This window comes from Streptomyces flavidovirens DSM 40150, from assembly GCF_000429085.1.
Classification (GTDB): domain Bacteria; phylum Actinomycetota; class Actinomycetes; order Streptomycetales; family Streptomycetaceae; genus Streptomyces; species Streptomyces flavidovirens.
Map to the genome: position 1 here is coordinate 1 of NZ_AUBE01000005.1, position 230,686 is coordinate 230,686.

At 70.9% G+C, this 230,686-nt stretch carries 180 protein-coding genes and 10 pseudogenes; 105 read left to right on the top strand and 85 right to left on the bottom strand.

What is annotated here, in order from left to right:
- The 3 genes and pseudogenes from G412_RS0109310 to G412_RS0109320 form a co-directional block, all read right to left on the bottom strand.
- A pseudogene (locus tag G412_RS0109310) lies at window positions 1-195 on the bottom strand (IS5/IS1182 family transposase); the annotation flags it as partial.
- 135 nt (window positions 196-330) lie between these two features.
- The gene (locus G412_RS0109315) at window positions 331-1,377 is read right to left on the bottom strand and encodes an NAD-dependent epimerase/dehydratase family protein (protein WP_028811865.1); all 1,047 of its coding nucleotides are present in this window, start codon (window positions 1,375-1,377) and stop codon (window positions 331-333) included.
- Window positions 1,378-1,441: 64 nt separating this feature from the next.
- Window positions 1,442-2,143 carry a lysophospholipid acyltransferase family protein gene (locus tag G412_RS0109320; RefSeq protein WP_028811866.1) on the bottom strand — a complete coding sequence of 234 codons (702 nt, stop codon included), beginning with the start codon at window positions 2,141-2,143 and terminating at the stop codon, window positions 1,442-1,444.
- A gap of 126 nt (window positions 2,144-2,269) precedes the next feature.
- Here G412_RS0109320 and G412_RS0109325 point away from each other — a divergent pair, with 126 nt between their 5' ends.
- From G412_RS0109325 to G412_RS0109335, 3 genes are all read left to right on the top strand, one after another.
- Window positions 2,270-2,689, top strand: coding sequence for a DUF6153 family protein (locus G412_RS0109325; protein ID WP_028811867.1), 420 nt, complete (start codon window positions 2,270-2,272; stop codon window positions 2,687-2,689).
- A gap of 88 nt (window positions 2,690-2,777) precedes the next feature.
- A complete protein-coding gene (locus G412_RS0109330; protein WP_028811868.1) occupies window positions 2,778-3,410 on the top strand; it encodes a DUF305 domain-containing protein in 633 nt (210 codons plus the stop codon).
- 328 nt (window positions 3,411-3,738) lie between these two features.
- Complete coding sequence (locus G412_RS0109335; RefSeq protein WP_028811869.1) at window positions 3,739-4,140, top strand: SSI family serine proteinase inhibitor; 402 nt, start codon at window positions 3,739-3,741, stop codon at window positions 4,138-4,140.
- Window positions 4,141-4,211: 71 nt separating this feature from the next.
- Here the strand turns inward: G412_RS0109335 and G412_RS40090 are convergent, their stop codons facing one another.
- From G412_RS40090 to G412_RS0109360, 5 genes are all read right to left on the bottom strand, one after another.
- Entirely contained in the window at window positions 4,212-4,370 is a 159-nt protein-coding gene (locus G412_RS40090; protein ID WP_037648238.1) for a hypothetical protein, read from the bottom strand.
- Between the two features lie 113 nt (window positions 4,371-4,483).
- Window positions 4,484-5,443, bottom strand: coding sequence for a cytochrome c oxidase assembly protein (locus tag G412_RS0109345; protein ID WP_028811870.1), 960 nt, complete (start codon window positions 5,441-5,443; stop codon window positions 4,484-4,486).
- Window positions 5,444-5,552: 109 nt separating this feature from the next.
- Window positions 5,553-6,578, bottom strand: a complete 1,026-nt coding sequence (locus G412_RS0109350; protein ID WP_028811871.1) for a 6-phosphofructokinase — start codon at window positions 6,576-6,578, stop codon at window positions 5,553-5,555.
- A 145-nt stretch (window positions 6,579-6,723) separates the two neighbouring features.
- A complete protein-coding gene (locus G412_RS0109355) occupies window positions 6,724-7,452 on the bottom strand; it encodes a type 1 glutamine amidotransferase (RefSeq protein WP_028811872.1) in 729 nt (242 codons plus the stop codon).
- 31 nt (window positions 7,453-7,483) lie between these two features.
- On the bottom strand, window positions 7,484-8,722 hold the full coding sequence (locus G412_RS0109360) for a Mur ligase family protein (RefSeq protein WP_028811873.1): 1,239 nt from the start codon (window positions 8,720-8,722) through the stop codon (window positions 7,484-7,486).
- A 149-nt stretch (window positions 8,723-8,871) separates the two neighbouring features.
- On the opposite strand from G412_RS0109360, the gene def reads away from it, so the two are divergent.
- Window positions 8,872-9,417 carry a peptide deformylase gene (gene def / locus G412_RS0109365; RefSeq protein ID WP_028811874.1) on the top strand — a complete coding sequence of 182 codons (546 nt, stop codon included), beginning with the start codon at window positions 8,872-8,874 and terminating at the stop codon, window positions 9,415-9,417.
- Window positions 9,418-9,452: 35 nt separating this feature from the next.
- Here def and G412_RS0109370 read toward each other — a convergent pair whose 3' ends face one another.
- Entirely contained in the window at window positions 9,453-10,100 is a 648-nt protein-coding gene (locus G412_RS0109370) for a TetR/AcrR family transcriptional regulator (protein WP_028811875.1), read from the bottom strand.
- Between the two features lie 139 nt (window positions 10,101-10,239).
- On the opposite strand from G412_RS0109370, the gene G412_RS0109375 reads away from it, so the two are divergent.
- On the top strand, window positions 10,240-11,466 hold the full coding sequence (locus G412_RS0109375) for an acyl-CoA dehydrogenase family protein (protein ID WP_028811876.1): 1,227 nt from the start codon (window positions 10,240-10,242) through the stop codon (window positions 11,464-11,466).
- Window positions 11,467-11,541: 75 nt separating this feature from the next.
- Here the strand turns inward: G412_RS0109375 and G412_RS0109380 are convergent, their stop codons facing one another.
- A complete protein-coding gene (locus G412_RS0109380; RefSeq protein WP_028811877.1) occupies window positions 11,542-12,033 on the bottom strand; it encodes a glutathione peroxidase in 492 nt (163 codons plus the stop codon).
- A gap of 356 nt (window positions 12,034-12,389) precedes the next feature.
- On the opposite strand from G412_RS0109380, the gene G412_RS0109385 reads away from it, so the two are divergent.
- Both G412_RS0109385 and G412_RS0109390 read left to right on the top strand, forming a co-directional pair.
- On the top strand, window positions 12,390-13,646 hold the full coding sequence (locus tag G412_RS0109385; RefSeq protein ID WP_028811878.1) for a metal-dependent hydrolase family protein: 1,257 nt from the start codon (window positions 12,390-12,392) through the stop codon (window positions 13,644-13,646).
- 118 nt (window positions 13,647-13,764) lie between these two features.
- The gene (locus G412_RS0109390) at window positions 13,765-14,739 is read left to right on the top strand and encodes a hydroxyacid dehydrogenase (protein ID WP_051338224.1); all 975 of its coding nucleotides are present in this window, start codon (window positions 13,765-13,767) and stop codon (window positions 14,737-14,739) included.
- Window positions 14,740-14,842: 103 nt separating this feature from the next.
- Here G412_RS0109390 and G412_RS0109395 read toward each other — a convergent pair whose 3' ends face one another.
- Window positions 14,843-15,721: an acyl-CoA thioesterase gene (locus G412_RS0109395; protein ID WP_028811880.1), complete on the bottom strand. Its 879-nt coding sequence runs from the start codon at window positions 15,719-15,721 to the stop codon at window positions 14,843-14,845.
- Window positions 15,722-15,767: 46 nt separating this feature from the next.
- On the bottom strand, window positions 15,768-18,281 hold the full coding sequence (locus G412_RS0109400) for a DEAD/DEAH box helicase (RefSeq protein ID WP_028811881.1): 2,514 nt from the start codon (window positions 18,279-18,281) through the stop codon (window positions 15,768-15,770).
- 123 nt (window positions 18,282-18,404) lie between these two features.
- Here G412_RS0109400 and G412_RS0109405 point away from each other — a divergent pair, with 123 nt between their 5' ends.
- The 5 genes and pseudogenes from G412_RS0109405 (at window position 18,405) to G412_RS33730 (ending at window position 22,893) form a co-directional block, all read left to right on the top strand.
- Window positions 18,405-19,196 carry a metal-dependent hydrolase gene (locus tag G412_RS0109405; protein WP_028811882.1) on the top strand — a complete coding sequence of 264 codons (792 nt, stop codon included), beginning with the start codon at window positions 18,405-18,407 and terminating at the stop codon, window positions 19,194-19,196.
- 70 nt (window positions 19,197-19,266) lie between these two features.
- A pseudogene (locus G412_RS33725) lies at window positions 19,267-20,058 on the top strand (flavin monoamine oxidase family protein); the annotation flags it as partial.
- A 187-nt stretch (window positions 20,059-20,245) separates the two neighbouring features.
- Window positions 20,246-20,635, top strand: coding sequence for a hypothetical protein (locus G412_RS0109415; RefSeq protein ID WP_028811883.1), 390 nt, complete (start codon window positions 20,246-20,248; stop codon window positions 20,633-20,635).
- Between the two features lie 114 nt (window positions 20,636-20,749).
- Window positions 20,750-21,358, top strand: a complete 609-nt coding sequence (locus G412_RS0109420; RefSeq protein WP_028811884.1) for a carbonic anhydrase — start codon at window positions 20,750-20,752, stop codon at window positions 21,356-21,358.
- 8 nt (window positions 21,359-21,366) lie between these two features.
- Entirely contained in the window at window positions 21,367-22,893 is a 1,527-nt protein-coding gene (locus G412_RS33730; RefSeq protein WP_037648241.1) for a SulP family inorganic anion transporter, read from the top strand.
- A 351-nt stretch (window positions 22,894-23,244) separates the two neighbouring features.
- Here the strand turns inward: G412_RS33730 and G412_RS0109430 are convergent, their stop codons facing one another.
- Both G412_RS0109430 and G412_RS0109435 read right to left on the bottom strand, forming a co-directional pair.
- Entirely contained in the window at window positions 23,245-25,026 is a 1,782-nt protein-coding gene (locus G412_RS0109430) for an ABC transporter ATP-binding protein (RefSeq protein WP_028811885.1), read from the bottom strand.
- Window positions 25,023-26,876, bottom strand: a complete 1,854-nt coding sequence (locus tag G412_RS0109435; RefSeq protein ID WP_028811886.1) for an ABC transporter transmembrane domain-containing protein — start codon at window positions 26,874-26,876, stop codon at window positions 25,023-25,025. Before G412_RS0109435 ends, G412_RS0109430 begins: the two co-directional genes overlap by 4 nt.
- A 157-nt stretch (window positions 26,877-27,033) precedes the next feature.
- Here G412_RS0109435 and G412_RS0109440 point away from each other — a divergent pair, with 157 nt between their 5' ends.
- A complete protein-coding gene (locus tag G412_RS0109440) occupies window positions 27,034-28,671 on the top strand; it encodes a peptide-N4-asparagine amidase (RefSeq protein WP_028811887.1) in 1,638 nt (545 codons plus the stop codon).
- 68 nt (window positions 28,672-28,739) lie between these two features.
- Here G412_RS0109440 and G412_RS0109445 read toward each other — a convergent pair whose 3' ends face one another.
- Entirely contained in the window at window positions 28,740-31,679 is a 2,940-nt protein-coding gene (locus G412_RS0109445) for an FAD-binding and (Fe-S)-binding domain-containing protein (RefSeq protein WP_028811888.1), read from the bottom strand.
- A 19-nt stretch (window positions 31,680-31,698) separates the two neighbouring features.
- Entirely contained in the window at window positions 31,699-32,154 is a 456-nt protein-coding gene (locus G412_RS0109450) for a MarR family winged helix-turn-helix transcriptional regulator (protein WP_028811889.1), read from the bottom strand.
- 110 nt (window positions 32,155-32,264) lie between these two features.
- On the opposite strand from G412_RS0109450, the gene G412_RS0109455 reads away from it, so the two are divergent.
- Together G412_RS0109455 and mltG are read left to right on the top strand one after the other, a co-directional pair.
- Window positions 32,265-34,076, top strand: coding sequence for an ABC transporter ATP-binding protein (locus G412_RS0109455; protein WP_028811890.1), 1,812 nt, complete (start codon window positions 32,265-32,267; stop codon window positions 34,074-34,076).
- Window positions 34,077-34,187: 111 nt separating this feature from the next.
- Window positions 34,188-35,009, top strand: coding sequence for an endolytic transglycosylase MltG (gene mltG, locus G412_RS0109460; RefSeq protein WP_028811891.1), 822 nt, complete (start codon window positions 34,188-34,190; stop codon window positions 35,007-35,009).
- Between the two features lie 4 nt (window positions 35,010-35,013).
- On the opposite strand, the gene G412_RS33735 is transcribed toward mltG, so the two are convergent.
- Complete coding sequence (locus G412_RS33735) at window positions 35,014-36,240, bottom strand: NAD(P)-binding domain-containing protein (protein WP_078606883.1); 1,227 nt, start codon at window positions 36,238-36,240, stop codon at window positions 35,014-35,016.
- An 85-nt stretch (window positions 36,241-36,325) separates the two neighbouring features.
- Between G412_RS33735 and G412_RS0109470 the strand changes: the two genes are divergently transcribed.
- Window positions 36,326-36,616, top strand: coding sequence for a hypothetical protein (locus G412_RS0109470; protein ID WP_028811892.1), 291 nt, complete (start codon window positions 36,326-36,328; stop codon window positions 36,614-36,616).
- 19 nt (window positions 36,617-36,635) lie between these two features.
- Window positions 36,636-37,058, top strand: coding sequence for a secondary thiamine-phosphate synthase enzyme YjbQ (locus tag G412_RS0109475; RefSeq protein ID WP_028811893.1), 423 nt, complete (start codon window positions 36,636-36,638; stop codon window positions 37,056-37,058).
- A gap of 112 nt (window positions 37,059-37,170) precedes the next feature.
- On the opposite strand, the gene G412_RS0109480 is transcribed toward G412_RS0109475, so the two are convergent.
- Window positions 37,171-37,437 carry a WhiB family transcriptional regulator gene (locus G412_RS0109480; RefSeq protein WP_028811894.1) on the bottom strand — a complete coding sequence of 89 codons (267 nt, stop codon included), beginning with the start codon at window positions 37,435-37,437 and terminating at the stop codon, window positions 37,171-37,173.
- Window positions 37,438-37,579: 142 nt separating this feature from the next.
- Here G412_RS0109480 and G412_RS0109485 point away from each other — a divergent pair, with 142 nt between their 5' ends.
- On the top strand, window positions 37,580-38,764 hold the full coding sequence (locus tag G412_RS0109485) for a zinc-dependent alcohol dehydrogenase (RefSeq protein WP_028811895.1): 1,185 nt from the start codon (window positions 37,580-37,582) through the stop codon (window positions 38,762-38,764).
- A gap of 74 nt (window positions 38,765-38,838) precedes the next feature.
- On the opposite strand, the gene G412_RS0109490 is transcribed toward G412_RS0109485, so the two are convergent.
- From G412_RS0109490 to G412_RS0109500, 3 genes are all read right to left on the bottom strand, one after another.
- Entirely contained in the window at window positions 38,839-39,672 is an 834-nt protein-coding gene (locus tag G412_RS0109490) for a D-alanyl-D-alanine carboxypeptidase family protein (RefSeq protein WP_078606884.1), read from the bottom strand.
- A 191-nt stretch (window positions 39,673-39,863) separates the two neighbouring features.
- Entirely contained in the window at window positions 39,864-40,568 is a 705-nt protein-coding gene (locus tag G412_RS0109495; RefSeq protein ID WP_028811897.1) for an HAD family hydrolase, read from the bottom strand.
- 25 nt (window positions 40,569-40,593) lie between these two features.
- Entirely contained in the window at window positions 40,594-41,076 is a 483-nt protein-coding gene (locus G412_RS0109500) for an Lrp/AsnC family transcriptional regulator (RefSeq protein WP_028811898.1), read from the bottom strand.
- A gap of 240 nt (window positions 41,077-41,316) precedes the next feature.
- Between G412_RS0109500 and G412_RS0109505 the strand changes: the two genes are divergently transcribed.
- Window positions 41,317-42,825 carry an FUSC family protein gene (locus tag G412_RS0109505; RefSeq protein ID WP_028811899.1) on the top strand — a complete coding sequence of 503 codons (1,509 nt, stop codon included), beginning with the start codon at window positions 41,317-41,319 and terminating at the stop codon, window positions 42,823-42,825.
- Between the two features lie 112 nt (window positions 42,826-42,937).
- Complete coding sequence (locus G412_RS0109510; RefSeq protein ID WP_051338225.1) at window positions 42,938-44,023, top strand: lactonase family protein; 1,086 nt, start codon at window positions 42,938-42,940, stop codon at window positions 44,021-44,023.
- 138 nt (window positions 44,024-44,161) lie between these two features.
- On the opposite strand, the gene G412_RS0109515 is transcribed toward G412_RS0109510, so the two are convergent.
- Window positions 44,162-45,085 (bottom strand): sirohydrochlorin chelatase, encoded by a 924-nt coding sequence (locus G412_RS0109515; protein ID WP_078606885.1) that lies wholly within the window; start codon window positions 45,083-45,085, stop codon window positions 44,162-44,164.
- 95 nt (window positions 45,086-45,180) lie between these two features.
- Window positions 45,181-46,290 (bottom strand): N-acetylglucosamine kinase, encoded by a 1,110-nt coding sequence (locus tag G412_RS0109520; protein ID WP_051338226.1) that lies wholly within the window; start codon window positions 46,288-46,290, stop codon window positions 45,181-45,183.
- A gap of 89 nt (window positions 46,291-46,379) precedes the next feature.
- Here G412_RS0109520 and G412_RS0109525 point away from each other — a divergent pair, with 89 nt between their 5' ends.
- A complete protein-coding gene (locus G412_RS0109525; RefSeq protein WP_028811903.1) occupies window positions 46,380-47,057 on the top strand; it encodes a uracil-DNA glycosylase in 678 nt (225 codons plus the stop codon).
- Between the two features lie 30 nt (window positions 47,058-47,087).
- On the opposite strand, the gene G412_RS0109530 is transcribed toward G412_RS0109525, so the two are convergent.
- Complete coding sequence (locus G412_RS0109530; protein ID WP_028811904.1) at window positions 47,088-47,630, bottom strand: DUF6328 family protein; 543 nt, start codon at window positions 47,628-47,630, stop codon at window positions 47,088-47,090.
- Between the two features lie 135 nt (window positions 47,631-47,765).
- On the opposite strand from G412_RS0109530, the gene G412_RS0109535 reads away from it, so the two are divergent.
- Together G412_RS0109535 and G412_RS0109540 are read left to right on the top strand one after the other, a co-directional pair.
- Window positions 47,766-48,353, top strand: coding sequence for a TetR/AcrR family transcriptional regulator (locus G412_RS0109535; protein ID WP_028811905.1), 588 nt, complete (start codon window positions 47,766-47,768; stop codon window positions 48,351-48,353).
- Window positions 48,350-48,727, top strand: a complete 378-nt coding sequence (locus tag G412_RS0109540; protein ID WP_028811906.1) for a hypothetical protein — start codon at window positions 48,350-48,352, stop codon at window positions 48,725-48,727. The genes G412_RS0109535 and G412_RS0109540 overlap by 4 nt, the downstream gene beginning before the upstream one ends.
- 96 nt (window positions 48,728-48,823) lie before the next feature.
- Here G412_RS0109540 and G412_RS0109545 read toward each other — a convergent pair whose 3' ends face one another.
- Window positions 48,824-49,909 (bottom strand): WD40/YVTN/BNR-like repeat-containing protein, encoded by a 1,086-nt coding sequence (locus G412_RS0109545; protein ID WP_028811907.1) that lies wholly within the window; start codon window positions 49,907-49,909, stop codon window positions 48,824-48,826.
- Between the two features lie 209 nt (window positions 49,910-50,118).
- Here G412_RS0109545 and G412_RS0109550 point away from each other — a divergent pair, with 209 nt between their 5' ends.
- From G412_RS0109550 to G412_RS0109560, 3 genes are all read left to right on the top strand, one after another.
- Complete coding sequence (locus tag G412_RS0109550) at window positions 50,119-51,171, top strand: hypothetical protein (protein WP_028811908.1); 1,053 nt, start codon at window positions 50,119-50,121, stop codon at window positions 51,169-51,171.
- A 134-nt stretch (window positions 51,172-51,305) separates the two neighbouring features.
- The gene (locus G412_RS0109555) at window positions 51,306-51,704 is read left to right on the top strand and encodes a hypothetical protein (RefSeq protein ID WP_244282894.1); all 399 of its coding nucleotides are present in this window, start codon (window positions 51,306-51,308) and stop codon (window positions 51,702-51,704) included.
- Between the two features lie 119 nt (window positions 51,705-51,823).
- Window positions 51,824-54,391, top strand: coding sequence for an alpha-L-arabinofuranosidase C-terminal domain-containing protein (locus tag G412_RS0109560; RefSeq protein WP_028811910.1), 2,568 nt, complete (start codon window positions 51,824-51,826; stop codon window positions 54,389-54,391).
- A gap of 80 nt (window positions 54,392-54,471) precedes the next feature.
- Here the strand turns inward: G412_RS0109560 and G412_RS0109565 are convergent, their stop codons facing one another.
- The 7 genes from G412_RS0109565 to G412_RS0109595 all read right to left on the bottom strand — a co-directional run bounded on the left by G412_RS0109565 (window position 54,472) and on the right by G412_RS0109595 (window position 62,965).
- Window positions 54,472-55,653, bottom strand: a complete 1,182-nt coding sequence (locus G412_RS0109565; RefSeq protein ID WP_028811911.1) for an aldose epimerase family protein — start codon at window positions 55,651-55,653, stop codon at window positions 54,472-54,474.
- A gap of 21 nt (window positions 55,654-55,674) precedes the next feature.
- On the bottom strand, window positions 55,675-56,913 hold the full coding sequence (gene mmsB, locus G412_RS0109570; protein WP_028811912.1) for a multiple monosaccharide ABC transporter permease: 1,239 nt from the start codon (window positions 56,911-56,913) through the stop codon (window positions 55,675-55,677).
- A 5-nt stretch (window positions 56,914-56,918) separates the two neighbouring features.
- On the bottom strand, window positions 56,919-58,439 hold the full coding sequence (gene mmsA, locus G412_RS0109575; RefSeq protein ID WP_037648345.1) for a multiple monosaccharide ABC transporter ATP-binding protein: 1,521 nt from the start codon (window positions 58,437-58,439) through the stop codon (window positions 56,919-56,921).
- A gap of 23 nt (window positions 58,440-58,462) precedes the next feature.
- The gene (chvE, locus tag G412_RS0109580; RefSeq protein ID WP_028811914.1) at window positions 58,463-59,590 is read right to left on the bottom strand and encodes a multiple monosaccharide ABC transporter substrate-binding protein; all 1,128 of its coding nucleotides are present in this window, start codon (window positions 59,588-59,590) and stop codon (window positions 58,463-58,465) included.
- 6 nt (window positions 59,591-59,596) lie between these two features.
- Window positions 59,597-60,571 carry a hypothetical protein gene (locus tag G412_RS0109585; RefSeq protein ID WP_037648249.1) on the bottom strand — a complete coding sequence of 325 codons (975 nt, stop codon included), beginning with the start codon at window positions 60,569-60,571 and terminating at the stop codon, window positions 59,597-59,599.
- A gap of 235 nt (window positions 60,572-60,806) precedes the next feature.
- The gene (locus tag G412_RS0109590; RefSeq protein WP_051338271.1) at window positions 60,807-61,775 is read right to left on the bottom strand and encodes a zinc-dependent alcohol dehydrogenase; all 969 of its coding nucleotides are present in this window, start codon (window positions 61,773-61,775) and stop codon (window positions 60,807-60,809) included.
- 41 nt (window positions 61,776-61,816) lie between these two features.
- Window positions 61,817-62,965, bottom strand: a complete 1,149-nt coding sequence (locus tag G412_RS0109595; protein ID WP_028811917.1) for a mandelate racemase/muconate lactonizing enzyme family protein — start codon at window positions 62,963-62,965, stop codon at window positions 61,817-61,819.
- A gap of 202 nt (window positions 62,966-63,167) precedes the next feature.
- Between G412_RS0109595 and G412_RS0109600 the strand changes: the two genes are divergently transcribed.
- The 4 genes from G412_RS0109600 (at window position 63,168) to G412_RS0109615 (ending at window position 66,474) form a co-directional block, all read left to right on the top strand.
- Window positions 63,168-63,938: an IclR family transcriptional regulator gene (locus G412_RS0109600; RefSeq protein ID WP_028811918.1), complete on the top strand. Its 771-nt coding sequence runs from the start codon at window positions 63,168-63,170 to the stop codon at window positions 63,936-63,938.
- Window positions 63,935-64,783, top strand: coding sequence for an SMP-30/gluconolactonase/LRE family protein (locus G412_RS0109605; RefSeq protein ID WP_028811919.1), 849 nt, complete (start codon window positions 63,935-63,937; stop codon window positions 64,781-64,783). The genes G412_RS0109600 and G412_RS0109605 overlap by 4 nt, the downstream gene beginning before the upstream one ends.
- A gap of 108 nt (window positions 64,784-64,891) precedes the next feature.
- Window positions 64,892-65,992 carry an NADH:flavin oxidoreductase/NADH oxidase gene (locus G412_RS0109610; RefSeq protein WP_028811920.1) on the top strand — a complete coding sequence of 367 codons (1,101 nt, stop codon included), beginning with the start codon at window positions 64,892-64,894 and terminating at the stop codon, window positions 65,990-65,992.
- 128 nt (window positions 65,993-66,120) lie between these two features.
- Entirely contained in the window at window positions 66,121-66,474 is a 354-nt protein-coding gene (locus G412_RS0109615; protein WP_028811921.1) for an ArsR/SmtB family transcription factor, read from the top strand.
- Window positions 66,475-66,510: 36 nt separating this feature from the next.
- On the opposite strand, the gene G412_RS0109620 is transcribed toward G412_RS0109615, so the two are convergent.
- Together G412_RS0109620 and G412_RS0109625 are read right to left on the bottom strand one after the other, a co-directional pair.
- Window positions 66,511-67,872 (bottom strand): FAD-dependent oxidoreductase, encoded by a 1,362-nt coding sequence (locus G412_RS0109620; RefSeq protein ID WP_028811922.1) that lies wholly within the window; start codon window positions 67,870-67,872, stop codon window positions 66,511-66,513.
- Between the two features lie 216 nt (window positions 67,873-68,088).
- Window positions 68,089-68,787 (bottom strand): DUF305 domain-containing protein, encoded by a 699-nt coding sequence (locus tag G412_RS0109625; RefSeq protein WP_078606886.1) that lies wholly within the window; start codon window positions 68,785-68,787, stop codon window positions 68,089-68,091.
- Between the two features lie 109 nt (window positions 68,788-68,896).
- On the opposite strand from G412_RS0109625, the gene G412_RS0109630 reads away from it, so the two are divergent.
- Entirely contained in the window at window positions 68,897-70,384 is a 1,488-nt protein-coding gene (locus G412_RS0109630) for an LVIVD repeat-containing protein (RefSeq protein WP_028811924.1), read from the top strand.
- Here G412_RS0109630 and G412_RS0109635 read toward each other — a convergent pair.
- The 5 genes from G412_RS0109635 to G412_RS0109655 all read right to left on the bottom strand — a co-directional run bounded on the left by G412_RS0109635 (window position 70,372) and on the right by G412_RS0109655 (window position 74,087).
- Complete coding sequence (locus G412_RS0109635; RefSeq protein ID WP_028811925.1) at window positions 70,372-71,013, bottom strand: TetR/AcrR family transcriptional regulator; 642 nt, start codon at window positions 71,011-71,013, stop codon at window positions 70,372-70,374. The genes G412_RS0109630 and G412_RS0109635 overlap by 13 nt on opposite strands.
- Before the next feature lie 147 nt (window positions 71,014-71,160).
- Window positions 71,161-71,868, bottom strand: a complete 708-nt coding sequence (locus tag G412_RS33740; protein WP_037648255.1) for a phosphatase PAP2 family protein — start codon at window positions 71,866-71,868, stop codon at window positions 71,161-71,163.
- Window positions 71,869-71,971: 103 nt separating this feature from the next.
- Window positions 71,972-72,907 (bottom strand): M56 family metallopeptidase, encoded by a 936-nt coding sequence (locus G412_RS0109645; protein WP_028811926.1) that lies wholly within the window; start codon window positions 72,905-72,907, stop codon window positions 71,972-71,974.
- Window positions 72,908-72,989: 82 nt separating this feature from the next.
- Window positions 72,990-73,571, bottom strand: a complete 582-nt coding sequence (locus G412_RS0109650) for a DUF5134 domain-containing protein (protein ID WP_028811927.1) — start codon at window positions 73,569-73,571, stop codon at window positions 72,990-72,992.
- Window positions 73,572-73,700: 129 nt separating this feature from the next.
- Window positions 73,701-74,087, bottom strand: coding sequence for a VOC family protein (locus G412_RS0109655; protein WP_028811928.1), 387 nt, complete (start codon window positions 74,085-74,087; stop codon window positions 73,701-73,703).
- Between the two features lie 70 nt (window positions 74,088-74,157).
- Between G412_RS0109655 and G412_RS0109660 the strand changes: the two genes are divergently transcribed.
- Complete coding sequence (locus G412_RS0109660; protein ID WP_028811929.1) at window positions 74,158-74,742, top strand: GNAT family N-acetyltransferase; 585 nt, start codon at window positions 74,158-74,160, stop codon at window positions 74,740-74,742.
- Here G412_RS0109660 and G412_RS0109665 read toward each other — a convergent pair.
- The gene (locus G412_RS0109665) at window positions 74,732-75,415 is read right to left on the bottom strand and encodes a glycerophosphodiester phosphodiesterase (protein WP_028811930.1); all 684 of its coding nucleotides are present in this window, start codon (window positions 75,413-75,415) and stop codon (window positions 74,732-74,734) included. The genes G412_RS0109660 and G412_RS0109665 overlap by 11 nt on opposite strands.
- A 38-nt stretch (window positions 75,416-75,453) precedes the next feature.
- Entirely contained in the window at window positions 75,454-75,579 is a 126-nt protein-coding gene (locus G412_RS41365) for a hypothetical protein (protein ID WP_279626761.1), read from the bottom strand.
- A 380-nt stretch (window positions 75,580-75,959) separates the two neighbouring features.
- On the opposite strand from G412_RS41365, the gene G412_RS0109670 reads away from it, so the two are divergent.
- From G412_RS0109670 to G412_RS0109680, 3 genes are read left to right on the top strand one after another with little or no spacing between them, the layout of a single operon-like run.
- The gene (locus G412_RS0109670; protein ID WP_028811931.1) at window positions 75,960-77,357 is read left to right on the top strand and encodes a DUF6421 family protein; all 1,398 of its coding nucleotides are present in this window, start codon (window positions 75,960-75,962) and stop codon (window positions 77,355-77,357) included.
- 26 nt (window positions 77,358-77,383) lie between these two features.
- On the top strand, window positions 77,384-78,151 hold the full coding sequence (locus G412_RS0109675) for an SDR family NAD(P)-dependent oxidoreductase (protein ID WP_028811932.1): 768 nt from the start codon (window positions 77,384-77,386) through the stop codon (window positions 78,149-78,151).
- Window positions 78,148-79,233 carry a threonine aldolase family protein gene (locus G412_RS0109680; RefSeq protein ID WP_028811933.1) on the top strand — a complete coding sequence of 362 codons (1,086 nt, stop codon included), beginning with the start codon at window positions 78,148-78,150 and terminating at the stop codon, window positions 79,231-79,233. Before G412_RS0109675 ends, G412_RS0109680 begins: the two co-directional genes overlap by 4 nt.
- A 91-nt stretch (window positions 79,234-79,324) precedes the next feature.
- On the opposite strand, the gene G412_RS0109685 is transcribed toward G412_RS0109680, so the two are convergent.
- Window positions 79,325-80,047 carry a lysophospholipid acyltransferase family protein gene (locus tag G412_RS0109685; RefSeq protein ID WP_028811934.1) on the bottom strand — a complete coding sequence of 241 codons (723 nt, stop codon included), beginning with the start codon at window positions 80,045-80,047 and terminating at the stop codon, window positions 79,325-79,327.
- Between the two features lie 179 nt (window positions 80,048-80,226).
- On the opposite strand from G412_RS0109685, the gene G412_RS0109690 reads away from it, so the two are divergent.
- The 6 genes from G412_RS0109690 to G412_RS0109715 all read left to right on the top strand — a co-directional run bounded on the left by G412_RS0109690 (window position 80,227) and on the right by G412_RS0109715 (window position 86,470).
- Entirely contained in the window at window positions 80,227-80,604 is a 378-nt protein-coding gene (locus G412_RS0109690) for a thioredoxin family protein (protein ID WP_051338227.1), read from the top strand.
- Window positions 80,601-81,092 (top strand): flavin reductase family protein, encoded by a 492-nt coding sequence (locus G412_RS0109695; RefSeq protein ID WP_028811936.1) that lies wholly within the window; start codon window positions 80,601-80,603, stop codon window positions 81,090-81,092. The genes G412_RS0109690 and G412_RS0109695 overlap by 4 nt, the downstream gene beginning before the upstream one ends.
- A 210-nt stretch (window positions 81,093-81,302) precedes the next feature.
- Window positions 81,303-82,088: an electron transfer flavoprotein subunit beta/FixA family protein gene (locus G412_RS0109700; RefSeq protein ID WP_028811937.1), complete on the top strand. Its 786-nt coding sequence runs from the start codon at window positions 81,303-81,305 to the stop codon at window positions 82,086-82,088.
- Between the two features lie 60 nt (window positions 82,089-82,148).
- The gene (locus G412_RS0109705; protein WP_028811938.1) at window positions 82,149-83,111 is read left to right on the top strand and encodes an electron transfer flavoprotein subunit alpha/FixB family protein; all 963 of its coding nucleotides are present in this window, start codon (window positions 82,149-82,151) and stop codon (window positions 83,109-83,111) included.
- Window positions 83,112-83,270: 159 nt separating this feature from the next.
- Window positions 83,271-84,563, top strand: a complete 1,293-nt coding sequence (locus tag G412_RS0109710; RefSeq protein ID WP_028811939.1) for a DUF6986 family protein — start codon at window positions 83,271-83,273, stop codon at window positions 84,561-84,563.
- Window positions 84,564-84,658: 95 nt separating this feature from the next.
- Window positions 84,659-86,470: a serine/threonine-protein kinase gene (locus tag G412_RS0109715; RefSeq protein WP_028811940.1), complete on the top strand. Its 1,812-nt coding sequence runs from the start codon at window positions 84,659-84,661 to the stop codon at window positions 86,468-86,470.
- A gap of 15 nt (window positions 86,471-86,485) precedes the next feature.
- On the opposite strand, the gene G412_RS0109720 is transcribed toward G412_RS0109715, so the two are convergent.
- Window positions 86,486-87,526 carry a LacI family DNA-binding transcriptional regulator gene (locus G412_RS0109720; RefSeq protein ID WP_028811941.1) on the bottom strand — a complete coding sequence of 347 codons (1,041 nt, stop codon included), beginning with the start codon at window positions 87,524-87,526 and terminating at the stop codon, window positions 86,486-86,488.
- Between the two features lie 142 nt (window positions 87,527-87,668).
- Between G412_RS0109720 and G412_RS0109725 the strand changes: the two genes are divergently transcribed.
- Window positions 87,669-88,640, top strand: a complete 972-nt coding sequence (locus G412_RS0109725) for an ROK family protein (protein ID WP_028811942.1) — start codon at window positions 87,669-87,671, stop codon at window positions 88,638-88,640.
- Between the two features lie 102 nt (window positions 88,641-88,742).
- Window positions 88,743-89,252 carry a tetratricopeptide repeat protein gene (locus G412_RS0109730; protein ID WP_028811943.1) on the top strand — a complete coding sequence of 170 codons (510 nt, stop codon included), beginning with the start codon at window positions 88,743-88,745 and terminating at the stop codon, window positions 89,250-89,252.
- 49 nt (window positions 89,253-89,301) lie between these two features.
- Here the strand turns inward: G412_RS0109730 and G412_RS0109735 are convergent, their stop codons facing one another.
- Window positions 89,302-89,490, bottom strand: a complete 189-nt coding sequence (locus tag G412_RS0109735; RefSeq protein ID WP_028811944.1) for a hypothetical protein — start codon at window positions 89,488-89,490, stop codon at window positions 89,302-89,304.
- 265 nt (window positions 89,491-89,755) lie between these two features.
- On the opposite strand from G412_RS0109735, the gene G412_RS0109740 reads away from it, so the two are divergent.
- Entirely contained in the window at window positions 89,756-90,793 is a 1,038-nt protein-coding gene (locus G412_RS0109740; protein WP_028811945.1) for an NUDIX hydrolase, read from the top strand.
- Here the strand turns inward: G412_RS0109740 and G412_RS0109745 are convergent.
- Both G412_RS0109745 and G412_RS0109750 read right to left on the bottom strand, forming a co-directional pair.
- Window positions 90,752-91,465 (bottom strand): MBL fold metallo-hydrolase, encoded by a 714-nt coding sequence (locus G412_RS0109745; RefSeq protein WP_028811946.1) that lies wholly within the window; start codon window positions 91,463-91,465, stop codon window positions 90,752-90,754. The genes G412_RS0109740 and G412_RS0109745 overlap by 42 nt on opposite strands.
- Window positions 91,466-91,557: 92 nt before the next feature.
- Window positions 91,558-92,922 (bottom strand): dipeptidase, encoded by a 1,365-nt coding sequence (locus tag G412_RS0109750; RefSeq protein ID WP_028811947.1) that lies wholly within the window; start codon window positions 92,920-92,922, stop codon window positions 91,558-91,560.
- A 169-nt stretch (window positions 92,923-93,091) separates the two neighbouring features.
- On the opposite strand from G412_RS0109750, the gene G412_RS0109755 reads away from it, so the two are divergent.
- Complete coding sequence (locus G412_RS0109755; RefSeq protein ID WP_028811948.1) at window positions 93,092-94,306, top strand: geranylgeranyl reductase family protein; 1,215 nt, start codon at window positions 93,092-93,094, stop codon at window positions 94,304-94,306.
- A gap of 21 nt (window positions 94,307-94,327) precedes the next feature.
- Here the strand turns inward: G412_RS0109755 and G412_RS0109760 are convergent, their stop codons facing one another.
- Window positions 94,328-94,789, bottom strand: coding sequence for a nitroreductase family deazaflavin-dependent oxidoreductase (locus G412_RS0109760; RefSeq protein ID WP_037648262.1), 462 nt, complete (start codon window positions 94,787-94,789; stop codon window positions 94,328-94,330).
- 141 nt (window positions 94,790-94,930) lie between these two features.
- Between G412_RS0109760 and G412_RS0109765 the strand changes: the two genes are divergently transcribed.
- On the top strand, window positions 94,931-95,680 hold the full coding sequence (locus G412_RS0109765) for a TetR/AcrR family transcriptional regulator (protein WP_028811950.1): 750 nt from the start codon (window positions 94,931-94,933) through the stop codon (window positions 95,678-95,680).
- A 56-nt stretch (window positions 95,681-95,736) separates the two neighbouring features.
- Here the strand turns inward: G412_RS0109765 and G412_RS0109770 are convergent, their stop codons facing one another.
- From G412_RS0109770 to G412_RS0109785, 4 genes are all read right to left on the bottom strand, one after another.
- Window positions 95,737-96,015: a DUF6332 family protein gene (locus G412_RS0109770; RefSeq protein ID WP_028811951.1), complete on the bottom strand. Its 279-nt coding sequence runs from the start codon at window positions 96,013-96,015 to the stop codon at window positions 95,737-95,739.
- Between the two features lie 179 nt (window positions 96,016-96,194).
- Window positions 96,195-96,929 carry a maleylpyruvate isomerase family mycothiol-dependent enzyme gene (locus G412_RS0109775; RefSeq protein WP_028811952.1) on the bottom strand — a complete coding sequence of 245 codons (735 nt, stop codon included), beginning with the start codon at window positions 96,927-96,929 and terminating at the stop codon, window positions 96,195-96,197.
- Window positions 96,930-97,001: 72 nt separating this feature from the next.
- A complete protein-coding gene (locus tag G412_RS0109780; RefSeq protein ID WP_028811953.1) occupies window positions 97,002-97,352 on the bottom strand; it encodes an SCO4225 family membrane protein in 351 nt (116 codons plus the stop codon).
- Between the two features lie 72 nt (window positions 97,353-97,424).
- On the bottom strand, window positions 97,425-98,663 hold the full coding sequence (locus G412_RS0109785; protein ID WP_028811954.1) for an MFS transporter: 1,239 nt from the start codon (window positions 98,661-98,663) through the stop codon (window positions 97,425-97,427).
- 108 nt (window positions 98,664-98,771) lie between these two features.
- On the opposite strand from G412_RS0109785, the gene G412_RS0109790 reads away from it, so the two are divergent.
- A complete protein-coding gene (locus G412_RS0109790) occupies window positions 98,772-100,004 on the top strand; it encodes an ROK family protein (protein ID WP_028811955.1) in 1,233 nt (410 codons plus the stop codon).
- 241 nt (window positions 100,005-100,245) lie between these two features.
- Here the strand turns inward: G412_RS0109790 and G412_RS0109800 are convergent, their stop codons facing one another.
- Both G412_RS0109800 and G412_RS33745 read right to left on the bottom strand, forming a co-directional pair.
- The gene (locus tag G412_RS0109800; protein WP_028811956.1) at window positions 100,246-100,776 is read right to left on the bottom strand and encodes an ATP-binding protein; all 531 of its coding nucleotides are present in this window, start codon (window positions 100,774-100,776) and stop codon (window positions 100,246-100,248) included.
- A gap of 166 nt (window positions 100,777-100,942) precedes the next feature.
- Window positions 100,943-101,287 carry a hypothetical protein gene (locus G412_RS33745; protein ID WP_051338228.1) on the bottom strand — a complete coding sequence of 115 codons (345 nt, stop codon included), beginning with the start codon at window positions 101,285-101,287 and terminating at the stop codon, window positions 100,943-100,945.
- Window positions 101,288-101,578: 291 nt separating this feature from the next.
- On the opposite strand from G412_RS33745, the gene cds1 reads away from it, so the two are divergent.
- Window positions 101,579-102,715: an L-cysteine desulfhydrase Cds1 gene (cds1, locus tag G412_RS0109810; RefSeq protein ID WP_028811957.1), complete on the top strand. Its 1,137-nt coding sequence runs from the start codon at window positions 101,579-101,581 to the stop codon at window positions 102,713-102,715.
- A gap of 29 nt (window positions 102,716-102,744) precedes the next feature.
- On the opposite strand, the gene G412_RS0109815 is transcribed toward cds1, so the two are convergent.
- Both G412_RS0109815 and G412_RS0109820 read right to left on the bottom strand, forming a co-directional pair.
- Window positions 102,745-103,233: an SRPBCC family protein gene (locus tag G412_RS0109815; RefSeq protein ID WP_028811958.1), complete on the bottom strand. Its 489-nt coding sequence runs from the start codon at window positions 103,231-103,233 to the stop codon at window positions 102,745-102,747.
- 60 nt (window positions 103,234-103,293) lie between these two features.
- Window positions 103,294-104,145 (bottom strand): DeoR/GlpR family DNA-binding transcription regulator, encoded by an 852-nt coding sequence (locus G412_RS0109820; protein WP_028811959.1) that lies wholly within the window; start codon window positions 104,143-104,145, stop codon window positions 103,294-103,296.
- Between the two features lie 167 nt (window positions 104,146-104,312).
- Between G412_RS0109820 and G412_RS0109825 the strand changes: the two genes are divergently transcribed.
- The gene (locus G412_RS0109825) at window positions 104,313-106,712 is read left to right on the top strand and encodes a hypothetical protein (RefSeq protein WP_425274463.1); all 2,400 of its coding nucleotides are present in this window, start codon (window positions 104,313-104,315) and stop codon (window positions 106,710-106,712) included.
- Here G412_RS0109825 and G412_RS0109830 read toward each other — a convergent pair.
- The 3 genes from G412_RS0109830 to G412_RS0109840 form a co-directional block, all read right to left on the bottom strand.
- Complete coding sequence (locus G412_RS0109830; RefSeq protein WP_028811961.1) at window positions 106,682-109,087, bottom strand: right-handed parallel beta-helix repeat-containing protein; 2,406 nt, start codon at window positions 109,085-109,087, stop codon at window positions 106,682-106,684. The genes G412_RS0109825 and G412_RS0109830 overlap by 31 nt on opposite strands.
- A gap of 132 nt (window positions 109,088-109,219) precedes the next feature.
- The gene (locus G412_RS0109835) at window positions 109,220-110,053 is read right to left on the bottom strand and encodes an MOSC domain-containing protein (RefSeq protein WP_028811962.1); all 834 of its coding nucleotides are present in this window, start codon (window positions 110,051-110,053) and stop codon (window positions 109,220-109,222) included.
- 53 nt (window positions 110,054-110,106) lie between these two features.
- Window positions 110,107-110,574 carry a DUF6643 family protein gene (locus G412_RS0109840; protein WP_028811963.1) on the bottom strand — a complete coding sequence of 156 codons (468 nt, stop codon included), beginning with the start codon at window positions 110,572-110,574 and terminating at the stop codon, window positions 110,107-110,109.
- A 259-nt stretch (window positions 110,575-110,833) separates the two neighbouring features.
- Between G412_RS0109840 and G412_RS0109845 the strand changes: the two genes are divergently transcribed.
- Window positions 110,834-112,117, top strand: a complete 1,284-nt coding sequence (locus G412_RS0109845; protein WP_078606887.1) for a TerD family protein — start codon at window positions 110,834-110,836, stop codon at window positions 112,115-112,117.
- 16 nt (window positions 112,118-112,133) lie between these two features.
- On the opposite strand, the gene G412_RS0109850 is transcribed toward G412_RS0109845, so the two are convergent.
- Complete coding sequence (locus G412_RS0109850) at window positions 112,134-113,324, bottom strand: glycosyltransferase (RefSeq protein ID WP_028811965.1); 1,191 nt, start codon at window positions 113,322-113,324, stop codon at window positions 112,134-112,136.
- Between the two features lie 58 nt (window positions 113,325-113,382).
- Between G412_RS0109850 and G412_RS0109855 the strand changes: the two genes are divergently transcribed.
- Both G412_RS0109855 and G412_RS0109860 read left to right on the top strand, forming a co-directional pair.
- Complete coding sequence (locus G412_RS0109855) at window positions 113,383-114,168, top strand: glutamate racemase (RefSeq protein WP_028811966.1); 786 nt, start codon at window positions 113,383-113,385, stop codon at window positions 114,166-114,168.
- Between the two features lie 83 nt (window positions 114,169-114,251).
- Window positions 114,252-114,815: a hypothetical protein gene (locus tag G412_RS0109860; RefSeq protein ID WP_028811967.1), complete on the top strand. Its 564-nt coding sequence runs from the start codon at window positions 114,252-114,254 to the stop codon at window positions 114,813-114,815.
- Between the two features lie 450 nt (window positions 114,816-115,265).
- Here the strand turns inward: G412_RS0109860 and G412_RS33750 are convergent, their stop codons facing one another.
- The gene (locus G412_RS33750; protein WP_051338230.1) at window positions 115,266-116,369 is read right to left on the bottom strand and encodes an O-antigen ligase family protein; all 1,104 of its coding nucleotides are present in this window, start codon (window positions 116,367-116,369) and stop codon (window positions 115,266-115,268) included.
- Between the two features lie 246 nt (window positions 116,370-116,615).
- Between G412_RS33750 and lnt the strand changes: the two genes are divergently transcribed.
- From lnt to G412_RS0109885, 4 genes are all read left to right on the top strand, one after another.
- Window positions 116,616-118,232, top strand: coding sequence for an apolipoprotein N-acyltransferase (gene lnt, locus G412_RS0109870; RefSeq protein ID WP_028811968.1), 1,617 nt, complete (start codon window positions 116,616-116,618; stop codon window positions 118,230-118,232).
- 112 nt (window positions 118,233-118,344) lie between these two features.
- Entirely contained in the window at window positions 118,345-118,824 is a 480-nt protein-coding gene (locus tag G412_RS0109875; protein ID WP_028811969.1) for an NUDIX hydrolase, read from the top strand.
- 55 nt (window positions 118,825-118,879) lie between these two features.
- Window positions 118,880-119,677: a 3-hydroxybutyrate dehydrogenase gene (locus tag G412_RS0109880; protein ID WP_028811970.1), complete on the top strand. Its 798-nt coding sequence runs from the start codon at window positions 118,880-118,882 to the stop codon at window positions 119,675-119,677.
- Between the two features lie 10 nt (window positions 119,678-119,687).
- On the top strand, window positions 119,688-121,604 hold the full coding sequence (locus G412_RS0109885; RefSeq protein ID WP_028811971.1) for a helix-turn-helix domain-containing protein: 1,917 nt from the start codon (window positions 119,688-119,690) through the stop codon (window positions 121,602-121,604).
- 88 nt (window positions 121,605-121,692) lie between these two features.
- Here G412_RS0109885 and G412_RS0109890 read toward each other — a convergent pair whose 3' ends face one another.
- The 5 genes from G412_RS0109890 to G412_RS40760 all read right to left on the bottom strand — a co-directional run bounded on the left by G412_RS0109890 (window position 121,693) and on the right by G412_RS40760 (window position 127,681).
- Window positions 121,693-123,078 carry an MFS transporter gene (locus tag G412_RS0109890; RefSeq protein WP_028811972.1) on the bottom strand — a complete coding sequence of 462 codons (1,386 nt, stop codon included), beginning with the start codon at window positions 123,076-123,078 and terminating at the stop codon, window positions 121,693-121,695.
- Between the two features lie 607 nt (window positions 123,079-123,685).
- A complete protein-coding gene (locus G412_RS33755; protein WP_051338231.1) occupies window positions 123,686-125,296 on the bottom strand; it encodes a carboxylesterase/lipase family protein in 1,611 nt (536 codons plus the stop codon).
- Between the two features lie 107 nt (window positions 125,297-125,403).
- A complete protein-coding gene (surE, locus tag G412_RS33760) occupies window positions 125,404-126,309 on the bottom strand; it encodes a 5'/3'-nucleotidase SurE (protein ID WP_051338232.1) in 906 nt (301 codons plus the stop codon).
- Window positions 126,310-126,413: 104 nt separating this feature from the next.
- Window positions 126,414-127,379: an MFS transporter gene (locus G412_RS33765; protein WP_341860553.1), complete on the bottom strand. Its 966-nt coding sequence runs from the start codon at window positions 127,377-127,379 to the stop codon at window positions 126,414-126,416.
- The gene (locus G412_RS40760) at window positions 127,274-127,681 is read right to left on the bottom strand and encodes a hypothetical protein (RefSeq protein WP_244282896.1); all 408 of its coding nucleotides are present in this window, start codon (window positions 127,679-127,681) and stop codon (window positions 127,274-127,276) included. The genes G412_RS33765 and G412_RS40760 overlap by 106 nt, the downstream gene beginning before the upstream one ends.
- Window positions 127,682-128,274: 593 nt before the next feature.
- Here G412_RS40760 and G412_RS0109910 point away from each other — a divergent pair.
- From G412_RS0109910 to G412_RS0109920, 3 genes are all read left to right on the top strand, one after another.
- Window positions 128,275-128,889 (top strand): phosphatase PAP2 family protein, encoded by a 615-nt coding sequence (locus G412_RS0109910; protein WP_051338233.1) that lies wholly within the window; start codon window positions 128,275-128,277, stop codon window positions 128,887-128,889.
- A gap of 172 nt (window positions 128,890-129,061) precedes the next feature.
- Complete coding sequence (locus G412_RS33770) at window positions 129,062-130,621, top strand: carboxylesterase/lipase family protein (RefSeq protein WP_051338234.1); 1,560 nt, start codon at window positions 129,062-129,064, stop codon at window positions 130,619-130,621.
- Window positions 130,622-130,793: 172 nt separating this feature from the next.
- A complete protein-coding gene (locus G412_RS0109920; RefSeq protein WP_341860550.1) occupies window positions 130,794-132,668 on the top strand; it encodes a glycoside hydrolase family 3 protein in 1,875 nt (624 codons plus the stop codon).
- Window positions 132,669-132,734: 66 nt separating this feature from the next.
- Here the strand turns inward: G412_RS0109920 and G412_RS33775 are convergent, their stop codons facing one another.
- Window positions 132,735-134,027: a cytochrome P450 family protein gene (locus tag G412_RS33775; protein WP_157839072.1), complete on the bottom strand. Its 1,293-nt coding sequence runs from the start codon at window positions 134,025-134,027 to the stop codon at window positions 132,735-132,737.
- Between the two features lie 195 nt (window positions 134,028-134,222).
- Between G412_RS33775 and G412_RS0109930 the strand changes: the two genes are divergently transcribed.
- Window positions 134,223-135,230: a LacI family DNA-binding transcriptional regulator gene (locus tag G412_RS0109930; RefSeq protein WP_028811975.1), complete on the top strand. Its 1,008-nt coding sequence runs from the start codon at window positions 134,223-134,225 to the stop codon at window positions 135,228-135,230.
- Window positions 135,231-135,649: 419 nt separating this feature from the next.
- Here the strand turns inward: G412_RS0109930 and G412_RS0109935 are convergent, their stop codons facing one another.
- On the bottom strand, window positions 135,650-136,615 hold the full coding sequence (locus tag G412_RS0109935) for an alpha/beta hydrolase (protein ID WP_051338236.1): 966 nt from the start codon (window positions 136,613-136,615) through the stop codon (window positions 135,650-135,652).
- A 423-nt stretch (window positions 136,616-137,038) separates the two neighbouring features.
- Between G412_RS0109935 and G412_RS33780 the strand changes: the two genes are divergently transcribed.
- The 14 genes from G412_RS33780 to G412_RS33815 all read left to right on the top strand — a co-directional run bounded on the left by G412_RS33780 (window position 137,039) and on the right by G412_RS33815 (window position 154,704).
- The gene (locus G412_RS33780) at window positions 137,039-137,419 is read left to right on the top strand and encodes an ATP-binding protein (RefSeq protein WP_051338237.1); all 381 of its coding nucleotides are present in this window, start codon (window positions 137,039-137,041) and stop codon (window positions 137,417-137,419) included.
- A gap of 115 nt (window positions 137,420-137,534) precedes the next feature.
- Window positions 137,535-139,160 (top strand): benzoate-CoA ligase family protein, encoded by a 1,626-nt coding sequence (locus G412_RS0109945; protein WP_028811977.1) that lies wholly within the window; start codon window positions 137,535-137,537, stop codon window positions 139,158-139,160.
- A 98-nt stretch (window positions 139,161-139,258) separates the two neighbouring features.
- Window positions 139,259-139,792: an acyl-CoA thioesterase gene (locus G412_RS33785; protein ID WP_051338238.1), complete on the top strand. Its 534-nt coding sequence runs from the start codon at window positions 139,259-139,261 to the stop codon at window positions 139,790-139,792.
- 52 nt (window positions 139,793-139,844) lie between these two features.
- Entirely contained in the window at window positions 139,845-142,235 is a 2,391-nt protein-coding gene (locus tag G412_RS0109955) for a bifunctional salicylyl-CoA 5-hydroxylase/oxidoreductase (RefSeq protein ID WP_028811978.1), read from the top strand.
- Between the two features lies 1 nt (window position 142,236).
- Window positions 142,237-143,289 carry a carbon-nitrogen hydrolase family protein gene (locus G412_RS33790; protein ID WP_037648270.1) on the top strand — a complete coding sequence of 351 codons (1,053 nt, stop codon included), beginning with the start codon at window positions 142,237-142,239 and terminating at the stop codon, window positions 143,287-143,289.
- Window positions 143,286-144,398 carry a cupin domain-containing protein gene (locus G412_RS0109965; RefSeq protein WP_028811979.1) on the top strand — a complete coding sequence of 371 codons (1,113 nt, stop codon included), beginning with the start codon at window positions 143,286-143,288 and terminating at the stop codon, window positions 144,396-144,398. The genes G412_RS33790 and G412_RS0109965 overlap by 4 nt, the downstream gene beginning before the upstream one ends.
- 192 nt (window positions 144,399-144,590) lie before the next feature.
- Complete coding sequence (locus tag G412_RS0109970; RefSeq protein ID WP_028811980.1) at window positions 144,591-145,493, top strand: fumarylacetoacetate hydrolase family protein; 903 nt, start codon at window positions 144,591-144,593, stop codon at window positions 145,491-145,493.
- An 84-nt stretch (window positions 145,494-145,577) separates the two neighbouring features.
- Complete coding sequence (locus G412_RS33795; RefSeq protein ID WP_051338273.1) at window positions 145,578-146,318, top strand: maleate cis-trans isomerase family protein; 741 nt, start codon at window positions 145,578-145,580, stop codon at window positions 146,316-146,318.
- Window positions 146,319-146,373: 55 nt separating this feature from the next.
- A complete protein-coding gene (locus G412_RS0109980; protein ID WP_051338239.1) occupies window positions 146,374-147,201 on the top strand; it encodes a PaaX family transcriptional regulator in 828 nt (275 codons plus the stop codon).
- A gap of 632 nt (window positions 147,202-147,833) precedes the next feature.
- Entirely contained in the window at window positions 147,834-148,781 is a 948-nt protein-coding gene (locus tag G412_RS0109985) for an ABC transporter permease (RefSeq protein ID WP_037648368.1), read from the top strand.
- A 50-nt stretch (window positions 148,782-148,831) separates the two neighbouring features.
- Window positions 148,832-150,706 (top strand): dipeptide/oligopeptide/nickel ABC transporter permease/ATP-binding protein, encoded by a 1,875-nt coding sequence (locus tag G412_RS33800; RefSeq protein WP_051338240.1) that lies wholly within the window; start codon window positions 148,832-148,834, stop codon window positions 150,704-150,706.
- Window positions 150,703-151,716, top strand: a complete 1,014-nt coding sequence (locus G412_RS33805; RefSeq protein WP_051338241.1) for an ABC transporter ATP-binding protein — start codon at window positions 150,703-150,705, stop codon at window positions 151,714-151,716. Before G412_RS33800 ends, G412_RS33805 begins: the two co-directional genes overlap by 4 nt.
- 39 nt (window positions 151,717-151,755) lie before the next feature.
- A complete protein-coding gene (locus G412_RS33810) occupies window positions 151,756-153,300 on the top strand; it encodes an ABC transporter substrate-binding protein (RefSeq protein WP_157839073.1) in 1,545 nt (514 codons plus the stop codon).
- Window positions 153,301-153,426: 126 nt separating this feature from the next.
- A complete protein-coding gene (locus tag G412_RS33815) occupies window positions 153,427-154,704 on the top strand; it encodes an MFS transporter (protein WP_051338243.1) in 1,278 nt (425 codons plus the stop codon).
- Between the two features lie 131 nt (window positions 154,705-154,835).
- On the opposite strand, the pseudogene G412_RS40765 reads toward G412_RS33815, so the two are convergent.
- Window positions 154,836-155,368, bottom strand: a pseudogene (locus G412_RS40765) (ATP-binding protein); the annotation flags it as partial.
- A gap of 1,151 nt (window positions 155,369-156,519) precedes the next feature.
- Here G412_RS40765 and G412_RS0110015 point away from each other — a divergent pair.
- From G412_RS0110015 to G412_RS0110030, 4 genes and pseudogenes are all read left to right on the top strand, one after another.
- Window positions 156,520-157,734 carry a hypothetical protein gene (locus G412_RS0110015; protein ID WP_028811984.1) on the top strand — a complete coding sequence of 405 codons (1,215 nt, stop codon included), beginning with the start codon at window positions 156,520-156,522 and terminating at the stop codon, window positions 157,732-157,734.
- Window positions 157,727-159,580, top strand: coding sequence for a dynamin family protein (locus G412_RS0110020; RefSeq protein WP_028811985.1), 1,854 nt, complete (start codon window positions 157,727-157,729; stop codon window positions 159,578-159,580). The genes G412_RS0110015 and G412_RS0110020 overlap by 8 nt, the downstream gene beginning before the upstream one ends.
- 435 nt (window positions 159,581-160,015) lie before the next feature.
- Window positions 160,016-160,716 (top strand): annotated as a pseudogene (locus G412_RS41700) (ISAzo13-like element transposase-related protein); the annotation flags it as partial.
- A gap of 267 nt (window positions 160,717-160,983) precedes the next feature.
- Complete coding sequence (locus tag G412_RS0110030; protein WP_078606891.1) at window positions 160,984-164,379, top strand: NACHT domain-containing protein; 3,396 nt, start codon at window positions 160,984-160,986, stop codon at window positions 164,377-164,379.
- A gap of 195 nt (window positions 164,380-164,574) precedes the next feature.
- Here the strand turns inward: G412_RS0110030 and G412_RS0110035 are convergent, their stop codons facing one another.
- Window positions 164,575-165,366 carry an SDR family NAD(P)-dependent oxidoreductase gene (locus tag G412_RS0110035; protein ID WP_028811988.1) on the bottom strand — a complete coding sequence of 264 codons (792 nt, stop codon included), beginning with the start codon at window positions 165,364-165,366 and terminating at the stop codon, window positions 164,575-164,577.
- Window positions 165,367-166,434: 1,068 nt separating this feature from the next.
- Between G412_RS0110035 and G412_RS0110050 the strand changes: the two genes are divergently transcribed.
- From G412_RS0110050 to G412_RS33820, 4 genes are all read left to right on the top strand, one after another.
- Entirely contained in the window at window positions 166,435-167,964 is a 1,530-nt protein-coding gene (locus tag G412_RS0110050; RefSeq protein WP_078606892.1) for a PrsW family glutamic-type intramembrane protease, read from the top strand.
- Entirely contained in the window at window positions 167,961-168,338 is a 378-nt protein-coding gene (locus tag G412_RS0110055) for a hypothetical protein (RefSeq protein WP_037648275.1), read from the top strand. Before G412_RS0110050 ends, G412_RS0110055 begins: the two co-directional genes overlap by 4 nt.
- The gene (locus G412_RS0110060; RefSeq protein ID WP_028811992.1) at window positions 168,319-170,430 is read left to right on the top strand and encodes a hypothetical protein; all 2,112 of its coding nucleotides are present in this window, start codon (window positions 168,319-168,321) and stop codon (window positions 170,428-170,430) included. The genes G412_RS0110055 and G412_RS0110060 overlap by 20 nt, the downstream gene beginning before the upstream one ends.
- Before the next feature lie 228 nt (window positions 170,431-170,658).
- Window positions 170,659-172,023, top strand: coding sequence for a lysine N(6)-hydroxylase/L-ornithine N(5)-oxygenase family protein (locus G412_RS33820; RefSeq protein ID WP_037648278.1), 1,365 nt, complete (start codon window positions 170,659-170,661; stop codon window positions 172,021-172,023).
- A gap of 75 nt (window positions 172,024-172,098) precedes the next feature.
- Here G412_RS33820 and G412_RS33825 read toward each other — a convergent pair whose 3' ends face one another.
- Together G412_RS33825 and G412_RS0110075 are read right to left on the bottom strand one after the other, a co-directional pair.
- Complete coding sequence (locus G412_RS33825; protein WP_051338245.1) at window positions 172,099-179,103, bottom strand: non-ribosomal peptide synthetase; 7,005 nt, start codon at window positions 179,101-179,103, stop codon at window positions 172,099-172,101.
- Entirely contained in the window at window positions 179,100-187,010 is a 7,911-nt protein-coding gene (locus tag G412_RS0110075) for a non-ribosomal peptide synthetase (RefSeq protein WP_279626762.1), read from the bottom strand. The genes G412_RS33825 and G412_RS0110075 overlap by 4 nt, the downstream gene beginning before the upstream one ends.
- 130 nt (window positions 187,011-187,140) lie before the next feature.
- Here G412_RS0110075 and G412_RS33830 point away from each other — a divergent pair, with 130 nt between their 5' ends.
- From G412_RS33830 to G412_RS0110100, 5 genes are all read left to right on the top strand, one after another.
- Window positions 187,141-188,529, top strand: coding sequence for an MFS transporter (locus G412_RS33830; RefSeq protein WP_051338246.1), 1,389 nt, complete (start codon window positions 187,141-187,143; stop codon window positions 188,527-188,529).
- A gap of 41 nt (window positions 188,530-188,570) precedes the next feature.
- A complete protein-coding gene (locus tag G412_RS0110085; RefSeq protein ID WP_244282897.1) occupies window positions 188,571-189,632 on the top strand; it encodes a FecCD family ABC transporter permease in 1,062 nt (353 codons plus the stop codon).
- A 3-nt stretch (window positions 189,633-189,635) separates the two neighbouring features.
- Window positions 189,636-190,721 (top strand): FecCD family ABC transporter permease, encoded by a 1,086-nt coding sequence (locus tag G412_RS0110090; protein ID WP_028811995.1) that lies wholly within the window; start codon window positions 189,636-189,638, stop codon window positions 190,719-190,721.
- 2 nt (window positions 190,722-190,723) lie between these two features.
- Window positions 190,724-191,560 (top strand): ABC transporter ATP-binding protein, encoded by an 837-nt coding sequence (locus G412_RS0110095; protein WP_037648284.1) that lies wholly within the window; start codon window positions 190,724-190,726, stop codon window positions 191,558-191,560.
- 96 nt (window positions 191,561-191,656) lie between these two features.
- The gene (locus tag G412_RS0110100) at window positions 191,657-192,715 is read left to right on the top strand and encodes an ABC transporter substrate-binding protein (protein WP_051338248.1); all 1,059 of its coding nucleotides are present in this window, start codon (window positions 191,657-191,659) and stop codon (window positions 192,713-192,715) included.
- Window positions 192,716-192,781: 66 nt separating this feature from the next.
- Here G412_RS0110100 and G412_RS0110105 read toward each other — a convergent pair whose 3' ends face one another.
- Complete coding sequence (locus G412_RS0110105; protein ID WP_028811998.1) at window positions 192,782-192,988, bottom strand: MbtH family protein; 207 nt, start codon at window positions 192,986-192,988, stop codon at window positions 192,782-192,784.
- Window positions 192,989-193,053: 65 nt separating this feature from the next.
- On the bottom strand, window positions 193,054-194,709 hold the full coding sequence (locus G412_RS0110110) for a (2,3-dihydroxybenzoyl)adenylate synthase (protein ID WP_208857853.1): 1,656 nt from the start codon (window positions 194,707-194,709) through the stop codon (window positions 193,054-193,056).
- A 297-nt stretch (window positions 194,710-195,006) separates the two neighbouring features.
- Between G412_RS0110110 and G412_RS33835 the strand changes: the two genes are divergently transcribed.
- Both G412_RS33835 and G412_RS37845 read left to right on the top strand, forming a co-directional pair.
- A complete protein-coding gene (locus G412_RS33835) occupies window positions 195,007-198,525 on the top strand; it encodes a non-ribosomal peptide synthetase (protein ID WP_051338249.1) in 3,519 nt (1,172 codons plus the stop codon).
- Window positions 198,518-200,800, top strand: coding sequence for a salicylate synthase (locus tag G412_RS37845; RefSeq protein WP_167546447.1), 2,283 nt, complete (start codon window positions 198,518-198,520; stop codon window positions 200,798-200,800). Before G412_RS33835 ends, G412_RS37845 begins: the two co-directional genes overlap by 8 nt.
- Before the next feature lie 115 nt (window positions 200,801-200,915).
- Here the strand turns inward: G412_RS37845 and ddaH are convergent, their stop codons facing one another.
- A complete protein-coding gene (gene ddaH / locus G412_RS0110125) occupies window positions 200,916-201,806 on the bottom strand; it encodes a dimethylargininase (protein WP_341860554.1) in 891 nt (296 codons plus the stop codon).
- A gap of 204 nt (window positions 201,807-202,010) precedes the next feature.
- On the opposite strand from ddaH, the gene G412_RS33845 reads away from it, so the two are divergent.
- A complete protein-coding gene (locus G412_RS33845; RefSeq protein ID WP_106964070.1) occupies window positions 202,011-202,331 on the top strand; it encodes a chorismate mutase family protein in 321 nt (106 codons plus the stop codon).
- A 291-nt stretch (window positions 202,332-202,622) separates the two neighbouring features.
- Here the strand turns inward: G412_RS33845 and G412_RS0110135 are convergent, their stop codons facing one another.
- The 5 genes and pseudogenes from G412_RS0110135 to G412_RS37855 all read right to left on the bottom strand — a co-directional run.
- Complete coding sequence (locus G412_RS0110135; RefSeq protein ID WP_028812001.1) at window positions 202,623-203,645, bottom strand: LacI family DNA-binding transcriptional regulator; 1,023 nt, start codon at window positions 203,643-203,645, stop codon at window positions 202,623-202,625.
- Window positions 203,645-203,956: pseudogene (locus tag G412_RS0110140) on the bottom strand (arabinose isomerase); the annotation flags it as partial. The gene G412_RS0110135 and the pseudogene G412_RS0110140, both read right to left, overlap by 1 nt.
- Before the next feature lie 26 nt (window positions 203,957-203,982).
- Entirely contained in the window at window positions 203,983-204,303 is a 321-nt protein-coding gene (locus tag G412_RS0110145) for an L-rhamnose mutarotase (protein ID WP_028812003.1), read from the bottom strand.
- Window positions 204,304-204,326: 23 nt separating this feature from the next.
- Window positions 204,327-204,638, bottom strand: a pseudogene (locus G412_RS0110150) (substrate-binding domain-containing protein); the annotation flags it as partial.
- Window positions 204,616-205,257: pseudogene (locus G412_RS37855) on the bottom strand (ATP-binding cassette domain-containing protein); the annotation flags it as partial. The pseudogenes G412_RS0110150 and G412_RS37855, both read right to left, overlap by 23 nt.
- A gap of 258 nt (window positions 205,258-205,515) precedes the next feature.
- On the opposite strand from G412_RS37855, the gene rhaI reads away from it, so the two are divergent.
- The 6 genes from rhaI (at window position 205,516) to G412_RS0110185 (ending at window position 213,284) form a co-directional block, all read left to right on the top strand.
- The gene (rhaI, locus tag G412_RS0110160) at window positions 205,516-206,685 is read left to right on the top strand and encodes an L-rhamnose isomerase (protein ID WP_028812006.1); all 1,170 of its coding nucleotides are present in this window, start codon (window positions 205,516-205,518) and stop codon (window positions 206,683-206,685) included.
- Window positions 206,686-206,705: 20 nt separating this feature from the next.
- Window positions 206,706-208,745: a bifunctional rhamnulose-1-phosphate aldolase/short-chain dehydrogenase gene (locus G412_RS0110165; RefSeq protein ID WP_028812007.1), complete on the top strand. Its 2,040-nt coding sequence runs from the start codon at window positions 206,706-206,708 to the stop codon at window positions 208,743-208,745.
- Between the two features lie 96 nt (window positions 208,746-208,841).
- The gene (locus G412_RS33850; protein ID WP_037648288.1) at window positions 208,842-210,359 is read left to right on the top strand and encodes a rhamnulokinase; all 1,518 of its coding nucleotides are present in this window, start codon (window positions 208,842-208,844) and stop codon (window positions 210,357-210,359) included.
- Window positions 210,350-211,105 (top strand): (Fe-S)-binding protein, encoded by a 756-nt coding sequence (locus tag G412_RS0110175; RefSeq protein WP_028812008.1) that lies wholly within the window; start codon window positions 210,350-210,352, stop codon window positions 211,103-211,105. Before G412_RS33850 ends, G412_RS0110175 begins: the two co-directional genes overlap by 10 nt.
- On the top strand, window positions 211,102-212,586 hold the full coding sequence (locus G412_RS0110180) for a lactate utilization protein B (protein WP_028812009.1): 1,485 nt from the start codon (window positions 211,102-211,104) through the stop codon (window positions 212,584-212,586). Before G412_RS0110175 ends, G412_RS0110180 begins: the two co-directional genes overlap by 4 nt.
- Window positions 212,583-213,284: a LutC/YkgG family protein gene (locus G412_RS0110185; RefSeq protein ID WP_037648290.1), complete on the top strand. Its 702-nt coding sequence runs from the start codon at window positions 212,583-212,585 to the stop codon at window positions 213,282-213,284. The genes G412_RS0110180 and G412_RS0110185 overlap by 4 nt, the downstream gene beginning before the upstream one ends.
- A 160-nt stretch (window positions 213,285-213,444) precedes the next feature.
- Here the strand turns inward: G412_RS0110185 and G412_RS0110190 are convergent, their stop codons facing one another.
- Complete coding sequence (locus tag G412_RS0110190; RefSeq protein ID WP_028812011.1) at window positions 213,445-214,341, bottom strand: S1 family peptidase; 897 nt, start codon at window positions 214,339-214,341, stop codon at window positions 213,445-213,447.
- A 744-nt stretch (window positions 214,342-215,085) separates the two neighbouring features.
- Here G412_RS0110190 and pucD point away from each other — a divergent pair.
- Window positions 215,086-217,434: a xanthine dehydrogenase subunit D gene (pucD, locus tag G412_RS0110195; RefSeq protein ID WP_028812012.1), complete on the top strand. Its 2,349-nt coding sequence runs from the start codon at window positions 215,086-215,088 to the stop codon at window positions 217,432-217,434.
- A gap of 142 nt (window positions 217,435-217,576) precedes the next feature.
- Entirely contained in the window at window positions 217,577-218,080 is a 504-nt protein-coding gene (locus G412_RS0110200; RefSeq protein WP_028812013.1) for a nucleoside deaminase, read from the top strand.
- 208 nt (window positions 218,081-218,288) lie between these two features.
- On the opposite strand, the gene xdhC is transcribed toward G412_RS0110200, so the two are convergent.
- From xdhC to G412_RS41575, 4 genes and pseudogenes are all read right to left on the bottom strand, one after another.
- Window positions 218,289-219,098, bottom strand: a complete 810-nt coding sequence (gene xdhC, locus G412_RS0110205) for a xanthine dehydrogenase accessory protein XdhC (RefSeq protein ID WP_028812014.1) — start codon at window positions 219,096-219,098, stop codon at window positions 218,289-218,291.
- 1 nt (window position 219,099) lies between these two features.
- Window positions 219,100-221,547 carry a xanthine dehydrogenase molybdopterin binding subunit gene (gene xdhB / locus G412_RS0110210; RefSeq protein ID WP_028812015.1) on the bottom strand — a complete coding sequence of 816 codons (2,448 nt, stop codon included), beginning with the start codon at window positions 221,545-221,547 and terminating at the stop codon, window positions 219,100-219,102.
- Window positions 221,544-223,025, bottom strand: coding sequence for a xanthine dehydrogenase small subunit (locus G412_RS0110215; protein ID WP_028812016.1), 1,482 nt, complete (start codon window positions 223,023-223,025; stop codon window positions 221,544-221,546). Before G412_RS0110215 ends, xdhB begins: the two co-directional genes overlap by 4 nt.
- A 404-nt stretch (window positions 223,026-223,429) precedes the next feature.
- Window positions 223,430-223,667: pseudogene (locus G412_RS41575) on the bottom strand (LysR substrate-binding domain-containing protein); the annotation flags it as partial.
- Between the two features lie 5 nt (window positions 223,668-223,672).
- Here G412_RS41575 and G412_RS41580 point away from each other — a divergent pair.
- Both G412_RS41580 and G412_RS0110225 read left to right on the top strand, forming a co-directional pair.
- Window positions 223,673-224,068 (top strand): annotated as a pseudogene (locus G412_RS41580) (DMT family transporter); the annotation flags it as partial.
- Window positions 224,069-224,563: 495 nt separating this feature from the next.
- A complete protein-coding gene (locus G412_RS0110225) occupies window positions 224,564-225,163 on the top strand; it encodes a DUF998 domain-containing protein (RefSeq protein WP_028812018.1) in 600 nt (199 codons plus the stop codon).
- A gap of 40 nt (window positions 225,164-225,203) precedes the next feature.
- On the opposite strand, the gene G412_RS39590 is transcribed toward G412_RS0110225, so the two are convergent.
- The gene (locus G412_RS39590) at window positions 225,204-225,359 is read right to left on the bottom strand and encodes a hypothetical protein (protein ID WP_157839074.1); all 156 of its coding nucleotides are present in this window, start codon (window positions 225,357-225,359) and stop codon (window positions 225,204-225,206) included.
- Window positions 225,360-225,420: 61 nt separating this feature from the next.
- Here G412_RS39590 and G412_RS0110235 point away from each other — a divergent pair, with 61 nt between their 5' ends.
- The 5 genes and pseudogenes from G412_RS0110235 (at window position 225,421) to G412_RS33865 (ending at window position 230,641) form a co-directional block, all read left to right on the top strand.
- Window positions 225,421-225,894: a carboxymuconolactone decarboxylase family protein gene (locus G412_RS0110235; RefSeq protein WP_028812019.1), complete on the top strand. Its 474-nt coding sequence runs from the start codon at window positions 225,421-225,423 to the stop codon at window positions 225,892-225,894.
- Window positions 225,895-226,046: 152 nt separating this feature from the next.
- A pseudogene (locus tag G412_RS33860) lies at window positions 226,047-226,967 on the top strand (RNA polymerase sigma-70 factor).
- Window positions 226,968-227,554: 587 nt separating this feature from the next.
- Window positions 227,555-228,709, top strand: coding sequence for an NAD(P)/FAD-dependent oxidoreductase (locus tag G412_RS0110245; RefSeq protein ID WP_028812020.1), 1,155 nt, complete (start codon window positions 227,555-227,557; stop codon window positions 228,707-228,709).
- Window positions 228,710-228,789: 80 nt separating this feature from the next.
- Window positions 228,790-229,104: a (2Fe-2S)-binding protein gene (locus tag G412_RS0110250; protein ID WP_028812021.1), complete on the top strand. Its 315-nt coding sequence runs from the start codon at window positions 228,790-228,792 to the stop codon at window positions 229,102-229,104.
- Window positions 229,085-230,641 carry an NAD(P)/FAD-dependent oxidoreductase gene (locus G412_RS33865; RefSeq protein ID WP_078606896.1) on the top strand — a complete coding sequence of 519 codons (1,557 nt, stop codon included), beginning with the start codon at window positions 229,085-229,087 and terminating at the stop codon, window positions 230,639-230,641. Before G412_RS0110250 ends, G412_RS33865 begins: the two co-directional genes overlap by 20 nt.
- Window positions 230,642-230,686 lie beyond the last annotated feature (45 nt).

The window sequence follows — 230,686 nt, forward strand, 5'->3', positions numbered from 1 at the left end:
CACCATCACCAGACGACCCGGAGACCAGGCAGGCTTCCCTCGTGCCGGGAACAGGTCCGCGAACTGTCCGTCGATGAACAGCGGACCCAACTCGTCCCGGATCCGGATCGCTAGGCTCCCCTTCGGGAACGCCGCCCGCGCCACCCGCACCGTCTCCCGCGGAACCTCTCCCGGTCCCTTCGGCTGCATAGACAACGACACCCACCCCATACGACAACGTCGGCCTTCAAGACCACAACCAGGTCTCGAAGGCCGACGTCACGTCACAGCGAGGGCTGAATTAACCAACAGCGTCGGACATCCCGGCCGCCCCCTTCTTCGCGGGCCGGCTCAGCGCTGTTCCCTCAGCCAGGCGTCCTCTGCGGCGTAGTCGAACGGACCGCCGCCGGGGCCGTACCGCAGGGACAGCTTCGGGAACGCCTCCCGCCAGTCCTGGGCGCGCAGCCGGTCCGCGAGCCACTCCACGGTGGCGGGCAGCGACTCGGTGTACGTCGTCACCGGCCGGTATCCCAGCTCCCGCCCGGCGGCCGACATGTCGTAGACGATGGGACGGTCGGGCCCCCACGGGGTCTCCCCGACGCCGTCGCGCGGCGGGGGCCCGTCCACGATCACCAGCTCGCTCTCCACCCCCATGACCGCGTCGACGGCCGAACTGATCTCCGCGGCCGTCGGCACATCCGGATCACCCGCGTTGAGCACCCGCGCGCCGGGCCGCGCCGCCGCCAGCCGGATCAGCTCCGCGAGGTTGGAGACGTGCACCGGGTGGAACTGGCTGAGCCCGCCGTACGCCAGGATCCTGACCGGCCGCCCGTCCAGCACCCGCTTGACGAAATGGATCTCACGCGGAGTCCGGCAGTACGGCCCGTGGACCGCGCCCGCCCGCAGCAGGGTCGTGGGCAGCCGGCCGGCGGCGGCCAGCAGATGCCGCTCGATCGCGCTCTTCCTGGTCCCGTACGTCGCGTCACCCGGCGCCACGGTGGCCTGACTCTCGCGGATCGGCACCGGGTAGCGCGGGAACCCGTCCGGCTCCTCCTGGGTGTCGAAGCTGCGGCCCTCGTCGTCCGCGTAGACGGCGCCGGTGGATATGACGACGGCGGAACCGATCCGGTCCGCCAGCCCGGTCAGCTGCGCCGCGTGCCGTTCCTCCATCGCGACCATGTCCACCAGCACGTCGCAGCCGTCGCCGAGCGCGGCGGCCAGCGCCGCGTCATCGCTCCGGTCGAGCGCCACGGCCCGTACCTCCTGCGGCCACGTCGCGTCCCGGCCACCGCCACGCGACGTGGCCGTCACGTCCCAGCCGTCCGCGGCGAGCGCCCGTACGGCCGCCCGCCCGATCTGTCCTGTAGCTCCGATGACGAACGCGTTTCCCTTGGTCATGGGAAGGACGCTATGCGCGCGGGGACCGCCGGCGGGGAAACGTTCGCCGTCCGCTGATCCGCCGTCAGCGCAGGAGCCGCGGGAACTTCTTGGCCTGCTCGGCCTTGACCTCGGCCGCGTACCGGTCGACGTACTCCTGCCCGGACAGCCCGAGGATCGCGTACATGATCTCGTCGGTGACCGCGCGCAGTACCGCCTTCTCGTTCTCCATGCCCGCGTACCGCGAGAATTCCATGGGCTCGCCGAACCGGATGGTGACGCGCCTGATGCGCGGAACGACCTGTCCCGGCGGCTGGATCTCGAACGTACCCACCATCGCGCACGGCACCACCGGCACCTGCGCCTTGAGAGCCATCGCCGCGACCCCGACCTTGCCCTTGTAGAGCCGGCCGTCGTGCGAGCGGGTGCCCTCCGGATAGATCCCCAGCAGCTCCCCCTTGCTCAGCACCCCGAGCCCCTCGCGGATGGCCGCCTTCCCCGCCTCCTTGCCCGACCTGTCGACCGGGATCTGACCGGCGCTGCGGAAGAACGCGGCGGTCAGCCGGCCCTTGAGACCAGGGCCCGTGAAGTACTCGGCCTTGGCGAGGAAGGTGATGCGCCGCCTGATGATCGCGGGCATCAGGAAGTGGTCGGAGAACGACAGGTGATTGCCCGCCACGATCGCGGCGCCGTCGTCCGGAATGTGCTCCAGTCCTTCGATCCTGGGCCGGAAGAGCAGCCTCAGCAGTGGCCCGAGAAGGACGTACTTGAGCACGTAGTAGAACACGGGGCGGCTCCTAGTTCTGCCGGATCGGCTCCAGGGCGGGTCAGCGCTGACCCGCTCCGACTTTACTGACTTGGCATCAGGCACGGCACTGGGCGTCGGGTCACGGGCGCTGATTAGGATGCGGGTATGAGTCAGCAGGCGTGGTGCGCGGCACGGCCCCGTGGGGTGCGGCTGTACGCGCTGCTCGTGCTGACCGTGCTGGCGGGTCTGGTGGCCATGCACGGGCTGGCGCCCGGTGTCCCTCCGGGGCCGTCCGCCGCCGTGGCGGAGGTCCGCCACGCGGCGTCCCCGTCGCACGCTGGCGTTGCCGACGGTGAGGACGGTGCCCACGCCGGTCATGGCGAGGGCGGTGCCGGCGGACACGCCGAGCACGCCGACCCCACCTGTGCGGCCGGCGGTACGAGCGGAGCTCCCGCACTGCCCGTCCCGGCTCCGGCCGGAGTGGTCGCCTGCCCACCGGCGAACGCTCCCGCACTCCTCCTCGCGGCGACGCCGGGCGCGCGGGCCCCGCCCACATTGAGCCAACTGCAACTCCTGCGCATATAGGCCGCTCGCGCGTGCCCGGTCCCTCCGGCCGGTGCCACGCCTTCGACAGCCATGCCTGATTCAGCGCGTACACAGGAGTCGCATCACCATGACCGCACACCGTTCACCGATCCGCCGTGCCGCCGCTGTGGTGGCCGCGGCCACCGCCGCTGTCGTACTCGCCGCCTGCGGCGGGGGTAATGACGGCCCGGCCGGCCACGACGACCACGAAAAGACCTCCTCGCCCACCGCGCCGGCCTCCGCCGGGCAGGGGCAGCGGAACGCCGCCGACATCGCCTTCGCGAAGGGGATGATCCCGCACCACCGGCAGGCCGTGGAGATGGCCGCAATGGCGGAGACCCGGTCCCGGTCCGCCGAGGTCAAGAGGCTGGCCGCGGAGATCAAGAAGGCGCAGGGGCCGGAGATCAAGACGCTGTCCGGATGGCTCACCGCCTGGGGCGAGGAGGTCCCCGAGGGGAACGAGAGCGGCGAGCACGCCGGGCACTCCATGTCCGGGATGATGACCTCCAAGGACATGGACAATCTGGAGAAATCTTCCGGCCGGGCGTTCGACACCGCGTTCCTGGAGCTGATGATCAAGCACCACGAAGGGGCGGTCGAGATGGCAAGGACCGAGCGGTCCGGCGGTGCCTACCGGCCCGCCAAGGACATGGCCGGTGACATCGTCACCTCGCAGAGCGCCGAGATCACGCGCATGAAGAAGCTGCTCGGCGAAAACTGACCGTGTGCGGCGTTCCGCGCCGGATCGGAGCGAGGCCCCTGATCCGGCGCGGAGCGCGGTGGCGGTCGGTCCGGGTGCCACCGCGTTGACGGTGATGTCCCGCCCGGGCCGGGGGCCAGCGGCCCGGGCGGGACTGGCGACGTAACTGTCCGGACCGGGGCCAGCGGGCCCGGCCGGGGGTGGCGACGTACCTGTGCGCCGTCCGGAGCAGCGTGCGCGCTCGTGCGCGGGACGCGGCGGCGCGGTCGCTTGGCGGCGGACGCGGCGGGGAGTGGCCTGGCTCTGCCCGACACCCAGTCGCCAGGCAACCCAGCCCCAGGAGGTCCGGATGCGCTCCCCAGCCACCGTCACCGCAGTCGTCCTGCTCGCCCTCGCGGGTGCGGCCCTGCCCGCTCGGGCGGCGGCCGTCCCCAGTGGGCCCACGCCACCCCACGGCCTCTTCCTCACCGTTTCGGGATCGGGGAGCACCTGGATCCGGGGCGTCGTCCTGCAGTGCGTTCCCCGCCCCGCGGGGCCCCACCCGGAGGCGTTGGACGCGTGCGCCGCGCTCGACAGGGCGAAGGGCGACTTCGACAAGTTGCCGGGGAACCCGCGCGCGTGCACCAAGCAGTACGAGCCGGTGACCGTCAGCGCGGCGGGCAACTGGCGCGGCCTGCCGACGTCATGGCGCAAGACCTACCCGAACGCGTGCGTACTCGACACGGCGACCGGGCCGGTCTTCCGCTTCTGAGCGATGAGTGCCCGTACCTGCACCCGTACCCCGTACCCGCGTCGCGCGGTGAAGTTTCGTTTCAGCAGGTCCTACCGGCTGCGCGACGCGGCCATGCCGACCGTGACGAGACCGAGCACGACCCAGCCGAACCACAGCCAGCCGTTGCTGCCGAGTGCCGCCGTGTACGCCGAGATGACAACCAGCGTCCCGACGGTGAGCACCCCCATCGACTTCGCAGAACCGGGCATGCGCACCCCCTCCTTCTGATGGAGGGCCATAGTCACCCCTCAGAGGCTCCCGCGCTACTGTGCCGACGTTACCGGCGACCCGGCGGCCCGGCGACCCGGCCGGAAACCGGCGACTAGCGCCCGCGCGCCTGGAGCGAGGCGAGATACGCGTTGTACGCCACCAGCTCCTTGTCCCCGTCACGGTCCGCCGCCCGGTCCGCGCGCCGCGCGACCCGCTGCTCGGACCGGTACCACTGGAAGACCAGGGCGATCAGCACCAGCACCGACGGGATCTCCGAGAACGCCCAGGCGATGCCGCCCGCCGCGTTCTGGTCGGTCAGCGCGTCGATGCCGAGCGACGCGGGCGGGTTCGCGTACGTACCGATCATCGGCTGGGTCGCCATCATCAGCGCGATGCCGAAGAACGCGTGGAACGGCATACCGGCGAAGAGCTCCAGCATCCGCATCACATAACCCGGGCGGTGCGGCCCCGGATCGACGCCCATGATCGGCCAGAAGAAGACGAGGCCGACGGCGAGGAAGTGGACCATCATGCCGAGGTGGCCCGGCTTGCTCTCCATCAGGAAGTCGAAAACGGGCGTGAAGTAGAGGGCGTACAGGCTCGCGATGAACAGCGGGATCGTGAACGCCGGATGCGTGACGATCTTCATGTAGCGGCTGTGCAGCAACATCAGCAGCAGCTCGCGCGGCCCCTTGCGGTTCCCGCGCCCCGCCACCGGCAGCGCGCGCAGCGCCAGCGTCACCGGGGCGCCGAGCAGCAGCAGGATCGGCGACAGCATGCTGATGATCATGTGCTGCACCATGTGCACGCTGAACATGACCATGCCGTAGTCGTTGAGCTTGGTGCACATCACCAGCGCCACGCTCAGCACGCCGATGACGAAGAAGATCGTCCGCCCGGCCGGCCAGCCGTCACCGCGCCGCCGCAGCCGCACCACGCCCCACCCGTACAGGGCGAGCGCCATCACGCACCCCACCAGGAAGAAGAGATCGGGGGAGAACTCCAGCCCCCGTCCCAGCGTGAACGGCGGCAGATCCATGTTCATGCCGCTGCCGTGCCCGCTGTGATCCATCTGTGTACTCCCGTGGGACTGCCCATTCGTAACGGTTGTCCGGTACAGAGTAGAACTGCCCCCGGTCGCGGTCGCGGCCGGGGGGCAGTCCGTCAAACACGCAACAAGATCAGAGCACGCACTCCGCCTCGGCGTACCGCTCGGTGGGCACGGTCTTCAGCGTCTCCACGGCCTCGGCCAGCGGGACCATCACGATGTCCGTGCCCCGCAGCGCCGTCATCATCCCGAACTCACCCCGGTGCGCCGCCTCCACCGCGTGCCAGCCGAAGCGGGTCGCGAGGACACGGTCGTACGCCGTCGGGGTGCCGCCGCGCTGGACGTGGCCGAGGATGACGGGACGCGCCTCCTTGCCGAGGCGCTCCTCCAGCTCGACGGACAACTGCCGGGCGACGCCCGCGAAGCGCTCGTGCCCGTACATGTCCTTGCCGCCCACGTCGAACTCCATGGAGCCCTCGCGCGGCTTGGCGCCCTCCGCGACCACGACGATCGCGAACCGCTTGCCGGCCGAGAACCGCTTGCCGACCAGCTCGGTCAGCTCACCGATGTCGAAGGGACGCTCGGGTACGACGATGGCGTGCGCGCCGGCCGCCATGCCGGAGTGGAGCGCGATCCAACCGGTGTGCCGTCCCATGACCTCGACGATCAGTACCCGCTGGTGCGACTCGGCGGTGGTCTTGAGCCGGTCGAGGGCCTCGGTCGCCACCCCGACGGCCGTGTCGAAGCCGAAGGTGACGTCGGTCGACGCGATGTCGTTGTCGATGGTCTTCGGTACGCCGACGATCGGCAGCCCCGCCTCGGACAGCAGGTTCGCCGCCTTCAGTGTGCCTTCACCGCCGATCGGGATGATCGCGTCGAGTCCCAGGTCTGCGACATGGCCACGGGCCGTCTCGACGCCGCCGCGCAGATGCGCGGGCTGGACGCGGGAGGAGCCGAGGATCGTGCCGCCGCGGGCCAGGATGCCGCCCACCGCGTCGAGGTCGAGCTTGCGGTAGTCGCCTTCCAGGAGGCCCTTCCAGCCGTCGTGGAAGCCGATGACCTCGTCGCCGTGGTCGACGACGGCGCGGTGCACGACGGAACGGATGACAGCGTTCAGGCCGGGGCAGTCGCCGCCGGAAGTGAGTACACCAATGCGCATGCCCGGAATACCTTTGCAACGTGGGCCGGAGACCGGACCACGTCGTCCGGTTGGATCCCCGTCACCCTACTCGCGCAGAGTGACGGGGCCGAACCGGGCGTCCGACAGCTGGACACCACAAAGGTGTACGAACCGCGACACTTCGTCAGGCGGGCTGCGTCGCCGAGGCGATGCGCTCGGCGCGCAGCGCCTCGTACCACCGGTCGTCCGTGGGCGGCAGCGCGTTGACGTCGAGGGCCAGCTTCAGCAGCAGGTCCGCGATGAGCGGGTTGCGGGCGAGCACGGGGCCGTGCATGTACGTACCGAAGACGGTGTCGTTGTACGCGCCCTCCGTGCCGTCGCCGGTTCCGTTGCCCTTGCCGATCCGGGTCCGGGCGAACGGCCGTGCCGTCGGGCCCAGATGGGTGATGCCCTGGTGGTTCTCGAAGCCCGTCAGCGGCGGCAGGCCGAGGCGCTCGTCGATGTCCCCGAGGACGTCGCCGACGCACCGCTCGCCCTCGCCGCGCGTGCTGACCACGTCGAGCAGCCCGAGGCCCTGCTCGCGCTCGCCGAGGTCGTTGATGAACTCGTGGCCGAGGATCTGGTACCCGGCGCAGACCGAGAAGACGATCGCGCCGTTGGACACCGCGCGCTCCAGGCCGCCGTCGCGGCGCAGCCGCTCCGCCGCGAGCCGCTGCGGCCGGTCCTCACCGCCGCCGATCAGGTAGATGTCGCCCGAAGTGGGGATCTGCTGGTCGCTGCGTACGTCCACACGGTGGACGTCGAGGCCGCGCTGACGGGCCCGGCGCTCCACGACAAGGGCGTTGCCCTGGTCGCCGTACGTGCTCAGCAGGTCCGGGTAGATCCACACCAGGCGCAGGCTGTTGTCGCTCATGCTTGCTTGTCCTTTTTTGGTGTACGCGGGCCTAGTTGCCGACGCGGCGGCGCAGGTCCTGGAACGCGGTGTAGTTGGCGATCGTCTCGATCAGCCCGGGCGGCGCGAGCTGCACGGCCTCGTCGAGCGTCTCGCAGACCCGGAACTCCAGGTTCGCGACCTCCAGGCGCACCGCGAGGTCCAGCTTGCGGTCACCGAGCACGAAGATCGGGTGGCCGGCGAGCCGGGTGTAGTCGACGTCCCACAGCCAGGAGGTGTCCGTGCCGTCCGCGCCGCGCGCGTTGACGGCCAGGATCACTGGCGTGGGCGGCGGGTTGATGAGGGAAAACGTTTCGAGCCAGCCCGCCGGGTTCTTCGCGAGCAGCAGCCGCAGCTCGCGCTCCTGGAACTGGACGACGTCGTACCGGCCGGCCACCGCCTGGACGTCGTACATCCGCTCCAGCGCCACCTGCGGCGGTACGCCGAACACGGCCGCGACGGCGGCGGAGGTGGCGGCGTTCGCCTTGTTGGCGCGGCCGGGCAGCTGGAGGTGGATCGGCCACGCCGAACCGTGCGGGTCGATGACGTGGTCGCCGCTGAGCACCCAGCTCGGGGACGGGCGGCGGAAGCCGCACTCGCCGCAGAACCAGTCGTCGCCGGGGCGCTGCATCACACCGCCGCAGGACGGGCAGGACCAGGCGTCGTCCTTCCACTCCTGACCGGCGGCCACCCAGACCACATTCGGCGAGGATGACGCGGCCCAGACGATCAGCGGGTCGTCGGCGTTCGCGATGACGACGGCCTTCGTGCCGGACAGGCCCTCGCGCCACTTCTCGGCGAGCATGCGGGTCTCGGCGGCCCGGTCGAGCTGGTCGCGCGAGAGGTTGAGCAGGGCGATCGCCTTCGGCGTCACATCGCGTGCGACTCCGGCGAGGTACTTCTCGTCGACCTCGATCACGCCGTACTTCGCGTCGGAGCCGCCCGCCAGGGCGGAGGTGATGCCCGCCGGCATGTTGGCGCCGAGCGCGTTGGAGACGACCGGGCCGCTGGCCCGCAGTGCCTCGGCGATGAGCCGGGTCGTCGTCGTCTTGCCGTTCGTCGCGGAGACAAGCACGACGTCGAGATGCTGGGCGAGCCGCCCCAGCAGGTCGGGGTCGAGCTTGAGTGCCACCTTGCCGCCGATCACGGATCCGCTGCCGCGTCCCGCGGCGCGGGACACCGCCGCCGCGGCCTTGCCTGCCGTCACGGCCAGCTTGGCCCGCGGCGACAACGGCTCCGTGTTGCCTGCCATCGTCACTGATCCTCCTTGCATCCGGCGCCGCATTTGCCCCAGGTCCACCGGTCAACGTCGGGGCTCAGCCTATCGAGATCCAGCCGGGCCCCCGCACCCCGGCACCACCGGGGGCGTTGTGGCCCCCGGCGGAACGTACGCTTGCCGCCATGCGACACCGCCCGATTCCCGGCAGTTCCGGGCTCGTACGACCCATGACACTGCTCGGTGACCCGGCGCTGCACGCGCCCTGCGAGACGGTGACCGACTTCGGTCCCTCGCTGGTCCGGCTCGTCGAGGACATGTTCGCGACGATGTACGCCGCCGAGGGGGTCGGCCTCGCGGCCAATCAAGTCGGCGTACCGCTGCGTGTCTTCGTCTACGACTGTCCGGACGACGAGGATGTCCGGCATATCGGTCACATCGTCAACCCACGCCTGGTCGAGGCCGACGGCATCACCGTACGCGGTCCCGAGGGGTGTCTGTCGCTGCCGGGTATCGAGGCGGGTACCGAACGCTTCGACCGGGCGGTGGTGGAGGGGGTGTCGGTGACGGGGGATCCGGTGCGCGTTGAGGGCACCGGCTTCTTCGCCCGCTGCCTCCAGCACGAGTGCGACCACTTGTCCGGCCTGGTCTACACCGACCGTCTCACCGGCCGGCGCCGGGCGAAGGCACTGCGTGCGGCGAGGCGTGCGCCGTGGGGTGGCCGGGGGTAGGGAAAGGCCCCACGCGGCGGTGCCGGCGGCCGGGTTCAGAAGCCGGGGCCGTCCGCGCGGTCGCCCGCGGCGGCCAGCCGCCCCCACAGCAGGTCCGCGAGGCTGGAGACCAACTGCTCGCGGGAGCAAGGGCGTTCGCCCAGCCACCAGTCTCCGGCCGCGTGCATCATGCCGACGATCCCGTGCCCCCACACCCGCGCCAGTTGCTCGCTGCCCGGTCCGAGATCCACGCGCTCGGCGATCACCATGGCCAGCTCCTCGCCGAGCCGCCGCAGCAGCGGCGCCGAGTGGCGGCCGACGTCGAAGCCCTGCTCGGGCTGGTGCGCGTCCTCGGCGGGGTGCATCAGGAACCGGTACACCTCGGGGAGCGCCTCGATCGCCGCGAGGTAGGTGTCGAGCGTCGCCTCCACCCGCTGGCGCCGTTCGGCGGGCGCGTCCAGCGCCGCTCGCAGGGCCGAGAGCAGTGCGTCGGTGTGGCGCTTGGCCAGGGCGCGGTAGAGCCCGCCCTTGTCGCCGAAGTGCCGGTAGAGGATCGGCTTGGTGATCCCGGCCTCGGCGGCGATGGCGTTCATGGAAGCCTGCGGACCGTCCCGCAGCACCACGCGGTCCGCCGCTTCGAGCAGCTCCCGCCGCCGCCGCGCGGCGGCGGAGCGCTGCTGCTCGTCCGTGTGTGTGGTGTCCATGATGTGTCTCCCCGCCCAAAAAGTTTCCGTGACGCCTGCGAAACGTAACACCATGGCCGTGTGCCGTGCTGCCGCGGTTGACATGGCTTACTTACCGGTAACAGACTTCTGTTACCGCAAGTAACACCTGGAGGGGACGATGGACGGGTTCACGCTCGAACTCAACGACGACCAGAAGCAGGTCCGCGACTGGATCCATGGGTTCGCCGCCGATGTGATGCGCCCGGCCGCCGCCGAGTGGGACGAGCGTGAGGAGACGCCCTGGCCCGTCATCCAGGAAGCGGCCAAGCTCGGCATCTACTCCCTCGACTTCTACGCGCAGCAGTTCTTCGACCCGACGGGTCTCGGCATCCCGATGGCGATGGAGGAGCTGTTCTGGGGTGACGCGGGCATCGGCCTCTCCATCGTCGGTACGGGCCTGGCCGCCGTCGGCGTCCTCGCCAACGGCACCGAGGAGCAGATCGGCACCTGGATCCCGCAGATGTACGGCGACCCCGACGACGTCAAGGTCGCCGCCTTCTGCTCCTCGGAGCCGGACGCCGGCTCCGACGTCTCGGCGATGCGCACGCGCGCCGTATACGACGAGGCCAAGGACGAGTGGGTGCTGAACGGCACCAAGACCTGGGCGACCAACGGCGGCATCGCCAACGTCCACGTCGTCGTCGCCCTCGTTGACCCCGAGCTCGGCTCCAAGGGCCACGCTTCCTTCATCGTCCCGCCGAACACCCCCGGCCTGTCCCAGGGCCAGAAATTCAAGAAGCACGGCATCCGCGCCTCGCACACCGCCGAGGTGGTACTGGAGAACCTGCGCGTCCCCGGCCACTGCCTGCTCGGCGGAAAGGACAAGCTCGACGAGCGCCTCGCCCGCGCCCGCGAGCGCGCCGCGAAGGGCGGCGAGCGGGTGAAGAACGCCGCGATGGCCACCTTCGAGGCGTCGCGCCCGGCCGTCGGCGCGATGGCGGTGGGCACCGCCCGCGCCGCGTACGAGGTCGCGCTCGACTACGCCAGGACACGTGAGCAGTTCGGCCGCCCGATCATCGACAACCAGGGCATCGCCTTCCAGCTCGCCGACATGCGCACCCAGATCGACGCGGCGCGGCTGCTGGTGTGGCGGGCCTCCTGGATGGCCAGTGCGGGCAAGCCGTTCACCTCGGCCGAGGGCTCGATGTCGAAGCTGTTCGCCAGCGAGACCGCCAAGAAGGTCACCGCGCAGGCCGTACAGATCCTCGGCGGAAACGGCTACACACGTGAGTACCCGGTGGAGCGCATGCACCGCGACGCCGCGATCTACACCATCTTCGAAGGTACGAGTGAGATCCAGCGTCTGGTGATCGCCCGCACCCTGTCCGGCATGCCGATCCGCTAGACCTGTCGCGGTACGACGAAGGCGCCGCCCCCCCACATCGCACAAGGGGGGCGGCGCCTTCGTGTCGCCGTACCGTCAGGCCTTGGGGAGCTGCGCCTCGATGGCCGCGACTACCTCGGCGGCCTCCGGCTCGACGCGCGGACGGAACCGGCCGACGACCTCGCCCTTGGCGCTGACCAGGAACTTCTCGAAGTTCCACTGGACGTCCCCGGCCTCGCCGGCCTCGTCCTTCGCCGCGGTCAGCTCGACGTACAGCGGGTGCCGGTGGTCACCGTTGACCTCGATCTTCTCCAGCAGCGGGAACGTCACGCCGTAGCTCGCCGAGCAGAAGGTCTGGATCTCCTCCGCACTGCCCGGCTCCTGGCCCGCGAACTGGTTGCACGGCACACCGAGCACGGTGAAGCCCCGGTCGGCGTACGTCTGCTGGAGCCGCTCCAGACCGGCGTACTGCGGCGTCAGTCCGCACTTGGACGCGACGTTCACCACCAGCACCGCCTTGCCCTCGTAGGCCGCCAGCGTGGTCGGCTCACCGGTCAGGGTGCGCAGGGGGATGTCGTACAGGCTCATCGCCGTCTCCTATGGCTCGGGGCGGCCGGACGCTGCCGGCCGTCGTTCACTGCTCCGTACTGTTCCAGAGATCGACCGGCACGCAGCCGACGGCCCTGCCTTCCGCGTCCAGCGGGCGGGCCCGGCGACGGCGCCTCGGCACCGGCGCATTCGGGCAGCGTCGGGCCCCGGCCGGGCGCGGTCGCGTTCAAGGGCACCGCGGTTCCGGCCGAGGACGCTTACACCACCGTGTGGTCGTGCTGTGCGGCGGCCGTTCTCGTACGGGGGAAGAATCCCGCACGAGGCCCGCGCCGCAGCCCGACCCCGTTGGCTGAAACTCCTGCTCTCCGCACCGCCTCCTGGGAAGGAACCGCGCCATGACCGGCCGCACCACCCCCGTACTCCTGCACAACGGACTGCTCATCGACGGCAGAGGAGGCGAGCCGGTCGCGAACGGGGCGGTGCTCATCGAGGAGGGGCTCGTCCGCTGGGCGGGTCCGTCGGGTGAGCTGTCCGCACACCCCGCCCTGTCCGCCCCGGCCCGGCGTATCGACGTACGCGGCGACACCATCCTGCCCGGCTTCATCGACTGTCACGTCCACATGGCGGCGCCCGGCGGCGCCCTCAGCCACGCCGAGATCGCCGCGATGCCGCTCTCGCTGCGGACCTTCCTCGCCGCGCCGCGCATGAAGCTCACCCTCGACGCGGGCGTCACCACCGCCCGCGACCTCGGCGGCGCGGACGCCGGCCACCGGGAGGCCGTCGAGTCCGGGCTGCTCGCCGGGCCGCGCCTGCTCGTCGCGATCGCCATGCTCAGCCCCACCGGCGGTCACGGCGACTTCCGGGCGGCCAACGACGACGGCGAGAACGACCCCGCCATGGGCCGCCTCGCCGACGGGCTCACCGAATGCCGCAAAGCCGTGCGGGGAGTGCTCCGGCAGGGCGCCGACTGGGTCAAGATCGCGGCCACGGGCGGCGTGTGGAGCCCGACGGACCAGCCGGGCGACGACGGCTTCCTGGAGGACGAGATCCGTACGATCACCGAGATCGCGGCGGGCCACGGAGGCAAGAAGGTGGCCGCGCACGCCCAGGGGCGGAGCGGCATTCTCAATGCCGTACGCGGCGGAGTCGCCAGCGTCGAGCACGGTTACGAGATCGACGACCAGGCCATCGACCTGATGCTGGAGCGCGGCACGTTCCTGGTGCCGACGCTCACCACCGCGAACACCGACCCCGACCCGCAGAAGGCCGCGAGCTGGGCGTACGCGAAGAAGAAGCACTGGCAGTCCGTCGCTCGCACGCACATCCCGCACGCCATCGCGCGCGGCGTCCGCGTCGCCATGGGAACGGACTGCGGCATCGCGGAGCACGGCACGAACCTGCGGGAGCCGGCGTACCTCGTCGACTGCGGGATGACGCCGATGGGCGCGATCCGCGCCGGGACCAGCGAGGCCGCCGAACTCCTCGGCCTGGCGCACGAGATCGGCACGCTCGAAGCCGGCAAGCGGGCCGACGTCGTCGTCGCCCGGTGCGATCCGCTGGCCGACATCACCGCACTCGGCGAGCCCGCCAACATCCGGCTCGTCATGAAGGACGGCGTCGCCTTCAAGGACCTCGACGGTCTCCTGGCCTGACTGCGCTCCAGTCCCGGATGCCCCCGACCGGGGATGACCGTCGCGTCCGGCAAGCAGCTCCCACCGGTATGGAAAGGCAAATCCCACTGTGTCACCGCGACTTACGGCTCTGATCGCCATGCGCCCGGATGTGGCTGCGCTCGCCCTCCCCGACGACGTACGGGCGCGGCTGGCAGCCGTCTGCGACGTACCGGACCTGGTGGCCGACGACTTCGGGCGACCGGAGGCACGCAAGGCGCTGTCCCGTGCGGACGTGCTCATTTCGGGGTGGGGGTGCCCACGGGTCGGCGCGCATGTCCTCGCGGACGCGCCGCGCCTGAGGGCCGTCATGCACGCGGCGGGCTCGGTCAAGCAGATGCTCGCACCGGCGGTCTGGGAGCGGGGCATCACCGTCTCGTCGGCGGCGTCAGCCAACGCGGGGCCGGTCGCCGACTACACGGTCGCGGCGATCCATCTGTCGGCCAAGCGGGCGTTCCGTACGGCGGGGGAGTACCGGGCGGGCCGGCCCCGGGACCTGACGGTGTCCCCGGCGACCGGCTTCCTCGGCCGTACGGTCGGTGTCGTCGGGGCGTCGAAGACCGGGCGGCTGGTCCTGGAGCGGCTCGCCGGAACGGGGGTACGGTTGCTGGTTCACGATCCGTACCCGGACGCGGCCCGGGCGGCTGCGGCGCTGGGCGGCGAACCGGTGGACCTGGACGCGCTGTTGCAGGCCTCGGACATCGTCTCGCTGCATGCCCCACTGCTGCCCGAGACCCGGCATCTCATCGACGCGCGGGCACTCGGGCTGCTGCGCGACGGCGCGGTGCTCATCAACACCGCGCGCGGCGGGCTCGTCGACACCGACGCGCTGGCGGCGCACTGCGCGCACGGGCGCATCGACGCCGTACTCGACGTCACCGAACCGGAACCGCTGCCGCCGGGGCACGTGCTGCTGGGGCTGCCGAACGTGCTGGTCACGCCGCACATCGCGGGGGCGATGGGCACGGAGGTGCGGCTGCTGGGGGAGTTCGCGGTGGCGGAGGCGGAGCGGTTCGTGCGGGGCGAGCCGCTGCTGGGGCAGGTACGGGCGCAGGACCTGCCGCGCATCGCGTGACCACCGGCACCTGACTCTGCGCCCCGGGGCTGCCAGCGCGGCACGCTGCCCGGCGGGACGACCCCCGTCACCGCCTGCGCCCTCATCCAGGCGTACAGGACACTCAGGCGGCCGGCAGCGGACGGAACAGCCCCTCCTGCACCACCGACACCAGCAAGTTGCCCCCACGGTCGTAGATCCGGCCGCGCGCCAGCCCCCGCGCGCCCGTCGCGATGGGCGACTCCTGGTCGTACAGGAACCACTCGTCGGCCCGGAACGGCCGGTGGAACCACATCGCGTGGTCCAGCGACGCGATGTCGAAATTACGCGGCCCCCACAGCGGCTCGACCGGGATACGGACCGCGTCGAGCAGCGTCATGTCGGACGCGTACGCCAGCGCGCACGTGTGCACGAGCTGGTCGTCGCCCAGCGGCCCGACCGCGCGCATCCACACCGCGCTGCGCGGGTCCGCCTCCTTGATCTCCGCCGCGGTCCAGCGCAGCCGGTCGACGTACCGGATGTCGAACGGCTGGCGGCGGGCCATCCGCTCCAGCGCCTCCGGCAGCTCCCCGAGGTGCTCGCGGATCTCGTCCGCCACCGTCGGCAGCGTGTCCGGGTCCGGGAAGTCCAGGCGCGGCGGCAGCTGGTGCTCGAAGGCCGCCTCCTCCGGCTGGTGGAAGGAGGCGGTCAGGTTGAAGATCGTCCGGCCCTGCTGGACGGCCGTGACCCGCCGGGTGGTGAACGAACGCCCGTCCCGCACCCGCTCCACCTGGTAGACGATCGGCACACCGGGGCGGCCGGGCCGCAGGAAGTACGCGTGCAGGGAGTGCACGGGCCGCTCGCCCTCGGTGGTACGCCCGGCCGCGACCAGGGCCTGGCCGGCGACCTGCCCGCCGAAGACGCGTTGCAGGGACTCCTCGGGGCTGCGGCCCCGGAAGATGTTGACCTCGATCTGCTCCAGGTCGAGCAGATCGACGAGCCGGTCAGCGGGGTTCGTCGTCACGGCACGTTTCTCCTTGGTTCCGCGGCTGAATTTCGCAGCCAGGGTTCTACAGCTGGCCGACCGAGGTGACGCGGACGACCGCCCGCCCCTCCTCGTCGGAGGCGGCGAGGTCGACCTCCGCGCTGATACCCCAGTCATGGTCGCCGTTCGGGTCGGCGAAGGTCTGGCGGACGCGCCACAGGCCGTGCTCGGCGTCCTCCTCGATCATCAGCAGCTTGGGACCGCGGGCGTCAGGACCCGTGCCCAGGTCGTCGTACTCGTCCCAGTACGCGTCCATGGCCTCGCCCCACTTGTCCTCGTCCCAGCCGGACTCGCCGTCCATCTCGCCCAGCTCCCGGACGTGGTCCAGGGCGGCCAGCTCGACGCGGCGGAACATGGCGTTGCGTACGAGCACCCGGAAGGCCCGCGCGTTCGCCGTGACCGGCTTGACCTGGTCGGCGCGCTCCTGCGCCTGCTCGGCCGTCTCCACCTCGGGGTTGGCGAGCTGCTCCCACTCGTCGAGGAGGCTGGAGTCGACCTGGCGCACCAGCTCACCGAGCCACTCGATGAGATCCTCCAGGTCCTCGGACTTGATGTCGTCCGGGATGGTGTGCTCAAGGGCCTTGTACGCGCCCGCGAGGTAGCGCAACACGATGCCCTCGGTGCGGGCGAGCTCGTAGTGCGAGGTGAACTCGGCGAAGGTCATGGCCCGCTCGTACATGTCACGGACCACGGACTTCGGCGACACCGGGTGGTCGCCGACCCACGGGTGGCTCTTGCGGTAGACGTTGTACCCGTGCCACAGCAGCTCCTCCAGCGGCTTCGGGTAGCTGATCTCCTGGAGCCGCTCCATGCGCTCCTCGTACTCGATACGGTCCGCCTTCATCTGGCCGACCGCCTCGCCGCGCGCCTTGTTCTGCTGGGCGGCGAGGATCTGGCGCGGGTCGTCGAGGGTCGACTCGACGACGGACACCATGTCCAGGGCGTACGAGGGCGAGTCCGGGTCCAGCAGCTCGTACGCGGCCAGTGCGAACGTCGACAGCGGCTGGTTGAGCGCGAAGTCCTGCTGGAGATCGACGGTCAGCCGTACGGTACGGCCGTCGGCCTCCGGGGTCTCCAGCATCTCCACCACGCCGCCGTCGAGCAGCGAGCGGAAGATGGCGATGGCCCGGCGGATGTGCCGTAGCTGCGCCTTGCGCGGCTCGTGGTTGTCCTCCAGGAGGTGGCGCATCGCGGCGAAGGGGTTGCCGGGGCGGGCGATGACCGAAAGCAGCATGGTGTGCGTCACGCGGAACCGGCTGGTCAGCGGCTCGGGGTCGGACGTGATGAGCTTGTCGAAGGTCGACTCGGACCAGGCGACGAAACCCTCGGGAGCCTTCTTGCGTACCACCTTGCGGCGCTTCTTCGGGTCGTCGCCCGCCTTGGCGAGCGCCTTCTCGTTCTCGACGACGTGCTCGGGCGCCTGCGCGACGACCAGGCCGGCCGTGTCGAAGCCGGCCCGGCCCGCCCGGCCCGCGATCTGGTGGAACTCACGGGCGCGGAGCGTGCGTACCCGCGTGCCGTCGTACTTCGTGAGCGCCGTGAACAGCACCGTGCGGATGGGCACGTTGACGCCGACGCCGAGGGTGTCCGTACCGCAGATGACCTTCAGCAGGCCCGCCTGCGCGAGCTTTTCCACCAGCCTGCGGTACTTGGGCAGCATGCCCGCGTGGTGCACGCCGATGCCGTGCCGCACGAACCGCGAGAGGTTCTTGCCGAACTTCGTGGTGAAGCGGAAGTTGCCGATCAGCTCGGCGATCTGGTCCTTCTCCTCACGCGAGCACATGTTGATGCTCATCAGCGACTGCGCCCGCTCGACGGCCGCCGCCTGCGTGAAGTGCACGATGTAGACCGGCGCCTGCTTGGTTTCGAGCAGCTCGGTCAGGGTCTCGGTGATGGGGGTGAGGCGGTACTCGTAGGAGAGGGGGACCGGGCGGGTCGCGGAGCGCACCACGGAGGTGGGGCGGCCCGTGCGCCGGGTCAGGTCCTTCTCGAACATCGAGACGTCGCCGAGCGTCGCCGACATGAGGATGAACTGCGCCTGGGGCAGTTCCAGGAGGGGGATCTGCCACGCCCAGCCGCGGTCCGGCTCGGCGTAGAAGTGGAACTCGTCCATCACGACCTGGCCGATGTCGGCGTGCTTGCCGTCGCGCAGCGCGATGGACGCCAGCACCTCCGCCGTGCAGGCGATGACCGGGGCGTCGGCGTTGACGGACGCGTCGCCCGTCAGCATGCCGACGTTCTCCGTACCGAAGAGCTTGCACAGGTCGAAGAACTTCTCCGAGACCAGGGCCTTGATCGGCGCGGTGTAGAAGGTGACCTTGTCCTGCGCGAGGGCGGCGAAGTGCGCGCCCGCCGCGACAAGGCTCTTGCCGGACCCGGTGGGAGTAGACAAGATCACATTCGCGCCGGACACCACCTCGATCAGCGCCTCCTCCTGAGCGGGATAGAGACTGATGCCCTGGCCCTCGGCCCATGAGGTGAAAGCTTCGAAGAGGGCGTCGGGGTCGGCGGTCGGGGGCATCTGATCGATAAGGGTCACGCCCCCCATCTTGCCTGGCTTCCCCCCTGAACAGGGAACCGGTCGGCCGTACGAAGATCACGAGCGATACGCTGCCCTGTCAACTGGGGCACACCACAAGAGCAAACGGGGCGGGGAACGACCATGATGGGACCGGCGCACTCACTGTCAGGAGCAGCGGCCTGGCTGGGGGTGGGGGCGGCGGCGGCCGCGGCCGGACACCCGATGCCCTGGCCGGTCCTCGCCGTCGGAGCCCTGATCTGCGCGGGCGCGGCGCTCGCTCCCGACCTCGACCACAAGTCCGCGACGATCTCGCGCGCCTTCGGACCCGTCTCGCGGAGCCTGTGCGAGATCGTCGACAAGCTGTCGTACGCCGTCTACAAGGCCACCAAGAAGCCCGGCGACCCGCGCAGGTCCGGCGGTCACCGCACCCTCACCCACACCTGGCTGTGGGCGGTCATGACCGGCGGCGGCGCGTCACTCGTGGCGTTCACCGGCGGCCGCTGGGCGGTGCTCGCGATCCTCTTCGTCCACCTGGTGCTGGCGGTGGAAGGTCTGCTGTGGCGGGCCGCCCGGATGTCCAGCGACGTCCTGGTGTGGCTGCTCGGCGCGACGAGTGCGTGGATTCTGGCCGGCGTACTGGACAAACCGGGCAACGGCGCCGACTGGCTGTTCACTGGCGACGGCCAGGAGTACCTGTGGCTCGGCCTGCCGATCGTGCTCGGCGCGCTGGTGCACGACATCGGCGACGCGCTCACGGTCTCCGGCTGCCCGATCCTGTGGCCCATCCCACTCGGCCGCAAGCGCTGGTACCCCATCGGGCCGCCGAAGGCGCTGCGGTTCCGCGCGGGAAGCTGGGTGGAGCTGAAGGTGCTGATGCCGGCGTTCATGCTGCTCGGGGGAGTGGGCGGCGCGGCGGCGCTCAACTTCATCTGACGCTTTCCGTTCGGGTGAACTCGGCCCCGGACCCGCTGCCGGGAGTACCAAGATCTAGTTCTTGAGATCCTCCGGCGACACCGCCATCGTCACCGTCCCCTTCTCCGGGCTGCGGCACGTGCAGGTCTCGCCCCAGCTCTCCTACGGCAAGCGCCGGGCCGTGTGCGAGGTGCACTACGACAGCGCGACCAAGGTCCTGCTCGAATTCAGCCGCCGCTGGTGGGAGATGAGCGAGGCGGACTGGAAGCGCGAGCTGAACGCCATGGAACCCGGCCTGTACGACGCCTACCGCAAGGGGCGGGTCCCGGACGACGGGCGGCTGCTCGGCGCCCACCCCTCCGTACCGCCCGGCTACCTCACTCAGGCGCAGCGCACCCACTACGCGGCGCACTGCTGGGTCTCCCGTGACCAGCCGGAGGCGGCGGAGGTCATCGGCGGCGGGTCGGTGACCGACAACCCGAACCGCTTCATGTTCAACCCGTCGCACCCCGTGCCGGGCAGCGACGGCGGCGTCGTACTCGCCTCGTACAGCTGGGCGGACGACGCCCGGCGCTGGGACTCCTACGACGACGAGGCCCGGTACGCGCTGGCGCTGCGCGGCATGCAGGAGGTGTACGGGCAGCGTCTTGAGGTGTTCTTCACTGGCGTCGGCCGCACCCAGAGCTGGCAGCGCGACCCGTACGCCTACGGGGAGGCGTCCGTCCTCCTGCCGGGACAGCACACCGAGATTTTCCCGGACATGCGTACCGCGGAAGGCCCGCTGCACTTCGCCGGCTGCCACACCTCGCTCAAGCCCGCCTGGATCGAGGGGGCGCTGGAGTCCGCGGTCCGCGTGGCGCTGGAGGTCCACGGCGGCCGCTGACGGTGTCACGTCGCGGGGAGACCGGCCGCGGATCCGGCCGGCCTCCCCCACAGCACGCACCGGGGTGCGATGTGACCCCGTTCGCGGAGAGTTAACACCGCTGTAAAGTACCGAGTTGTTGTTCGGTGCCTTCTCCTGGACACAATGGTGTCTGCACTCGACACCACGTCAGAGGGGAGGGGGAACCATGCTGCGGATCACCGCGGCCGTCAAGGCACTGCTGTTGGCGGTGTTCGCCCTGCTCTCCCTCACGGTCGCGACCGGCAACGCCGTCGCGGTGGCCTCCGCCGTGGGGCACGCGGCCGTCGCAGAGCCGGAGACGGCGCCGCCGGTGATCGGGCAGGGTTCCTGTTTGCCCGCCGACGCCGACACCCAGGCCCATCCGGGCCAGGCCCGCCGTGGGCAGCGGCCGGAGACGTACGCCCCCCAAGCGGCCGTCCACGTGGCCTGCGCACTGGCTTCCCCGCCCGCGGAGCTCGCGCGGCACACCCTGCCGGCCGATGACAACGCGCCGTACTGCCACGCCCCTTCCAGATCCGGGGACCTCCCCATCGCCCTCCAGAGATTCCGCTGCTGACACGGCCGTACGGACCGATCTCCCGCAGGCACTGAGCCGTACGGACCGGCTTTCCCGTATTACGCACCGATACGTCATCACGCCACTGTCATCGCTCCTGGAGGCGATCCCCCCATGCAGACCTTCATCGACCACGCCCGCTCCCTCGGCGAACGCATAGCGGCGCACGACGAGCAGCGCGAATGGTTCGGACAGCTGTCGGCCGGTCAGTCCCCGCAGGCGCTCTTCATCACCTGCTCCGACTCCCGCGTCGTCCCTTCCTTGATCACCGGCGCACGCCCCGGCGAGCTGTTCGAGCTGCGCACGGCGGGCAACGCGGTGCCCGGCTACCGGGCGGACCGGCCCAGCGGCGAGGCCGCGACCATCGAGTACGCGGTGAGCGTGCTCCAGGTTCCCGACATCGTGGTGTGCGGGCACTCCCACTGCGGGGCCGTCGGCGCGCGGGTACGCGGCGAGGACCTGCGGGCCGTACCGGCGGTCGCCGGCTGGCTGAACAGCCAGCTGCCGGACGACCTGAACGGACTCCACTCGGACGCGGACACGGAGGTGGCGGCGGCCGTTCAGCGCCACGTGCGCGAGCAGTTGGAGCGGCTGCGCGCCTACCCCTGTGTGGCGGAGCGCCTGGCCGCCGGACAACTGCGGCTGCACGGCTGGTACTACGCGGTGGGCACGGGACGCGTCCTGGCCCACCAGCCCGCCGCCGATGCCTTCCTCCCGCTGTGAGCGCCGGCATGAACCCCGTCACCAAGGCCGTCGCGAACCTCTTCCGCGGCCGGCGCGGTCCGGGCGACCTCCGGGCCGATTTCACCGCCTCGCTCGTCGTCTTCCTGGTGGCGGTGCCACTGTGCGTGGGTGTGGCCGTCGCCTCAGGCGTCCCCGCTGAACTCGGCCTCGTCACCGGGATCGTGGGCGGGCTCGTCACCGGGCTGCTGCCCGGCAGCAGCCTCCAGGTCAGCGGACCGGCCGCCGGAATGACCGTGCTCGTGTACGAGGCCGTGCAGGAGTACGGCATCGGCGCACTCGGCGTGATCGTGCTGGCCGCCGGGGTGCTGCAACTCCTCATGGGCGCCTTCCGGCTCGGCCGCTGGTTCCGGGCCATCTCGATCGCGGTGGTGCAGGGCATGCTCGCGGGCATCGGACTGGTGCTCATAGCCGGGCAGTTGTACGCGCTGGTCGACGCCGACGCACCGGCCGGCGGGCTCGCGAAGATCGGCGGCCTGCCGGGTCTCGCCGCCGACACCCTCGGGTCGGGCCCTGCCCTGGCGGCGCTCGGCATCGGGGCCGGCACGGTGCTGGTGCTGGTGCTGTGGCCGAGGATTCCGGCCGCGGCGCGCGTACTGCCCGCCCCGCTCGCGGCGGTCGCGCTGGCGACGGCGGCGGCGGTCGTCTTCGATCCGCCGGTCGCACGCGTGGAGGTCAAGGGGCTGCTGGACGTCGTACAGCCGCCGGCCCTCTCCGACTTCGCGGGACTCGCCGAGATCGGCCTGCTCGGCACAGTGATCGCCTTCACCCTGATCGCGTCGGCCGAGAGCCTGTTCAGCGCGGCCGCGGTGGACCGGCTGCACGACGGTCCGAGGACCGACTACGACAAGGAGCTCGTCGCCCAGGGCGCGGGCAACGCGGTGTGCGGGATGCTCGGCGCGCTGCCGATGACAGCGGTGATCGTACGCAGCTCCGCCAACCTGCAGGCCGGGGCGCGCACCAAGGCGTCCCGCGTGCTGCACGGTGTGTGGCTGCTCGTCTTCGCCGCGCTGTTTCCGGCGGCTCTCGGCGTGATTCCGGTGGCGGCGCTGGCCGGTGTGCTGGTGTACGCGGGCTGGAAGCTGATCCCGGTGAAGGAACTCGGGCCGCTGTGGCGGGAACACCGGGGTGAAGCGGTGGTGCTGGGGGCCACGGCGCTCTCGATCGTCGTGACCAACATGTTCGAAGGGGTACTGATCGGCCTGCTGCTGGCGGTCGCGAAGACGGCATGGGAGACGTCCCACGTCCACGTCGAGGTGTCCGGCGCCGACGAGAACGAGAACGCGAACGCGGACGACGACGAGCTGGGACCGGTGCGTGTCCGTGTGCTCGGCAACGCCACATTCCTGCGGCTGCCGAAGCTCCTCGACGAGCTGGAGGCGCTGCCCCGCGACCGGCTGATCGAACTCGACCTCTCGGGCCTGCGCCACGTGGACCACGCCTGCGGCGCGGCCCTGACGACCTGGGCGGACCGCCACAACGAAGCGGGCCTGAAACCCGTACGCGTCGCCGCCTGACCGCCCCTCCCCGCCCGCCGTCTCATCGCCGTACCGGCAGGAGGCCCACGACAGACCACCACCAACCGCCCCCTCCCACGAGACCGCCGACACCGCGCCGGCCTCGGAGGCCGCGTGGCTGCGAACGGTCTGCGCGTCACCGCGCCATCGGGGTAAGGCCCCGCAGGGGGGCGGTGCTGTGGGCGCGAGGCGCCACCCGCTCGCTGCCCCGCCCACTCGCCGGGCTGGGGCCCGCGGCGGGCTGCGCGTCGCGCGGGCCCCCGGCCCTCCGGCGCCCTCACGTGTCCGGGGCGGGGTCGGCGCGTACGCGCCAAGGTCGAGCCGCAGGCCGCGCCGTACGGCGGGGTGTCGTTAGCCGTGCCAGGAGTGCCAGAGTGCTGCGTACGCGCCGTTCGCCGCCACTAGTTCGTCGTGGCTGCCCAGTTCGCTGATCCGGCCTTCCTCGACCACCGCGATCACATCCGCGTCGTGCGCGGTGTGCAGCCGGTGGGCGATCGCCACGACCGTACGGCCGTCGAGGACGCGGGCCAGCGAGCGTTCCAGGTGGCGGGCCGCGCGCGGGTCCAGGAGTGACGTCGCCTCGTCCAGCACCAGCGTGTGCGGGTCCGCGAGTACCAGACGGGCCAGCGCGACCTGCTGCGCCTGCGCCGGGGTGAGCGCGTGGCCGCCCGAGCCGACCTCCGTGTCGAGGGCGTCGTCCAGCGCCCGCGCCCAGCCCTCCGCGTCGACCGCGCCGAGCGCCGCCCACAGCTCCGCGTCGTCCGCGCCGGTGCGGGCCAGCAGCAGGTTGTCGCGCAGGGTGCCCACGAAGACGTGGTGCTCCTGGTTGACCAGCGCCACGTGCTCGCGCACCCGCTCGGCCGGCATCCGCGACAACTCCGCGCCGCCCAGCGTCACTTCACCCGTACGCGGTGCGTAGATCCCCGCCAGCAGCCGGCCGAGGGTGGACTTCCCGGCGCCCGAAGGGCCGACCAGGGCCATCCGCGTTCCCGGCGCCACGTCCAGCGTCACCTGGTGCAGTACATCGACGTCCGCGCGGTACCCGAAGTGCACCGCGTCCGCCCGCACCGCACGCCCGTCCGGCGCGACGAGCCCGTCACCGGCGTCCGGCTGGATCTCCCGTACGCCGACGAGCCGGGCCAACGACACCTGCGCGACCTGGAGTTCGTCGTACCACCGCAGGATGAGGTTGACCGGGTCGACCAGCATCTGTGCGAGCAGGGCGCCCGTCGTGAGCTGGCCGACGTCGATCCAGCCCTCCAGGACGAAGACGCCGCCGATCAGCACGACCGAACACAGGATCGTCATGTGCGTGACACTGATGACGGGGAACAGCACCGACCGCAGCCACAGCGTGTACCGCTCCCACGCCGTCCACTCCCTGACCCGCCGCTCCGACAGGGCCACCCGGCGCGCGCCGAGGCGGTGCGCCTCGATGGTCCGCCCGGCGTCCACCGTCTCGGCGAGCATCGCGGCGACCGCCGCGTATCCCGCCGCCTCCGAGCGGTACGCCGACGGCGCCCGCTTGAAGTACCAGCGGCACCCGACGACCAGCACCGGCACGGCCACCAGTACGGCGAGTGCCAGCGGCGGGGCCGTGACGGTCAGGCCACCGATCAGCAGGCCCGCCCACACCACGCCGATGGCGAGCTGCGGCACGGCCTCGCGCATCGCGTTCGACAGCCGGTCGATGTCGGTGGTGATGCGCGACAGCAGATCGCCGGTGCCGGCCCGCTCCAGTACCCCCGGCGGCAGGCCCACCGACCGTACGAGGAAGTCCTCGCGCAGGTCGGCCAGCATCTCCTCGCCGAGCATCGCGGCCCGCAGCCGCATCCGGGCGGTGAACAGCGTCTGGACGAGCAGGGCGAGCGCGAAAATCGCCGCCGTACGCTCAAGGTGGAGCTCGCGCGCCCCGTCCGCCAGGTTCTCGACGAGCGAGCCCAGCAGGTAGGGGCCCGCCATCGAGGCGATGACGGCGACCGCGTTGAACGACACGAGCACGGCGAACGCCCCGCGGTGCCGCCGCATCAGCTCGCGCACGTAGGTCCGCACGGTCGCGGGACTGCCGACCGGCAGGGTCGTCGCCGACTGCGGTGCCGCCGGGTCGTACGCCGGTGGTGCCACGCCGATCATGCCGATTCCTCGATTTCTTCCAGTACGCCGTGTTCCCTGGCCCGCCCGATCGCGGCCTTCGCGGCGCTTTCGTCGTCTGTCTCGCGGGTGACGACCGCCCGGTACCGCGGGTCGGTGTGCAGCAGTTCGCGGTGCGTGCCGACCGCCGCGACCTCGCCCTCGTGGACGAGCACCACCCGGTCGGCCTGGTCGAGCACCAGCGGCGACGAGGCGAAGACGACGGTCGTACGTCCCGTACGCAGCCGCTTCACGCCCGCCGCGACCCGCGCCTCGGTGTGCGAGTCGACGGCCGAGGTCGGCTCGTCCAGGACGAGCACCTGCGGGTCGGTCACCAGTGACCGCGCCAGCGCCAGGCGCTGACGCTGGCCGCCGGAGAGCGAACGCCCGCGCTCGGTGATCCGGGTGCGCATCGGGTCGTCCGTGCTGTCCGCCGACGCCTGCGCGAGCGCCGCCAGTACGTCACCGCACTGCGCCGCGTCCAGCGCGTCCGCCGCCGCCACCTTCCCCGACGCCGGTACGTCGAGCAGCTCGGCGAGGGTGCCGGACATCAGCACCGGGTCCTTGTCCTGGACCAGGACGGCGCCCCGCGCGGTGATCAGCGGCAGGTCGTCGAGCGCCACCGCGCCGAGCAGCGCCGAAGGCGGCGTCTCGCCGGTTCCGGTATCGGCGGCGGTGTCCGAGGTGGCGTGGCCGCCGAGCCGTTCCGCCAGCATGCCCGCCATGTCGGGGTCCCCGCACACGACGGCGGTGAACCGGCCCTCGGGTGCCAGCAGTCCGGTGGCCGGGTCGTACAGGTCACCGGACGGGGTCTGTCCGGTGACCGGAACCGGTGCTTCGGTGCCTCGCGCGTTCGCCGTGCGCTCCAGCGACAGCACGCGCGCGGCCCGCTTGGCCGAGGGCCGCGAGAAGGAGTACGCCATGGCGATCTCCTCGAAGTGCCGGAGGGGATACAGCAGGAGCGTCACCGCGCTGTAGACGGTGACCAGTTCGCCGACGGCGATCCGTCCGTCGAGGGCGAGCTTCGCGCCGTACAGCACGACCGTGATCAGCAGCAGTCCCGGCAGCAGCACCTGGACCGCCGAGATGAGCGCCCACATGCGGGCGCTGCGCACGGCCGCCTTGCGTACCTCCTGCGAGGCGTCGCGGTAGCGGCCGAGGAACAGGTCCTCGCCGCCGATGCCGCGCAGTACGCGCAGACCCGCGACGGTGTCGGACGCCAGCTCGGTCGCCCTGCCCGCCATCTCGCGCTGGGCGTCGGCCCGCCGGGTCGCCTTCGGCAGCAACGGCAGCACGGCCAGGGCCAGTACGGGCACGCCGATGGCCACGACGATACCGAGTGCGGGCTGGTAGACCAGCAGCCCCACGCACACGACGACGAGCGTCAGTGCGGCGGCGGCGAAGCGCGAGAGCGCCTCGACGAACCAGCCGATCTTCTCGACGTCGCCGGTGGACACCGCGACGACTTCACCCGCCGCGACCCTGCGGGTCAGCGCCGAGCCCAGCTCCGCGGTCCTGCGGGCCAGCAGTTGCTGCACGCGCGCGGCGGCGGTGATCCAGTTGGTGACGGCGGTCCGGTGCAGCATGGTGTCGCCGAGGGCGATGGCCACACCCAGCAGGGCGATCAGCCCGGCGGCGAACGCCAGCCGGCTGCCGGATCTGTCGACCACGGCCTGTACGGCGAGTCCCACGCCCAGCGGCAGGGCCGCCACGCCGCACTGGTGCAGGAGCCCCCAGGAGAGCGACTTGAGCTGCCCGCCGAGCTGGTTCCGCCCGAGCCAGTAGAGGAATCGGGGCCCGGACCTGACGTCGGGGACGCCCGGATCGGGATACGGAAGATCGCGAATCTGCATGACGTCCCACGGTTCGGTGTACTGGCTGAAACCGTGCAAGGTTCGCGTTTTTCCACCAGAAGTGGCAATCGATTTATGAGCGCGGGGACACAGAACACGCCAAGATCCAACATCTCGCTCTGGCGCTCCGGTCCGTCCCGCGCTTCACTCCTGACGCATGAGAAGACCAAAAGTCATGTGCATGCTCGCGAGTCTTGCCCTGGCCGCCGGATCGGCGTTCGGAGCGGGGCAGGCCGGCGCGGCGACCGCGCCGAACGCGGCGCCGGCCCCCGTCGACCCGCCCGCCGAATTCGGCAGCGACTGGCACGATCCCGTCACCGCGGCGCCACCCGTCACCACCCCCGGCACCCGCTCCTGCCAAGTGACGGTCGCGCGGGCCCAGTTCCGTGACTTCACGCCGTACAAGGGCGGATACGCGCCCCCGAAGGAGTGCGGCGACCGGTGGAGCAAGGTGGTGCTCCGCCTCGAAGGCAAAGTCGCGGGCCGGCAGTACGACCGGCTCGGCCACCTGCACATCGGTGGGGTGGAGGTACTCCGCACCTCCACCCCGCAGCCCTCGCCCGAAGGCATCACCTGGTCCGTGGAGAAGGACGTCACGCGCTACAGCGACACCCTGCGCCGCGAGCAGCCCGTCGAGATGCTCATCGGCAACGTCGTCAACGAGACGTACACCGGCGTCATCGACGTCGAGGCGACCCTGACCTTCTACGCCGCCGAAGGCCGCACCAAGCCGGCCGCCACCCCGGACCGCGTCCTCACCCTCGACGGGCAGTCGCTCACCACCCCGCGCAACTCCGAGCGCATCCTCGCCGAGGTGTACGCGACGGGCTCGGGCGGCGGCTGCGAGGAGTACTGGTACCTGTCCGTCCCCGAGGAGGCGCCGTACTCCTGCATGACGCCCGACGGGCCCTACCGCGAGGTGCAGATCAAGATCGACGGGCAGCTCGCGGGCATCGCCGCGCCGTTCCCGACGGTCTGGACGGGCGGCTGGTCCAACCCCTTCCTCTGGTACGTGATCCCCGGCCCGCGCGCCTTCGACGTCAAGCCCGTCCAGTACGACCTGACGCCCTTCGCGGGCAGGCTCAATGACGGCCGCCCGCACCGCGTGGAGGTCTCGGTGGTGGGTGTTCCCGAGGGGCAGACCGGCTGGAGCACCCCGGTCAATGTGCTGGTGTGGCAGGACGAGGGCAGCGAGGTCGTCACGGGCGCGCTGACCCGGCACGACAATGGCGCCCCGGCCAACTCCTCGGCGTACACCGCGGGTTCGCAGCACCGCGTCGACACCAGGGGCGGCCACCGGCTCACCGTCTCCGGTCATGTGAACACCTCGCACGGCCGCGTCGTCACCACCGTCGACCGCACCCTCGCCCACACCTCCGTCCACCGCTGGACCGACGGCGCGGCCGCCAGCACCGACGCGCTCAAGGGCACATGGACGGACAACGAGACCGTCACCACCGACGGCCGCGGCCCGGCCACCGCCGTGCGCGCCCACCGCACGTACACGATGGACGGTACGACGACGCTGGGCGCCGGTGACCGGCTGCGCACCGTGCTCGCGCTCGGCGACCGAGCCGGCACGGCCACGGAGCGGGGCGGCAAGCGGGTGTCCTGGTCGTGGCTGGACGACGCGTACGAGGGCGACGCGACGTACACCGCGAACGTCCCGCGCGACCAGCGGCACGCCGTGGGCACGTCGAGCGAGCGCTACCGGCTGCACGGCACGGCCGGCTGCTACGACCGGAGCCTGAAGACGGCGCAGGGAACCGTGACGGAGGACCGGCTGCGCTGCTGACCCGCGCGCCCGCCGGGCACGGCACCGCCGCCGCTCCGCGCCCGCCCGGCCAGCGAGCTGATGACAAGTCAGGTCGCGGGCCGGGTCACGCGTTCGAGCTCCAGCAGCACGGACCGGTACGCGCGGCCCGTCGCGCGCTCCATCCCCACCTCGCACATCCGGTTCGCGCAGAGATACACGTCGTACTCGCGCGCCCCGACCTCCGCGGCCTCCCGCGCCGTAGCCGACTCCGTCAGCTCCGTGTGCAGCATCCCGCGGTCCCCGGCGAACGCGCAGCAGCGGACATCGTCCGGTACGACGACTTCCCCGGCGCACGCCCGGGCGACGGTGCGAAACCGCGCCTCGTCGCCCAAGTGGCGCATGGAACACGTCGGATGGAGGACGGCGGAGTCGGCCCTGCGCAGCACCGACAGGTGGGGGAGCAGCTCGTCGGCGGCCCAGGCGACCGAGTCGACGACGGTGAGCTCCGCGTGCAGTTCCCGGTTGGCGTCGGTGAGATACGGCACCACCTCGTGCGCGAGGCCCAGTGTGCAGGAGGACGCGTCGACGACCAGTGGCAGCGTGCCGCCCGCCGTCCACCCCCAGGCGGCCTCGACGATGCGGTTGGCCATGACGGTGTTGCCGGCCTCGTAGCCCTTCGAGTGCCAGATGGTCGCGCAGCAGGTGCCCGCGACATCGCCGGGGATCCACACCGGCTTTCCGGCGCGCTCCGACACGGCGACGACGGCCTGCGGGAGCGAGGGGCCCCAGTAGCGCTCCGGCTCACCGAAGACGCGGTTCACACAGGCCGGGTAGTAGACGGCGTGCGCGCCCGTGCGTGCGGTGCGGGGCAGGGGGCGGGCGGCGGGGCCCGGCATCTGCGGCAGCCACTGCGGCACCAGGTCGGGACGTACGGCCCTGCGCGCGAGACCCGTGGCCGCCTGGAGGAGCCGGTCGTCGAGGCGGTGCGCCGCCGCCACCGCGAGGCGCGCGGCGGTCTCGACCGCCTTGAATTGTCCGGCGGCCAGCGCCGCGATCCGTTCCTCGCGCGGCGAATGGCGGCGGTGCCTGAAGTCCTTCATCAGCGCGCCGGTGTCGATACCGACGGGGCACGCGAGCTTGCACGTCGAGTCCCCGGCGCACGTGTCCACCGCGTCGTAGCCGTACGCGTCGAGCAGACCGTCCTGGACCGGCGAACCGGCGGCCTGGCGCATCATCTCCCTGCGCAGCACGATGCGCTGGCGCGGAGTGGTCGTCAGATCGGTGCTGGGGCAGGTCGGTTCGCAGAAGCCGCACTCGATGCACGGGTCGGCGATCGGATCGACCCTGGGGATCGTTTTGAGGCCGCGCAGATGCGCCTCGGGGTCGCGGTCCAGGACGACGCGCGGCGCGAGGATTCCGGCGGGGTCGATCACCTGCTTCGTCCGCCACATGAGTTCCGTCGCCTTCGGTCCCCATTCCAGTTCGAGGAAGGGCGCGATGTTGCGGCCGGTGGCGTGCTCGGCCTTGAGCGAGCCGTCGAAGTGCTCGACGGTCAGCCGGCAGAAGTCGTCCATGAAGGCGGCGTAGCGCGCGACGTCCGCCGGGTCGGCGGCGTCGAATGCCAGCAGGAAGTGGAGGTTGCCGTGCGCGGCGTGGCCCGCCACGGCCGCGTCGAATCCGTGCCGGCCCTGGAGCCGCAGGAGGGCCTCGCAGGCCTCCGCGAGCCGCGACGGCGGTACGGCGAAGTCCTCGGTGATCAGGGTCGTACCGGCGGGGCGGGCGCCGCCTACCGCCGTGACGAACGCCTCGCGGGCCTTCCAGTACCCGGCGATCGTCCGCGCGTCACGGGTGAACGCATTCGTCACCGAGGCGACCGGGGCGGCGGGGGCGGCCGGTCCCAGCCGACTGAGCACCTCGGCCGCCGCCCGTTCGTACGCCTCCAGCCCCGCCTCGTCGGGCGCCCGGAACTCCACCAGCAGCGCCGTCGTCTCCCCGGGCAGCCGCGCCCAGTCCGCCGGTACGCCCTCGACGCTCACCGAGGCGCGCAGCGTATTGCCGTCCATCAGCTCCACGGCGACCGCCCCCGCGTCGGTGAAGCGCGGGGCGGCCGCGGCCGCCGCGGAGAGCGTGGGGAAGAAGAGCAGCGCGGCCGACAGCCTGCGGTCCAGCGGCAGCGTGTCGAAGACCACCTCGGAGATGAAGCCGAAGGTGCCCTGGGAGCCCACCATCAGGCCGCGCAGGATCTGCACGGGAGTCGCGCCGTCGAGGAAGGCGTCGAGCCGGTAGCCGTTGGTGTTCTTGATCTCGTACTTGGCACGGATACGGGCGGTCAGCTCCGCGTCCGCCTCGATCTCCGCCTTGATCGCCATGAGCCCCGCGCACAGGCCGGGTTCCGCGTGCGCCAGTTTCTCGTCGGCCGCCGGGTCCGCCGTGTCGACGACCGTGCCGGCCGGCAGCACGAAGGTGAGGGAGGCGACCGTGCGGTAGGAGTTGCGGGCGGTGCCCGCCGTCATGCCGGACGCGTTGTTCGCGACAACACCGCCGATCGTGCAGGCAAGGGCGCTCGCCGGGTCGGGGCCGAGGACGCGGCCGTGGCGCGCGAGGGAGGCGTTGGCCCGTACGACCGTCGTGCCCGGACGGATCCGCGCGCGGGCGCCGTCGTCCAGGACCTCGATGCCCGCCCAGTGGCGGCGCACGTCGACGAGGATGTCCTCGCCCTGGGCCTGGCCGTTGAGCGACGTGCCCGCCGCACGGAAGACGACCTCGCGGCCCCTGCGGTGGGCGTACGAGAGCACCGCCGAGATGTCGTCGAGGTTCTCGGCCACTACGACGACCCGCGGGACGAAACGGTACGGGCTGGCGTCGGACGCGTACCGCACGAGGTCGGAGACCTTCCACAGCACCTTGTCCGCACCGAGGAGCGCGGTCAGCTCGCCGCGCAGCGGCTCGGGTGAGCCGCCGGCCAGGGCGTCCGGCACTCGGTCCGGTGCGGGACCGTGCGGGGTGGCGGGGCGCAGCGATCCGGGGTCCGGCTCCAGCAGCGGCATTCAGGTCCGTCCCCTCGGCTCAGCAGCGGCGCTCCGGCATTCCGTCGACCAGAGCGGACAGCAGGTCACCGAGCACCTCGCGCTGCTCGGTGGTCAATGGAGCCAGGATGTCCTCCGCGGCGTCGCGGCGCGCGTTGCGAAGAGCGCGGAGTGTGGCCCGGCCGGTGTCGGTGAGCTCGATCCTTATCACCCGTCGGTTGGTGGGATCGGGCACGCGGCGCACCCGGCCGCTCGCCTCCAGGCCGTCGACGAGGGTGGTCACGGCGCGGGGGACCACGTCGAGGCGCTTGGCGAGGTCGGCCATCCTCGGCGGCGGCTCGTGGTGCAGGTCGTAGTGCGAAACGGTGCGCAGCAGGCGTGACTGGGCCGGAGTGATGCCGATCGGCTCCATCTGCTGACGCTGGATCCGGTGAAGCCGGCGCGTCAGCCGGAGAAGCTGCTCGGCCAGCAGGCCGTCGGCGTCTGAGGTGCTCATACCCGCACGATATCAGGACCTTGCTCACGGTGAATAGAGTCATTGTGAGTACAGGTAACAATGAGCTAGGCTCTGAGAGTCGCCGTAATATCACCCGCGCGAAGGAGCCCATGCACCCCGATCGACCCACGTGGACACCACCGGCCCGCGATCCCGCCCAGCCGGAGGAGCCCGCGCAAGTACGCCGCATTCTCCGGCTCTTCCGCCCCTACCGGGGCCGGCTGGCCGTCGTCGGCCTGCTCGTCGCCGCCTCGTCCCTCGTCGCTGTCGCCTCCCCGTTCCTGCTCAAGGAGATCCTCGACACCGCGATCCCGCAGAGGCGCACGGGGCTGCTGAGCCTGCTCGCCCTCGGCATGATCCTCACCGCCGTGGTGACGAGCGTCTTCGGCGTGCTCCAGACGCTGATCTCCACGACGGTCGGCCAGCGTGTCATGCACGACCTGCGCACCGCCGTCTACGCCCAGTTGCAGCGCATGCCGCTCGCCTTCTTCACCAGGACCCGCACCGGCGAGGTGCAGTCCCGTATCGCCAACGACATCGGCGGCATGCAGGCGACGGTGACCTCCACCGCCACCTCGCTCGTCTCGAACCTCACCTCGGTCGTGGCCACGGTCGTCGCCATGCTGGCCCTCGACTGGCGGCTGACCGTCGTCTCGCTGCTCCTGCTGCCGGTGTTCGTGTGGATCAGCCGCCGGGTCGGGCGCGAGCGCAAGAAGATCACCACGCAGCGGCAGAAACAGATGGCCTCGATGGCCGCCACCGTCACCGAGTCGCTGTCGGTCAGCGGCATTCTGCTCGGCCGCACCATGGGCCGCGCCGACTCCCTCACCAAGTCCTTCGCCGACGAGTCGGAGCGCCTCGTCGACCTCGAAGTGCGCTCCAACATGGCCGGGCGCTGGCGGATGTCCACCATCGGCATCGTCATGGCCGCCATGCCCGCCGTCATCTACTGGGCGGCCGGCCTGACCATGCAGACCGGCGGCGCAGCCGTCTCGCTCGGTACGCTCGTCGCCTTCGTCTCGCTCCAGCAGGGACTCTTCCGGCCCGCCGTCAGCCTCCTGTCGACGGGTGTGCAGATGCAGGCCTCGCTCGCCCTCTTCCAGCGGATCTTCGAGTACCTCGACCTGCCGGTGGACATCACCGAGCCCGAGAAGCCGGTCCGGCTGGAGAAGATCCGCGGCGAAGTGCGCTTCGACGACGTCCACTTCACGTACGACGAGAAGAGCGGTGCGACTCTCACCGGCATCGACATCACGGTCCCGGCGGGCGGCAGCCTGGCCATCGTCGGGCCCACGGGCTCGGGCAAGAGCACGCTCAGCTATCTGGTGCCCCGGCTGTACGACGTGACGGACGGCGGCGTCACCCTCGACGGCGTCGACGTGCGCGACCTGGACTTCGACACGCTGGCCCGCGCCGTCGGCGTGGTCTCCCAGGAGACGTATCTCTTCCACGCCTCCGTCGCCGACAACCTGCGCTTCGCCAAGCCCGACGCGACCGACGAGGAGCTGCGCGCCGCTGCCGAGGCCGCGCAGATCCACGACCACATCGCCTCACTGCCCGACGGATACGACACCTTGGTCGGCGAGCGGGGATACCGCTTCTCCGGCGGTGAGAAGCAGCGCCTGGCGATCGCCCGGACCATCCTGCGCGATCCGCCCGTCCTCATCCTCGACGAGGCGACGAGCGCGCTCGACACCCGTACGGAACACGCCGTGCAGCGGGCCATCGACGCGCTCTCGGCGGGCCGTACGACCATCACCATCGCGCACCGGCTCTCCACGGTCAGGGACGCCGACCAGATCGTCGTCCTCGACGGCGGAAAGACCGTCGAGCGCGGCACCCACGAGGAACTGCTCGCCCACGGCGGCCGGTACGCGGCGCTGGTGCGCCGGGACGCCCGGCTGTCCCCGGCCGCCACCTGACAGCTCCTCCACCTCGCGCTCGTGTGCTCATGCCGCACGGGGTGAGCCGGTTGCCGTCCCCGGGGCCCCGGGGTCCCGGCAACGGCGGGCGAGGCGGGTTAGCGTGCCCGCATGGAGAACGAGTCCGCACAGAAAGGGCCCGCGAGCAGCCCCCGTCCGGGGCGCCGCGGCCGACTGCTGCTGATCGTGGGCATGGCCGCCACGGTGGTGACCGCCGCGGTCCTGGTGCCTCTGCTGCTGCTCAAGGAGGAGAAGCGCGAGCCGCGGAGCCTCCTGATCCCGGAGGGATGGCGGTCCTCCCAGGTGTACGCAGCGGTCGACAAGGAGCTCGGCGTCGTACCGGGAACGACCGAGAAGGCGGCGCGCACGGCATATCTGAAGCTGCCGCGCGCGGCCAGGGAGAATCCTGAGGGCTACCTCTTCCCGGCCACCTATCCCGTCGACGAGAAGACGACACCGGCGAGTCTGCTCTCGTACATGGTCAACACGGCGGGCAAGAACTTCGGGTCCACGCCCGCGGCGTACCGGAAGGTCGTCATCGCCAGCATCGTGCAGGCCGAGGCGGACACGGCGGAGGACATGGGGAAGGTCGCGCGGGTCATCGACAACCGGCTGACGCGCGGCATGCCGCTCCAGATGGACTCGACGCTGAACTACGCGCTGAAGCGTTCGACCCTCGACACCACGCACGCGGACACGAAGATCGACACCCCGTACAACACGTACGAGCGCACCGGCCTGCCACCGACGCCGATCGGCAATCCGGGCCGGCAGGCGATGGACGCGACGCTGAAACCGCCGCCGGGGGACTGGCTGTACTTCGTCACCGTCGCGCCCGGGGACACCCGCTTCACGGCGAGCTACGCCGAACAGCGCAAGAACGTCGAGGAGTTCAACGCGAACCGCAGAGGCGTGAGCAAGAACGGCGGCTGACGCCTCAGCCCCCGACCGGAAGGGCCTGCGCAGCCACGCTCTCCGAGGCCACCGGCCGCACCGGCACCGGAACGGCCTGCGCAGCCAGGCGCTCCGGAGCCATCGGCTGTGCCACCGGCCGCGCCGGCCCCGGTACCGCCTGTGCCGCCACGCGCCCGGTCGGCGGCCGCTCCAGCAGCCGCATGATCCCGCGCACGGCCGCCCGCCCCGCCCGGTTGGCCCCGATGGTGCTGGCCGACGGCCCGTACCCCACCAGGTGGATCCGCTCGTCGCGCGCCGCCCGCGTGCCCTCCACACGGATGCCGCCACCCCGCTCGCGCAGCCTGAGCGGCGCCAGGTGGTCGGTCACGGCGCGAAACCCGGTGGCCCACAGGATGACGTCGGCATCGACCGTACCCCCGTCGGCCCAGGCCACCCCGTTCGGCGTAATCCGGTCGAACATCGGCAGCCGCTCCAGCACGCCCTCCGCACGAGCCCGCGCGACCGCCTCGGTCACGGGCAGGCCGGTCACCGACACGACGCTCTGCGGCGGCAGACCGCGCCGTACCCGCTCGTCGACGAGCGCGACCGCCGCCCGCCCCTGGTCCTCGCCGAACGGACCGTCACGGAAGACCGGCGGCCGCCGCGTCACCCATGCCGTCTCCGCCGCGACGCCGGCGATCTCCATCAGATGCTGTACGCCGGAGGTCCCGCCGCCCACGACGACCACCCGCTGCCCGGCGAACTCCTGCGGCCCCGGATAGTTCGCGGTGTGCAACTGCCGCCCGCGGAAAGTCTCCTGGCCGGGGTAGCGGGGCCAGAAGGGCCGGTCCCAGGTGCCAGTGGCGTTGATCAGGGCGCGCGCCGACCAGGTTCCCTGCGACGTTTCGACGAGCAGCCGCCCGTCCGCTCCGCCGCGCACCGCGGACACCGCGACGGGCCGGCGTACCCGCAGGTCGAAGGTCCGTTCGTACGTCGCGAAGTACTCCCCGATGACCTCGGAGGAGGGACGGTTGTCGTCGGCGCCGGTCAGCTCCATGCCCGGCAGGGCATGCATGCCGTGGACCTTGCCGTACGTCAGCGAGGGCCACCGGAACTGCCACGCGCCGCCGGGGCGCGGGGAGTGGTCGAGGATGACGAAGTCGCGGCCGGGCTCCAGGCCGGCCCGCCGCAGGTGGTAGGCGCTGGACAGACCGGCCTGCCCGGCGCCGATGACGACCACGTCCACGTCCCGCACCCCAATATTGTTCATGTTTCTACTAACAGGCCGAGGGCTGCGGATCTTCCCGCCACTTTCCGCCCCACGTAATTCCCCGCGATGTGGGTACGGTGCCGGAATGACCCCCGTCGATTACGTGTACCGCGTGGACGCACCCGCAGGAAGCGCCGGCTGGCGCCCCCTCGGGGCCCGCTACCGGGGCACCATCACCACCGCCACCCAGCCCGAGGACGCCGAATTCGTGGCGGCGGTGGTGGTGCGTGACCTTGCGACGGAGTGGGACCACGAGGGCTCGGGCGTCCATCACGTACGTATCTGCGTATGGCGCGACATCGAGGGCGTCGGCCCGGAGGACGCCGAATGCACAGTGGAGGTCCAACCGGACCTGGACACCCTGCCGGGTGCGTAGTCGTGTGCATGATGGAGGCATGTCCGACGCCTTCACCACCCGCATCCTGAACGTCACCACCGGTACGGACGAGACCGTGGCCGACCTGACCCACGACTGCGAGCAGTTCCTCCAGCAGGCCGCACGGGGCAGGGACGGTCTGCTCAACGTTTTCGTCCCGCACGCGACGGCCGGCATCGCGATCCTGGAAACGGGCGCCGGCAGCGACAGCGACCTCCTCGCCGCGCTGCACACCCTGCTTCCCGCCGACGACCGCTGGCAACACCGCCACGGCACCCCCGGCCATGGCCGCGACCACGTACTCCCCGCCCTGGTCCCCCCGCACGCGACACTGCCCGTGATCGGCGGCCGCCTGGAACTGGGCACCTGGCAGTCGGTCTGCCTGGTCGACACCAACAAGGACAACCCCGACCGCCGGGTCCGCCTGAGTTTCCTCGGCTAGGCCGCCCCGGCGGGCTGTCCTGCATCGGGTCACCGATGATCAAGGCCCTCCGGGCCCGGAAGAGCACAGGCAGCACAGACGGCGGCCGGACCGCGCACCCGCCAGTACCGGCTCAGTCCTGAGCGCCCGTCCTGCGGCCGGATCGCGCACCCGCCCGGTGCAGCGCGGAGCGCTCCTCCTCACTCAGGCCGCCCCACACCCCGGTGCGCTGTCCCGAACGCACCGCGTAGGTGAGGCACTGCCGCGTCACGGGGCAGCGCCCGCACACCTCCTTGGCCGCCGCCTGCTCGTCCAGTGCGGGCCCCTTGACCCCCACGGGGAAGAAGATTTCCGGGTCGGTGTCCGCGCACGCAGCCCTGCGCAACCACCTCTGGTCCATCGGGAGCCCGTCCATGAGCCGCCGGGTGCCCGCCCCGTCCGGGGGCAAACCCCGGCGTGTGCGCGATCCGGACATTCAGGAATGGCGGCGCCCGCCGGGGGGACCCGCAGCCACGTAGGGAGCCGGCGAGGAGGAGAGAGCGATGCGCGCACTGACCTGGCACGGAAGGCGGGACGTACGGGTGGAGACGGTGCCCGACCCGCAGCTGAAAGAGCCGACCGACGTGATCGTACGCGTCACCTCGACCGGCATCTGCGGTTCCGACCTGCATCTGTACGAGGTCCTGGGGCCCTATCTGGATCCGGGAGACATCCTGGGACACGAGCCGATGGGCGTGGTCGAGGAAGTGGGCGCGGGCGTCTCCACGCTCGCGCCGGGCGACCGGGTCGTGATCCCTTTCAATGTCTCCTGCCAGCACTGCTTCATGTGCGAGCAGGGCCTGCACTCGCAGTGCGAGACCACCCAGGTCCGGGAGCGCGGCATGGGCGCGGCGCTGTTCGGATACACCAAGCTGTACGGTCAAGTCCCCGGCGGCCAGGCCGAGTTCCTGCGCGTACCGTTCGGTGACAGCCTGCCCGTCAAAGTGCCCGAAGGGCCGCCCGACGAACGCTTCGTCTACCTCTCCGACGTGCTGCCCACCGCCTGGCAGGCCGTCGAGTACGCCGCCATTCCGCCCGGCGGCACCGTGACCGTACTCGGCCTCGGCCCCATCGGCGAAATGGCGGCCCGCGTCGCGCTGCACCGGGGCGCGAGCCTGGTGGTCGGCGTCGACCTGGTGCCGGAGCGGCTGAGCCGCGCGGGCACCCGTGGTGTCAAGGCGCTCGACCTGCGCGGTTACGGCAAGGACCTCCCCGACGCCATTCGCGACCTGACCGGCGGCCGGGGCACCGACGCCGTGATCGACGCCGTCGGCATGGAGGCACATGGTGCTCCCGTCGCCAAGGCGGCGCAGTGGGTGACCGGCCTGCTGCCCGACGCGGTGAGCCAACGGCTGATGGAACACGCCGGTGTGGACCGCCTGCACGCCCTGTACACCGCGATCGACGTGGTGCGCCGGGGCGGCACGATCTCGCTGTCCGGCGTGTACGGCGGCATGGCGGACCCGATGCCGATGCTGACGCTCTTCGACAAGCAGATCCAGTTGCGGATGGGCCAGGCCAACGTCAAGCGCTGGGTGGACGACATCCTGCCGCTCCTCACCGACGGCGACCCCCTGGGCGTCGAGGGCTTCGCCACCCACTCCATGCCGCTCGCGGACGCGCCGAGGGCGTACGAGATGTTCCAGACCAAGCAGGACGGAATGATCAAGACGCTGCTCAAGCCCTGAGGTCTGCCCGCCGACGGGACGAGAACGCCCCGGCCGGAAAGCGTCCGGCCGGGGCGTTCCGTACTGCCGTGTGACTAGTCCTGCTCGGCTCCCGCCGGGAGCGTGCGCAGCTTCATCGTGGTGCGGGTCCTGAACGCCCAGTCGAGCATCTTCTTGGCGTCCGTGTAACGGTCCGGGCTGTTGAGAACGACGCCCGCGACCGTCCGGTCGCCCCGCTTGGCGGCGAACACCAGGCAGGGACCCGCGACGGAACCGGTACCGGTCTTGATGCCGATCGCGCCGCTGTACGAACCGAGCAGCTTGTTCGTGTTGTACCAGGTGTACACCCGGCCGTTGGTGGCCGTCTGCTTGGTGCTGGTGGCCTTCACGACCGACCCGAAGGTCGAGTTCCCGAGGGCGCGCCGGGCCAGCTTGGCCGAGTCGCGCGGCGTGGTGTAGTTGCTCCCCGCCTGCGAAATGCCGTCGAAGGAGTCGTACTTGGTGTTGGCCATCCCCAAGTCCGAGGCCTTCTTGTTCATCTTGGAGATGAACGACTTGGTGCGGGCCGCCTCGGTGGTGCCCGTGCCGAACGTGTCGGCCAGGGCGTACGCGGCGTCGCAGCCCGACGGCAGCATCAGCCCGTACAGCAGCTGACGCACCGAGAGCTTGTCGCCCTTCTTCAGATCGGCCGTGCTCGCACCGTTACGCGCGACGTAGTCGCGGTAGCTCTGCTTGACGGTGATCTTCTTGTTGAGGTCCACGCCACGGGTCTCCAGCACCACGACGGCCGTCATGACCTTCGTCGTGCTGGCCATCTGCCGCTTGGTGTCGGCGGCCTTGCTCCACAGCGTCTTGTTCGGCTTGCTGTCGAGCAGGAACGCGCCCTTCGCGCGAACGGAAGGACCGGTGGCCGCCTGTGCGGAGGACATGGGTGTGATCACCGCGAATGCCGCCGTCGACGCGACCAGCGCCGTCCCCCACCGGCGGACTGAAATGCCCCCTGATCTCACGTATGGATCTCCGTTTCACTCACTGGACACATCTGTTGAACGGCATGCTCGCATCAGCTTCGCAGCGCGGGAACGGTGGGGTGTGCGTGAAGGCAGATGATGTGACGTGTTCAAGCCGGAGTTGACGCAGCGGGCCGCCGGCGGAGCCAGTGGTACGCGGCCTGCGCCGTGAACTCGTCCTGGCCGCCGGGGAAGAGCAGCCCGGCCGTGGCGAACGCCGGATCGTCCTGCGTCCCGCGCACGTACGGCACGGCGACGCAGCGCATGCCCGCGGCGTTCGCCGCCGCCGCGCCCGCCGGGGCGTCCTCCAGGACCACGCAGTCGGCCGGCGCGGCGCCGATCCTGCGCGCGGCCTCCAGGAAGACATCGGGCGCGGGCTTGCCGTACGGGACCTCTTCGGCGGAGACAACCTCGGTGATCAGGGTGTCCAGACCGGTGCCGGCGAGCACGGCCTCGATGGCGGCCCGCGAGGAGCCGGAGGCCACGATCATCGCGGTCCCCTCGGCGTGCAGCCGTTCCGCGAACTTCCGCATCTCGGGGAAGACTTCGGTGGACGCGGCGGCCAGCTCCAGGTACAGCCGGTTCTTGCCGGCGAGTAGCTCGTCGAGCGGCGCGGTGATCCCGTACTGCTCACGCAGGGCGGCCAGCGTCTCGCGCGTGCCGATGCCGATGAAGCGGGTGTGGTCCTCCCAGCCGAAGTCCGTGACGCCGTACCGGGCGAGCAACTGCCTGCCCGCCCGGTAGTAGTTCGGCTCGCTGTCCACGAGCGTGCCGTCGAGATCGAAGATGACCGAGGTGCGGGGCGGGAGGCTCATGGCACCAGCATGCCAAGCCGGCCGGTCAGTCCCGCTTCGCGGCCGCCCGGCCCACCGACTCGACCAGCGGAAGCAGCCGGTGCGGGACCCGCTCGCGCAGCGCCACCTCGGTCCGTGTCCGTACGACGCCGGGAATCTGGATCAGCCGCTGGATGACGTCCTCCAGATGCCCGGCGTCACGCGCGGCCACCCGCGTCAGCAGGTCCCCGCCGCCGGTGATGGAGAACGCCTCGATGATCTCCGGTACGGCCGCCAGGGCGTCGCCCACCTCGTCCAGATGCCCCTGCGTGACCTCGACGTGCACGAAGGCGAGCACGGGGTGGCCGAGGGCGGCGGGGGAGAGGCTGGGACCCGTACCGGTGATCACACCGTCGCGCTCCAGCCGGTCGAGGCGGGCCTGGAGCGTTCCCCGCGCGATGCCGAGCAGACGGGCGTACTCACGCACGCTGGTGCGCGGCTGCTCGATGAGGAGCCGCAGGATGCGGGTGTCGAGCTCGTCCACTGCCATGATCCGTTGGTCTCCTTCTGGCCCTGCTGCCGGACCATCGACTGTACCAATGGTCCAGTCGTATGGGGACGAGTTGAGCCACTGTGCCTCTTGATGCTTTCCTTTTACTTATTGATGGCGCCGCCAGCGCCGGACGGCAACGAAGCCGCCTTCCGGACCCGCGGCGCCTTCGCCATGTCTGAAGTCCGAAGCGGATGCTTCGTACGCCGAAGGGGGGCGGAACCTACCGTCGTGAAGAGGATGTTTACCGCTCCTGATCCGGGCCTCCTGCGCCTGCGCGTCTCCACGCGCGCCGTCATCGGCGTGGGTCTTTCGGTGGCGGCCGCCGAACTGGCCGGGCTGTCCCTGACCGCCTCCATCACCGCGGGCCTGGCCGCGCTGCTCGCGCTCTTCACCGTCCAGGACGCGACCGTGCGCCGCCAGGCCGCCACGACCGCCCTGCTCCCGGTCGCGGGCTTCCCCGTGCTCGCCCTCGCGACAGCGCTGCACGGCGCACCGCTCCTGCGCGACCTGGCGTTCCTGCTGGTCGTCTTCTGCGGCGCGTACGCCAGGCGGTGGGGGCCGCGCGGGCACGCGCTCGGCATCTTCGCGTTCATGCAGTTCTTCGCCACCCAGTTCCTGCACGCCGTCCCCGGCCAGCTGCCCGAGCTGTACGGCGCACTCGCGCTCGCCGTCGCCGTGGCGGCCGCCGTGCGCTTCGGGGCGTGGTGCATCGAACGGCGCACCCCGCCGCCCGCCGTCCCGCCGCCGCTGACCGGGCGCGGCCTCTCCCGGCCGACCACCCGGCAGGCGTTCCAGGTCACCGCGGCGTGCGCGTTCGCGCTCGCCCTGGGCCAGCTGCTCTCCCAGGAGCGCTGGTACTGGGCCGTCGGCACAGCCTGGTGGATCTTCGTCAACACCACGGCGCGCGGCGAGACCCTGGTACGCGGCTTCCGTCGCGTACTCGGTACGGTCGCCGGCATCGGGGCCGGCCTGCTGATCGCCGTACCGGTCGCCGGGGCCCCCGCGCCGACCGCCGCGCTCGTCGCCGTCTGCGTGTTCGGGATCTTCTACACGGCCGCTCCCTCGTACAGCTGGATGATGTTCTTCGTGACCGTCATGGCCGGTCTGCTGTACGGACTCCTCGGCGTCCTGCACCCCGGACTGCTCCTCCTGCGCTTCGAGGAGACCGCCGTCGGCGCGATCGGCGCGGCCCTCGCCGTCGCCCTCGTCCTGCCCGTCACCACCCACGGCACGACCGACGCCTGGATCCAGCGCGCCCTGCACTGCGTGCGCGCCTGCACGGCGGACGCCGCCCGCCGGCTGGCCGGGGACGACACGGCCGACCCGGCGCACCGCGTCGCCGAACTGGAACTCCTCCTCGGCCGGGTGCGGATCTCGCTCGCCCCGCTGGTGCACCCGCTCAGCCCGCTGCGCGCCCGCAAGGCCCGCGCCCGCCAGGTCATCGCCCTGCTCGACGACTGCGCCCGGCTGGTACGGGCCCTCGCCTCCGTCGCCGCCGACCCCGACGCCTCCCACGACGCCCGCCTCGCGGCCGCCTGCTGGCGTGTGGAGGCCGCGGTGGAGGCGCTCGTATCGCCGTCGGCCAGGCCCGAGGGCGCGGAGCCGCCGCTGGCGCCCGTACAGGCGTCCGGGCACCACCCGGGGGCCGAGGCCGCCCTGCGTCATCTCCACGAGCTGGAGAGGGCGCTCGCCGACCTCGCCACGCCCCTGCGCACCTCGCCGCGCGCCCCCGTGGTGAGCGCCTGAGCCGGGGCCGGCAACCGCCCCCACCGAGCGGACCGCCGCCCCGGCAGAATGTGATCGAAGCTGTCACAGTCTTGCGGCTGTACGCGGTCAACTGGCGGAAAGGGGCTCCACGGTGAGCAGCAGCAACGAGGCCGAACGGGCTGGGCGAACTGGGAGGTCCCGGCGGGCCGGGCGGGCGTTCATCGGGTCGTTCACCTCGGCAGGGGGACGCGGGATCACCGCCGCCGCCGTGGACCCGGAGACAGGCGCCCTGACCGTGCTCGGATCCACCGACGCCGTCGCCGACCCGTCGTTCCTCGCGCTCGCCCCCGGTGGAAAGATCCTCTACGCCGTGAGCGAGACCGAGGACGGGGCGGTCGCCGCCTTCGACGTGACCGGCGACGGCGCCCCGCTCCCGGCCGGTGAGCCGGTCCTCGTGGGCGGCGCCGCGCCCACCCACCTCACGCCGGCCGCCGGGCATCTGGTGACCGCGAACTACGGCTCGGGGAGCGTCACGGTGCTCCCGGTCGGCGCGGACGGCGCCCCGGAAGCGGCCACCGGCGTACTGCACCACCGGGGCAACGGTCCCGACCAGGACCGGCAGGCGGGACCGCACGCGCACCAGGTGCTGCCCGACCCCACGGGACGGTGGGTGCTCAGCGTCGACCTCGGCACCGACTCCGTACGGGTCTGCGCACTCGCTTCGTCCACCGGGACGCTGCGCGTGCACACCGAGACCGCGCTGCGGCCGGGCACCGGGCCGCGCCACCTGGCCTTCCACCCCGCAGGCGGTCACGCGTACGTCCTGGGCGAGCTGGAGCCGGCCGTCACCGTCTGCCGCTGGGACGCCGAGTCGGGTGTGCTCGTACCGCTCGGTGAGGTCCCTGTCGTGGAGCCGGGCGCCGACGGAGCGACGTACCCCTCCGCGGTGGTCGTCGCCCACGACGGGCGCTTCCTCTGGGCGGCCGGCCGCGGGCACGACAGCATCGCCGTGATCGCGCTCGACGCGTCCGGCGCCAACGCGCGGTTCGTGACGACGGTGGAGTGCGGCGGTCACTGGCCGCGCGACCTCACCCTGGACCCCTCGGGACGCAGGCTGTACGCCGCCAACGAACGCTCCGGGGACGTCACCTGGTTCGACATCGACCAGGAGACGGGCGTCCCGCGCCGGGCCGGCTCCATACAGGCCCCGGCGGCGTCCTGCGTCGTCTTCGGCTGACAGGAGCGCCCGAGGGCCCGCACCGGTGAGTGTCACTCGGTGAGTGTCACTCGGTGAGTGTCACTCGGTGCGGGCCCTCGGGCTTCGTGCGTGCCCGTCCCTCCGTACCGCGGTCGGCGTGCGGTGGGGGGGCGGCGCTCAGTGGGCCGGCATGCCCTGTGCCGGCTGCGGGGCGATGCCCAGCGCGGTCGTGTAGTGCGACAGGGCGAGCTTGCCGATCGCCGGATAGGCGCCCAGCGGCTCGGCGGTCGCGCAGTCCGCCTCCTTGACGGCCGCGTCCAGCAGGCTGTCGGGCACCTCGGGGCCGATCACGTACGGCGCCAGCGCGAGCTGGGTGGAGCCGGAGCCGCGCAACTGCTCCGCGACGGCGCCGACCGAACCTTCCTCATCGAGTGCGGCCGCTATCACCGGTACGGCGAGCCGCGCGGCCAGCAGCATGCCGGTGATGCCGGCGGCCTGCACGGCCTCGTCGCCGCCCACGGTGGCGAGGATGATGCCGTCGGCCGCGGTGGCGACCGTGAACAGCCTCGCGCGGTCGGCGCGGGACAGGCCGGCCTCGGAGAGGCGCACGTGCAGGGCCTCGGCGAGCAGCGGGTGCGGGCCGAGGACGTCGGTCAGCTCGACGGCGGCACGGCTGTCCATGACGGCCTGCCGTATCCGGCGCATCAGAGCGTTCTCGGGGCCGGCGAGCAGCGGCACCACGACGGCGGCCGGGCCCTGCGGCTCGGAGACCTCGCGGCCCGCGGCGAGCGCATGCTCGTAGCGGGCGGTGCGCTCGGAAGCGGTGCGCGCGAGGACGTTCTCCAGCGCGGGGTACTCGTCGTTGTCGCCGTCGAGATAGCCGATCCTGGCCTCAAGTCCGGGCAGCTCGGAACGGGCGATACTGACGACTTCCTCCGCCAGGCTGCGCGACGCGCTGCCCGGCGTGCCGGGGACGGCGAGGACAAGCGCGGGCGCGCCCTCGGGAGCCACCACGGGTTCCGGCCGGCGGTGCCGTCCGGACTGTCGTGGTCGCGGCATTCGTACAGGCAGGCCGGATGCGGGCCCAGTGGGGGAGCTCATGGCGCCGCATGCTACTGCGTTTGTCTGCTTGGCTGTTCGGGGAGGGGGCGTTGCAGCGGTGTCTGTCCGCATTTATCCCGTGAGTCGCTATGAGTTCAACTGCCCTGCTCTGTGCGTACGTGCAGCAGGCGCCCGTCGGCCGGCAGCCGCAGACCGTCCGTGGCGAGCGCCGCGGCGACGCGCACGGCTCCGGCCAGCGGATCTCCCGCCGCCGGGACGGTACGCGCGTGCGGCAGCCGCGCGGCGAGTGCGTCCCGCAGTGGTACGAGCAGCGGGTCGCCCATCTTGAACAGGCCACCGGTGAGGGCGACCTCGCACTCCCCGGACGGCGGGCACACGGCGGCGGCGGCGTCGGCGATGTGCCCGGCCGCCTCCCGCAGGATGCCGGCCGCGACTGGATCGGCGGGTTCGGCTGCCGCGCAGCGGGCCACTTCCGGCGCGAACGAGGCGAGCACGGCGGGGCGGTCGGCACGCGGGTAGAGCAGGCCGGGCAGTTGGGGCGCCGGACCGAAAACCGCCTCCACGCGGGCCAGCAGGGCGCGTGAGCCACCACTGCGCCCGTCGTGGGCGCGCATCGCGGCTTCGAGTCCGGCGCGGCCGATCCAGGCACCGCTACCGCAGTCGCCGAGCAGATGCCCCCAGCCGTCGGCCCTGCGCCAGCGGGAGAGGTCCGTACCGAGCGCGATCATCCCGGTGCCGGCCGCGACCACCGCTCCCGGCCGCAGGCCGAGCGCTCCCGCGTACGCCGTGACGGCGTCGGCGGCGAGCGCGAGGCGCCGTACGCCCAGCGCGCTCTCCAGCGCTCCGGGCAGCCGGGCACGCAGGTCGTCGCCGAGGGTCGCCATACCGGCGGCGCCGATCGCCACGGCGTCGATGGTGACGGGGCGCGTGGAGCCGGCGTGCGGGTCTCCGACGTCCGGGTCTCCGGCGGTCCGGTCTCCGGCGTCCCCGTCTCCGGCGTTGTCGAGGAGTGCCCGTGCCATGGGCAGTAGCTGGTCCAGGAGATGCGCCGCGTCGATTCCGGCGGGTCCCGTGCGTACGGGCTCACGCGACGCGGTGGTTGCGGCGTGTCCGGTGTCCGAGCGTCCGTCGCACGGGGCTTTCGCGAGCGCCACCCGCAGCCCCGAACCGCCGGAGTCGACCCCGAGCACCCACGGCGTCACGGCAGCCGTCCGGACGTCCGGCGAACGCCTGCGTGACCTCATGGACCGGCTCCGGGGAGAAGGAGGAGTGACCGCGGCAGCCTATCCCGGCTGTCGGCCGTGCTCCCCGTAGGCCGGTAGGGTGACATGCCGTGGCAGCACGACCGTTGAACGAACTCGTAGAACCCGGATGGGCGCAGGCGCTGCGTCCTGTGGCCGGGCGGATCGCCGCGATGGGCGACTTCCTGCGCGCTGAGATCGCAGCCGGCCGCACCTATCTGCCGGCCGGAGCACATGTCCTGCGGGCCTTCCAGCAGCCCTTCGACGAGGTTCGGGTCCTGATCGTCGGTCAGGACCCCTATCCGACGCCGGGAATGGCCATCGGGCACAGCTTCGCGGTCTCGCCCGACGTACGTTCCCTGCCGGGCAGTCTGGAGAACATCTTCCGGGAGCTGCACACGGATTTGGGCCTGCCCCGGCCCTCCAACGGCGATCTGACGCCGTGGACCCGACAAGGCGTGCTGTTGCTCAACAGGGCGCTCACCACGGCGCCCCGCAAGCCCGCGGCGCACCGCGGCAAGGGCTGGGAAGAAGTGACCGAGCAGGCCATCCGCGCCCTGGTCGCGCGTGGCAAACCGCTGGTGTCCGTGCTGTGGGGACGTGACGCCCGCAATCTGCGGCCGCTGCTCGGGGACTTCCCCGCGATCGAGTCCGCCCACCCGTCACCGATGTCGGCGGACCGCGGATTCTTCGGCTCGCGGCCGTTCAGCCGGACCAATGAACTGCTGGTCCGCCAGGGGGCCCAGCCGGTGGTCTGGCAACTGCCCTGAGCTCTCCCGGCACAACCGGTCGGCTGTGGTTCACGTGTCGGTGCGGCGCGCGGAGCGGCGGCGGAGCCGAAGCGGCAGTACGTACCAGCACAGGGCGAACCACAGCATGACACCACCGGCGAGGAGCTCGCCGACCAGGCTCGGCAGCACAACGTGCAGGATGAGCAGCAGGGTGCAGCCGATGGTCAGGGCGAGGAGCACCATGCCGCACATCATCAGCCGGCCGGCGGCCTCCACCACTTCGTCTTTCATGCGCTGGCCGGACAGGAAGCGGTGAATCGACACCGGCGCTATCAGCGAACCGGTGGCCGCCGCGCCGAGGACCACGGTGATCACGTACACGGTACGGTCGAAGGTCTGAAGGTCCCTGAACACAGGGGTGAACGCCACGCTGAGAAGGAATCCGAAGAGGATCTGTACGCCGGTCTGCGCGACCCTGGTCTCCTGAAGTATCTCGTTCCAGCGGCGATTGACGCGCTCGCGCGGGGTTTCCGGCGGCTCGTGGCCGGGAGCACCGTCCGTTCCACATGAAGTGCACGTACCGGTTTTGGTCGGCTGCTCCGTCATGGCCATGGCATCCTCCAGGTTCGAGAAAATCCGGATGCCCATTTTCTGCGTCATCACACCCCCCTCGCTGTCGGCCGGGTGCGCTTCGCGGCTCGGCACCCCCGGCTATTAACCATACCGATCGACCCGTATGGTTAAGGCATGACACTTCCCAGCGCCCCTCGTGGGCGCCCCAGAGACAGTCGCGCCCACGAAGCCATCCTGGCCGCCACGGCCGAGCTGTTGGTCGAGGTCGGATACGCGGCGACCGCGATCGGGGCCGTGGCCGCTCGCGCTGGTGTCGGTAAGGACACCATCTATCGACGCTGGTCCGGCAAGGCCGAGTTGGTGTACGAGGCGGTCTTCACCGAGACCGACACGATGGCGGCGCCGGACACCGGCAACCTGACGGCAGATCTGGCCGCGCTCCTCGACGCCCTGATCCAGGAGTTCACCGCCCCGGCCGCCGCTGCCGCCCTGCCCGGCCTGCTGGCCGACTTCGCCGCCGCCCCGGTATTGCGGACCCGCATCCGGACCCACTTCCTGGCCCCCGCGAAGGCCGGCCTTGCCGAGGTGTTCGAGCGAGCGGTGCGGCGAGGTGAGACCGGCGCCGACGTACCGGTGGATCTGATCCTGGACACGCTGGCCGGAGCTGTCTTCTTCCATGTCGGGCTCGTGGGCGAGCGCCCCGCACCGAAGCTTGCCACCCAACTGGCCGCGATCGTCGGCCGCGGAATCGAGGCACGATGAACGGCTGGTTCCTCACCGCCGGTATAACCGCCGCCGGGGTCGCCGCGATCCACATCGTCGGCGGTCGTCGCGACGTCGTCCTGCCCCTGCTGGCAGGCAATCTCCCCGACGAGCCCCGACGCGTCCTGCACGCCGTCTGGCATATGGTCACCGCCGACCTGGTCCTGGCCGCTGCCGCGCTGATCTGGCTGTCACCGGGCGACCGGCCAGGCGGCGAAACCGTCGCCTGGATCCTGTCCGCCCACTTCGTCGCCTACTCGGCCGCGTTCCTGGCGGTGACGCTGGCGGCCAGGTGGTCCAAACCGCTGCTACGACTGCCGCAATGGATTCTGCTCCTGCCGGTGGCGGTACTGACCGCGGCCGGGGCGCTCTGAACGCCGCAGTCCATGGGGAACGGCTGGGGGGCACGGCCCGCGCCCCAGCGCGGGCCTGCTGAGCCGCACTGCCTGCCGGCGGCGCGCCCGGCCCGGTCAACCGATGACCGCGGCCCGCACGCACAGCACATCCGGCAGATGAGAGGCGAGCATCTGCCAGCTGTCCCCGTCGTCCGCGCTCGCGAAGAGCTCGCCGTTGCGGTTGCCGAAGTACACCCCCGCCGGGTCGGCGTCGTCCGTACAGAGCGCGTCGCGCAGCACCGTTCCGTAATGCGGCTCCTGGGGCAGTCCGGCCGTCAGCGGCTCCCAGCTCTTGCCCGCGTCCCTGGTGCGGTAGACCCGGCACTTGTTGTCGGCGGGCACTCGGTCGGAGTCCGCCGTGATGGGGAAGACGTACGCCGTGTCCGCGCGGTGCGGATGCGCGGCGGCTGCGAAACCGAACGTCGAGGGCAGCCCCGCCCCGATGTCGGACCAGTTGGCCCCGGCGTCGTCGCTGCGGAACACCCCCCAGTGATTCTGCAGATACAGCCGGTCGGGATCGGCCGCGTCCTGAACGACCTTGTGTACGCACTGGCCGAACTCCGGGTTGGGATCGGGCAGGAACACCGCCGACACCCCCTTGTTGGACGGGGTCCAGCTCGCCCCGCCGTCCAGCGAGCGGAACACGCCCGCCGTGGACACCGCGACCGTCACGGCCCGTGGGTCACGCGGGTCGGTGATGATCGTGTGCAGCCCCTCGCCACCACCGCCCGGCACCCACTGCGAGCGCGTCGGGTGCTCCCACAGCGGCCGTACGAGCTCGAAGGACTCGCCGCGGTCCTCGGAACGGAAGAGCGCGGCCGGCTCCGTCCCCGCGTACACCACGTCGGGAGCCTCGGGCCCGGCCGGATGCAGCTGCCAGACCCGCTCCAGCGACGCACCCGTGAACTCCGGGAACTTCACGGCGGGTTGCCTGGGCTCCACCCAGGTCGCACCGAGGTCGTCGGAGTGGAAGACCGAGGGACCCCAGTGCAGGCTGTCCCCGCCGGCGAGCAGCCTGGGCATCGCGCCGCGGGTGTCGATGGCGATCGAATACACCGCCTGCGCGTTGAAATGGGGCCCGTCGATCTCCCACGCGCCGCCGCGCCTGCGGCCGATGAAGAGCCCTTTTCGTGTTCCTACAGTGAGCAGTACGTCGGTCATCGCCGACACCTCCAGGACGCCGTTGTCTCAGATACGGGCCAGTGTGCACCCCACCACTGACAACGGCCGCCGGAGAGCGTGTTGCCGCAGCTCAGGACGGCATGCCGGGGAAAACAAGCCCCCTCCGCCCCGAGTGGAACCGGACGGTACGCGACGCTCGTTATAACACCGGGAGCGATCGGCAGTACCGAAGCGAGGGGAGAGCGCCGGTGACCAACGGTGCGGTACGGATCGACGGGGACAATCTTCTGCTGCCGGGCGGGGTGCGGGTGCGTTTCGTACGTACGCTGCGCCTGCCCGAGAAGGGGACGCACTCCCTGCCGCCGGGCCTGGGCCACTTCCCGCTGCGCAGGGTCGAGGACTACGCCGCCACAGTCCCTCAGGAGTGGCTGGACAGAGGCGGCGTCATGCTGCCCGTGTATCTGCGCGAAGCGATGTGGCTGAGCTTCGCCGGGACCGTGGAACCGAACGCCCTTCAGGTCGGGGTCGGGAAGGTGTGCGCGGTGTCGGGCAAGCCGTGGAGCGGCCGGCTGTCACGGGGCCCGCAGAACTACCTGGTGCTGCCCCGCCAGCCGTGGCTCGACGGCATAAACTCCGGGTCGGGAACGGTGCGGCAGTTCGTCGCCGTACCGCTCGGGATGGGAGCGACCGTCGAGGGCCAGGTCACCGGCGAGGAGAAGTGGGGCGGACTGCAACTGCAGTCGTGGACGCTCGCGGACGGGCCGCTGGAGGCGTGGCGGGAGGAGCAGCGGCGGGCGGCCGAGCGGCGGGCCGCCATGCCGCGGTCCGCGGCCCCGTACGGCATGCCGGGGGCTGCCCCGGCCGTGATGTCCGCCTCCGGAGGCGGCTGGGGCAGTCCCCCCGTGCCACGGTCCCCGGCGGCGGCGATGGGGCTGGGTGTGGGCGGTTCCATGCGTCAGGAGGTCTACAAGGACGACCGGCCCGCCTCCGACTGGGCCGCCGAGCCGTCGGGCCGGGTCTTCGTCCATCTGGTGACCCCGCCGGAATGGCGGCGTATCACCGGGGAGGAGCCCCCGTCGTCCCCCGTCGACCGGGCGGCGTACACACGGGCGGGACTGCCCTGGTTCGACTACTACGACGCCGACGGCGAGGACTTGGCGCCCGCGGACACGCTGGGCGGCGTGAAGCCCGTCGGTGAGTGGCTGGGCGACGACCACACGCCGTGGCAGCAGCCGTCACCGCACCAGGTGAAGCCGCTCGGCGACGCGCCGGGGAAACCGGTGGCGGACGGCGACTGGTAGCGGCCGAAGGACCGGACCGGGTCGGGGGACGTCCGTGGCGGTGAGGTGCGCCGCGGCGGGGAGATCATGGAGGCCGTTCCCGAAGCGTCCGCCGGCACGATCGCCGTGGGCGCGCACGCCTGAGGAGAAAAACCATGCCCGACATCCGCATGCACACCCCGGACGATTCGGTGGCCCTCGTGGAGGTCGCCACGGGACCGGCAATGGACGCGCAGGCCGGGCAGATCCACATCGGCGCGCGGAGCGGTGCGTACGTCTCCCTGGTGGCGACGCCCCCGCAGGCGCGGGAGCTGGCGGCGGCGCTTGTGCGGGCGGCCGACGACGCCGAGGCGCAGGTCAAGGACACGTATCCGACCGTCAGGGCGGGTGAGCTGCGCCGCGGGGACGTACGTACCGGGGAGCGCACGATCACCGTGGAACGCGTCCGGTCCGACGGCGACACCGTCCACGTCACCTGGGCGTCGGACGCCGGGCGCCACTGGACCCAGAGCTACGCGGCGGACACGGAGATCGGCCTTCGGCGACGCGCGTAGTCGGCTGTCAATAATTTCCTCTTGCTGCACGGGAGTTGACCTGCCGTGGGCTCCTGCCTATGTTCTCGTTCGGGATTGTGGTCGATGTCCGATATTTCGAACGAACACCGGGAGCCCGTATGCACAGTCAGAGAAGGTCCAGACACCGGCTCGCCGTCGCGTCGGCGGTCCTCGCCGGCCTGACGGCCGCTCTTGTCGTCGCACCCGGTGAAGCGCCCGCCGCGGCGGAGGCGGCGGTCACCGACTACTCGATCAGTGTCGACCCGGCCGGCGCCGGGCCCGCGATCGACGACTCCATGTACGGCGTGTTCTACGAGGACATCAACCACGCCGCCGACGGCGGACTGTACGCCGAGCTGGTGCAGAATCGTTCCTTCGAGTACGACCCCGCCGACAACCGCTCGTACACCCCCCTGACCGCCTGGAAGGAAACCGCGAGCGGCGGAGCGACCGGCACGGCCCGCGTCGTGGACGACAGCGGGCGGCTCAACGAGCGCAACCGCCGCTATCTGCGGCTGGACCTCGACGGAAACCGTGACGGTGACAGCGGCCGCCTCGGCGTCGCGAACTCCGGCTACAACGCGGGAATCGCCGTGCGCGCGGGAGAGAAGTACGACTTCTCGGTGTGGGCACGCACCGACCAGACGCGCGGAACCCCGCTCAGCGTCGAACTGCGCGACGGCCAGACCCAGCTGGCGCGGCCCTTGCGCGTCACGGCACGCGGCGACCGCTGGACGAAGTACTCCGGAACCCTCACCGCCCGCGCGACCAGCGGCGCCGGCCGGCTCGCCGTCACCGCTGGCGGCAGCGGCACCGTACGGCTCGACATGGTCTCGCTCTTCCCCCGCGACACCTACAAGGGCCGGCCGAACGGCCTGCGCAAGGACCTCGCCGAGAAGGTCGCAGCCCTGAAGCCCGGCTTCCTGCGCTTCCCCGGCGGCTGCCTGGTGAACACCGGCAGCCATGAGGCGTACGAGGCACCGGACTTCGAGCGCAAGCGCTCCTACCAGTGGAAGGACACCGTCGGCCCCGTCGAGCAGCGGCCGGTGAACGCCAACTTCTGGGGCTACAACCAGACCTACGGACTCGGCTACTACGAGTACTTCCAGTACGCCGAGGACATCGGCGCGATGGCCCTGCCCGTCGTCCCCGCCCTCGTCACCGGCTGCGGCCAGAACAAGGCGACCGACGACCCGGAGCTGCTCCGCCGCCACATCCAGGACACGCTCGACCTCATCGAGTTCGCCAACGGACCCGTGTCCTCCCCGTGGGGGAAGAAACGCGCCCGGATGGGCCACCCCAAGCCCTTCGGCCTGACCCACCTGGAGGTCGGCAACGAGGAGAACCTCCCCGACGAGTTCTTCACGCGATTCACCGAGTTCCGCAAGGCCATCGAGGCCAAGTACCCAGCCGTCACCGTCATCAGCAACTCCGGCCCCGACGACAGCGGCGCCACGTTCGACCGCGCCTGGCAGCTGAACCGTGATGCCAAGGTCGCCATGGTCGACGAGCACTACTACAACAGCCCGCAGTGGTTCCTGGAGAACAACGAGCGTTACGACGCCTACGACCGCCAGGGCCCCAAGGTCTTCCTCGGCGAGTACGCGTCACTCGACAACCGCTTCTCCAACGCCCTCGCCGAAGCCACCTACATGACGGGACTCGAACGCAACGCGGACGTCGTCAAACTCGCCTCGTACGCGCCGCTCCTCGCCGACACCAACGACGCGCAGTGGCGGCCGAACATGATCTGGTTCGACAACACCACCTCATGGGGAAGCGCCAGTTACGAGACGCAGAAGCTCTTCATGAACAACGTCGGTGACGAGGTCGTACGAAGCCAGGCCTCCGGCACCCCCGCCACCAGCGGCCCGATCACCGGTGCCGTGGGCCTCTCCACCTGGGCGACCGCCGCGGCGTACGACGACGTGAGTGTCACGTCGGCCGGCGGCGCGCGCCTCTTCGCCGACGACTTCTCCGGCGACGACAGCCGCTGGACCAGGGCGGCGAGCACCGGCTCCTGGTCCGTGAAGGACGGGGCGTACCACCAGTCCGACGCGGCGGCCGAGAACACACTCGTCACGGCGGGCGACCCGGCCTGGCACGACTACGACCTGAAGCTCAACGCGACGAAGCAGTCCGGCAAGGAGGGCTTCCTGATCGCGTTCGGGGTCAAGGACACCGGCAACTACTACTGGTGGAACCTCGGCGGCTGGGGCAACACCCGTTCCGTCGTCGAGAAGGCAGTGGGCGGCGCCAAGCAGACCCTCATCGAGCGCGGTACGACGATCGAAAGCGGTCGCACCTACGACGTCAAGGTCCAGGTGCGCGGCCGGCAGGTGACGCTCTTCCTCGACGGCAAGGAGTGGGGCAGCTTCACGGACGACAAGACCGCTGAGCCCTTCCGCCAGGTCGTCACCCGCGACAAGGCCACCGGCGAACTCATCGTCAAGGTCGTCAACGCCCAGGACGCGCCCGCCCGTACGAAGATCGATCTCGGCCGGGACACCGCCATCGCGTCGTCCACGGCCCGACTGACGACGCTCCAGGGCGCCCCGGACGCGGTGAACACCGCCACCGACCAGCCGATCAGGCCCCGCGGCTCGACCCTGGAGGGGGTCGACAACACCTTCACGTACACCTTCCCCGCCCACTCCGTCACCTTCATGCGCATCAAGACGGGCTGAGCCCCGCTGGGCCCGGACGACAGACCGAAGCCCCCTGCCGGAACCTGATCCGGCAGGGGGCTTCGGTCTCTGCGCCGTCGTCAGCGGGCCGAGAAGGTGTGGACTGTGGTCGAGCGGTACGTCGATTCCGGGCGCAGCACCGTCGAGGGGAACGACGGCTGGTTGGGCGAGTCCGGGAAGTGCTGCGACTCCAGGCACAGGCCGTCGCCCTGGCGGTACAGCCGGCCGGACGTTCCGGCGAGCGTGCCGTCGAGGAAGTTGCCGCTGTAGAACTGCATGCCCGGTTCGGTCGTGTACATCTTCATCACCCGGCCCGAACCGGGATCGGTGAGCGTGAGCGCGTAGCCGGGCGTGGACGTGATGCCCTTGTCCAGTACCCAGTTGTGGTCGAGCCCCTTCCCGTACAGCACTTGCTCGTGCGGTGTGCGGGCCTGCTTCCCGATCGCCTTCGCCCGCCGGAAGTCGAAGGGCGTTCCGGAGACGCGCGCGAGCTCGCCGGTCGGGATCAGGGTGGCGTCGACGGGGGTGTAGCGGGCGGCGGCCATTTCCAGCGTGTGGCCGTCGATGGAGCCGCTGCCCTCGCCCGCCAGGTTGAAGTAGGTGTGACTGGTGAGGTTGGCGACCGTGGCCCGGTCGGTGGTGGCCCGGTAGTCGATGCGCCAGTCACCGCGCGCGGTGAGCGTGTACGTGACCTTCACCTTGAGCGTGCCGGGGTAGCCCATCTCGCCGTCCGGACTGATCCGCCGGAGGACGAGCCCCCGGTCGGACCCCCGGCTGAAGGGCTCCACGTCCCACACCTGCTTGTCGAAGCCCTTGTCGCCGCCGTGCAGGCTGTTCGGTCCGTCGTTGAGAGGCACCTGATACGCACGTCCGTCGAGCGTGAACCGGCCCTTGGCGATGCGGTTGCCGTAGCGCCCGATCAGCGCGCCGAAGTACGGGGACTTGGCGACGTAGTCGTCGAGATTGTCGAAGCCCAGCGAAATGTTCGCCGCCGCGCCGTGCCGGTCCGGTATCTCCAGGCACTGGACGATGCCACCGTACGAGAGGACCTTCAGCCGCGTCCCGCCGTTGGCGACGGTCCAGCGGTACACCTTCGTGCCGTCGGCCAGCCGGCCGAAGAGCTCCCGCGAGGGGGAGTGCCCGGTCGTGGAGTGCCCGGTGGGGGAGGTGGCGGCGTACGCCGTGCCCGTCCCCGCGAGGCCCGCGGCGGCTGCCGCACCCGCCGTCGCGCCCGCCAGTACGGTGCGTCTGCTCGTGCTCATCTTGATGACCCCTTCAGGGAGTTATGAACCGACCTTGCGCTTGTTCCATACGTCGAAGCCGACCGCCGCCAGCAGCACGAGACCCTTGATGACCTGCTGGTAGTCGGTGCCAATGCCGACCAGCGACATGCCGTTGTTGAGTACGCCCAGCACCAGGCCGCCGATGATCGCGCCGAACACCGTGCCGACGCCGCCGCTCATCGACGCGCCGCCGATGAACGCCGCGGCGATCGCCTCCAGCTCGAAGTTGACGCCGGCCTGCGGCACACCCGCGTTCAGCCGGGCCGCGTACACGACCCCCGCCAGGGCGGCGAGCACGCCCATGTTCACGAAGACCAGGAAGGTGACGCGCTTGTCCTTGACGCCCGACAGCTTCGCCGCCGCCTGGTTGCCGCCCAGCGCGTACACATGCCGGCCGACGACCGCGTTGCGCATCACGAAACCGAAGCCGATGAGCAGCACCGCGAGCAGCAGCAGCACCACGGGTACGCCCCGGTAGCTGGCCAGCGTCAGGGTGAAGGCGAGGACGGCTGCCGCCATCGCCACGCACTTGGTGAGAAAGAGCGAGCGCGGCAGCACGTCGAGGTCGTGACTCAGCTGCCTGCGCCGGTCGCGCACCTCCTGCGCCAGCGCGAAGACGAGCAGGACCAGGCCCAGCAGCAGAGTGAGGTTGTGGTAGTTGGTGTCCGGTCCGAGGGACGGCAGGTACCCCGTGGAGATCTTCTGGAAGCCCTCGGGGAACGGGCCGATGGAGCGCGAGCCGAGGAAGATCTGCGTACCGCCGCGGAAGAGCAGCATGCCCGCCAGCGTGACGATGAACGAGGGGATGCCGACGTACGCGATCCAGAAGCCCTGCCAGGCCCCGGCGACCGCCCCGATGACCAGCGCGATCACGGTGGCGAGCACCCACGGCACGTCGTGCTCGACCATCATCACCGCGCACGCGGCGGAGACGAACGCCGCGAGCGAGCCGACCGACAGGTCGATGTGGCCCGAGATGATGACGATCATCATGCCGATGCCGAGGACCAGGATGTAGCTGTTCTGGAGGACCAGGTTGGTGACGTTGTTCGGCTGGAGGAGTACGCCGTCGGTCCAGATCGCGAAGAGTACGACGATCAGCGCGAGCGCGATGAGCATGCCGTACTGGCGCATGTTGCGGCGCATGGTTTCCAGCAGCAGCGTGCTGACCGCGGAACCGCGCGGTCCGGGCGGAGCGGCTTGCCGCCCCGGCTTCTCGGTGGTGACCGGGCTGCCCATCTTGCTTACCTCTTGTCCATGGTCATGTGGCGCATCAGTACTTCCTGGGTCGCGTCCGCGCGCGCGATCTCGCCCGTCAGCCGGCCGGCGGACATCGTGTAGACGCGGTCGCACATGCCGAGCAGTTCGGGGAGTTCGGAGGAGATGAAGATGACGGCCTTGCCTTCGGCGGCGAGGCGGTCGATCACGCTGTAGATCTCGAACTTGGCGCCGACGTCGATGCCGCGGGTCGGTTCGTCGAGGATCAGCACCTCGGGACCTGCGAAGATCCACTTGCTGAGGACGACCTTCTGCTGGTTGCCGCCGGAGAGCCGGCCCACCTGCTCGAAGACCGTCGGCGCCTTGATGTTCATGCTGCGGCGGTACGACTCTGCGACCCTGGTTTCCTCGTGGCCGTCGACGATGCCGCGCTTGGCGACCTTCGGCAGGGCGCTGAGGGTGATGTTGCGGCCGATGGTGTCGATGAGGTTGAGGCCGTAGTGCTTGCGGTCCTCGGTGACGTACGCGATGCCATGGCCGATCGCCTCCGGAACGGTCCGGGTGCGGATCTCCTCGCCGTCCTTGAGGACGATGCCGCTGATGTTCCGGCCGTACGACCGCCCGAAGACACTCATCGCGAGTTCGGTACGCCCGGCCCCCATCAGCCCCGCGATTCCCACGATTTCTCCCCGCCGGACATGCACGGAGACGCCGTCGACGACCTTGCGCTGCTGGTCGATGGGGTGGTGCACGGTCCAGTCGCGTACTTCCAGGGCGGGATGGGCGCCGGGATCTCCCTCGTACGGCGTCCGCTCCGGAAAGCGGTGGTCGAGGTCGCGGCCGACCATGCCGCGAATGATCCGCTCCTCGGTGGTCGCGGCCGCCTTGACGTCGAGGGTCTCGATGGTGCGGCCGTCGCGGATGATGGTGACCGAGTCGGCGACCGCGGCTATCTCGTTGAGCTTGTGCGAGATGATGATCGAGGTGATGCCCTGTTCCTTCAGCTCCAGGATCAGGTCGAGAAGCTGAGCCGAGTCCTCGTCGTTGAGCGCGGCGGTCGGCTCGTCGAGGATCAGCAGCTTCACCTCCTTGGACAGCGCCTTCGCGATCTCCACGAGCTGCTGCTTGCCGACCCCGATGTCCGCGACCCGCGTCTGCGGATGCTCGCGCAGCCCCACCCGCTTGAGCAGCGCCGACGCGTGCTTGAGGGTCTCGTTCCAGCTGATGATCCCGCGCCGGGCGTGCTCGTTGCCGAGGAAGATGTTCTCGGCGAGGGAGAGGTACGGCACCAGGGCGAGCTCCTGATGGATGATCACGATGCCGTGCGCCTCGCTGGCCCGGATGTCTTTGAAGGCGCAGTGTTCGCCGTCGAAGAGGATGTCCCCCTCGTAACTCCCGTGCGGGTGTACGCCGCTGAGGACCTTCATCAGGGTCGACTTGCCCGCGCCGTTCTCCCCGCAGACAGCATGAACCTCGCCGCGCGCCACGGTCAGCGTTACGTCGGAGAGTGCCTTGACGCCGGGGAAGGTCTTGACGATCGAGCGCATCTCCAGGACGGGCGCCGGCGCCGTCACAGGTCGCTCGCCTTGATGTATCCGGAGTCCACGAGAACAGATTGGTAGTTGGTCTTGTCGACACTGACCGGTTCGAGGAGGAAGGAGGGCACGACCTTCTTCTCGTTGTGGTACGTCTGGGTGTCGTTGACCTCGGGCTTCTTATCGTTCAGTACGGCGTCGGCCATCTGCACGGCCTGCTTGGCCAGCGCCCGGGTGTCCTTGTAGACGGTCTGCGTCTGCTGTCCGGCGATGATGGACTTCACGGACGCGACCTCGGCGTCCTGGCCGGTGACGACGGGGTACGGCTTGGCCGGCGTACCGTATCCGTCCGACTTGAGCGCGGACAGGATGCCGATGGAGATCCCGTCGTACGGGGAGAGGACGGCGTCCACGTCCTCGGAGCCGTACGCCTTGGTCAGCAGGTCGTCCATGCGCTTCTGCGCGGTCCCGCCGTCCCAGCGCAGGGTGGTGACCTGGTCGAGCTTGGTCTGGCCGCTCCGGACGACGATCTGCTTGCTGTCGATGTACGGCTTCAGGGTCTTCCAGGCGCCCTGGAAGAAGTAGCCGGTGTTGTTGTCGTCGGGCGAGCCGGCGAACAGCTCGACGTTGAACGGGCCCTTCTTGCCGCTCGCGGTCTCGCCCTTGCCGCCGTTCTTCAGCCCGAGCTTGTCGATGATGTACGTCGCCTGGAGGACGCCGACCTTCTCGTTGTCGAAGGAGGCGTAGTAGTCGACGTTCGGAGTGCCGAGGATGAGGCGGTCGTAACTGATCACCTTGACGCCCTGGGCGGCGGCCTGGCCGAGCACGTCGCCCAGCGCGCGGCCGTCGATGGCGGCGACCACCAGCACGTCGACACCCTTGGTGATCATGTTCTCGATCTGCGAGACCTGCTGGTCGACGTCGTCCTCGCCGTACTGCAGGTCCGTCTTGTAGCCGAGCTTCTTGAACTGCTCGACCATGTTGTTGCCGTCGGCGATCCACCGCTCGGAGGACTTCGTCGGCATCGCGATGCCGATGGTGCCGTCCCCGGCGGACTTCTTCTCCTTGCTGCCGCCCTCGGCGCTCTGGCCGCAGGCGGCGAGGGAGAGGGCGAGCGCGGTGGTGGTGAGGGCGGTCGCGGTCCGGGATACGCGTCGAGTCATGACGGATCAGTCCTTCGCGGGGATGGCGGTGGTGGCGGCGGTCGTGGGGAAGCGGTGGAGGGTGCCGGGCAGGCGGGATCCGAGCGGGGACATCCCGCCGTCCGCACCGTGCCGGGCGAGCAGGTCGAGTACGAGGCGTCCGCGGCGTACTCGCTCACGGGCGCCGGCCAGGGCGGTGTCGCGCAGTTGGGCGCCGTACGGATAGATGCCGGGGGACTTCGACAGCCCGAACTTGAGGTACAGGGGCGCGCCGCGCCGGATCAGCTCGGCGGCCTCGTACATGCGGATGTAGCCGCCGAGGTCGTCGGGCGCCTCGACGTAGAGGTCCATGGGGGCGCGGCTGACCCTCCGGATCTCGGTGAAGTGGGCGAGCGTGAGGTCGGAGGGGATGTTGACGGAGTCGGCGCCGAGCCGCTCGTAGACGGCGTACGAAGCCGGGTTGACCGGCCCGATCAGCGCGGAGACCTTGAAGGTGGTGTCGGCGGGCAGCACCCCGGCGGCGCGCAGTTGGTGCAGCGTCCACAGCACGCCTTCGTCGGCGACGAGCAGGCACTTCACTCCCAGTGCGGTCGCGCGCAGGGCGTCTTCGACGCATCCGGCCAGGGCGTCATGGCCACGGGCGCGCAGACCGCCGCCGCCGGAGTCGGTGCGGGTGGCCGCGCCGATGTCCCAGGTTCCGCGCGGCCCGGTGAACAGGCAGAGCTCGATGTCGCGTTCGGCGCAGGACTCCACCATCTCGGTGATGTCGCTGTCGGTGAGCATCCAGATGCCGCTGCCCTGGCTGATGCGGTGGATGGGGACGTCGAGGCGCGAGCTCTCCTTGAGTACGACGGCGAGCGCCTCCGGCCCCTCCACCGACGGCACCTCGGTACGCCAGGTACCGCCGTCGGGGAAGGCGTGCGGGGAGGAATCCGCGGGGTTGTCGTCCGGTGTGGGATGGCCGATGCGGGCGAGGGCGTCGGCGCCGGGGTGGCGGGGCATTGACGGGGCTGTCACGGGACTCCTTGGTTCGAGATTTCGGACGGGGTTCGATCGTTTCGTGAGGTGCGGTGTCCGCCAGCGAGCTGTGCGGCAGTCTCTCGGCGTGCCGCGCGTTTCACCGTGCGGCGACTCTTCAGCCCGTACGTCCCGTCCGGCCCGTCCGGCGCATGAGGACCAGGGTCCGGGGCGAAGCCCGCCAGACAGGGCGGGGAAGGGAAAGAGCCCCCGGCCGTCCCTACGGCCGCAACAGCACCTTCCCTACCTTGGGGTCGCCGCGCCCCACACACGCCACCGCATCACCGAACTCCTCCAGCGGAAACTCGTGCGTGATCAGCGGCCCCGGATCGATCAACCCGGCGCCGAACGCTCGTACAGCGAACGACCAGGCCGACGACGGCGCCCCGAAAACGGACCGCACGCTGAGCTGGCTCAGCGACAGATGTACGGGATCGATCCCCGTCGCCCCCGGCGCGAACATCCCGGTGAGAACCACCCGGCCGCCCCGCCGGGCCAGCAGACAGGACGACGCAGCGGTGGAAGGCGCTCCGGCAGTCTCGACGACGAGGTCGTACCGTCCCGCGAGTTCTCCCTCCTCCTCGGGCGTACGCGCCTCGGTCGCCCCGAACTCCAGGGCGCGGGCCGCCCGTTCCGCACGCGGGTCGAAGACCGTCAGCTCGCCGGGGCTCGCGGCGGCCAGCAACTGCACCGCCAGCAGCCCGAGCGTGCCCGCTCCCACCACGGCCACCCGCTCGCCCGCTTCCGCGTGCCCCGCCCGCACGGCGGCAGCCACGACCGCGGCCGGCTCCAGCAGCGCGGCGGCCCGCAGATCGGCGTCGTCGGCGAGCGGATGAAGCAGCCGGGCGGGGACGACCACATGGTCGGCGAAGGCGCCCGGCCGGGTGAAACCCGTCTCGTCGTACCCGGCTGTGCACAGCGACGTATCGCCGCAGCGGCACCGCTCACACGTGCCGCACGCCCGGAATCCCTCGGCCACGGTCTTGCGCCCGACGAGCCCGCCGTCGACACCTGCACCCACCGCCTCGACGGTCCCGGACCACTCGTGCCCGGGAACCACCGGGTAGCGCACGTACGCCGCGTCACGATGGCCGTCGTATACCTCGCGGTCGCTCATGCAGATGCCGGCGGCCGCCACCCGCACCCGTACCTCGCCGGGGCCGGGTTCCGGCGCGTCCCCGGTCACCATCCGGTGCGATCCGGGCGCTTCGACGACGATCGCGCGACTGCTCACTCGCTCTTCCTCCGCTCCCAGCCCTCGGCCCACAGGTCGAACCTGGCCTGCTGCTGCGGGAATTCGGCCGCCGCCGCGACATCGAGCTCGACGCCGAGACCGGGCGCGTGGGACACCTCGAAGTAGCCGTCGACCACCTCGGGCGCTCCGCGCACCACCTTCTTGATCTCCGCGTCGGCGAAGTCGTTGAAGTGCTCAAGGATCTTGAAGTTGGGTGTACAGGCGCCCAGTTGGAGGCTCGCGGCGGTCAGCACCGAACCACCCACGTTGTGCGGGGCGACCTGCACGTAGTGCGTCTCGGCGGTCGCCGCGAGCTTCCGGGCCTCCAGGATGCCGCCGATGTGGCCGAGGTCCGGCTGGATGATGTCGGCCGCCTGCGACTCGAAGAGCTCGCGGAACTCGATCCGGTCGTGGATACGCTCCCCGGTGGCGACCGGCATGTCCACCTTGGCGGCGACCTTCTCCAGCGCCTTGAGGTTCTCCGGCGGAACCGGCTCCTCCAGCCAGGCGGGCCGGAACGGTGCCAGCTCGTGGGCAAGCCGCACCGCCGTAGCGGGGGAGAAGCGCCCGTGCATCTCCAGCATCAGCTCGGCGTCCGGTCCGATCGCGTCCCGTACGGCCTCGATCAGCGACACCGCGTAAAGCGTCTTGGCGTGGTCGAGCTCGTAGTGACCGGTCCCGAAGGGGTCGATTTTCAAGGCCTTGTAGCCCCGCTCCATGACCGCCTGAGCAGCCTTGTGGTACGCCTCCGGAGTGCGCTCCGTGGTGTACCAGCCATTGGCGTACGCCTTGACCTTGTCGGTGACCTTTCCGCCCAGCAACTGCCAGACCGGCACGCCGAGCGCCTTGCCCTTGATGTCCCAGCAGGCCATCTCCACGACGGCGATGCCCGACATGACGATCTCGCCGGCCCGCCCGTAATCGCCGTACTTCATCCTGCGGACGAGGTCCTCGACGGCGAACGGGTCGGATCCCGCGATGTGGTTGGCCTCCGCCTCGCGGAGGTAACCGAGCAGAGCGTCGGTGTGGCCGAGCATCCGGGTCTCGCCGACACCGGTGAGGCCTTCGTCCGTATGGACAACGACATAGGTCAGATTGCGCCAGGGTGTCCCGACGACATGCGTGCTGATTCCCGTAATACGCACGGCAGTTGCCCCTTGAAGGTGTTCGAGATTTCGTCACACGTTCGAAATGCTGGCGTGACCGTAATCAGCGGCTCCATGAGGTGTCAATGGCTCGCGCGGGGAAAGCCCCGCCCATTGCCGGGCGAACGGACCTGTGGTTAGCCTGTGTTCGTCATGCCGGCCAATGGTCGGGGTTTCGAACGGAAGGGGTGGGTGGCCGATCATGGGACGACTGGTCCCGGCGGTGACGAGGTCGCTGGACATACTGGAGCTGTTCCTGGAGGGGGACGGAACCCTGTCCGCGCCCGACGTCACGCGAAAGCTCCAACTGCCCCGCACCACGGTGCACGAGCTGCTCACCACGCTCGCCGCGCGCTCCTATGTGGTGCCCGTTCCCGACCAGCCCGGCCGCTACCGGCTCGGGGTGCGCACCTATCAGCTCGGCAGCCGGTACGCGGAACAGCTCGATCTCGCCGCGGAGGGACAGCAGGTCGCCCGCGAGGTGGCCGAGACCTGTGACGAGACAGTCCATGTCGCCATCCTTGAGGGCACCGACGTCATCTACATCGCGAAGGTGGACTCCACGCACGCGGTACGCATGGTCTCCGCCGCCGGTCGCAGGCTGCCCGCGCACTGCACCTCCGTGGGAAAGATGCTGCTCGCCTCGCTGCCCGAGGCGGAGCTCGACGCGCGCGTGGGAGAGCGGTCCCTCGCCGCGATGACGCCCAACAGCATCACTGATCCGGCCGATCTGCGCACCGCCCTCGCCGAGATCCGGGAACGCGGTCTGGCTTTCGAGCACCGGGAGTCGAACCCGGACGTGAGCTGTGTGGCCGCGCCGGTGCGCGACAGCGCGGGGCGGGTCGTGGCGGCGCTCTCCATCTCCGTACCCATGATCCGGTGGAGCGAGGCGCGGGAGGACGAGCTGGCGGAGCTGGCGGCCAAGGGTGCGGGCGATCTGTCGGTCCGCCTCGGTCACCGGGTCCGGCCGTGAACGCGGGGGGCCCGGAGGTCGCCGTCCGGGAGCGGGCGTCGCTCGGCGAGGGGCCTGTCTGGGACGCGGCGGCCGGCCGGTTGATCTGGGTGGACATCCTGTCCGCGCGCGTCCATACGTACGACCCGGTGAGCGGCCGCCGTACGGTCATGGTCACCGAGCAGCATGTCGGCGCCGCCAGGCCGCGGGCCGGCGGCGGCCTGGTCGTCAACCTCCGTGACGGAATAGGCCTGTACGGGCCCGACCTGGCGTTCTCATGGCTGGTGCGCGACCCCGTGCCCGGCCGACGCGGCAATGACGCGGCCGTCGGCCCTGACGGGGCGCTGTGGGCGGGCACGATGCGGTACGACGAGGCGCCGGGGGGTGGAAGCCTCACCCGGATCGCCCCGGACGGCACGACGACGCGGGAAGTGACCGCCGCTGTCAGCAACGGCACGGGCTGGAGCCCGGACGGGCGCCTCATGTACTACGCCGACTCGCCCACCCGTCGTATCGACGTCTTCGACGTGGCCGGCGCACGCGTCCTGAACCGCCGTCCGTGGGTGCGGATCGAGAAGTCCGCCGGCTACCCGGACGGGCTGACCGTCGACGCCGAGGGCTGTGTCTGGGTGGCTCTCTGGGACGGCGCGGCGATCCGCCGGTACACGCCGGACGGGCGGCTCGACCGGATCGTCGCACTTCCCGTACGCCGTCCCACGTCGTGCGCTTTCGGCGGCGCCGGCCTGCGCGATCTGTACGTCACCACGGCCCGGACCGGTCTCGCCCGTCCGCATCCGCTCTCCGGCTCTCTGCTGGTCCTTCCGGGCGCGGGCCAGGGCCTGCCCGGCACGCCCTTCGGAGGCTGACCGGACTGGTTGTACGAGAGGCTTCGTAATTTCACGACCATCGTAGTACGGTGTCTATCGTACAAGCGCCGGTCGATCCAGCCGCACCCGCTGAAACGGAGTCCTCTCGTGAGCACCCTCTTCGAGCCCTACACCCTGCGCACGCTGACCATTCCCAACCGCATCTGGATGGCCCCCATGTGCCAGTACAGCGCGGAGGTGTTCGGACCGAACGCCGGAGTGGCGCACGACTGGCATTTCGCGCATTACGCCGCCCGGGCCACCGGCGGCATCGGCCTGATCCTGGTCGAGGCCACCGCGGTCAGCCCCGAGGGCCGGATCAGCCCGGCCGACCTGGGCATCTGGAACGACCGGCAGGTCGAGGCGTTCCGCCGCATCACGGCGTTCCTGGAGAGTCAGGGCACGGTTCCGGGCATCCAGCTTGCGCACGCGGGACGCAAGGCGTCCACCGACCGCCCCTGGCGCGGCGGCGGCCCGGTCGCCGCGGACGACCCCGAGTCCTGGCAGACCGTCGCGCCGAGTCCGCTGGCGTACGGAGAGCAGCACCCGGTACCCAGCGAGCTCACCACGGATCAGATCCAGGAGATCGTCGGACAGTTCGCGGACGCGGCGCGGCGGGCCCTCGCGGCCGGCTTCAAGGTCGCCGAGCTGCATGGCGCGCACGGCTACCTGATCGGTGAGTTCCTCTCCCCGCACAGCAATCACCGCACCGACGAGTACGGCGGCTCCTTCGAGAACCGCACGCGGTTCGCCCTGGAGGTCGTGGACGCGGTGCGCGCGGTGTGGCCGGAGGAACTGCCGCTGTTCTTCCGGATCTCGGCGACCGACTGGCTGACCGAGAACCCGGACGACGAGCGGAACGGCTGGACGGCCGACGACACCGTCCGCTTCGCCCACGAGCTTCTGGCGCACGGCGTGGACCTGCTCGACGTCTCGACGGGCGGGCTCGCGCCGCACGCGCGGATACCCGTCGGCCCCGGCTACCAGGTGCCGTTCGCCGAGCGGGTCCGCACCGAGACCGGCCTGCCGGTCGCCGCCGTCGGCCTGATCACCGACCCGGTGCAGGCCGAGAAGATCCTCGCCGACGGCCAGGCGGACGCCGTGCTGCTCGGCCGGGAACTGCTGCGCAACCCTTCGTTCGCCCGCCACGCCGCACGGGAACTGGGCGGCGAGGTGCACACGCCCGACCAGTACGGCTGGGCGATCTGAGCCCCTCCCTCAGCGGGGCACGGTGTCCGCGCCGCGCCCCGCCCACGGCCCTCTGCCCGGTAGTGCGAGGAACGCCAAACTACGACGAGCGTCGTACGATAGACACCCCGGATGAACTGGAGACCGCCGTGAACACCGCCACGAGCACGCGTGACCTCGCGCATCCCACGCGCGACGAGATCCGCCTCGAAGGGGTGCTGCACGCGCTCTCCGACCCGATGCGCCTGCTGATCGTCCGCGAGATGGCGGTGGCCGAGACCGAGCTGGCCTGCTCGTACTTCACCCTTCCCGTCACCAAGTCGACGACCACCCACCACTTCCGCGTACTGCGGGAGAGCGGTGTCATCCGCCAGGCCTACCGGGGCACGGCCAAACTCAACGGGCTGCGCCGCGAGGACCTGGACGCGCTCTTCCCCGGCCTCATCGAGCGCGTCCTGGAAGCCGCGGCCCTTGAGGCGGACCGGCTCGGCACGGACGGCTGACGAGAGCGGGGGAGGGGCCCTGGCCCCCGGCGGACGTCAACTGCCGCCGTGCGCGGCGGCCAGCAGCCCCGCCCACTCGTGGAGCTTCACCGAGCGCCGGCCCAGCGCGACACCCAGCGCCGCCTCCGCCGCCTCGATGGCCTGCCAGTCGTTCCACACCACCGGCCGTACGCCCGACTCGCGCAGCGCGGCGAGCGGGTCGTCAGGGAGCGGGCGCCGGGCGAGCGCCGGCGCGTCCGCGAGGAGCGAGGCCACCGTCTCCTTGGCGCACGGCCGGTTGGTGCCGATGACGCCGGTCGGGCCCCGCTTGATCCAGCCCGCGACGTACTCGCCCGGCGACGCCACACCGTCCCGCAGAACGCGCCCCGCCGCGTGCGGCACCGTCCCGCTCCCCGCGTCGAACGGCAGTCCGGGGAGCGGTGCTCCCCGGTAGCCGACCGACCGCAGTACGAGCCGGGCCTCGATGTCCTCGTACGTTCCCGTGCCGCGTACGCCGCCGCTGCCGTCGGGCACCGTGCGCTCGAAGCGCACCCCCGCCGCCCGTCCGTTCTCCTCCAGCACCTCCACCGGCCGCAGGAAGAACCGCAGATGGATGCGGCGCGCCCGCTCCTCGCCCCCACCCGCCGCCCAGCCCCGCAGTACCTCCACATTGCGCCGGTTCACGGCCGGCAGGGCCACCGCGGCCGCCGACTCGGGATCGGCGTACGCCGGATCCAGGGCGAGCTCCTCGGGCCGTACGACCACTCCCGCGTCCGGCAGTGTGCCGAGTTCCCGCAGTTCCTTGGTGGTGAACTTCGCCTGGGAGGGACCGCGCCGGCCCACCATGTGCACATCGCGCACCAGGCTCCTCCCCAGCACGTCGAGCGCCGGTTGCGGCACATCGGTGGGCAGCAGCTCGTGCGCGGCGCGCGCCAGGATGCGGGCCACGTCCACCGCCACATTGCCCACCCCGATGACAACGGCCGAACGCGCGCCCAGTGCGAAGCCGTTCGCGGACGCGTCCGGATGCGCGCTGTACCAGGAGACGAAATCGGTGGCCGAGTAGCTTCCGGGCAGATCCTCGCCCGGAATGCCGAGCCTGCGGTCGGTGGCGGCCCCGACGCAGTACACGACTGCGTGGTAGAGCTCCAGCAGCCGTGCACAGGTGAGTCCCGCCGCTCCCACCTCGACATGGCCGACGAAGGTGATCCGCTCGTGTTCGAGAACGGTGCGCAGGTTGCTCTGGAGCGACTTGATCTTCTCGTGGTCCGGTGCGACGCCGTAGCGCACCAGTCCGTACGGACAGGGCAGCCGGTCCAGTACGTGCACGTGCACGTCGGGCACCGCGTCCTGCTGCACCAGGGCCTGCGCGGCGTAGACCCCGCTGGGGCCTGAACCGATGACTGCGACACGAAGCACGGCGGGGGCTCCTTCCCGCAAGGGTCTCCAGCATGGCACCGATCGGCGGGACTGGGGAGATGCGCCGCGGGGGGCCTCGCGGTGTGCGCGCGTGCGCAACCACGGCGGCCCCCGCGCGGACGTGCCGTTACGTATTCACCGTGCTGGAAAGTGCCTTTTTTGCGCTGACAACCATTATGAACCGAATGGGGCGCCGTCGGTACGGCTCCGCCGCGACTACCGCAGGTCGCGCATCCTGCCGATCTCGGCCGTCTGCTGCGCGAGCACGTCCGTCGCCATCTCCTCGACCTGGACATTGTTCCCCTGCGCGAGGACCTCGGTCGCCATGTCGACCGCGCCCTCGTGGTGAACGATCATCAGCTTCAGAAAGAGCCGGTCGAAGTCCTTGCCCTCGGCCTCCCGCAACCGCGCGAGCTGCTTGTCCGTGGCCATCCCCGGCATCGCGGCGTGGTCGTGGCCGCCCTCGTGCTTCTCGCCGCCGTTGTTGTCCAGCCACCCCCGCATGGCGCCGATCTCCGGGCGCTGAGCCGCTGTGATCCGCTCGGCGAGGCGCTTGACCTGCGTGGACGATGCCCGCTTCGGCGCGAGTTCTGTCATCACCAGTGCCTGGCCGTGATGCTCGATCATCATGCGCGCGTACCTGAAGTCCGCCCCGTTGGGCGAGCCGTCGGGCAGGGACTTCGCCGCCTCCTGCGCCGACATGGTCCTCGCGGGCTCACCCGGCCTGCCGGGCGCGACCACCGAAGGCCCGGCGGCCGACTTCGCCTTCGGCCCGCTCCCGCCCTCCGCGTCGCACGCGCCGAGGCACAGTACGGCGGCGACCGCGGCCGCGGTCGTGGTCGCCACGTGCGCGATACCGGGTCTGCGGGCACGCGTGGGGTTGTGATGGGTCAACACGGCGACCTCCTGGGACACATGAGTTTCACTACGTCCTCATTGCCGTCTGTTGAGATGTGCATGCAAACGACCATACTGCCGGGGTGTATGAACCGTTCAACTACGAACGGATACAAGGGAGGACGCAGTGACCTCGTTGCACATCACCCGCGTGCGGCGCAGACGCCTGGGCGTGGCAACAGCCGCAGCAGGGCTCATCGCCACGCTGCTGACGGCCGGCCCCGCGGCCGCGACCCCCGATCCGGGAGACGCGCCGGCGAAGCAGAAGAGCCTGACCACCTCGCAGCAGGCCGAAGTCCGGGCCGCCATCGAGAGCGGCGAGATACCCGGTGTGGACGAGATAGTCCACAGCAAGAACATCGAGCACCTCGCGAACGTCCCCAAGGACGCCCTCAAGGGCACCAACTCGGACCTGGCGTTCCAGGGCAGGTACGCCTTCTCCGGCAACTACGACGGGTTCCGGATCTTCGACATCAGCGACCCGAAGGCCCCCAAGACGGTCGCCCAGGTCCTGTGCCCCGGCTCGCAGAACGACATCTCCATCTCCGGAGACCTGCTCTTCCTCTCCACGGACTCCTCCCGCAGCGACAACTCGTGCACGAGCACCTCGCAGCCCGCGACGGAGAAGTCCTCCTGGGAGGGCATGAAGATCTTCGACATCAGCGACAAGAGCAACCCGCGGTACGTCGCCGCTGTCGAGACGGCGTGCGGCTCGCACACGCACACGCTGGTGCCCGAGCGCCGCAACGTCTACGTCTATGTCTCGTCGTACTCGCCGAGCGACACGTTCCCGGACTGCAAGCCGCCGCACGACGGCATCTCCATCATCAAGGTGCCGCGCGGCGCCCCGGAGAAGTCCGCGATCGTCGACTTCCCGGTCCTCTTCCCCGACGGCGGGAACCCGGGCGCGCCCACCAACCCGGGCGTCACCCAGACGACCGGCTGCCACGACATCACCGTGCTGCCCTCGAAGGATCTGGCCGCCGGTGCCTGCATGGGTGACGGCATCATCTTCGACATCGAGGACCCGGAGAAGCCGAGGGTGATCGACCGCGTCCAGGACAACGTCAACTTCTCGTTCTGGCACTCGGCGACCTTCAACCAGAAGGCCGACAAGATCGTGTTCACCGACGAGCTCGGCGGCGGCCCCGCCGCCACCTGCAACGAAGCCACCGGCCCCAAGCGTGGCGCCAACGGCATCTACGACCTCACCGGCAGGGGCGACCAGCGCAAGCTCGTCTTCAAGAGCTACTTCAAGATCGACCGTCACCAGGCCGCCAACGAGAACTGTGTCGCCCACAACTCCTCGCTGATCCCGGTCAAGGGCAAGGACATCATGGTCCAGGCCTGGTACCAGGGCGGCGTCTCCGTCTGGGACTTCACCGACTCGCTCAGGCCGAAGGAGATCGCCTTCTTCGAGCGCGGCCCCGTCAGCGCGACCTCCTCGGTCACCGCCGGCTCCTGGTCGGCGTACTACTACAACGGCTACATCTACTCGAACGACATGGCGAAGGGCTTCGACGTCCTGAAGCTCAACGACAAACGCACCGACAGCGCGAAGAAGGTCCGTCTGCGCGAGCTCAACGTGCAGACCCAGCCCGCCTACCGCCGCTGACCCACGGTCGGCGCACGGGCACCGCCGGGCGGTTCTCCGCCCGGCGGAACGCCGAGCTCCCAGTCCAGTCCGTACCGCTGGAACAGCTCCGCCCGCAGCCGGGGAAGCGGCATTGGCGCCCCCGGCAGCAGTACGGCGAACACCGCCCCCATCAGCTGTGCGCGCAGCAGCGGATAGTCGGCGTCCACATCCGGCGTCCCATAGCGCACGACGGTGTTCCGCAGCAGCTCCGCCAGCCGCTGCTGTTCGGGGCACTGCACAAAGCCTTCGGCCTGGAGAATGCCGGCCATGTGGGTGCGCATGAGCACCGGATGGTCGCGGGCGAGGCCCAGTACGCAGTCGATCGCGCGGGCCAGCAGTTCACTGCCGTCCTCGGTGCGCGGTTCACGCTCCAGGGCGGATTCAAGCGTCCGGTGCATCAGCCGGTGAACGGCCGACTGCAGCAACTGCCGTTTGCCGGGGAAGTAGTACGAGATCAGTCCGCGCGCCGCTCCGGCCCGGTCCGCGATGGCGCCGAGCGTCGTCGCCTCGTAGCCGCGCTCCCCGACGAGCTCAACGGTGGCCTGCAACAGCCGTTCCCGGGAACGGCGACGCAATTCCTCGTTGACCGATGCGCTGCGCGGGGACATGCTGTAACTCCTGCGTTGACTGGCCCGTAGCCAATATACTCAGTGGTGTCAGGACAGGCGCCTTGCCGTGGCTTGTTCTGGGGGCTTGCTGTCTGTATCCGGCGGCGCGGGGGACCGCCGGATACAGACGCTCGTCCATGTCAGCGGTCAGCCGGCTGTTTCTTGTCGGCCGTCGGCCTCTTCCCGCGAAGCGACCAGCCGACCGTACGCCACCGCGGAAAGCGCCACGACGGCCGCTCCCAGCAGCCAGCCGCCCACCACGTCGGACACCCAGTGCACCCCCAGATACAGCCGGGTGACACCGACACCGACCCAGGAGACCGTTCCCACGACCAGGACGGCCGCCCGCAGCCTCGGATCGGCGCCGCGCAGGACGAGCAACCACACCAGCAGCCCGCAGGTGACCGTCGCCGTCATCGCATGGCCGGACGGCCAGGCCGAGAAGTGCGCGGAGTCGACCGGATCCGGCCACTGGGGCCGCTCACGGCCGACCGCTGCCTTGAGGCCCTGCTGTACGAGCGCACCGATCACACTGGTGGCGGCGATCCACAGCGCCAGGAGCCGTTCCCCCTGCCGGAGCAGCCATACGAAGACGACGGCCACCAGCGCACGCATCGTCCACGGGTCCCACACCCAGTCGGACATGATCCGGTTGGTCTGCGTGAGTGCGGGGTCGCTGACCGCCCAGTCGTGCAACGCGTCCCCGACCGTGCGGTCGAGCGACATCAGGGGGCGCCACTCGACCGCGACGAGCAGCAGCAGGAAAACGGAGAGAGCGGTGAACACAACCGCCGCGACCACGGGGGCGGGCGGCGGTGCGGGGCGGGACGGCGGAGCGAGCTGGGAAGAGCGCATGGAAAGATCCTCGCCCACCGCCGGAGCCCGGGGCCACCCCGCCGTTGCCGCACGGCGGCTGGGGCCTGTCCGGCGGACCATGGCCGGGGCCGCCGGACACGCCCTAGCCCAGCGCGCTGAGCCCCGGCACGAACGCGACCAGCAGCGGTACGGCGGGGACGAGCGAGGCCGCGGCCGTGAGCCGCAGCCGGCGGCCGGCGGTGAGCCGCGGCGCCGCCGCCAGCAGCCGGTCGACGCGCCGTGGCAGCTCGGCGTGCGGTGTCGGGCACGGGCCGAACACGCCGCGGTCCTCGTTGAGTTCGACCAGGGCGAGGGCGATCGTCAGCCGGCCGAAGCGCCGCGAGGCCACATCGTCGGCGGCCAGTTCGACGAGCCGGTGCATCTCGTCGCGGAACGCCGCGAACACCGGAACCTGCGGGAACCCGATCGCGAGAGCGGACGCGCAGTGCAGCAGCCAGTCGTGCCTGGCCCGGACATGTCCTTGTTCATGGGCGAGTACGGCGTCGAGCTGGTGTCCCTTCAGGCGCCGCAACGCGGCCGTGGTGATCACCAGCCGGGGCGTCGCGCCCGGAAGCCACCACGCGTCCAGACGCTCACCCTCAAGTACGACGAGACGGTCACTGCCGGGCTCCTCGCCGGGCAGCAGCGGGGCGCGCACGAGCAGTTCGCCGCGCCGCTGCCGGCGCCGTACGCGCGCCCTGCGGACCTCCCGCGTCAGCATCGCCGCGGTCCAGGCCCCGCCGCACGCCAGCAGCACCGCGATGACCGCGGACCAAGGCCCGTACGCGGCCAGCGCGTACGCCTCCACCACGCCGTGCGGGGCGGGTGCGAAGACCTGCCCCCGTACGGCCTGCCAGGCGGCAGCCGCGCTGAACGTCATCGAAAGGCCGAAGCACAGCAGCACGGCGGCCACCACACACTGCCAGACCCACAGGGCCACCACGGGTTCGCGCTCCCGCCAGTCGGCGCGCGACATCAGCCGCGGGGCCGCGACGGCGGCGACGACACCGAGCAGCAGAAGTGCGAAGGAGACCGTCATGCGGCCAGCCTATGAGCGCGACCCTACTCACAGGTATGGCCTCGGCACTCAAGTGACGCAGGACACTGTTTCGCCGCGCGCCTCAGACGGTGAGCAACATCGCGATCATGCCGATCCCCATCGAAACCCGGCAGGCGAGCGCCAGTTCCGGCCGCGCCCCCCAGGCGACCGTCCCACCGCCCGCCCCCGCGGTCCCCGCCGCCACCGGCATCAGCTTCACCCCCGAACGCAGCACGTACGCCGCGTAGTACAGCAGCAGCGCACCGGTCAGCAGCGGAACTCCGCCTGCCGCGTACCCGGCCGTGTGGCCCGCGTGCCCGGAACCGGCGCCGCCCGGCGCCATCACCAGGGCCATGTAGACCATGGCGAGCGACCCCACCAGATGGTGCGCGTGATGCGTGTGGACGGAGCTCCCGCGTGCCCGCCACAGCGCCCGCACCGCGGCCCCGCCGAAGACGGCGGCGTACAGCATCCATCCCCACACCGGCGGCGCGAGCACCGCGGCGGGCACGGCCATCGCCGCCATACCGAACCCCATCAGCGCCTCACCGGCCGCCCCCTCACGGTCCTGCCCCCTGCCGCTGCGAACCCCCAGCAGGCAGTACGCGCCCGTCGCGGCACACAACGCCACGAGCAGCCAGCCGGACATCGTCTGTCCGTGCACGGCGTACCTCCCCGATCGACGGTGTCGTCCCGGTCGATGCCCGCTCCCGCCACGTCGTACGCGAGCGCACGGGAGTGCGAAGGGGTTGCGCGGGGGTGCGCGGGGGCGCGGCCGGGGTTCAGGGCGGCCTCAGGGGCGGTGGCGCAGCGGATGGTCGGCGGGCACCTCGACGACAGCGATGCGCACTCCGTCGGGATCGGCGACCCACATCTCGATCAGCCCCCACGGCTCCCTGACCGGCGGGCGCAGCACCTCGACGCCGTGCGCCGACAGCTCGTCGTACGCCGCCGACGCGTCCGCGACCTGGAGCCATAGCTGGAGGCCGGGCGAGGGAGGGGTGTCGGAGCGGCCGGAGATCTCAAGGAAGCCGCCGCCCAGGAAGTACACCGTCCCGCGCTCCGGGCCCGTGCCGAACTCGCGGTACACGGCGAGCCCCAGGGCCCCGCCGTAGAACGCGCGCGAACGCTCGGGATCCGTGGGGCGCAGAAGGGTCCTGCTGCTCAGTACATGCACCATGCACCCGGACCCTAGCGCGGGTTAGGCTCGGGGCGCCCGACCCGACGTAGAGATCTGGAGAGCGTCCCTGATGGAGACCACCCCGCGCCCGGCGCCCCCGGCCGCCGCAGAGCTCACCTTCCGCGACGCGACAGAGGCCGACGCGGACGCGCTCGTCGCGCTCATCGAGTCGGCGTACCGGGGGGACGCGAGCCGTGCGGGCTGGACCACGGAGGCGGACATCCTCCAAGGGCAGCGGACCGATCCCGAGGGTGTCCTCGATGTGATCAAGTCGCCGGACAGCCGGCTGCTCACGGTCGAGCGGGACGGCGAGCTGGTCGCCTGCTGCCAGCTCGAATGCCGGGGAGAGGCCGCGTACTTCGGGATGTTCGCGGTCCGTCCCCGGATGCAGGGCGCGGGACTCGGCAAGGTGATCATCGCTGAGGCGGAGCGGACCGTGCGGGAAGTCTGGGGCGCGAGGGAGATGCACATGACGGTGATCTCCGTGCGGGACGACCTCATCGCCTGGTACGAGCGGCGCGGTTATCGCCGTACGGGCCGGATGACCCCCTTCCCGTACGGCGACGAGCGCTTCGGCGTGCCGCAGCGCGACGACCTGGAGTTCGAGCTGCTGGTGAAGGCGCTGGACGAAGCGGGCGGGGCGGCTACGCGGTGAAGCGTCCCGTGCGGCGGATCTCCGGGTAGTCGGTCGTCGCACCGTCCAGCTCCAGCGCCCGCACCAGCCGCAGATGATCCTGCGTGTTCACCACCCAGCCGATGACGCGCAACCCCGCCGCGCGGGCGCGTTCCACCGTCTCCAGGGTCAGCCTGCGGATGTTCAGCGCGAGGGTCGCCGCGCCCACCGCCTCGGCACGGTCCACCACATCGTTGCCGTAACGGCTGGCGATCAGCACCGTCCGTACGCCGGGGACGAGCGACGCGATCTCGGCGACCGCCTCGTCATGGAACGACGACACCTCCACGCGGCCCGCCAGATCCCGCCGGTGCATCACCTCGGCGAGGGCCCGCGCGGCGGCCGCGTCCTTGATCTCCGCCTGGAGCGGCGACTTCACCGTGTCGAGGACCTCCTCGAAGAGCGGGACGCGCTCGCCCTGCCCGGCGTCGAGCCCCCGCAGTTCCGCGAGGGTCAGGTCGGCGATCGCGCCCCTGCCGTCCGTCGTACGGTCCACTTCGGCGTCGTGCATGACCACGAGCGCGCCGTCCTTGCTCAGATGCAGGTCGAGCTCGATGGCGTCCATGCCGGCCTGCTCGGCGCGGACGAAGGAACGGAGGGTGTTCTCCGGCTCGACACCCATGACCCCGCGATGACCAATGGTGAGGAAACTCAAGGCAATCTCGCTTCCGTCGACGGCGGCTCCTGGGCAGCCTAACGGCCCGCTTCCATGAGGGAACCCGTCTCGCGCGGGGAAGCGGAGTGCTCCGCTCGGGCCCCGGCGATCCCCAGGATCAGACCGGTGATCAGGGCGGCGACAAGAACTGCGCGGGTGCTCACGCGGTACGGCTCCAGGGAGATCGGCGAGGGTCGCGGGAGGACAGGGGGAGGACAGAGGGAGGACAGGAGGGGGAGCCGGGCAACGCGGCTCCCGCCCGTCCTACCGCCTCGGGGCGGCGATCCGCGACCCGCGTCACTCGTGCGTGGGAGTGCCCCGCGAGCGTTGACACGGCGCCGCGGCCGGTGACCTGTCAGGGCTGCCGCTCGCGCACCTCGCGTTGACCGGCGTGGCAGAAGCCATCGCTCGTACGGTGAAAGACAGGAAGAACAGCGGCGATCAATGGGGCTCGGCAGGATAATTTACGGATGCTGGGGTTGAATGGGAGAGCGCAAGACCTATACGGTGCCTTGACGCGAGGTTCTCCTGTGGAGGAAGTGACATGACGGAAATTCTTGTGCAGGACACAGCCGCCGAGGGCATATCCGGTGCCCGGCGCGTGGTCGAGCACCCGGCCTGGCCCGAGCTCAAGAATGCCGTGGAGGCGATCCGGCCCTGGCAGTCGGCCGACGGATCCATCGACTTCGACGCCGAGGGCGCACCGACGCGCGCCACGGCGGAGGCGGCCGTCGACCGCGTGATCAACGCTGTTGAAACGCTCGCGCCGCTGCTGCCGCACAACGCGGCGTACCACCAGGCCCTCGTCGCCGACCTCCGCAAGTGGGCCGCCGCCGGCTTCACCGTCCCGGACTTCCTGGACTCGCTGCTCGCCTTCCAGCCCGCCCAGCAGCGCGCGGACGGCCTCCAGCACCTGGTCGTCTTCCCGATGTACACGCAGAACGGCAACCCGGACCGCAACCTGGAAGCGGTCGTCCTGCGCATGGTGTGGCCCGAGTGGCTGTCGGAGCTGGAGCGCACCCGTTACGACAACCCGATGTTCCTCGGCATCACCTTTGAGGACTTCACCCCCGGCTACGACACCCACTCCGCCGTGCTCTTCCCCGAGACGATCGCCGTCCGCGAGGCTCCCGAGCGCTTCACCTGGGGCGGCATCTTCTGCGACCGTGAGGCGGCCCGCTTCCGCCGGGTCACCGACGCCGCGGTGGACATCCTCGGCCTCGATCTGCCGGAGGACATCCGCAAGATGGTCTCCGACCAGGAACGCTGCCAGCAGGCATTCGTCCTGTGGGACATGGTCCACGACCGCACCCACAGCCACGGCGACCTGCCCTTCGACCCGTTCATGATCAAGCAGCGCCAGCCGTTCTGGATGTACGGCCTGGAGGAGCTGCGCTGCGACCTCACCGCCTTCAAGGAGGCCGTGAAGCTGGAGGCCGAGGGCAACGCGCACGGCCGTGACGTGCAGTACGCCGTCCTGTTCGACCGGATGTTCCGCTTCCCGGTCAGCGGTGACCGCGTCCGCAACTACGACGGTCTCGGCGGCCAGCTGCTCTTCGCTTACCTGCACAAGCACGACGTGGTGCGCTGGACCGACAACACGCTGAAGATCGACTGGGAGCGGGCCCCGCAGGTCACCAACCAGCTCTGCGGCGAGATCGAGGACCTCTACCGGGCCGGTATCGACCGCCCCAAGCTCGTCCACTGGTTCGCCGCGTACGACCTGGTGTCGACGTACCTCGCCCCGCACCCCGGTTCCCGCTGGGCGAAGGGCCCCGACGCCCTGGACCTGTCGCTGCCGCCGCGCAAACTCGTGGACGACGTGCTTCCGGACGAGTTTCCGCTGAGCATGTTCTATGAGGCCCTTTCCAAGAAGCTGAAGAATGTGATCGCCTCTACCAAGGGGATCACCGCGGCGAGTGCCGAGCGGGTGGCCGCGTGAGCCCTCGCGACCAGGAGGCGACGACCATGACAAGCAGCATCGGCAACGGCAACGGGGGACCGCTGGAAGGCGCTGTGGTCGCGGTGGCCGGAGCGGGCGGGCCGGCGGGCCGCGCCACCCTGCTCAGGCTGGCCGAGGCAGGTGCGATCGTGGTCGGCTCGGACGCGAATCCCGAGCGCCTCGCCGAGGCGGTCGACGCCGCGCGGTACGCTCACGGGGGCGCCACCGTCACCGGTGACACCGTGGACCTCCTCGACCTCGGCGCCACCCGTGAGTGGGCCGCCAAGACCGAGAAGGAATTCGGCCGCATCGACGGCATGGTCCACCTCGTCGGCGGCTGGCGCGGCAGCGCCACCTTCGCCGAGACGGACCTGGCGGACTGGGACCTGCTGGAGAAGCTGCTGATCCGTACCGTCCAGCACACCTCTCTCGCCTTCCAGGCCCCGCTCCTGCGCAGCGACCGCGGCCGCTATCTGCTGATCAGCGCGGCAGGCGCCTCCAAGCCCACCGCCGGCAACGCCGCCTACTCCGCCTCCAAGGCCGCCGCGGAGGCGTGGACCCTGGCGCTCGCCGACGCGTTCCGCAAGGCGGGGGGCGAGGAAGGCCCCCGCACAGCGGCTGCCATCCTGGTCGTCAAGGCACTGGTGCACGACGCGATGCGCGCCGAGCGCCCGAACGCGAAGTTCGCGGGCTTCACGGACGTCAAGGAACTGGCCGAGGCCATTGCCGGGGTCTGGGACAAGCCCGCCAGTGAAGTGAATGGACAGCGTCTGTGGCTGACTCCCAAGCCGTGAATCCGGATCCGACGTACGCGGCGAAGACCGACGCCCGCCGGCACCACGACCCGCGGGTGCGCGGCTTCGCGAGTGACAACTACGCGGGCGCCCACCCCGAGGTGCTCGCCGCCCTCGCCCTCGCCAACGTCGGCCACCAGGTCGCCTACGGCGAGGACGACTACACGGAGCACCTCCAGCGGATCATCCGCAGCCACTTCGGCGGACGTGCCGAAGCCTTCCCGGTGTTCAACGGGACCGGAGCGAACGTGGTCGCCCTCCAGGCGCTCACCGACCGGTGGGGCGCGGTCATCGCCGCCGAGACCGCGCACATCAACGTGGACGAGGGCGGCGCCCCGGAGCGGATGGCCGGCCTCAAGCTGCTGACCGTACCGACGCCGGACGGCAAGCTCACGCCCGAGCTCATCGACCGGCAGGCGTACGGCTGGGAGGACGAGCACCGCGCGATGCCGCAGGTCGTGTCGATCACCCAGAACACCGAACTCGGCACGCTCTACACGCCCGACGAGATCCGGGCGATCTGCGAGCACGCGCACGCGCACGGGATGAAGGTGCACCTCGACGGCGCCCGGATATCCAACGCGGCGGCCTCGCTCGACGTACCGATGCGGACCTTCACCAACGCCGTGGGCGTGGACATCATGTCCTTCGGCGGGACGAAGAACGGCATGCTCTTCGGTGAGGCGGTCATCGTTCTCAACCCGGACGCGGTGCGCGCCATGAAGCATGTGCGCAAGATGTCGATGCAGCTCCCGTCCAAGATGCGCTTCGTTTCGGTGCAGTTGGAGGCGATGCTCGCCCGCGACCTGTGGCTGCGCAACGCGCGCCACGCCAATGCCATGGCCCAGCGGCTCGCCGACGGCGTCCGTCAGGTGCACGGCGTGGAGATCCTCTACCCGGTGCAGGCCAACGCCGTCTTCGCGCGGCTGCCGCACGAGGTCAGCGAGCGGCTGCAGAAGCGGTACCGCTTCTACTTCTGGAACGAGGCCGCCGGCGACGTCCGCTGGATGTGCTCCTACGACACCACCGAGGACGACGTGGACGGCTTCGTGCAGGCGCTCAAGGAAGAGATGGCAAGGTAGCGCACAGCAGCGCGCCGCGCACAAAGGCGCGGCCGGCCGGAAGCACTTGGCTTCCGGCCGGCCGCACCTTCGCGCTCGCTGTCTCGCCGGGTCAGCCGGCCTCGCGCACCTGCGCCGGGGTCGGTGCCGTACCGCCGAGGTGCGCCGGGACCCACCAGGTGTCCTCGGCGTTCTTCGGGCGTACGGGATACGCGCGCTGGGCGGCTTCGAGCAGCTCCTGCACGTGGCCGCGCAGCCGGCGCGTGATGGCGCCCGCGTACTCGTCCGTGGGCGCGTCCATCGGCTTGCCGACCCGTATCGTCACGGGGATGTGGTTGCGGCCGAAGTTGCGCGGCCTGCCCTTGGTCCAGATGCGCTGGGTGCCCCACAGCGCCATCGGGATCAGCGGAACACCGGCCTCCTGGGCCATGCGCGCCGCACCCGACTTGAAGCTCTTGAGCGTGAACGACTCGGAGATCGTCGCCTCGGGGAAGACCCCGATGATCTCGCCGGAGCGCAGCGAGTCGAGGGCGTGCGCGTACGCCGCCTCGCCGCGCTTGCGGTCCACGGGGATGTGCTTCATGCCGCGCATCAGCGGTCCGGAGATCTTGTGGCGGAAGACCGAGTCCTTCGCCATGAAACGCACCAGACGCTTCTGCGGCAGCGCGCCGAGTCCCGAGAAGATGAAGTCCAGGTAGCTGATGTGATTGCTCACCAGTACGGCGCCACCGGTGCGGGGGATGTTCTCAGAACCCTGCGTGTCGATCTTCAGGTCCAGCGCCTTGAACAGGGTGAGTGCGGCACCGATGACCGGTCGATAGACGAGTTCTGCCATGTCAGGGGGGACCCTTCTGTGCCCGGGGAGGGCTCTCCCGGCGGAGGTTACGCGGCCGTAGGTTTAGCCGCGTTGGGCAGATCGTGCCCCATGAGCGCCCGAGTAGCCAGTCCTGGCGGCGTTCACACGCGAGATTCTCGTCACGTACGGAAACATGAGGAATCGTCTCTGTGTGGTGAATGCTGGAAACGAAGATGGAGGAAGCGGCGGAGATCAGCGGGAGGACGAAGGTGTCAGGGCACGACGGCGGTACGCGACTGAGCGCGGAAGAACTGGGCGCGGAGCCGGGGGAGCGGGCGACGCTCGTGCAGTTCTCCAGCGCGTTCTGCCAGCCCTGCCGCGCGACCCGCAGGACCCTCGCCGAAGTGGCCGGCATGGTCGACGGCGTCGCCCACGTGGAGATCGACGCGGAGGCGCGACTCGACCTCGTACGCGAACTCGGCATCCTCGCCACACCCACCGTGCTCGTGCTCGACGGAACCGGCCGGGTCGTGCGCAGGGCCTGCGGCCAGCCGCGCCGGGCCGACGTCATCGCCGCGCTCGGCCACGCCGTATGACCGGGGCAGTCCAGGTGGCCTCTCCGGAGCTGCTGCGCTCGGTCTTCAGGCAGCACGCCGCCGGCGTCGCGGTGATCACCGCGCACGGCTCACGCCCCGTCGGCTTCACCGCCACCTCGCTCAACTCCGTCGCCGCCGATCCGCCGATGATCTCCTTCGGCGTGGGCACCGGCTCGTCCAGCTGGCCCGTGCTGGCCGAGGCGGAACACATCGGCGTCCACATACTCGCCGAGGAGCAGCGCGACCTGGCGGCCACGTTCGCCCGCAGTGGCGCCGACCGTTTCGCGCCGCCCACCCGGTGGCGTACGGGACCCGAGGGGGTGCCCGTGCTCGACGGCGTACTGGCGTGGCTGGTGTGCCGTGTGGTGGCGCGCGTGCCCGCGGGGGATCATCGGATCGTGCTCGGCCAGGTCGTCGCCGGAGACCCCGCGGGACAGGGCCGGCCGCTGCTCTATCACCAAGGACGCTTCAACGCGCTGCGGGACTGAGAGTTCCCGTGTCCGCCGATTACCGCTGATTACGCAGAGTTGGCAAGGTCACAGTTCAGAGCGCTTGCTTACTGGGAACGCTCTGGATGTACTGACGAGTAATATTCCAGTCGGAGCGGGGTTGGCCCCGACCGGGATCCGCCCCTTCAGGCGCCTATGCTGCCTGCAACGAGGCAGTCAAGAAATAGACGATGCAGTAGGAGAGCCGGCGTGAGCTTGAGGATCGTTGTCTGTGTGAAGTACGTGCCCGACGCCACCGGCGACCGGCACTTCGCCGATGACCTGACCGTCGACCGCGACGACGTCGACGGCCTGCTGTCGGAGCTCGACGAGTACGCCGTCGAGCAGGCGCTGCAGATCGCCGACGAGGCCGACGACGCGGAGATCACCGTGCTGACCGTCGGCCCCGAGGACGCCAAGGACGCCCTGCGCAAGGCACTGTCCATGGGCGCCGACAAGGCCGTCCACGTCGAGGACGACGACCTGCACGGCTCCGACGTCATGGGCACCTCGCTGGTGCTCGCCAAGGCCATCGAGAAGACCGGTTACGACCTGGTCATCTGCGGCATGGCGTCGACGGACGGCAGCATGGGCGTGCTCCCGGCGATCCTGGCGGAGCGCCTGGGTGTCCCGCAGGTCACGCTGCTCTCCGAGGTCTCCGTCGAGGACGGCACCGTCAAGGGCCGTCGTGACGGTGACGCCGCGAGCGAGCAGCTTGAGGCCTCCCTGCCGGCCGTCGTGTCCGTGACGGACCAGTCGGGCGAGGCCCGCTACCCGTCCTTCAAGGGCATCATGGCCGCCAAGAAGAAGCCGGTGGAGTCCCTGGACCTGGACGACCTGGAGATCGACGCCGACGAGGTCGGCCTCGAAGGCTCCTGGACGAAGGTCGACTCCGCCACCGAGCGCCCGGCGCGCACCGCGGGCACGATCGTCAAGGACGAGGGCGAGGGCGGCAAGCAGCTGGCCGAGTTCCTCGCGGGCCAGAAGTTCATCTGATCCCGCGCGCCCCCAGAGCTGCCCCCATTCGTCTTTTCGCACTCGCAGGAGAGCATTTCCATGGCTGAAGTTCTCGTCTACGTCGACCACGTGGACGGCGCCGTCCGCAAGCCCACCCTTGAGCTGCTGACGCTCGCCCGCCGCATCGGCGAGCCCGTCGCGGTCGCGCTCGGCAACGGCGCCGAGGCCACCGCCGGGGTGCTCGCCGAGCACGGCGCCGTCAAGGTCCTCACCGCCGACGCCCCCGAGTTCGCCGACTACCTCGTCGTACCGAAGGTCGACGCGCTCCAGGCCGCGTACGACGCCGTGTCCCCGGCCGCCGTGCTCGTGCCGTCCTCCGCCGAGGCCAAGGAGATCGCGGCCCGCCTCGCGGTCCGTATCGGCTCCGGCATCATCACGGACGCCGTCGACCTGGAAGCCGGTGAGGAGGGCCCGGTGGCCACGCAGGCCGTGTTCGCCGCCTCGTACACCACCAAGTCCCGCGTCTCCAAGGGCACCCCGGTCATCACCGTCAAGCCGAACTCGGCGCCCGTCGAGGCCGCCCCGGCCGCGGGCACCGTCGAGGCGCTCGCCGTCTCCTTCGGCAAGAACGCGACCGGCACCAAGGTCGTCTCGCGCACCCCGCGCGAGTCCACCGGCCGCCCCGAGCTGACCGAGGCCGCGATCGTGGTCTCCGGCGGCCGCGGCGTCAACGGCGCCGAGAACTTCCACGTCATCGAGGCACTCGCCGACTCGCTCGGCGCGGCTGTCGGCGCCTCGCGCGCCGCCGTGGACGCCGGCTGGTACCCGCACTCCAACCAGGTCGGCCAGACCGGCAAGTCGGTCTCCCCGCAGCTCTACATCGCGTCCGGCATCTCCGGCGCGATCCAGCACCGGGCCGGCATGCAGACCTCGAAGACGATCGTCGCCATCAACAAGGACGCCGAGGCCCCGATCTTCGACCTCGTCGACTACGGCGTGGTCGGCGACCTCTTCGCGGTCGTCCCGCAGCTCACCGACGAGGTCAACGCGCGCAAGGGCTGACCTCCGCAGCGGCGAAGCCGTCGGGCGCCGGGGCCGTGTGGTGATCTTCACCGCGCGGCCCCGGCCGCTTTCCGGAGACCATTGACGCAGGTCACGACCGGCCGTTAACTTCGCCATGCGGATTGTTGATTCCGTGCAGCGGAAAACTGGAGGGTTGGAATGGGTCAGCAGGAGAAGGTGGCGACAAGCCTCGCGGGCGCGGTCAGCGAGGACATCAGCGCCTCGCTCGTACCGGTCGACGAGGAGCTTGCCCGCCGCTACCCGGGAGACCCGGGCACCCGCCAGCCCGTACACACCGTCTACGTACCCGGTGACGCCTTCGCCGCCGACACCGTCCGCTCATGGGGCGACCAGGCCCTGGCGGCGCTCGACGAGCACGCCCCGGACGCCAGGTCCTTCGCCTCGGTCCTCGGTCTGTCCGACGAGCTCGCGGACGACGTGTACGGCCGGGTGCGCGCCAAGCTGGAGCGCGAGCCGATCGAGGACCTGCGGGTCGACTTCGAAGACGGCTACAGCGGCAAGGACGAGGATGCCGACGCCGCCCGCGCCGCGCGGCTGATCTCGCAGGCGTACGGAGACGGCACGGCCGCCCCGTACATGGGCATCCGCATGAAGTGCATGGAGGCCGCTGTACGCGACCGCGGCATCCGCACCACCGACATCTTCCTGACCGGCCTCATGGAGCACGGCGGTCTGCCCGACGGGCTGGTGCTGACGCTGCCGAAGGTGACCTACGCCGAGCAGGTCACGGCGTTCGTCCGGCTGCTCGAAGCGTTCGAGAAGGCGCGCGGCCTGGACGCCGGGCGGATCGGCTTCGAGATCCAGATCGAGACCAGCCAGTCCATCCTCGCCGCCGACGGCACCGCCGCCGTGGCCCGCATGATCGACGCCGCCGAGGGGCGCGCCACCGGTCTGCACTACGGCACCTTCGACTACAGCGCCTGCCTCGGCGTCTCCGCCGCCTACCAGGCCAGCGACCACCCGGCGGCCGATCACGCCAAGGCGGTCATGCAGGTCGCCGCCGCGGGCACCGGCGTACGGGTCTCGGACGGCTCCACCAACGTCCTGCCGGTCGGTACGACGCACAACGTCCACGAGGCCTGGCGACTGCACTACGGCCTCACCCGCCGCGCCCTGGCCCGCGCCTACTACCAGGGCTGGGACATGCACCCCGGCCACCTGCCGACCCGTTACGCCGCCGTCTTCGCCTTCTACCGCGAGGGCTTCGAGCAGGCCGCCGCCCGGCTCGCCGCCTACGCCGGCCAGGCGGCGGGCGGCGACATCGCCGACGAGCCCGCCAGCGCCAAGGCGCTCGCCTCCTACCTGCTGCGCGGCATCGACTGCGGCGCCCTCGACACCGCCGAGGTCGCCCGCCTCACCGGTCTGACCCGCGTGGACCTCGACGGCTTCGCGTCGCCGCGCCGGGGGGACCTCACGGCAACGGCCAACTAACAACCGCGGGCGGCGTTCGCGGCCGTCACCACCGCTGTCACCGCTGCCCCGTACTCTGTACCCGGGTCAGTCGGAACACAGGGAACGGGGCAGCGGTGGCTACGGGGGAGAACGCGCGGTTGGCCGGCCGCTACCGGGTGGTCGAACAGCTCGGACGCGGCGGCATGGGCGTCGTCTGGCGCGCCGTCGACGAGGTGCTCGGACGCCAGGTCGCGGTCAAGGAACTGCGTACGTACAACGACTCGTCGGGGCCCGAACTGGACGGCCTGCGGATCCGGATGCAGCGCGAGGCGCGGGCCGCCGCGCGTGTGCGCCACCCCGGAGTCGTCGCCGTGCACGACGTCACCGAGCACGACGGCCGCCCGGTCATCGTCATGGAACTCGTCGACGGGCCCTCCCTGGACGACGTACTGAGCGAGCGCGGACTTCTGGACCCGCGCGAAGCCGCGTCCATCGGCGCCAGGGTGCTGGAGGCGCTCGGCGCCGCGCACGCCGTCGGGGTGCTGCACCGCGACGTCAAGCCGGGCAATGTGCTGCTCGACCGCAACGGGCGGGTGGTTCTCACCGACTTCGGGATCGCCGCGATGGACGATCCGGGCGACGGCTCCACGACGCACCTCACGCGCAGTGGTGAACTGGTCGGCTCGCTGGACTACTTGGCGCCCGAGCGCGCCCAGGGGCATGAACCGGGGCCGGCGTCGGACGTATGGGCGCTCGGCGCGACGCTGTACGCGGCGGTGGAGGGCGGTTCCCCGTTCCGCCGTACATCGGCCTGGTCGACGCTTACCGCGATCGTCGTGGATCCGCTGCCGGAGCCGCGCCGGTCGGGGCCGCTGGGACCCGTACTCCAGCGGCTGATGCACAAGGACCCGGCGCGGCGCCCCGGCGCCCAGGAGGCGGCGCGGCTGCTCGAAGCGGTCGCCGCCGGCGAGGACACGGCGGCGGTGGCGGATGACGGTGTCCGGGGCGGCGGTGCGCCCCGCGAGGCGACCGTACGCGAAATGCTGCCGCACCGGCCGCAGGGATTCGGCCCGGTGGTCAGCCCACCGCCCGCACACTCCGCGCCGCCCGCACAGCCGTCAGAGCAGCCCGCCACGGCCGCGGTGCAGGCGGCCGCGCACGGGTCCGCGCCGGAGCGCAGGCCGGGCCGGGGCAGGGCGGCCCTGGTGGCGGCCGGCGTCGCCGTGGTCCTGCTGGCCGGTGGCGGCGTGACGTACGTCCTCACCGGCGGCACGGAAACCGCGTCCGGCGAGCTGGCGAAGGGGTCGGGGGAGAGCGCGTCGCCCCGCGGCGTCGAGCGCACACCGGCGGCGGGCGAGTCGTCCACCCCGAAGAAGCCCGACGGAACCAAGCCCTCCGGGCAGGGCCCCGAGAAGACCCCACGACCGGACGCGAAGCCCGCGGCGGGCGGCAGCGACGGCGGCAAGGACGCGGGCGGCAAGGGGGCCGGCGGCAAGGACTCCGGCGGCTCGGACGGCGGCGCTTCCGGTACGTCGGCCTCGTCCGGCGGTGCGGACGCGTCGGGCGGGTCCGGTGTTTCGGGCGGGTCGGCGGCCGGCGGGTCAGCGAGCGGCGGTTCGACGACCACGGCCGGCGGGGGTGGCCACGGCGACCCGGCTCCCGCGCCCGCCTGCCACGGCATCGGCGGCGGCAAGTACAACTGCACGGTCTGGCAGACCGCGAAGTCATACACGGCGTCCGGCGCCGAGGCCGGTGTGCTGAACGCGGGCACCAACTACTTCTACTGCCAGCAGAACCTGGGCCGCAGGGAGACCTCCGGCGAGTGGACGAACGTCTGGTGGGCCAAGACCGACGACGACAGCGGCAACACCGGCGTCTTCGTCAGCGACGTCTACATCAAGGGCGGCGCCAACGACCAGCCGGTGCCCGGCCTGCCCGTCTGCTGAGGCGGTGCGCCGGCCTCAGCGCGTGTACGGCGGGATCTCGCCCGAGCCGCGCGCGATGAGGCGGGTCGGCAGTTCCACGCGCGCGGGAGCGTCGTTCACGCCGTCGAGGCGGCGGAAGAGGCGGTCGGCCGCGGTGCGGCCCAGCAGGGCGGCGTCCTGCGCGACGACGGTGAGGCCGGGCCGGAGGAGGTCCGCGAGTTCGATGTCGTCGAACCCGACGAGCGCGACGGGGTGCTCCCGGCCGGCGAGGACCCGTACCACCGTCACCGTCACCCGGTTGTTGCCCGCGAAGATCGCGGTGACGGGCTCGGGAGCGTCCAGCATCGCGGTGACCGCCTCCCGTACCCGCTCGGGAGCCGTGCTGCCGAGCGACACCCAGGCGTCGTCGGCGGGCAGCCCGGCCGCCTCCATCGCGGCGTAGTAGCCGCGGAGGCGCTCGCCCGCCGTGTGGATGCTCGGCTGGTCGCCGATGAAGCCGATACGCCGGTGGCCGTGCCCGATCAGATGCGCCACGCCCTCGCGCGCGCCGCCGAAGCTGTCGGAGAGCACCACGTCGGCGTCGATCTTCCCGGCGGGGCGGTCCACGAAGACGGTGGCGACACCCGCCGCGATCTCCGGCTCCAGATAGCGGTGGTCGTCCCCGGCCGGGATCACGATCAGCCCGTCGACCCGCCGGGCGCACAGCGCGAGTACCAACTCCTGCTCACGGGCCGGGTCTTCGGCACTCGACCCGTTGATGAGGAGGGCGCCGTGGGCGCGGGCCACTTCCTCGACGGCGCGGTTCAGCGGCCCGTAGAACGGGTCGGCGAGGTCTTCCAGTACCAGGCCGATGCTGGCGGTGCGGCCCTTGCGCAGTACGCGCGCGCTGTCGTTGCGGCGGAAGCCCAGCGCCTCGATCGCCTCCTGGACACGCTGTTCGGTGTCGGGCGTGACGCCCGGTTCGCCGTTCACGACGCGCGAGACCGTCTTGAGGCCGACTCCGGCGCGGGCGGCGACGTCCTTCATGGTCGGCCGGTTGCCGTAACGGAGCTCGGGGCGGCTTTCGGTCTCGGCCACAGTTGCGATGTCCTGTCGTAGTCGGGTGCGGTCGGTGTTCGAACGGTGTGGCGTCGAGCATAGGGCCTGGACAACGTTGTCAACTGAATGGAGACTGGCTCTGACCTGCCACCCCCCCTGCCCGCCTGGAGATCCGACACCGATGCACACCGACCTCGTCGCCGCCCTCGACATCGGCGGCACCAAGATCGCCGGCGCGCTGGTGGACGGTGACGGCCGGATTCTGCTGCGCGCGCAGCGGCCGACGCCCGCCCGGGAGGACGGCGAGAGCGTGATGCGCGCCGTCGGCGCGGTCTTCGCGCAACTGACCGCCTCCCCCCTCTGGGAGCGCGCCACGGCCGTCGGTATCGGCAGCGCGGGCCCCGTGGACGCCTCCGCCGGCACGGTCAGCCCCGTCAACGTCCCCGGCTGGCGCGACTTTCCGCTCGTCGAGCGGGTGCACCGGGCAGCGGGCGGCCGACCGGTCACCCTCGTCGGTGACGGTGTGGCGATGACGGCCGCCGAGCACTGGCAGGGCGCGGCCCGCGGTTACGGCAACGCGCTGTGCCTGGTCGTCTCCACGGGCGTCGGCGGCGGCCTGGTCCTGGACGGCCGGCTCCATCCGGGGCCGACGGGCAACGCCGGCCACATCGGTCACATCAGCGTCGACCTGGACGGCGACCCGTGCCCGTGCGGATCGCGCGGCTGTGTCGAACGGATCGCCAGCGGCCCCAACATCGCGCGCCGCGCGCTCGCCCGGGGCTGGCGTCCCGGACCGGACGGAGACGCCACCGCCGCGGCGGTGGCGGCGGCAGCCCGCGCCGGGGACCCCGTCGCCGTCGCGTCGTACCGGCGGGCCGCCCAGGCCCTGGCCGCCGGCATCGCCGCCACCGCCACGCTCGTCGAGATCGAGATCGCCGTCATCGGCGGGGGAGTGGCGGGCGCGGGCGACGTACTCTTCACGCCACTGCGCCGCGCGCTGCGCGACTACGCCACACTCTCCTTCGCGCAGCGCGTCAAGGTTGCCCCGGCCCTGACCGGAACCGACGCGGGCCTGGTCGGCGCGGCAGCCGCCGCATCCCTCGGCGGGAAGCCGGACGAGGCGGCGGCGTACGTCGGCCGGCCGCACGGCTGACCTCACGTCAGGGGACTTGCGTCAGCGGGCTTGCGTCGGGGGGCTTGCGTACGGAGACACAAGACCTTGCCCGGATCGTCCACGCCGTGCGAGCGTGTGCGCATGAACGGTGATCATGAGCGGGACGCGGCCCTGTCACAGGCCGTACGGCTGCGCGAGGACGGCCGGGCCGCCGAGGCCCGAGGACGCCTGGTGGCGCTGGCCGAGCGGTATCCGCAGGATGCCGAGATCGCCTACCAGACCGCGTGGGCGCACGACGTGCTCGGCCTGGAGAGCGAGGCCGTCCCCTTCTACGAACGCGCCCTGAGCTTCCCCGGCCTGCCCGCCGAGGACCGGCACGGCGTCTTCCTCGGCCTGGGCAGCACCTACCGCGTCCTGGGCCGCTACGAACCCGCTCTGCGGACCCTGCGCCGCGGCCTGGAGGAGTTCCCGCACGACCCCGCCCTGGAGGCCTTCCTGGCCATGGCCCTGTACAACACCGGCGAAGGCCGCGAAGCCGTACGGACGCTGCTGCGGGCACTCGCGGCCACCAGCGGCGACCCACGGGTGCGGGGCTACCGCCGCGCGATCGAGCAGTACGCGGACGACCTCGACGCCGTCGAGCGGCCCTAGAGGCTGTCCGGCGGACCAGGGCCGACCCTGATCCGCCGGACAGGCCCCCCTAGCCCCGCCCCTGCGAACCCGCTTCCGTCGCGCGCTGCACCACGACCACCAGGAAGGCATCCGCCTCCAGGTCCATCACGACCTCCGCCGGGCACCCCTCCGCGCGCCGTGCCATGGCGAATTCCTCGGCCGGCCAGCTGCCCCTCGGGCCGCCGGCCGGGAACTGTTCCAACACCATGCGACTCATCCCGCACCCCGCTCCCATGCCTGTCGAACTCTTGCTCCCGTTGCCCCAACGAGACTCCGCGCACGGGCGTCACGGTTCCCGGATCCCGTCGGGGCACCTTCTCCTGTGGTTCGACGCCACCTGTGCCCCGCACCGTTGCCCCTGGCATGCGACAGCATCGGCACGGTTGTGTGCCCAAACGGTCGCGGGCACGATGCGGTGACCCCGGGTTTCCGCGGCAGGGTGTCGCGGGCAGGCCACAGGGGGCGACGGAAGAGGGGGAACCGTGATCGTCTGGATCAACGGTGCGTTCAGTGCGGGCAAGACCAGCGCCGCGCGCGAACTGATCGATCTGATCCCGAACAGCACCTTCTACGACCCCGAACGGATCGGCGGGGAACTGCGCAATCTGCTGCCGCAGAAGCGGCTCGCGGAGGTCACCGACTACCAGGACCTGCCCATCTGGCGCCGTCTGGTCGTGGACACCGCGGCCGCGCTGCTCGCGGAAGTGGGCGGCGTGCTGGTGGTGCCCATGACGCTCCTGCGCCAGGAGTACCGGGACGAGATATTCGGCGGGCTCGCCGCGCGACGTATCCCGGTGTGTCATGTGCTGCTGTCGGCCGACGAAACGATCCTTCGCGGGCGGATCGCCGCCCGCGAGGAGCTGCCCGACGACCCCGAAGGCAGCGAGCGGGTACGGCAATGGGCGTACGAGCACATCGAGCCGTACCGCGCCGCGCTCTCCTGGCTCGCGGCCGACGCGCACGTCATCGACACCAGCGCGCTGACACCCGCCGAGACGGCCGTGCGGATCGCCGAAGCCGTACGGGCGGGGGCCGCCGGCAGCTGCGAGATCGTGCAGACGCCCGAGCCGACCGCCGAGACCGTCGCGGCGGGTGTCCTGCTCTTCGACGAGGCGGACAGGGTGCTGCTCGTCGATCCCACCTACAAGCCGGGCTGGGAGTTCCCCGGCGGGGTCGTGGAGCAGGGGGAGGCGCCGGCGCGGGCCGGGATGCGTGAGGTGGAGGAGGAGACAGGGATAGAACTCGTCGATGTGCCGAGGCTGCTGGTCGTCGACTGGGAGCCGCCGCGCCCGCCCGCGTACGGCGGTCTGCGGCTGATCTTCGACGGCGGCAGGCTGGACAGCACGACGACCGGCCAACTGGTGCTGCCCGGCTCCGAACTGCGCGGCTGGCGGTTCGTCACCGAAGAGGAGGCCGCCGGGCTGCTGCCGCCGAACCGGTACGAACGGCTGCGCTGGGCGCTGCGCGCCCGCGAGCGGTCAGCCGTGCTCAACCTGGAGGCCGGAGTCCCGGTCGGCTGATGCCCGCAGAACGGCAGCCGTGCCGTCCGTCAGGGGATCGCCATGGCCGAAGCAGGCGATGGCGGGAGCGAGCGCCGCCAGCCGGCGGAACGTTTCCACGGCGCGCTCGCGGTCGGTGTTGAACACGCCCAGCATCACCTGGCCGACGCCCGCCACGCAGTCGCCCGTGAACAGCACACCGTGGTGCGGGAGATGGACGGCGATACTGCCGTCCGTGTGGCCGGGGGCGTGAACCACCCGCGCGCCGTCACCGAAGTCCAACAGGTCGCCGTCCTCGGCCTCCCGGTCCACCCGGGTGGGCGGGGCCGGCGGCACGGTCAGCCCGTGGGCGTACAGCGGACGCTCCCAGTCCAGCAGCACGGGCTCGGGCACCGGCTGCTCGCCGCGGATCACGGGCGCGTCGAGCCGGTGCGCGACCACTTCGGCGCCGTACCGCCCGGCCAGTTCCCCGGCGGCGCCGACGTGGTCGCGGTGGCAGTGGGTGAGAACGATCCGGCGGATGTTCTCCGGGCGCAGGCCCAGGCTCCGTATCGCCTCTTCGATGTCGGCCGCCGCGTCCTTGTCGCCCGCGTCGATCAGGGTCAGCTCCTCACCGTCGCGCCAGAGATACGCCTGGCCGATGGGGAAGCGGAACATGTGCAGTCGTCCGGGAAGTACTTCCACGAGATCCATGCGACGAACGTACGACCGGCCGGCCGCTCGCCGCCTGCGTCTACGCTGTCGGCGATCTACGCTCAGCGCTTAAGGCGTGGCTCCCGTCGCTGCTACTCCTGCTTGGAGCGCGCGTAGTTGGCGAGAAACAGCGCCTCGGCGACGGACAGCCGCTCCAGCTCCTCGGGCGAGACGCTCTCGTTCACCGCGTGGATCTGCGCCTCGGGCTCGCTCAGCCCGATGAGCAGTATCTCGGCCTTCGGGTAGAGCGTGGCGAGCGTGTTGCACAGCGGGATCGAGCCGCCCATGCCGGACGTCTGCATCTCCTGGCCCGGGTACGCCACGCGCATCGCCTCGGCCATCGAGGTGTACGCCGGGCTGCTGACGTCCGCCCTGAACGGCTGGCCCTGGCCCACCTGCTCCACCGAGACCCTCGCCCCCCAGGGAGTGTGCGCCAGCAGGTGCGCGGTGAGCAGCTTCGTCGCCTCGGCGGCGTCCTGGCCCGGCGGCACCCGCAGGCTGATCTGCGCCCGCGCACTCGCCTGGAGCGACGGCGTTGCGCCGACCACCGGCGGGCAGTCGATGCCGATGACGGTGACGGCGGGGCGGGCCCAGATGCGGTCGGCGACCGTGCCCCGGCCGATCAGGCCGACCCCGTCGAGGACACGCGCGTCCTTGCGGAACTCCTCCTCGGGGTACTGGAGGCCGTCCCACGAGGAGTCCGCCGTAAGCCCGTCCACAGTCGTCGAACCGTCTTCGTCGCGCAGCGAGGCCAGCAGCTGGATGAGCGCCGCCAGCGCGTCCGGGGCGGCGCCGCCGAACTGGCCGGAGTGCAGGTTGCCTTCCAGGGTGTCGACGCGCACGCGCAGCATGCTCATGCCGCGCAGCGTCGCGGTGACGGTCGGCAGACCGACGCGGAAGTTTCCGGTGTCGCCGATGACGACCGTGTCGGCGGCGAGCAGCTCGGGGTGCGCCTCGGCGTACTGCTCCAGGCCGCCCGTACCCTGCTCCTCCGAGCCCTCGGCGATGACCTTCACCGAGACCGGGACGCCGCCGTTCGCCTTGAGGGCGCGCAGCGCGAGCAGGTGCATGATGAAGCCGCCCTTGCAGTCGGCGGCGCCGCGCCCGTACCAGCGGCCGTCGCGCTCGGTCAGCTCGAAGGGCGGCGAGAGCCACGCGGACTCGTCCAGCGGCGGCTGCACGTCGTAGTGCGCGTACAGCAGAACCGTCGGCGCGCCCACCGGGCCCGGCAGGAAGCCGTACACCGACTGGGTGCCGTCAGGAGTGTCGAGCAGCGCGACATCCTCGAACCCCTCGGCGCGCAGCGTGTCGGCGCACCAGAGCGCGGCCGCCTCGCACTCGCTCCTGGGGAACTGGGCGGGGTCCGCCACCGACTGGAAGGCCACCAGCTCGGCCAGCTCCGTCTTCGCGCGGGGCATCAGCGAGGCGATGGTCTCGGCGATCGGATGGGCGGTCATGGGCACGCTCCTCGTGAGTGCGACGTTGGTTGTGCGTGTACGTGTATGTGTTCGTACGGGGTGGCCGACAAGCACCGCCCGATCCTCCCACAGCGAGATCGGCGGCTCCTGCGCCGTAGGATGCGTCAGCAGTACGGACCACCGGGCGGATCAGGAGCAGAAGCACATCGTGAGCAGCGAGAACGCAGACGCCGGACGTGAGCGTGAAGAGCCGGTGTGGGACGTGGTCGTGGTCGGTGCCGGGCCCGCCGGGTCGTCGGCGGCCTATGCGGCCGCGGTCGCGGGACGGCGTGTACTCCTCCTGGAGAAGGCGGAACTGCCCCGCTACAAGACCTGTGGCGGCGGCATCATCGGGCCTTCGCGCGACGCGCTGCCGCCCGGTTTCGAACTGCCGTTCAGGGACCGGGTGCATGCCGTGACGTTCTCGCTGGGCGGGAAGCTGACGCGGACACGCCGTTCGAAGCAGATGCTTTTCGGGCTCATCAACCGGCCGGAGTTCGACGCCGCGCTGGTGGAGGAGGCGCAGAAGGCGGGCGCCGTGGTCCGTACCGGAGTGAGCGTGGCGCGCGTCGAGCAGCACGGCGCGGCCGTGCCGGACCGGCGCACGGTGGCCGTTGTCCTGGCGGGCGGCGAGACGGTGCTGGCGCGGGCGGTGGTCGGCGCGGACGGCAGCGCGAGCCGGATAGGGGCACATGTCGGGGTGAAGCTCGACCAGGTGGATCTCGGCCTGGAGGCCGAGATCCCGGTGCCGGAGACGGTCGCCGAGGACTGGGCGGGGCGGGTGCTCATCGACTGGGGGCCGATTCCGGGCAGTTACGGCTGGGTGTTCCCCAAGGGCGAGACGCTGACGGTCGGGGTGATCTCGGCGCGTGGCGACGGCGCGGCCACCAAGAGGTACCTGGAGGACTTCATCGCCCGGCTGGGGCTGGCCGGCTTCGAACCGGCGGTCTCCTCCGGGCATCTGACGCGCTGCCGCAGCGACGACTCGCCGCTGTCGCGCGGCCGGGTGCTGGTGTGCGGGGACGCGGCGGGTCTGCTGGAGCCGTGGACCCGCGAGGGGATTTCCTTCGCGCTGCGGTCCGGGCGGCTGGCGGGGGAGTGGGCGGTGCGGATCGCGGAGGCGCAGGACGCCGTGGACGCGCGTCGGCAGGCGCTGAACTACGCCTTCGCCATCAAGGCCGGGCTGGGCGTGGAGATGGGTGTCGGGCGGCGGATGCTCGCGCTGTTCGAGCGGCGGCCGGGGCTGTTGCATGCGGCCATAACCGGATTCCGGCCGGCCTGGAAGATGTTCGCCGGGATCACGCGCGGCTCGACGACGCTGGGCGAGATCGTACGTACGCGCCCCGTCGTCCAGCGCGCGCTCAGTGCGCTGGACAGGCCGTAGCCGGCTCGGCGACTTTCGCTCTCAGCCCTTGGCGGCGACGCTGATGCGGAAGACGGGGTGGTCGGGGGCGGCCGCCAGGAGCTCCTCGTCGGAGGATGTGGCGGTCACGCCCTTGAAGTACTGGTTGACCTCCCAGCCCCAGCGCTCCAGGTAGGTGCGGAGCACCGGCGGCTTCTCGGTGTCGGGGATCTCCGTGGCAGTGAAGCCGCGGACCTTGCGGCCCACCCTGAGTCCGCCCCGGCCGGCGGCGCGCATGTTGCGGACCCACTGGGAGTGGCCGCGGGCGGAGACCAGGTACTGGGCGCCGTCGTGGGTGTGCGGGTTCACGGGGATGCGCTGCGTCCGGCCACTCTTGCGGCCGCGGACGGACAGTTCGGCCGAGCCGAGCAGGCTGACGCCGTGGCGGGCGAGCCAGCCCACGGCGTTGTTCAGCCTGATGGCCATGGGGCTGCCCTTGAGGTAGTACGGCTGGGACTGTGACATGACGGCCTCCACCGGTCTGGGACTGCGATTGCGAGAGCACTGCTCTCGCTTGAGAGCAGTGTGCACAGGATCGCTGCTCCAAAGCAAGAGCAATGCTCTCGTTATTGGTCAGTGCTCTCCGGCGTGGCAAAATGCTGTGCCATGAGCACCACGCGCGGAGCCAGAGAACGAGCCCGGACCGAAGTGACGGCGGCCATCAAGGAAGAGGCTCGCCGGCAGCTCGCCGCCGAAGGCGCCGCGAAGCTCTCGCTGCGCGCCGTCGCCCGCGAGCTCGGCATGGTCTCCTCCGCCCTCTACCGCTACTTCCCCAGCCGCGACGACCTCCTGACCGCCCTGATCGTCGACGCGTACGACGCCGTGGGCGCCGCCGCCGAGACCGCCCTCGCCCGCCGGTCCGCCCGAACCGACGGCCACCCCGCCCGCTGGGTGGCCGTCTGCCGGGCCGTACGGGCCTGGGCGCTGGCGCACCCCCACGAGTACGCCCTGATCTACGGCTCGCCCGTCCCCGGCTACACCGCCCCCACGACAACCGTCGGCCCGGCCTCCCGCGTCGGCCGCACCCTCATCTCCGTCGCGCGCGACGCCCACCTGGACAGCGGCCTCGCCGTCCCGCCCCTCGCCGCCGCCCTGCGCCCCGAGGCCGAGCGGCTCGCGGCCGATGTCGCCCCCGACCTGCCCCCACCCGTTGTCGCCGCCCTGGTCGCCGCCTGGTCGCAGCTCTTCGGGCTGATCTCCTTCGAGGTCTTCGGCCAGTTCAACCGGATCGTCGAGGACCGCGACAGGTTCTTCGACCACTGCGCCATGAGCCTCGCCCACGCCGTGGGCCTGACAGGCGGTCAGGCGGCGGGCGCCGTCCCGTTCGCCGCCCCCGACAGCGACGACGGATCCTGACGAGGCACCCGCTGGTGCGGTGAGCGCGGCGCCGGTCCGGAGCCGCTCGTACCGGCCTACGAGCCGGAGCTGGTGCGTCCCGGCTGACCGGGCCGCGTACCCGGCGCGCCGCGGTAACCCCACAGGACGTGCGCGACCCGCAGGACGAACACGACCGTCGCCAGTACGCAACCGGCCACCAGCATGGCCTTGTTCAGACCGGGCGGCGCGCCGAGGAGGTACCAGGGGGCGGTGACGGCGGCGAAGGTGACACCCGCGAGAACCGCCGCGCTCAGCACGGCGTAACCGATCTCGATCGTCATCGCGTCGCGCTGGGCCTGCGTCCTCGTCGCCATGCCACGAAGTGTCACAGCGTGTGCGGCCGACGGGCAAGAGACACCCCGTCGGCCGCACGTTCCCCTCGCCGGTCAGTCCGGGGCGCCGGCGTGCGCCGGCGTGCGCCGCACGCCGAGGCCCGGCCTCTTCGGTGCGCCGTGCTCTCGCGAACGCCGGGGGCGAACCGACGGAATGACGGTCAGACGGCCGACTTCTCCCGCCACAGACGCGCGAGCGCCTCGTCACCGGACACCGCGACCTCGGAGAGCGGCAGCCGGTTCCACAGCGCCAGGTACAGCTGCTCCGCGGTCCCGCTCATCTCGCAGTCCGCGGTGCCGTGCGAGGTGCGGTCCGTGCGCGGCGGCCCGTCCGAGAGCCGCACCGTCCACACGTCGCCCGCGTCTGTCGCCCGTACCCGCAGGACGCGCGGTGCCTCGGTGTGTACCCGGCTGCGATCGCGGGCATGGAAGCCGCGCAGCAGCTCGTCGATACCGTCCGCCGTGAACTCCTGAGGCAGCGCGGAGAATCCGGTGCCGAGCGCCGACTCGGCGTCCACGCGGTGGATCGCCGTCTCGTGCGCCTGCCGCCGCGCCCAGAAGGCGAGTGGCGAGGGCGCGGCCATGAAGGTCCAGCACTCCAGATCCTCGGGTGCGGCCCTCAGCGCGGCCACCAGCAGGGCGTGTCCCTCCCGGAACCAGTGGAGCAGCGCGTCTGCGTCCAGGTCCGGCTCGCTGCCGGGGGCATGGGGCTCCACAAGCCCACCCGCGATGTACGTCGTCGCCCACCGGTGGACCACGCCCGTGTGCCGCAGCAGGTCGCGCACGCGCCAGCCGGGGCAGGTGGGTACTTCGGCGCCGGTGCCCGCCTTTTCGGCGGCGGCGGCCATCAACTGCCCTTGTTCGTCGAGCGATTCAATGAATCTGGCTATCTCCATGCGGAAGATTGTGCCAGCCGCGTACGGCGACGGCCGGGCGCGTACGGCGACGATCAGGGGTTACGGCGGCGGTCAGGCGCCCTTCGGGTGGGCGGCACCGGGCGACGCGCCGCGCAGCAGCCGGACGAACCAGCCGAGCGCGAAGGCCTGGATGAGCACGGAGAGCGGCAGGGCGGCGTACAGGAACCAGGCCGACTCGGCCACACTCTCCCCGAACAGGTCGCCGCCGATGAGGAAGACGAAGATCGTCGGCGTGCTGAGGAGGATCAGCCACAGCCCGGCGAACGAGGCGTCCTCGTGGGCCACGAAGAGGGTGTCGACCGTGACGAACACCGCGGCCGCCGCGACCAGTGCGAGGTAGACCAGCGAGGCGGGATTGCGGAACGTCAGGCGCGCGATGTCGTGCGGTCGTCGAGCGGTCATGGTGAACTCTCCGTCCAGTGTGGTGCCTCCAGGGTGCGTTCGGGGAGCAGGGCGCCGCCTGAGTGCGCCTACTCAGGTGCGTCCGTGCGACGACGCGTCGCGGGCCGAGTACCCCAGCAGCGCGGCGGTCGCGGCCAGGATCGCCACCGTCGTCAGCGCGACGGGCAGCGAGAACCAGTCGGCGAGGAAGCCGATGGCGGGCGGCCCGATCAGCATGCCGCCGTAACCGAGCGTGGACGCCGCCGCGACACCGCTCGGGCCGGCCAGCGCGCCCGCCCTGGCGACCGCGACGGGAAAGATGTTCGCGAGGCCGAGCCCGGTCACGGCGAAGCCGAGGAGTGCGGCCCAGGTGGCGGGCGCGAGTGCCCCGAGCAGCATGCCCGCCGCCGCGAGCGAGCCGCCCGTGACGAGGGTGCGGGTCTGGCCGAGCCGTTCGAGCAGGGTGGTCCCGCTCAGCCGGCCCACCGCCATGGCCAGCGCGAAGAGGGCGTACCCGGCCGCGGCGACACCCGGGTGGGCGTGGAGGTCCTCCTGGAGGTGCAGGGTGCCCCACTCGGCGAGTGCCCCTTCGCCGTACGCCGTGCACAGCGCGATCGCGCCGAAGAGCGCGACGGCTTTACGTGCCGTTCCAGGGAGTGGTCGCGGACCGTTCCCCGGTGCCTCTGGTGAACGGTCCCGCGAACGTTCCGGCGTGGGCGCGGGGTGGCGGAGCAGCGTGGGGCCGGCCGCGGCGGTGACGACGAGCCCGATGCCCGTCAGAGCCAGCAGATGGGCGGGGGCGGGAAGTTGCGCCGCGACCAGGCCCCCGAGGCCGGCCCCCGTCATGCCGCCGAGACTGAAGGCGGCGTGGAAACTCGGCATCACCGGGCGCCGCATGGCCCCGACCAGGTCCACGGCGGCGCTGTTCATCGCGACGTTGATGCCGCCGTACGAGACGCCGAACACCAGCAGCACGAGGCCGAGCGCGAGCGTCGAGTGCGTCTGTGCGGGCAGCGCGATGCTCAACGACAGCAGTACGCCGCAGGCCACGGTCACCGGGTGGCTGCCGAAGCTCCGGCACAACCGGCCGGTCAGCATCATCGTGATCACCGCGCCTCCGGACACCCCGAGCAGGGCGAGGCCGAGGTCGCTCGCGGAGGCCCCGGTCTGTTCCTTGATGGCGGGGATACGGACCACCCAGCCGGCGAAGAGGAAGCCGTCGAGGGCGAAGAACACGGTCAGCGCGGTGCGGAGGCGGGACAGGGAGGCCGCGGCGGTGTCTGCGCCCTGGCCCCCCGGAAAGGCCGTCCGTGGTTTGTTTAGGTGCGGCACAAAGTCACCATAGGGGCCATCCGGAATCCGTACAAGGCAGGTGGTCAGCGCCACGGGCAACCGGAGCCGGACCCGGACGATCTTCCCCGGCGTGGGAGACTCGGCCCCATGAACGGGAAGGCGACCACCATCAGAACGAGGCTGGAGAGAGGCCGGAGCGCGCTCGGGCCCGCCCTGGAACTGGTGCACACGGGACGGGCGCCCACCCGCGCCGTCCTCACCGCCGAGCTCGGCGTCACCAGGGCCACCGCCGGAGCGGTCGCCGCCGAGCTGGAAGCCCTCGGGCTGATCCAGGTCGACTCCCGGCCGGGAGCGGCGGCAGGTTCGCAGGGCCGCCCCTCGCACCGGCTGGCCGTCAACGACTCGGGCCCCGTCGTCCTGGCCGCGCAGATCCACGCCGACGGCTACCGCGCGGCGCTGGTGGGCCTCGGCGGCCGTACCGTCGCGACCGCGCCCGGCTGTGAGACGGTCTCCGCCGACCCGGCGCAGGTCCTCGGAGCGGTGGTGGAGGCCGGTGCCGTACTGCTGCGCGAGAGCGGCCGCCGTTGCGTGGGCGCGGGCCTCGCCGTGCCGTCCGCCGTGGCCGAACCGGAGGGCACGGCCCTCAACCCGCTGCACGTCGCCTGGCCCGCCGGCTCCCCGGTCCGCGACATCTTCGCCGAGCAGGTACGCGCCGCCGGCATCGCGGGCCCCGCCTTCGCGGGCAACGATGTCAACCTCGCCGCACTCGCCGAGCACCGCCACGGCGCGGGCCGCGGCGCCCAGCACCTCCTGTGCGTCGCCACGGGCCACCGCGGCGTCGGCGGCGCACTGGTCGTCGACGGCCGCCTGCACACGGGCAGTTCGGGCCTCGCACTCGAAGTCGGCCACCTCACGGTCAACCCCGACGGCCGCCCCTGCTACTGCGGCGGCCGCGGCTGCCTCGACGTCGAAACCGACCCGCTGGCCTTCCTCACCGCGGCCGGCCGCGACCCCGGCCCCGAGGTCTCGCTGCTCCAGCAGTCCCGCGAGCTGCTGCGCGGACAGTACGACGACCCGGCGATCCGGGCCGCGGGCGAGGAGCTGATCGACCGCCTGGGCCTCGGCCTCGCCGGACTCGTGAACATCCTCAACCCCGACCGCATCATCCTCGGCGGCCTCCACCGCGAGCTGCTCGACGCCGACCCCGAGCGGCTGCGCGCCGTCGTCGCCGACCGCAGCCTGTGGGGACGAAGCGGCGGCGTACCCATCCTGCCGTGCACGCTGGACCACAACAGCCTCGTCGGAGCAGCCGAGTTGGCCTGGCAGCCGGTACTCGACGACCCGCTCGGCGCGCTCGCGGTCTCGCGGGAGCCCGCATGACCGCGACGTACTCGCCCATCGCGCCCCGCGACGGCGCTCTCGCCCGGTTCGCCCGGTTCGCCCGACCGACGGTCAGCCGCTGAGGAACTCCGCGCCGAACGCGCGCTCCGCGTAGCCCGAGGCAATGCCCGTATCGCGCATCCCGTCGCCTGCTCTTGCGCCGTACGGGTGGGAACAGGACCGCCGTTGCCCGCGGCTCGCGCCGCGGGCAACGGCCCTGGTGGCGGCGCCCGCCTTCCCGTCAGCCCACTACGGCGGACCGGGCGGCGGTGGGCGCGTGCGTCTCCGGGATGACCTCGTGATCCGCCCCGGCGTGCGAGAACGGTCCGTCGGTCGTCGCTCCGTACACGGGGTACGGCGGCAGATCCGCGGCGGTAGCCGGCGTGGGCAGCGTGAACCACACGACCTTCCCGGCGTCGCCCTGCGGGCGTACGCCCCAGCTCTCGCTGACCGCCTCGATCAGAGCGAGACCGCGCCCGCTCGTCTCGGACGCGCCGGCCGCACGGACGGTGGGCAGACGCGGATCGTGGTCGTGGACGGACACCGTCAGGCGGTCGAGCAGCAGCTCGATCTCCACGGTGCACATCTTGTCCGGCTCTGCGTGCCGGTGGACGTTGGTCAGCAATTCGGTGACGCCGAGCGCCGCCGGGTCTATCAAGGGATCCAAATGCCAGTAGCGCAATTGCGCCGAGATGATTCTGCGGACCTGACCGATCCGCGACGGCAGGGCCTGGAGCTCCACCGTGCAGTGCCTGCTTGGCTCGCTGATCACGGCTGCGACTCCCCGAATAGGTCCGGAAGAAGACGAAGGACGGATCCAGCAGTGGCTGTCTGCTGTTTGGTCCGGCGGGGCTGGTTCTCAGCGTTACCGCCGTTGCACCCTGAGTGATGTGAGACCAGGGTCACCCGGCCGGTACGGCTCCGCAACTCGCATTCCATCAGTCCAGCGAATCCTGTACGCCGTGCACGTGGCGTACATCCTGTGCGCTGCGCACGGCTTCCAGGAACCGTCCGGCCAGTTCCTCACCGTCCTTGGCGGGCCCGCGCTGACCCATGGTCAGCCGGTACCGGGTGCCATTGACTGTGGCCACCATGCTGTCGTCTCCGGCGAACCACGGCCTCCCCGCGGTCACGGAGCTCAGGGGTGCACTGTCGATCTCCAGTCCGGTGCTCGTCAGCAGGACCAGCCTGCCGTCCTTGACCAGCACCTGGCCGGCCTTGGTCAGTGAGCGGGGCCAGCGCCCTATCCGTACGCCCGTAGCACTGAACTCGGGCTCCGCCATTCCACTTCGCCCCCTTCGCGCAGGTGTCCTCTTCGCGCAGGTGTCCTGCTGGGCAGTCTGCACAAGGCCGGGCCCGCGCACCAGAGGCCCTCGGTGATCCGCTGATGATGCGCGTGAGCGCACCGCCCTTGGGTGCCACCCGGCACCGACCCGCCCCACAAGCGATCCCTATGGCTGCCCAAAGGCAACGTTGGTGCAGGTGAGAGGCTTAAAGTGGCAGCCGGGGACCGGAGTCTCCGGGGCAGGACCAGACGGCTGCCCAGGGGGACGCTACGACGAGGAGTGGCCCGCATGAGCACCACTGACCAGGCACGTACCGGCAGCAACGCCATGGCGACGATCGACGTGGACCGCAGCGATCCGGAATACCGGGCCTGGCTGAAGGAAGCCGTCCGCAAGGTCCAGGCGGACGCCAACCGCTCCGCCGACACGCACCTGCTGCGCTTCCCGCTGCCCGAGGCGTGGGGGATCGACCTGTACCTCAAGGACGAGTCCACCCACCCCACCGGCAGCCTCAAGCACCGGCTCGCCCGGTCGCTCTTCCTCTACGGCCTGTGCAACGGCTGGATCAGGCCCGGCAAGCCCGTGATCGAGGCGTCCAGCGGCTCGACCGCCGTCTCAGAGGCGTACTTCGCGATGCTGATCGGCGTGCCCTTCATCGCGGTGATGCCGCGCACCACCAGCCCCGAGAAGATCCGGCTGATCGAATTCCACGGCGGGCAGTGCCACTTCGTCGACGACTCCCGGAAGATGTACGAGGAGTCGGCCGCCCTCGCCGCCAGGACCGGCGGACACTACATGGACCAGTTCACCTATGCGGAACGTGCCACCGACTGGCGCGGCAACAACAACATCGCCGAATCCGTCTACCAGCAGCTGAGGCTGGAGAGGTACCCGGAACCGGCCTGGATCGTCGCCACCGCCGGGACGGGAGGCACCTCGGCGACGATCGCGCGCTACGTCCATTACATGCAGTACGACACGCGCATCTGCGTACCCGACCCGGAGAACTCGTGTTTCTTCGACGGCTGGACCCGGAGCGACCCGGGTGCCACGAGCGATTGCGGTTCGCGCATCGAGGGCATCGGCAGGCCGCGCATGGAGCCGAGCTTCGTACCCGGCGCCGTCGACCGGATGATGAAGGTGCCGGACGCGGCGAGCGTGGCGGCCGTACGGGCGCTGGAGCGGGCCATCGGCCGCAAGGCGGGCGGTTCCACCGGGACGGGGCTGTGGAGCGCGCTGAAGATCATCGCGGGCATGGTCGCGGAGGGGCGCAAGGGCAGCGTCGTCACGCTGATCTGCGACCCGGGCGACCGCTACCTCGACAAGTACTACTCGGACGCCTGGCTCGCCGAACAGGGCCTGGACATCGCCCCGTACAGCGCCGCGATCGACCAGTTCCTGACAACCGGCGAATGGCCCTGCTGACCGCTGACCTGACTGCTGACCGCTGACTGCTACGCGGGCGTGGAAGCAAGCCGCTGGTCGAGCGCGCGCACCGCGTCGCGGAAGGCTCTTCCCAGCCCCGGCCGGCCGAGGCGCAGCGCCAGCCTGAGCGGCGCCGGTCCCGCCGCCGCGAAAGTCCACCGCACCCGTGTGCCCGTACCGGCAGGACCGGCCGGAGTCAGCCGCCACTCCTCCAGCAGCGCCCGTATCGCCGGAGCGTTGGTCACGTCGACACGGTAGGCGTACCGCTCGCCGGGCTCCGAGGCCAGGATCGTCTCCTGGAAGCGGATGCCGCCCTTGAGGCGCACTTCGCGCCCGGCGCCGCCCGCCGTGGGCCGGCACATCGTCACCGCGCCGAACCAAGCGGGCCAGCCGGTGACGTCCTCGGCGAGTGCCCGGTGGACGGCTTCCGGTGGCGCGGAAAGGCCGGCCGTGAAGACGAGGCGCGTCGGAGCGGTCCCGACGAAGTCGAGTTCCACAGGGCGGAGTCGGCGTGCCATGGGATGTGTACCCCCAGCGGTTCGGTGGTGGACCGGATGTCTGCAGTCAGTTGTCTGCTGTCAGATGTCCGCGGAGCCGGCGTCCTCGGACCGGGGCTCGCCCGCGACCACCAGACCCGGCAGGTGCTCGGCCATCTCGTCACGGGCCTCGGCGGACAGCCCGCCGTCCGTCACGAGCGTGTCGACCTCGTCGAGCGTCGCGAACGAACTCAGGCCCACCGTGCCCCACTTGGTGTGATCCGCGACCACGACCACCCGCCGCGCGGACCGCACGAGACGACGGTTCGTCTCCGCCTCCGCGAGATTCGGGGTCGAGAGCCCCGCCTCGACCGAGATGCCGTGCACCCCGAGGAACAGCACATCGAAGTGGAGTGTGCGGATCGCCTGGTCGGCGACCGGACCCACCAGCGAGTCCGACGGCGTCCGTACGCCGCCGGTGAGCACCACCGTGGCCGCGCCGGGACGCGGCCCCTTCCCGTCGCCCGCCCGCTGCGCGGTGTGGAACACGTCGGCGACCCGCACCGAGTTGGTCACCACCGTCAGGTCCGGCACCTCCAGCAGGTGCTGGGCGAGCGCGTACGTCGTCGTACCGCCGGACAGCGCGATCGCGCTGCCGGGCACCGCCATCGCCGCGGCCGCCCGCGCGATGTCCTCCTTGGCGCTCAGCTCCAGGGCCGACTTCGCCTCGAAACCGGGCTCGTGCGTACTCGCCTCGACCACCGGCACCGCGCCGCCGTGCACCTTCTCCACGACACCCTGCCGCGCCAGCGCGTCCAGGTCCCGGCGGACCGTCATGTCCGAGACGTTGAGCTGCCTGGTGAGCTCTTGGACCCGGACACCGCCGCGGCGTCTGACTTCGTCGAGGATCAAGGCACGACGCTGCTCCGCGAGCAGGTTCTGACTGTCGGTCACGTGCGGTCCGGTCCCTTCGTTCCGTTGTACGGGCCTGGGGATTGCTCATCCTCGCACGGGTGCGCGGAAGCCGGACCTCGGGGAGATTCGGTGAGATTCGGCGAGTGCCGTGTCACGGCCGCCCATGATCCGGGATCCTTGAGCGGCCGCGCCGTGCGCGGAAGACGATTCTCCCGATCCTCCCACCACGAGAGCGAGCCACAGAAGTGCCCCCTGTCACACCGCCTCGCGACGACGACGGAGGAGCCGCGCTCGAACTTCTGGTCCACGGCGTCGGCGGCACCACCCCCCAGGACATGCTCGGCGATCCGCGTACGGTCCGGGTCACCGGTGACGAGACCGCCGCTGTGTTCCGCCGTGCCGATGACGCCGAAGCGGAGGACAGCGCGGAGGAGGGCGGTGCCCGGCCCCGCGACCGGCCCGTCCCCGAGGCATACGTCTGGTGCAACCTCACCTCCGGCAACGGCGCCCGCGCCCTGTGGCTGCTCCTGCTGCCTTTCATGGTCGCCAACCTCGCCCACTGGATGCAGCCCACCACCCGCGGCCTCACCAGGACCGTGCGCCTGTACGGCGTGCTGGTGCGGCTCCTCGCCCTCAGCCTCACCGTGCTGCTGATCGCCGCCGCCTGCGAGGTCGCGCTCGACCTCACCGCGTGGCAGTGCGCGGGCTCCCCCGGCTGCTCCGGTGACAGGTCGTGGCTCGGCTTCCTCTCCACCGCGCAGGGCGGCTGGTGGGCCCAGCCGGGCCGGCGCCTCGCCCTGGCCGCCGTCGTACCCGCCGCGCTGACCGGCCTGCTCTGGTACCTGTCCCACCGCACCTGGAGCGCGTACGAGGCCCAGCGTCCCCTGCCCGCCGGTGCCGAGCCCGACCCCGACGAGCCGACGGCCCGCCCCGCCCTCGGCATGCCCGGCTTCTGGTACGGCCGCCGCCTCGTCGCCCGGCTGCGCGCCGCCCACACCGCCGCCGGGTTCCTCACCGTCGCCGCCGCCGTCGCCGTAGCGGTCGCCCGTTACGACCGGCGCGACTCGGGACCGCTCCCCGAAGCGATCGGCCGGCTGCTCGAACTGTCCCTGCTCGCCGGAGCCGCCCTCGTGGTGTGGGTGGTCTGCCGCAGAGGCCGCTGCGAAAGCCGCCTCGACGTGAAGCTCGACCGGGCCGTCACCACCCTGCTGCCCGGCTCCGCGTTCGCCCTGCTGGCCCTGACCGTGCTGTACGCCGCCTGGTCCCGCCCCGGCTGGGTCTCCGAAGGCCGGCTACCGGGCGACCGTACCTTCGGCATCATCGCCCTCACCCAGGGCGGCCTGGTCGTCGCGCTCGCCGCCGTCGCGCTCACCATGTACCGGAGGGTTCCCGACGCGCGTACGGCGATGCGCGGACTCGGCGGTCCCGCCACCGCCATGCTCGCCTGCGCGCTCGGCGGCGTCATGACCGGCGGCGTCGCCCAGCGCGTCGCCGACTGGCTCGACGGAGCCGGCACACCGGGGGAACCCGGCGGCACCATCGAAGGACCCCCGGTGCTGCTCACGTGGCAGGCCTCCGTCATCCCGCCCCTGCTCGTCGTCCTGCTGGCGATGGGAGCCTTCTTCGCCGTACGCACCTGGCGCTCCCGGCGGGCGATGGCCGACGACATCGAGGCGGAGTACCCTGACGCGGAGCCCGACTTCGTACGCACGCGTCGCATCGCGAGGATCCGCGCCATGGCCGCACTCACCGACCGGGGGCCCGCGATACTCGGTGTCACCTCGGGGGCCACCTTTCTGCTCGGAGCCGCCGCGCTCCTCGGTGCCTGGGTGACGGGGAAGGTGCCGGGCAGGGCCGCGTCGGGCACCGCCGACTTCGTCGCCTCGGCGGCGCAGGCCGCACAGGCGCTCGGCTCCTGGCTGATCGGCTTCGGCTTCATACTGTTCGTCACGTGGGGCCGCCGGGCCTACCGCGACCCCGCCGCCCGGCGGACCATCGGCATCCTCTGGGACGTCGGCACCTTCTGGCCGCGGGCCTCCCACCCCTTCGCGCCACCCTGTTACGCCGAGCGGGCCGTGCCCGATCTGACCTGGCGGATGGCCAGCTGGACCGACCGTACCGGCGGACGGCTCGTCATCTCCGGCCACTCCCAGGGCAGCGTGCTGTCGGCCGCCGCGGTCTGGCAGCTGCCACAGCGCACCAGACGCCGGGTAGCACTGCTCACGTACGGCTCACCGCTGGAGCGGCTGTACGGGCGGTGGTTCCCGGCGTTCTTCGGTCCCGCCTGTCTCGAAGCGCTGAGTCACGAGGTGCGGTGCTGGCGGAACCTGTGGCGCCGTACCGACCCCATAGGCGGACCCGTGCGCGTGAAGGGCGGACAGGGGCCCGACGTGGACCGTGCAGCGCTCAAGGACCCGCTCGCCTACGGACGTACCAGGGAACAGCCGCTGCCCGCTCCCGTGCTCGGCCATTCCGATTACCAGGACGATCCCGCGTTCGACGAGGAAAGGACCGCACTGCTCGACCGGCTGTCGCCGTGCGGGGTGCCCCGGCAGCGGACCGACACGCCGCTTGATCAGGGGAGTTCCGGCAGGTCCTCGGGGTAGAGGAGGGTCAGGTCGTCCGTGTTCATCTCGGTGAGCCGGGCGACCCGTCCGGCATGCCGCTCCACCATCGACTCGAACGTCTGGCGGGCGGTACGGCCGTTGCCGAACGCGGGTCCCTTGGGCAGCACGGTGAAGTACTTCAACAGCGCTTCGGCCGTTCCCGTACCGAGCCGGTACTCGTGCTCCTCGGCCTGCTGCTCGACGATCCGCAGCAGCTCCTCCGGCGCGTAGTCGGAGAACCTGATCGTGCGCGAGAAGCGCGAGGCGACACCGGGGTTCACGCTGAGGAAGCGCTCCATCTCCGCCGTGTACCCGGCGACGATGACGACGACCGCCTCCCGGTGGTCCTCCATCAGCTTCACCAGCGTGTCGATGGCCTCCCGGCCGAAGTCGCGCCCCGAGTCCTCCGGGGACAGGGCGTACGCCTCGTCGATGAACAGCACACCGCCGCGCGCCCGGTCGAACGCCTCCTGCGTACGGATGGCCGTCGAGCCGATGTGCTCGCCGACCAGGTCCACCCGCGACACCTCGACGAGATGACCGCGCTCCAGCACCGCGAGCGAGGCGAGGATCTCGCCGTACAGCCGCGCGACCGTGGTCTTCCCGGTGCCGGGCGAACCGGTGAAGACCAGATGCCGGCGGACCGAGGCGGCCTTGAAGCCGGCTTCCTGGCGGCGCCGGCCGATCTCGATCATGTCGGTGAGAGCGCGCACCTCGCGCTTGACGCTCTCCAGGCCCACCAGAGCGTCCAGTTCGCCGAGCACGGCGTTGGGTGTACGGACCGGCTCCGCGTCCGGCGCAAGGCCCGTCACGGGCTCGGTGGCGCGTTGCCCGGGGACCGCGCCGAGCAGCCCGGTGGTCTGCGTCGCGGTCAGCACGGCGGGGGTCTGCGGAACCGACGCCCGTACGCCGCTCTCGTCGCTGGTGCAGTCCTCGACGAGCGGCCCGTCCTCGGCGAACTCATAACCCCCGCGCGCGCAGCGCTCCGTACGGCAGCGGGTGAGCGTCGTACGGCAGCCGTCGATCACATGGAAGCCGTAACCGCTGCTCCCCGTCACCCGGCAGCCGTGGAACGTGCCGCGGCCCTCGGCGGAGACGTAGAAACCCGCCTCGGCGGGCGAGGTGACCGTGCAGCGCTCTATGCGCGGGTCGGCGCCCTTGGTGACGATGACACCGGTCTGCGCCCCGTCGATGGTGCAGCCGGAGAGTGTGCCGCCGCTGCCGTGGTCGCGGAACCACGCACCGGTCGACGCCTCGCGGATCCGGCAGTCGTCGAGCTGCGCGGTCGCGCCGTCGCTCACGGACACCGCCGTGTTGCGCACCTGGGACAGGTCGCTGTCGACGACATCGGCGCGCGAGCCCCGGTCGAGGACGAAAAGCGCGTCCGGTACGTCGTGCACCCGGCAGCCCTCCAGAACCGCCGTCGCGCCGTCGCTGATCCAGACGGCCGGATAGTCGCCCGTACTGTCGTGGATCTCGCACTGGTTGGCGTCCACGCGCGTGCCGGGGTCCCACACGGACAGTCCGTTGCGGCCGAACCGGCGCACCGTGGAACGCGTGAGGGTGAGGACCGCACGCGAACGCAGGTCGATCGCGTTCTCCGGGATGTCGTGGATGTCGCAGTCGGAGAGCGTCAGTACGGCGTCGGTGTCGAGGGTGACACCGTCGGCCGAAGTGCGGTGCACGGAGCAGTCGGTGAGGTGGGCCGAGGCGCGGGCGGCGACCTGTACGCCGGTGCCCCTGACCTCGTACACCTCGCAGCCGATGGCCTCCAGGCCGCTGCCCTCGCCGTTCACGGACAGGCCCGCTCCCGACGTGTGGTGGATACGGCACCGGTCCAGACGCGGGTGCGCGCCGCCGCGCACCGAGACGCCCGACTGGCCGGCCGCGACCACCTCACACTCCTCGAACACCCCGCCCGCGCCCTCCAGTACGCCGATGCCGACGCCCGCCGGATTGTCGACGGTGCAGCGGCGCACGGTCGGCCGGGCCGCACCACGCACCTCGATGCCGACGGCGGAACGGGTCACGATGCGCAGATCGACGAGCTCGGGGGTGCCGTCCTCGACGAGCAGGGCAGGGGCGGCCGTGTCCTGTCCCTCGATGTGGAGGTCCTGGACCACGGCGGAGGCGCGCACGGTCAGCGCCACACCGTCGACGGGGGCGATCCGCACCGAACCGGCCGTCCCCTCGGGGCCGCGCAGGGTCACGGCGCGCTCGACGACGAGGTTCTCCCGGTACGTACCAGGGGCGACGGTGAGCACATCGCCGTCCCCCGCGGCCTCCAGGGCTGCGGCGAGGGAGGCGTACTCGCCTGTGCGGCGCCGCCACCGCGATGTGCCGGTGTGCGTCACCTGGACCGTGCCCTGTGCCATGGCGTTGCTGTGCCCCCACCTTGTGCAGACGTACTGATGAACTGGCTGCTCCACCGTAGCGCGCGCGGGGCGGGCGAGTTGACCGGTCAGCCGTGCTCACGACGCCGTCGTCCGGTGGCGCTGTTCGTACCGTCAGGAGGCCTGTTCGAGGATTCTCACCGGATCGCCGACCCGGATGGTTCCGGTCGTCTCCGGTACGAGATTCTGGCCGAAGAGCAGCTTGTCCCCGGAGCGCCGGTGCCTGGCGAGCGTACGCAGAGGCTCCTTGCCGCGCTGGGCCGTCCGCTGATCGGTGGTGGTGACGACACAGCGGGCGCAGGGCTCGGTGATCCGGAAGGTGACGTCGCCGATCGCGATCCGCTTCCAGCCGTCCTCCGCCCAGGGAGCCGTGCCGTCCAGGACGGCGTTCGGCCGGAAACGGGCCATCGGGAGCGGGCCCTCGTCGGCGTGGTCGCCCTGCGCGATGAGGGAGTTCAGGGCGTCGAGCGACGAGAGGGTGGTGACCAGCAGGGGGTAGGCGTCGGCGAAACTCACGGTCTCGCCAGGCCTGCCGTGCTTCGGGGCGACGGGACGGCGGCGCGCCGGGTCGTCGAGATGGACGAGACGCACCTCGGTGCCCAGGAAGTCGCTGAACCAGGCGTGCGCCTCCGCGTCCGCTTCGACCGCCTCCACCTTGTCCTTCGGGAACTGTGCGACCGCCGTGGCCACGGGCTCGGGCACCGTCACGCTCAGCGGCTCGCGTCCGGGGGCGGACAGCCGTATCCCGCCGTCCGGCAGCGGCTCGGCGCGCGCGAGCGCGAGGCGCGGCTGCGGACGCTGCGTGACGACCTTGCCGGCCGGGTCGACCAGCATCCATCTGCGGTCCCCGGCCGGACCCCACGGCTCGACCCTCACCTCGCCCGGCGCACACCCCGCCGCCGACTTGACCGGATAGACATGGACCGCGTGCAGCAGGGAATTCGGCATGCGGCCAATCCTGCCAGCCGGGTCTGACAGTCGTACGCCCGGTCAGTATCCGGTCAGTACCCCCGGCCCTGGTACTGCTGGTTGTACGGGTCGTCGTACGGCGTGGCCGCGGGCATCGGACGCGGCGCCGCGGGGCGCATCGCCTCGTACCCGGTGGCAGCGGCCTGGCGCGGCTGCTGCTGTTGGTACTGCTGCGGGCCGGGGTAGCCGCGCGGGCCCGATGCCTGCTGCGGGATGTACGGCGCGGGCGCGTGCTGGAGCGGCGCCGGCTGGGGCGCGGCCTGCTGCGGGTAGCCGTACGAAGGAGCGGGGGAGTAGTAGGAAGGCGCCGGGGGAAGCGCGGGAAGCGCCGCTGGGAGAGCCGGCAGATAGCTGTTTCCGGTGTCGTACGCCGCGGGCACCCGGATGGGAGCGATCTGGGGTGTGCCCCGCTCTGCGACGAGGGAGTCGTAGATCGGGGTGTCCGGGAAGGACGGGGCGGAGTAGTAACCGCCGCCGTAGGTGGCGCGGGGGGAGGTCATGGCACCTAAGTTAAGCCGAAGATGTTGTGGTTGGGGAGCCCGATAAGAGGGTTGTTTTACGAGTTAGGAGTGACGGCGGATCCCTAATCCGAGCGAACTTGGGAAAAACGGTCGCCGCGCGGCGTTGGGATCGTGTAAAGAGTGCGCTGGCCATGGGTTACCCGAGGTCGGTGGGTGATCTTGAGCCCGTCGTCGAGGGGCCCCGGAACGCGGGGGAATACGTTGGCCGTACACAAATCCTCAGACACCCGCAGCCGCGATGGGGGCGATCATGTCCATGCTTAAAGGAACCAATGTGCCGGTGCCGGCGCAGGCTGTGCGTATCGAATTGGGATGGCGTTCAGGTGCCGGTGTACCGGACGTCGACGCCTCCGCTCTCCTGCTGGTGTCGGGAAAGGTCCGTACGGACGCCGACTTCGTCTTCTACAACCAGCCCGCGCACGCGTCGGGCGCGGTACGGCACGACGGGAAGACCCCTGCCGGGGACGGTGTAACGGACACGCTTTCCGTCGACCTCGCGCGGGTCGAGGCCGCCGTGGAGACCGTCGTGGTGGCGGCCTCGGCGGACAGCGGCAACTTCGGGCAGGTGCCGGGCCTTTACGTCCGGGTGCTGGACGCGACGAACGGCACGGAGATCACACGGTTCGACAGCCAGGACGCGAGCGACGAAACGGCCTTCGTCCTCGGCGAGCTCTACCGGCGGCAGGGCGCGTGGAAGTTCCGCGCCGTGGGCCAGGGCTACGACAGCGGACTCCAGGGGCTGGCCACGGACTTCGGCATCAGCGTCGACGAGCCCCAGCAGCAGGCATCCGCGACGGCGGCGGCACCAGCACCCGCACCGGTCCTGGCGCCGGTCGCGGCTGCGACACCGGCCGCGCCCCCGGTCCCGCCGCCGTCCGCTCCCGTGAGCTTCAGCAAGATCACGCTCACCAAGGAATCACCCGCTGTCTCCCTGACCAAGCGGGGCGGCACCACGGGCATGATGCGCGTCAACCTCAACTGGGAAGTGCGCAAGCAGTTCAAGGGCTGGGCCGCCAAGCTCGGCAGGGCCGTCGCCATGCACGGCGACCTCGACCTCGACCTGTGCGCCCTCTACGAACTCACCGACGGCCGCAAGGGGGTTGTCCAGGCGCTCGGCAACGCCTTCGGGTCGCTGCAGCAGCCGCCGTACATCCAGCTCGACGGTGACGACCGCACCGGATCCGTGCGGACCGGCGAGAACCTGACCATCAACCTCGACCACCAGGACAAGCTGCGTCGCGTCGTCATCTTCGTCGCTGTCTACGAAGGGGCCCGTTCCTTCGCCGACCTGCACGCCACGGTCACCCTCACGCCGCAGAACGGAGCACCGATCGACTTCTCGCTCGACGAGTGCACCGTGCCGTCCACCGTCGCGGCGCTCGCCCTCATCACCAACGAGGGCGGCGATCTGACCGTGCGCCGCGAAGCGCGCTATCTCGTACCGGAACGCGGTGTCAGCCCCCAGCGCACCATCGACCACGCCTACGGGTGGGGCATGAACTGGTCGCCCGGCAGAAAGTGACCCTCCGGCGGCCCGCTCAGCGCTCGGGCGCGGCTTCAGGACGAGCGTACGTACGCCCCTTCCAGGCCGCGCCCCGCCCCTGGTAGTGCCGCACGGCGGAATCGACGGTCATCAGCAGGTAGAGGACAGCGGTGAACGGCAGCAGCGGAGCGAGCCACAGCGGCTGCCGGTAGTAGCGCAGCACAGGAAGGTACGTAGCGGTCATTACCGCCCATGCCAGGCCGCCCGCCCATGCCGCCACACCGTCAACCGACAGCACACCGGCGCAGAGCGTGAGCGGGGGCGCGAGATACACCAGCGCGAGCCCCACGACCGTTCCCGCGAGCAGCGGCGGACTGTGCCGCAGTTGCGCGTACGCGCTGCGCGACACCATCCGCCACAGATCGCCGAGCCGCGGATACGGGCGCACGCTGTCCACGCCGTCGGCGAGCCCCAGCCAGATCCTGCCGCCACTGCGCCGCACCGCTCCGGCGAGGGACACATCGTCGATCACCGCCTGGCGGATCGAGTCGGGCACGCGCGCGCGTACGACGGCCTCCGTGCGCAGCAGCACACAGCCGCCCGCGGCCGCCGAGGTCCGTGCCCCCGTTCTGTTGACCCACCGGAACGGATAGAGCTGCCCGAAGAAGTACACGAACGCGGGAACGACCAACCGCTCCCACGCGCTGACAACACGCAACCGCGCCATCTGGGAGACCAGGTCGAGGTGGTTGGTGCAGGCGGCGGCCACCAGTTCGCGCAGGCTCCCTGGCGCGTGCGCGATGTCGGCGTCCGTAAGGAGCAGGTACTCCGGTTCGCGCCCGTCCTCGCGCCCCCGCTCACGGGCCAGCGCGATGCCGTGCCGCAGGGCCCAGAGCTTCCCGGTCCAGCCCGGCTCCGGATCGCCGGGGGAGATCACCGTCAGCGGCAGCCCGCCGCGCCGGGCAGCCAGCTCCCGCGCCAGTGCGCCCGTACCGTCCTCGCTGCCGTCGTCGACCAGAATGATCTCCGCACGGCCCGGATAGTCCTGTGCGAGCAGCGACGGCAGGCTCAGGGGAAGCACGCGCGCCTCGTCGCGCGCCGGGACGACCACGGCGACATCCGGCCATACGTCCGGCTCCTCGCGGCGCGGCAGACGCTGGTCGGTACGCCAGAAGAACCCGTGGCCCAGCAGCAGCCACCCCCACGCGGCCAGCGATCCCACGGCAATCCACGCAACAGCGGTCATTCGCCGCAGTCTGCACCACCCCGGCGGCCGCGCGAGGCCGGTCGACTATGGTGACCGGGTGAAGATCGCGCTAATGGACTCGGGAATCGGCCTGCTGCCGACGGCCGCCGCGGTGCGCCGGCTGCGGCCCGACGCCGATCTGGTCCTCTCCTCCGACCCCGACAGCATGCCCTGGGGACCGCGTACGCCCGCCGAAATCACCGAGCACGCACTCGCCGTGGCACGCGCCGCCGCCGCGCACCGGCCGGACGCGCTGATCGTGGCCTGCAACACCGCTTCCGTGCACGCCCTGCCCGCGCTCCGCGCGGCGCTGGAGCCGGGCATCCCGGTCATCGGTACCGTGCCCGCGATCAAGCCGGCCGCCGCCGGCGGCGGGTCCGTCGCCATCTGGGCCACGCCCGCCACCACGGGCAGCCCGTACCAGCGCGACCTCATCCGTGACTTCGCCGACGGCGCCGCCGTCACCGAAGTGCCCTGCCCCGGCCTCGCCGACGCCGTGCAGTGGGCCGACGAGGAGGGTATCGACCGGGCCATCGCCGCGGCAGCCGCCCTTACGCCGCGCGATGTAAGGGCCGTTGTCCTGGGCTGTACCCATTACGAACTGGTCGCCGAGCGCATCCGCGCCGCCGTTCAGCCGCACGGACTGCCGCCCGTGGTGCTCCACGGGTCCGCCGACGCCGTGGCCGCGCAGGCGCTGCGCCGCATCGGCGCCGCGCCCGCCCCCGCGGCCGCACCCGTGGCAGGTCTCACCGTGCTGATCGGCGGCAGGGACGCCGCGCTGCCCGGCGCCGCGCTCGCGTACGCCGAGGGCCGCCTGCTGGACACGGTCGACGCCGCGCGCTGATCACGTCCGGTTGGGGGCGGCCGTGCCTGGCGCCGCCATGCCTGGCGCTGCCCGCGATGCGGAACGTGAGTACGCTGCTGCGCATGAGGGACCACCCCCACAGCGAGGGGCGTCGTACCACGGAGCCTCTTCCCGCGATCTGGACCGGACGCGCGACCAACCGCGCACAGTGGCTGCTCGCAGCCGCCGGCGCCGGCTGCCTCGCGCTCGGTATCAAGCTGGCCGTCGACTCGACCTGGACTTCGGGCCTCGTCCCGCTGGTGATGTCGGTCGTCGGCTGCCTGGCGGCGGGCCTGCTCATCCTCTTCGGGACGCTCGCCTTCGTTCACGTGGCGGTCAAGGTCGACAGCGACGCGCTCGAGGTCCGCTGCGGCCACATGGGCCTGCCGCGTTGTCGCATCCCGCTGGCCCACGTGGTGCGGGCTGAGTTCGCGCCCAGCGTCACGCCACGGCAGTGGGGCGGCTGGGGCTATCGCTGGCGTCCCGGAAAAGGGATGGCCGTGATCGTCCGCAGGGGCGAGGGAGTCGTCCTGCGTCTGGGCGACGGCCGGATCTTCACGGTGACCGTGGACGACGCCGAGACGGCGGTACGCATCATCCGCGCCCGCCTGCACGCCACCGCAACCCGCCCAACCGCCGAAAGCTGACCAGCTCGGCGGCAGGCACGCACGGGCCGACCGTCCTCTCGAACGGCTCGGTGTCCACGTGCGGGTCTGTGCCCGCCTTTCGGATCGGCGTGTGCGTGTGGGTCCGTGCCTGCCGTGCGGGTTGGCGTGTGGGTGTGGGTCCGTGCCCGCCGTGCGGGTTTGTGCCGCGTACGGGTCGGCGTCCGCGTGCGGTTCGTGCCCGCGTGCGGTTCATGCCGCGTGCGGGTTCGTGCCCGCGTCGGGTCGGCGGCCGTGAACGGTCCGTGCCCGCGTACGGGCCCGTGCCCGTGACCGGGCGCGTCGCCCGCGCATGTGCTGCGAGCCGCAGCGGGCGCGACCGCGCTTACGGTGAGTGCAGCCCGTCCGGCGTTTGAGGACCGGGGTCCGGGGCGGAGCCCCGGTTTCGGGAAGGGGCGGGGTGGGGAAAAAGCCGTCGGCCACACCGCTGGTCTAACGGCTGCGCGCCCCCGCCCCCGACCCCGCCCACGAAGGGCCCACACCCCCACCACCGCCACCCCCGTCGTCCGACAGCCGCCGCGCCGTCGCCAGCCCGGCCAGCACCCCCGCGCCCGCCGTCACCGCCGTGAAGCTGAGCGCGTTGCCGACGCCCGCGAGGGCCGCGACGGCGGTGAGCGCCACCGCCGCGCTCAGGACCACCGGGGTGTCGCGGGGCGAGCGCCACAACCCGTACAGCAGCCAGCCGAAGGCGGCGCCCAGCAGAACAACCCCGGCAACACCCTGCTCGGCGGCCAGCTGCAGCGGCGCCGAATGGGGTTTGCCGTCGGACTGCGGCGTCTGCTGCGCGGTGGGGCTGAGCCTGCCGAACCGGTCGGGGCCCGCGCCGCGAGTCGGATGCTGCTTGGCGAGGTCGAGCGCGTCCCGCCACAGCAGCACCCGGTTCACCGTCAGCGGCCCCTCCAGCGAGACCGTAAGACCGCGCGGCAGCGCGTCCTCGGTCACCGCCCACGAACCACCCACCACGAGCCCCGCCACCAGGGCAAGGCCCACAAGCCCCGCGCCCCGGCGGGGCACCCGGCCCGCCGCCAGCGAACACAGCAGGACACCGAGCGCCGCCGCGAACCCGGCGACGGAACCGAGCACCAGCGCCGCCACGGCGACACCGAGCGCCAGCAGCCTGAGCGCGAACCGCAGCGGCCGCGGCCGCGCCGCCCACGCCGCACAGCAGGCCGCGCCCGAGGCCAGCGCCAGAAGTGCGGCACTCGCGCCCGTACTCCCGAACCGCTCCCCGGCGGCGGCCGCGCCCGCCAGGTCACCCGGTAAGCCATGGCCCGCGCGCAGCGGGACTGCCAGGGCGAGCGCGGTGAGTGCGGCGGCCGACGCGGCGGCGACCGGCAGCAGCGAGCCACAGATCCGGCCGCAGGCGTAACCCCCGGCGACGGCGAGCACGGCCAGCAGCACGCCTTCGGGCCTCGCCTCCCGCCCCGCCGCGGCGACCAGCGACCAGACGGCGCAGCCGCCGAGGATCACGACTCCGGCGGCATCGGTGAGAGCGCCGCGTTCGCGCGCGCCGGACCGTACGGCCGGTGCGGCCATCCCGTCGACCCCCCGACCTGAGACGGGCCCCGCCCACCACGGCCGGACCGGGCTGGGTGCCAGGGGCTGGCGCACACGGTAATGGCAGGGACGATGATTTGTGTACAGATCGCGCAGGAACGCTACTTCAGAAGCGCAGGAACGTTGCATCAGAAGGGGAACGTTGCTTCAGAAGCGCGGGAACGTTGCTTCACATGCCAGGACCGCCCTCTCCCTACCCCGCCCGGCCACCGTAGACTCCGCCTGGTGAGCGCCACCCCCACCGCCATGAACCAGCCCGCAGAACAGCTGGCCCCGCACTCCGATGCCACCCCGCGCGGGAGAAGAATGCTGACCCGGCTCGTGGCCCCGGCCGCGGCCGTTCTCTCCGGTCTGCTCCTGTACGCGAGCTTCCCGCCCCGCCCGCTGTGGTGGCTGGTGCTGCCCGGCTTCGCGCTGCTCGCCCGGTGTCTGTACGGGCGCAGGGCGCGAGCCGCGTTCGGGCTGGGTCTGCTCGCCGGTCTCGGCTTCCTGCTGCCGCTGCTCAGCTGGACCGGCGAGGAGGTCGGCCCGGTGCCGTGGCTGGCGCTCGCCGCCGCCGAGGCGCTGTTCGTCGCGGCGTGCTGTGCCGGTATCGCCATGGTGACGCGGCTGCCGCTGTGGCCGGTATGGGGCGCGGCCGTGTGGATCCTGGGTGAGGCGGTCCGGGCGCGCGTACCGTTCGGCGGGTTCCCCTGGGGCAAGATCGCTTTCGGGCAGGCGGACAGCGTTTTCCTGCCCCTCGCCGCGGTCGGCGGCACCCCGGTGCTCGGGTTCGCGGTCGTACTGTGCGGCTTCGGACTCTACGAAGCGGTGCGCCGGTTCCTCACGTATCACACGACCGGCGAACTGCCTCGCCGGGGGGCTGCCGTCGCCGCTCTGACGATCATCGTGCCGGTCACGGCCGCCCTGGCCGCCGTGCCGCTCGTCGACGACTCCGCGCAGGACGGCACCGCGACGGCCGCCGCGATCCAGGGCAACGTGCCGCGCCTGGGCCTCGACTTCAACGCACAGCGCCGGGCCGTACTGGACAATCACGCACGCCGCACGGAACAGCTCGCCGCCGACGTCGAAGCCGGCAAGGTGCCCCGGCCGGACTTCGTCCTGTGGCCGGAGAACTCCTCCGACCTCGACCCCTACCGCAACAGCGACGCCCGCACGGTGATCGACCGCGCCGTTCGCGCGATCGGCGCACCGACGGTCGTGGGAGCGGTACTCACCCCGGAGACGGGAAAGCTGCGTAACACACTCATCGAATGGGACCCGGAGCGCGGCCCTGTCGCAACGTACGACAAGCGGCATGTCCAGCCGTTCGGCGAGTACATCCCGATGCGTTCCTTCGTACGGCTCTTCAGCTCCGACGTCGACCGGGTACGCAGGGACTTCGGGCCGGGGAACAAGGTGGGCGTCTTCGACCTCGCGGGCACCAAGGTGGGGCTCGCCACCTGCTACGAGGCGGCCTTCGACTGGGCGGTGCGGGACACCGTCACGGGTGGGGCCCAGCTCATCACCGTACCCAGCAACAACGCCACCTTCGGGCGCAGCGAGATGACGTACCAGCAGCTCGCCATGTCCAGGGTGCGGGCGGTCGAGCACAGCCGGGCTGTTGTCGTTCCCGTGACCAGTGGAGTCAGTGCCGTCATCCAGCCGGACGGCGAGGTCGTGCAGAAGACACGGATGTTCACGCCGGACGCACTGGTCGCCGAGGTGCCGCTGCGTTCCTCGCTGACCCCCGCGACGCGTCTCGGTACGATCCCCGAGGGCGTACTGGTGGTGCTCGCCGGAGCCGGTCTCGGGTGGGCCGCGTTCCGCGGTGTACGGGCCCGCCGGGGTACGTCCGTGTAAGCCCCCAGGGAGTTCCCCGTGAATTCCCCTGTGAGTTTCCTGTGCGATCCCTGCGCGACCCTGTGCGTTCCGGGCGAGTTCCCCGTCAGGCAGGGCCCGTTAGGGTCGGGCCATGGCAACTCCCGAATTCATCCGCGAGCTCCGGGCCACCGCCGGCCACCAGCTCCTCTTCCTGCCGGGCGTCAGCGCCATCGTCTTCGACGACGCGGGCAGAGTGCTGCTCGGCCGTCGCGCCGACACAGGCAAGTGGTCGGTCATCGGCGGCATCCCGGAGCCGGGGGAGCAGCCGGCGGCCGCGGCCGTGCGCGAGGTGTACGAGGAGACCGCCGTGCAGTGCGTGGCGGAACGCGTCGTTCTCGTACAGGCGCTGAAGCCGGTCGAGTACCCGAACGGCGACCGGTGCCAGTACATGGACATCACTTTCCGGTGCCGGGCGGTCGGCGGTGAGGCACGCGTCAACGACGACGAGTCGCTGGACGTGGCCTGGTTCTCGGTGGACTCCCTGCCGGACCTGCACGCGTTCGCTCTCCTGAGGATCAAGCAGGCCCTCACCGATGAACCCACATGGTTCGAGCCCACCACTCAGCTCTGAAGTATGGGTCACGACCACATCGGTGCCGACGGAAGCGCTGCCTAGGGTCGTGGCCATGACCGCGCCCACCACACACCCCGCTCACCACCCCGGACTCGACCTCGGCGGCCGTACCGCGCTCGTCACCGGCGCGGCGGGCGGCATCGGCCGTGCCTGCGTGCTGCGGCTCGCCGCCGCCGGAGCCAAGGTCAGAGCCGTCGACCGGGACGCGGAAGGGCTCAAGGCCCTCACCGGGCAGGCACGGGGCCTCGCCGGAGTGGTGGAGCCGCAGACCCTCGACCTCACCGACCTCGACGCGGCGGAACAGGCGGCGGCGGGCACGGACATTCTGGTGAACAACGCGGGCCTCCAACTGGTCCGCCCCATCGAGGAGTTCCCGCCGGACGTCTTCCACACCGTCCTGACCGTGATGCTGGAGGCGCCGTTCAGGCTGATCCGGGGAGCGCTTCCGCACATGTACGGACAGGGCTGGGGACGTATCGTCAACATCTCCTCCGTGCACGGACTGCGTGCCTCCGCCTACAAGTCGGCGTACGTCGCCGCCAAGCACGGGCTCGAAGGGCTCTCCAAGACCGCCGCGCTCGAAGGCGCCGAGCACGGCGTCACATCGAACTGCGTCAACCCCGGGTACGTCCGCACCCCGCTCGTGGAGCGCCAGATCGCCGACCAGGCGGCCGCCCACGGGCTGCCGGAGGAACGCGTACTCGCCGACGTACTGCTCAAGGACTCGGCGCTCAAGCGCCTCCTCGAACCGGACGAGGTCGCCGAGGCGGTCGCGTACCTGTGCGGTCCGCAGGCATCGTTCATCACCGGAACTTCACTGCCCCTCGACGGCGGCTGGACCGCTCACTAGCTGGTTGAGTATGTCCATGTCCCACGATCAGCCACACAGCGGAAGCGAAGTCCCGTACCTGGAACTTCTCGCGCGCGGGGCCGCCGCCGACGCCTACGAGCGGCCCGTGCTGGTCGCCCGCGCGGACGGCGCGCCGCCCGGGACGCTCGCCGCCCTGGAAACCGCGAAGACGCACGCCCTGCGGGTACGCGCCGAACTGGAGGGGCGCAGACGGCGCGAAGCCGAGCTGTCCGCGCTCTACGAGACCGCACACGACCTCGCGGGGCTGCGCGACCTGGACGCCGTACTGGCGGCGATCGTGCAGCGGGCGCGGTCACTGCTGGGCACGGAGGTCGCGTACCTGAGCCTCAACGACCCGGTCGCGGGCGACACGTACATGCGGGTCACCGAAGGGTCGGTGTCGGCGCGTTTCCAGCAGCTACGCCTCGGCATGGGGGAGGGGCTCGGCGGACTCGTCGCCCAGACCGCCCGTCCCTACGCGACCGAGAGCTACTTCGACGACGCCCGCTTCCAGCACACCTGGACCATCGATTCGGGCGTACGCGACGAAGGCCTGGTCGCGATCCTCGGCGTACCGCTCACGCTCGGCAGCCAGGTCATCGGCGTGCTCTTCGCCGCCGACCGCCGCGCCCGCGTCTTCGAGCGTGAACAGATCGCGCTGCTCGGCTCGTTCGCCGCCCATGCGGCTGTCGCCATCGACACCGCGAACCTCCTGGCGGAGACGCGCTCGGCGCTCGCCGAACTGGAGAAGGCCAACGAGATCATCCGCGACCGCAGCGGCGTCATCGAGCGCGCCTCGGAGGTGCACGACAGGCTCACCGAACTGGTGCTGCGCGGCGGTGGCGTCCACGACGTGGCCGGCGCGGTGTCGGAAGTGCTGGACGGGAACGTCGAGTTCACGGACGCCGACGGGGAACCCGCGGGCACGGACGGCCATGCGGTACGGCGCGGCGACGACTGGGTCGTCAGCGTCTCGGCCGGGGGTGAACTCCTCGGCGCGCTCGTCCTGCACGGCCACCCCGACCTGGACCCCGTCGATCAGCGAACGCTCGAACGCGCCGCCATGGTGACGTCATTGCTGCTGCTGGCCAGGCGCTCGGCGGGCGAGGCGGAGCAACGCGTACGGGGCGAACTCCTCGACGACCTCCTCGACGCACCCGACCGCGACCCCCGCCTGCTGCGCGAACGCGCTGCCCGGCTGCGCGCCGACCTCGACGCCCCCCATGTGGTGCTCGCCGCCCGCATCGAAGCGCCGCGGACGGCCACCGTGGAGCGGGAGAGCGCGGACCGCAGGCGGCTCTGGTCCGCGGCCTCGCACCTCGCGGCCACCGGGCACGGCCTCGCCGCGGCCCGCGACGGCGGCACCGTACTGCTGCTGCCGCTGGACAGCGGCGACAGCGCCGCGGCCCTCGCGCGCCGGACGGCGAAGCACCTGGGCGGCGCCCTGCGCGAGCCGGTCACGGTCGGAGCCTCGGGGCCGGTGGACGCACCCGCGGCGCACCCCGGTGCGGTGGCGGGGGCGTACGAGGAAGCACGCCGTTGTGTCGACGCGCTGCGGCTGCTGGGCCGCTGCGGGGAAGGGGCGGCGGCGGAGGACTTCGGGTTCCTCGGCCTGCTGCTCGCGGACAGCCGGGACGGGCGTTCCGGGGGCGCCATCGAAGGGTTCGTACGCCGCACCATCGGCGAGGTGATCGCGTACGACCGGCGCCGGGGAACCGACCTGGTGCGCACGCTGGACGCGTACTTCGCGTGCGGAATGAGCCCCGCCCGGACGAAAGACGCACTGCACGTCCACGTCAACACGGTGGCGCAGCGCCTGGAGCGGATCGGCAGACTGCTCGGCGCTCACTGGCAGTCGCCGGAGCGCGCACTGGAGGTGCAGCTGGCGCTGCGGCTGCATGGACTGTCGGCGGCGATCACGCGCTGAGAACGGCCCTGTACGGGAACGCTGTTCGGGCGTTCCCGTACACGGCCGTTCGCGTAGTACGTGTGCGTCTGCGCGTCTGCGCGTCCGCTCAGACGGTGCGAGCGCCGGCGGTCCGTTCGGCAGCGTCTTCTTCCCCGCTCGGCTTCGCCTCGATGTCCCCCAGGTCCCGGTGCCGGGTCTCCTTGGCGCATCCGACCGCGACCACCGTGATGAGCGCGGCGGCGATGACGTACAGGGAGATCGGCGTCGAGGAGCCGTAGTCGGCGAGGAGAGCGGTGGCGATCAGCGGCGCCGGGGCCCCGGCCGCCACGGAGGAGAACTGCGCGCCGATCGAAGCGCCGGAGTAACGCATACGGGTTGCGAACATCTCCGAGAAGAAGGCTGCCTGCGGTGCGTACATCGCGCCGTGGAAGACCAGTCCGACCGTCACGGCGAGCAGCAGGTTTCCGAACGTCTTGGTGTCGATGAGCGTGAAGAACGGGAACATCCACAGACCGACGCCGACCGCGCCGAGCAGATAGACGGGACGGCGCCCGACCCGGTCCGACAGGGCGCCCCACGCGGGGATCACCGCGAAGTGGACGGCCGAGGCGATCAGTACCGCGTTGAGAGCGGTCTGTTTGCTGAGCTGTGCCTCTGTCGTCGCGTAGACGAGGATGAAGGCGGTGATGACGTAATAGCTGATGTTCTCCGCCATACGGGCACCCATCGCGACCAGAACATCGCGCCAGTGGTGACGAAGGACGGCGACCAGCGGCATTTTCTCGGCGGCGGCTGACGCGCTCTTACGGGCCTCTGCCTGGGCCAACGCGGCCTTGAAGACCGGCGATTCATCTACGGAGAGACGAATCCACAGACCGACGATCACCAGCACACCGGACAGCAGGAACGGTATGCGCCAGCCCCACGAGAGGAAGGCGGAGTCCGACAGGAGGGCGGTCAGAGCGGACAGCACCCCGGTGGCGAGCAACTGCCCGGCGGGCGCCCCGGTCTGCGGCCACGAAGCCCAGAAACCACGCCGCCCGGCGTCCCCGTGCTCCGACACCAGCAGAACCGCCCCGCCCCACTCGCCCCCGAGTGCGAAGCCCTGGACGAGCCGCAGCACGGTGAGCAGGACGGGCGCGGCGGAGCCGATGGCGGAGTGCGTCGGCAGCAGACCGATGGCGAAGGTCGCACCACCCATCAACAGCAGGCTCAGCACCAACAGCTTCTTACGGCCGAGCCGGTCGCCGTAATGCCCGAAGACGAGCGCCCCGAGCGGCCGGGCGGCGAAGCCGACCGCGTACGTCAGGAAGGACAGCAGGGTCCCGACGAGGGGGTCGGAGTCGGGAAAGAACAGCTTGTTGAAGACCAGCGCGGCGGCGGACCCATAGAGGAAAAAGTCGTACCACTCGATGGTCGTGCCGATGAGGCTGGCGGCGACAATGCGCTTGAGCGAACTGGGCGTTGGGGGAGCGGTTGCTGGGGCGGCCATGAACACCACTTCCGGACGGTTGGCGGGGACGTTTCCGTGTCGCCACACCGTAGGAACGCGCAGGTCAGCGTCCCATGTGGCGGGACACCATAGTTCTGGGGGCAGGTGTGCGCGGGGCCACCATCGCCGGCGCTGGGTGAGCGCGATGGCGATCGTGGGGATCAGGGTCAACGCGGCAATCACGGTGCCGATGACAGCGGGGCCCGTGGCACCCAAGGGGGATTCGAGAGCGAGTCCGGCGATCCAGGAGCCGATTGCGGTGCCGAGATTGCACGCCGACACGGTCAATGCTGAACCCAAAGTGGGCGCCTGGCCTGCGAAGCGAACTCACAGGGAGATGAGGACCGGGTTCACCCACCAATCCTCGCCAGCTGGACGGCCACCCCCTCGGACAACATCAGACCCCGTCCATAACCTCTGCTCCGTGACGTATCCCGCGGTCGCGGCAGACAGCAACCCGCACACCGCCCTCGTCAGAACGGCCTGCGGCTACTACGCACCGCGCTCTGCTCCGCGGGACAAGCCAACTCGGCGTCGCCGCCTGACACCTGAATTTGGCCGCTCCGGTGAGCGGCGCAACGCTGGGTTCCGGAGCGGCCATCCGCGCTCAGCCGCCCTGCCGGCCGGGGCGGGCGGCCGCGCCGGACCAGAAACCGCACTGGTGCTCGGCCGCGAACGTCGCCGAGGTGCGGACGGCCTGCGGATTCAGGGTCAGGACCGTGTGCTCAGCGCCTGCCACCGGCCAGCGGGTCCCGCCGGGAAGGTTCGGATCGCCGGTGCGCGCGAAAGCCGCCCAGTGGCGTTTCATCCGGTCCGCGAGAGTGATCTGCTCCGCCGTGAGCGGGCGGTCGGCCATGGTGAAGTCGTGCAGGTAGGCGAGTTCGGCGCTGTGTGCGTTGGCCATGTCGACGCCCGGCACCTGGGCTCCGTGGAGTGTGGGGGAGCGCGGGTCGTCGAACTCGTAGACGTACGTGGGCGCCTGGGCGGCGATCGTACGCGCCGTGCTCAGCGTGTGGCAGGCGAAGGTAGAGTCGGTCAGGACGGCCGACAGCGCGTCGTACGGGGTGGGGTACGCGCCTACGGGGTAGCGGGCCAGCACCTGCGGGGCCGCCTGTCCGTAGGTGGCGTTGACCCGGTCGGCGTACTGCTGCGCCGTGAGGTGGGGTTCGGTGAGCGCGACGAAGAACCGGCCTTCGGCGCGGGTGCTGCCGATGAGCACGGGCACCTTGTTCCACGAGCCGCCGGCGATGGCCTCGGAGGGCTGCGTGGGGAGCAGGCCGTCACCGTGGGCGGGCCCGGACGTGGGATGCGTACGGGCGGCGGTGATGAGATCGGAAGCGGGCGCCTTGTGGAGGCAGGCGGCTCGGGTGGCCGGGTCGGGGCAGCCCGCCGCGGTGGCGAAGGCACGCGCCTCGTCAGCCGCTTGGGCGGGGTCCGGAGTACGGAGCAGGGTGCACGGCCCGCTTTGCAGGACGGCGCGGGCGAACAGTCCGGCGGCGTGTGGTGAGGTGAGCAGGGCGCAGATGGAGCCGCTGCCGGCGGACTGGCCCCAGAGGGCGATGCGGTCGGAGTCCCCGCCGAACGCCGCGATGTTGCCGCGCGTCCACTTGAGCGCCGCGATCTGGTCCATCAGCCCGTACGATCCGGAGCCGAGTGCGTTGTCGCGGACGAGTTCCGGGGCGGCCAGGTAGCCGAGCTGCCCGAGCCGGTAGTTGATGCTCACGACCACGCTGCCGGTGAGCTCGGCCATGGTGCGGCCGCCGAACTGGGTTCCCGTGCCCTGGCTGTAGCCGCCGCCGTGGATCCAGAGGAGTACGGGCAGGCGGTCGCCGGGGCGGGTGTGGCGTGGCCGGTACACGTCCAGGTAGAGGCAGTTCTCACTGACGGCATCGGGGTCACGCAGCCCGAAGGGCGAGAACTGCACGCACGCGGACGCCTGCCGGGTGGCGTCCCGGATGCCGCTCCAGCGGGCGGCCTGCTGAGGTGGGCGGAACCGGAGATTGCCCAGTGGCGGGGCGGCATAGGGGACGCCCAGGAACTCCTCCGCCCGGTCATGGGTTTGTCCGGCGAGCCGGCCCTGGGCGGTGCCGACGAGCGGGCGAGTGGTGGTGGGGGCTGCCTGGGCCGCAGGAGCGGCTGCGGGCAGTGCCGTGAGCGCTGTCAGCGTGAGCGCCAGAGCCAGGACCGCCGAGGAGACGGTTGAGCGTGACCTCTTCACTTCTCCTCCGAAGGTAGGTCATATGCATGACAGAGTCGTTGGGGGCAGGGGTCCCCGTCGTGGCGGCCGAGGCAGCCACGACGGGGGAGCGGAGAGGCCGTACTGTCCTATGGACGCAGGCCGGAGAGGAGGGTGGCGGTCTTGGCGAAGTCCGCGTTGCCGGTGTTCCAGTTGGGGGAGATCGGTGCGATGGAGACCTTGTCGGCGCTGATCGCTTCCACATCGCCGCCCTTCTGGGCGGGCGCCTGGACCACGTTGACGTTCACCTTCCAGGTCCCGTCACCGGAGTCGGTGTAATCCGCCTTGAGGACGGGCTGCGGGTCCTGGGTGGTGACGGAGGCACCTCGGGCTGTCCCCTTGCCATCCGCGCCCACCACCGGGTGATTGACGTTGAGGCCGACGCCCTCGGGCAGCAGCGGTCCGTTCTTCGCCTTGGTCTGGAGGCGCTCGATGAGCTTGACGATGAAGTCGTTGGTGGGCTTCATGGCGTTGAAGATCGGCTCCGGGACCGGCACCGTCAGCCCTCCGGTGCTCACGGCGATGGCGGGCACGCCGTGTTCCAGGGCGGCCACGGCGCCGCCGACCGTCCCGGAGTGGGTGGCGAGAGCGGCGACGTTGGGGCCGAAGTTGGTGCCGGAGACCACCAGGTCCGGGGCGTGGTCGGCGAACACCTCGGACATGCCGAACGAGACGGAGTCGCCCGGCGTGCCGTCGACGGCCCACACCCGGGGCTCGGGGTGCTTGACCGTGACGGTGGTGCCGCTCATCATCTTCGTCCCGGTGCCGCTCTGGTTGGTGAGCGGGGCGACGATGGTGACGTTGTGGCCCGCGGCGGTGAGCCGTTGGAAGAGCATGCGGATGCCGGGGGCGTTGTATCCGTCGTCGTTGGTCAGCAGGATGCGCAGGGCGCCGGTCGGCGCGGCCTGCGGGGCAGCGCTCGCCGGCACCGTACCGGCGAGGGCCGGGGTGCACAGCAGCAGGGCGGCCAGGGGCAGAAGTCGCTTGCGTCTCACAGAGTGCTCCTTCGGACAGGAGGAGAGGGGGAGGAAGAAAACCGGCGGGCGCACGACCCCCGGCACGCGCCCGCCGGGGCTTGTCGCGGGGCGATGGTGGCTGGTCAGCGAACCCCGCGGATCGGGAGAATGGCGAGGGCACCCAGCAGGGAAAGAGCGCCGCCGACGAGGAACAGCGGCGTGTAGCCGCCGAGCACGGTGACGACGGCCGAGGCGACGAACGGGGCGATGATCTGCGGCCCGGCGTTGGCGATGTTCAGTACGCCCATGTCGCGGGCGGCGTCCTCCGCACGGGGCAGGACCAGCGTGACCACCGCCGTGTCCACCGCCATGAAGCACCCGAAGGCCAGGCCGTTGAGCGCGCTGAACACGAGCATGCCGGACCAGGACGGGCTGATGACAGGCACCGCCATCACGACCCCCGCGAGGGCCGCCGACACGCCGACGAAGACCTTCCGCCGGTCCCAGCGGTCGGACAGCAGGCCTCCGACCACCGTGGACACCGCCATCGCGACCATCGACACCGGGGTGAGAATTGCCATCGCCTCGGCCGGTTCCATGCCCGTGGGCAGCGCGATGTGGTCCTCGAGGATGTACAGCTGGTAGCCCACCACCGAGAAGTAGCCGAGCACCATCAAGGCCCGTCCGATGAAGGCCCACCGGAAGTCGTGGTGGGCCAGCGCGGACAGGAAGGCGGCGATCCGCTCGCGCCGCGGGACGGCAGGCCGGGGCTCGCGCCGCGGTATGTCGCGGCAGAAGGTGGTGAGTAGGAGCGCCGCGCCGGCCGCGACCGCTCCGAGCACCAGGTAGCCGATCGTCAGCCGGCCCGTGGTCTGGGAGGCGATCATGACGCCGACGGTGCCGCCGATCGGCAGGCCCAGTCCGACGAGCGCGGAGGCCGTGCCGCGGCGGGCGGCCGGTATCCGGTCGGGTACGACGGCGGTGACGGCGGCCTGGTAGACGTTCATCGTCGCCTGGACCAGGCACCAGCCGATGCCGACCAGCAGCGCGGTGTGCACACTGCCGAGGAACGCCAGTGCGGCGAAGGAGGCGAGCGCGCCGCCGAGAATCCACGGGTTCCTGCGGCCGGGGCCCCGGACCTGACGGGCCCCCTGCGGTCCGACAGGGCGCCGGCGATGGGGTTGAACGCGGTGGCGAAGACCGCGCTCACACCGCCCACGATGCCCAGGATCGCCACCTTGTTCACCGGGTCGATCATGGCGATCTGGGTCGGCAGCAGCACCGCGCCCACGCCCATGTAGACGGCGAGCATGGATGAGTTGGCCACCAGGAGCAACAGCATGAGGCCGCGCTGGCGTGGCGGAGGCACCTCTCCGGACGCCTTCGGCTGGATCAGTTCATCAGTGGTCACGTCGACCACCGAGCAGTGCGGGCACGCGGGCCGCGCGGCAGGGGATCAGGGCATACATGTCGACTCCTCGACAACGGAGCGGAGCGCTGAGCGGGAGAGATGGAGGAAGCAGCGCCGGAATGAACGTCCTTGCACGGCGCCGACCCCGGAACGGAACCAACTGGTTACACGTGTCACTAGGAGGCGCGGTATCGCCTTGTGTAGCACCTTGAAGCCCCTCGGCGATAGAGGTGAGCGGGCATCGGCCGACTATCCGGATGGCTTGACCGCTCATGACTGCTTACTCGTGTAGCTACCGCTGAGTCGCTCTTGTGTGACCCCTTGCGTCTGCGCCACTGTGGCTGGAAAGAGTCCTCACTGTGGGTCGCGAGCCGCTGTGTCAGTCGCGTGCTGCCGCGCTGACACGTCGGCGTCGTCGGCATTTCCCGTTCCGCCTGTACCGCTGTCGCCTCTGTCGCCGACCGCGGCTTCCTGTCGTTCCCGGAAGGTCAGCCATGCCCCGTTCGCCAGCCATTCCCCCGCCCCCGTCCGAGACGGCTGATCGCCGGCCGGTCCCGGCTGCCCCACCGCGCGGGGCACTAATGAGCGGTGCCGTGCTGCTGATCAGCGTTCTTGCGATGGGGCTCGGCACGCTCGGCGAGGGGCGGGCGGTGTTCCAGGGCCTCGATGATCAGTGGATGAATCTGATGAGTGAATCTTCGAGTGACGCGGGCACCGGCCTCGCGCGCGCCCTCGACAGGCTCGGCGGGCCCTTGGGCATGATTGTGCCGCTCATCCTGGCAGGCTGCCTCACTGTCTATGGACGGTGGAGGTCCTCGGTCTTCGTTCTTGCTGCCTGCGTCATGGGGAACATCGTCGTGGTCCTGCCGCTGAAGTGGCTCGTCGACCGCCCGCGTCCGCCGCAGCCGTGGGTGCTGGTGAACGACGGCTCTTTCCCGTCCGGCCAGGTCTTCACGGTGACGACCCTCGTGCTGACAGCCGGCGTGGTGCTTTTGCCGACGGTCGCGCGGCGCTGCTGGTGGGCCCTCGCCGTCGCGCTCGTGATCGCGATGATGTGGAGCCGCACATGGCTGCATGCCCAGTGGCTCAGCGACACCGTGGCGGGCGCCGCCGCTGGAGTGGGTGTCGTGCTGCTGCTGTGGTCGGCATTCGCTCGCCTCTTGCGGGAGGAAGCGGTGCGGGCGGCGTCCGGCCGCCTGCTGGATTAGCACCAGCGCACTCAGTCCCCATCTGTTGAATGATTGACGGTCGGAGTTTTTTCGACATAACCTCGCAGGGTTGTGGCGCCGCGGCACACGGTCGCTTCTGTCCGGCGGGCCCGGACCGCCAGCGATGGCGAGGGCGGCGCGTCTGGTGAAGCGTTGACGAAGGAGGACCATCATGAATGACACGCAAGGCCATGCCCCGCCTGTCGTGCGGCTGCCGGCCGGCCGCCTGCGGGGCGAAATCGACGGCGGCCTCGCGGTGTTCAAGGGTGTGCCGTACGCCGCGCCCCCAGTGGGGGACCTGCGATGGCGCGCCGCGCGACCCCACCCCGGCTGGGACGGCACGCGGGACGCGACGGCGTACGGCCCGAGCTCACCGCAGATGTTCATGGAGGGCGGCGACCCCGTTCTGGGCGGTCATGGATTCCCGCCCTTCGACGATGACTGCCTGACGCTCAACGTGTGGACGCCGGCGGTCGATGACGCCCGCCGGCCCGTCCTGGTCTGGATCCACGGCGGCGGTTTCGTCTCGGGTTCCGGCACGCTGCCCATCTACTCGGGCGAGACCTTCGCGCGCGACGGTGACCTGGTGGTCGTCACCCTCAACTACCGTGTCGGTCCGCTCGGGTACCTCTCCTTCGACGACGACGACGACGAGGACGAGGCGGGAGAAGAGCACCCCGCGAACATCTGGCTCACGGACCAGCTGGCCGCACTGCGCTGGGTGCGGGACAACATCGCCCACTTCGGCGGAGACCCGGAGGCCATCACCGTCGCCGGTCAGTCCGGCGGTGCCATGTCCACCGCCGCCCTCGCCGGGCACCCCGAAGCCCAGACGCTGTTTCGGCGAGCCATCCTCCAAAGCCCGCCCTTCGGTCTGCACATCCCCACCCGCGACGACTACCGCCGCCGGGTATCCGCCTACCTGGAGTGCGCCGGCGTGAAGACCGTCGACGAACTGCGCCAACTGCCGTGGCCCCAGCTCGTTGAGGCTGCCGGAGGGCTGTTCGCGCACACCATGCGCTGGGGGTACTGGCCCACCCCCTTCCTTCCCGTGCGCGACGACGTCACCCTCTTCCGTCACCCCATGGAGGCCCTCCTTCACGGCGCCGCGGCCGACCTCGACGTCCTCATCGGCTGGACCCGGGAAGAAGCCAATTTCGGCTTCGCCCTGGACCGCGGATACGCCACAGCAACCCGTGAGCAGGTGCTCGGGAGGATCGCGGAAAGCTTCGGCGAGGGGGCGGCCGCCGACGTGTACGCCGAATACGCCCGCAGCCGCCCCGGAGCCCAGCCGGTGGATGTCCTCATGGACCTGATCACGGATGAGCTGTTCCGGATTCCCTGCGTGAAGCTGGCGGAGGGCAGGGCGGCCCTGGGGCGTCCGGTGTGGGCGTATCAGTTCGACTTCCCCACTCCGGCGCACGGTGGCAGGCTCGCCGCCGCGCACTGCCTGGAACTCCCCTTCGTCTTCGCCAACTTCGACAAGTGGTCCCACGCTCCCCTTGTCGAAGGGATCGATCCGGCTGTCGGCGAAGGGCTCGCGAGGACCATGCATCAAGCGTGGATCGCCTTCGCCAGGACCGGGGACCCCAACCATGCCGACATGGCTGCCTGGGATCCGTACCGCTCCGACACCCGCACCACGATGCGCTTCGACTCCGTCACCCTTCCCGTGGACGACCTGGCAGGGCACGCACGCCGCCTCCATCAGCGGGCATTGGCACCGAAGTAATCGGTGTCATCCGTCCCTCCTCAACGCCGCCCTTCCTTTCATTTAGTTACACGTGTAATCTCCAACCCGGCTGCCGAATAGGGGACCGGCGGCCGGGCCGGCCCCGGGCGTCGACCAGCTCGGGACGGGTCCCGCCCGGCACTCGCCACCCCGACGAACGGAAGAGAAGTCCATGGTCCACTCTGCGGCGGCCCGGCCGCGTACGCTCACCGCTCCCGACGGCACCGTCTTCCGTGATCTCAACGGCAACGGTGTGATGGAGCCCTATGAGAACCCGTGTCTGCCGGTCGCAGAGCGCGTCACCGACCTCCTCGGGCGGATGACCCTGGAGGAGAAGGCCGGCCTGCTCTTCCACACGATGATCGCGATCAATTCCGATGGGTCGCTGGTGGAGCCGGAGCCAGGAGCACCCGACGACGATCCGATGCGGGCCTCCACCACCACCATGGTGACCGGCAAGCTCATGAGCCACTTCAACCTCTTCGGTGCCGCAGCCCCGCGCCGGATGGCCGAGTGGAACAACCGTCTCCAGGACCTGGCCGCGACCACGCGGCTGGGCATCCCGGTGACCATCTCCACCGACCCCCGCCACGGCTTCGTGGACAACCCCGCCGCGAGCGCGCACACCGAAGGCTTCTCGCTGTGGCCGGAGCCGCCCGGCCTGGCAGCGATCGACGACGAGGAACTGGTACGCCGGCACGCCGACATCGTCCGCCGCGAGTACCTCGCCGTCGGCATCCGCGTCGCCCTGCATCCCATGGCGGATCTCGCCACCGAGCCCCGATGGGCGCGCGTCATGGGCACCTTCGGCTCCGACGCCCACGTGGCCGCCCGCATGATCGGGGCGTACATCCGGGGCCTCCAGGGCGAGACGCTCGGCCCGAGCAGCGTGGCCGCCATGACCAAGCACTTCCCCGGCGCCGGCCCGCAGCTGAACGGGGACGACGCCCACTTCCCGTACGGGCGGGAACAGGTCTACCCCGGCGGCAACTTCGACTACCACCTCATCCCCTTCGAGGCCGCCTTCGCCGCAGGCACGTCGCAGATCATGCCCTACTACGCCATGCCCGTCGGCACCCCGTACGAAGAGGTGGGCTTCGGCTTCAACAAGGGCGTCATCACCGGCTTGCTCCGCGAGAAGTACGGCTTCGACGGCATCGTCTGCACCGACTGGGGCCTGGTCACCGACGCCCAGATCTTCGGGGCGCCCTTTCCCGCTCGCGCCTGGGGCGTGGAGCACCTGGACCGGCTCACGCGCGTCGAGCGCATCCTGGACGCCGGCGCCGACCAGCTCGGCGGGGAGGCCGCGCCCGAACTCGTCGTCGAACTGGTCCGCAGCGGAAGGGTCACCGCCGAACGCATTGATGTCTCCGTGGCGCGCCTGCTGCGCGAGAAGTTCCTGCTCGGCCTCTTCGACGACCCGTACGTCGACCCGGACGCCGCCGAACAGATCTGCGGCAGCGACGAGTTCGCCGCGGCGGGCCTCGCCGCCCAGAGCCGCTCGATCACGATAGTCAAGGACCGCCCGAGCGGATCCTCAGCACCACTGCTGCCCCTGGCCGCCGGCCTTCGGATCCATGTCCAAGGCGTCGACCGGGAGATCGCCGGGCGCTACGCCACCGTCGTGGACAGCCCGGCAGAGGCCGACGTCGCGCTGATTCGGATCGCCACCCCGTACGACCAACGGACCGAGGGCTTCGAGAGCTTCTTCCGCGCGGGCCGGCTCGCCTTCACCGACGAGGAGCTGCGGTCGCTGCTGGAAATCGCCGCGGCCGTGCCGACGGTCTTCGACATCTTCCTCGACCGCCCTGCGGTCATCCCGGAGATCGCGCGGCGGGCAGCGGCCCTTGTGGCCGACTACGGCGCCTCCGACGCCGCGCTCCTGGACGTCCTCTTCGGCCGTACGAGGGCCGAGGGGCGTCTCCCGTTCGAGCTCGCCCGCTCGATGGACGCGGTCGCCGCCGGACGCGAGGATGTGCCGAACGATTCGGGCGACCCGCTCTTTCCGTACGGCCACGGGCTGGATGTGGAGCCGCACACGCCGTGAGCCGACGTGGAGGGGCGCCGCCGGTCACGTTTCGTGTCCGGCGGCGCCCCCGCTCTTGTGCGGTGGCTACCAGCCGCCCAGGGAGTTCCACCAGCTCCAGCGCTGTGGCGCCGATTCCGGTCCCACGGCGTCACGGCGGACCCTGGCCGGCGCGTCCATGACCGTGAGCTGACTCGGTGGGGCCGAGACCTGGTTGGTGTACGACCGGGTGGCCGCGGAGAACACCACCGGTAGTTCGGCGGGTGCCCCGCACCAGAGCGATGGCCGTCGGCGCAGTACAGCGTCCGGGAGGGCTGGCCGGACGCCGGGGAGCCGGTCCAGCAGTACCTCGATTGCCGTTTCGGTGATCAGGCGAGCTGTGTCCTTGGCGGGGCAGCCGTGTGCGCCGGTGCCCCAGGCCAGGTGAGCGCGCGTGTGGGAGAGCGGCGCGTCCTGAAGGCACGGGTCGGTATTGGCGGCCGCCACGCACGGGATGACCAGGTCACCGGCGCGAATACGGCATCCTGCGAGCGTCACATCGGCCGTTGCCCAGCGTCCGGTGATGTTCGGCACCGGTGCGCCGGCCCGCAAGGCGTGCTCAACCATGTCGGCCACGAGGTTGCCGGTGGCCGCCGCGCGGATCGGTCCGAGGTGGCCGAACAGTGATCGCATCGTGTTGCCGATCCAGTTGATGATGCTCGCGGGACCGTGCAGCAGCAGAGCGACGAGGTTGTGCGCAATCTCCTCATCGGTCAGGCGGGCGGCCTGGGTGAGCCAGGACGGGAGGTCCGGCCCCGGTGCCACGCTTCGCTCAGCCACCAGGCGGCGCATGGCGCTCAGCAACTCGCCCTCCGCGCGCGCGGTCCCGGGCAGGTCGTCGTACACGATGGTCTCGACCAGCGAGTCGAGAGCGCTGATCGAGGACTCGGACACGCCGATCAGATAGGTGAAGGCGCGCCACACCAGAGGCCGGGCGAAGTGGGCCATGAGGTCCGCGCTTTCCCGTGCCGCCCACGTGTCCACCAGGGCGTCGGCCTCATGCCGGACCATGCGGATCAGCCGCCGTGGATCGATCTGGTCCAGGGCGGTGGTCATCGCTCGGCGGTGCCGCAGGTGCTCCTTCCCGTCGAGCTGGAACAACGAGAGACGCGGACCCAGGAGCGCGAGCATCGGTGCGCCCTCGGGCAGCATTCCGTGGAGGGCAGCGCTCCAGCGGCGTGGGTCGCTGGAGAAGAGCCGCGCGTTCCAGATGACCTCCAGCACCTCCTGGTGGCTCAACACCAACCAGGCCGCGACACCGGGAGCGATCTCCACGGGGACAACCGGCCCTCGCTGACGGCGCAGCTCTTCGTACACGGTGGCCAGGTCTTGTCGAGTCACCGGCCCGTGAAGCGGGATGAGCTCTGGGTAGTACGGGCACTCGACCTCGTCATCGCTATGGTTCCTCGGATCCATCGAACACCTCCAGTGCTGTCTGGTGGGGGCCGCGGAAGGCACACGCAGGCCGGGTCGGTAACGCGTGTAACCTGGAAGTGGCAGGTCAGAGGACCGGCCAGGAAGCGAGATGGGGAATCCATGGGCAAGGAGCGGACGGCACCCGCGGCCGTCACCAGCGCGGATGTGGCGCGCTTGGCCGGCGTGTCGCGGGCGACCGTGTCCTTCGTCCTCAACAACACCCAGGCACACCGGGTCAGCGACACCACGCGCGCCCGCGTCCTCGCGGCGGCCGACCAGCTCGGCTACGTACCGCACGCGGCCGCACGGTCGCTCAGGGCCGGCCGGAGCAACCTGGTCCTCATGCCCGCGTCCGTGTCGGCGGTCGGGCGCCTGGTCAGTACCTGGATCGACGACCTGCAAGGCGAACTGGAACAGCTTGGATACATCACCGTGCTGCACGCCGGCCGGTTCCCGAACGCCGTGAGCGCCGCGCGGGCATGGGCCGAGCTGCGCCCGGCGGCGGTGGTGGCCCTCGAAGGCGACAGCCTCACCGGCCAGGCCGCAGACGTCCTGACCAAGGCCGGGGTGCGTGGCGTGCTGGCGTTCGCCTCCCGACGGGCGGAGGGCATCCACACCATCGACTTCGATCACACACGCGTCGGTGCCCTCGCAGCCGAGCACCTCGTCTCCCGAGGGCGGCGCAACCTCGGCGTCATCATGCCGCAGGAGCGCGGCCTGGACACCTTCGCCAGGCCGCGCCTGGCCGGAGCCCAGAGCGTCGCCTCCCGCACCACGGCGAGCGTCACCCCCGTGGAGATGGCCTACACCCGCGGATCGGCCGCCGAACTCGCCGAGCGCTGGCCCGAACTGGGCCTGGACGCGGTGTTCGCGTACAACGACGAGTACGCGGCGTTGCTGCTGCACGCCCTGCGCGACGCGGGCGTCCGCGTGCCCGAGGAGGTGTCTGTCGTCGGGTGTGACGACCTGTTGGTGTCGGCACTTCAGCAGCCCCCGCTGACGACCGTGCGGCTGGACATGCCCGCGCCCGCGCAGGTCGCCGACGCCCTGCACGAGCTGGTCGAGCGTGGCGTACCGCCCGAGGTGCCGGGCATGGAGCCCGTCCTTGTGCAACGTCAGTCCTCGTGAGCCATCGGTCCGTCCGCCGCGCAGCAGTCCCAGGGGTACCACCACACCCGGAGGCCCGCCGAACCAGTTGAGTACGGTGGCGACGGCCGCGTAGGGGCCGTCGTGCGGGCCTCCCATCCACTGCGGCCAGACGTCGTCGATGCGCTGGAAGGGCGGCTTCGACGGGTGCGCGAGGACGGCGGCGGCCAGCGCGGTGGTGATGCTGGGGCCGAAGCGGGAGTCGGAGCTTGGGGTGCAGCAGCCGGAGTGCTGGTCATGGGGTGCCTCTCGCGGCCGCCGTGTGCCGCCTGCCAGTGGAATGAAAGCGGGGTGGCCGACTCGCGCGCACGGGTGCAAGAACGCCCTGCATCGAAGGAGCGAGGTCGGGGGCGCGGGACATCGTCATGGCGATGCCCCGCGCGGTATTCAGCGGTGCTGTGTCATACGCCCAGATGCCGGGCCAGGAAGGCGACGCTCTGGGAGACGATGGGCGTCACGTCCGGGGCGCCGAGGAAGATGTGGTCGGCGCCCTGTACGGGCTGCAGAGTGACGTCGGCGCCCACGCGCCTCAGAGCGTCGGCCAGGACTTCGCTCTGGCTGTACGGCACGAGGCCGTCGGCCGTCCCGTGGATCAGGAGGAAGGGTGGCGCGGCAGCGGTGTCCGCGTAGGTGACGGGACTGGCGGCGCGAGCGAGCTGCGGGTGCTGTTCGGCGGTGCCGCCCAGCAGAGCGGTGAACGGATTGGGGTACTCGGCGCCGGTCGGTGACGGCGGCAGGGCGTGGGCCAGCAGCGGGACGAGGTCCGACACCCCGTACCAGTCGACGACGGCCTGTACGCCGCTGTCCTCGTCACACACGCCGATGTCGCCCTCCAGCGGCGTGCCCCGCTCGGCGCTGTCCGCGCGGACGAGGCCGGCCAGGGCGGCCAGGTGGCCCCCGGCCGACTCTCCCCAGACGCCGATCCGGTCCTTGTCGACGCCCAGTTCGGCGGCGAACCGGCGGACGTACCGGACAGCCGCCTTCACGTCGTGCAGCTGGGCCGGGAAAGGCGCCTCCAGGCTGTGCCGGTAGTCGATGCTCACCAGAGCGAGACCGGCCCCCAGGACGGCGCCGTGCAGCAGCTCGACGGGCACGGTGGGCGGCGGGTAGCGGCGGTCTCCCTCCAGCCAGCCGCCGCCGTGGATCCACACCACGACGGGTACCGGGGACTCGGACGCCGGTATGAACGCATCGAGCAGGCGGGGCCGGTATCCGGGTGTGCTCGCATAGGTGACACCGTCGAAGTGGCGCACGCCGTCCTGGCCGACCAGTGGTGGAGGCGGGGGGAGGAAGGCAGGCGGCGGCCAGCCGGTGTCCAGGTCGACGGCCGGCTGTACGGCCGGGGATACCGGAGGTGATTGCGTCATGTCCGCCTCTTTCCGATGGGCGTGAAGCAGATGGAGTCGGGCCGGTGGGGGCCCCGGCCTGGGCAGGGCGCGATGCGCCGACTACACCTGCAGATCCGGTGACTTCTCAGCGAATGTCCGAAATGCCTTGTGCTCATGAAGGGTGCCGCCTACGCTGTTACACGTGTAACACCCTCAGGCGACGCAGTGTACGCCAAGTAGGCCGCCTTGCCAGCGATTGGTCCGCTGAAAAGTTACACGAGCCAGCAGTCCGCCCTTCCCGCCCAGGGAGACTCAATGATCAGCGCCATCCCCTCCGCTGCCCGTCCGACCTCGGACTCACTGTGCTCGGTGTCCGTTCCTCCCGCTTCCGCTCGCGGCAGTGCCGGCGCCTGCTGGGCGATGGAGCCGACTGTCGCGGCGGTCCCCAGGGTGCGTGCGTCTGTGCGTTCCGTGCTCGGAGGCTGGCGAATCGAGCCCGACCGGGCTGAGGACATGCTGCTCGCCGTGACGGAGCTCGTGTCCAACGCGATCCGGCATGCCGGCGCCACGACGGACCGGCTGCGAGTTGCCATCACTCTCGCCGCGGGATGGCTGCAGCTCGACGTGGCCGACGGCGACTCCGCCTTGCCGCCCACCGCCCTGGAGGTCGAGCTGTCGCCGGCGGAGGCCGAGAGTGGACGCGGCCTGGTGATCGTGGACTGCCTGGTCCGGGAGGCCGGAGGTCGGCTGATGGCGTTCCGGGCAGGCGGCGGCAAGGTCGTCAGAGTCCGGATCCCCGCCTCCGTCTGCTGCTCGCCTTCGCCTGGTGCCAGACCTCGGTGAGTGCCATATGACGGGCCATCACGAAAAACTGTGTCGTGAAATCTTGACGCCCGTCAATTTGTCGAAATACTTGCCGCACTCCCTCCGCTGCCCCCGAAACCGAGGTGTGCGCCCCATGGAGCTCTCCCCGTCCGCCCACGTGGACACGTTCTGCCGTGACCGGCTACCGCCCTTTCCCCTGTGGCCCGAACTCCACTTCGACCTACCGGAGTTGATGTATCCCGACCGCCTCAACTGCGCGGTCCGTCTGCTCGACGATGCCGTCGAACGGTGGGGCTCCGACCGGCCCTGTCTGCTCACCCCGACCGGCCACTGGACGTACGGCGAACTGCTGCGGCACGCCAACGAGGTCGCCCAGGTCCTCACCGAGGACCTCGGGCTGCGGCCCGGCAACCGCGTCCTGCTGCGCGGCCCCAACAACCCCTGGCTCGTCGCCTCCTGGTTCGGTGTGCTGAAGGCGGGCGGTGTCGCTGTCACCACGATGCCGATGCTGCGAGCCGCGGAACTCGCCCAGCTGCACGACATCAGTCGGCCCACCGTCGCCCTCTGCGACCACCGGTACGTCGACGAACTCGACGCCGCCGACACACCGGGCCTGACCGTCCTGGCCTACGGAGGAGCAGATGACCGCGACCTGACGCGTCGCTGCGCAACGAAAGACGGGGTGTTCTCCCATGTCGCCACCGCCGCCGATGACGTCGCCCTGATCGCCTTCACCTCCGGTACGACCGGCCGGCCCAAGGCGACGATGCACTTCCACCGGGACGTGCTCGCCAACGCCGACACGTTCTCCCGGCACATCGTCAAGCCGCGCCCGGACGACGTGTTCACCGGTACTCCGCCACTGGCCTTCACCTTCGGACTCGGCGGCCTGGTCGTCTTCCCGCTCCACGTCGGGGCGGCGACACTCCTGATCGAGCAGGCGTCACCGGAGCAACTGGCCGACCTCGTCGCCGAACACGGCGTCACGGTCCTGTTCACCGCGCCCACCGCGTACCGGGCCATCATGGCCGCCGGCGCCGTGGACCGCCTGGCGAGTCTGCGCCGCTGCGTGTCAGCGGGGGAGGCCCTGCCGGCGCAGGTCTGGCAGGACTTCCACGCCGCGACCGGACTGCGCATCATCGACGGCATCGGCGCCACCGAGATGCTGCACGTTTTCATCTCCGCCGCCGACGACGACATCCGCCCCGGAGCCACGGGCAGACCTGTCCCCGGCTACCGCGCGAGGGTCGTCGACGAGACGGGCGCGCCCGTTCCCGACGGGGCCCCCGGCCTCCTCGCCGTCACGGGACCCACAGGCTGCCGTTACCTCGACGATCCACGCCAGACGACGTACGTCAGGAACGGCTGGAACATCACCGGCGACACCTATATACGCGACCGGGACGGCTACTTCTGGTACGTGGCCCGCAGTGACGACATGATCGTCTCCTCCGGCTACAACATCGCCGGTCCCGAGGTCGAAAAGGCGCTCCTCACCCATCCCGACGTGGCGGACTGCGGCGTCGTCGGCGCACCCGACGACAAGCGCGGCATGGTCGTCAAGGCGTACGTGGTACTGCGCGACGGCGTCGCCGCCGACGAGGTGACCGTCAAGGAACTCCAGAACCACGTCAAGCAGGCCATCGCGCCCTACAAGTACCCGCGCGCCGTCCAGTTCGTCACCGAACTGCCGCGCACCAGCACCGGAAAGCTCCAGCGCGGCACACTGCGCCGGCGGGCTGCCGACACAGCCGGCTAGCACGTGTTGTGCCTCCGCAGCGAGCGATCTTCCTCGCCACAGCTTCACGGCTACTTCTACCGCATCCCGCCGCCTGGGTCGGCGGACGAAAGGCACCCATGGACACCTCCAGTAGGACAACTCCTTCGGCCGGCAGCTGCGCCGACGGGTCCCCCGAAGCCAGCGAGACGCACCTACCCAGTGTCGTCATCGAGCGGCACGTGGAGTGGCCTGACACCGACGCCGCCGGTCACTACCACCATTCCACGGTGGTGCGTTGGGTGGAGGCGGCCGAGGCAGTCCTGCTGCGACGCCTTGGTCTGGCCCATCTGTTCGGCAGTACGCCGCGCGTCCACTTCGAGGCCGACTACCGCGCGCGGCTGTGGTTCGGGGACCTCGTGCGCGTCGAACTGCGCGTCGAGAGGGTCGGGACCGCTTCCCTGCACTACGTCTTCACGGTCCGCGGCCAGGGCGAGGAGGAGGCCGCCACCGGCCGGATGTCGATCGCCCACTCCGCCGCCAGGGCTTCGGGCTCCACACCCTGGCCGGACGAGGTGCGCGACCTGCTGACCAAGGCAGGCCCGCAGGCACCGAAACCCTCACGTGAGCCGAGGACTTCATGCAAACCGCCCCCACGTATAGCGTTTTGTTGACGAGCGCAGGAATTACGGCATACGTTGTTCCTCGAACCACAAGGAGGACGCCGTGCGCGTAGCAGTCATCGGCGGAGGGCCCGGAGGGCTGTACTTCGCGGCCCTGGCCAAACAGCTCTCCCCGCACTGGGAGATCACCGTCTGGGAACGCAACGCGGCCGACGACACCTTCGGCTTCGGCGTGGTGTTCTCCGACGAGACCCTCGACGGCATCGCGCAGGCCGACCCGGACATCTACGAGGCCATGTCGGCCGAGTTCGCCCGCTGGAGCGACATCGACGTCCGCTACAAGGGCCGGGTCCTCACCTCGGGCGGCCACGGATTCGCCGCGCTGGGCCGCAAGCGCCTGCTGCAGATCCTTCAGCAGCGGTGCGCGGAGCTGGAGGTGGGCGTCCGCTACCGCACGCACGCGCCGTCCGCGGCCGAACTCGCAGCCGAGTACGACCTCGTGGTGGCGAGCGACGGCGTACGGTCGGCGACGCGACACGCGTTCGCCGACACCTTCGCACCGGACCTGGACGAACGGCACTGCCGTTACATGTGGCTCGCCACGGACAAGGTCTTCGAAGCGTTCACCTTCATCGTCGAGGAGGGGGACTTCGGCGCGCTGCAGGTCCACGCCTATCCCTTCGACGACACCCGCAGCACGTTCATCGTCGAGATCGACGAGAGTTCGTGGCGGCGGGCGGGATTCGACGCGTTCGCCGCCGCGGACCATCCGCCCGGTACGAGCGACGAGGAGAGCATCCGGCTGTGCGAGGAGATCCTCGCCGAGCACCTCGACGGTCACCGGCTGATACCCAACAGCTCGAAGTGGATCCGCTTCACCACCGTGCGGAACAAAACCTGGCGCCACGAGAACGTGGTGCTGCTCGGGGACGCGGCGCACACCGCCCACTTCTCCATCGGTTCCGGCACCAAGCTGGCCATGGAAGACGCCCTCGCCCTGGCCGCCTGTCTGCACGAGCACCCCGACGTGTCCAGCGCCCTCGCCGCGTACGAGGCCGAGCGCAAACCTGTCGTCGAGTCCACCCAGCGGGCTGCCCAGGCGAGCCTCGAATGGTTCGAGAACGTCGGACGCTACACCGGGCAGGAACCCCTCCAGTTCGCGTTCAACCTGCTCACCCGCAGCCGCCGGGTCACCTACGACAACCTGCGCGTACGTGACCAGGCGTTCACCGACGCGGTGGACACCTGGCACGCTGACCGCTCCGTGGTCGGCGGGCAGAGCGCCGCTGCCACCACGCCTCCGATGTTCCGGCCGTTCCAACTCGGCGGCCTGCGCCTCCGCAACCGGGTGGTCCTCCCGCCCACCGCGCTGTACTCGGCGCGGGGCGGGGTGCCCGGGGACTTCGAACTCGCACACCTGAGCACCCAAGCTCTGGGCGGAGCCGGCCTGGTCATCGCCGGCATGACGGCCGTCAGCGCCGACGGGCGGGCAACGCCCGGCTGCCCCGGCCTGTACTCCGAGGAGCAGGAAGCGGCCTGGCGCCGGATCACCGACTTCGTCCGCGGGCAGTCGGACGCCTGCCTGGGCATTCAGCTCACCCACGCCGGGCGCCGCGCCGCGACCAGTACGCCGCAAGCGGACGGCCGGTGCCTCCCCCTCGGCCAGGAGGGGTGGCCGCTGGTCGCCGCGTCCGCCCTCCCCTGGGACGAGGCGAGCGCGACACCTCGCGAGGCCACCCGCGCCGACATGGACGCCATCACCGAGGACTTCGTCACCGCGGCCCGTCGCGCCGACCGCGCCGGCTTCGGCGTCCTGGAACTGCAATACGGCCACGGCCACCTGATGTCGAGCTTCCTGTCACCGCTGACCAACCAGCGGACCGACTCCCACGGCGGCAGCCTCGCGAACAGGATGCGCTTCCCGCTGGAAGTGCTGCGCGCCGTGCGTGCCGTCTGTCCCTCCGGCAAGGCCCTGATCGTCCGCATCTCGGCGACCGACTGGGCGGAGGGCGGCATCGGTGAAGCCGACGTCGTCGACCTGTGCCACGCGCTGGCGGAGGCCGGGGCGGACGCAGTGGACGTGTCCACCGGCGAAGTCGTCGCCCACGAACGGCCCCGGTACGGCCGCAGCTACCAGACGCCCTACGCCGATCTGATCCGCAACACCACCGGCATACCCGTCATCGCGGTGGGCGCCATCTCCACGTACGACGACGTCAACTCCCTCATCCTGGCCGGCCGTGCCGACCTGTGCGCCGTTGGCCGCGCCCAACTGCACGACCCCCTGTGGACGCTCCACGCCGCGGCCGCCCAGCAGTACACCGGCCCGGCAGCACCCTGGCCGGCGTCGTGGAGGGCGGGCAGCGGCAGACCACCCGGTGCCCGCACCGACCGCGTACCGCCCCGCCTCCAACTGCTGCGGGACCTCCCCGCCCCCGCGCACCAGCGATGGCTACCGCAACGCAGAGCAGCCGCCACGGCAGGAGGAATCTGACATGGAGAAACAGTGGGACCCACTGCCCCGCTTCAAGGCCGCCGCGGTCCAGTCCTCGCCCGTATTCCTGGATCCGGCGGCCACGGTGGACAAGGCCGTGTCCCTCCTGGCGGAGGCGGCCTCCCAGGGCGCCGAACTGGTCGTCTTCCCCGAGGTCTTCGTCCCCGGCTATCCGTACTGGAACTGGACCATGAACCCCGTGCAGGGGTCCCCGTGGTTCGAGCGTCTCTGGCGGGCGTCCGTCGACATCCCCGGCCCGCACGTGGACGCACTGCGCGCGGCAGCCCGCCAGCACCGGGTCGTCGTGGTCATCGGCGTCAACGAACGCAGCCCGCACAGCCTCGGCATCCTCTACAACACTCTCCTCACGATCGGCCCGGACGGCGAACTCCTCGGCGTCCACCGCAAGCTCGTTCCCACCTGGGCGGAGAAGCTGACCTGGACGGGCGGCGACGGAAGTTCCCTCAAGGTCCACGACACACCCGTCGGGCGGCTCGGCGTCCTGGCCTGCGGTGAGAACACCAACACCCTGGCTCGCTTCACTCTGCTGGCTCAGGGCGAACACGTCCACGCGGCCGGTTACATCGCACTGCCGGTCGCACCGGAGGACTACGACATGGCGGACGCCATCGCCGTGCGCACCGCCGCCCACAGCTTCGAGGGCAAGGTCTTCTCCGTCGTCGCCTGCTCCACCATCTCCCCGGAGATCGTGGACACCGTCGCCGGGGACGACGAGGACGTACGCCGCATGCTCGCCCGCCGCCGCAGCGCGTTGTCGGGCATCTTCGGGCCCGACGGCCGTCCCGTCACCGAGCCGCTCATCGACGACGAAGGCATCGTCTACGGCGAGATCGACCTGGCCAAGTGCATCCAGCCCAAGCAGATGCACGACATCGTCGGCCACTACAACCGCTTCGACATCTTCCGCCTGCACGTCGACAACACCCCACGCACCCCGGTCACCTTCACGACCGACCCCGCCCACCACGCCGGTGTCCCGCCGCTTCCGACCGACAGCGCCGGCACCGCCGGCACCACGAAGGAGGAGTCATGACCGCCGAGTACGACGACGACAGGCTGGGCCGGGCCCGCGTGTCCGACACCCCCGAACTCACCGCCTACTACGGCGAACTCGCCGAACTTGAGGCCGGGGCGCTCTGGACCGTCGCCAACGACATCGAGCCCTGGTACCCGCAGCCGAAGTCCGTCCCCGCCCTGTGGCGCTACGACGCACTGCGGCCGCTGGTCCGCAAGGCACTCGACCTCGTCAAGGCCGACGACGCCGGACGCCGCGTCGTCATGCTCGTCAACCCGGAGCGCAGGGACGTGAGCGCCGCGGTCGGACTCCTCTACACCGGCCTCCAGATCATGGGCCCGGGGGAGTCCATGACCGCCCACCGCCACCAGGCCGCCGCCCTCCGCTTCGTCCACGAGGGCACCGGCGCCTGGACCATCGTCGACGGCCAGAAGCTGAAGGTGGGTCCGCGCGACTTCGCCATCACCCCCAACGGCACCTGGCACGAGCACGGCAACGACGCCGCCGACGCGCCCGTCATCTGGCAGGACGGCCTCGACATCCCCCTCGTCAACGCCCTGGACGCGGGCTTCTACGAGGTCCACCCGGAGCTGTACCAGCAGCCCGGAAAGGTGATCAACTCCTCCGTCCTGACGTACGGGGCGAACCTGCTGCCGTACGGGGTGGAGAAGTGGACCCGGCCCTACTCGCCGCTCCTCGCCTACCCGTGGGAGGCAACGTACGAGTCGCTGCGCAACCTCGCCAGGGCCACCGAGGGTTCCCCGTACGACGGTGTCATCGCCGAGTACACCAACCCCGTCACCGGCGGCTCCGTCATGCCCACCATGGGCGCCCACATGCAACTCCTGCGGCCCGGCCAGGCCACCAAGGCGCACCGCCACACCGGGTCGGTCGTCTACACCGCCGCGAAGGGCCGGGGTTACTCGATCATCGCGGGGCAGCGCTACGACTGGCAGCAGGGCGACATCTTCTGCGTCCCCTCATGGGCCTGGCACGAGCACGCGAACGCCGACCAGGGCGAGGACGCCTGCCTCTTCTCCTTCAACGACTTCTCCGTGATGCGCGCCCTCGGCTTCCACCGCGAAGAGGCGTACACCGACAACGGCGGGCACCAGCCCATCGTCTGAACCGCCGCCGCGCCGAACCGCCGGCCCTGACACCGGTTGCCGGCGCGGCGGTGCACCGGGAGCGATCTCGTCCAGCCCCGTATCGCCCCCGGTCCGGGGCGGCGGTGAGGAGACCTGGCCTTCACCGCCGCCCCGGACTGCTTCACCCTCCTCCGCCACCCACCCGCCCCTTCTGCCCGCGAAGGAGTCGCCATGCGACTGGTGACTTACACACTCGACGACACCACCCCCCGTCTGGGAGCAGAGGTCAACGACCACGTCATCGACCTCGCCACCCTCGCCCGCCACCACGGCACAACGCTGCCCGCCGACCTTCTCTCCTTCATCAAGGAGGGCGCCTCGGCCCACGCCACCGCCCGACGCCTGCTCGACGACCCGGCCGGGTGGCCCACCGAGGCGATCCACCCCCTCGCGGACGCCGCCATGCGGGCTCCGCTGCGACCCGGCAAGATCATCGGGGTCGGCCTCAACTACGTGGAGCACGTCGAGGAGTCCAGCCGCAGCCTGGACACCGACAAGGACCTGCCCCCGCGCCCGGTGCTCTTCAGCAAGCCCGCCACCGCCGTCACCGGCCCCGGACACCCCATCCTGCACAACAGCAACCTGACCAGCCAGCTTGACTGGGAGTGCGAACTCGCCGTGGTGATCGGGCGTACCGCCTTCCGCGTCAGCGAGGAGGACGCGTACGACCACATCTTCGGCTACAGCATCGTCAACGACATCAGCGCGCGCGACCAGCGCCGCTCCGGGCAGTGGTTCTTCTCCAAGGGCCAGGACTCCTACGCCCCCTTCGGCCCGGCCGTCGTCACCGCGGACGACATCCCCGACCCGATGGCGCTCGACCTCGAACTGCGCGTCAACGGCGTCGCCAAGCAGAAGTCCAACACCCGCCACATGCTCTTCCCCATCGCCCGCCTCATCGCCGACATCACCTCCGGGGTGACACTGGAGCCGGGCGATGTCATCGCGACCGGGTCGCCCTCCGGGGTGGGCGCCGGGATGGTGCCACCGGAGTTCCTCGTCCCGGGCGACACCGTCGAGGCGAGCGTCGAACACATCGGCACCCTCACCAATCCCGTCGTCGACGCCCGCTGACCTCCCCAGCCCACACGACCAGGAGCCCCCGTGTCCCACCGCACCTACCGCATCGGCCAGATCGTGCCGAGCTCCAACGTCACCATGGAAACCGAGATACCCGCCATCCTGCGAGCCCGCGAGAGCGTCGCGCCGGAGCGGTTCACCTTCCACTCCAGCCGCATGCGGATGACGCACGTCACGCCCGAGCAGCTCAAGGCCATGGACGCCGACTCCGACCGGTGCGCCGTCGAGCTCTCCGACGCCCGCGTGGACGTGCTCGGTTACGCGTGCCTGGTCGCCATCATGAGCATGGGCCTCGGCTACCACCGCACCTCCGAGGAACGCCTTCACACCCGTACGACCGAGAACGGCGCCCCCGCGCCCGTCGTCACCAGCGCCGGCGCCCTCGTCCACGGCCTGCATACCCTCGGCGCCAAAAGGATCGCCCTCGTCGCCCCCTACATGCGGCCGCTGACCGAGACGGTGGTGGGATACCTGACCCACGAGGGCATCGAGGTGCTCGACTACGAAGCGCTGGAGATCCCCGACAATCTCGACGTCGCCGCCCACGACCCCGCCAAGCTGCCGGGCATCGCCCGCGCCCTGCAGTACACAGACGCGGACGCCGTCGTCCTGTCCGCCTGCGTACAGATGCCCTCCCTCGGCGCCATCGACGAGGCCGAGCAACTCCTGGGCAAACCCGTCGTTTCAGCGGCCGTGTGCACAGCGCACCAGATGCTTCGCACCCTGGACCTTCCCGCCGTGGCGCCCGGAGCGGGTCACCTGCTGTCCGGTGCGTACGCCGAGACGCCACTCGCCCGGTGGGAGGCCCCCGCCGGATGACCGTGCCGAACCGAGCGCTCGGTAGGATCGCCGCCACACACGACGGAAGGCGATCATGTCGGACAGCCCCCTCAGGCCCAGCTCGTTGATCAACACGGTCTACGGAGCGTTCCTGCGTCGCGTCGGGGGCTGGATCTCCATCGCCGACCTGATCGTCCTGATGGCCGAGCTCGACGTGGACGGTCCGGCCGTGCGCTCGGCGATTTCCCGGCTGAAGAAGCGGGGCATCCTCGAACCCGAGCGACGCGGTGGCGCCAGCGGCTACCGCCTGAGCCCGGCCGTCCACCCCGTCTTCGACGAAGGCGATCGCCGCATCTTCGGCAGCCTGGAGCCGGCGGATCTGGCCGACGGCTGGGTGATGGCCGTCTTCTCCGTACCCGAGTCCGAACGCTCCCACCGCTACCAGCTCCGTACCCGGTTGACCTGGCTCGGCTTCGGCAACATCACGTCCGGCGTGTGGCTCGCACCCGGACGGCTCCTCGACGACGCCCGCACCACCCTCGACCGGCTCGGGCTGAGTGCCTACGTCCATCTGTTCGCGTCGGACTACGTGGCGTTCAGCGACCTGCGCACCTCGGTCAGCTCCTGGTGGGACTTCCCCGCCATCCAGGCGCAATACGCCGCGTTCACCGACACCTACGGGCCCGTGGCGGCGCGGCTGACCCAACAGTTCGAGATCGACTCCGCGGAGGCGTTCCGCCACTACGTTCCGATGCTCACGCAGTGGCGGCGGCTGCCCTATCTCGACCCCGGCCTGCCGAAAGAACTCCTGCCGGAGGACTGGAATGCGGTCGCGGCGCGTCAGCTGTTCCAGCAACTGCACGCCGTACTTGCGGAGCCGAGTCTGCGACACCTACAGAAAGTGACCGGACTGCAAGGGTGATCGCGAACGGAACTAGGCCTCGCCACTCAGGGGCATGTCTAGGCTATTAAAACGTGTAGCTTCGCCGACTTCGAGTGACGGACTGTCCGCCGATCTCGTCGCTGAGCACCGAGCGCCGGGTCGGAAACCCGGATCGTTGTACACCGCTCGCTTGTTGAGGCGGCAGCAGGACCCGCTTCCCGCCGGCTCCGCGCTCGTGGACGTTGAGCTGCACGCGCCCTCCTCCGATCCGACGTATCAACACGTGTAATCAGTGTCCTCCGTCACGGCTTGAGCCCACAAGGGGGCGGGAGGGTGGCCTCTTGCTAGTTACACAACGTTTATGCGCTAATCCTGGCGGCGGTCAAAAGTTCGCTATAGCCTCCGTGTCAGGTGAAGAAGCCCTCCACTCGTCGCCTCCGAGATGCGGAGTGCGGCCCCCGGCCTGGCCGTCGTGCGAACCCGTCGCGAGCCCGGTCGCTGCCTGCGTAATCCACGTTCATACCTTCCCTCTCCGCCTCTGCATCCCCTCGACGCAGCGGAGCGGAGAACTCAAGTCGTCGCCCGGCCCCTCGTAATGGGGTCCCTTCCAGGGCGTTCAACCTCGACTTCGACTGTTCGTCTGTGAGTTGCACTCCTTCGACGAGGTGAGCATGGCAACCTTCCGACTAGTGGTCAGGCGGCTGTTGTCGTCGACCCCGTTCCTCTTCCTGGTCTCCGCCCTGACGTTCGTGCTGGTGTCCCTCGTCCCCGGAGACCCGGCCCGCACCATCGTCGGCCAGCACGCCACGGTTGAGCAGTACGAGGCCGTCCGCGGCCGGCTAGGCCTGGATGAGCCGTTGCCGGTTCAGTACGGGGACTGGCTCGTACGGGTCTTCCACGGCGATCTCGGAGCCTCACTGTTCAGTGGGGAGCCCGTGACGTCGGTACTGAACAACCGGCTCCCCGTCTCCCTTTCCCTGATCATCGCCGGAACCATCGTCTCCGGGATTCTCGGTGTGTCGCTCGGCCTGCTCAGCGCGCGACGCGGCGGTCTGCTGGTGAAGGTCGTGGACGGCCTGGCGCTCCTCGGCCTGGCAGTGCCGGCGTTCTGGTTCGCCCTCGTCCTGATCGCCATCGGGTCCGTGCAGCTGCGCTGGTTCCCTGTCACCGGGTACGTCCCGTTCGCGGACGACCCCGCCGAGTGGGGCCGCTCGCTGGTCCTTCCGGTCCTGTCCCTCTCGCTGGGCGCGGTGGCCATCATCGCCAAGCAGACCCGCGACTCGGTGCTGGACACCTTGGGCCGGGACTTCGTCAGGGTCATGCAGGCCAACGGCTTCTCCCAGCTGTCGATCCTCTACCGGCATGTGCTGCGCAACGCCGCCCTGCCCCTGGTGACCGTGCTGGGAGTGGTGCTCGTCAATCTTCTCGCCGCTGCCGTGTTCGTGGAGACGGTGTTCGCCATGCCGGGGCTCGGCAGCCTCACCCAACAGGCCACGGTGCAGCACGACATCCCCGTCATCCAGGGAGCCGTCCTGTATGTCACGGTTCTGGTCGTGATCGTCAACCTGCTGGTGGACCTGCTCTACAGCAGACTCGACCCGAGGGTGCGTGCCTCTTGAAGCGGATCACCACAACAGGGGCCGGTCGCACGGTGAGAAGGCCCCGTCTGATGCGTCGGGTGCTGCGCCGCCCGGTCGGAGTGCTCGCCCTGGCGTGGCTGGTTCTGATGACGGTGGCCACTCTTGCCGCACCCCTCATCACGACGCACGGCCCGCTGGACCAGGATCTTGGCCACGTACTGGCCGGGCCCACCTCCGACCACCTGCTGGGCACGGACAACCTGGGCCGAGACCTGCTCAGTCGCGTGCTGTACGGCGGGCGTTCCACCCTTCTGGCCGTCGGTGAGGCACTGCTGGTCTTCCTCCTCATCGGCGTCACCCTCGGCCTGGCGTCGGGCTTCCTGGGAGGCTGGGTGGACTGGCTGACCGTGCGCACGGCCGACCTGCTCTTCGCCCTGCCGGGCATCATCATCGTCCTGGTCGTGCTCTCCGTGTTCCCGGGCAATCTGCACGCCGCGATGATCACCTTCGGGGTCCTCGGCAGTCCTGGCCTGATCCGCATCCTGCGCAGCCAGACCCTCAGCATCCGCGAAGAGCTGTATGTCGCCGCCGCCAAGGTTGCCGGACTGAAGCACCATCAGATCCTGCGGCGCCACATCCTGCCCCGAATGACCAGCATGGTCATCGTCCAGGCAGCCCTGTTCGCAGCGATCGTCGTCACCATCCAGGCCGGACTGGGTTTCCTGGGTCTCGGCGCCCAGCCTCCCCACCCGTCCTGGGGCGGACTGGTGGCCGACGCCTCGCAGGTCCTCGACCGCGCGCCGTGGATGCTGATCCCCTCCGGTGTTCCACTGGTTCTCACCGTGATGGCTCTCGCGCTGCTCGGTGACGCGGTCCGCGACGCGGCTGTCGAGGGCTGGGCGGTCACCAAGACGGCGGCGGTGCCCACCGCTGCGCACGCAGTGGCCGTCGACGCACCCGCCACCACTGAGGAAGAGCTGCCATCGGAAGAGGCCGGACTACTTTCCATCCGGAACCTGTCTGTCGAGATCGGCGGAATCCCCGTCGTACAGGACGTGAGCTTCCAGATCGCGGCGGGGGAGGCCCTCGGCGTGGTCGGCGAATCCGGCTGTGGCAAGTCCGTGACCGCGCTCGGAATCCTCGGACTCGTACCAGGGGGCGGCAGGATCACACACGGCCAAGTGCTCTTCGACGGAGTCGACCTCGTTCGCTCACCCACCGCCCTCGCCAAGGTGCGCGGTGCCGGTATCGCGTACGTCTCCCAGGAGCCGATGGTCGCCCTCGACCCGACGTTCATGGTGGGGCACCAGCTCGCCGAAGCGGTGCGCCGGCACCAGCGGTGTGACCGCCGCGCCGCCCGCCGACACGTCACAGAGCTCCTCGACCTGGTGAACTTCCCCGATTCCGCGGCGGTGGTCCGGCGGTATCCGCACCAGCTCTCCGGCGGGATGGCGCAGCGGGTGGCGATCGCGCTGGCACTCGCCGGCCGGCCCAAGCTACTGATCGCCGACGAGCCGACCACCGCGCTGGACGTGACCGTCCAGGCCGAGATCCTGACACTGCTGCGTACCCTCCAGGCCGAGACCGGCATGGCGGTGCTCATCGTCACCCACGACTGGGGCGTGGTGGCGGACTTGTGCCACCGGGCCGTGGTGATGTACGCGGGCCAGGTCGTCGAACAGGCGGACGTCGAGGAGACGTTCACCAGGCCCCTGCACCCGTACACCGCCGGTCTCCTGGCCGCCAACCCACACCTCGCCCGTGAGGGAGAACCCCTGCCGACCATCCCGGGGACCGTACCCACCCCGCGCGACTGGCCGATCGGCTGCCGCTTCGCCGCCCGCTGCGCTCTCTCCGACGACGCATGCACGACACAACCGGTGCCGCTCGCCGAGCCGCTGCGCGGCCGGCTCACCCGGTGCGTCCACTCCCAGCGGCTCCTCGTGGAAGGCACTCCCGCATGACCTCGCCATCCGTCCTCGACGTCGAGGACCTCACGGTCGAATTCCGGCAGAGCCGTCGCACCCCGCCCCTCCGGGCCGTGAACAAGGTGTCCCTCAACATCGCGCCCGGCGAGACCGTCGGACTCGTGGGCGAATCCGGCTCAGGCAAGTCCACCATCGGCCGCGCCGTCCTGGGCCTGAACCCCGTCCACTCCGGCCGTATCCACTTCGAAGGCCGCGACATCACCCGCGCCTCCGCCCGCACCCGCCGCGGACTCAGCGCCCGCCTGCAGGTCGTCTTCCAGGACCCGTACTCCTCGCTCAACCCCGCCCGCACCATCGGCCAGACCCTCGCCGAACCCCTCCTGGCCCACAGCAGGACCGACGAACGGCCCATAGGACAACGCGTCGCGGCGATGCTCGAGCGAGTCGGTATGCCCGCCGACACGGCGGACCGCTACCCCGGCCAGTTCTCCGGCGGGCAGCGCCAGCGCATCGCCATTGCCCGCGCCCTCATGCCCGAACCACGCCTGGTCATCTGCGACGAGCCGGTCAGCGCACTGGACCTGTCCATCCAGGCACAGGTCATGAACCTGCTGGCAGATCTGCAGCGCGACCTCGATCTCAGCTACCTCTTCATCGCCCACGACCTGCCCGTGGTAAGCCATCTCTCCCACCGCATCGTGGTGCTCTACCGAGGCCAGGTCATGGAGACCGGTCCGGCCGGGGCGCTGTACACCTTCCCCGTCCACCCGTACACCCGGGCACTCCTCGCCGCCGTACCCCAGCCCGATCCGCGCGCCCAACGCGCCCAACGCGCCCGCGCGGGGCAACGCACGGCATCGAGCCCGTCGGCCGCCGCTTCCCCGAGAGGATGCGCCTTCGCACACCGCTGCCCTCATGCCATCGACCTGTGCCACAGCGAGCGACCTCCCCTGCTGCCCCTCACCGGAGGCCGCGCCGCAGCATGCCATCGCAGTACGGAACTTCACCCGCTCCCCGCTGTCCCGCAGTCCCAGCCGCACACGTAAGGACGCCCCATGCCCGGAAATCCCTTGCTCACGAAACCCATGACCAGAAGGCTTGCGGTACTGGCGGCGTTCGCCGTCGCGGCCGCCACCGCGTGCAGCGGATCCGGGTCCTCCGGTGCCGGCACGAGCGGCGGTCAGAAGGACACACTCACCGTCGTCGCCGCCGGAGCGCCCGCCAGCCTCGACCCGGCCAAGGCCAACGTCGGCTCCGACAACTGGTTCGTCAACCTTGCCTACGACACCGTCCTGAGACAGGGGCGCAACGGAAAGGTGTCGGCCGGACTGGCCACCACGTGGGGCTACATCGGCACGGGAAACACCGACTTCGAGTTCACCCTGCGCCAAGGGCTGAAGTTCGCCGATGGCACGCCGCTGGACGCCAAAGCCGTGGCGGCCTCGCTCAACTACGGCCGCAAGAACGGACTCAACGTCTCCTGGACCTCCGCCATCGAGTCGGTCACCGCCACCGGCCCGCTGACGGTACGGATCCACTGTTCCAGCCCGCACCCCAACCTGCCGCAGCTGATGACCCAGGTCCTGATGATCGGCTCGGTCATCAGCCCCAAGGGTTTGGCGTCCCCGGCCACCATGGGCACCCGGTCCTTCGGCGCCGGTCCGTACGTCCTCGACACGGCGCACACCGCCTCTGGCGACCACTACACCTACACCCCCAATCCCCACTACTGGGACAAGAAGAAGGTCCACTGGAAAAAGGTGGTCGTCAAGGTCGTCGCCAACTCCAACTCCGCACTCCAGGCGGTCAAGACGGGCCAGGCCGATGCCATGGCCATCACCGCCAACCAAGCAGACACCGCCAAGTCCGGCGGCTTGAAGGTCGTCGGCGCCCCGAACATCTTCATGGGCGTCAATCTCGCGGACCGGAAGGGCACCGTCTCCAAGCCGCTGGGGGACCTCCGCGTCCGCCAAGCCCTGAACCACGCGGTGGACCGAGCCGCCATCACCAAGGCCATCGTGCAGAAGTACGGTCAGCCGACCAGCCAGATCTCCCTGCCGGGACTCGACGGCTTCGCGGCCGACTACGACAACCGCTACCCATACGACCCGGCCAAGGCCAAGAAGCTCCTCGCCGAAGCCGGATACCCCAACGGCTTCTCCCTGAAGATGGAGACCCAGAGCCTCTTCGGCGTCGACCTCGTCACCCAGGCCGTGGTCCAGCAGTGGAAGCAGATCGGTGTCACCGCCGACGTCACCACCGACACGAGCGTGGGCCAATGGCTGGCCAACGCCACCTCCAAAAAATATCCGGCCCTCGGCTTCGGCTACGGCGGCGCGACCAGCTACGCCCTGTCCCTCGACTGGATGCTGCCGCACGCCACGGCCTTCAACCCCTTCGCCACCTCAGACCCGAAGCTCACCCGCATGCTGACCGCAGCCGCGGCAGCACCCGCCGACAAGCAACCCGCCCTTTACCAGGACGTCATGCGGTACGTCGTCGACCAGGCGTGGCTCGTCTCCGTCATGCGCATGGACGGCCTGTACGCGTACAACGCCAAGAAGCTGACGGGCTTCACAGCGGCCCCCAGTTACATCCCCGACCTCGCGTGGAGCGTCGCTCCCCGCTAGGCGAGAGACGGACCCCGCCCTCTCGAACGACGGGGACCACGCGATTCCCGGCCCGCCGCTCCTCCCCACATCCGCATCACCGAACCACCCGACAGCGCCAACCACCGCACCATGCCGAGGTCTCCCATGGCAGAAACACCCACGCAGTCCTCAGCCGCTTCCGCTGCAAACGGAACAGAACGCATCACCCCCACTGGCCGCCGCGTCATCGTCCTGCTGTTCACCGTCCTCTTCCTCGACGGATACGACACGACATCCCTCGGATTCGTCGTCCCCTCCCTCGCCGGCGAATGGGGCCTTCCCCCTGCCTCCTTCACACCCGCCCTGGTCGCGACCAATGCCGGTGTCGTGATCGGCTACCTGCTGTGCGGCGCTCTTGCCGCACGATTCGGGCGCCGGAACGCCATCGTCGCCGGCACAGCCATCTTTGCCGTCGGCTCCCCGCTCACCGTCCTGGCCCACGGCATTCCGCAGCTCACAGCGGTGCGACTGGTGACAGCACTCGGACTGGGAATCGTCCTGCCGACCTCCATATCGCTGGCCGCGGATCATGCGCCCAGACACCGACGCGACATGGTCACCGTTGGAGTCACCCTGGCCCTGAGCGTCGGCGCCATGGCAGGCGGTCTGCTCGGCGGCCGCCTGATCGCAGGCTTCGGCTGGACCTCGGTGTTCTGGCTCGGCGCGGCCCTTCCCCTCATCATGCTGCCCGCCCTCTACTGGGGCCTTCCGCGCTCGGACGAGGACACCTCGCCAATGCCCTCCGACCGTCGGAGCCCCCGTGTCTCGGTGTCCACCCTTCTCTCGCACGGCTCGGCCACCAACACCATCCTGTTGTGGGCGTTCGCGTTCCTTGCCTTCACGACCACCTTCGCGCTCCAGGCATGGCTCCCCACCCTGCTTACGACGGGTTACGGCCTCGCACCCGCGCAGGCACCGCTGGGCTCCGCTGTGCTCGGCTTCGGCGGCGTCACGGGCGGCATCCTCCTCGCCGTCCTCGCTGCTCGGTTCGGCATACCCCGGTGCTTGATGGGCTCGGTACTGGTCGGAGCCCTGTTCCTCATCGTCGCCAGCCAGCTCTCGTCCGCGGGCACGGCCCTCTTCCTCACCCTGGCGGTGGCGGGCGCAGGCATCACGGGCGGCGTCATCGGCCAAGCCGCCCTCGCGGTCACCCTCTACGAACCGGCCGTGCGCACGCAAGGAATAGCGTGGGCCGCCGCCTTCGGCCGAGCAGGCTCCGTGGCCGGTCCGGCAGCCGCCGGTGCCCTGCTCGCGGCCGGCCTTACCGGCCAGAAGGTCATTCTGCTGACCGTTGTGCCCATCGGGCTTGCGGTGGCCGTAGCCCTCACCATCGCGATGAGACACGGGCGTCCCGCGGCCGATCCGCCCACCCGCGACGCTTGAGAGCAGCGATCAGGAGCGTTGTGGATACACGCGGTCAATGACCGAGGTGCTGCTTCACGGTGTGGCGAGCCTGTCCAGGGCTCGCCGCACCGGAGGCCGTTGGCCCTCCAGGGCGAGACCACATGCCCGGTTCACGCGAATGTTCCATGTTCCCCGGCAGCGTTCCCCACAAGGGGCACCTCTGCCCAGATCGTCTTGCCTGTGCCATGGTGACGGCTACCCCACCGCTGGGCGAGTTGGGCGACGATGAAAAGGCCACGACCACCTTCGTCGAAGACACGGGCACGTCGCAGGTGAGGCGCGGTGCTACTGGCGTCGCTCACCTCGCAGATCACGGTATTGGCGTCCCGGATCAACCGTAGTTGGGCGGGGGACGGGCGTAACGAATGGCGTTGGTGACGAGTTCGCTCGCGATGAGTTCGATGACGAAGGACAAGTCCTCCAGATGCCAGGCGGTGAGTACGCCGCAGACGAACTCGCGGGCATGGGCAACGGTCGCAGGATCGGTGGACAGTTCCCATGCGGCGACCTGATCGGCTCCCAGAGCATGGGTGCGGGCCAGCAGAAGGGCGGCGTCGTCGGTACGGTGGCCGGGGAGCAGGGTGATCAGCGCGCTGTCGCAGGTTTCTTCCAGGGGGCCTTCCGAGGCTGCGCAGCTTCCTCTCGCGCTCAGCCTGTCGGCACTCCGGGTCACGTACGACCTGTTCCGCCTTGCGGCACGGTCCGCCTGCTCTTTCTCGGCAGACTTGCGCGCCTGCTCCCAGGCCCGGGCCGGGGTCCGCTGTGACGGCTACGGAGAGTTAGACAGGCCGCGATTGAGGAACATGCGCTTGAGGGTGTCCTCGACGAGCGGCTAGACGGGCACCTCAACGCCGAACGATCCCGGTGCTGGTTCGGTGCTGACTTAGCAGGGGCGCTGGCAAGGAAGCCGCAGGTCGTAGCCCTGATCGGATGAGTTGTCGTACCACTCAATCGTTGTGCCGATGAGGCTCGCGGCGACAATGCGCTTGAGTGAACTGGGCGTTGGGGGAGCGGTTGCTGGGGAGGCCATGAACACCACTTCTGGACAGTTGGCGGGGACGTTTCCGTGTCGCCACACCGTAGGAACGCGCAGGTGAGCGTCCCATGTGGCGGGGCACCATAGTTCTCGGGGTCGGGTGTGCGCGGTGGCCACCATGGGGGCACCTTCGGGCGGCGGCCGGGGCTCTTTGAGGGCCGCCTCGCCGAGGCCCCGAAGGGACTGTCCGAGTAGCGCTATTCGGGCACGATCTGGTGGTGCCGTGCTGGATGCGGAGGGCGGCGAACGGGGTCCCGCGGCCGCTGGACCGAGGCCAACCAGCGCTTCAGTGACTGGGTGGACACCCAGGATGATGACGCTCCGAAGAAGCGCAAAGCCATCGATGCCTGGCTCCTTAGCGAGCTGGGTCAATGCCTTGGCTGGTCAGAGGGACAGTGGCGGAGGTTTTGATGTTTTCGCTGTCGATCAGGCAGGCGCTGGGTTGGCTCGTGTGGCCTTCGGCTTGGCCGACTTTGCCGCGGAGGAAAGCAGCCGGGTGTGTGCCGAGGTGTCTGGTGCACTGGGGCGCGGGTTCACAAGCACGTATGAACCGGGTGGTTTCTGAATGACAAAGAAACCGGCGCACCGTCGGCGACCGTGCCGGCATCGACGAGGCCATAGACGTCGGCACGGAGGCCCGCGTTACAGGCACCGACCTTGGGCGGCGGCCGACGGCATACCCCGGCGGACACAGGACATGAATGACATGTCGGATCCGGAACCGCAAAGCCACTGGGGGGATTGTGGACACTCCAGCCGTGTCCCTCGATGTGGGGTCGGCGGCCCAGGCCGCAGCCTCGATCTTCAACACCCGACAGCAGATCAAGGCCGCCGAACGGGCCATGGCCTCCCAGCAGGACTTCGAGCGGGCCCAGGCGGGAGTCCGCTTCAACCGAGAACTTCAGCTGGAGGCCGTCCGGCACATGCGCCTGGCCGACCTCGCCGAACTCGACAGCCGCCTGCGTCAGGACAACGACCTCGCGGCGCTTCAGGCAAGGAAGCTCTTCGACACCTACCCGGTGGAGGAGGGCCCCGGGCACCTGAGGCAGAGCCTACGTTTGCTTTCCGCCGACCTCTCCACCCTGCCGCTGGTGGTCCTCCTGCCGACCTTCCACGGATCACCCGACGGCACGTGGGAGGGGCTGCGCGGCGCGGTCGTCGACGCGCTGCGTCGGCGATTGGCGACCGACGGCCTGATCGAACTCCAAGACTCCCTGCGGACGTTCAGCTGGCCGCACGCCGCTTTCTACTGGAACGACCTTTACGGCATCCCGACCCTGATAGTGCAGGTCCGCTACTTCCGCGACGTTCTCGACGTCAGTTTGGGGGGCTGCCATCTGCGGCCCAAAACTGAATCGCCCGCCGAGGCACTGCACAGCGTCTACCGCCACCGCATCGCGCGCCCGGAACGGTGGACACCCGAGTCGATCGAGGACCTCAATGCCAAGGCACCCAAGAGCCATCTGCTGGCCGTTCCGAAGGATGAGGCCGGCCAGTTGGGGCTGGACGTCGAGATCGCGGCCCGCGCCGTCACCGCGGTCGTGACCGCCGCGGTCGACGCGTACTATCTGGGCAACTCCGTCCGCTACCCTCAGCACTTCGACGAGGCCGCGGCCATGCTCGGCCCAACCGCGCTCACCGAATGGCCCGCGGACTTGGGCGTGCCGCTCAGCCGGGTCGCCGACCCTGCGTTTCATCTGCTGAAGGTCGCCACCCGCCAGGCGAGCAGAGGGCAGGCCAGCCAGGCCATCGTCTCGCTGCGCCATTCGTTGGCAATTCTCAGCCACCCTGACTACGCAGTGACCGGCCCGCCTTTCCCCCCGGTCGCCGAGGCGGCAGAGCACCTGCCCGCCACCGGTCCGCTCTACGCCCAGGCCTTGCGCAATGCCATCAACGCCACGGCCGACGCCCTGAGTGACCACGATCCGCTGCGCCGGGAACTGGACGACATGTCAGGAGCCCTGCATGACTGACCAGCCGCCGATCACGCCCATCACACCCATTACGCCGGTCATCGACATGCTGGCCGTCATGGACCGCCACAGCGGGCTGCTGCCACTGCCCGCGCCCGGGCTCCGCGCTTCGTTGAACGCGGTACGGCGGGCCTACGAACGCAGCCACTTGGCCGTCGTCGGACCGGAAGGCGCCGGGAAATCCACTCTGATCAACGCCCTGGTGGGGACAGAGGTCGCCCCCACCTCTGCCTACCTGCCCGGCACCGTGGCTCCGGTCCACGTGGTCTACGGCGATCACCCGGCACCGCGTTTCAAGGTTTTTCACATGCACGAAGTGGCCGGCCCTACCACGATCGACACCGACCGGCAGGACTTCGAGCGGTGGATGCTCCAGGACCACAACCCTGGCAACTGCCGCCGCGTTCTGCGCGGCGAAATCAGCCTACGAGCCGACCTGCTGCGGGACGGGCTCCGGCTGGTCGACCTCCCGGGCGCCAACAGCGTGTCACCCGTGGTTTCCGCGCAGACGGCCGAAGACCTGGAGGGCAGCGCCTTCACCGCGGTACTCGTCAATCTCGGCCGCGTCAGTATCGCCGCCGTGACCGACGTTCTGCGACAGCTCGCCGACAGCCCATACGACGTGAAGGTCGCCGCCGTCGTCTTTAACGAGGCCGACGCCAGGCTGCTCACGCCGGAGCGGTTGACGGACCACCTCACGATGCGCCGACGCAGCGTCACCGAGTGCCTGCTGCCCGTCGACCGGGACGACGCCCTCGGCGTCAGCACGGCGGGGACGTACACCCTGCACCTGCCGTCCCTGCTCAGGTCTCCTCACCACGGGGACCGGGGCCCGGGCACCGAGCAGTCGGCACAGTGGACTGCCTTCCGGACCGAGGTCGCCGAACAGGTACGCCGGAACGTGTCGGTGACCGCGGTGGCCGCTGCACGGCAGGCGCTGCCGCTGCTGGATGGAGCGCTCGCGGACCGGGTCAGGCTGATCGACGGGGTCCTCGGGCACACAGTCACAACGGAGACCGCCGAGACCGTGCGCCGAGAGGTGGCTGAGTCGACGCGCGATCTCCTGTACGAGACGGAGTCGAGCCTCCGCAACGAAGACTGGTTCGCATTCGAACCGAGCATGCTCCGGGTGGCCGACCGGCTGCGCCGTGGATTCGACACCATCGAAGGCCAGCTCAGCACACGTTGGGCGCTGGCCAAGGCCGAGGCCGCGGCCGTCGAGAGCGAGCTCCAGCAGCTCTTGGCCGAGGCACAGAACTCCCTGGCAGCGGCGGTCGCACCGTCCTTCGCACGGCTCGCCGCCCGTTTGGAGCAGGTCACGGAGGAGGGCGTCGCGGCCTTCGACGCCCGGATCCCGGTCGGCGCCACGGAGACGTCCGGTACCGCGGAGGATATACGTACCTTCCGGGTCGGGACCTACGATTACACGAGCATGGGGGATGCGTGGGCCGAGCTGGCAAACGACGGGAAGATGGGGCTCGCACTGGCTTTGTTGCCCACGACCTGGGGCATGTGCGCGGGCTTCCACTACCTCGGCGGTGGGCACCTGGGCTATACCCGACGGAGGATGCGCGGGACGTGCAAGGAGATCGACAGCAACCTGGCGCCCGCAAGCGTCAACGGCTATTCTCCCGCCTGGCTGGAAATCCGCCTCGACATGGTCGCCAAGGCCAGCGACGAAGCAAGTCGGAGGCTCGCCGGGAGCGCAGCCGAGGCTACCGGAGTCCGCCCACGCAGTACTGACAACCTCACACGCCACCGTCAGGCCATCGAAGCCGCCCGCAAGGAACTGGCAGCGTGGCAAGGCCGCCTCGACGCGTCGGTCACTCGCCAGTCACATGGTTGAGAGTTGCTTCAGCACCACATGTAGTGGAGGGCCTAGGTGGACCGGTCGGCTGCGTTGCCTCCCCAGACAGTCCAGGGTGCAGGGGGCTGCCGGGGCCTGGGCGGCGATGGCGTCGAGCCGGAAGCCATCGGCATTGCCGTTACAGGGTGTCCAGTGAATCCAGCGCCGGTCGAACACGTTGCGAGCCCAGGACCGCTGGTCCTGGGCTCGCTCCCGTATCCGCGGGGGGCGGATGTTCACGCACGCGGTGCTCTGTTCAACGGTGGCCCATCGCCCCGGTTATGGCACCGGCGGCCGGCCCCGACAGGTCCTCCCTGGGGTCGACCCCGCGTCACACTCCGGTGAGTCCGAGACGGCGGGCCCGCTCCTCTACGGCGGCGCCTACGAACGGGTGGTCTCGGGCGCCGCATCGCCAGACGCTCAGAAGGAACTGGGAACAGCGGCTGTGAATGGGAGCCGAGAGGCCAGCCGGTGTGGGTCGACACCCACAACTTCCCTGACCGTGAACTGGGTAGAGCGGTGCCCTACGACATCTACGACGTCGCAGCGAAGACCGGCTGGGTCAGCGTGGGGACCGACCACGACACCGCCGCGTTCGCCGTCGAATCCATCCGCCGCTGGTGGACCGGAGCCGCGCGGGCCGCCTATCCGACGGCCGGCTGACTGCTAATCACCGCCGACGCCGGCGGGTCCAACGGCTACCGCATCCGTACCTGGAAGACCGAACTCGCCCGGTTTGCGGGTGAGGCCGCACTGGCGATCACGGTCTGCCACCTGCCTCCCGGAACAGCGAAGTGGAACCGGATCGAGCACCGTCCTGCCGAACTCGACACCAACTCGTGCCCACCGGCATCCAGGTACCTCAGGCCGGACCTCAGTGAACGGGCTGGGTCGCCTCACGCAGCTTTCACTGCGGAGACCCTGAACTGACCGGGATGACCCGCCAACAGCTCAGCGAACTCATTGACGCCCTGACGCCTGCGCTGGAGGTCCAACGCGAGGAAGTACTCCGCACACGTCGTGGCCACGAGCCTCTGGTCGCGCCCGGAACAGGCGCCAAAGCCAAGCTAACCCCAGCCGAGCGGATCCTGGCCACCGCGCTCCACCTGCGCGGATCGGGACCGCCGGGTGGGTGAATCCGGTGATGAGGGTCATTCGCGCCGGCCCCAGCGTGGGCCACACACGGAGGAACTCTTCGTTCCATATGGCCTTGGTCACGGAGGGAGCGGTCGGCGGTGGCAATTGGTCCATCCCCGCATGCGCGGGGGCATCGACCCCGTGCCCGCGGGCGCGGCGGGGGCACAGGCCGTGACTGCGCTGGTCGGGTGAATGAGGGTGGAGCGGCCACCTGACACGGAACCAGTCACCACGTGAACGTTGGAAGGAGTCCTTCGCGTCGGCTGATGCAGCAGGGGTACGGCAAGGCCCGGCCGTGGCGGGTCCGCAAGAGCGGGTGGTACTACGTGTCGCTCGCGGCGACGGTCGTGGGCACTCTGATCCTGCTGTTCCTGGCCGTGACTGCGTTGGTCACGCTGGTGAACGACAGGGCGTTCTGGACGCCCATCGAGGGGCTCGACGAGCACTGCAAGAAGAGCGGCTACGCCTGCAACGTCCTCCAGTCGCTGATCATGCCGTTCCTCACTCTCTCCCTGGCCACCGTCGCGTACCTCTCCTTCCGGTTCGCCCGGGTGCGCAGGGCGTATCTGAGGAAAGCCCGGGAAGAGCCGCACGAGCTGGTGGAGACGGCGGGTGGCATCCTCGGCAGGGTCGTGGGCCGCGACCAGCTGTGCGAGGTCCTCATGGAGGACCAGCGGGACAGCCGGTTCCGCCGTACGCATGTCGTGGTCGGCGGCGTCGGTACGGGCAAGACGGCACTGATCGTGCTGTTGACGGAGCAGCTCGCCCGGCGCAAGGCACTTCCCGTGCCGCTGCGGCTGCGGAACGCCGACAAAGACCTGGATTTCCGCCGGCTGGCCTTTGAACGGTTCTCCCGAGAGGTGCAGGGCTACATCCGTTCCGACGCCGAGGCGGAGAAGGCGTGGCGCCGGCTGTGGCAGCAGGGACGGATCGTCGTCCTCGCGGACGGCCTGGAGGAGGCGCTGGCCGGTGAGGACATGGCGGAGGAGCGCGACAGCGTCATCCGGCTGGCGATCCGACGGGCCACCGACGAACGGCTGCCGCTCATCATCACCTCACGCCCGCACGACTCGCTTCGCGGGATGGAAGCCTCCCTCACGGACCTGGAACCGCTGAGTGAGGAGGCCGCGCTCACGTACATCTCCTCCGGCAACGCCTGGGAGGACCGGCAGCGGCTGGACTGGATCGTCGAGAAGGCCGGCATCGCGGAGGCGCCCACGTATTTGCAGATCGCCAGTGAACTCCATGAGGAGGGCCTGCTGGAGCGCGCCCTTACCGCCCGCTCCGAAGAGGAGGCGGTGGAGACGCGCGGCGGGGATCGGGCGGCACTGCGCTACCACCTGCTGGACACCTGGATCGCCGCCCTGATCAGCGGACGCTTCCGGCCCGAACTGCCACTGGGACAGGATGAGCGGCGGGCGGTCATCCACTACCTGTCCGCGCTCGCGTGCGCGGGCCTGGCCTCGGATTCCTGCGAAGTGCACTTCACCGACGTGGTGGACGAGCAGAACCCCTCGCGGCCCCGCTACCCCGAGATCCTGGCGGAGTTGGTGCGAAGGGTCGAGGACAGCAGGCTGGACGTTCGCCTCGCCGCACACTGGGGGGCGCGCATGGGACTGGTGGAGGTCAGCGGTGACAAGGTCCGCTTCCAGCACAGCGTGATCCAGGCCCACCTCGGAGCACGCTTCATGAACGCCGTGATCCATCCGGAAGTCCCCACCAACTCCAGGGAGGGACGCTTCTTCCCCGCGGCGCTCGAAAGGCCGGGCCGGGAACTGCTGATCGCCATGGTGCTCTACTCCCGTACGCCGGAGGGTTCCTGCCGCCACGCGGAGGAGGCGCACAGCGAGCAGGAGGCGGAGGCGGAGGCGCACGGCGGCGGACAGCTGTGGTGCCCCGTGTCCGCCGCACGCGATCTCCTGGTGCGGGCGGCCTGCAAGGCGCAGATGGCGACCGGGGAGGACACACCTGATTCCGGCGAGAGCACGGAACCACAAGGACGGACATCGGAGCGGCAAGGCCAGGCCCCGGACGCGCGGCAGCTGTCCGGTCGTACGCTGCATGCCAAGGCGCTCGAGCTGTACGCCGCCGCCCTGGAGATCGACAGCGTGGACGCCGAACCGCAGCAGCACCTCATCGCCATGCGGCTGACCACGGCCTGGCCGGACCTGCGTGCCCGCGATCCGCACACTCTGCGCGTCGCGAAAGGGCTGTTGGTCTCCCGCTTCGGCGACGCCATGCGTGGCGTCGCACGGAAGCGCACCGTGGTCCCCGCCTACCTGGAACTCTTCGAAATCGCGCGCCTGGAACCGTCGTACCCCATCCGCGTCGCCATCGCACAGGAGATCGGCGCGGGCGGTGACAGCGCCTTCGCAGTGTTGCAGGCTCGGTTGCGCGGCCCGGAAGTCGACCGGGACGAGAGGATGGACCGCGACCCGAACTGGATGCTCGACCTGTGGGAGACCCAGGAGCCCGAGACGGACGCGCAGGGGGAGCGCCGAGGGCACCGTCGGGCGGAGCGCGACGGGGAGCACTCCCCATGGGAGATGCGCGAACGCGAGCAACGGCGGCGCGAGGAGCGCAGGCAGGAGGAGTCCGAACGGGAGGGGGAGGAACAACAGTGGCGGGACAACACCATGTGCGCGTGGCTGGTCCCCCTGCTTGTCGGCTCCGTCACGACACAGCGCCACCAGAACACGCCCTACGAGTTCCTGGAAAGCTGGGTACGCCGAGTCGGTGCACCCGACGGGTCGGGCGCACCCGCGCTCGACCTGACCGTGGAGGTCGCTCTTGCCCAGGGCTTCAAGTACGCGGCGAACCGCCGCCACCGCCATCCACATGCCCGCACCGAGGCCCGCGAGTACCTCAGCGGGCAGGCCTGGGACATGCTCAAGCGCACCAATTTCTGGTTCACCCGCCTCACCCTCCTGCACGCGCTGACCCTGTGGGACCTGCCCGACGGGGTCACGGTGACGCGCCCCATGCACGGACAGGGTTCCGACCCAGAGGAACAGGTCCGTCAGTGGCTGGCCATCCCGGATGGCAAAGAGGAGCACCCGTTCGTCGAGGAAGCCGCCCAGCTCTGCGTGTGGGCCCTGGAGACCGGGCAGCCCGAGCGGTTCCTCTGGATCGACGAATCCGGTGTCGCCGCCCACGTCGGCTCGCAGACGGCGCCGCAGGGCGAGGCACGCAAGCACCAGTTGTGGATCCCGCCCTCCACCGGCTGGAGCACCCTGCACCCGCGCGCCCAACAGCTCCTCGCGGACGTGCTCCTGCTCCTCAACCTCGCCGAGCGGGGCGACTGGCCCAAGGACCGCCTCCGGCGCCTTCGGCACACGGCACGACCGGACCTGCCGCCGTGCCTGACCCGGGACCGCAACCCGCTCGACCCAGGTCGTACGGTCGTCCGTACGGCCGCCTCCCAGGCCGGCTCCAACTGTCGTGACGACTGCGCGTTCGAGCTGTGCCCATACCCGCCCAAGGGCCTCGACGGTCACCGGGTCGAGCTGAGCGAGGCCCTCTGCCGGGCGCAGTCCACCCTGCTGTCACGGTCCTTCCTCCGCCCTCAGGCACCGTGGCAGCGACGCACGAACGTCGCCCAGCTGCGCCAGTTCTGGGAGCGAATGGGGCAGCGGGCACAGGACAACCCCCGACCCCGCTGACGCCGTGGCGGACGTACTGGGTGAAATACCTGGTTCCGGCGCGGACGCTCGCCTCCTTCGTCCCGATGCTTCGCAGCACGGAGGGGGATGGTAGCCCCAAGCGCAACCGGCGTACGGCACACCGTCCGCACCCACGCCCTGGCCGCAGCGCAGCACCTCTGCAACGACCGACCGGCGGGGACGGAGCCGAGGGTGTCAGCGTTTGTGGCGTTGTCCCCTGACGAGCTGTTCGGTGGTCTTGTCGGCGCCGATGCGGCGTTGGATGGCGGCGGTCAGGCTTGGGGCGGCGCCGCCGAGCAGGGCGATCAGGCGCAGGTTCAACGGGGCCACGTCCACTTCGGCCACGTTGTTCTCGATGGCTCGTATGGTCGCGCGGGCCACGTCCTTGGGTGACCGGGTGCCGACGCCGCGGGGCAGGGTCGCGCCGGAATCGGCGAACATGCCCGCCTCGCTGATGTAGCCGGGGAAGAGGGTGGAGACACCGACGTTGTGGGGCCGCATGTCCTCGCGGAGCGCGAGGGCGAATCCGCGCATCCCGAACTTGGTGGCGTTGTAGAGGGAGGACTGCGCGGAAGCGGTCTTGCCGGAGAGTGAGGAGATGAAGACCAGGTGACCGCGACGGCGGGCGGCCATGCGTTGTCCGGTCAGCTTCGCCATGACGATGGGCGCGCGGAGGTTGACGTCGAGCGCGCGGTCGATCTCGCTGATGGAGTAGTCGGCGAGTAGACCGTTCGCCGGCAGCGCGGCGTTGGCCACGAGAACGTCGATCTCGCCTGCCTCCGCTAACAGTTCCTCGATCGAGTCCCGGTCGGCCAGGTCGGCGGGGAGGGCCTGGCCGCCCAGTTTCTCAGCCAGCGGCTCAAGTATGTCCGTACGGCGGCCGGTGAGTACCACCTCGCCGCCGCGGGCGGCCAGGGCCCCCGCCAGCGCCTGCCCGATCCCGCCGGTGGCTCCCGTCACCAACACCTTCGCGCCGCGCAGATCCATGTCACATACTCCTGTCTCGGGTATTCGGAAAGCCGACCCCACGCATCCGTACCGGAGTGGAGGTTCCAGTCGGACCGGTCGAGCCGGTCGCCGTAGTACATGCGGGCAGGGGCGCCCCTGAATGGCGCGGGCTCCCGGAATGCGGACGGTGAGAGATTCCTGGCGATGGTGCTGGGATCGATCGTGACTGCCGCATGCCCCCACCCTCGTCTGCCTTACGGACGCTTGTCTTGTACGAATGTTCCGTGGCTCGCCCACGCGAGGTCGTCTCCTGCCAGCTCTGGGTCACTGGCCAGCGTCGCCGGCGTCAGTCCCATTCGACGTCGAGCGCCAGGTCCTCGATCCGCACACAGCCGCGGTTTACGCCGATCCGGTCCCGGGCCCACGCCACCTCCGGGTCCACAGGTGACCCGGTCCGCGTCGCCCGAGCTCAGCGCATCACCGCAGGGCAGCCTCTACCGCGGTGCTGAAGATTGACGTTCCGATCAGGTGGCTCAAGAGCGGTTTGGGAATCCTCGCATTCATGCCTGCCCATTGGGGTGTGTCCACCGGAAGGGTCTTCCCAAAGGGCCGCTTGCCTCCGAGAGGGCGTCTGCGGCGCGATTTCGACGGCTGGATTGTGCAGAGGGTGGGCAAGATGCAGCGGACCTATATGCATTTCTCAATGAGCGGTGCGGCAGCAATGGCTTGCGGCTAGCCTCTGCCGAGGTGTCGAACGAGGGGGACTGTGACTGTGGAACCAGACAATGGCGCGGAGTTAGCCGACGGCGCACCACGCCCGCAGGTGCGATTACTGATGATCGCCGCGGCGATCGGCGCAGTGGCGTTAGGGGCGTCCCTCGTGATCCAGTCCGCCGGACTCATCGATCCCGAGCCACCCCGGATGCCGAGTCTGCCGTCTCTCTCGCCGGAGGTGCCAAACGCCCCGTCCGGCCTCCCCACCGAACCAGGCGACCCGCCGTCGCTGCCGACCGAGTTCCCCTCCTCCTGGCCCAGCGGGCTTCCCTCGGGCTTCCCTACGGACCTTGAGCTGCCCACCGACCTGCCCAGTCTGCCGGGGGATGCCACATGACCGAGAGTCTGTCGGCCGGTGGACCGGCCCGTACCGCCCCAGCCGCCTTAGGGCTTGAGCATGCCGATGAGGTGGCCCGTGCACGGGCCCTGCTGGTGGTCCGGCTGGCGATCGGGTTGTACCTGGTCGAGGTGCTGCTCAACCTCGCCCGGCCACGGATCGCGCCGAACGAGCCGTCGCTGACCATCTTCTGGCAGCTTCCGGGGGAACTGGAACAGGGCCCCCTGGAATCGCTCGGCTCTCTCTTCGCCATCCCGCGGGCCGCCTTCTGGCTGGTGCTCGCGGGCATCGCGGTGGGCATCGTCCTTCAGATCATCGCCGTGCGCAGACCTCCGGAGGGCCGCCAGGCCACCGTCCTCACCTGGGCCACCCTGGCCACGCTTGTGGGCTCGTTCGCGCTGTTCTCTCTGGTTGTCCTGGCCGGCGCTCCTCTGATCGCTCTCGCGTGTGTTCCCAGCAGTGCTTTCGCCCTGTGGCTGGTGTACCGGTCCCAACGGTTCGCCTGGCTTCCGGTGCCGATGCTGCTCACGGCATTCGGCTGGGGAGCGCTGATCCAGTTCGGTCTCGGCCGTGCCTTCACCGGTCTGGCGTACGGAACCATCAACGGCTACCTGAACAAAGGCATGGAAGGCGGGCTCACTGCCCGGCTCGGTGATTCCTATCGGGTGCTCGACTACACGCTGCTGCATTTGAGTTTCGTCAACCAACTGGCGGCCGCGATCGGCATCGTGCTGCTGATCCTGATGTTCCGGCACCGCGTCACCGACGTCGTGACAGGTCTCGTGATCGGCGCTGCCACCGGGCTCGGCTACAACTGCAGCGAGAGCGTGCTGTTCATCCAGCTGTGGGGCATCCTGGGCACCTTCAATGGCGCGACGGGCGGCTTCGAGTACTGGATCCGCCAGTCGGTTGCCCTGTTCGGCGGGCAGGTCGCCTTCGGCGCACTCGTCGGGGCGGGGATCGGGCTGGCGGCCCAGGCACGGCGGCGCTCGCAACGCGTGAGGATCGTCGTGGCCACGTTGGTGGCGGCGACCGGTGGGGCAGTGGCCACCGAGGTATGCGCGGCCTGGTTGTCCAAGATGGCCCGCGACCACGTCGACATCGGCTCGACGCTCGACACCCTGGTGATCTCTCCGTCCCTCTGGATCGCCCCCCAGGTGCCATTCCTCGTGGTGTGCGTGTTGCTGCTGAGGTCCGGGTTGCGGGTACGCCTGGGTGCTGCCCGTACCGCCGTCAAGAACGAGGCGGCAGCGGACGGTGGTGCGATCACGGAACGTGAGGCCCCGTTCCTGGCTGATCCGGCGCTGCGGTTCTGGACCGTGGTCAGCACATGGCGGCGGCACGGACGGCCCGCCGCCTTGGCGCTGCGGCGCTTGCAGCGCGCCCAACTGGAGCTGGCCGGCTGGCGCTGGCAGCAGCAGCGCGCCGGTGCGGACGGGACGCCAAACTCTGAAGTGGAGGGCGAGAAATTGCAGGGAAAGGTTCTCGAACTGCGGGCGGTTATGCACCGGTTGGTGGCGTCATGACGCCCCGCGCAGCCGCCGTGGCGGTGCTTCGCGTCGTCGGGGCCCTTTGCGTCCTGGCCGCCAGCCTCTGCACGCTCCTGCTGACCTCACCATCGGCCTCCGCGTGCGACGTCAGCTACCGGTACACCCCTGAGATCAAGTTCGGCGGGTCCGGCCTCGGTGGCGTCAAACCGTGCTCCGCGGGCACCTCGCTGACGGGCACCGCGATCCTCGCCCTCCTGGCCGCCTCCGCTCTCGCCGCCGCCGGCACCATCGCCTTTCGCAAGGGAAGGGAAACCGCCGAGACCTTCGACGGCCAGGAAGACCCGCTGTCCGGCTATCTGCACCCGACCGAGCATGGAACGAGGGGACACGATGCGGACACGTCGCTGTAGCCCCGCCGTCCGGCTGGGACGGTTCGGCGCCGCTCTGCTGGCCGTCGCCGTACTGACCGGCCTGTCGACTCCCACGGCGGTGGCATCCGACACTCCCGCTGCCGGTCAGTCCGCGACCCCCGAGGTCGGCGGGGAGTTCGCAGAGATCGCTCGAGAACTCCTGGACGATCCGCTCGGCCGAGGTGGCATGAATGCCCACCGGCTTCTCAACATGCAGGACGGCAACCGCAATCTCGCCGTCATCTGGTTCGACCTCACGGGTTTCCAGGCCTCGCATGTGAAGTCACTTACACGCCAGTTCGGAGAGGCCCCGTCGTACACCGACGGTTACATCGGATACGGCAGACTGTTGAAACCGGAGGGGAATGAGGCGCTCTACGACCGAATGGCTATCGAGGGCAACGGTCCACTGCTGGAATTCGCCGCGGTCAATGACCCGCGCAAGGACCACTCCGAGGCCATCATCTACGAGAAGAGCCTGACCCCGGTCCTTTCACGGCTCGGCATGAGGAACGCGGCCATCCAAAGGTTACTGAAGGCAGGGCGGGGCGGGTTCTCCGACCGGGGGCGCTGTCCGGCATGCCTGAAACTGACCAGCGGCATCCCCGCAAAGAACTTCGTGTCCGCGACGCCGTACGAGACCAGGCAGCAAAGAGGTGCGTCGGCGAACCGGGTGTTCGGCATCACGAGCAAGGCCATCACTCTCCTGAAACGGGAAGAGAAAAAGAAGAAGGCCGAGCCGAAGCAGCCATTGCCGGCCCCGGGCAACCCGGACACCAACTGCACCGCCATGGGGAGGAGCACGGGACGTCCCGTGCTGGCCATGACCGCGCCCCTTGCCGCCGACGGATGCGGTGAGGGCAAGAGCGCGCAGCCGGGCGGTCTCGGCCAGGCTCTGACCGGCCCGGCCGGAGCCGACGCCTACGGGGGAGTGGACTTCTCCACGCTGGAGATGCGCTACATCTCCGACGGCTCGGACGGGATGCGGTATGCGTACTCCTCCCGGCCCTTGCCCGAGGGCTACCAGCAGGACACCGAGCTGGGGAGGAGAGTGGTGCGAACCGCAAGCGCCGATCTGCGGACCTGGCTGGTGCTCGATCCGCAGAAATTCTGGGTCAATCTCAACCCCACGGAACCGGACCGCATCGTGGACTCCGCCCTGGGACGGACCAACGCCGGCCGCGTCATGCTCGAAGCCGACCTCCAGATGAAGCGCACCCAGGCGAAGATCCTTCACCCCGACTCGGTGACGGGCAAGCGGTACTGGCGAGAGCTTCGACCCTCCGCGGACGGCTCCAGCTGTCTCTCCTCCCGGATGTGGATCACCCCCGGACAGGTCGAGGTGCGCGAGGACGGCGGATCGCTCTACATCCTCAAGGCCCAGCTCGACGTAAAGACAAAGTCCGAGCATATCGACGACCCCTATTCCAAGTCATGCGACGCCGATCCCGTCACGGACGCACACAACGAAGACCTGGAACGCACCCTCGTTCTGCCCGAGATCGTGAAAGCGGTCAACACCGCACCGGAGTACGCGCCCCTGCGCCGCGCGTTCATGGCGCGGATCATCGCGCAATGGGTACGCGAGCGGCACCAGCAGGGGCACCGGACCTCGTTCGACGACCTGATCGATTCCAAGGAACTTGGCCCGTCCGAGCTGGACGGAAACTGGCGCCCCAAGGAGGTCTTCGACGACTACGTCCACTCCTACCGCCACCACGAGTTCGACATCACGCGCAAGACCCGTGACGGAGCGAGCGAGCGCATCACCCGGTACGTGTACGGCGGCGCGGACCTCACGAACGTACAGCTCACCTCCGTCACCGCGCAGGAGATGGACGCGCGGTACCCGCAGCTCGACCAGTCCGCTCAAACCTCTGCCGGCCGCCCGGTGACCGCAGCCGACGGTTCCATCTGGCTGGGCGGCTCCATCCGTTCCCCGGAGGAGGGCTTCTGGGAGGGGCTCAAAGACGAGGCTGACAGGCTGACGGACGGAAACGGTCTCGTTCTGGTGGTGCTCCTCTTCGCACTCGGGGCCACTGTGTTCGGCTTCCGGACCCGCCCACGGCGCGGCAACCGCCCCGCCGCGTAGATCCGGGCCGTTGCCCATGGCCGGGCCCGTCCGCTCAGGCGGACGGGCCCCGCGCCCTTGACTTGCGTCCCGTGTCAAAGGGTCCGACAGGGCGCAGGGCGGTACGCGCGGACTTGACACCCCGTGCGGTCTAGGGGAATTTAGGCACGCCTTACCTTAGTATCCAGTCTTTGATTGTGGCCGTGTGGTGCGCGGTCGCTCAGTCGTACGATCGATGGAAGGACCAGCATGTCGGGACGCCGCGAGGACAGCGGCCAGGCCGAGGGCGCCGCCCGGGACCTGGTCGGCATAGGTTTCGGTCCGTCGAATCTGGCTCTGGCCATCGCCGTCGCCGACCACAATCGCCGCGACCCCGAACGAGCGCTGCAGGCACGTTTCGTGGAGCAGCAGGAGCGCTTCGGCTGGCACCGCGGCATGCTCCTGGAGGGGGCGACCATGCAGGTCTCCTTCCTCAAGGACCTGGTCACCATGCGTGACCCCAGCAGCCGCTTCTCCTTCCTGATGTACCTTCAGGACCGCGGACGGCTGGCCGACTTCATCAACCAGAAGACGTTCTTCCCCACCCGGATCGAGTTCCACGACTACTTCGAGTGGTGCGCCGCCGAGTTCGGCGACAGCGTCGACTACGGACGGCGGGTCACCGAGATCCGCCCCGTGCGCAACGGAGACCGCGTCGAGGCCGTGGACGTCGTGTCGGAGAGCGTGTCCGACCCGGCCGACCGGGAGGTGCTCCGGGCCCTCAACGTCGTCGTCGGCACCGGTCTCAAGCCCCGCCTCCCCGAAGGCGTGACCCAGGGCGAACACGTCTGGCACACCCGCGACCTGCTCTTCCGCGCACCGCAGTTGACGGACCTCCGGCACCGCCGGTTCGTCGTGGTGGGTGCCGGACAGTCCGCCGCCGAAGCCGTCGACTACCTGCACCGGACCTTCCCGGACGCGGAGGTCAACGCGGTCTTCACCCGCTACGGCTACAGCCCCGCCGACGACAGCCCCTTCGCCAACCGCATCTTCGACCCCTCCGCGGTCGACGACTTCTTCACCGCGCCGGAGAACGTCAAGCAGGACCTCGACGGCTACCACCGCAACACCAACTACTCCGTGGTCGACGGCGACCTCATCACGCAGCTGTACCGCACGCACTACCAGGAGAGGGTCAGCGGCCGGGAACGCCTGCGGTTCCTCAACACCACCGAGCTCGGCGGTGTCGAGGCCCTGCCCGACGGCGCCCGCGTCCTGGTCCGCTCGCTGACGACGGGCCAGCAGGAGACCCTGGACTGCGACGCCGTGGTCATGGCCACCGGCTACCGGCCGGTCGACCCGCGCGACCTCCTCGGCGACCTCGCCGCCGCCTGCCTCACCGACGAGCGGGGCCGGGTGCGGGTGGACCGCGACCACCGCGTGCTGATGAGCGACCACGTGGACGTCGGCGTCTACCTCCAGGGCGGCACCGAGCACACGCACGGCGTCACGTCCTCGCTGCTGTCCACCCTGGCCGTTCGCTCCGGCGAGATCGCCGACTCCCTCCTGCTGCGCCGTACCGCCCAGGCATTGCGCGCCGACCGTGGCCGGGAGATCGACGCGCTGCTCGGCTGACCGGCACGCGCCCCTGATGCGAGGAGGCCGCCCTCCCCACCCTTACGGGCGGGAGGGCGGCCTCCTCGCGTATGCCTACTGCCAGTTGTCGGTGTGCTCGGACAGCACCGCGGCGATCCTCCGCAGCGCCGACGGGTCCAGCAGACCGTCGTGGTCGTCCGCGACGGTGTGCACGACCACCTCGCCATCGGTGTACGCCGCCCAGTCCTCGGCGGGCCGTGGGGCGTCCGACGCGCGGAAGTGGAACAGCGTGCCCCGGTACCGGGGGGAGGAGTGGGCCGACAACAGGCCGGTGGACGCCGCGTAGTTGGCTTGCATGGCCGTCACGGTCGCCTCTTCCAGACCCAGCCCGTCCACCGCCGCCTCAACGGCAGCCGCGCCGGCCTCGCCCGCCGCCGAGTCCCCGGTCTCGTCCCCGCCACCGGGACAGGAGTCGAGCAGCGCCAGCAGCTCCACGCGCTCCCCGCGTTCCTGGAGACGGCATGCCAGGGCGTGGGCGACGACACCGCCAAGCGACCAGCCCAGCAGCCGGTACGGACCGTGCGGCTGGAGCCGGGACAGCTCCGCCAGGTGGGCGTCGACGAGCTGTTCCAGGGACTCCACGGCCGGGCCGCCCGCCAGGTTCGGGGCCTGGAGGGCGTGGATCGGAACCTCCTGCGGAACGTGCGCCCGCAGTGCCGCGTACCGCCAGCCGAGTCCCGTCGCGGGCGCCGGGCACCACAGCGGCGCCCGGTCGCCCGAGGACCGCAGCGTGAACAGCACGTCGAGTCCCTGGTCCGTGCCCCCGGCGGACCGCAGCCGGCCCGCGAGCGCTGCCGCCGTCGGATGACGGAAGAGGTCCGCCACCGCCATCTGCCGTCCGGTGGCGCGCTGCAGCCGGTCCCGCAGCCGTACCAGCAGCATGGAGTGGCCGCCGAGGCCGAAGAAGTCGTCGTCGATGCCGACCTCGGGCAGGTCCAGTACCTCGGCGAAGATCTCGCAGACCAGGGCCTCGGTGAGGTCGCGCGGTCCCCGGCCGGTCCGCGACTCCACCGCCTGCGGGGCGGGCAGCGCGCGCCGGTCGAGCTTGCCGTGGTCGGTCAGCGGCAGCGCGTCCAGCTCCACGAACACCGACGGCACCATGTAGTCCGGCAGCATCCGGGTCAACTCGGCGCGCAGCGCGGACGGGTCGAACTCGGCGCCCGCCACCGGGACGACGTAGGCGACGATGTGCTTGCCGCGCGGGCCGTCCTCGCGTACGTCGACCGCCGCCTGGAGGACGGACGGTCCGGCCGCCAGAGCCGCCGTGATCTCGCCGAGTTCGATGCGGAAGCCGCGTATCTTCACCTGGTCGTCGGTGCGGCCGAGGTAGTCGATGGTGCCGTCCGGCATCCAGCGCACCAGGTCGCCCGTGCGGTACATCCGCGTGCCGGACGGGCCGAACGGGTCCGCCACGAAACGCTCGGCCGTCAGCGAACGCCGGTCCAGATAGCCGCGCGCGAGACCGGCCCCGGCCAGGTACAGCTCGCCGATGACACCGGCCGGTACCGGCTGGAGACGGGCGTCGAGGACGTACGCGGTGGTGTTCGCCGTCGGCCGCCCCACCAGCGGGCGTTCGCTGCCCGCCACACTGGCGGCCAGCGCGTCGACCGTGCACTCGGTCGGCCCGTACAGGTTGAACCCGGCCGTGCCCTCCAGCTCGCGCATGTCCCGCCAGAGCGGGGACGGCACGGCCTCACCGCCCACACCGAGCGCGAGCAGCGGGGAGCGGCCGTCCTTGATCAGGCCGGCGCCCGCGAGCTGCATCGCGTGCGAGGGCGTGACCTCGATGAAGTCGATCCGGTTCGCCTCGATGAACGACACCAGCTGGTCCGGGTCGCGCAGCGTGTCCTCGGTGACGATGTGCAGCGCGTGGCCGTCCAGCATCCACAACTGCGGCTGCCACGCCGCGTCGAAGGCGAACGACCAGCCGTGTGCCACCCGCAGGCTCCGCCCGCCCGCCGCCGCGACGGTCGGCCGGTAGAGCAGCTCGCGGTGGCTGTGGAAGAGGTTGGCGATGCTGCGGTGCTCCACGACGACGCCCTTGGGCAGGCCCGTGGAACCGGAGGTGTAGATGACGTACGCCGGGTGCTGCGGCAGCGGATGCGGCAGCTCGCCCGCTTCCGGAGCGGTGCTCTCGTCGGAGAGCAGCGCTTGCGTTTCCGCCGCGTCCAGGATCAGGGTCTCCGGCCCGCCGTCGCCCGCGAGACCCGCGAGCGCCCCGGCGGTGATCAGCAGCGTGGGCGCGGAGTCCTGGAGGATGTGCTCGATCCGCCCCGCCGGGTAGCCCGGATCGATGGGGACGTACGCGCCACCGGCCCGCATCACCGCCAGCAGCGCGACCACGGTGTCGGCCCGCCGGGGCAGCAGCATGGCCACCATCCGCTCAGGCCCGACGCCCCGGTCTTTCAGGAGCCGGGCCAGGCGTGCCGTGCGCCGCTCCAACTCGGCGAAGGTGTACGCGATGTCGCCGCAGACCAGCGCCGTGGCGTCCGGCGTCCGCTCCACCTGACCGGTGAACAGCTCGGTCAGCGTCGCCACCGGCGCCTCGACCAGGTCACCCCTCCAGTCGACGAGCACCTGGCGGCGTTCGTCGGCGGAGAGCAGCTCCAGGCGGCCGAGGGGCCGGTCGGGGTTCTCGATGACGGCTTGAAGCACCCGCAGGAAGCGGATCGCCATGTTCGCGACGGTCTCGTGGTCGAACAGGTCGGTGCTGTACTCCACGCCCAGCCGCATCCCGTCCCGGCCGTGCTCCTCGGTGATCTCGAAGGCCAGGTCGAACTTGGCCGTTCCCATGTCCACCGGCTCCTGCCTGACCGCGACCTCGCCGAGCGCCAGGTCCATCGGCGGCCTCGCCTGGTGGCTCAGCATGACCTGGAACAGCGGGTGCCGGGCCATGGACCGCGCCGGGTTGAGCAGTTCCACCAGCCGTTCGAAGGGGAGGTCCTGGTGTGCGTACGCGGCCAGGTCGGTCTCCCGGACACGGGCCACCAGCTCCCGGAAGCCCGGGTCGCCGGAGGTGTCCGTACGCAGCACCAGCGTGTTGGCGAAGAAGCCCACGACGTCGTCGACGGCGTCGTCGCCGCGGCCCGCGATGGGAGTTCCGACGGGGATGTCCGAACCGGCGCCCAGGCGGGTGAGGAGGGTGCCGAGCGCCGCGTGCAGCACCATGAAGACGCTGGCGTCGCAGCGGCGGGCCAGCGCCCGCACGGCCCGGTGCAGGGAGGCCGGAACCTCGACGTCGACGGTCGCGCCGCGCAGGCTCGGCGCGGCGGGCCGCGGCCGGTCCGTGGGCAGCGGGAGCTCCTCCGGCAGCCCGTCCAGCGTCTTGCGCCAGAACTCCGCCTGGCGGTGCAGCAGCCCGTCCGGGTCCGACTCGTCACCGAGCAGCGCCCGCTGCCACACCGCGTGGTCCGCGTACCCCACCGGAAGCGGGACGAAGGCGGGGTGCTCGCCCCGGCTCCGTGCGGTGTACGCGTCCGCCAGGTCCCGCAGCAGCGGCAGCGCGGACCAGCCGTCGGCGGCGATGTGGTGCAGCACCAGGATCAGTACGTGCTCCTCGGGGCCGACGGCGAACAGCTCGGCCGCGAAAGGCGCTTCCTCATCGATACGGAACGGGCGTGAGGCCGCGTCCGCGAGCCGGCCGGGCAGCTCCGCCTCGGTGACCGGCGTGACCGCAAGCCCCGGCCGCGCCGACTCCGCGTCGAGGATCACCTGCCGGGGCGTCCCCGCGTCGTCCGGAAGCACCGTCCGCAGCGCCTCGTGCCGGTCCGTCAGGTCACCGAGCGCGGCCCGCAGCGCGTCCGCGTCGAGGGCACCGGTGAGCCGCGCCGCGAACGCCATGTTGTACGCCGGGTTCGGCCCCTCCAGCCGGTACAGGAACCACATCCGCTGCTGCGCGAACGACAGCGGCAGCGGATCGGGGCGCTCCCCGGCCCGCAGCGGCGGCCGGGTGCTGCGCGTACCCAGGCGCTGCGCCAGCGCGGCGACCGTCGGCGCGTCGAAGACCGTCCGCAGCGGCAGTTCCACCCCCATGGTGGAGCGGACCCTGCTGGCGAGCCGGGTCGCGAGCAGCGAGTGCCCGCCCAGGGCGAAGAAGTCGTCATCGATGCCGACTTCGGGCACCCCGAGGGCCTCCGCGAACAGGTCGCAGAGGATCTCCTCCGACGGATTGCGCGGGCGCCGGCCCGCCACGGCCGGGCCGAGCTCGGGCGCGGGCAGGGCCCGGCGGTCCAGCTTGCCGCTGGGCGTCAGCGGAAGCGCGTCCAGTACGACGAACGCGGAGGGCACCATGTGCTCCGGCAGCGCCGCCGCCAGATGGCGCCGCAGCTCCGCGGCATCGGCTGGGCCGGTCGTGTAGGCGACCAGCACCGGGTCGCCGTCCGTACCGAGGTCGCGGCGGGCCACCACGGCGGCCTCCCGCACGCCGGGGTGCACGGCGAGCGCGCCCTCGATCTCACCGGGTTCGATGCGGAAGCCGCGTATCTTCACCTGGTCGTCGGTCCGGCCCAGGTACTCGATCACCCCGTCCGTCCCGCGCCGGGCCAGGTCACCCGTGCGGTACATCCGGGTGCCGGGCGGACCGTACGGGTCGGCGACGAACCGCTCGGACGTCAACGCCGGCCGGCCCAGGTAGCCGTGGGCCAGTTGAGGGCCCGCCAGGTACAGCTCGCCGGGTACACCGGCCGGGACCGGGCGCAGGGCCGCGTCCAGGACGTACGCCGAGGTGTTCCACACCGGGCGGCCGATCGGTACGCCGTCGCGGTCCCCGCCGTCGGCCGGGCATGGCCAGGCGGTGACGTCCACGGCGGCCTCGGTGGGCCCGTACAGGTTGTGCAGCTCGACCGCGCCGCCGAAGAGGCCGTGGAAGCCGCGCACCAGGTCGGGGGTGAGCGCCTCACCGCTGCACAGCACCCGCGTCAGGCCCGTGCAGCCCGCCGCGTCCGGCTCGGCGAGGAAGGCGCGCAGCATCGACGGGACGAAGTGCGCCGTGGTGACGGACTGTTCCTGGATGAGCCGCGCCAGGTACTGCGGGTCCAGGTGGCCCTGCGGGCGGGCCACCACCAGCGCCGCGCCGGTGATCAGCGGCCAGAAGAACTCCCACACCGACACGTCGAAGCTGGACGGCGTCTTCTGGAGCACCCGGTCGGCGGAGGTGAGGCCGTACTCGCCCTGAGTCCACAGCAGCCGGTTGACGATGGCCGAGTGCGGCACGACGACGCCCTTGGGGCGGCCCGTCGAGCCGGAGGTGTAGATGACGTACGCCGGATCGGCCGGGCGGACGGCGCACGGCGGGGTGCACTCCGCAGGCGGAAGTGCCTCCGAGTCGTCCAAGGTGAGGACAGGGGACGCGTCGGGCAGCAGGCCACGCGTCGCGGTGTCCGTCAGCACGGCCACCGGGCGTGCGTCGTCCAGCATGAACGCGACGCGGTCCGCCGGATAACCGGGGTCCACGGGCAGGTAGGCGGCACCGGCGCGCAGCACGGCCGCCAGGGCCACGACCAGGTCGGCGGAGCGCGGCAGCGCGACCGCGACGACCGCGCCCGGGCCCGCGCCCTGCCCGGTCAGCCAGCCGGCGACCCGCGCGGCCAGCGCGTCCAGTTCGGCGTAACTCAGCTCCGAGTCCTCGAAGACCACGGCGGTGGCGTCGGGGGTGCGGGCCACCTGCTCGGCGAGGAGCGCCGTGAGAGTGGTGTCCGGTACGGGGTGGGCGGTGCAGGGCGCGGTCAGCCGCCCCGCCTCGTCCTCGCCCAGCAGGTCGACGCGGCCCAGCGGCAGGTCCGGAGCGGTGGCGAACGCCTCGAAGGCGCGGCGCAGCCGGCCGGCGACGGCCCGCACCTCGTCCTCGGCCAGCGCGTCGGGCCGGTAGCCCAGTTCGAGGCGCAGGCGGGTGCCGGGCAGCACGGTCAGCGCGAGCGGGTAGTGCACGCCCTCGTCGCCGCCGGCGTCCTCCAGGCGCAGTCCGGGGGCGAGTTCGGTCAGCGACTCGGGGTCGAACGGATAGTTCTCCACCACGGCGAGAGTGTCGAACAGGTCCCGGCCGCCGGCCAGCCGCTGCACCTCCGCCAGGCCCAGGTGCTGGTGGGGGACCAGTGCGGACTGTTCGTCCTGGAGCCGTGCCAGGGCGTCGGCGAACGGCTCCGCCGGAGGCAGGGTGACCCGTACCGGGACGGTGTTGACGAACACTCCGACCATCGACTCGACGCCGGGCAGGTCGGCCGGCCGGCCGGACACCATGGTGCCGAAGACAACGTCACCGCGACCGAGAGACCTGGCCAGAGTGAGCGCCCAGGCGCCCTGGACCACGGTGCCCGGGGTCAGGCCACGGGACCGCGCGACGGCGGTGACCGAGGCGGTCAGCTCCTGGTCGAGCTCGACGACGACCTTGCGCGGCTGAACCGTGACCGACTCCGAGGCGCCCGGCGCGACCAGCGTCGCGCCGTCGAGGTCCGCCAGCGCCGTCCGCCACGCGGCTTCGGCGGCGTCCCGGTCCTGCGCGGCGAGCCAGTCCAGGTACACGCGCGGGGAGGCGGCGGGCCCCGGACGGCCCCCGGTGTAGTGGGCGAACAGCTCCTGCACGAGCAGCGGCTGCGACCAGCCGTCCAGCACGATGTGGTGGTTCGTCAGGACCAGCCGGTGCAGCTCGGGGCCCAGCCGCAGCAGCGTGAACCGGACCAGCGGCGGCTGCCCGAGGTCGAACCCGCGCTCCGCGTCCAGGACGGTGAGCCGTTCGGTCTCCCGCTCCCGCTCGGCGTCCGGCAGCGCGGACAGGTCGGTGAAGCTCCACGGCACGTCCACCCGCGAGGGGATGAGCGCGGCGGCCTTGCCCTGCCGGTTGCGGCGGAACGCGGCCCGCAGGCCCGGGTGACGGTCCAGCAGGGCCTGGGCGGCGGAGCGCAGCCTCGGCTCGTCCAGCGGCCCCCGCAGCGTCAGCGTCAGATGGCCCGCGTACACGTCGTGGCCGTCGTCGTCGAGCTCCGCCCGGAACAGCAGGCCCTCCTGGAGCGGGGTCAGCGGAAGGATGTCCTTCAGCTTGGAGCGGGCGGCAGTGCGGCCAGTCACGAAAGCCTCCAGTCGGCTTCGAAGTCGTCGATCTCGTCCTGGGAGAGGGAGATCAGGGAGAGGTCGGAAGGCGTCCAGCCCCCCGCGTCGGGCCGGTCGGTGTGCTCCACCAGAGCCGCCAGGTACGCCAGCCAGCCGTCGGCGAGCGACCGGACGACATCCGCGTCCAGGGCCTCGCCCGCGTACGACCAGGTGGCGCTCAGCCTGGGCCCACCGGGGGCGGCGGCCACATGGACGTCGATCTCCAGGGCGTGCGCGAGCGGCAGCGCCGGGTCGACGCCGTGGAACAAACCCTCGTCACCGGCGACCGGCTGCCACGGGCTCTCCGCGTCGCCGGAACCGAACCGCCCCAGGTAGTTGAAGCAGATCTCGGGCACGGGCAGCGCGGCCAGACGCTCCGCGGTCCCGGGGTTGAGGTGGCGCAGCGCGCCGAACCCCAGACCGCCGTCGCCCACGGCCCGCAGCCGCTCCTTGACCGCCTTCAGCGCCAGGCCCGCGGCGGGACCGCCCGCACGCGCCTCGGCGAGGTCGACGGGACCGGGGTCCAGCCGTACCGGGTGGACGGTGGTGAACCACCCGACGGTCTGCGCCAGGTCGACTCCCTCGGCGACCGTCTCCTCGCGGCCGTGGCCCTCCAACTGCACGCTCACGCCCGCGTCCGCGACTCCCGCGAGGCGACGGTGGTCGGCGACGGCGAGGGCCAGCGCGGTGAGCAGGACGTCCTCGACGTTCGCGTGGAACGCCGCGGGCACCCGGGTCAGCAGCGCCTCGGTCTCCTCGGCGTCCACGGACACGGTGTGCCTGCTGGAGGTCGCGGAGGTGTCCCGGACCGGGTCCAGCGCACGGCCGGACAGCGGCGTCCCGCCGCCGCTCAGGGCACGCGCCCAGTCGTCGGCCTGCCGGACGGTCTCCTCGCGCCGGGCGTACGCGCGCAGCAGCTCGCTCCAGGCACGCAGTGAGGTGCCGGTGGGCGGGGCCTGTTCGCCGCGCCACGCGGCGTCGAGGTCCGCGCACAGGACCCGCCAGGAGACACCGTCGACCACCAGGTGGTGGATGACTAGGACGAGACGGTTCTCCGGCTCCCACCACACCGCCTGCACCATGACGCCGGACTCGGGACGCAACCGGTCCCTGGCGGCGGCGGCCTCGGTCGCGGGGTCCGCCCCGGCGCGCCGCAGCACGTCCCCGGCCCGTACCGCACCGGGCGCCGGGGCGTCCAGCTCCCAGGTGCCGTCGGCCGCGCGCACCAGACGGGCACGCAGCGCGGGATGCCGGTCGAGCACCGACTGGAGGACGGCGGTGAGTTGTTCGTACGTCAGCCCGGCCGGGGTGCACAGGGTCATGCCCTGGCTGTAGCCGTCGATGGAGGCGGCGGTGGCGGTGGGGTCCGATTCGGCGAGCTCCCGCAGCCACGCCATGATCGGCGTCTCCGGCACCCGGCCCACACCGTCGTCGGACGTACGGTCCGGCGCCGTCTGCGCCGGTTGGGCGACGGCGGCCAGGGCGGCCGGCGTCTGGTGGCGGAAGACGTCACGGGGGCCGAGCTTCCAGCCCGCCGCGCGGGCGCGGCTCACGAGCTGGAGGGAGATGATGCTGTCCCCGCCCAGCTCGAAGAAGTTGCCGTCGGCGTCCACCGTCTCCTGGCCGAGCAGGGCGGCGAACAGCTCGCAGAACAGCTTCTCCGCGTCGGTGACGGGTGCCCGCCCCCTGCTCTGCTCGGGCAGTTCGGGCACCGGCAGCGCGGCACGGTCCACCTTGCGGTTGGCCGACTGCGGCAGCCGCTCCATGGGCACCCACAGCGAGGGCACCATGTGCTCCGGCAGCAGGGCCGCCGCGTGGGCGCGCCACACGTCGGTGCCGGCCGCGTGGCCCGGTGCGGGCACCACGTACGCGACCAGGCGGCGCGATCCCGGCAAGTCGTCGCGGGCGATCACCGCGACCTCCGCGACGCTCTCGTGCCGTCCGAGGACGGCCTCGATCTCGCCCGGCTCGATGCGGAAACCGCGGATCTTCACCTGGTGGTCGGCCCGGCCCAGGCACTCCAGCTCGCCGTCGGCGGTCCAGCGCGCCAGGTCGCCCGTGCGGTACATCCGGGACCCCGGCGGGCCGGACGGGTCGGCGGTGAACCGCTCGGCGGTCAGCGCGGGCCGGCCAAGGTATCCACGGGCCAGACCGGCGCCCGCGAGGTACAGCTCACCCGTGACGCCCGGCGGCACGGGCCGCAGTCGGTCGTCCAGCACGTACGCCGTGGCGCCCCTGATGGGCCGTCCGATACGGGGCGCACCCTCACCGGTGACACGGGCGACGACCGAGTCCACGGTGCACTCGGTCGGACCGTAGAAGTTGTACGCCGTCGTCGCCGGGTGCGCGCCGAGCTCCCGCCACAGCGAGTCCGGCATGGCGTCCGCGCCGGGCCCCAGCAGGGCGGGCCGGTGCCTGCCCTCGTCCAGCAGCCCGTGCTTGATGAGCTGTTGGAGATGAGCGGGGGTGAGGTCGAGGTAGTCGACGCGCTCCCTGGCGACGTACGCGGCCACCGCCTCGGCGTCCGGGTACGTCGACTCGTCCAGGACGTGCAGCTCGTGCCCGCCCACCATCAGCAACACCGGGTCGAGCGAGGCGTCGAAGGCGAACGAGGCGATGTGTCCGACCCGCAGCCGGCGTCCGCCGGCCTCGGGCACCTCGGGCGGGAACAGCGTCGAGGTGTGCGCCGCGTACAGGTTGGCGAGGTTCGCGTGGGTCACCACCACCCCCTTGGGGCGTCCGGTGGAGCCCGAGGTGTAGATGACGTACGCGGCATCGCCGGGCCCGGCCTGCGCCAGGGTGACCGGCGCCGCCGGCTCCTCCGCGTACACGACGTCCACAAGGACCACGGGGAGGTCCGGCCGGCGGGGGAGGGTCCGGGCCAGTTCACGGGTGGTGAGCAGGCACACGGGCCGGGCGTCGTCCAGGGTCTGCGCCAGCCGCTCCTCCGGGTAGTTCGGGTCCAGCGGCAGGAACGCGGCCCCCGACCGCAGCACGCCGAGCAGCGCGGCGACGGTCTCGTGGCGGGGCAGCGCCAGGGCCACAAACCGCTCCGGGCCCGCGCCGTGCGCGGCCACCAGCCGGACGATCCGCTCCACGCGGGCGTCGAGCTCGGCGTACGTGACCCGCTCGACGGCACCCGACCGGGAGCCGAGCACCAGCGCGACGGCGTCCGGCGTCTCGCGGACCTGCCGCGCGAACGCCTCGTGCAGCGGCGGCGCCTCCGGCGCGGCCACCGGCGGTGCCAGCAGCGCGCCCCGCTCCTCCTCCGCCAGGATGTCGTGGTCGCCGACCGGCAGCTCGGGCCGGGCGACGGCGGCGGCCAGCAGCCGCACCAGACGCCGGGCGAGGACCTCGACCGTCTCCGCGTCGAACAGGTCCGCGCTGTACTCGGCGAAGCCGCCGACCTCGTCCGTGTCACCGTCCGGGTCGAACCGCTCGATGAACGTCAGGCTCAGATCGAACGTCGCCGTGCCGGTGGCCACCACGTGCGGCCGGGTCCGCAGACCCTCCACCGGCAACTCGGAGGCCGTACCGCTCTGGTGCACCACCATCACCTGGAACAGCGGGTGACGGGCCGTGGACCGAGGCGGGTTGAGGATCTCCACCAGCCGCTCGAACGGCAGGTCCTGGTGCTCGAACGCCGCGACGGCCGTGTCCCGCACCCGCCGCAGCAGCGTCTCGAACGACGGCGCCCCGGACGTGTCGGTGCGCAGCACGAGCGTGTTGACGAAGAAGCCGACGAGGTCGTCGAGCGCTTCCTCGCCGCGCCCGGCCACGGGCGTGCCGACCGGAATGTCCTCCCCGGCGCCGAGCCGGGTCAGCAGGGCGGCCACCGCGGCCTGGTACACCATGAACGGGGTGACACCGAGCGACGCCGCGAGCGTCCGTACGCGGCGGGCGAGGTCGGCCTCGACCGTGAAGCGGACCATGCCGCCCCGGTTGGACGACTCGGCCGGGCGGGGCCGGTCGGTGGGCAGCCGCAGCTCGTCGGGGGCGCCGCCCAGGGCTTCCTTCCAGTACGCGGCCTGCTGTGCCGTCAGGCTGCGCGGATCACCGGCGTCGCCGAGGAGCTGCCGCTGCCAGACGGCGAAGTCGGCGTACCGCACCGGAAGCGGAGCCCAGACCGGCGCCCTGCCGTCCAGCCGTGCCCGGTAGGCGTCGGCGAGGTCGCGGACCAGGACGGGGAGGGACTGGCCGTCGCCGGCGATGTGGTGCAGCAGGAGGAGCAGGACGTGCTCCTCGGTGCCGGTCTCGAACAGGACGACACGCAGCGGCGGTTCGTCCGCGAGGGCGAACACATGCGCCGCCGCGGCGGCCAGATCGGCGTCCACCTCGGCGGGCGTCGAGCGGCGCACCTCCAGCCGGGGGCCACGCTCCGGCTCCAGCACGACCTGGCACGGCGATCCGTCGCGCTCCGGGAAGACCGTACGCAGGCTCTCGTGGCGTACGGCGACGTCGGCGACCGCGTCGGCGAGAGCAGCCGTGTCCAGCGGCCCGTCGACGCGCAGCGCGGTGGGGATGTTGTAGGCCGGGCCCGGCTCCTCAAGGCGGTGCAGCAGCCACAGCCGCTGCTGCGCGAACGACAGGGGCACGGGCTCACCGGCCGTTTTGGCGGTGAGCGCCGGGCGGGCGGGGTCCTGGCCTCCGGCGCCGTCCAGCACCCGGGCCAGCGCGGCGGGTGTCGGCGCGTCGAACAGCGCCCGCAGGGCGGGCCGGATGCCCAACTCCGCCTCGACTCGGGTGATCAGCCGCGCGGCGAGCATGGAGTGGCCGCCGAGCAGGAAGAAGTCGTCGTCCGGCCCGACCGCCGGCAGCTCCAGCACGGCGGCGAACAGCGCGCACAGCGTCGCCTCGCGTGCCGTGGCCGGCTCCCGGCCGGCGGCACGCCCGTACACCGGCGCGGGCAGCGCCCGGCGGTCCAGCTTGCCGTTGCTGGTCAGCGGCAGCCGCTCCAGCGTGACGATCGCGGCGGGCACCATGTGCGCGGGCAGCGCGGCGGCCAAGTCCGCGCGCAGCCGGTCGGTGTCGGGCGCGGTCGCTGCGTCGGCGGGCACCACGTAGGCGACGAGGCGGGGGTCGCCCGGCTGGTCCTCGCGGGCGATGACGGCCGCCTGCGCGATCCCCGGCTCCCGGCGCAGCAGTTGCTCGATCTCGCCGGGTTCGATACGGAAGCCCCGGATCTTGACCTGGTGGTCGACCCGGCCCAGGTACTCCAGGACACCGTCGGCGGTCCAGCGGGCCAGGTCACCGGTGCGGTACATCCGGCTGCCGGGGGCGCCGAACGGGTCGGCGACGAACCGCTCCGCGGTCAGCCCCGGACGGCCGAGGTAGCCGCGGGCGAGCCCGTCACCGGAGACGTACAGCTCACCGGGCGAGCCCGGCGGCACCGGGTGGAGCCGCTCGTCCAGCAGCCGTACGGCCGTGTTGTGCACCGGGGCGCCGATCGGCACGACCGGGCCCGTGTGGTCCGGACGGCAGGTCCACAGCGTGGCGTCGACCGTGGTCTCGGTGGGGCCGTACGAGTTGAACATCCGGGTGGTCGCCGACCAGCGTCGCATCAGCTCGGCCGGGCATGCCTCACCCGCCACGATCAGCGTCGCCCCGGCGGGCAGCGACCGCTCGTGCGGCAGCGTCGCCAGCACGCCCGGAGGCAGCGTCAGGTGGGTGACCGCGTGCCGGGCGCAGAACTCGGCGAGCGGCGGCCCCAGCCGCTTGTCGGCGGGGACGACGACCAGTGTGGCGCCGGTGAGCAGGGCCATCGTCCATTCCCACACCGAGGTGTCGAAGCTGAACGAGGCGAACTGCAGGACTCGGCTGCCCGGACCGGCCCCCAGCTCCTCGGCCATGGTGGAGACCAGGCTCGGAATGCCCTCGTGCGTGACGACGACGCCCTTGGGGCGCCCGGTGGAGCCCGAGGTGTAGATGAGGTACGCGGCGTTGTCAGGCGCCGAGGGGCGCGGCGGAGCCCCCGTGCCCCCGGTGGGGCGTGACGCGTCGTCGAGGAGGACGACGGGGATCTCACCCTGCGGGAGCCGGCCGGCGGACCGGGAGTCGGTGACCAGCAGGCCCGGCCGGGCGTCGCCGAGCATCAGGGCGATACGGTCGGCCGGGTACTCGGGGTCGACCGGCAGATACGCCGCTCCCGCCTTCATGACGGCGAGCGCCGCCACCAGGAAGTCGCCCGAGCGGGGGAGGGCCACGGCGACGACCTGCTCCGGTCCGGCGCCCAGCGCGGCCAGTTCGCCGGCCAGCAGGTCGGACCGCTCGTCCAGTTCGGCGTAGCTGAGCCGCTGTTCACGGCTGCCGTCACCCTCCCAGACGAGCGCAGTGGCGTCGGGGTTCTCGCGCACCCGGTCCCGGAAGAGGTCCGGGATGGTGGCGCGCTCCAGGGCGCGCCGGTCGCTGCCCCACGTCGTCAGGACCCGCTCCCGCTCCTCCTCACCGAGCAGGTCCAGGTCGCCGAGCGGCGTGTCCGGGGCGTCCAGCGCCGCCGCCAGCAGCCGCTCGAAGCGGCCGAGCAGATGCCCGACCGTCTCGTCCCGGTACAGGTCGCGGCGGTACGTCGTGTCCAGGGTCAGTGTCCCGGCTGCGTCCAGCACCGCGGAGACGGCCAGGTCGAACGCGGCGGCGTTGCCCGGCACCGGCCGTTCGGCCAGCCGCACGCCGGGCAGCTCGAAGCCCTCCCAGACGTCGCTGCGCAGCGAGAACATGACGTCGAAGAAGACGTGGTGCCCGACCGTGCGCTCCGGGCGCAGTTCCTGGACCAGAGTGTCGAAGGGGACGCTCTGGTGCGCGTACGCGCCCAGGCAGACCTCCCGCACCTGCTGGAGGAACGAGCGGAACGTGGTGTCCGGCGTGGCCCGCGTACGCAGCACCAGTGTGTTGCCGAAGTTGCCCACCAGCCGCTCGGCACCGGAGTCCGTGCGCAGCACGGCGGGCGAACCGACGAGGAGGTCGGGCGCGCCGGCGGCTCGGTGCAGCAGCGCGTTGAACGACGCGAGGAGAGCCATGAAGGGACTGACGCCCTCCGCCCGGCACAGCGCGTGCATGCGTTCGCGCAGCTCGGCGGGCAGCGTACGGACCAGCCGCCCGCCCTCCTCGGCCCGGTCAGGTGAGCGGGGGAAGTCGGTGGGCAGAGGCAGCGGCGCGGGCGGGTCCGCGAGCTGCTCGCGCCAGTGGGCGAGGTCGGCGTCCGTCCAGGGCGCGCGCCGCTGTTCGCGAACGGCGAGGTCGGCGTACTGGAGGGGGAGTTGGGGCAGCGGGCGGCCGGTGTAGACGGCGGAGACCTCCTGGAGCAGGACCTGCCAGCTGCCGTCGTCCCAGGCGATGTGGTGGGCGACCAGCACGAGGACGTGTGCGTCCTCGGCGAGCCGCAGGATCTCCAGACGGACGGGCGTGTCCGCCGACAGGTCGAAGGGGCGCGCCGCCAGCCGGGCCGCGGCCTCGTCCACCGCCGCCTCGCGGTCCGCGGGTGCGACCGCCGACAGGTCGCTCTCGCCGATGACCGGCTCGGCGTCCGGTATCAGGATCTGGACGGGCTCGCCGTCCTCACCGGGCCGGTAGACGGTACGCAGGACGTGGTGCCGCTCGATGACGGTGCGCAGTGCCTGCCGCAGTCCGGATACGGACAACTCGCCGGAAAGGCGCACCGCAACGCATATGTTGTAGGCGGTGCCGTGCGGCTCCAGTTGGTGCAGCAACCACATCCGGCGCTGCGCCGAGGACAGTGGAGCCGGTCCCTCTGCCCGGACCGGGGGAGTTTGCGGGGATGTGTCCTCGCTGCCGGGCTGCCTGGCTATTCCACGGGCAGCCAGTTGACGACGCAGCAGCTCCCGGCGTCGTTCGTTCGCGTCTGCGCTGTGGCCGATGTTCGCACCCGACAAGAAGGTTCACGTCCCCTCAACATGACTGATGGGCCGAACCATAACTTAGGATAGCCTTATCTTGCTATTGTGAGCCCGCTCGCCGGGCTGCCGCCTCGGCGGGGGAAACCCCAGAGGTGGAGGACCGGCGTTGCGCATCAGAGAACTGGCCCTGGATCTTTCCCCGTTGCGGGCCGGCGGCCCCCTCGGCCTGGTTCTCGCCACCCGCGTGCTCGCCCTCCTGTGCATCGGACTCACCTCGGTCGGTGTGGTCGTACAGGTCTACGAGCAGACCGGATCGTCGGTCCAGGTGGGCGCCGTCAGTCTGGTGCTGGGCGCGGGGCTGTTGCTCGGATTCCTGGTCGGTGGGGTCCTCGCCGACCGCAGGGATCGCAGGGGGCTCATCCTCATCGGCAGCGGCTGGGCCGTCGTCACCTTCGCCGCTCTGTCGGCGAACGCGGCGGCCGACCGGCCCGCGCTGTGGGTCGTCTACCTCTCCGGAGCCCTGTTCGGTTTCACCGAGGGGGTCGCGGAGACCGCGCTCACCGCCGTCGTGCCCACCTTCGTGAGCGAAGAGCACATACCGGCCACGGGTGCGCTCATCACGGTCACCACCACCCTCGGATCGATCGCCGGTCCTATGCTCGGCGGTGTGCTCATCGCCGGACCCGGCCTCGCCACCACCTTCGGCCTCGCGGCTGCCGGCACGGCGATCACCACGCTGCTGCTGACCCGCCTCGCCCCCATGCCGCCGACGGGCGCGGACGCACCGCCGTCCGGCGTACCACTCACCGGGGCGAAGGAGAGCGAGCCGCCGGCCGCCGCGGAGGCGGTGCCGGTGCGGCCCGGAGTGCTGGAGTCGCTGCGCGAAGGGCTCGCCTTCATCCGGGGCAGCCGCGTCGTCGCCGCCGTGCTCGTCGTGGATCTGTGCGCCGCGCTCTTCGCCACGCCGACCGCTCTCTACCCGCAGTTCGCGCAGGAGCGGTTCGGCGGCGGGCCCGAGTTGGTCGGCCTGCTCACCACCGCTCCTGTGATCGGCGCGGCCGTGGCCTCGCTCGTCTCCGGCTGGACGGGCCGTACGCGCCACCAGTGGCGGGTGCTGTGCGCCGCGGTTGCCGTGTGGGGCCTTGCCTGTGTCGGGTTCGGTCTCAGTCCGCTGCTCGGCTTCGGTCTGTTCTTCCTCGCCCTCGGCGGCTTGGCCGACACCTTCTCGGAGATCATGCGCCGTACGCTGCTGATGCGGCACACCCCCGACCCCCTCCAGGGCCGGGTGAGCAGCCTCTGGCTCGCCCAGGCCATGACCGCACCGGCGTTGGGCGGTGTCCTGGCCGGCCTCGCCGCCTCGGCGGTCGGCCCGTCCGCGGCCGTCGCCGCGGGCGGCGCCCTGTGCGTCGGCTCGCTGGGTGTCGTCGCGCTGCTCTACCGCCAACTGTGGCGGGAAACCGGCGAGTCCACCGTACGGGAGAGCGATGGTACGCAGGACGTTCCGGCAGGTGACGGCGGCCCGCGGAGTAACAGTGACGCAACGGCGGCCACCTGAGCCTTGATGGCCGGTACTTAGGTATGGCTATCCTTTGCTTCGTGCTCTCCTCTTCGCAGAACCGGTCCGCGGCGTCGCCCGTTCGACCACCCGAGACGGTTCCGCGACGGACCTGCGTACACCTCGTCGCCGTCCCCGTGTGCCTGATCGTGCTGGGGCTGCTCTGCCTGTGCTCCATAGCCCTCGGCACCAAGTCGATCGCACCGGAACGCGTCCTGGAACTCCTGTGGAGCCCGGACAGCTCCGAGGAGTCCGGGATCGTCCATCAAATGCGCGTACCACGCACCGAGTTCGGCCTGGTCGTCGGCGCCGCTCTGGGCATGGCGGGAGCCCTGATGCAGGGTCTGACCCGCAACCCGCTCGCCGACCCGGGCCTCCTCGGCGTCAGTGCCGGAGCCTCCCTCGGCGTCGTCCTCACCACCGGACTGCTCGGCATCACCGCCCCCCAGGGCTATGTGTGGTTCGCCTTCGCCGGAGCCCTGGCCGCGATCGCACTTGTCTACGCCCTCGGCAGTGCCGGAAAAGGCGGAGCGACTCCCGCCAAACTCGCCCTCGCCGGTGCCGCCGTCACGGCGCTGCTCCAGTCCCTCGTCAACGCCGTGCTCCTGTTCGACGCCGCGGCGCTCGGCGACTTCCGCTTCTGGGTCGTGGGTTCGCTGACCGGACAGCCCGCCGAAGTCCTCGTCGACGTACTGCCCTTCATCGCCGTCGGAGCGGTCCTCGCCGCCGCCACCGCTCCCGCGCTCAACAGCCTCGCCCTCGGCGAGGGTGTCGCCACGGCCCTGGGGCGAAACGTCGGTCTCGTACGGCTGCGCGGCGCCGCAGCCGCCACGCTCCTCGCCGGAGGCGCGGTCGCCCTGTGCGGGCCGATCGCCTTCGTCGGCCTGGTCATTCCGCAGCTCGCCCGCCTCCTCACCGGCCCCGACCACCGCTGGATCATGCTGTACTCCGCGCTGCTCGGCCCCAGTCTGCTGCTCGCCGCCGACATCGCCGGGCGCCTGATCGCCCGGCCCGACGAGCTCCACGTCGGCATCGTCGTCACCGTGATCGGGGCGCCGTTCTTCATCGCGCTGGTGCGCCGCCGTCGACTTCGGGAGCTGTGAGCCGTGACCGTCACCGACACCACGCGCGGCGCCGCCGCCGTCCGCAACGCGGGCGGGGTGGTGATCCGGCTGCCGCGGACCGGGGCCTCCTGGATCGTCCGGCCGCGCAGCGTCCTCGTGAGCCTGCTGCTGGCCGCCGCGGTGGCCGCGGCGTTCGTCGTCGAGGTCGCCTTCGGCGAACTCGACCTGCCGCTCCCCGACGTCGTACGCAGCCTCGCGGGCGGCGGCGACCCGACGACCGCCCTGGTCGTCCACAGCCTGCGCCTGCCCCGCGCCCTGGTGGGGCTGCTCTGCGGGGCGGCGTTCGGCGTCGCGGGAGCCATCTTCCAGACGCTGACCCGTAACCCACTGGCCAGTCCGGACGTCATCGGCGTCTCCGCCGGAGCCGGTACCGCCGCCACCGCCGGACTGCTCATGGGCCTCGGCTCCGGACTCGGCATTCAGACACTGGCACTCGTCGGGGGCCTCGGCGCGTCGGCGCTCATCTACGTCCTCGCCTGGAAGTCCGGCACCACCGGCTACCGCATCGTGCTCGTCGGCATCGGCATCGCCGCACTGTGCACCAGCGCCACCAGCTACCTGCTCCTCAAGGCCGGCGTCTACCAGGCCCAGCAGGCCCTGATGTGGCTCACCGGCAGCCTCAACGCGCGCGACTGGGAACACGTCGGCCCGCTCGCCATCGCCCTGGCCGTGCTGCTGCCGTGTGTGGTGCTGCTCGCGCCGTGGCTCGGCGGGCTGCAGTTCGGCGACGAGATGGCGAAAGCGCTGGGACTGCCGGTGCAGACCGCGCGGATCGCGCTGCTCGCCGTCGGCGCCGGCCTGGTGTCGTTCGCGACGGCCGCCGCCGGCCCCATTGCCTTCGTCGCGCTGATCGCGCCGCAGATCGCCTTGCGTCTCGTCGGCGTACCGGGCCCCGCGCTGCTGCCGTCCGCGCTGGTCGGCTCCTTCGTAGTCCTGGCCGGTGATGTGGCGGGACGTCAGCTTCTGCCGGGCACCGAACTTCCCGTCGGCGTCGTGACCGGTGTACTCGGCGCCCCCTGCCTGCTCTGGCTGCTCGGCAGGTCCAACCGCACCGGTTCAGGAGGGTGACCGTGGAAAAGCGATCGCAGGGGCTCACCGCCGAGGGCCTGACCCTGGCGTACGACGGCCACAACGTGGTGAACGCCCTCGACGTGACGATCCCCGCCGGGCGGGTGACCGCGGTGGTCGGTGCGAACGCCTGCGGCAAGTCGACGCTGCTGCGCGGGCTGTCGCGGCTGCTGACGCCGAAGGAGGGCGCCGTCTACCTGGACGGCCGGCTCATCCACACCATGCGCGGCAAAGAGCTCGCCCGCCAACTCGGCATGCTGCCGCAGTCGCCCGTCGCGCCGGACGGCATCACCGTACTCGACCTCGTCAAACGCGGACGCAGCCCGCACCAGTCGTGGTGGCGTCAGTGGTCGCCCGACGACGAGCAGGCGGTGTACGGTGCCCTCGATGCCACCGGCCTGCTGGATCAGGCCGAACGCAGCGTGGACGAACTGTCCGGCGGCCAGCGCCAGCGCGCCTGGATCGCCATGGCGCTGGCGCAGGGCACACCGGTCCTGCTGCTCGACGAGCCCACGAACCACCTCGACCTCGCGCACCAGATCGACATCCTCGACCTGGTCGTCGACCTCAACCATGAGCAGGGACGGACCGTCGTCCTGGTGCTCCACGACCTCAACCACGCCTGCCGGTACGCCGACCACGTCATCGCCATGAAGGACGGACAGGTCATCGCCGAGGGCGCCCCGCCCGAGGTGATCAACCGGGAGCTCATCGCCGAGGTCTTCGGCCTGAGCTGCACGGTCATCGAGGACCCGGCAGGCGGCGGCCCCCTCATCATCCCGTTCGGCCGTCACCATGGCGGCCGGACCGGGCACGAGCCGGCCGTCACCGCCCGCTGAAACCGCCCGCCACGATCGCACCCCCCAACCCCCCGCACGTACCTCCGCCCCGCCCACCCTGCACGACCTGCGGCACGTCCGCTCGGAAGGACCGTCATGCCCCTTTTCAGAACTCCCGCCATCGAGTCCGGTCAGGTGGCCCGGCTGGACCGCCGCCGTTTCCTCGCCCTCGGCGGGGCGCTCGCCGCCACGGGACTGCTGGCCGCCTGCGGTGACTCCGACAAGGGCAAGGGCTCCGGCAAGAACGGTTCCGGCAAGGCCGCCTCCGGCCCGTGGACCTTCACCGACGACCGCGGCAAGAAGATCTCGCTGCCCAAGCGGCCCGAGCGGATCGTCGCGCAGTCCCACCCGGCCGCCGCCCTGTGGGACTTCGGTATCCAGCCGGTCGGCCTCTTCGGCCCGCAGAAGACCGCTGACGGCAGGACCAGCCCGCAGATCGGCAACGTCGACCTGTCGAAGACCACCTCGGTCGGCACGGCGTTCGGCGAGTTCCAGATGGAGAAGCTGATCTCCCTCAAGCCGGATCTGATCGTCACCATCGCCTACGGCCCGATGGTCTGGTACATCCCCGAGGAGGTCTACAAGAAGGTCCAGGAGGTCGCCCCGATCGCGGTCATCCAGCTGATGGGCGTGGCCGTACCGGACGCGGTGAAGCGCTTCGGCGAGCTGGCCGCCGCGCTCGGCGCGGACCCGGAGAGCGCCGAGGTCAAGAAGGCCAAGGCCGACTTCGAGAAGGCGGCGGCGGGCGTCACCGCGGCCGCCAAGGCGAAGAAGGGCCTGTCCGTCGCGGTGGTCTCGGGCACGAAGGAGAACTTCTTCGTCGCCGACCCGGCCTTCCACGGCGACGTGAAGTACTTCCAGCAGCTCGGTCTCGACATCGTCAAGCCGAAGAAGCCCGAGGCCGGATTCGAGACGCTGAGCTGGGAGGAGGCCGGCCGCTACAAGGCCGACCTGGTCCTGGAGGACGCCCGTCCCGAGGGCGGCCTGACCCACCGGCAGCTCGGCGCTTACCCGACGTGGAAGGGCAGCCCGGCGGTCAAGGCCGGTCAGGTGTCGGACTGGCAGACGGAGACGCCGTTCACGTACCAGCGCTTCACCAAGGTGCTGAACGACCTCGCCGCCACCGTCGGCAAGGCCCGCACCGACGTCGTGTGACGCTCTCCCGGTCGAACGCATCGGCCCCTGCCGCGCGCGCGGCAGGGGCCGATGCGTATTTCCGGTCTACTGCTGAGCGTCGATCAGGCTCTTGGGCCGCAGATCGGTCCAGTGGGCCTCGACGTGGGCCAGAGCCTCGGAGCGGCTCACCGGGCCGAGGACCGGCCGCCAGCCGTCGGGCACGGTCTGGAACGACGGCCACAGCGAGTGCTGACCCTCGTCGTTGACCAGCACCAGGAAGGAGCCGTTCTCGTCGTCGAAGGGGTTGGTCATGGGCAGACGCCTTTCTTGGGTGGGGCGGTACGGGAGGGAGAGCTCAGGTGCGGTGCCGGCGGCGGTCAGGCCCCGCCGCTGCCGTCGCGCTCTGCGAGCACGCGGCGCAGAGCCCGCTTGTCGATCTTCCCGATCGCGGTGAGCGGCAGGTCCGCGACCCTCTCCACGCGGTCGGGCAGTTTGAACGCGGCCACGCCGCGCTCCAGCAGGAAGGCCCGCAGCGCCTTGACGGTCGGCGCGGACGATCCGTCGGGGACGACCACCGCGCAGATCCGCTCGCCCTCCCCGGCGGGGTCGGGCAGGCCGACGGCGGCACATCGCCGGACCTGCGGATGGGCCGCGACGTGGCTTTCGACCTCCTCGGCGGAGACGCTCTCGCCGTTGCGGTCGATGGTGTCCTTGACCCGCCCCTCCACGATCAGGTGGCCGGACGGGAGTTGACGGACCAGGTCGCCGGAGCAGTAGTAGCCGTCGGGGGTGAAGGCGGTGGCGTTGACCTCGGGCGCGCGGTAGTAACCGCGCAGCGTGTACGGGCCGCGCACCAGCAGCTCGCCGGCCTCGCCGGGCGCGACGGGCCGGCCGTCGGCGTCCACGATGCGCAGCTCGTCGTCGGTGCTCAGCGGCCGGCCCTGGGTGAGGGCCACCGTCTCGGGATCGTCGTCCGGGCGGGTGTAGTTGAGCAGGCCCTCGGCCATGCCGAACACCTGCTGCACCGAGCAGCCCAGCGCGTCGGGGATGGTGCGGGCCAGGTCGGCCGAGAGCTTCGATCCGCCGGCCTGGAGGACGCGCAGGCTGGAGAGGTCCGCGGGGTCCCACTCCGCCGCGTCGATCCACAGCGGGATCAGCGGCGGCACCAGAGCGGTGTGCGTGACGCGTTCGGTCTCGATCAGCGGGAACGCGTCGCCGGGTGCGGGGGAGGCGGACAGTACGACGCGGCCGCCCACCGACAGGGTGCCCAGCATGCCGGGGCAGGCCAGCGGGAAGTTGTGGGCGATGGGCAGGCAGGCGAGGTAGACGGTCTCGTCCGACAGCTCGCACGCCTCGGCGCTGGCCCGCGCGTTGTAGCCGTAGTCGTTGTGCGTGCGGGGGATCAGCTTGGGGACGCCGGTGGTCCCGCCGGACACCAGCAGCAGGGCGACGTCCGCAGGGTCGGGGTCGGGGAACAGGCGGGGCTCCGCGTCGACCTTCGCGAGCGAGGTGTACGGCCCCGGGTCTCCCGCGACGAGGATGTGCCGCAGCTCGGGCGCCTCGGCCTGTACGGCGGCGGCCAGTTCCCGGTAGTCGAACGCCGCGTACTCGTCGGCGATGACGTACGCCACGGCCCCGGACAGCCGGGCCAGGTGGCCGATCTCGGTGATGCGGTGCGCGGGCAGCGTGAGGGCCGGTATCGCGCCGAGGCGGACCAGCGCGAAGAAGAGGACCGGGAACGCGCCGGTGTTGGGCAGCTGCACCAGGACCCGGTCACCGGCGCGTATACCCAGGTCCGCCAGGCCGGCCGCCATCCGGTCGGCCCGCTCGTCGAGCTGACGGTACGTGAGCCGCTCCCGCCCGGCTACGAGCGCGAGGCGGTCGCCGTACTGGGCGGCCCAGTCGCGCAGCAGGGCTCCCAGGGGCCGGCCGTCCCAGTGGCCGGACGCGACATAGCGGGCCGCGGTCTCCGCGGGCCACGGGGTCAGCCCGGAGGGCAGGGGCGAGGGGGGCTCGGTGGCGATAGGGGTCACGTTCGGCTCGACTCTCGTGGCCGGAGGGCGACTGGCGCTCCTCGCTGGTTTCCGCTCGTCATGGGCGCGGAGACCGGGGACGTTCCCGGCATCCACAAACAGGTGTGGTTAGGTTAACCTAACTCCTGTCGTTGCACACCTCCTGTCGCGAAGGGTGCTACTGGTGTCCATTCCTGTCTGGTCAGGGGCGATTTGAGGGCGGTTCGCCCGTTTCTCGCGCCGAACGGTCCGGATGCTCACCACCGTCCGGAACGCGACTCTCCTCACGACACGACGTTCCTAGGAAGAAGCCGTTTCATGCTGTCGATCGACGACCTCCGGCGTGTGGTCACCGAGTTGCTCGGCCCCGGTGCCGAACTCCCCGGCGACCAGGACAACCTCATCGAACTCGGCCTGGACTCGCTCAAGCTGATGAGGATCGCGGACCGCTGCCGACGGACAGGCCTTGACATTGGTTTCGCCGACCTGGCACGGCGTCCCACGCTGGCCGGCTGGAGCGGCCTGCTCGCCGAGGCGGGGGGCGCAGCCGCGGCCGCCGCACCGTCGCCCGACGCCACCCCGTCGGCCGCCCCGGCGGTTGCGGCCCCCGAGCCCTCGACGGCGAAGGACACGGAACCCTTCCCGCTGGCGCTCATGCAGCACGCGTACTGGGTCGGCCGCGGCGGCTCCCAGGCCCTCGGAGCGGTGGCCGCCCATCTGTACACCGAGTTCGACGGCTCCGGCGTCGACCCTGCCCGCCTCGGTGCCGCCGTGGCGGCGCTGGCGGAGCGTCATCCCATGCTCCGCGCCCGCATCCTGGACGACGGCCGCCAAGTCGTCGGAGCGTGGACCCGTGGCACCGCGCTCCCCGTCCTCGACCTGCGTGACGCCTCTCCCCAGGAAGTCGAGGAGCAGACCACCGGCCTCCGCGAGCTGCTGTCGCATCAGTTGCTCGACGTCGAGGCGGGGCAGGTCTTCGACATCCGTGTCACTCTGCTGCCCGAAGGCCGCACCCGCGTCCACGTGGACGTCGACATGCTCGCCGCCGACGCCCGCAGCTACCGCACCCTGCTGGCCGACCTCGTACACCTCTACGAGCACCCGGAGCGGCCCCTGCCGCCCCTGGGCTACACCTACGCCCAGTACCTGGCCGAGCGCCGCGCTCAGCCGCCGCGTGACCAGGACGTGCGCTGGTGGCGCGAGCGTCTCGGTGAACTGCCCGGCGCACCCACCCTGCCCGCCCGTCCCGAGGCCGAGCGCGGCACCGCGCACCGGGTGACCCGCCTGCACCACTGGCTCAGCCCCGAACAGCGCGCGCGGCTCACGGACCAGGCGCGGCGTCACGCCGTCACCCCGGCGGTCGCCGCCGCCACCGCCTTCGCGGAGGTGCTCGGTGCCTGGAGCGGGGAGCCCGGGTTCCTGCTCAACGTCCCGATGTTCGACCGCCGTCCCCTCCACGCCGACGTGGACCGCCTCGTCGGCGACTTCACCAGCTCCGTGCTGCTCGACGTCGACCTGAGCGAGAGCCGTACGTTCGCCGAACGCGCCAGGGACGCACAGGACCGTATGCACCGCGCCGCCGCCCACTCCTCGTACTCGGGCGTCGAGGTGCTGCGCGACCTCTCCCGCGACCAGGGCTCCCAGGTCCTCGCCCCCGTCGTCTTCACCAGCGCCCTCGACCTCGGCGAGCTGTTCGGGCAGGACGTGGAGCGCTGCCTCGGCGAACCCGTGTGGATCGTCTCCCAGGGCCCGCAGGTGCTCCTCGACGCCCAGATCACCGAGCTGCACGACGGCCTCCTCGTCAACTGGGACGTCCGCGCGGACGCGTTCCCCGACGGCGCCGCCGAGGCCATGTTCGCGGCGTTCACCGATCTCATAGGCACGGTGGCCGACGGCACCGCCTGGGACGTCCCCGTGGGGCCGCTCGTCACCGAAGACCGGCTCGCCGTCCGCGCCGAGGCCAACCGCACCGACGGCCCCCTGCCCGAGCAGCCGCTCCACCAGGCCTTCTTCGCCCGCGCCGCCACCGCCCCGGACGCCCCGGCCGTCCTCGCCGCCGACGCCATGTACCTGACGTACGGTCAGCTCGCCGAGCGGGCGCTCCGCGTGGCCGGTGCCCTGCGCGCACGTGGTGTCCAGCCCGGTGACGCGGTGGCGATCCGCCTGCCCAAGGGGCCCGACCAGCTCGTCGCCGTGCTCGGCGTCCACGCCGCCGGCGCGCACTACGTGCCGATCGGCGTCGAACAGCCCGCCGCCCGCGCCGAGTCCATCCGCGCCCGCGCCGGAGTCAAGGTCGTCCTCGCCACCGCCGACGGCGATGCCGCCACCCTCCCGCTGGCCGAAGCCGCCGTCTGGCCCACCCCCCTGGCCGAACCGGTCCTCGCCGACCCGCGATCCGTGGCCTACGTGCTTTTCACCTCGGGTTCCACCGGCGAACCCAAGGGCGTCGAGGTGTCCCACCACGCCGCCGCCAACACCATCGACGACCTCGTAGAACGCCTCGGCCTCGGCCCAGCCGACCGCACCCTCGCGCTCTCCGCCCTCGACTTCGACCTGTCCGTCTTCGACATCTTCGCCCCCCTGTCGGCAGGCGGAGCCGTCGTCACGGTCGACGAACGGACCCGCAAGGACGCCACCGCGTGGACCCGGCTGGTCCGGCAGCACGCCGTCACCGTCCTCAACTGCGTACCCAGCCTGCTCGACATGCTGCTCACCGCCGCCGAACACGACCCGATGGGCACCAGCCTGCGTGCCGTGCTGCTCGGCGGCGACTGGGTCGGCGTGGACCTGCCCGTACGGCTGCACGCCCAGGTTCCCGGCTGCCGGTTCCTGGGCCTCGGCGGCACCACCGAAACCGCCATCCACTCCACGATCCAGGAAGTCGTGGGCGGCGAGGTGCCCGCACGGTGGACGAGCGTCCCGTACGGAACCCCGCTGCGTAACGTCCGCTGCCGCGTGGTCGACGCCCGGGGCCGCGACTGCCCCGACTGGGTGGCCGGCGAACTGTGGATCGGCGGCGCCGGAGTGGCCGACGGCTACCGGGGCGACGCCGAGCGGACCGCCGACCGCTTCGTCGAGATCGACGGCTACCGCTGGTACCGCACCGGTGACCGCGCCCGCTACTGGCCCGACGGGACCCTGGAGTTCCTCGGCCGCGCCGACGACCAGGTGAAGATCCGCGGTTTCCGCATCGAACTCGGCGAGGTCGAGGCCGCGCTGGCACAGCACCCGGCCGTCCGCCAGGTCACCGCCCTGGTCGTCCGCACCGGACCCACGCCGCGCCTGTGCGCCGTCGTCGCCACCGGCGCCGGGGCCGGATTCGACGAGGACGACCTGAGGGCCAAGGCCGCCGAGCGGCTGCCCGCCCACATGCTGCCGGACACCATCGCCGTACTGGACGAGATGCCGCTGACCGCCAACGGCAAGACCGACCGCCGCGCCCTGCGCGAACTGCTCGCCGCCCGGGCGAAGGAAGGCGAGCACGAGGCGGCACGGTCCTCGCTGGAGGAGGTCATCGCCCGCGTCTGGGCCGGTGTCCTCGGCACCGAGCGCGTCGGACGCCAGGACGACTACTTCCAGCTCGGCGGCGACTCCATCCTCGCCACCCGGATCACCGCGCGGCTGCGCGAGGCCCTCGACACCGACGGCGTGTCCGTCCACGACGTCCTCGCGTCCCTCACCGTCGCGGAGCTCGCCCGGACCCTCGCGGCCCGCGACGCCGACGGCCGTCTGGAACTCGTCGCCGAGGTCTACCTGGAGATCGACTCCCTGTCGGACGACGAGATCGACGCCCAACTGGCCCATGGCGAGGACGTTCCGGAGCGCGCCGATGGCTGAGCCGCTCGCCGGCCCGGCGGCAGGCGCCCCCGCCGACGCCTGGTTCCGGCGGTACGCGCCCCGGCCGGATGCCACGGCACGCATCGTGTGCTTCGGTCCGGCCGGGGGCGCCCCCGCCTTCTACCGCGACTGGGCCCGTGCCGTGCCCGACGACGTGGAAGTGCTGTCCGTGGTCCTCCCCGGTCGCGAACGCCGCGCCGCGGAGCGGGCGCTGACCGACATGGAGACGCTCGCGGACGCCGCCACCGCCGCGCTGCTTCCGGTCCTCGACCGGCCGACCGTGCTCTTCGGTCACAGCATGGGGGCCTCGGTCGCCTTCGAGGTGACCCGCCGTCTGGAGGCGTCCGGCGGGCCCCGCCCCGCCGCCCTCGTCGTCTCCGGCAGGCCGAGCCCCCGCCGTCTGCTGGAGCGCCCCTCGCCCGTGGCGGACTACGACGACGACCAGATCGTCGCGTACCTGCGCGGCCTCGGCGGCACGCCGGACGAGCTGCTCGACGACCCGGAGGCACGGGAGTTGATCCTGCCGCCCTGCCGGGCCGACTTCCAGGTCATCGGCCGGTACGTCCCCGAGCTCCACCCCCGCGTCAGCACCCCGCTGCGCGTTCTGCTCGGTGACCAGGACGAGTCCGTTCCGGCCTGGGACGCGCCGCGCTGGGGCGAGGTCGCCACCCGCCTGAGCGGGATACACGTCCTGCCCGGCGGCCACTCCTACCTGGTGCCCGAGCGGCCCGCCGTCATCGACCACGTGCTGCGGTCGCTCCACGGAACCGGCGCGCCCGCCGCCGTACCGCCCGCCGACCCGCCCCGCCCCACCCATCCCCACGAGGGAAACGCCCGCCACGCCGGACGAGCCGACTCCGGGAAAGAGAGAGAAGCCGTGACCTTCGCCCCTGCCTACCACGAGCGCCGAATATCGCTGACCGGCGACGCGCTGAGCACCGCGGCGGCACTGTCGGAGACCTCGGCCGACGCCTACGTTCTCTACGAGAACCGGGGCGCCGTCGGCTGGGCGGAAGGCGAGTACGGCACGGTCGTCGTCCGTTCCGGCGGGACCACCCTGCGCCTCGGCGACGCCGACCCCGTCGAGTTCCCCGCCGACCGCGGTGTGCTCCACGCGCTCGACCAGGCCCTGGCCGCCGTGCGGGTCGAGGGCTGGCGGGCGTACGGCTGGGCCGCGTTCGAGCTGAGCTACCCCCTGCACGGCCTGCCCGCCGCGCCCGGTGACACCCCGCTCGCCCACCTCGCCGTACCCCGGCGCGAGGTCAGGATCGAGGACGGCGCCGCCCTGCTGCGCGTACTGGACCCCGAGGACCTCGACGCGCTGGAGCAGCGGGTGCGCTCGGCGGCCGCCCTCGGCGGCGCGGTCGGCAGCACACGGCGGGTGACCGCCGACGTCGAGCAGCATGACGCCGACGTCTACCGGGCCTCGGTGGCGGCGGCCGTGGAGGAGATCCGCGCCGGCCACCTCACCAAGGTGATCCTCTCCCGCGTCGTGCCCGTCACCTCGCCCATCGACCTGCCCGCCACGTACCTTGAGGGCCGTCGCGGCAACGACCCCGCCCGCTCGTTCCTGCTGCGCCTCGGCGGCTGGGAGACAGCCGGTTTCAGTCCCGAGATCGTCGCCCGTGTCACGGGCGAGGACGGCCATGTCGTCGCCCAGCCCCTGGCGGGCACCCGCGCCCTGGAGGGTGACCCGGAGGCGGACCGAGGCCGCCGCGCCGAGCTCTACCGCGACGAGAAGGAAGTCTTCGAACACGCGGTCTCCGTACGCCTGGTGGCCGAGGAACTGGAACAGGTCTGCACCCGCGAGTCCGTCGCCGTCGACGACTTCATGTCGATCAAGGAGCGGGGCAGTGTGCAGCACCTGGCCTCCCGCCTGTCCGGTTCCCTCGCCGAGGGCAGGACCGCGTGGGAGGCGTTCGGCGCCCTGTTCCCCGCGGTGACGGCCTCCGGCATACCCAAGGCCGAGGGGTGCGAACTCATCCGCCGCGCCGAGCGCCGGCCCCGCGGGCTCTACAGCGGCGCCGTGCTCACGGTCGACGCGGACGGCACGGTCGATGCCGCCCTGGTGCTGCGCAGTGTCTACCGTCACGAGGGGCGGACCTGGATGCGGGCCGGCGCGGGCATCGTGGCGCACTCGACCCCGGAGCGTGAGCTGGAGGAGACGCGCGAGAAGCTGCGCAGCGTCTCGCGCTTCCTGGTCCCGGCGGCCGAGACCGGGGAAGGGCCCCTGGCGTCCGCCCTGGACGAGCAGTCCGCAGCGCTGGCCCGCTGAGCTCGACGGGGAAGGACCGGGACGGCCGGTCGCGCACCTTCGTGAGCGCGGCCGGCCGCCCCGTACGTCCGCACCGTCAATTCCCGACGGACGCGCAGCGACGGGAAGTCGGGGCTCAGGAGTTGTGGGTCTCCTGGTCGCCTGAACGCAGCTCCAGCGTGCAGCACTTCACGCTGCCGCCCGCCTTGAGCAGCTCCGAGAGGTCCACGCCGATCGGGTTGAAGCCACGGCCACGCAGTTGTTCGGCGAGGCCCGTGGCGTTGTGCGGCAGTACGACGTTGCGGCCGTCGGAGGTGGCGTTGAGGCCGAAGACCGCCGCGTCGTCGTCCGTCGCGACGACGGCGTCCGGGAACAGCCGCTCCAGAACGGCCAGGCTGCCGGGGGAGAAGGCCGGCGGGTAGTACGCGATCGTGTCCTCGTCCAGTACGGTCAGTGCGGTGTCCAGGTGGTAGTAGTCCGGATCGACGAGCGTCAGGCTGATCACCGGACGGCTGAAGAACTCCTGGGCCTCGCTGTGGGAGCGGGGGTCGCTGCGGAAGCCCGTTCCCGCGAGCAGATGGTCGCCCACGAGGAGGTAGTCCCCCTCACCTTCGTTGACCAGCTCCGCCGTGCGCAGCTCGGTGAAGCCGTGCGCGCGCAGCCAGTCCCGGTAGGCCGGTGCCTCGTCGACGCGCTCGGCGTCACGGAAGCGGGCGACGAGGGCGCGTCCGTCGACGACCGTGGCGCCGTTGGCGGCGAAGACCATGTCCGGGAGACCGGGCACGGGGTCGATGAGCTCAACGGTGTGACCCAGCTCCAGGTAGACCTCACGCAGCCGCTCCCACTGTGCGATGGCCAAGGGGGTGTCGACGGGCTTTCGCGGGTCCATCCAGGGGTTGATGGAGTAGACCACGTCGAAGTAGGTGGGCCTGCACATGAGGTAGTGCCGGGGACGTGCTGTGCGCATGGGTGTAAGTCCCTGAGGATCGTGAGTGGTTGAGAGTCGGTCACTCGTCTTGGTGGACAGGGCGCCGGGGGTGGCCCGGGCCCGCCCGGAGCTGCTCGGGTCGGTGCGGCGGCATGTCGGAGGCGCCCTTCGCGGGTCTCCTCCTGTGACCCCGCGGAGAAACACGATCAGTAAAGCAAGCCTTACCTAAATACTGCAATGGGGCGCTACGATGAACTGGTCGCTCATTCCCCCCCCGGCGCTCTCATGCGGAAGGCGGTCGGCATGTCCAGGGACTCGGATGCGCTCGCTGAGGACGGTCACCGGGCTGTCTCCAAGATGGACGAGGCGATCATCGACCTCGTCCGCCGGCGTACCGACCTGTGCGGGGAGCTGGCGGCGCTGCGACGGGCGGCGGGAGGCCCGGAGATCGAACTCGCCCGCGAGAACGCCGTACTGCGCCGCTTCCGCGAGGCGCTCGGCCGCGAGGGCACGTCGCTTGCGATGCTCCTGATCGAGCTGGAGCGGCGGACGCGTTCCATCCAGATGCCGGCAGCGCGCCCGGCGGCCCTGACCGAACGGCTCACTCCGGCCGAGCGGGGTTGAGCGCGGACGAGTCCGGACTCGTCCGGACGAGCCGGGACGAGCCCGGACGGTCAACTGGCCCCGAACGCCCGCGAGGACGCGGCCCCTTGTGATTGTGATCACCGGCCTCTGCCGCATCGCGCGGCGGCTCCTGGAGCGGGACGCGGATATCGCCGTGCCCGCGCGCGTACTCACAACGCGGCGTGATGACATGCCGGTTGAGGGCGAGTGGCCGCACACGCACCACGTTCTGCGGCCCGTGCGGGTCGGCCGGCCGTCCCCGACTGCCTACGCGCCGCCGGGGGCCCGGTCTCAGCGGCGGCGGGGCAGCGACGAGTCCCGTACCACCAGCTCCGGCTGGAGCACGATCCGCTGGTGCCGGTGCGCGTCCGCCGCGTCGCCGGTCTCCTCGATGAGCAGGTCGGCGGCCATCCGCCCCATCTGGAAGGCCGGCTGGCGTACGGAGGTCAGCGGCACAGCGGCCGCCGAGGCGAACTCGATGTCGTCATAACCGACCAGGGCGACGTCGTCGGGCACGCTCACCCCCGCCCCGTACAGCGCCTGCAGCACCCCCAGCGCCAGCAGATCGTTCGCGCAGAACACCGCGGTCGGCCGGGACGACATGCCCAGCAGCCGGGCTCCCGAGTCGCGACCCGCCGCTACGTCGAGCCGCTCCGCCTCGATCAGCCGCAGCCGGTCGGCCGGCAGACCGGCCTCGGCCAGCGCCTGGAGGGCTCCCGCCTGCCGGTCCCGGCACTGGTCCAGGTGCAGAGGGCCGCTGACGTACGCGATCTCCGTGTGGCCCCCGGCGATGAGATGACGTACGGCCAGGGCTCCGCCCGTGACGTCGTCGACGGAGACGGAGCACCCCTCGGTGCTGGGAGCCACCCGGTCGACGAGCACGTACGGGATGCCCTGCCGTTTGAAGGCGCGCAGGTTACGGCCGGTGGGGTCCACCGGAGTGATCAGTACGCCCCGCACCCGCTGCTCACTGAAGAGGCCGAGGTACTCGCTCTCCTCGGTGGCGCTCTGGCCGCTGTTGCACAGCATCACCCCGAGCCCGGCCTCCCGCGCGGAACGTTCGGCGCCGGAGGCGACGTCCACGAAGAACGGGTTCGCCATGTCGAGCACCAGCAGGGAGATGATCCGGCTGCGGCCCGCCCGCAACTGGCGGGCGGACTCGCTGCGTACATAACCCAGCTGGTCGATGGTGGCCAGGACACGCGCCCGCGTCTCCTCGGTCACCGACTCCGGCCGGTTGATCACGTTGGAGACCGTGCCGACGGACACCCCGGCGAGCCGGGCGACGTCCTTGATACCCACCGACTGTGCCATCAGGCAGAGACCTCCACGAGCTCCAGTCCGGTCAGACCGGCCGGCGCGCGCAGGTCGGGCAGCAGGCTGCCCGTGGCGAGCGCCCAGTGGTGGGCGACACCGCTCGCACTCCACGCGTCGGTCCATTCACCGGGGTCGCAGCCGAAGTCGACGCGTGATGTCGTGTTGCCGATCTCCAGCAGCGGGCCGCCGACCACTTTACCTTCGGAGGCGACGAGCTTGTACCTTCCGTCACGGGTCTGGCCCGGCCCCACCAGCGTCACCGGACCGTGCCTGACGTCGAACTCCACCGATACGCCCAAGCCCCTGCGCCGCCATACCGGACAGGGACACAGCGCTAAGCGAGGTGGAACACTTCGGTGAGCGGTTTCATCGCCTCGTCCGGCCGGTCGCCGTCGAGCGCCTCGAAGAACTCACCCATCTCGGCCTGCCAGCGGGCGTTGACCTCGGTGGCGGCCATGGCGGCCTGTGCCCTGGCGAAGTTCTCGGTCTCCAGATAGCCGACGAGCAGACCGTCGTCGCGCAGGAAGAGCGAGTAGTTGTGCCAACCGGTGGCCGAGAGAGCTTCGAGCATGCCGGGCCAGACGGCCGCGTGCCGTTCGCGGTACTCGTCGAGGCGCTCCCGGCGGACCTTCAGCAGAAAGCAGACGCGCTGCATGTGCTCGTACCAGCCTGTCCCGTCTAGAAGTCGAACTCGTCGATGTTCTTCTTGTCGAAGACGGCCGGCGAACCGAGGATGACCTCGCCGTCCTTGCCGACCTCGTACTCGCCGAGCCTGCCGGCCTTGAACTTCTTGCCCTCCGCGCCGGTGATCTGCCCGGAGGCCAGCGCCGCCGCGGCGTACGCGCCGAGGTAGCCGAGGTCCTTCGGGTTCCACAGCGCGAACTGCTCGACCGTGCCGTCCTTGACGTACTTGCGCATCTGGTGGGGCGTGCCCAGGCCGTTGATGACGATCTTGCCATTGTAGGACGAGCTGGAAGATCTCCTCCAGGCGGTGGGAGATGAAAAGGACGGCCGCGCCTTCGGCGCGCAGCGCCTCGACGACGGAGAACAGCCGGGCGGTCTCGCTGCCGGTGAGGGCGGCGGTCGGCTCGTCCATGATCAGGACGCGGGCGTCGAAGGAGAGCGCCTTGGCGATCTCGACGATCTGCTGGTCGGCGATGGACAGGCCGCGGGCGGGACGCCGCGGGTCGAGGTCGACGCCGAGGCGGCCTGTCAGCGCGGCGGTCGCGGCGTGCACGGCCTTGCGGTCGATGCGGCCGAGCGCTCTGCGGGGCTGGCGGCCCATGAAGATGTTTTCCGCGATGGACAGATCAGGGAAGAGAGTCGGCTCCTGATAGATCACGGCGATGCCGGCGTCCCGAGCGTCCGCCGGGCCGTGGAAGGCCACGGGCTCGCCGTCGAGGAGCACCTGGCCGGTGTCTGGACGGTGCACCCCCGCGAGGGTCTTGATGAGCGTGGACTTCCCCGCTCCGTTCTCTCCGGCGAGGGCATGTGCCTCACCGGGAAAGAGCCGCAGGGACACATCCTGCAAGGCCCGCACCGCGCCGAAGGACTTGGAAACGTCCTTCAGGGCCAGGGCGGGGGCCGGGCCCGTGTCGGGATGGTTCATGGGGGACTCCTCAACGGCTGCGGTCGATGACCAGCACGCCGTGAAAGGTTTCAACGAGGTTTCACGGAAGCTAGGCGGCGTTACCCGCGTCAGTCAATGGTTCAGCAGCCGGAACTTACGCAGCTTGCCCATTCGTACTGTGTGCACGGTCGTCCCGCCTCGACCCTTGACAGTGCCAGCGACCCCCCATAGCTTCCCCCCGATGAAACGATTCATAAGTCGATCCATGTTCCCGCACGGCATACAGGAGCGCTGACGATGACGAGCCGATCCGACGTCCCAGCCGTGAAGGCAGCCCTCAAGGCCCAGGCCGTCGAGACACCGTCCTGGGCCTACGGGAACTCGGGCACACGTTTCAAGGTGTTCGCCCAGCCGGGAGTCCCGCGCACGCCGCAGGAGAAGCTGGACGACGCCGCCCGCGTCCATGAGCACACGGGCGTCGCACCGACCGTCGCCCTGCACATCCCCTGGGACAAGGCGGACGACTACGGGGCCCTCGCGACGTACGCGAAGGAGCGGGGCGTGCGTCTCGGCACGATCAACTCCAACGTCTTCCAGGACGACGACTACAAGCTCGGCAGCGTCTGCCACCCCGACGCCGCCGTACGCCGCAAGGCCCTGGCCCACCTGCTGGAATGCGTCGACATCATGGACGCCACCGGCTCCCGCGACCTCAAGCTGTGGTTCTCCGACGGCACCAATTACCCGGGCCAGGACGACATCCGCTCGCGCCAGGACCGGCTCGCCCAGGCCCTGGCCGCCGTCTACGAGCGGCTCGGCGACGACCAGCGGATGCTGGTGGAGTACAAGTTCTTCGAGCCCGCCTTCTACACCACCGACGTGCCCGACTGGGGAACCGCCTACGCGCACTGCCTGCAGCTCGGCGACAAGGCGCAGGTCGTCGTGGACACCGGGCACCACGCGCCCGGCACCAACATCGAGTTCATCGTGGCGCTGCTGCTGCGCGAGGGGAAGCTCGGCGGCTTCGACTTCAACTCCCGCTTCTACGCCGACGACGATCTGATGGTCGGCGCTGCTGACCCGTTCCAGCTTTTCCGCATCATGTACGAGGTGATCCGCGGCGGCGGTCTCGCGTCCGACGTGGCCTTCATGCTCGACCAGTGCCACAACATCGAGGCGAAGATCCCGGCGATCATCCGGTCCGTGATGAACGTCCAGGAAGCCACGGCCAAGGCGCTGCTGGTCGACGGTACGGCGCTGGCCGAGGCCCAGGTCTGCGGCGATGTGCTGGCCGCCAACGCCGTCCTGATGGACGCGTACAACACCGATGTCCGGCCGCTGCTCGCCGAGGTGCGCGAGGAGATCGGCATCGACCCGGACCCGATCGCGGCGTACCACCGCTCGGGCTGGGCACAGAAGATCACCGAAGAGCGCGTGGGCGGGACCCAGGCCGGATGGGGAGCTTGATCGACATGAGCTTGACCGACATGGCACAGCACGAAGCGGTCGACGCGTTGCTGGAGCGTTCACACCGGCTGGGCGCCGACCCGCGCAACACCAACTACGCGGGCGGCAATACGTCGGCCAAGGGCACCGCTGTCGACCCGGTGACCGGCGACGGCGTGGAACTGATGTGGGTCAAGGGGTCCGGCGGCGACCTGGGCACCCTCAAGGCGGAGGGCCTCGCCGCCCTGCGCCTGGACCGGCTGCGGGCGCTGACCGGCGTCTACCCCGGAGGGGAGCGCGAGGACGAGATGGTCGCCGCGTTCGACTACTGCCTGCACGGCAAGGGCGGGGCGGCGCCTTCGATCGACACCGCCATGCACGGACTCGTGGACGCCGCCCATGTCGACCACCTCCACCCCGACTCGGGGATCGCGCTGGCCTGTGCGGCCGACGGCGAGAAGCTGACCGCCGAGTGCTTCGGCGACCGGGTGGTCTGGGTTCCCTGGCGGCGCCCCGGCTTCCAGCTCGGCCTGGACATCGCCGCCATCAAGCAAGCCAACCCGCAGGCCATCGGCTGCGTCCTGGGCGGACACGGCGTCACCGCGTGGGGCGCGACCTCCGAGGAGTGCGAAGCCAACTCGCTGCACATCATCCGTACCGCCGAGGCGTTCCTCACCGAGCGCGGCCGCCCCGAGCCCTTCGGGCCGCTGCTGGAGGGGTACGAGCCGCCGGCGGAGCCCGAGCGCCGGGAGCGGGCAGCCGCACTCGCCCCCTTCATCCGGGGCCTTGCGTCCCAGGACCGGCCCCAGGTCGGGCACTTCAACGACTCCGACGCCGTCCTGGACTTCCTGGCCCGCGCCGAACACCCATGCCTCGCCGCCCTGGGCACGTCCTGCCCCGACCACTTCCTCCGTACGAAGGTACGGCCGCTGGTCCTCGACCTTCCGCCGTCCGCGCCCCTGGAGGAGGCGGTTGCCCGGCTGAAGGAACTGCACACCGCCTACCGCGAGGAGTACGCCGCCTACTACCAGCGGCACGCCGACGCCGACTCGCCCGCGATACGCGGCGCCGACCCGGCGATCGTCCTGGTCCCGGGCGTGGGGATGTTCTCCTTCGGCAAGGACAAGCAGACCGCGCGGGTCGCGGGCGAGTTCTACGTCAACGCCATCAACGTGATGCGCGGCGCCGAAGCCGTGTCGGCGTACGCGCCGATCGAGGAGCGCGAGAAGTTCCGGATCGAGTACTGGGCGCTGGAGGAGGCCAAGCTTCAGCGGATGCCCCGGCCCAAGCCGCTGGCGGCGCGGGTGGCGCTGGTGACGGGCGCCGGCTCGGGCATCGGCAAGGCGATCGCCCACCGGCTGGTGACGGAGGGCGCCTGCGTGGTCGTCGCCGACCTGAACGCCGAGGCCGCCGCGGCCGTCGCAGAGGAACTGGGCGGCGCCGACAAGGCGGTGGCGGTCACCGTCGACGTGACCTCCGAAGAGCGGATCGCGGAGTCGTTCCAGGCCGCGCTGCTCGCCTTCGGCGGAGTCGACCTGGTCGTCAACAACGCCGGAATCTCCATCTCCAAGCCGCTCCTGGAGACCACGGCCAAGGACTGGGACCTCCAGCACGCCATCATGGCCCGCGGCTCCTTCCTGGTCTCACGGGAGGCCGCGCGCGTGATGACCGCCCAGGGCATGGGCGGCGACATCATCTACATCGCCTCGAAGAACGCCGTCTTCGCGGGCCCCAACAACATCGCGTACTCCGCCACCAAGGCCGACCAGGCCCACCAGGTGCGGCTGCTGGCCGCCGAGCTGGGCGAGCACGGCATCCGCGTCAACGGCGTCAACCCGGACGGTGTGGTGCGCGGGTCCGGCATCTTCGCGGCCGGCTGGGGTGCGAAGAGGGCCGCGGTGTACGGGGTCGAGGAGGAGAAGCTCGGCGAGTTCTACGCGCAGCGGACCCTGCTGAAGCGGGAGGTGCTGCCTGAGCACGTCGCGAACGCGGTGTTCGCACTGACGGGCGGTGAGCTCACGCATACGACGGGGCTGCACGTGCCGGTGGACGCGGGCGTGGCGGCGGCGTTCCTGAGGTAGGGGGCGCGGGCGGCGGCGGGCCTTCCCCACCCGCCCCCACCCGCCCCCGCCCGCACCGCCACCCGCCCCACCGAACCCGCACCACTACGAGGGCCCATGCACCCCACCCACACCTTCGCCGCCATCGACCTCGGCGCCTCCAGCGGACGCGTCATGGTCGCCAGGGTCGGCCCTGAATCCCTGCACCTGGAAGAGGTGCACCGCTTCCCGAACAGACCCGTGAGGGTCAACGGCACCCTGCACTGGGACATCCTCGCGCTGTACCGCGGCGTGCTGGACGGGCTGCGGGCGGCCGGCGCAGCGGCGGGCGGGCGGCTGGCGGGGATCGGGATCGACAGCTGGGCCGTCGACTACGGGCTGCTCGACGCCGACGGCGCGCTGCTCGGAAACCCCGTGCACTACCGGGACACCCGTACGGAAGGCGCACGGGAGAAGGTCGCCGCCGTGCTGCCGCCCGAGGAGCTGTACGCCGCCACCGGGCTCCAGCACCTGCCCTTCAACACCGTCTACCAGCTCGTCGCCGCCCAGGGCACACCGCAACTCGCGGCGGCATACCGGTCGTTGATGGTCCCCGACCTGATCTCGTACTGGCTCACGGGCCAGACCGGGACCGAGATCACCAACGCCTCCACCACTCAGCTCGTCGACCCGCGCACCCGTGACTGGTCACCGGTCGTCGCCGCCCGCCTCGGACTCGACCTCGGCCTGTTCCCGCCGCTGCGCAGCCCTGGCGACCACGCCGGACTCCTGCGGCCCGAGGTGCTGGCGGAGACGGGCCTGACCGGGCCGGTCCCGGTAACGGCCGTCGGGTCGCACGACACGGCCTCGGCGGTGGTCGGCGTACCGGCGGCGGGCGACGACTTCGCGTACATCGCCACCGGCACCTGGTCGCTGGCCGGCCTGGAACTCGACCGTCCCGTGCTCACCGAGGAGTCCAGGGCGGCGAACTTCACCAACGAGCTCGGCGTGGACGGCACCGTCCGCTACCTCCGCAACATCATGGGCCTGTGGCTCCTCCAGGAGTGCCTGCGCACCTGGGAAGCGCAGGGCACCCCGCAGGAGCTCCCCGCACTGCTCGACGACGCCGCACGGGCCGCGCCGCTGCGCTCCGTCGTCGACGCGGGCGATCCGGCGTTCCTCGCCCCGGACGACATGCCGCGCCGTATCGCGAACGCCTGCGCCCGCACCGGGCAGCCGCAGCCCCGTACGCCCGCCGAGACCACCCGCTGTGTGCTGGACTCCCTCGCGCTGGCCCACCGCCGGGCCGTCGAGGACGCCCGGACGCTCTCGGGCCGGGAGGTCAACGCCGTACACATCGTCGGCGGGGGCGCGCGCAATACCCTCCTGTGCCAGTTGACGGCGGACGCCATCGGGCTGCCGGTCGTCGCGGGACCCGCGGAGGCCGCAGCTCTCGGCAACGTACTGGTCCAGGCCCGCGCCGCCGGGGTGATCAGCGGCGGACTGGACCGGCTGCGGGCGCTGCTGCGCAACACCCAGCCCCTGCGGTACTACGATCCGGCGGGCGACCGTACGGCCTGGGACGAGGCCGCGGACCGCATCGCCACAGGCCGCATCGCCACAGGCCGAGGGAAGGAGGACGGAACATGCGCGTAGCTCTCTTCGTCACCTGCGTCAACGACACGCTCTATCCGCACACCGGGCAGGCCGTCGTACGGCTGCTGGAACGGCTGGGCGTGGAGGTCGGCTTCCCGCAGGCCCAGAGCTGCTGCGGGCAACCGCAGTTCAACACCGGCTACCGGCACGAGACCGAGCCGCTGGTACGGCGCTTCGACACGGCCTTCCAGGAGTACGAGTACGTCGTCACCCCGTCCGGCTCGTGCGCCGCGATGGTGCGCGACAACTACCCGCGGATCGGGGCCAGGGCCGCCGCCGAGGGGCGCGGCCAGGCACTCGCGGAGGCCGCGGCCCGGTCGGTTCCCAAGACGTACGAACTGACCGAGTTCCTGGTCGACGTGCTGGGCGTGACCGATGTCGGGGCGTACTTTCCGCACTCCGTCACCTATCACCCCACCTGTCACGGCCTGCGCATGCTGGGCCTGCGTGACCGGCCCCGCAGGCTGCTGGAACAGGTGAAAGGCCTCGAACTGCGCGAGCTGCCGGGCGCCGAGGAGTGCTGCGGCTTCGGCGGCACCTTCGCCGTGAAGAACCCCGCCGTATCTGCGGCGATGGGTGCGGACAAGGTACGCGACATCGTAGGCACCGGCGCCGAGGCGGTGTGCACGGTCGACAACTCCTGCCTGATGCACATCGGAGGCACGCTCGCCAAGCTGGGCTGCACGGTCCGGCCCGTGCACATCGCGGAGATTCTCGCCGCCACCGAGGAGGAGCCCTACGCATGAGCGGTACCTATCTGGGAATGCCCGCGTTCCCCAAGGCGGCACAGGACGCCGTACGCAACGAGACGCTGCGCGGCAATCTCCGCCATGCCACCCACACCATCCGCGACAAGCGCGCCAAGGCCGTGGCCGAGCTGGCGGACTGGGACCGGCTGCGGACGGCGGGCAAGGACATCAAGGACCGGACACTGCGTCACCTCGACCGCTACCTCCTCCAGTTGGAGGAGGCCGTCACGGCGGCGGGCGGGACGGTGCACTGGGCCGCCGACGCCGAGGAGGCCAACCGGATCGTCACCTATCTGGTGAAGGCGGCCGGCGGCAGTGACAGCGAGCAGCGTGAGGTCGTCAAGGTCAAGTCGATGGCCACACAGGAGATCGGGCTCAACGTGGCGCTGGAGGCCGAGGGTATCGCGGCGTACGAGACGGATCTCGCCGAGCTCATCGTGCAGCTCGGCGAGGACCGGCCGTCGCACATCCTGGTGCCCGCCATCCACCGCAACCGGGGCGAGATCCGCGACATCTTCGAGGAAAAGATGGGGAGTTGGGGCAGGCCCGCCCCGGCCGGGCTGACCGACAACCCGGCCGAACTGGCCGAGGCGGCCCGCGTCCACCTGCGGGAGAAGTTCCTGCGCGCCAAGGTCGGCGTCTCCGGCGCCAACTTCATGGTGGCGGAGACCGGCACCCTCGTCGTGGTCGAGTCCGAGGGCAACGGGCGGATGTGCCTGACCCTCCCCGAGACGCTGATCTCGGTCGTGGGCATCGAGAAGGTCGTTCCGACCTGGCAGGACCTCGAAGTGTTTCTGCAGACCCTCCCGCGCTCCTCGACGGCGGAGCGGATGAACCCGTACACGAGCATGTGGACGGGTACGACGGACGGCGACGGGCCGCAGACCTTCCACCTGGTGCTGCTCGACAACGGCCGTACGGACACACTGGCCGACGAGGTCGGGCGGCAGGCGCTGCGCTGCATCCGCTGCTCGGCCTGCCTGAATGTGTGCCCGGTGTACGAGCGGGCGGGCGGCCACGCGTACGGCTCGGTCTACCCGGGGCCGATCGGCGCGATCCTCAGCCCGCAGTTGCGCGGCACGGGGAGCGAGGTCGACGCCTCACTGCCGTACGCGTCCTCGCTGTGCGGCGCCTGTTACGACGTGTGCCCTGTCGCCATCGACATCCCGGAGGTGCTCGTACATCTGCGGGAGCGTGTGGTGGAGGGCGGCGAGGTGACCAGGAACGGGGAGCGGGTCACCATCAAGCCGGCGAAGGGGCACGCGGTCGAGCGTGCGGCGATGCGCGCGGCACGCTGGGCACTGGACCATCCGGGCGCGCTGCGGGCCGGGCAGCGGCTGGCGTCCCGTACCCGCCGCATCCATCCGAAGCGGCTGCCGGGGCCGGGGCGCGCGTGGAGCGACACGCGCACGCTGCCCGAGATGCCCGCGGAATCGTTCAGGGACTGGTGGCAGCGCACGCGCGGAGGAGCCCAGTGAGCAGCAGTAGCGGCAGCAAGAGCAGCGGGAGCAGGGAACGGGTGCTGGCGCGGGTGCGCAGGGCGCTGGCGGATGTGCCGCGCGACGAGCGACCGCAGGATGTCCGGGTGGAACGCGGCTATCTGCGCGTGCACGGCGACCGGACGACCGAGCAGACGGTCGAACTGCTCGCGGAGAACCTGGCGGACTACCGGGCGCTCGTGCACCGGGTCGACGCCGCAGGACTGCCCCGGCTGCTGAAGCGGCTCCTGGCCGCACACGGCTCGCAGTCGGTGCTCGTACCGCCGGGGCTCCCGCCCCGCTGGCTGGCCGCCGCCGATCCGGCCCTGGTGCCCGACCGGGAGGCGGACACGGCGTACGAACTCGACACCGTGGACAGCGTGGTGACGGGCTGCGCGGTCGCGATCGCCGAGACCGGCACGCTCGTCCTGGACGGCGGTCCCGACCAGGGCAGGCGCCGGATCACTCTGGTGCCCGACCACCACATCTGCGTCGTACGGGTGCCGGACCAGGTCGTCGGGTCCGTACCTGAAGCGCTCGAACGGCTGGACCCCGGGCGGCCGCAGACCTGGATTTCGGGTCCCTCCGCCACCAGCGACATCGAGCTGAACCGGGTTGAGGGCGTCCACGGCCCGCGCATGCTTGAGGTGATCCTGGTCGACGACAGGGCCGAGGGGCAGGCCCCTTCCATGCGCTGACGCACGAGCACACCGGGACGGTGTGCGGCATCGGGGCACGCGGGGCACGCCTTGTGCCCGGCCCTGCCTGTGCGACGAGCAGCCCCTGACCCACCCGCGGCAGGACGGTCCCGGCGCCCCCCGGCGCCGGGGCCGTCATCGGCAGTTGGCCGTGGGCCGGTCAGCGCCCGAGCAGGCGCTTGACCTTCTTGCCCCTGGGCGACTCGTCCAGCGTCTTCCACAGCTTGGCGGAGCCGGTGTAGGTGTAGACGCCCGGCGCTCCCTGCTCGGCGCAGCCGTCTCCGTACGACACGATGCCGATCTGGTAGACGCCCTGACGGCCGGGCAGCTTGCGGAACAGCGGGCCGCCGCTGTCACCCTGGCACGAGTCCTTGCCTTCTACGCCGGCGCAGACGTTGACCTTCTTGTCGTAGCCGGGGTAACTGGCTTTGCACTCGATGTGCGAGAGCACCGGCACCTTCACCGCACGCAGCCGGTCGGGGTACTTGGGGACCTCGGTGTCGGTGTTGCCCCAGCCCGCGACCGTGGCCGAGGCACCGGGCCGGATCAGGGCGTCGGTCCCGGCGGTCGGCAGGTGGACGGGAGCCGTGCCCCGGACCGGCTTGTCCAGCGTCAGCAGCGCCATGTCGTACGCCTGGTCGCCCTTGGCGTACCGGGGGTGGACGACGATGTCGGCCACGTTGCGCAGCGATCCCTGACGCTTGTCCGACAGCAGGGTGCGGCCGACCGTGACCTCGATGGTCTTGGCCTTGGTGCCCTCGACGCAGTGCGCGGCGGTCATCACGACGTCCTGCGAGAGCAGGCTGCCGCCGCAGAACTGCCGGTCCACGGCGCTGCCCCTGCCCTTGCTCAGCAGCGCGGTCATGAACGGGTACGAACCGTTGGGCTTCTCGACGCCGCCGATGATGTAGGCGCTGGGCCGGTCGCCGTCCTTCGCCACCGCCACCGGCGCCGCCTGGGCCGTACTCGCGCCCGATATGAAGAGGGTGAGCGCCGCGCCGGCCGCGAGACCGGCGACGGTCGTCCGCCCGGAGCGGCGGGGGAATGGAATTCGCATGGGGGGTTTCTCCGATTCGGTGAAATGACACCACGACGGCATACGGGCGCATGACGACCCACGGATCGTCAGAAACCCTGTATGCAGCGGGTGTTGTGACGCCGACCTACATTAGAAGCCCTAATGTGAGCACGTCAAAGAATCAGTGCGCAATTCCGTCGACGACAACTCGCGCTCTGTTTCCCGACATTGGTTCCCGCCTCTCTCAGACGGAAAAAGGAAGGGCCGGGTTCACTCGTCGGCCAGATTTCTTCCCGATCCCCGCCACGCACCCGCCGCCCGATGCCACGTGGGCCGCGCCCCCGCGCAGGCCACATCGTCCGGGCACGGTCGTCGTGAGGTGAAGCGGGGCTGTCGGCCCGGCCTGGCCGGGGGGGGGTGAGGCTCGGCGGCGCGGAGCCGGGCCGTTGCGGCGTCGGCGCTGGTGCCGTTGCTGCTCATGTGTGACATCCGCCTGCATACCGCGGCGCGAAGGCCACCGTCCGTCCCCCGCTACGGCCGCGACCTGCCCGAATGCCACAGCACCCATCGCCGCCGTTCACGCCATCGAGATCGCCTGGCGCTCAGGACGAGAAGGGTTCACTGATCCCCCCTTCGTACGAATCTACAAGAGGGGCCACCCCACCAGGCAACGCCTTCATGGTTTCGGTGACTGACCCTCGACAGGGCCCGGCGGATGTACTTGCGCTATTCCGCATTAACAGCACGTGAACGAGTGACGGACGGGACAGTGGAGGCTTCCTGATGACCAAGCTGACTTCTCCCGCCCGCACCCCCCAAGATCTCAATGAGTCGATCACCGGTGGGATCGGCGACAGCCCGCTGCGGCCGGACGGAACGCTCAAGGTGCGCGGGGAGTTCGCCTACTCCTCGGATCTGTGGGCGCAGGACATGCTCTGGGGCGGAACGCTGCGCAGCCCGCACCCCTATGCGCGGATCAGCTCGATCGACATCACCGAGGCCGTCAGGCACCCCGGCGTGTACGCGGTGCTGACCCACGAGGACGTCCCCGGCGAGAACGTCTACGGCCTGAAGGTCGCCGATACGCCGGCGCTTGCCGCGGACATCGTGCGCTACAAGGGCGAGCCGGTTGCCCTCGTAGCCGCCGATCACCCGGAGACGGCCCGGCGCGCGCTGGCAAAGATCGTGGTCGACTACGAGGTACTCGAACCGATCACCGACCCGGAGCTGGCCGCGCACGACGACACGCTGCCCAAGCTGCACCCCGAGCACCCCGGTGGCAACGTCGTGCGCTATCAGCCGATCATCCAGGGCGACCCGGAAGCCAGGGCCGACGTCGTGGTGTCCGATGTGTACACCATGGGCATGCAGGACCAGGCGTTCCTCGGGCCGGAGTCCGGCCTGGCCATCCCGGCCGAGGACGGCGGGGTCGACCTGTTCATCGCCACCCAGTGGCTGCACGTGGATCAGAAGCAGACGGCGCGGGCGCTCGGGCTCCCGGTCGAGAAGGTGCGCTTCACCATGTCCGGTGTCGGCGGTGCCTTCGGCGGCCGCGAGGACCTGTCCATGCAGATCCACGCCTGCATGCTGGCGCTGCACACCGGCAAGCCGGTGAAGATGGTCTACAACCGGGAAGAGTCCTTCTACGGCCACGTGCACCGGCACCCGGCGAAGATGTACTACGAGCACGGCGCGACCAAGGACGGCAAGCTCGTCTACGTCAAGGCGAAGATGTACTTCGACGGCGGCGCGTACGCCTCCAAGACCCCCGTCGTGGTCAGCAACGCCACGTCGTTGGGCGTCGGGCCGTACGAGGTCCCCAACGTCAAGATCGAGGGCTGGGGCCTGTACACGAACAACCCGCCGTGCGGTGCGATGCGTGGCCTCGGCGCCGTGCAGCCCGCGTACGCCTACGAGTCCCAGATGGACAAGCTCGCCAAGGCGCTGGACATGGACCCGGTGGAGCTGCGTCAGCTCAACGCCGTCTCCCAGGGCTCGACCATGCACACCGGGCAGGTGCTGGACTCTCCCGCGCCGGTCGCCGAGCTGCTGCAGCGCGTCAAGGACATGCCGCTGCCGCCGGAGGACGCCTGGAAGACCCCCGACGGCCAGGCCGACGTGCGCGGACTGCCGGGCGGCCTGTCGAACACCTCGCACGGCGAAGGCGTTGTCCGGGGCGTCGGCTACGCCGTGATCATCAAGAACGTCTCCTACGCGGAAGGCGTCGACGACTACTCCACGGCGCGGGTGCGGCTGGAGGTCATGGGCGGCGAGCCGGTTGCGCTGGTGCACACCGCGGCGGCCGAGGTCGGCCAGGGCCTGATCACCATGAAGCAGCAGATCGTCCGCAGCGAACTCGGTGTGGCGCGGGTCACCGTCCACGCGGCCGACACCAACGTCGGCGACGCGGGGTCGAGCTCGGCTTCCCGGCAGACCTACATCACCGGCGGTGCCGTCAAGAACGCGTGTGAAGCCGTCCGCGAGGTGCTCTTCGACCGGGCCGCCCAGCGCTTCGGTGAAAACCCCGCGGATCTGTCGGTTGCCGGCGGCAAGGTTGTTTCCAAAACCACCGGGGTCCTCGCCGATCTGGTCGACGTGCTCGGCGATGACGTGATCGAGGAAACCAGGGAATACCACCACCTGCGGACCTACCCGATGGACCCGAAGACCGGACAGAGCCGGCGGGTGCACGTCCAGCACGCTTACGCCGCGCACCGCGCGGTGGTGGAAGTGGACACCGAGCTCGGCCTGGTCAAGGTCGTGCGGTTGGACTGTGCGCAGGACGTCGGCAAGGCGATCAACCCGGATGCCGTCGTCGGACAGATCCAGGGTGGTTCCACCCAGGGGCTCGGCCTTGCCGTGATGGAGGAGATCAAGGTCAAGGACGGCAAGATCCGCAACCCGTCGTTCACCGACTACCTGATCCCGACCATTCTGGACACGCCGCCGATGACGGTGGATGTGATCGAAAGGGCTGACCCCAACTCGCCGTACGGCGTGCGTGGTGTCGGCGAGCCGCCCACCATTTCCGCCACCCCGGCGGTCGTGAACGCCATCCGCAATGCGACGGGGTTGAACCTGACTCACACCCCGGTCTCACCGGAGCACATTGTCGGCGCCCAGCCGCGCTGATCTCCCGCGGGTGTCGCCGGCCGAGCAGATCTCAAGGCGGCACCCGCAAAACCCACTTGTTGCCCGGGTGCTCTGCCCGTGCGGGACACCGCACGGGCAGAGCACCCGGGGAGTCCCCACCGTCTGCGACAAAGGAGTGACCATGACCGCGCACACCCAAGAAACCAGCATCCAGGAACTCGAGCGCACCTGGATGGACGAGGCCATCGGCCTTGCCACCAACAGCGTGAAGAACGGCGGAGGTCCGTTCGGCGCACTGATCGCCAAGGATGGCGAGATTGTCGCGATCGGGAACAACAAGGTCACTTCTAATCTGGATCCGACAGCGCATGGCGAGGTCAGCGCGATCCGTGCCGCCTGCCTGAAGCTGGGCAGCTTCTCCCTCGAGGGCTGCGTCCTGGTCACCTCGTGCGAGCCGTGCCCGATGTGTCTTTCCTCTGCCCTGTGGGCGCGAGTAGACCGGATAATCTTCGCCGCTGACCGGGATGACGCTGCGGTGGCCGGTTTCGACGACCGCAAGTTCTACGACCTGTTCGACAAGAAGCCCGCGGAGCTGTGGCCGATGGCGGTCGAGCGAGTGGACATGCCGAACCGTACGGCGCCGTTCGACGCGTGGCTGGCCAAGTCCGACCGCACGGACTACTGACCTGATCAAACGCCCCACAAGTTGTAGAAGCCTCAGGACTCACTCGCCGTGACCTGGGGCTTCTGCTTTTCCGCCGGCGACCCGGACCAGTTCCCTGCCCTGTGAGGCCGATGCCTGTTGAGGCGACGGGCACAGTCATGCCGAAAGGGTGCCCCGCGGGTGTGCGTTCGCACGAGCGCGGGGCACCCTTTCGTTCCGGGTCGAGAGGTCAGTTCCCCTCGGTTTCGAAGGTGCGCAGCAAATCCGCAGCGACGCTCACGGCGATGGTCGCGGGTTCCTTGCCGGCGATGTCGGCCAGCCCGATCGGGGTCTTGATCCGGTCGATGGTGGCCTCGTCGTGACCCCCCTCGGTGGCGAGGCGTTTGCGGAACCGCACCCACTTGGCCGCCGACCCGATCAGCCCGATGGAGCCGAGATGGGGTGTACGCAAGGCGGCGTCGCACAGAGCGGCGTCCTCGGCGTGATCATGGGTCATGATCAGGACGTGGGTGCCGTGCGGCAACTCCTCCAGCACCTCCTCCGGCAGCAGCGGCGTGTGATGCACGTGCACCTGCGCCACCGCGTCCGCCAGCACGCCGAGCCGCTCCTCGGTGAGGATGTCGGCGCGGCTGTCGATCAGATGGAGGTCGAGGTCCTGACGTGCCAGTACGCGTGCCAGTTCCAGCCCGACGTGCCCGATGCCGAAGATCGCCACCGCCCGTACCACCGGCAGTGGTTCGAGCAGCACCGAGACCGTGCCGCCGCAGCACTGGACACCATGCTGGTTGGTCACCTTGTCGTTCAAAGCGAAATCCAACAGCTCCGGCTCGGGCTTGGCCGCGGCGATCATCTCACGGGCCCGGTCGATCGAGACGGCCTCGACATTGCCGCCGCCGATCGAGCCCCACGTCCCGGTCTGCCCCACGACGAGTTTCGCACCGGCGTCGCGCGGGGCATGGCCGCGCACGGTCGCGACGGTCACCAGCACGCCGGACTCCCGGCGTGCCCGCAACCGTGCGACCGCGGCGATCCAGGTCATGTCAGGCACCGCTCAACGCTTCGGCGCCGGTTCGGACCTTGCCGTTGGCGGCGTTCCCGTTGCCGGTGTGGCCGTCGGCGGCAAACCCGTTACGGGCGTCACCGTTCCGGGAGGCATCGTCCTGGCGAGCCGCCTGGATCGCCCAGTACACCGCCTCCGGGGTCGCGGGCGAAGCCAACTCGACGCTGACCCCGCTCGGCCCGAACGCCGCGGCAGCCTGCCGCAACGCCTCTCGCACCGAGAACGCCAGCATCAGCGGAGGCTCACCCACCGCCTTGGACCCGTACACCGCGCCCTCTTCGGTGGCGTTCTCCAGCAGCGTGACGTTGAACTCCTCGGGCATCTCCGAGAAGCTCGGCAGCTTGTACGTGCTGGCAGCCTGGGTCTGCAGCCGGCCGCGGTTCGGGCCGTCACTGGTGTCCCAGCGCAGGTCCTCAAGCGTCAGCCAGCCCGCGCCCTGCACGAAACCGCCCTCGACCTGACCGATGTCGATCAGCGGGGACAGGCTGTCGCCGACGTCGTGCACGATGTCCACCCGCCGGATGCGGTAGGCGCCGGTGAAGCCGTCGACTTCCACCTCGGTCGCGGCGGCGCCGTTGGCGAAGTACTTGAACGGCGAGCCCCGGAACGTCTTCGCGTCCCAGTGCAGTCCCTCGGTCCGGTAGAAACCGGCCGCCGAGAGCTGCACTCGCTGGAAGTACGCGGCGCGCACCAGGTCGTCCCAGGCCAGCTCCTTGTCGCTGCCCAGGGCGCGCGCGACGCCCTCGACGATGCGTACGTCCGAAGCGTTCGCGCCGAGCTGGGAGCCGGCCACCTGCAGCAGCCGCTCGCGCAGCTGCTCACAGGCGTTCTTGATGGCCCCACCGTTGAGGTCCGCCCCGGAACTGGCGGCGGTGGCGGAGGTGTTGGGCACCTTGTCGGTACGCGTCGGGGCGAGGCGGACCTTGTGCAGCGGGATGCCCAGCGTGGTCGCCGCCACCTGCATCATCTTGGTGTGCAGGCCCTGGCCCATCTCGGTGCCGCCGTGGTTGATCAGGACCGAGCCGTCCTTGTAGATCAGCACCAGCGCGCCGCCCTGGTTGAAGGCGGTGAGGTTGAACGAGATGCCGAACTTGATGCCGGTGACCGCGAGCGCCCGCTTGGTGTGCGGGTGCGCGGCGTTGAAGGCGGCGATCTCGCGCTTGCGGTCGGCGATGCCACCGTTCTCCTGGACCTGCTGCCAGACGGCGGAGATCCGCTCGGCCTGCGTGACCGGCTGCCCGTACGGCGTCGTCTGGCCCTGCCCCGGCTGGTAGAAGTTGCGTTCCCGCAGCTCCATGGGGTCCAGGCCGAGCTGCGGCGCGCAGCGGCCCAGGATGTCCTCGATCACCAGCATGCCCTGCGGTCCGCCGAAGCCGCGGAAGGCGGTGTTGGAGACCGTGTTGGTCTTGGCGATGCGACCGGCGACGCGCGCGTTGGGAATCCAGTAGGTGTTGTCGATGTGGCACAGCGCTCGGGCCAGCACCGGCTCCGAGAGGTCCAGGCTCCAGCCGCCGTCCGCGACCAAGGTGGCGTCCAGGGCCTGAATGCGGCCGTCGGCGTCGAAGCCGACCTTCCACTGGGCATGGAACCCGTGCCGCTTACCGGACATGGTCAGGTCCTGGGTCCGGTTGAGCCGGAACCGGACCGGCCGGCCGGTCAGCTTGGCGCCGAGCGCGGCTACGGCCGCGAATCCGTGCGGCTGCATCTCCTTGCCGCCGAAGCCGCCACCCATCCGCAGGCACTGCACGGTCACCTCGTGGGCGGGCACGCCGAGCACGTGCGAGACGATTTCCTGGGTCTCCGACGGGTGCTGGGTGCTGCTCTGGATGAACACCTGCCCGTTCTCGTCGACCTGGGCCAGCGCCGCGTGCGTCTCGAGGTAGAAGTGCTCCTGACCGGCGAACTGGAACTCGCCGGTGATCACGTGCGCGGAGTCGGCGAAGCCTGCGTCGATGTCACCGTGCACCATCAGGGGCTGGGCGCCGTGATAGCTGCCGGCCGCCATGGCGTCCTGCAGTGTGACCAGGGAGGGCAGTTCGTCGAGTTCCACCTCGACGGCCGCCGCACCGAGCCGGGCCGCCTCCAGGGTCTCACCGAGCACCCACGCGACCGCGTGGCCGTAGAACATGACCTCGTCGGGGAACAGCGGTTCGTCGTGCTTCATCCCGGCGTCGTTGACACCGGGTACGTCGGCACCGGTCAGCACGCGGACCACGCCGGGCACGGCGAGCGCCGGCTCGGTGCGCAGCGCGGTGATCCTGCCGTGGGCCTTCATGACCTGGACCGGGTACGCGTGCAGCACGTCCTTGGTCCGATGGATCAGGTCGTCAGTGTAGAGCGCGGTGCCGGTGACGTGCTGGAAGGCACTTTCGTGCGGCATCGAGACGCCGACGACAGGCTTTTCGGGGCGCTCGGACAGATGGCTCATGAGGAAACCGCCTCGGTGGTCTGTGCGTACAGCTTCAGCAGGCTCTGGCCGAGCATCGCGGAGCGGTAGAGGGCGCTGGCGCGATGGTCGTTCATCGGTGTGCCCTCGCCCCGCAGCACGCGGGCCGCGGCGTCGGCGGTCTCCGCCGTCCACAGCTTGCCCTCCAGGGCCGCCTCGGTGGCGAGGGAGCGGATCGGGGTGGCGGCCACGCCGCCCAGGCCGATACGTGCCTTGCGGACGATCCCGTCCTCGATGTCGAGCGCGAAAGCGACCGCCACGCTGGAGATGTCGTCGAAGCGCCGCTTGGCGATCTTGTGGAAGGCCACGACCGGCGACAGCGGCAGCGGGATGCGCACCGCGCGGATCAGCTCGCCGGGACGGCGTACGCTCTGCCGGTATCCGGTGAAGTAGTCCGCCAGCGGGACCACGCGCTCACCGTCGGCGTCGGCGAGCACCACCGACGCCTCAAGGGCGAGCAGCACCGGCGGGCTGTCACCGATGGGGGAGCCGGTGCCCAGGTTGCCGCCGAGGGTCGCACCGTTGCGGATGAGCCGGGATGCGAACTGCGGGAACAGCTCGGCCAGCAGCGGGATGTCGCCGTCGAGGCGGCGTTCGATCTCGGTGAGCGTCAGCGCCGCCCCGATCTCGATGTAGTCGGACTCGACGCGCAGCTCCCGCAGTTCGGGAAGCCGGTCGATGGCGACCACGCAATCCGCCCGGCGGGACCGGATGTTCACCTCGACGCCCCAGTCCGTGGAGCCGGCGACGACCACCGCGTCGGGCCGCTCGCGCAACAGCTGCAGCGTTTCGGCCAGGGTGCTCTTGCGCAGGAACGTGCTGCCGTCCTGGGCGTACTCGGTGGCAACCGGTGCGGGCGGGGACTGCTCGCGACGCTGCGCCAGCGGGTCCTCGTCGGTGGGCGTACCGACGGCGAACGCGGCATCGCGAATCGGGCGGTAACCGGTGCAGCGACACAGGTTTCCGCTCAGCGAGTGCAGATCGAAACCGTTCGGACCGTGCTCGGCATCGGTGCTCCCGGCCGCGTCCGCACTGTCGCCCGAATCCGCGTGCGCGCACCGGTCGGGCCGGTAGTACTCGGAGGCCATGCTGCAGATGAAGCCCGGCGTGCAGTAACCGCACTGGGAGCCGCCGCGGACCGCCATCTCCTCCTGCACCGGGTGCAGGGCGGGCGGCGTGCCGGGCTCGCCGACGGTGGCGAGGCCTTCGGAGGTGATGATCTCCTGACCGTCGAGCGCCGCGGCCGGAACCAGACAGGCGTTGACCGCCACCCAGTCGGTGGGCTTGTGCACGCCGGGACGCGCCACCAGGACCGAGCAGGCGCCGCATTCACCCTCGGCACAGCCCTCCTTGGTTCCGGTGAGGCCACGCTCGCGCAGGAAATCCAGCGCTGTGGTGTGGGGCGCAGCCGGTGAGATCGGTGCTTCTTTCCCGTTGACCGTGATCCGCGCCTCTGTCATGACAGGCCTTCGCTCTGGTGCGAGATCGGTCGATTCATTGTTCGCCAATTTCAGGCAGCTTTCTGTGTTCAGACGCGCCACGTGAGAGGAGCGGGCGCAAGACGGCACGTAACAGCGACGTGCCGGAAGGAGGTGACGGGAAACCCGGAATGTGCCACAGACGGGCACATCAGAACGGCGTGCTCAGCAGCCGTGCGCGATCCGACCCGGAACCCAGGCTGTGCACTGGGCGAGGCGACCAAGATCAGAGCTGATGTACATCTGCTGGTCGCCTCCTTCCGGTAGTTATGGGTCGACGATTACCGCAAACTAGTGGCTTGGGCCACAGAGGTCAAGAGGTTTGCCGCGGTCTCTCGAGGACCGATCGGATTCGAGGCTGGGGCGCCACCACTGGGCGGTCGAGCGCCCAGGCGGATACTCCGGCGGCGGGCCCAGGGATCGTCGGACGCCAGAGCGACGTAACGGGCCTTGTGGCCGATCAGCGCGTGGGACCAAGGTTTCAGGTCGATCGGGGCACGGATGACGGCGAGGTCGCACAGTCCTTCGGCGAGGCCGCCGGTGGGAGTGTTGTGGCGGATGAGGCGCAGGTCTCTTCTCGGGCTGCTGCTCGTGCCAGCGGCGCTGGAACTCGGTGGTGTGCCGGCGGGGCGATCGAGCGGATCGGGCTCCTACTGGCCGTCACGCTGGAGTTCCTCGGCCCGCTGACCGTAGCCCTGGCCGGCTCCCGCCGCCGTATCGACCTGGTCGCCGCGGTGGCGGGTGCGGGAGCGGTGGCCGTCCGCACGCGCCCCACACCCTCCACCGACTATCTGGGCTATCTGGGCATCGGCCTGGCTCCGCTGGCCGCGACATGCTGGGCCTGCTACATCCTGCTCAACCGGACCGTCGGGGCCCGCCTGCCCGGCCTGGAAGGCTCGGCTGCCGTAGCGGCCCTCTCCGGCGTCCTCTACCTGCCCGTCGGCGCGTGGGCGCTGTGGCACCACCCGCCCACGCCCGCCGCGCTGGCCATCGCCGTGATCGTCGGAGCTAACACCGCCGCGGTCTCCACCGCACACCGTTCCCCCACGCACCGCAGCACGACATGAAGGTCATCATCGCCCGCGACCTCGACCCCGAGTCCTTCCAGCGGCGCGACCTCGTTGTGATCTCGCCCGGCTTGGGGTTCTCGATGGTGTGCGGTTCGCCGAGCGGGGCGAACGCCTCGGTGCCGTCCGCGTGTCATCCGCGTGTCGGAGCGGCTGCGGTGCCTGGCCAGGGCTCGTGGCCGCGCAGGCCGGTGGCGGCGAGGCTGGTGGTACAGCGACCGCATCCCGCTGGCCAACGTGAAGAGATGGTGGCGAACCGCATCCGCTCGGCCGCCGCTTACGGTCGGCGCCTTCCGGCATGCGCGGGGCGGTCCGCCGACCGACGGCGCTCCGGCCCGCCATCACTTGCCGTTCGACCGTCCAGGTCGCGTTGAGTTGGGCACCAGCCCATTCGTATTCCACTCGCCCGCGTGTGCACGAGGGAGGAATGCTTGGGCGTTTTATGGTTGTTTGATGCAATTTGTGCCTAGGTGGGCCTTGCTTTCGTCGGGGTGTGCGCCTGTCCTGTTGGTTGGAGGTTGGACGATCGCGGCGTTGCTCGAGGGGCCCGCCTACGACCCTGTCACTCAGACGATCAGCGTCTTGGCGGCCTACGGGGCTGCGGGATTCTGGGTGATGACCGGAGCGTTCCTCGCCCTGGGCGCCTGCCACCTGCTTACCGCCTGGGCGCTGCGCGCGGCCGCGCTCGCCGGACGTGTGGCGTTGGGCAGCGGGGGAGTGACGGCGTGGGTGGTGGCTCTGCTCCCGGCGCCGAGCAGTGGGGGTTCCTTGCGGCATGGTTCCGTTGCCGCGGTCGGCTTCGCTCTCCTGGCGGTGTGGCCGCTTCTGGCCGCCGATCGCGGGGGAGCCGCACCATGGGGACTCCGGCCCGTGCCCTCAATCGTGGCGACTGCTTCTATGTGCGTCGGCGCGGCCTGGTTCATGATCGAAATGCATCATCACGGTGCCGCAGGTGTTGCTGAACGTCTCGTGACATCCATTCAGTCCCTGTGGCCCTTTGTGGTCGTCGCTTCCTGCCTCCGCCACTCCGACCATTACAGACCTTCGCAGTGACCAGGCCGATGGACACTTGGTTGCTGCTGCGTTCGGCCGCCTACGCCTTCGCCGGTTTGAGGACGACCCCGGCGCCGTTTCGAGTGGCCGTGCCGCCCTGGGTCGTACGTTCGCGCGGATGCACCAGCACCTCGGGGATGTCGATGGCGACGCGCGCCGACGGCCGGGAGACGCAGGTCACATTCGTCCATGTCACAGGGCGTCGGGCTACCCCGTCTCAGGGGGTGTAGCCACTGACGACCACAGAGGAGCACACCATGGACGCGCGACTGAACTACTTCTCCGACCCGACCGCCGACAAGTTCCTCAAGCACTTCATGGCGGCGGGCAAGGCGCTCAAGAGCTCGCCGCTGCCGACCGCCACACAGGAACTGGTGGCGCTTCGCGTAAGTCAGATCAACGGCTGCGCCGTCTGCATCGACATGCACACCAAGGAGGCCGCCGCTGCCGGCGAGACCTCGGCGCGGCTGCACCTGGTCGCGGCGTGGCGGGAGGCCACGGTCTTCACCGAGGCCGAGCGTGCCGCTCTGGAGCTGGCGGAGGAGGGAACGCGGGTCGCGGATGCGGCCGGTGGGGTCAGCGACGAGGTCTGGGCGAATGCCGCCAAGCACTACGACCAGGAGCAGCTCACCGCCCTTGTGATCCTGGTTTCCTTCATGAACACAGCGAACCGGCTGAACATCATGACGCAGCAGCCCGCCGGCAACTACGAGCTCGGGCAGTTCCACTGAGCAGCACCAGCACCAGCACAGCATCAGCACCAGCATCAGTAACTGGCTCGGGCGTTGCTCCGCGCCTGCCGGTCGCCCGGATGATCACCAGAGGACGCCTGCGCCGGCGAGTACGGCCGGGTGGGAGCGTCTCAAGGGGAAGGGGATTCGGCGTGAGCAAGGTCGAGGAGTTCGAGGAGCTACGGCCGCTGTTGTTTTCGATCGCCTATCGGATCCTGGGCAGTGTGGGTGAGGCCGAGGATGCGGTCCAGGAGACATGGCTGCGCTTTGACGGCTCGGCGACCCGGCCCACGTCGACCAAGGCATTTCTGTCGGCCACGGTGACACGGATCTCGATCGATGCTGCGTTCCGCGCGGGTGCGGCGGGAGGAGTACGTCGGGCCGTGGCTTCCCGAGCCGTTGCTGAGCGATCCGTATCAGGATCCGGCGCGGTCGGTGGAGCTGGCCGACTCGGTGTCGATGGCGGCGCTGTTGCTGCTGGAGCGGCTCAGCCCGCTGGAGCGGGCGGTGTTTGTGCTGCGGGAGGTGTTCGCCTTCGGGTTCGACGAGATGGCCGCGGCGGTGGGGCGTTCGGAGGCGGCGTGCCGGCAGCTGGTGGTGCGGGCGCGGCGGCATATGGGCGCCGGGCGGCCGCGGTTCGCAGCGGACCGTCAAAGCGACAGGAGCTGGCGACGCGGTCCTTCGACGCGCTGAAGAACGGCGATGTGGGCGGGCTGCGGAATCTGCTGGCCGCCGACGTACTGCTGATCGGGGACGGCGGCGGCAAGGCCCCGCAGCTGGTCAAGGCCGTCATGGGCGCGGACAACGTGGCTCGGCTGCTGGGCTCGGTCTTCCCCTGGCTGATCGAAGTAGACGTGACGTTCGAGCTGCAAGAGATCAATGGCCAGCCTGGTGCGATCTCCCGCGACCGGAACGGCAAGGTGGTGCACATCCTGGCCCTTGAGGTGCTCGACGGACAGATTCAGACGATCCGAGGGGTGATCAATCCCGACAAGCTCGGCCACCTCGGGCCGGTCGCCGACGCCTGGGCCATCGACCGCGAGGTGAAGCAGGCCCGTCGGCGGGTGAACTGACCTCGGGAGTGGCGTGGGCTGTCGACTCCTCCAACAGCAGCTCATGTCAGCGGCCGCAAAATGCGACCCCCGGTGCCTCGGACTTGGACAACTGCCCCTTGAGGCGCCATGGTCGCTGGCGAAGGCCTCGGCCTTGCTGGTCTTGAACGTGCCGGAACGAAGCAAGCGTTACCACCGGCGCCGCGACGCGGCCACCGCAGGCTCCGGTTCGGCGAGGCGGTCAGCAACTCGTAGAGGCGGCTGCTCATGCGGTTTGACGTTGGGCCGGGGCTTATTGCGCCTTGCCACGTATAGCCGGGGTCGTTCCTGGCTGGTCGTCGGTCCGGACCACACGAGGCCCCTCCCTCGTGTGGTCTGCTCGATGGTTCACAGTCGCGAGCTTGCCGGGGCCCCCCGCGCCCATGACCCGGTTGCGGGTCGGGTCGAATTCTGCGGAGTTCCGCCGACTGCCGCCCCGACGTTGCCCGTTGCCGGGTTCGTCCCATTGGCTCTGCCCTGGCCGCCGCCGGGTGCTTGGCCCCCAGAGCGGTCGGTTGACCGGCGAGGGGGTCTTGGCAAGCAGTAGTGCAATGTGAAATGTTACAGGCGTGCTCACGAGAGACTCGTCAGACGTCATCGTCATCGGAGCAGGTGTGGTCGGCGCCGCCTGCGCCTACTACGCCGCCCGGTCCGGCCTCACCGTCACCGTGCTCGACCGCGGCCCCGTGGCAGGTGGCACCACGGGTGCCGGTGAGGGCAACCTCCTGGTCTCCGACAAGGAGCCCGGACCCGAACTCGAACTCGCCCTTCTCTCCTCGCAGTTGTGGCGCGAGCTCGCCGAACTGCTGCCACCCGTGACCGAGTACGAGCCCAAAGGCGGCCTCGTTGTCGCCTCCGGAGAGGCCGGCATGGCCGCGTTGCGCGACTTCGCAGCCGGGCAGGAGAACGCGGGGGTCACGGCCCACGAGATCCCGGCGGACCGGCTGCACGACCTGGAGCCCCACCTCACCCCCGCTCTGGCGGGCGGCTTCCACTATCCGCAGGACGCCCAGGTCCAGCCCGCACTGGCGGCGGCCCATCTGCTGAAGGCGGCGGGCGAGCGGGTGCGGCTGCGGCTCGGCGAGGAGGTCACCGGTCTGCTCACCGGGGCCAGTGGCGAGGTCCGGGGGGTGCGCACGGCGTCGGGGGAGGTGCATGGCCCGTACGTGGTCAACGCCGCCGGCACCTGGGGCGGTGAACTCGCCCGGCTCGCGGGGGTGGAGCTCCCCGTGCTGCCCCGCAGAGGGTTCGTGCTCGTCACCGAACCACTGCCGCGCGTGGTGCGGCACAAGGTGTACGCGGCGGATTACGTCGCCGACGTGGCCAGTGGGTCCGCCGCGCTGCAGACCTCGGCGGTGGTCGAGGGCACGCCCGCGGGGCCGGTCCTGATCGGCGCCAGCCGAGAACGGGTGGGCTACGACCGGTCCTTGTCGGTCGAGGTGCTGCGGCGCCTCGCGGCCGGGGCCACGGCTCTGTTCCCAGCGCTGGCCGGGGTGCGGGTGATGCGGACGTACGCGGGCTTCCGCCCGTACCTGCCGGACCACTTGCCCGCGATCGGTCCCGATCCACGCGTCCCCGGGCTGCTGCACGCCTGCGGCCACGAGGGCGCGGGAATCGGCCTCGCACCGGCCACCGGGCTGGTCATCGCCCGGTACCTGACCGGCGGTGAACCGCTTCTCGACACAGCCCCGTTCAGGCCGGACCGCTTCCCAGCCGCCGTCTGATCCACCCGCGTCCGAGACCCGCATCCGAGATCCGTAACCGAGACCCGCGTCCGAGACCCGCACACGAGAGGAGGCCCGCAGTGGCCCGTACCCCCGCCGAACTGGTCGGGGCGCAGCCCGAGCCGCCGTTCGAGATCACTCTGGACGGACGTCCCGTAGCCGCCCTGACCGGACAGTCCGTCGCCGCCGCGCTGTGGGCGGCGGGCATCCTCGCCTGGCGCACCACCCGCGTCGGCGGCCGGCCGCGAGGCGCCTTCTGCGGCATCGGCCAGTGCTACGACTGCCTCGCCACCGTCAACGGAGAGCCCAACCGGAGGGCCTGCCTGGTCCCGGCCCGCCCCGGTGACGCGATCACCACCCAGGAGGGACACGGCCGTGCCGACCTCAGCGTCTGAACCGTACGACCTCGCGGTCATCGGCGCGGGACCAGCCGGACTGTCCGGCGCCGTCACCGCCTCGGAATCCGGCCTGTCGGTCGCCCTTCTCGATACGTCCGGCCAGGTCGGCGGCCAGTTCTACCGGCATCCCGCACCCGCACTCGGAGCGGTCCGCCCCGAGGCCCTGCACCATGACTGGTCGGCCTTCACCGAGCTGTGCCGACGCCAGCGCGCGAGCGACATCGCTCACCTGGCGGGGCATCACGTCTGGGCGGTGACGCGGGAAGGCGGGGGTGTGTGGGCGGTGCACGCCGTGACCGGGGCCGACGGCGACGGTGAGCGTCCCGTGTGTGTGCGGGCCCGCGCCGTCCTCCTCGCTACCGGGGCGTACGAACGTCAACTTCCCTTCCCTGCTTGGACCTTGCCGGGTGTGGTGGGTGCCGGAGGCGCCCAGGCCATGCTCAAGTCGGGGCTCGCGCTGCCCGGCAGGCGGGTCGTCGTCGCGGGCAGCGGCCCGCTGCTGCTCGCCGTCGCCTCCTCGCTCGCCGCCGCCGGGGCACGCGTCCCCGCCGTGGTGGAGGCGTCCGGCTATCTGCGGTACGCCCGCCACCCCCGCGTCCTGGCCGCCAATCCGCACAAACTCGCCGAAGCGGCGACCCATGGCGCCGCGCTGCTCCGCCACGGCGTGCGGGTGCGTACGCGCAGTGCGGTCATCCAGGTGCACGGCACCGAACGGGTGGAGGCCGTTACGGTCGCCCGGCTCGACCCGAGCTGGCGGCCCGTACAGGGGTCGGGCCGTCGCATCGAGTGCGACGCGCTCGCCGTGGGGCACGGCCTCGTGCCCCAGATCGAGCTCGCCACCACAGTCGGCTGCGCCACCCGCCGTACCGCCGACGGAACCACCGCCCTCGCCCTGGACGACCTCCAGGAGACCTCCGTGTCCGGCCTGTGGGCGGCGGGGGAGACCGGCGGGGTCGGCGGCGCCCAACTAGCCCAAATAGAAGGGGAATTGGCGGGCACCGCCATCACCGCCCGGCTGCTCGGACGGCCCCGGCTCGCCCGGAGCGGGCGCGTGGACGAACTGTGCCATCACCGCGACCGCATGCGGGTCTTCGCCGATGTCATGGCCGCCGCCCACGCGGCCGGACCCGGATGGGCGCACTGGTTGACCGACGACACGGACGTGTGCCGCTGCGAGGAGGTCACCGCCGGACGCGTCCGCGAGGCGATCGACGACCTCGGCGCCCGTGACGCGCGGACCGTCAAGCTCCTCACCCGGGCGGGCATGGGGTGGTGTCAGGGGCGGATGTGCGGTGCGGCCGTGGCCTGCCTCGCGGCCGGCGGTGGCGCGGTGCCGCCGCCGGACGAGCGCCGCCCGCTCGCCGTTCCCGTCCCGCTCGGGGTGCTCGGCGCCCTCGGCTCGCCCCAGGGGGCGGCCGTCGCGGCTGAGGGGGCTGAGGCGGTCGTGGTGGCTGAGGGGCTGAGGGCGGCTGAGGCGACCGAGAGGGGCGCCGTACCCGACGCCGCGGATCCCGCCGGGAAGGCCGACGGCTGAACCTCCCCCGTGCCCCTCCCTCGCGGCACCGCGCCATCCAAGTAA

Bases quoted from the DNA above. Each gene is read 5' to 3' on its own strand.
- G412_RS0109935 (WP_051338236.1), bottom strand. From the start codon at position 136,615: ATGACGCAATCACCTCCGGTATCCCCGGCCGTACAGCCGGCCGTCGAC.
- G412_RS0110030 (WP_078606891.1), top strand. From the start codon at position 160,984: ATGCAGCAGGGGTACGGCAAGGCCCGGCCGTGGCGGGTCCGCAAGAGC.
- G412_RS0109335 (WP_028811869.1), top strand. From the start codon at position 3,739: ATGCGCTCCCCAGCCACCGTCACCGCAGTCGTCCTGCTCGCCCTCGCG.
- G412_RS0109660 (WP_028811929.1), top strand. From the start codon at position 74,158: ATGGAGACCACCCCGCGCCCGGCGCCCCCGGCCGCCGCAGAGCTCACC.
- G412_RS0109385 (WP_028811878.1), top strand. From the start codon at position 12,390: ATGACCGGCCGCACCACCCCCGTACTCCTGCACAACGGACTGCTCATC.
- rhaI (WP_028812006.1), top strand. From the start codon at position 205,516: ATGACGAGCCGATCCGACGTCCCAGCCGTGAAGGCAGCCCTCAAGGCC.
- G412_RS0109520 (WP_051338226.1), bottom strand. From the start codon at position 46,290: ATGAGGTCACGCAGGCGTTCGCCGGACGTCCGGACGGCTGCCGTGACG.
- G412_RS0109325 (WP_028811867.1), top strand. From the start codon at position 2,270: ATGAGTCAGCAGGCGTGGTGCGCGGCACGGCCCCGTGGGGTGCGGCTG.
- G412_RS0109830 (WP_028811961.1), bottom strand. From the start codon at position 109,087: ATGGCACAGGGCACGGTCCAGGTGACGCACACCGGCACATCGCGGTGG.
- G412_RS0109705 (WP_028811938.1), top strand. From the start codon at position 82,149: ATGGCTGAAGTTCTCGTCTACGTCGACCACGTGGACGGCGCCGTCCGC.
- G412_RS0109760 (WP_037648262.1), bottom strand. From the start codon at position 94,789: ATGTCACAGTCCCAGCCGTACTACCTCAAGGGCAGCCCCATGGCCATC.
- G412_RS0109885 (WP_028811971.1), top strand. From the start codon at position 119,688: ATGTCCATGTCCCACGATCAGCCACACAGCGGAAGCGAAGTCCCGTAC.
- G412_RS37845 (WP_167546447.1), top strand. From the start codon at position 198,518: ATGGCTGAGCCGCTCGCCGGCCCGGCGGCAGGCGCCCCCGCCGACGCC.
- G412_RS0109710 (WP_028811939.1), top strand. From the start codon at position 83,271: ATGGGTCAGCAGGAGAAGGTGGCGACAAGCCTCGCGGGCGCGGTCAGC.
- G412_RS0110180 (WP_028812009.1), top strand. From the start codon at position 211,102: ATGAGCGGTACCTATCTGGGAATGCCCGCGTTCCCCAAGGCGGCACAG.
- G412_RS0109530 (WP_028811904.1), bottom strand. From the start codon at position 47,630: ATGGCCATGACGGAGCAGCCGACCAAAACCGGTACGTGCACTTCATGT.
- G412_RS0109420 (WP_028811884.1), top strand. From the start codon at position 20,750: ATGCAGACCTTCATCGACCACGCCCGCTCCCTCGGCGAACGCATAGCG.
- G412_RS0109965 (WP_028811979.1), top strand. From the start codon at position 143,286: ATGACCGCCGAGTACGACGACGACAGGCTGGGCCGGGCCCGCGTGTCC.
- xdhC (WP_028812014.1), bottom strand. From the start codon at position 219,098: ATGACCTGGATCGCCGCGGTCGCACGGTTGCGGGCACGCCGGGAGTCC.
- G412_RS0109370 (WP_028811875.1), bottom strand. From the start codon at position 10,100: ATGGACACCACACACACGGACGAGCAGCAGCGCTCCGCCGCCGCGCGG.
- G412_RS33805 (WP_051338241.1), top strand. From the start codon at position 150,703: ATGACCTCGCCATCCGTCCTCGACGTCGAGGACCTCACGGTCGAATTC.
- G412_RS0109585 (WP_037648249.1), bottom strand. From the start codon at position 60,571: ATGCCCCGCCACCCCGGCGCCGACGCCCTCGCCCGCATCGGCCATCCC.
- G412_RS0110105 (WP_028811998.1), bottom strand. From the start codon at position 192,988: ATGACCAACCCCTTCGACGACGAGAACGGCTCCTTCCTGGTGCTGGTC.
- G412_RS0110225 (WP_028812018.1), top strand. From the start codon at position 224,564: ATGCAATTTGTGCCTAGGTGGGCCTTGCTTTCGTCGGGGTGTGCGCCT.
- G412_RS33735 (WP_078606883.1), bottom strand. From the start codon at position 36,240: ATGAACAATATTGGGGTGCGGGACGTGGACGTGGTCGTCATCGGCGCC.
- G412_RS0109375 (WP_028811876.1), top strand. From the start codon at position 10,240: ATGGACGGGTTCACGCTCGAACTCAACGACGACCAGAAGCAGGTCCGC.
- G412_RS0109840 (WP_028811963.1), bottom strand. From the start codon at position 110,574: ATGACCTCCCCCCGCGCCACCTACGGCGGCGGTTACTACTCCGCCCCG.
- G412_RS0109890 (WP_028811972.1), bottom strand. From the start codon at position 123,078: ATGGCCGCCCCAGCAACCGCTCCCCCAACGCCCAGTTCGCTCAAGCGC.
- G412_RS33835 (WP_051338249.1), top strand. From the start codon at position 195,007: ATGCTGTCGATCGACGACCTCCGGCGTGTGGTCACCGAGTTGCTCGGC.
- G412_RS0109450 (WP_028811889.1), bottom strand. From the start codon at position 32,154: ATGAGCACCTCAGACGCCGACGGCCTGCTGGCCGAGCAGCTTCTCCGG.
- G412_RS0109600 (WP_028811918.1), top strand. From the start codon at position 63,168: ATGGGACGACTGGTCCCGGCGGTGACGAGGTCGCTGGACATACTGGAG.
- G412_RS0109635 (WP_028811925.1), bottom strand. From the start codon at position 71,013: ATGTCCCCGCGCAGCGCATCGGTCAACGAGGAATTGCGTCGCCGTTCC.
- G412_RS33810 (WP_157839073.1), top strand. From the start codon at position 151,756: ATGACCAGAAGGCTTGCGGTACTGGCGGCGTTCGCCGTCGCGGCCGCC.
- G412_RS0109765 (WP_028811950.1), top strand. From the start codon at position 94,931: ATGAGCACCACGCGCGGAGCCAGAGAACGAGCCCGGACCGAAGTGACG.
- G412_RS0109675 (WP_028811932.1), top strand. From the start codon at position 77,384: ATGACAAGCAGCATCGGCAACGGCAACGGGGGACCGCTGGAAGGCGCT.
- G412_RS0109565 (WP_028811911.1), bottom strand. From the start codon at position 55,653: ATGAGCACGAGCAGACGCACCGTACTGGCGGGCGCGACGGCGGGTGCG.
- G412_RS0109860 (WP_028811967.1), top strand. From the start codon at position 114,252: ATGAGGGACCACCCCCACAGCGAGGGGCGTCGTACCACGGAGCCTCTT.
- G412_RS0110020 (WP_028811985.1), top strand. From the start codon at position 157,727: ATGACTGACCAGCCGCCGATCACGCCCATCACACCCATTACGCCGGTC.
- G412_RS0109560 (WP_028811910.1), top strand. From the start codon at position 51,824: ATGCACAGTCAGAGAAGGTCCAGACACCGGCTCGCCGTCGCGTCGGCG.
- G412_RS0110175 (WP_028812008.1), top strand. From the start codon at position 210,350: ATGCGCGTAGCTCTCTTCGTCACCTGCGTCAACGACACGCTCTATCCG.
- G412_RS33740 (WP_037648255.1), bottom strand. From the start codon at position 71,868: ATGCGCTCTTCCCAGCTCGCTCCGCCGTCCCGCCCCGCACCGCCGCCC.
- G412_RS33770 (WP_051338234.1), top strand. From the start codon at position 129,062: ATGAATGACACGCAAGGCCATGCCCCGCCTGTCGTGCGGCTGCCGGCC.
- G412_RS0110215 (WP_028812016.1), bottom strand. From the start codon at position 223,025: ATGACAGAGGCGCGGATCACGGTCAACGGGAAAGAAGCACCGATCTCA.
- G412_RS0109770 (WP_028811951.1), bottom strand. From the start codon at position 96,015: ATGGCGACGAGGACGCAGGCCCAGCGCGACGCGATGACGATCGAGATC.
- G412_RS0109845 (WP_078606887.1), top strand. From the start codon at position 110,834: ATGGGGGCGATCATGTCCATGCTTAAAGGAACCAATGTGCCGGTGCCG.
- G412_RS0109875 (WP_028811969.1), top strand. From the start codon at position 118,345: ATGGCAACTCCCGAATTCATCCGCGAGCTCCGGGCCACCGCCGGCCAC.
- G412_RS0109695 (WP_028811936.1), top strand. From the start codon at position 80,601: ATGACCGGGGCAGTCCAGGTGGCCTCTCCGGAGCTGCTGCGCTCGGTC.
- G412_RS0110145 (WP_028812003.1), bottom strand. From the start codon at position 204,303: ATGCAGCGCGTCTGCTTTCTGCTGAAGGTCCGCCGGGAGCGCCTCGAC.
- G412_RS0109790 (WP_028811955.1), top strand. From the start codon at position 98,772: ATGAACGGGAAGGCGACCACCATCAGAACGAGGCTGGAGAGAGGCCGG.
- G412_RS0109440 (WP_028811887.1), top strand. From the start codon at position 27,034: ATGAGAAGACCAAAAGTCATGTGCATGCTCGCGAGTCTTGCCCTGGCC.
- G412_RS0109985 (WP_037648368.1), top strand. From the start codon at position 147,834: ATGGCAACCTTCCGACTAGTGGTCAGGCGGCTGTTGTCGTCGACCCCG.
- G412_RS0109780 (WP_028811953.1), bottom strand. From the start codon at position 97,352: ATGACCGCTCGACGACCGCACGACATCGCGCGCCTGACGTTCCGCAAT.
- G412_RS0109980 (WP_051338239.1), top strand. From the start codon at position 146,374: ATGTCGGACAGCCCCCTCAGGCCCAGCTCGTTGATCAACACGGTCTAC.
- G412_RS33820 (WP_037648278.1), top strand. From the start codon at position 170,659: ATGTCGGGACGCCGCGAGGACAGCGGCCAGGCCGAGGGCGCCGCCCGG.
- G412_RS33850 (WP_037648288.1), top strand. From the start codon at position 208,842: ATGCACCCCACCCACACCTTCGCCGCCATCGACCTCGGCGCCTCCAGC.
- G412_RS0109360 (WP_028811873.1), bottom strand. From the start codon at position 8,722: ATGGCAGGCAACACGGAGCCGTTGTCGCCGCGGGCCAAGCTGGCCGTG.
- cds1 (WP_028811957.1), top strand. From the start codon at position 101,579: ATGAGCACCACTGACCAGGCACGTACCGGCAGCAACGCCATGGCGACG.
- mmsB (WP_028811912.1), bottom strand. From the start codon at position 56,913: ATGGGCAGCCCGGTCACCACCGAGAAGCCGGGGCGGCAAGCCGCTCCG.
- G412_RS0110235 (WP_028812019.1), top strand. From the start codon at position 225,421: ATGGACGCGCGACTGAACTACTTCTCCGACCCGACCGCCGACAAGTTC.
- G412_RS0110035 (WP_028811988.1), bottom strand. From the start codon at position 165,366: ATGGATCTGCGCGGCGCGAAGGTGTTGGTGACGGGAGCCACCGGCGGG.
- G412_RS0109850 (WP_028811965.1), bottom strand. From the start codon at position 113,324: ATGACCGCTGTTGCGTGGATTGCCGTGGGATCGCTGGCCGCGTGGGGG.
- G412_RS0109330 (WP_028811868.1), top strand. From the start codon at position 2,778: ATGACCGCACACCGTTCACCGATCCGCCGTGCCGCCGCTGTGGTGGCC.
- G412_RS33750 (WP_051338230.1), bottom strand. From the start codon at position 116,369: ATGGCCGCACCGGCCGTACGGTCCGGCGCGCGCGAACGCGGCGCTCTC.
- G412_RS0109495 (WP_028811897.1), bottom strand. From the start codon at position 40,568: ATGAGCCTCCCGCCCCGCACCTCGGTCATCTTCGATCTCGACGGCACG.
- G412_RS0109670 (WP_028811931.1), top strand. From the start codon at position 75,960: ATGACGGAAATTCTTGTGCAGGACACAGCCGCCGAGGGCATATCCGGT.
- G412_RS0109355 (WP_028811872.1), bottom strand. From the start codon at position 7,452: ATGAGCGACAACAGCCTGCGCCTGGTGTGGATCTACCCGGACCTGCTG.
- def (WP_028811874.1), top strand. From the start codon at position 8,872: ATGCGACACCGCCCGATTCCCGGCAGTTCCGGGCTCGTACGACCCATG.
- G412_RS0110200 (WP_028812013.1), top strand. From the start codon at position 217,577: ATGACCGCGCACACCCAAGAAACCAGCATCCAGGAACTCGAGCGCACC.
- G412_RS0110050 (WP_078606892.1), top strand. From the start codon at position 166,435: ATGACCGAGAGTCTGTCGGCCGGTGGACCGGCCCGTACCGCCCCAGCC.
- G412_RS0109750 (WP_028811947.1), bottom strand. From the start codon at position 92,922: ATGACCGCCCATCCGATCGCCGAGACCATCGCCTCGCTGATGCCCCGC.
- G412_RS0110060 (WP_028811992.1), top strand. From the start codon at position 168,319: ATGCGGACACGTCGCTGTAGCCCCGCCGTCCGGCTGGGACGGTTCGGC.
- xdhB (WP_028812015.1), bottom strand. From the start codon at position 221,547: ATGAGCCATCTGTCCGAGCGCCCCGAAAAGCCTGTCGTCGGCGTCTCG.
- G412_RS33795 (WP_051338273.1), top strand. From the start codon at position 145,578: ATGGAAACCGAGATACCCGCCATCCTGCGAGCCCGCGAGAGCGTCGCG.
- G412_RS0110165 (WP_028812007.1), top strand. From the start codon at position 206,706: ATGGCACAGCACGAAGCGGTCGACGCGTTGCTGGAGCGTTCACACCGG.
- G412_RS0109655 (WP_028811928.1), bottom strand. From the start codon at position 74,087: ATGGTGCATGTACTGAGCAGCAGGACCCTTCTGCGCCCCACGGATCCC.
- G412_RS0109490 (WP_078606884.1), bottom strand. From the start codon at position 39,672: ATGTCCTCCGCACAGGCGGCCACCGGTCCTTCCGTTCGCGCGAAGGGC.
- G412_RS0109880 (WP_028811970.1), top strand. From the start codon at position 118,880: ATGACCGCGCCCACCACACACCCCGCTCACCACCCCGGACTCGACCTC.
- G412_RS0109390 (WP_051338224.1), top strand. From the start codon at position 13,765: ATGCGCCCGGATGTGGCTGCGCTCGCCCTCCCCGACGACGTACGGGCG.
- mltG (WP_028811891.1), top strand. From the start codon at position 34,188: ATGGAGAACGAGTCCGCACAGAAAGGGCCCGCGAGCAGCCCCCGTCCG.
- G412_RS0109730 (WP_028811943.1), top strand. From the start codon at position 88,743: ATGAACGGTGATCATGAGCGGGACGCGGCCCTGTCACAGGCCGTACGG.
- G412_RS0109350 (WP_028811871.1), bottom strand. From the start codon at position 6,578: ATGCGCATTGGTGTACTCACTTCCGGCGGCGACTGCCCCGGCCTGAAC.
- G412_RS40090 (WP_037648238.1), bottom strand. From the start codon at position 4,370: ATGCCCGGTTCTGCGAAGTCGATGGGGGTGCTCACCGTCGGGACGCTG.
- G412_RS0109500 (WP_028811898.1), bottom strand. From the start codon at position 41,076: ATGGCAGTGGACGAGCTCGACACCCGCATCCTGCGGCTCCTCATCGAG.
- mmsA (WP_037648345.1), bottom strand. From the start codon at position 58,439: ATGCGCTCGATCGTCAAGACCTTCCCCGGCGTCAAGGCACTCTCCGAC.
- G412_RS0109690 (WP_051338227.1), top strand. From the start codon at position 80,227: ATGCTGGAAACGAAGATGGAGGAAGCGGCGGAGATCAGCGGGAGGACG.
- G412_RS0109405 (WP_028811882.1), top strand. From the start codon at position 18,405: ATGATGGGACCGGCGCACTCACTGTCAGGAGCAGCGGCCTGGCTGGGG.
- G412_RS0109590 (WP_051338271.1), bottom strand. From the start codon at position 61,775: ATGGTGACCGGGGACGCGCCGGAACCCGGCCCCGGCGAGGTACGGGTG.
- G412_RS0109725 (WP_028811942.1), top strand. From the start codon at position 87,669: ATGCACACCGACCTCGTCGCCGCCCTCGACATCGGCGGCACCAAGATC.
- G412_RS0109515 (WP_078606885.1), bottom strand. From the start codon at position 45,085: ATGAGCTCCCCCACTGGGCCCGCATCCGGCCTGCCTGTACGAATGCCG.
- G412_RS33785 (WP_051338238.1), top strand. From the start codon at position 139,259: ATGGACACCTCCAGTAGGACAACTCCTTCGGCCGGCAGCTGCGCCGAC.
- G412_RS0109930 (WP_028811975.1), top strand. From the start codon at position 134,223: ATGGGCAAGGAGCGGACGGCACCCGCGGCCGTCACCAGCGCGGATGTG.
- G412_RS0109445 (WP_028811888.1), bottom strand. From the start codon at position 31,679: ATGCCGCTGCTGGAGCCGGACCCCGGATCGCTGCGCCCCGCCACCCCG.
- G412_RS0109735 (WP_028811944.1), bottom strand. From the start codon at position 89,490: ATGAGTCGCATGGTGTTGGAACAGTTCCCGGCCGGCGGCCCGAGGGGC.
- G412_RS0109505 (WP_028811899.1), top strand. From the start codon at position 41,317: ATGTTTACCGCTCCTGATCCGGGCCTCCTGCGCCTGCGCGTCTCCACG.
- G412_RS0109315 (WP_028811865.1), bottom strand. From the start codon at position 1,377: ATGACCAAGGGAAACGCGTTCGTCATCGGAGCTACAGGACAGATCGGG.
- G412_RS0109945 (WP_028811977.1), top strand. From the start codon at position 137,535: ATGGAGCTCTCCCCGTCCGCCCACGTGGACACGTTCTGCCGTGACCGG.
- G412_RS0109455 (WP_028811890.1), top strand. From the start codon at position 32,265: ATGCACCCCGATCGACCCACGTGGACACCACCGGCCCGCGATCCCGCC.
- G412_RS0109345 (WP_028811870.1), bottom strand. From the start codon at position 5,443: ATGGATCACAGCGGGCACGGCAGCGGCATGAACATGGATCTGCCGCCG.
- G412_RS0109540 (WP_028811906.1), top strand. From the start codon at position 48,350: ATGAACGGCTGGTTCCTCACCGCCGGTATAACCGCCGCCGGGGTCGCC.
- G412_RS0109480 (WP_028811894.1), bottom strand. From the start codon at position 37,437: ATGGACCAGAGGTGGTTGCGCAGGGCTGCGTGCGCGGACACCGACCCG.
- G412_RS33790 (WP_037648270.1), top strand. From the start codon at position 142,237: ATGGAGAAACAGTGGGACCCACTGCCCCGCTTCAAGGCCGCCGCGGTC.
- G412_RS0109415 (WP_028811883.1), top strand. From the start codon at position 20,246: ATGCTGCGGATCACCGCGGCCGTCAAGGCACTGCTGTTGGCGGTGTTC.
- G412_RS0109685 (WP_028811934.1), bottom strand. From the start codon at position 80,047: ATGGCAGAACTCGTCTATCGACCGGTCATCGGTGCCGCACTCACCCTG.
- G412_RS0110100 (WP_051338248.1), top strand. From the start codon at position 191,657: ATGCCCCTTTTCAGAACTCCCGCCATCGAGTCCGGTCAGGTGGCCCGG.
- G412_RS0109545 (WP_028811907.1), bottom strand. From the start codon at position 49,909: ATGACCGACGTACTGCTCACTGTAGGAACACGAAAAGGGCTCTTCATC.
- G412_RS33730 (WP_037648241.1), top strand. From the start codon at position 21,367: ATGAACCCCGTCACCAAGGCCGTCGCGAACCTCTTCCGCGGCCGGCGC.
- G412_RS0109920 (WP_341860550.1), top strand. From the start codon at position 130,794: ATGGTCCACTCTGCGGCGGCCCGGCCGCGTACGCTCACCGCTCCCGAC.
- G412_RS0110055 (WP_037648275.1), top strand. From the start codon at position 167,961: ATGACGCCCCGCGCAGCCGCCGTGGCGGTGCTTCGCGTCGTCGGGGCC.
- G412_RS0110190 (WP_028812011.1), bottom strand. From the start codon at position 214,341: ATGCGAATTCCATTCCCCCGCCGCTCCGGGCGGACGACCGTCGCCGGT.
- G412_RS0109555 (WP_244282894.1), top strand. From the start codon at position 51,306: ATGCCCGACATCCGCATGCACACCCCGGACGATTCGGTGGCCCTCGTG.
- G412_RS0109970 (WP_028811980.1), top strand. From the start codon at position 144,591: ATGCGACTGGTGACTTACACACTCGACGACACCACCCCCCGTCTGGGA.
- G412_RS0109430 (WP_028811885.1), bottom strand. From the start codon at position 25,026: ATGATCGGCGTGGCACCACCGGCGTACGACCCGGCGGCACCGCAGTCG.
- G412_RS0109815 (WP_028811958.1), bottom strand. From the start codon at position 103,233: ATGGCACGCCGACTCCGCCCTGTGGAACTCGACTTCGTCGGGACCGCT.
- G412_RS0109475 (WP_028811893.1), top strand. From the start codon at position 36,636: ATGTCCGACGCCTTCACCACCCGCATCCTGAACGTCACCACCGGTACG.
- chvE (WP_028811914.1), bottom strand. From the start codon at position 59,590: ATGACTCGACGCGTATCCCGGACCGCGACCGCCCTCACCACCACCGCG.
- G412_RS0109775 (WP_028811952.1), bottom strand. From the start codon at position 96,929: ATGGAGATAGCCAGATTCATTGAATCGCTCGACGAACAAGGGCAGTTG.
- G412_RS33815 (WP_051338243.1), top strand. From the start codon at position 153,427: ATGGCAGAAACACCCACGCAGTCCTCAGCCGCTTCCGCTGCAAACGGA.
- G412_RS0109645 (WP_028811926.1), bottom strand. From the start codon at position 72,907: ATGACGGTCTCCTTCGCACTTCTGCTGCTCGGTGTCGTCGCCGCCGTC.
- G412_RS33845 (WP_106964070.1), top strand. From the start codon at position 202,011: ATGTCCAGGGACTCGGATGCGCTCGCTGAGGACGGTCACCGGGCTGTC.
- pucD (WP_028812012.1), top strand. From the start codon at position 215,086: ATGACCAAGCTGACTTCTCCCGCCCGCACCCCCCAAGATCTCAATGAG.
- G412_RS33800 (WP_051338240.1), top strand. From the start codon at position 148,832: ATGCGTCGGGTGCTGCGCCGCCCGGTCGGAGTGCTCGCCCTGGCGTGG.
- G412_RS0109380 (WP_028811877.1), bottom strand. From the start codon at position 12,033: ATGAGCCTGTACGACATCCCCCTGCGCACCCTGACCGGTGAGCCGACC.
- G412_RS0109835 (WP_028811962.1), bottom strand. From the start codon at position 110,053: ATGCCGAATTCCCTGCTGCACGCGGTCCATGTCTATCCGGTCAAGTCG.
- G412_RS0110135 (WP_028812001.1), bottom strand. From the start codon at position 203,645: ATGGCACAGTCGGTGGGTATCAAGGACGTCGCCCGGCTCGCCGGGGTG.
- G412_RS0109745 (WP_028811946.1), bottom strand. From the start codon at position 91,465: ATGGATCTCGTGGAAGTACTTCCCGGACGACTGCACATGTTCCGCTTC.
- G412_RS0109485 (WP_028811895.1), top strand. From the start codon at position 37,580: ATGCGCGCACTGACCTGGCACGGAAGGCGGGACGTACGGGTGGAGACG.
- G412_RS0109470 (WP_028811892.1), top strand. From the start codon at position 36,326: ATGACCCCCGTCGATTACGTGTACCGCGTGGACGCACCCGCAGGAAGC.
- G412_RS0109535 (WP_028811905.1), top strand. From the start codon at position 47,766: ATGACACTTCCCAGCGCCCCTCGTGGGCGCCCCAGAGACAGTCGCGCC.
- G412_RS33745 (WP_051338228.1), bottom strand. From the start codon at position 101,287: ATGGCGGAGCCCGAGTTCAGTGCTACGGGCGTACGGATAGGGCGCTGG.
- G412_RS0109435 (WP_028811886.1), bottom strand. From the start codon at position 26,876: ATGCAGATTCGCGATCTTCCGTATCCCGATCCGGGCGTCCCCGACGTC.